This is a genomic window from Pseudomonas sp. B21-047 (assembly GCF_024748775.1).
Classification (GTDB): Bacteria; Pseudomonadota; Gammaproteobacteria; order Pseudomonadales; family Pseudomonadaceae; genus Aquipseudomonas; species Aquipseudomonas capeferrum.
Window position 1 is genome coordinate 2,444,880 of record NZ_CP087169.1, and the last position, 230,686, is coordinate 2,675,565.

The 230,686-nt window shown below is 63.3% G+C and carries 189 protein-coding genes and 9 pseudogenes (2 of these 198 only partly in view); 121 read left to right on the forward strand and 77 right to left on the reverse strand.

Translation table 11 applies throughout. From position 1 onward, the window contains the following. Positions 1-551, reverse strand: partial view of a DUF1345 domain-containing protein gene (locus tag LOY26_RS11215; RefSeq protein ID WP_186659556.1) — the 5' portion only. Its footprint begins 97 nt before the window's first position; 551 of the gene's 648 nt are visible here — the first part of the coding sequence; it begins with the start codon at positions 549-551; its stop codon lies off the left edge, out of view. Positions 552-664: 113 nt separating this feature from the next. Between LOY26_RS11215 and pgm the strand changes: the two genes are divergently transcribed. Beyond that, positions 665-2,302, forward strand: a complete 1,638-nt coding sequence (pgm, locus tag LOY26_RS11220) for a phosphoglucomutase (alpha-D-glucose-1,6-bisphosphate-dependent) (protein ID WP_186659558.1) — start codon at positions 665-667, stop codon at positions 2,300-2,302. A gap of 39 nt (positions 2,303-2,341) precedes the next feature. Here the strand turns inward: pgm and LOY26_RS11225 are convergent, their stop codons facing one another. Next, on the reverse strand, positions 2,342-3,295 hold the full coding sequence (locus LOY26_RS11225; RefSeq protein WP_186659560.1) for a LysR family transcriptional regulator: 954 nt from the start codon (positions 3,293-3,295) through the stop codon (positions 2,342-2,344). Positions 3,296-3,442: 147 nt separating this feature from the next. Between LOY26_RS11225 and LOY26_RS11230 the strand changes: the two genes are divergently transcribed. From LOY26_RS11230 to LOY26_RS11245, 4 genes are read left to right on the forward strand one after another with little or no spacing between them, the layout of a single operon-like run. After that, the gene (locus LOY26_RS11230) at positions 3,443-4,270 is read left to right on the forward strand and encodes an amidohydrolase (RefSeq protein WP_186659563.1); all 828 of its coding nucleotides are present in this window, start codon (positions 3,443-3,445) and stop codon (positions 4,268-4,270) included. 42 nt (positions 4,271-4,312) lie between these two features. Continuing rightward, the gene (locus LOY26_RS11235) at positions 4,313-5,662 is read left to right on the forward strand and encodes an MFS transporter (protein WP_050506041.1); all 1,350 of its coding nucleotides are present in this window, start codon (positions 4,313-4,315) and stop codon (positions 5,660-5,662) included. Then, positions 5,659-6,399, forward strand: a complete 741-nt coding sequence (locus tag LOY26_RS11240; protein WP_033697414.1) for an SDR family NAD(P)-dependent oxidoreductase — start codon at positions 5,659-5,661, stop codon at positions 6,397-6,399. The genes LOY26_RS11235 and LOY26_RS11240 overlap by 4 nt, the downstream gene beginning before the upstream one ends. Beyond that, on the forward strand, positions 6,396-7,202 hold the full coding sequence (locus tag LOY26_RS11245; RefSeq protein ID WP_258714748.1) for a sugar phosphate isomerase/epimerase: 807 nt from the start codon (positions 6,396-6,398) through the stop codon (positions 7,200-7,202). The genes LOY26_RS11240 and LOY26_RS11245 overlap by 4 nt, the downstream gene beginning before the upstream one ends. On the opposite strand, the gene LOY26_RS11250 is transcribed toward LOY26_RS11245, so the two are convergent. The 3 genes from LOY26_RS11250 to LOY26_RS11260 form a co-directional block, all read right to left on the reverse strand. After that, positions 7,193-7,609, reverse strand: a complete 417-nt coding sequence (locus LOY26_RS11250; RefSeq protein WP_033697417.1) for a RidA family protein — start codon at positions 7,607-7,609, stop codon at positions 7,193-7,195. The genes LOY26_RS11245 and LOY26_RS11250 overlap by 10 nt on opposite strands. Further along, the gene (locus tag LOY26_RS11255; protein ID WP_258714749.1) at positions 7,609-8,928 is read right to left on the reverse strand and encodes an NAD(P)/FAD-dependent oxidoreductase; all 1,320 of its coding nucleotides are present in this window, start codon (positions 8,926-8,928) and stop codon (positions 7,609-7,611) included. Before LOY26_RS11255 ends, LOY26_RS11250 begins: the two co-directional genes overlap by 1 nt. A 99-nt stretch (positions 8,929-9,027) precedes the next feature. Then, the gene (locus tag LOY26_RS11260) at positions 9,028-9,222 is read right to left on the reverse strand and encodes a hypothetical protein (RefSeq protein WP_186663570.1); all 195 of its coding nucleotides are present in this window, start codon (positions 9,220-9,222) and stop codon (positions 9,028-9,030) included. Between LOY26_RS11260 and LOY26_RS11265 the strand changes: the two genes are divergently transcribed. Both LOY26_RS11265 and argE read left to right on the forward strand, forming a co-directional pair. Then, on the forward strand, positions 9,221-9,895 hold the full coding sequence (locus tag LOY26_RS11265) for a DUF1028 domain-containing protein (RefSeq protein WP_258714750.1): 675 nt from the start codon (positions 9,221-9,223) through the stop codon (positions 9,893-9,895). The genes LOY26_RS11260 and LOY26_RS11265 overlap by 2 nt on opposite strands. Next, on the forward strand, positions 9,888-11,048 hold the full coding sequence (gene argE, locus LOY26_RS11270; protein ID WP_186659578.1) for an acetylornithine deacetylase: 1,161 nt from the start codon (positions 9,888-9,890) through the stop codon (positions 11,046-11,048). Before LOY26_RS11265 ends, argE begins: the two co-directional genes overlap by 8 nt. Before the next feature lie 47 nt (positions 11,049-11,095). On the opposite strand, the gene LOY26_RS11275 is transcribed toward argE, so the two are convergent. From LOY26_RS11275 to LOY26_RS11285, 3 genes are all read right to left on the reverse strand, one after another. After that, entirely contained in the window at positions 11,096-12,364 is a 1,269-nt protein-coding gene (locus LOY26_RS11275; RefSeq protein WP_258714751.1) for a carbohydrate porin, read from the reverse strand. A gap of 109 nt (positions 12,365-12,473) precedes the next feature. Beyond that, positions 12,474-14,891, reverse strand: coding sequence for a glucose/quinate/shikimate family membrane-bound PQQ-dependent dehydrogenase (locus LOY26_RS11280; protein WP_258714752.1), 2,418 nt, complete (start codon positions 14,889-14,891; stop codon positions 12,474-12,476). A 256-nt stretch (positions 14,892-15,147) separates the two neighbouring features. Next, on the reverse strand, positions 15,148-15,498 hold the full coding sequence (locus LOY26_RS11285; protein WP_186659585.1) for a cupin domain-containing protein: 351 nt from the start codon (positions 15,496-15,498) through the stop codon (positions 15,148-15,150). Between the two features lie 117 nt (positions 15,499-15,615). Here LOY26_RS11285 and LOY26_RS11290 point away from each other — a divergent pair, with 117 nt between their 5' ends. From LOY26_RS11290 to LOY26_RS11315, 6 genes and pseudogenes are all read left to right on the forward strand, one after another. After that, complete coding sequence (locus LOY26_RS11290; RefSeq protein ID WP_258714753.1) at positions 15,616-16,515, forward strand: LysR family transcriptional regulator; 900 nt, start codon at positions 15,616-15,618, stop codon at positions 16,513-16,515. Positions 16,516-16,628: 113 nt separating this feature from the next. Beyond that, entirely contained in the window at positions 16,629-17,831 is a 1,203-nt protein-coding gene (locus LOY26_RS11295; protein WP_186663575.1) for an MFS transporter, read from the forward strand. 106 nt (positions 17,832-17,937) lie between these two features. Further along, a pseudogene (locus tag LOY26_RS11300) lies at positions 17,938-18,154 on the forward strand (MFS transporter); the annotation flags it as partial. Positions 18,155-18,277: 123 nt separating this feature from the next. Continuing rightward, positions 18,278-19,336, forward strand: coding sequence for an IS110 family transposase (locus LOY26_RS11305; RefSeq protein ID WP_258714898.1), 1,059 nt, complete (start codon positions 18,278-18,280; stop codon positions 19,334-19,336). A gap of 362 nt (positions 19,337-19,698) precedes the next feature. Continuing rightward, positions 19,699-19,885, forward strand: a pseudogene (locus tag LOY26_RS11310) (MFS transporter); the annotation flags it as partial. A gap of 106 nt (positions 19,886-19,991) precedes the next feature. Continuing rightward, positions 19,992-20,178: pseudogene (locus tag LOY26_RS11315) on the forward strand (MFS transporter); the annotation flags it as partial. A 120-nt stretch (positions 20,179-20,298) separates the two neighbouring features. On the opposite strand, the gene LOY26_RS11320 reads toward LOY26_RS11315, so the two are convergent. After that, positions 20,299-20,910 carry a LysE family translocator gene (locus tag LOY26_RS11320; RefSeq protein ID WP_258714754.1) on the reverse strand — a complete coding sequence of 204 codons (612 nt, stop codon included), beginning with the start codon at positions 20,908-20,910 and terminating at the stop codon, positions 20,299-20,301. A 101-nt stretch (positions 20,911-21,011) separates the two neighbouring features. Between LOY26_RS11320 and LOY26_RS11325 the strand changes: the two genes are divergently transcribed. Further along, positions 21,012-21,986, forward strand: a complete 975-nt coding sequence (locus LOY26_RS11325; RefSeq protein WP_258714755.1) for a GlxA family transcriptional regulator — start codon at positions 21,012-21,014, stop codon at positions 21,984-21,986. Between the two features lie 23 nt (positions 21,987-22,009). Here LOY26_RS11325 and LOY26_RS11330 read toward each other — a convergent pair whose 3' ends face one another. Further along, entirely contained in the window at positions 22,010-22,861 is an 852-nt protein-coding gene (locus tag LOY26_RS11330; RefSeq protein ID WP_186660437.1) for a CAP domain-containing protein, read from the reverse strand. Between the two features lie 270 nt (positions 22,862-23,131). Between LOY26_RS11330 and LOY26_RS11335 the strand changes: the two genes are divergently transcribed. After that, complete coding sequence (locus LOY26_RS11335) at positions 23,132-25,297, forward strand: TonB-dependent siderophore receptor (protein WP_258714756.1); 2,166 nt, start codon at positions 23,132-23,134, stop codon at positions 25,295-25,297. A 9-nt stretch (positions 25,298-25,306) separates the two neighbouring features. On the opposite strand, the gene LOY26_RS11340 is transcribed toward LOY26_RS11335, so the two are convergent. The 5 genes from LOY26_RS11340 to LOY26_RS11360 all read right to left on the reverse strand — a co-directional run bounded on the left by LOY26_RS11340 (position 25,307) and on the right by LOY26_RS11360 (position 29,787). Next, positions 25,307-25,918, reverse strand: a complete 612-nt coding sequence (locus tag LOY26_RS11340; protein ID WP_186660432.1) for a cell wall hydrolase — start codon at positions 25,916-25,918, stop codon at positions 25,307-25,309. Positions 25,919-25,952: 34 nt separating this feature from the next. Beyond that, entirely contained in the window at positions 25,953-26,870 is a 918-nt protein-coding gene (locus LOY26_RS11345; RefSeq protein WP_186660430.1) for an AEC family transporter, read from the reverse strand. A gap of 110 nt (positions 26,871-26,980) precedes the next feature. Then, a complete protein-coding gene (locus tag LOY26_RS11350; protein WP_186660427.1) occupies positions 26,981-27,844 on the reverse strand; it encodes a LysR family transcriptional regulator in 864 nt (287 codons plus the stop codon). Between the two features lie 81 nt (positions 27,845-27,925). After that, positions 27,926-28,774: a proline/glycine betaine ABC transporter permease gene (locus tag LOY26_RS11355; protein ID WP_258714757.1), complete on the reverse strand. Its 849-nt coding sequence runs from the start codon at positions 28,772-28,774 to the stop codon at positions 27,926-27,928. Continuing rightward, entirely contained in the window at positions 28,771-29,787 is a 1,017-nt protein-coding gene (locus LOY26_RS11360; protein WP_258714758.1) for an ABC transporter substrate-binding protein, read from the reverse strand. The genes LOY26_RS11355 and LOY26_RS11360 overlap by 4 nt, the downstream gene beginning before the upstream one ends. Positions 29,788-29,973: 186 nt before the next feature. Here LOY26_RS11360 and LOY26_RS11365 point away from each other — a divergent pair, with 186 nt between their 5' ends. Continuing rightward, positions 29,974-31,902: a S8 family serine peptidase gene (locus tag LOY26_RS11365; RefSeq protein WP_258714759.1), complete on the forward strand. Its 1,929-nt coding sequence runs from the start codon at positions 29,974-29,976 to the stop codon at positions 31,900-31,902. Here LOY26_RS11365 and LOY26_RS27040 read toward each other — a convergent pair. Beyond that, positions 31,899-32,654 (reverse strand): methyl-accepting chemotaxis protein, encoded by a 756-nt coding sequence (locus LOY26_RS27040; protein WP_371097434.1) that lies wholly within the window; start codon positions 32,652-32,654, stop codon positions 31,899-31,901. The genes LOY26_RS11365 and LOY26_RS27040 overlap by 4 nt on opposite strands. A gap of 102 nt (positions 32,655-32,756) precedes the next feature. Further along, positions 32,757-34,043, reverse strand: a pseudogene (locus tag LOY26_RS27045) (HAMP domain-containing protein); the annotation flags it as partial. Positions 34,044-34,230: 187 nt separating this feature from the next. Here LOY26_RS27045 and LOY26_RS11375 point away from each other — a divergent pair. After that, positions 34,231-35,550, forward strand: a complete 1,320-nt coding sequence (locus LOY26_RS11375) for a Na+/H+ antiporter family protein (protein ID WP_186660418.1) — start codon at positions 34,231-34,233, stop codon at positions 35,548-35,550. Positions 35,551-35,554: 4 nt separating this feature from the next. Here LOY26_RS11375 and LOY26_RS11380 read toward each other — a convergent pair whose 3' ends face one another. From LOY26_RS11380 to LOY26_RS11390, 3 genes are all read right to left on the reverse strand, one after another. Continuing rightward, positions 35,555-36,562 (reverse strand): FecR family protein, encoded by a 1,008-nt coding sequence (locus LOY26_RS11380; RefSeq protein WP_186660415.1) that lies wholly within the window; start codon positions 36,560-36,562, stop codon positions 35,555-35,557. A 170-nt stretch (positions 36,563-36,732) separates the two neighbouring features. Beyond that, positions 36,733-38,502: an acyl-CoA dehydrogenase C-terminal domain-containing protein gene (locus tag LOY26_RS11385; RefSeq protein ID WP_258714760.1), complete on the reverse strand. Its 1,770-nt coding sequence runs from the start codon at positions 38,500-38,502 to the stop codon at positions 36,733-36,735. A gap of 80 nt (positions 38,503-38,582) precedes the next feature. After that, entirely contained in the window at positions 38,583-40,205 is a 1,623-nt protein-coding gene (locus tag LOY26_RS11390; RefSeq protein WP_033697445.1) for an acyl-CoA synthetase, read from the reverse strand. 196 nt (positions 40,206-40,401) lie between these two features. On the opposite strand from LOY26_RS11390, the gene LOY26_RS11395 reads away from it, so the two are divergent. From LOY26_RS11395 to LOY26_RS11420, 6 genes and pseudogenes are all read left to right on the forward strand, one after another. Continuing rightward, positions 40,402-41,808: a sensor histidine kinase gene (locus LOY26_RS11395; protein ID WP_258714761.1), complete on the forward strand. Its 1,407-nt coding sequence runs from the start codon at positions 40,402-40,404 to the stop codon at positions 41,806-41,808. A 12-nt stretch (positions 41,809-41,820) separates the two neighbouring features. Continuing rightward, on the forward strand, positions 41,821-42,438 hold the full coding sequence (locus tag LOY26_RS11400) for a response regulator transcription factor (RefSeq protein ID WP_033697449.1): 618 nt from the start codon (positions 41,821-41,823) through the stop codon (positions 42,436-42,438). 125 nt (positions 42,439-42,563) lie between these two features. Continuing rightward, positions 42,564-43,037: a MarR family winged helix-turn-helix transcriptional regulator gene (locus tag LOY26_RS11405; protein ID WP_033697451.1), complete on the forward strand. Its 474-nt coding sequence runs from the start codon at positions 42,564-42,566 to the stop codon at positions 43,035-43,037. Between the two features lie 30 nt (positions 43,038-43,067). Further along, complete coding sequence (locus LOY26_RS11410) at positions 43,068-44,261, forward strand: HlyD family efflux transporter periplasmic adaptor subunit (RefSeq protein ID WP_033697453.1); 1,194 nt, start codon at positions 43,068-43,070, stop codon at positions 44,259-44,261. After that, a pseudogene (locus LOY26_RS11415) lies at positions 44,258-45,792 on the forward strand (DHA2 family efflux MFS transporter permease subunit). Before LOY26_RS11410 ends, LOY26_RS11415 begins: the two are co-directional and overlap by 4 nt. A gap of 482 nt (positions 45,793-46,274) precedes the next feature. Then, positions 46,275-47,021 (forward strand): SDR family oxidoreductase, encoded by a 747-nt coding sequence (locus tag LOY26_RS11420; protein WP_186660404.1) that lies wholly within the window; start codon positions 46,275-46,277, stop codon positions 47,019-47,021. Between the two features lie 6 nt (positions 47,022-47,027). Here the strand turns inward: LOY26_RS11420 and LOY26_RS11425 are convergent, their stop codons facing one another. The 6 genes and pseudogenes from LOY26_RS11425 to LOY26_RS11450 all read right to left on the reverse strand — a co-directional run bounded on the left by LOY26_RS11425 (position 47,028) and on the right by LOY26_RS11450 (position 54,147). Next, positions 47,028-48,752, reverse strand: coding sequence for an ATP-binding protein (locus LOY26_RS11425; RefSeq protein ID WP_258714762.1), 1,725 nt, complete (start codon positions 48,750-48,752; stop codon positions 47,028-47,030). Between the two features lie 165 nt (positions 48,753-48,917). Beyond that, a pseudogene (locus LOY26_RS11430) lies at positions 48,918-49,177 on the reverse strand (PAS domain-containing protein); the annotation flags it as partial. Between the two features lie 27 nt (positions 49,178-49,204). Then, positions 49,205-50,860: a PAS domain-containing sensor histidine kinase gene (locus LOY26_RS11435; RefSeq protein ID WP_258714763.1), complete on the reverse strand. Its 1,656-nt coding sequence runs from the start codon at positions 50,858-50,860 to the stop codon at positions 49,205-49,207. A 60-nt stretch (positions 50,861-50,920) separates the two neighbouring features. Continuing rightward, on the reverse strand, positions 50,921-52,330 hold the full coding sequence (gene mapR / locus LOY26_RS11440) for a GntR family transcriptional regulator MpaR (protein WP_033697460.1): 1,410 nt from the start codon (positions 52,328-52,330) through the stop codon (positions 50,921-50,923). A gap of 52 nt (positions 52,331-52,382) precedes the next feature. Continuing rightward, positions 52,383-53,786 (reverse strand): cytochrome c oxidase accessory protein CcoG, encoded by a 1,404-nt coding sequence (gene ccoG, locus LOY26_RS11445; RefSeq protein ID WP_258714764.1) that lies wholly within the window; start codon positions 53,784-53,786, stop codon positions 52,383-52,385. Between the two features lie 121 nt (positions 53,787-53,907). Further along, positions 53,908-54,147 carry a DUF3203 family protein gene (locus tag LOY26_RS11450; RefSeq protein WP_186660391.1) on the reverse strand — a complete coding sequence of 80 codons (240 nt, stop codon included), beginning with the start codon at positions 54,145-54,147 and terminating at the stop codon, positions 53,908-53,910. A gap of 154 nt (positions 54,148-54,301) precedes the next feature. On the opposite strand from LOY26_RS11450, the gene LOY26_RS11455 reads away from it, so the two are divergent. Continuing rightward, positions 54,302-54,835: an MgtC/SapB family protein gene (locus tag LOY26_RS11455; protein ID WP_033697463.1), complete on the forward strand. Its 534-nt coding sequence runs from the start codon at positions 54,302-54,304 to the stop codon at positions 54,833-54,835. Positions 54,836-55,367: 532 nt separating this feature from the next. Here LOY26_RS11455 and LOY26_RS11460 read toward each other — a convergent pair. The 3 genes from LOY26_RS11460 to LOY26_RS11470 form a co-directional block, all read right to left on the reverse strand. Continuing rightward, positions 55,368-56,267, reverse strand: coding sequence for a hydroxymethylglutaryl-CoA lyase (locus tag LOY26_RS11460; protein ID WP_095065135.1), 900 nt, complete (start codon positions 56,265-56,267; stop codon positions 55,368-55,370). 20 nt (positions 56,268-56,287) lie between these two features. Beyond that, positions 56,288-56,686 (reverse strand): MerR family DNA-binding transcriptional regulator, encoded by a 399-nt coding sequence (locus LOY26_RS11465; protein WP_027593543.1) that lies wholly within the window; start codon positions 56,684-56,686, stop codon positions 56,288-56,290. 85 nt (positions 56,687-56,771) lie between these two features. Next, positions 56,772-57,650, reverse strand: coding sequence for a helix-turn-helix domain-containing protein (locus LOY26_RS11470; protein WP_186663588.1), 879 nt, complete (start codon positions 57,648-57,650; stop codon positions 56,772-56,774). Positions 57,651-57,821: 171 nt separating this feature from the next. Here LOY26_RS11470 and pobA point away from each other — a divergent pair, with 171 nt between their 5' ends. After that, a complete protein-coding gene (pobA, locus tag LOY26_RS11475; protein WP_258714765.1) occupies positions 57,822-59,009 on the forward strand; it encodes a 4-hydroxybenzoate 3-monooxygenase in 1,188 nt (395 codons plus the stop codon). 37 nt (positions 59,010-59,046) lie between these two features. Here the strand turns inward: pobA and LOY26_RS11480 are convergent. Next, positions 59,047-59,696: pseudogene (locus LOY26_RS11480) on the reverse strand (ankyrin repeat domain-containing protein). A gap of 116 nt (positions 59,697-59,812) precedes the next feature. Between LOY26_RS11480 and ggt the strand changes: the two are divergent. From ggt to sodC, 3 genes are all read left to right on the forward strand, one after another. Next, positions 59,813-61,603 (forward strand): gamma-glutamyltransferase, encoded by a 1,791-nt coding sequence (gene ggt / locus LOY26_RS11485; RefSeq protein WP_258714766.1) that lies wholly within the window; start codon positions 59,813-59,815, stop codon positions 61,601-61,603. A 70-nt stretch (positions 61,604-61,673) separates the two neighbouring features. Continuing rightward, positions 61,674-62,555 carry a LysR substrate-binding domain-containing protein gene (locus LOY26_RS11490; RefSeq protein ID WP_033697476.1) on the forward strand — a complete coding sequence of 294 codons (882 nt, stop codon included), beginning with the start codon at positions 61,674-61,676 and terminating at the stop codon, positions 62,553-62,555. Between the two features lie 127 nt (positions 62,556-62,682). After that, positions 62,683-63,198 carry a superoxide dismutase [Cu-Zn] SodC gene (gene sodC / locus LOY26_RS11495; RefSeq protein ID WP_258714767.1) on the forward strand — a complete coding sequence of 172 codons (516 nt, stop codon included), beginning with the start codon at positions 62,683-62,685 and terminating at the stop codon, positions 63,196-63,198. A 125-nt stretch (positions 63,199-63,323) separates the two neighbouring features. On the opposite strand, the gene ctlX is transcribed toward sodC, so the two are convergent. Next, on the reverse strand, positions 63,324-64,304 hold the full coding sequence (gene ctlX / locus LOY26_RS11500) for a citrulline utilization hydrolase CtlX (protein ID WP_186660376.1): 981 nt from the start codon (positions 64,302-64,304) through the stop codon (positions 63,324-63,326). A gap of 23 nt (positions 64,305-64,327) precedes the next feature. After that, complete coding sequence (locus tag LOY26_RS11505) at positions 64,328-65,380, reverse strand: ornithine cyclodeaminase (protein ID WP_186660373.1); 1,053 nt, start codon at positions 65,378-65,380, stop codon at positions 64,328-64,330. Between the two features lie 190 nt (positions 65,381-65,570). On the opposite strand from LOY26_RS11505, the gene LOY26_RS11510 reads away from it, so the two are divergent. Further along, on the forward strand, positions 65,571-65,993 hold the full coding sequence (locus tag LOY26_RS11510) for an Lrp/AsnC family transcriptional regulator (protein ID WP_033697484.1): 423 nt from the start codon (positions 65,571-65,573) through the stop codon (positions 65,991-65,993). A gap of 382 nt (positions 65,994-66,375) precedes the next feature. Then, entirely contained in the window at positions 66,376-67,794 is a 1,419-nt protein-coding gene (locus LOY26_RS11515; protein WP_186663593.1) for an amino acid permease, read from the forward strand. 25 nt (positions 67,795-67,819) lie between these two features. Here LOY26_RS11515 and LOY26_RS11520 read toward each other — a convergent pair whose 3' ends face one another. The 4 genes from LOY26_RS11520 to LOY26_RS11535 form a co-directional block, all read right to left on the reverse strand. Further along, positions 67,820-68,425: an START domain-containing protein gene (locus tag LOY26_RS11520; protein ID WP_033697488.1), complete on the reverse strand. Its 606-nt coding sequence runs from the start codon at positions 68,423-68,425 to the stop codon at positions 67,820-67,822. 88 nt (positions 68,426-68,513) lie between these two features. Beyond that, complete coding sequence (locus LOY26_RS11525) at positions 68,514-69,350, reverse strand: bifunctional allantoicase/(S)-ureidoglycine aminohydrolase (RefSeq protein WP_047583757.1); 837 nt, start codon at positions 69,348-69,350, stop codon at positions 68,514-68,516. Positions 69,351-69,456: 106 nt separating this feature from the next. Continuing rightward, positions 69,457-70,848 (reverse strand): LLM class flavin-dependent oxidoreductase, encoded by a 1,392-nt coding sequence (locus tag LOY26_RS11530; RefSeq protein WP_033697492.1) that lies wholly within the window; start codon positions 70,846-70,848, stop codon positions 69,457-69,459. Positions 70,849-70,864: 16 nt separating this feature from the next. Continuing rightward, positions 70,865-71,845, reverse strand: a complete 981-nt coding sequence (locus LOY26_RS11535; protein ID WP_258714768.1) for an aliphatic sulfonate ABC transporter substrate-binding protein — start codon at positions 71,843-71,845, stop codon at positions 70,865-70,867. 223 nt (positions 71,846-72,068) lie between these two features. Between LOY26_RS11535 and LOY26_RS11540 the strand changes: the two genes are divergently transcribed. Then, a complete protein-coding gene (locus tag LOY26_RS11540; protein ID WP_186660363.1) occupies positions 72,069-72,953 on the forward strand; it encodes a hypothetical protein in 885 nt (294 codons plus the stop codon). Between the two features lie 4 nt (positions 72,954-72,957). Here the strand turns inward: LOY26_RS11540 and LOY26_RS11545 are convergent, their stop codons facing one another. Then, positions 72,958-73,842 carry a DMT family transporter gene (locus tag LOY26_RS11545; RefSeq protein WP_186660361.1) on the reverse strand — a complete coding sequence of 295 codons (885 nt, stop codon included), beginning with the start codon at positions 73,840-73,842 and terminating at the stop codon, positions 72,958-72,960. 180 nt (positions 73,843-74,022) lie between these two features. Between LOY26_RS11545 and LOY26_RS11550 the strand changes: the two genes are divergently transcribed. Continuing rightward, a complete protein-coding gene (locus LOY26_RS11550; protein ID WP_258714769.1) occupies positions 74,023-74,694 on the forward strand; it encodes a TetR/AcrR family transcriptional regulator in 672 nt (223 codons plus the stop codon). Between the two features lie 6 nt (positions 74,695-74,700). On the opposite strand, the gene LOY26_RS11555 is transcribed toward LOY26_RS11550, so the two are convergent. Further along, positions 74,701-75,708 (reverse strand): GlxA family transcriptional regulator, encoded by a 1,008-nt coding sequence (locus LOY26_RS11555; RefSeq protein WP_047583754.1) that lies wholly within the window; start codon positions 75,706-75,708, stop codon positions 74,701-74,703. A 274-nt stretch (positions 75,709-75,982) separates the two neighbouring features. Here LOY26_RS11555 and LOY26_RS11560 point away from each other — a divergent pair, with 274 nt between their 5' ends. After that, a complete protein-coding gene (locus LOY26_RS11560) occupies positions 75,983-76,195 on the forward strand; it encodes a PLDc N-terminal domain-containing protein (RefSeq protein ID WP_033697499.1) in 213 nt (70 codons plus the stop codon). Between the two features lie 50 nt (positions 76,196-76,245). On the opposite strand, the gene LOY26_RS11565 is transcribed toward LOY26_RS11560, so the two are convergent. Continuing rightward, positions 76,246-76,563, reverse strand: coding sequence for a hypothetical protein (locus tag LOY26_RS11565; protein WP_033697500.1), 318 nt, complete (start codon positions 76,561-76,563; stop codon positions 76,246-76,248). 287 nt (positions 76,564-76,850) lie between these two features. Beyond that, the gene (locus tag LOY26_RS11570) at positions 76,851-77,570 is read right to left on the reverse strand and encodes a TorF family putative porin (RefSeq protein WP_258714770.1); all 720 of its coding nucleotides are present in this window, start codon (positions 77,568-77,570) and stop codon (positions 76,851-76,853) included. Between the two features lie 179 nt (positions 77,571-77,749). Between LOY26_RS11570 and LOY26_RS11575 the strand changes: the two genes are divergently transcribed. Continuing rightward, the gene (locus LOY26_RS11575; RefSeq protein ID WP_258714771.1) at positions 77,750-78,094 is read left to right on the forward strand and encodes a hypothetical protein; all 345 of its coding nucleotides are present in this window, start codon (positions 77,750-77,752) and stop codon (positions 78,092-78,094) included. Positions 78,095-78,106: 12 nt separating this feature from the next. On the opposite strand, the gene LOY26_RS11580 is transcribed toward LOY26_RS11575, so the two are convergent. After that, the gene (locus tag LOY26_RS11580) at positions 78,107-78,358 is read right to left on the reverse strand and encodes a hypothetical protein (protein ID WP_186660356.1); all 252 of its coding nucleotides are present in this window, start codon (positions 78,356-78,358) and stop codon (positions 78,107-78,109) included. Positions 78,359-78,539: 181 nt separating this feature from the next. Between LOY26_RS11580 and LOY26_RS11585 the strand changes: the two genes are divergently transcribed. Together LOY26_RS11585 and LOY26_RS11590 are read left to right on the forward strand one after the other, a co-directional pair. Next, complete coding sequence (locus LOY26_RS11585) at positions 78,540-79,895, forward strand: DUF3300 domain-containing protein (RefSeq protein ID WP_186663596.1); 1,356 nt, start codon at positions 78,540-78,542, stop codon at positions 79,893-79,895. Continuing rightward, positions 79,892-80,800 carry a DUF2950 domain-containing protein gene (locus LOY26_RS11590; protein WP_258714772.1) on the forward strand — a complete coding sequence of 303 codons (909 nt, stop codon included), beginning with the start codon at positions 79,892-79,894 and terminating at the stop codon, positions 80,798-80,800. Before LOY26_RS11585 ends, LOY26_RS11590 begins: the two co-directional genes overlap by 4 nt. A gap of 27 nt (positions 80,801-80,827) precedes the next feature. On the opposite strand, the gene LOY26_RS11595 is transcribed toward LOY26_RS11590, so the two are convergent. The 4 genes from LOY26_RS11595 to LOY26_RS11610 all read right to left on the reverse strand — a co-directional run bounded on the left by LOY26_RS11595 (position 80,828) and on the right by LOY26_RS11610 (position 86,800). Continuing rightward, a complete protein-coding gene (locus LOY26_RS11595) occupies positions 80,828-81,784 on the reverse strand; it encodes a helix-turn-helix domain-containing protein (RefSeq protein ID WP_186660350.1) in 957 nt (318 codons plus the stop codon). 149 nt (positions 81,785-81,933) lie between these two features. After that, positions 81,934-84,018: a hydantoinase/oxoprolinase family protein gene (locus LOY26_RS11600; protein WP_258714773.1), complete on the reverse strand. Its 2,085-nt coding sequence runs from the start codon at positions 84,016-84,018 to the stop codon at positions 81,934-81,936. A 13-nt stretch (positions 84,019-84,031) separates the two neighbouring features. Next, entirely contained in the window at positions 84,032-85,777 is a 1,746-nt protein-coding gene (locus LOY26_RS11605; RefSeq protein WP_258714774.1) for a hydantoinase B/oxoprolinase family protein, read from the reverse strand. A gap of 168 nt (positions 85,778-85,945) precedes the next feature. Continuing rightward, positions 85,946-86,800, reverse strand: a complete 855-nt coding sequence (locus LOY26_RS11610) for a LysR family transcriptional regulator (protein WP_186663599.1) — start codon at positions 86,798-86,800, stop codon at positions 85,946-85,948. Between the two features lie 93 nt (positions 86,801-86,893). Between LOY26_RS11610 and LOY26_RS11615 the strand changes: the two genes are divergently transcribed. Further along, the gene (locus LOY26_RS11615; protein WP_258714775.1) at positions 86,894-87,325 is read left to right on the forward strand and encodes a multidrug/biocide efflux PACE transporter; all 432 of its coding nucleotides are present in this window, start codon (positions 86,894-86,896) and stop codon (positions 87,323-87,325) included. A 9-nt stretch (positions 87,326-87,334) separates the two neighbouring features. On the opposite strand, the gene csiR is transcribed toward LOY26_RS11615, so the two are convergent. Then, positions 87,335-88,030, reverse strand: coding sequence for a DNA-binding transcriptional regulator CsiR (gene csiR / locus LOY26_RS11620; RefSeq protein ID WP_047583363.1), 696 nt, complete (start codon positions 88,028-88,030; stop codon positions 87,335-87,337). A 195-nt stretch (positions 88,031-88,225) separates the two neighbouring features. On the opposite strand from csiR, the gene glaH reads away from it, so the two are divergent. The 4 genes from glaH (at position 88,226) to LOY26_RS11640 (ending at position 93,018) form a co-directional block, all read left to right on the forward strand. Further along, the gene (glaH, locus tag LOY26_RS11625; protein ID WP_033697526.1) at positions 88,226-89,203 is read left to right on the forward strand and encodes a glutarate dioxygenase GlaH; all 978 of its coding nucleotides are present in this window, start codon (positions 88,226-88,228) and stop codon (positions 89,201-89,203) included. 22 nt (positions 89,204-89,225) lie between these two features. Then, complete coding sequence (gene lhgO / locus LOY26_RS11630) at positions 89,226-90,476, forward strand: L-2-hydroxyglutarate oxidase (RefSeq protein ID WP_258714776.1); 1,251 nt, start codon at positions 89,226-89,228, stop codon at positions 90,474-90,476. 145 nt (positions 90,477-90,621) lie between these two features. Next, a complete protein-coding gene (gene gabP, locus LOY26_RS11635) occupies positions 90,622-92,013 on the forward strand; it encodes a GABA permease (protein WP_033697528.1) in 1,392 nt (463 codons plus the stop codon). Positions 92,014-92,124: 111 nt separating this feature from the next. Next, entirely contained in the window at positions 92,125-93,018 is an 894-nt protein-coding gene (locus tag LOY26_RS11640; protein ID WP_186660336.1) for a PA4780 family RIO1-like protein kinase, read from the forward strand. A gap of 46 nt (positions 93,019-93,064) precedes the next feature. Here the strand turns inward: LOY26_RS11640 and LOY26_RS11645 are convergent, their stop codons facing one another. Beyond that, complete coding sequence (locus tag LOY26_RS11645; RefSeq protein WP_047583361.1) at positions 93,065-93,706, reverse strand: TetR/AcrR family transcriptional regulator; 642 nt, start codon at positions 93,704-93,706, stop codon at positions 93,065-93,067. A gap of 126 nt (positions 93,707-93,832) precedes the next feature. On the opposite strand from LOY26_RS11645, the gene LOY26_RS11650 reads away from it, so the two are divergent. The 9 genes from LOY26_RS11650 (at position 93,833) to LOY26_RS11690 (ending at position 104,079) form a co-directional block, all read left to right on the forward strand. Then, a complete protein-coding gene (locus LOY26_RS11650; protein WP_186660334.1) occupies positions 93,833-95,869 on the forward strand; it encodes an NADH:flavin oxidoreductase in 2,037 nt (678 codons plus the stop codon). A gap of 96 nt (positions 95,870-95,965) precedes the next feature. Further along, entirely contained in the window at positions 95,966-97,276 is a 1,311-nt protein-coding gene (locus LOY26_RS11655) for a Xaa-Pro peptidase family protein (RefSeq protein ID WP_156310358.1), read from the forward strand. Positions 97,277-97,300: 24 nt separating this feature from the next. Continuing rightward, positions 97,301-98,092 carry an amino acid ABC transporter ATP-binding protein gene (locus tag LOY26_RS11660; protein ID WP_258714899.1) on the forward strand — a complete coding sequence of 264 codons (792 nt, stop codon included), beginning with the start codon at positions 97,301-97,303 and terminating at the stop codon, positions 98,090-98,092. Next, positions 98,092-98,733: an amino acid ABC transporter permease gene (locus tag LOY26_RS11665; protein WP_186663603.1), complete on the forward strand. Its 642-nt coding sequence runs from the start codon at positions 98,092-98,094 to the stop codon at positions 98,731-98,733. Before LOY26_RS11660 ends, LOY26_RS11665 begins: the two co-directional genes overlap by 1 nt. Continuing rightward, positions 98,730-99,398, forward strand: coding sequence for an amino acid ABC transporter permease (locus tag LOY26_RS11670; RefSeq protein WP_258714777.1), 669 nt, complete (start codon positions 98,730-98,732; stop codon positions 99,396-99,398). The genes LOY26_RS11665 and LOY26_RS11670 overlap by 4 nt, the downstream gene beginning before the upstream one ends. A 34-nt stretch (positions 99,399-99,432) precedes the next feature. Next, entirely contained in the window at positions 99,433-100,266 is an 834-nt protein-coding gene (locus LOY26_RS11675; RefSeq protein WP_033697541.1) for an ABC transporter substrate-binding protein, read from the forward strand. A 155-nt stretch (positions 100,267-100,421) separates the two neighbouring features. Beyond that, positions 100,422-101,396 (forward strand): porphobilinogen synthase, encoded by a 975-nt coding sequence (gene hemB / locus LOY26_RS11680; RefSeq protein WP_258714778.1) that lies wholly within the window; start codon positions 100,422-100,424, stop codon positions 101,394-101,396. Positions 101,397-101,643: 247 nt separating this feature from the next. Then, the gene (gene proP, locus LOY26_RS11685; RefSeq protein ID WP_186660324.1) at positions 101,644-103,146 is read left to right on the forward strand and encodes a glycine betaine/L-proline transporter ProP; all 1,503 of its coding nucleotides are present in this window, start codon (positions 101,644-101,646) and stop codon (positions 103,144-103,146) included. A 33-nt stretch (positions 103,147-103,179) separates the two neighbouring features. Continuing rightward, on the forward strand, positions 103,180-104,079 hold the full coding sequence (locus LOY26_RS11690) for a LysR substrate-binding domain-containing protein (RefSeq protein ID WP_186660322.1): 900 nt from the start codon (positions 103,180-103,182) through the stop codon (positions 104,077-104,079). A 55-nt stretch (positions 104,080-104,134) separates the two neighbouring features. Here LOY26_RS11690 and LOY26_RS11695 read toward each other — a convergent pair whose 3' ends face one another. The 4 genes from LOY26_RS11695 to LOY26_RS11710 form a co-directional block, all read right to left on the reverse strand. Beyond that, positions 104,135-104,836 carry a YoaK family protein gene (locus LOY26_RS11695; RefSeq protein ID WP_033697545.1) on the reverse strand — a complete coding sequence of 234 codons (702 nt, stop codon included), beginning with the start codon at positions 104,834-104,836 and terminating at the stop codon, positions 104,135-104,137. A gap of 2 nt (positions 104,837-104,838) precedes the next feature. After that, complete coding sequence (locus LOY26_RS11700; RefSeq protein WP_186663606.1) at positions 104,839-105,468, reverse strand: riboflavin synthase subunit alpha; 630 nt, start codon at positions 105,466-105,468, stop codon at positions 104,839-104,841. Positions 105,469-105,551: 83 nt separating this feature from the next. After that, positions 105,552-107,618: a maltose alpha-D-glucosyltransferase gene (gene treS / locus LOY26_RS11705; protein WP_258714779.1), complete on the reverse strand. Its 2,067-nt coding sequence runs from the start codon at positions 107,616-107,618 to the stop codon at positions 105,552-105,554. Positions 107,619-107,718: 100 nt separating this feature from the next. After that, the gene (locus LOY26_RS11710; protein ID WP_033697548.1) at positions 107,719-108,636 is read right to left on the reverse strand and encodes a LysR family transcriptional regulator; all 918 of its coding nucleotides are present in this window, start codon (positions 108,634-108,636) and stop codon (positions 107,719-107,721) included. Between the two features lie 120 nt (positions 108,637-108,756). On the opposite strand from LOY26_RS11710, the gene LOY26_RS11715 reads away from it, so the two are divergent. The 3 genes from LOY26_RS11715 (at position 108,757) to LOY26_RS11725 (ending at position 111,464) form a co-directional block, all read left to right on the forward strand. After that, positions 108,757-109,515, forward strand: a complete 759-nt coding sequence (locus LOY26_RS11715; RefSeq protein ID WP_258714780.1) for a 5-oxoprolinase subunit PxpA — start codon at positions 108,757-108,759, stop codon at positions 109,513-109,515. A 93-nt stretch (positions 109,516-109,608) separates the two neighbouring features. Further along, entirely contained in the window at positions 109,609-110,496 is an 888-nt protein-coding gene (locus tag LOY26_RS11720; RefSeq protein ID WP_186663609.1) for an allophanate hydrolase subunit 1, read from the forward strand. Then, entirely contained in the window at positions 110,493-111,464 is a 972-nt protein-coding gene (locus tag LOY26_RS11725; protein WP_186663610.1) for a biotin-dependent carboxyltransferase family protein, read from the forward strand. Before LOY26_RS11720 ends, LOY26_RS11725 begins: the two co-directional genes overlap by 4 nt. A gap of 175 nt (positions 111,465-111,639) precedes the next feature. Here the strand turns inward: LOY26_RS11725 and LOY26_RS11730 are convergent, their stop codons facing one another. From LOY26_RS11730 to LOY26_RS11740, 3 genes are all read right to left on the reverse strand, one after another. Continuing rightward, positions 111,640-113,451, reverse strand: coding sequence for an autotransporter domain-containing protein (locus LOY26_RS11730; RefSeq protein WP_258714781.1), 1,812 nt, complete (start codon positions 113,449-113,451; stop codon positions 111,640-111,642). Between the two features lie 215 nt (positions 113,452-113,666). Further along, a complete protein-coding gene (locus LOY26_RS11735; RefSeq protein WP_033697553.1) occupies positions 113,667-114,506 on the reverse strand; it encodes a TIGR03915 family putative DNA repair protein in 840 nt (279 codons plus the stop codon). Then, complete coding sequence (locus tag LOY26_RS11740) at positions 114,497-115,717, reverse strand: putative DNA modification/repair radical SAM protein (RefSeq protein WP_186663612.1); 1,221 nt, start codon at positions 115,715-115,717, stop codon at positions 114,497-114,499. The genes LOY26_RS11735 and LOY26_RS11740 overlap by 10 nt, the downstream gene beginning before the upstream one ends. A 146-nt stretch (positions 115,718-115,863) precedes the next feature. Here LOY26_RS11740 and mqo point away from each other — a divergent pair, with 146 nt between their 5' ends. From mqo to LOY26_RS11755, 3 genes and pseudogenes are all read left to right on the forward strand, one after another. Beyond that, positions 115,864-117,453, forward strand: a complete 1,590-nt coding sequence (gene mqo / locus LOY26_RS11745; RefSeq protein WP_186659232.1) for a malate dehydrogenase (quinone) — start codon at positions 115,864-115,866, stop codon at positions 117,451-117,453. A gap of 172 nt (positions 117,454-117,625) precedes the next feature. Then, positions 117,626-117,739 (forward strand): annotated as a pseudogene (locus tag LOY26_RS11750) (SAM-dependent methyltransferase); the annotation flags it as partial. Between the two features lie 101 nt (positions 117,740-117,840). Further along, positions 117,841-118,536 carry a tRNA (adenine(22)-N(1))-methyltransferase TrmK gene (locus LOY26_RS11755; RefSeq protein WP_258714782.1) on the forward strand — a complete coding sequence of 232 codons (696 nt, stop codon included), beginning with the start codon at positions 117,841-117,843 and terminating at the stop codon, positions 118,534-118,536. 1 nt (position 118,537) lies between these two features. On the opposite strand, the gene LOY26_RS11760 is transcribed toward LOY26_RS11755, so the two are convergent. Next, on the reverse strand, positions 118,538-118,804 hold the full coding sequence (locus LOY26_RS11760) for a DUF2790 domain-containing protein (RefSeq protein ID WP_186663614.1): 267 nt from the start codon (positions 118,802-118,804) through the stop codon (positions 118,538-118,540). A 125-nt stretch (positions 118,805-118,929) separates the two neighbouring features. Between LOY26_RS11760 and LOY26_RS11765 the strand changes: the two genes are divergently transcribed. After that, positions 118,930-119,862 (forward strand): LysR family transcriptional regulator, encoded by a 933-nt coding sequence (locus LOY26_RS11765; RefSeq protein WP_186659223.1) that lies wholly within the window; start codon positions 118,930-118,932, stop codon positions 119,860-119,862. A 45-nt stretch (positions 119,863-119,907) separates the two neighbouring features. On the opposite strand, the gene LOY26_RS11770 is transcribed toward LOY26_RS11765, so the two are convergent. Next, positions 119,908-121,059 carry an acyl-CoA dehydrogenase family protein gene (locus LOY26_RS11770; RefSeq protein WP_186663615.1) on the reverse strand — a complete coding sequence of 384 codons (1,152 nt, stop codon included), beginning with the start codon at positions 121,057-121,059 and terminating at the stop codon, positions 119,908-119,910. A 16-nt stretch (positions 121,060-121,075) separates the two neighbouring features. Further along, positions 121,076-122,146 (reverse strand): enoyl-CoA hydratase/isomerase family protein, encoded by a 1,071-nt coding sequence (locus LOY26_RS11775; RefSeq protein ID WP_258714783.1) that lies wholly within the window; start codon positions 122,144-122,146, stop codon positions 121,076-121,078. 275 nt (positions 122,147-122,421) lie between these two features. On the opposite strand from LOY26_RS11775, the gene mdcA reads away from it, so the two are divergent. The 34 genes from mdcA (at position 122,422) to LOY26_RS11945 (ending at position 164,887) form a co-directional block, all read left to right on the forward strand. Next, positions 122,422-124,083: a malonate decarboxylase subunit alpha gene (gene mdcA, locus LOY26_RS11780; RefSeq protein ID WP_258714784.1), complete on the forward strand. Its 1,662-nt coding sequence runs from the start codon at positions 122,422-122,424 to the stop codon at positions 124,081-124,083. Beyond that, entirely contained in the window at positions 124,083-124,925 is an 843-nt protein-coding gene (locus tag LOY26_RS11785) for a triphosphoribosyl-dephospho-CoA synthase (protein ID WP_186663617.1), read from the forward strand. Before mdcA ends, LOY26_RS11785 begins: the two co-directional genes overlap by 1 nt. A 1-nt stretch (position 124,926) precedes the next feature. Next, the gene (locus LOY26_RS11790; RefSeq protein ID WP_033697564.1) at positions 124,927-125,223 is read left to right on the forward strand and encodes a malonate decarboxylase subunit delta; all 297 of its coding nucleotides are present in this window, start codon (positions 124,927-124,929) and stop codon (positions 125,221-125,223) included. After that, positions 125,220-126,068, forward strand: coding sequence for a biotin-independent malonate decarboxylase subunit beta (locus LOY26_RS11795; RefSeq protein WP_258714785.1), 849 nt, complete (start codon positions 125,220-125,222; stop codon positions 126,066-126,068). Before LOY26_RS11790 ends, LOY26_RS11795 begins: the two co-directional genes overlap by 4 nt. Then, positions 126,065-126,856: a biotin-independent malonate decarboxylase subunit gamma gene (mdcE, locus tag LOY26_RS11800; RefSeq protein WP_258714786.1), complete on the forward strand. Its 792-nt coding sequence runs from the start codon at positions 126,065-126,067 to the stop codon at positions 126,854-126,856. The genes LOY26_RS11795 and mdcE overlap by 4 nt, the downstream gene beginning before the upstream one ends. 1 nt (position 126,857) lies before the next feature. Beyond that, on the forward strand, positions 126,858-127,472 hold the full coding sequence (locus LOY26_RS11805; protein WP_258714787.1) for a malonate decarboxylase holo-ACP synthase: 615 nt from the start codon (positions 126,858-126,860) through the stop codon (positions 127,470-127,472). Then, positions 127,469-128,389, forward strand: coding sequence for a malonate decarboxylase subunit epsilon (mdcH, locus tag LOY26_RS11810; RefSeq protein ID WP_258714788.1), 921 nt, complete (start codon positions 127,469-127,471; stop codon positions 128,387-128,389). Before LOY26_RS11805 ends, mdcH begins: the two co-directional genes overlap by 4 nt. Before the next feature lie 163 nt (positions 128,390-128,552). Next, positions 128,553-128,975, forward strand: coding sequence for a malonate transporter subunit MadL (gene madL, locus LOY26_RS11815; protein WP_186659192.1), 423 nt, complete (start codon positions 128,553-128,555; stop codon positions 128,973-128,975). 2 nt (positions 128,976-128,977) lie between these two features. Then, positions 128,978-129,742, forward strand: a complete 765-nt coding sequence (gene madM / locus LOY26_RS11820) for a malonate transporter subunit MadM (protein ID WP_033697574.1) — start codon at positions 128,978-128,980, stop codon at positions 129,740-129,742. 170 nt (positions 129,743-129,912) lie between these two features. Next, on the forward strand, positions 129,913-135,774 hold the full coding sequence (gene mnxG / locus LOY26_RS11825) for a manganese-oxidizing multicopper oxidase MnxG (protein ID WP_258714789.1): 5,862 nt from the start codon (positions 129,913-129,915) through the stop codon (positions 135,772-135,774). An 18-nt stretch (positions 135,775-135,792) separates the two neighbouring features. Continuing rightward, entirely contained in the window at positions 135,793-137,784 is a 1,992-nt protein-coding gene (locus tag LOY26_RS11830; RefSeq protein ID WP_258714790.1) for a cytochrome D1 domain-containing protein, read from the forward strand. Continuing rightward, the gene (locus LOY26_RS11835) at positions 137,781-138,473 is read left to right on the forward strand and encodes an SCO family protein (protein ID WP_033697582.1); all 693 of its coding nucleotides are present in this window, start codon (positions 137,781-137,783) and stop codon (positions 138,471-138,473) included. Before LOY26_RS11830 ends, LOY26_RS11835 begins: the two co-directional genes overlap by 4 nt. Beyond that, a complete protein-coding gene (locus LOY26_RS11840; protein WP_258714791.1) occupies positions 138,470-139,135 on the forward strand; it encodes an SCO family protein in 666 nt (221 codons plus the stop codon). Before LOY26_RS11835 ends, LOY26_RS11840 begins: the two co-directional genes overlap by 4 nt. A 5-nt stretch (positions 139,136-139,140) precedes the next feature. After that, positions 139,141-140,685, forward strand: a complete 1,545-nt coding sequence (locus LOY26_RS11845) for an ABC transporter substrate-binding protein (RefSeq protein ID WP_258714900.1) — start codon at positions 139,141-139,143, stop codon at positions 140,683-140,685. Positions 140,686-140,697: 12 nt separating this feature from the next. Next, a complete protein-coding gene (locus LOY26_RS11850; RefSeq protein ID WP_258714792.1) occupies positions 140,698-141,339 on the forward strand; it encodes a SurA N-terminal domain-containing protein in 642 nt (213 codons plus the stop codon). Between the two features lie 248 nt (positions 141,340-141,587). Further along, entirely contained in the window at positions 141,588-142,121 is a 534-nt protein-coding gene (locus tag LOY26_RS11855) for a response regulator (RefSeq protein ID WP_186659177.1), read from the forward strand. Positions 142,122-142,182: 61 nt separating this feature from the next. Then, complete coding sequence (locus tag LOY26_RS11860; protein WP_258714793.1) at positions 142,183-143,886, forward strand: GspE/PulE family protein; 1,704 nt, start codon at positions 142,183-142,185, stop codon at positions 143,884-143,886. Further along, complete coding sequence (locus tag LOY26_RS11865; protein WP_258714794.1) at positions 143,867-144,661, forward strand: hypothetical protein; 795 nt, start codon at positions 143,867-143,869, stop codon at positions 144,659-144,661. The genes LOY26_RS11860 and LOY26_RS11865 overlap by 20 nt, the downstream gene beginning before the upstream one ends. Position 144,662: 1 nt before the next feature. Further along, positions 144,663-145,205 (forward strand): pilus assembly protein, encoded by a 543-nt coding sequence (locus tag LOY26_RS11870; RefSeq protein ID WP_156310325.1) that lies wholly within the window; start codon positions 144,663-144,665, stop codon positions 145,203-145,205. After that, positions 145,192-145,755, forward strand: coding sequence for a type 4a pilus biogenesis protein PilO (pilO, locus tag LOY26_RS11875; RefSeq protein WP_033697594.1), 564 nt, complete (start codon positions 145,192-145,194; stop codon positions 145,753-145,755). Before LOY26_RS11870 ends, pilO begins: the two co-directional genes overlap by 14 nt. Further along, positions 145,755-146,279: a hypothetical protein gene (locus tag LOY26_RS11880; protein ID WP_186659168.1), complete on the forward strand. Its 525-nt coding sequence runs from the start codon at positions 145,755-145,757 to the stop codon at positions 146,277-146,279. The genes pilO and LOY26_RS11880 overlap by 1 nt, the downstream gene beginning before the upstream one ends. Beyond that, positions 146,276-148,141, forward strand: a complete 1,866-nt coding sequence (locus LOY26_RS11885; RefSeq protein WP_033697598.1) for a secretin N-terminal domain-containing protein — start codon at positions 146,276-146,278, stop codon at positions 148,139-148,141. The genes LOY26_RS11880 and LOY26_RS11885 overlap by 4 nt, the downstream gene beginning before the upstream one ends. Next, the gene (locus tag LOY26_RS11890; protein WP_258714795.1) at positions 148,138-148,611 is read left to right on the forward strand and encodes a type II secretion system protein; all 474 of its coding nucleotides are present in this window, start codon (positions 148,138-148,140) and stop codon (positions 148,609-148,611) included. Before LOY26_RS11885 ends, LOY26_RS11890 begins: the two co-directional genes overlap by 4 nt. Positions 148,612-148,616: 5 nt before the next feature. Then, positions 148,617-148,991, forward strand: a complete 375-nt coding sequence (locus LOY26_RS11895; RefSeq protein ID WP_186659163.1) for a type II secretion system protein — start codon at positions 148,617-148,619, stop codon at positions 148,989-148,991. Further along, a complete protein-coding gene (locus LOY26_RS11900; protein WP_186663627.1) occupies positions 148,966-149,493 on the forward strand; it encodes a type II secretion system protein in 528 nt (175 codons plus the stop codon). The genes LOY26_RS11895 and LOY26_RS11900 overlap by 26 nt, the downstream gene beginning before the upstream one ends. Then, positions 149,490-149,891 carry a curli production assembly/transport protein CsgE gene (csgE, locus tag LOY26_RS11905; RefSeq protein WP_033697604.1) on the forward strand — a complete coding sequence of 134 codons (402 nt, stop codon included), beginning with the start codon at positions 149,490-149,492 and terminating at the stop codon, positions 149,889-149,891. The genes LOY26_RS11900 and csgE overlap by 4 nt, the downstream gene beginning before the upstream one ends. Continuing rightward, the gene (locus LOY26_RS11910) at positions 149,888-150,301 is read left to right on the forward strand and encodes a curli assembly protein CsgF (RefSeq protein ID WP_033697605.1); all 414 of its coding nucleotides are present in this window, start codon (positions 149,888-149,890) and stop codon (positions 150,299-150,301) included. Before csgE ends, LOY26_RS11910 begins: the two co-directional genes overlap by 4 nt. A 33-nt stretch (positions 150,302-150,334) precedes the next feature. Next, a complete protein-coding gene (locus LOY26_RS11915) occupies positions 150,335-151,186 on the forward strand; it encodes a CsgG/HfaB family protein (RefSeq protein ID WP_186659155.1) in 852 nt (283 codons plus the stop codon). 164 nt (positions 151,187-151,350) lie between these two features. After that, the gene (locus tag LOY26_RS11920) at positions 151,351-152,667 is read left to right on the forward strand and encodes a hypothetical protein (RefSeq protein WP_258714796.1); all 1,317 of its coding nucleotides are present in this window, start codon (positions 151,351-151,353) and stop codon (positions 152,665-152,667) included. A 685-nt stretch (positions 152,668-153,352) separates the two neighbouring features. After that, positions 153,353-158,986 carry an RHS repeat-associated core domain-containing protein gene (locus LOY26_RS11925; RefSeq protein ID WP_258714797.1) on the forward strand — a complete coding sequence of 1,878 codons (5,634 nt, stop codon included), beginning with the start codon at positions 153,353-153,355 and terminating at the stop codon, positions 158,984-158,986. A 298-nt stretch (positions 158,987-159,284) separates the two neighbouring features. After that, positions 159,285-161,198: a sigma-54-dependent Fis family transcriptional regulator gene (locus LOY26_RS11930; protein WP_258714798.1), complete on the forward strand. Its 1,914-nt coding sequence runs from the start codon at positions 159,285-159,287 to the stop codon at positions 161,196-161,198. A gap of 3 nt (positions 161,199-161,201) precedes the next feature. After that, positions 161,202-162,935 carry an ABC transporter ATP-binding protein gene (locus LOY26_RS11935; RefSeq protein ID WP_186659141.1) on the forward strand — a complete coding sequence of 578 codons (1,734 nt, stop codon included), beginning with the start codon at positions 161,202-161,204 and terminating at the stop codon, positions 162,933-162,935. Continuing rightward, positions 162,925-163,602, forward strand: coding sequence for a peptidase S8 and S53 subtilisin kexin sedolisin (locus LOY26_RS11940; protein WP_186663632.1), 678 nt, complete (start codon positions 162,925-162,927; stop codon positions 163,600-163,602). Before LOY26_RS11935 ends, LOY26_RS11940 begins: the two co-directional genes overlap by 11 nt. Next, a complete protein-coding gene (locus LOY26_RS11945; protein ID WP_186663633.1) occupies positions 163,595-164,887 on the forward strand; it encodes an NAD(P)/FAD-dependent oxidoreductase in 1,293 nt (430 codons plus the stop codon). Before LOY26_RS11940 ends, LOY26_RS11945 begins: the two co-directional genes overlap by 8 nt. Before the next feature lie 81 nt (positions 164,888-164,968). On the opposite strand, the gene LOY26_RS11950 is transcribed toward LOY26_RS11945, so the two are convergent. Both LOY26_RS11950 and LOY26_RS11955 read right to left on the reverse strand, forming a co-directional pair. After that, the gene (locus tag LOY26_RS11950) at positions 164,969-166,282 is read right to left on the reverse strand and encodes a hypothetical protein (protein ID WP_186663634.1); all 1,314 of its coding nucleotides are present in this window, start codon (positions 166,280-166,282) and stop codon (positions 164,969-164,971) included. A 137-nt stretch (positions 166,283-166,419) separates the two neighbouring features. Then, on the reverse strand, positions 166,420-167,913 hold the full coding sequence (locus tag LOY26_RS11955; protein WP_186659123.1) for an aldehyde dehydrogenase: 1,494 nt from the start codon (positions 167,911-167,913) through the stop codon (positions 166,420-166,422). 411 nt (positions 167,914-168,324) lie between these two features. Here LOY26_RS11955 and peaA point away from each other — a divergent pair, with 411 nt between their 5' ends. The 5 genes from peaA to LOY26_RS11980 all read left to right on the forward strand — a co-directional run bounded on the left by peaA (position 168,325) and on the right by LOY26_RS11980 (position 174,621). Next, the gene (gene peaA, locus LOY26_RS11960; protein ID WP_258714799.1) at positions 168,325-169,890 is read left to right on the forward strand and encodes a quinohemoprotein amine dehydrogenase subunit alpha; all 1,566 of its coding nucleotides are present in this window, start codon (positions 168,325-168,327) and stop codon (positions 169,888-169,890) included. A 47-nt stretch (positions 169,891-169,937) separates the two neighbouring features. Next, positions 169,938-171,368: a quinohemoprotein amine dehydrogenase maturation protein gene (peaB, locus tag LOY26_RS11965; protein ID WP_258714800.1), complete on the forward strand. Its 1,431-nt coding sequence runs from the start codon at positions 169,938-169,940 to the stop codon at positions 171,366-171,368. 1 nt (position 171,369) lies between these two features. Then, on the forward strand, positions 171,370-171,693 hold the full coding sequence (gene qhpC, locus LOY26_RS11970; RefSeq protein WP_008091708.1) for a quinohemoprotein amine dehydrogenase subunit gamma: 324 nt from the start codon (positions 171,370-171,372) through the stop codon (positions 171,691-171,693). Between the two features lie 32 nt (positions 171,694-171,725). Next, positions 171,726-172,847, forward strand: coding sequence for a quinohemoprotein amine dehydrogenase subunit beta (peaD, locus tag LOY26_RS11975; protein ID WP_258714801.1), 1,122 nt, complete (start codon positions 171,726-171,728; stop codon positions 172,845-172,847). A 100-nt stretch (positions 172,848-172,947) separates the two neighbouring features. Then, positions 172,948-174,621, forward strand: coding sequence for a fatty acid CoA ligase family protein (locus LOY26_RS11980; protein ID WP_186663638.1), 1,674 nt, complete (start codon positions 172,948-172,950; stop codon positions 174,619-174,621). Positions 174,622-174,642: 21 nt separating this feature from the next. Here LOY26_RS11980 and mobA read toward each other — a convergent pair whose 3' ends face one another. Next, a complete protein-coding gene (mobA, locus tag LOY26_RS11985; RefSeq protein WP_186663639.1) occupies positions 174,643-175,221 on the reverse strand; it encodes a molybdenum cofactor guanylyltransferase MobA in 579 nt (192 codons plus the stop codon). A gap of 182 nt (positions 175,222-175,403) precedes the next feature. Between mobA and LOY26_RS11990 the strand changes: the two genes are divergently transcribed. Next, positions 175,404-175,682 (forward strand): HU family DNA-binding protein, encoded by a 279-nt coding sequence (locus LOY26_RS11990; protein ID WP_258714802.1) that lies wholly within the window; start codon positions 175,404-175,406, stop codon positions 175,680-175,682. Positions 175,683-175,750: 68 nt separating this feature from the next. Here the strand turns inward: LOY26_RS11990 and LOY26_RS11995 are convergent, their stop codons facing one another. Together LOY26_RS11995 and LOY26_RS12000 are read right to left on the reverse strand one after the other, a co-directional pair. Next, the gene (locus LOY26_RS11995; RefSeq protein ID WP_186663640.1) at positions 175,751-178,879 is read right to left on the reverse strand and encodes an efflux RND transporter permease subunit; all 3,129 of its coding nucleotides are present in this window, start codon (positions 178,877-178,879) and stop codon (positions 175,751-175,753) included. Between the two features lie 11 nt (positions 178,880-178,890). Continuing rightward, positions 178,891-180,078, reverse strand: a complete 1,188-nt coding sequence (locus LOY26_RS12000) for an efflux RND transporter periplasmic adaptor subunit (protein WP_186663641.1) — start codon at positions 180,076-180,078, stop codon at positions 178,891-178,893. 212 nt (positions 180,079-180,290) lie between these two features. Here LOY26_RS12000 and LOY26_RS12005 point away from each other — a divergent pair, with 212 nt between their 5' ends. Continuing rightward, positions 180,291-180,992, forward strand: coding sequence for a response regulator transcription factor (locus tag LOY26_RS12005; RefSeq protein ID WP_033697621.1), 702 nt, complete (start codon positions 180,291-180,293; stop codon positions 180,990-180,992). A 6-nt stretch (positions 180,993-180,998) separates the two neighbouring features. Beyond that, complete coding sequence (locus LOY26_RS12010) at positions 180,999-182,300, forward strand: ATP-binding protein (protein WP_186659089.1); 1,302 nt, start codon at positions 180,999-181,001, stop codon at positions 182,298-182,300. Between the two features lie 164 nt (positions 182,301-182,464). Here the strand turns inward: LOY26_RS12010 and LOY26_RS12015 are convergent, their stop codons facing one another. From LOY26_RS12015 to nrfB, 3 genes are read right to left on the reverse strand one after another with little or no spacing between them, the layout of a single operon-like run. After that, the gene (locus LOY26_RS12015) at positions 182,465-183,304 is read right to left on the reverse strand and encodes a DUF4434 family protein (RefSeq protein WP_186659084.1); all 840 of its coding nucleotides are present in this window, start codon (positions 183,302-183,304) and stop codon (positions 182,465-182,467) included. Next, the gene (locus LOY26_RS12020) at positions 183,304-186,306 is read right to left on the reverse strand and encodes a phage receptor (RefSeq protein WP_258714803.1); all 3,003 of its coding nucleotides are present in this window, start codon (positions 186,304-186,306) and stop codon (positions 183,304-183,306) included. Before LOY26_RS12020 ends, LOY26_RS12015 begins: the two co-directional genes overlap by 1 nt. Further along, on the reverse strand, positions 186,303-188,477 hold the full coding sequence (nrfB, locus tag LOY26_RS12025; protein ID WP_258714804.1) for a cyclic di-3',5'-guanylate-activated glycosyltransferase NrfB: 2,175 nt from the start codon (positions 188,475-188,477) through the stop codon (positions 186,303-186,305). The genes LOY26_RS12020 and nrfB overlap by 4 nt, the downstream gene beginning before the upstream one ends. Positions 188,478-188,705: 228 nt before the next feature. On the opposite strand from nrfB, the gene LOY26_RS12030 reads away from it, so the two are divergent. Further along, positions 188,706-189,137 carry a PACE efflux transporter gene (locus LOY26_RS12030; RefSeq protein WP_033697625.1) on the forward strand — a complete coding sequence of 144 codons (432 nt, stop codon included), beginning with the start codon at positions 188,706-188,708 and terminating at the stop codon, positions 189,135-189,137. A gap of 181 nt (positions 189,138-189,318) precedes the next feature. Further along, complete coding sequence (gene ilvA, locus LOY26_RS12035) at positions 189,319-190,881, forward strand: threonine ammonia-lyase, biosynthetic (protein WP_258714805.1); 1,563 nt, start codon at positions 189,319-189,321, stop codon at positions 190,879-190,881. 48 nt (positions 190,882-190,929) lie between these two features. On the opposite strand, the gene LOY26_RS12040 is transcribed toward ilvA, so the two are convergent. The 4 genes from LOY26_RS12040 to LOY26_RS12055 form a co-directional block, all read right to left on the reverse strand. After that, positions 190,930-192,111 (reverse strand): hypothetical protein, encoded by a 1,182-nt coding sequence (locus tag LOY26_RS12040; RefSeq protein WP_186659074.1) that lies wholly within the window; start codon positions 192,109-192,111, stop codon positions 190,930-190,932. A gap of 80 nt (positions 192,112-192,191) precedes the next feature. Beyond that, on the reverse strand, positions 192,192-192,659 hold the full coding sequence (locus tag LOY26_RS12045) for a VOC family protein (protein WP_033697631.1): 468 nt from the start codon (positions 192,657-192,659) through the stop codon (positions 192,192-192,194). A 130-nt stretch (positions 192,660-192,789) separates the two neighbouring features. Next, a complete protein-coding gene (locus tag LOY26_RS12050) occupies positions 192,790-194,409 on the reverse strand; it encodes an NADP-dependent glyceraldehyde-3-phosphate dehydrogenase (RefSeq protein ID WP_186663646.1) in 1,620 nt (539 codons plus the stop codon). 247 nt (positions 194,410-194,656) lie between these two features. Further along, positions 194,657-198,496, reverse strand: coding sequence for a leucine-rich repeat domain-containing protein (locus LOY26_RS12055; RefSeq protein ID WP_258714806.1), 3,840 nt, complete (start codon positions 198,494-198,496; stop codon positions 194,657-194,659). Between the two features lie 332 nt (positions 198,497-198,828). Here LOY26_RS12055 and LOY26_RS12060 point away from each other — a divergent pair, with 332 nt between their 5' ends. The 7 genes from LOY26_RS12060 to LOY26_RS12090 all read left to right on the forward strand — a co-directional run bounded on the left by LOY26_RS12060 (position 198,829) and on the right by LOY26_RS12090 (position 206,168). Next, a complete protein-coding gene (locus LOY26_RS12060) occupies positions 198,829-199,983 on the forward strand; it encodes a hypothetical protein (protein WP_258714807.1) in 1,155 nt (384 codons plus the stop codon). Positions 199,984-200,024: 41 nt separating this feature from the next. Beyond that, on the forward strand, positions 200,025-201,143 hold the full coding sequence (locus tag LOY26_RS12065; RefSeq protein WP_186659061.1) for a glycosyltransferase 61 family protein: 1,119 nt from the start codon (positions 200,025-200,027) through the stop codon (positions 201,141-201,143). Positions 201,144-201,543: 400 nt separating this feature from the next. After that, the gene (eppA, locus tag LOY26_RS12070; protein ID WP_186659058.1) at positions 201,544-201,720 is read left to right on the forward strand and encodes an EPS-associated small membrane protein EppA; all 177 of its coding nucleotides are present in this window, start codon (positions 201,544-201,546) and stop codon (positions 201,718-201,720) included. Positions 201,721-202,067: 347 nt separating this feature from the next. Continuing rightward, complete coding sequence (locus LOY26_RS12075) at positions 202,068-202,625, forward strand: polysaccharide biosynthesis/export family protein (protein WP_258714808.1); 558 nt, start codon at positions 202,068-202,070, stop codon at positions 202,623-202,625. A gap of 23 nt (positions 202,626-202,648) precedes the next feature. Continuing rightward, positions 202,649-203,764: a surface lipoprotein assembly modifier gene (locus LOY26_RS12080; protein WP_186659056.1), complete on the forward strand. Its 1,116-nt coding sequence runs from the start codon at positions 202,649-202,651 to the stop codon at positions 203,762-203,764. Positions 203,765-203,784: 20 nt separating this feature from the next. Beyond that, on the forward strand, positions 203,785-205,350 hold the full coding sequence (locus tag LOY26_RS12085; RefSeq protein ID WP_186659053.1) for a Wzz/FepE/Etk N-terminal domain-containing protein: 1,566 nt from the start codon (positions 203,785-203,787) through the stop codon (positions 205,348-205,350). Positions 205,351-205,361: 11 nt separating this feature from the next. Further along, positions 205,362-206,168: a CpsD/CapB family tyrosine-protein kinase gene (locus tag LOY26_RS12090; protein WP_047583329.1), complete on the forward strand. Its 807-nt coding sequence runs from the start codon at positions 205,362-205,364 to the stop codon at positions 206,166-206,168. Between the two features lie 77 nt (positions 206,169-206,245). On the opposite strand, the gene galE is transcribed toward LOY26_RS12090, so the two are convergent. The 3 genes from galE to LOY26_RS12105 all read right to left on the reverse strand — a co-directional run bounded on the left by galE (position 206,246) and on the right by LOY26_RS12105 (position 211,449). After that, positions 206,246-207,208 (reverse strand): UDP-glucose 4-epimerase GalE, encoded by a 963-nt coding sequence (gene galE / locus LOY26_RS12095; protein ID WP_186659050.1) that lies wholly within the window; start codon positions 207,206-207,208, stop codon positions 206,246-206,248. A 108-nt stretch (positions 207,209-207,316) separates the two neighbouring features. Further along, positions 207,317-209,917 carry a cellulase family glycosylhydrolase gene (locus tag LOY26_RS12100; protein WP_258714809.1) on the reverse strand — a complete coding sequence of 867 codons (2,601 nt, stop codon included), beginning with the start codon at positions 209,915-209,917 and terminating at the stop codon, positions 207,317-207,319. A gap of 5 nt (positions 209,918-209,922) precedes the next feature. Then, the gene (locus LOY26_RS12105) at positions 209,923-211,449 is read right to left on the reverse strand and encodes an O-antigen ligase (protein WP_258714810.1); all 1,527 of its coding nucleotides are present in this window, start codon (positions 211,447-211,449) and stop codon (positions 209,923-209,925) included. A 94-nt stretch (positions 211,450-211,543) separates the two neighbouring features. Here LOY26_RS12105 and LOY26_RS12110 point away from each other — a divergent pair, with 94 nt between their 5' ends. The 11 genes from LOY26_RS12110 (at position 211,544) to LOY26_RS12160 (ending at position 223,694) form a co-directional block, all read left to right on the forward strand. Further along, complete coding sequence (locus tag LOY26_RS12110) at positions 211,544-212,920, forward strand: oligosaccharide flippase family protein (RefSeq protein WP_186659042.1); 1,377 nt, start codon at positions 211,544-211,546, stop codon at positions 212,918-212,920. A gap of 275 nt (positions 212,921-213,195) precedes the next feature. Further along, the gene (locus tag LOY26_RS12115) at positions 213,196-214,662 is read left to right on the forward strand and encodes an FAD-dependent oxidoreductase (RefSeq protein WP_258714811.1); all 1,467 of its coding nucleotides are present in this window, start codon (positions 213,196-213,198) and stop codon (positions 214,660-214,662) included. Positions 214,663-214,768: 106 nt separating this feature from the next. After that, the gene (locus LOY26_RS12120; RefSeq protein WP_186659036.1) at positions 214,769-215,386 is read left to right on the forward strand and encodes an acyltransferase; all 618 of its coding nucleotides are present in this window, start codon (positions 214,769-214,771) and stop codon (positions 215,384-215,386) included. Further along, entirely contained in the window at positions 215,379-216,335 is a 957-nt protein-coding gene (locus LOY26_RS12125) for a glycosyltransferase family 2 protein (RefSeq protein WP_033697658.1), read from the forward strand. Before LOY26_RS12120 ends, LOY26_RS12125 begins: the two co-directional genes overlap by 8 nt. An 8-nt stretch (positions 216,336-216,343) precedes the next feature. Then, positions 216,344-216,874: a serine O-acetyltransferase gene (locus LOY26_RS12130; protein WP_186663652.1), complete on the forward strand. Its 531-nt coding sequence runs from the start codon at positions 216,344-216,346 to the stop codon at positions 216,872-216,874. 5 nt (positions 216,875-216,879) lie between these two features. Continuing rightward, complete coding sequence (locus LOY26_RS12135) at positions 216,880-217,857, forward strand: glycosyltransferase family 2 protein (protein WP_033697660.1); 978 nt, start codon at positions 216,880-216,882, stop codon at positions 217,855-217,857. Positions 217,858-217,864: 7 nt separating this feature from the next. Next, positions 217,865-218,866 carry a VirK/YbjX family protein gene (locus LOY26_RS12140; RefSeq protein ID WP_186663653.1) on the forward strand — a complete coding sequence of 334 codons (1,002 nt, stop codon included), beginning with the start codon at positions 217,865-217,867 and terminating at the stop codon, positions 218,864-218,866. 49 nt (positions 218,867-218,915) lie between these two features. Continuing rightward, the gene (locus LOY26_RS12145) at positions 218,916-220,118 is read left to right on the forward strand and encodes a glycosyltransferase family 4 protein (RefSeq protein ID WP_186663654.1); all 1,203 of its coding nucleotides are present in this window, start codon (positions 218,916-218,918) and stop codon (positions 220,116-220,118) included. After that, entirely contained in the window at positions 220,115-221,302 is a 1,188-nt protein-coding gene (locus LOY26_RS12150) for a glycosyltransferase family 2 protein (RefSeq protein ID WP_186659024.1), read from the forward strand. Before LOY26_RS12145 ends, LOY26_RS12150 begins: the two co-directional genes overlap by 4 nt. Then, positions 221,302-222,066, forward strand: a complete 765-nt coding sequence (locus tag LOY26_RS12155; protein WP_186659020.1) for a WecB/TagA/CpsF family glycosyltransferase — start codon at positions 221,302-221,304, stop codon at positions 222,064-222,066. The genes LOY26_RS12150 and LOY26_RS12155 overlap by 1 nt, the downstream gene beginning before the upstream one ends. Before the next feature lie 212 nt (positions 222,067-222,278). Next, positions 222,279-223,694: an undecaprenyl-phosphate glucose phosphotransferase gene (locus LOY26_RS12160; RefSeq protein ID WP_033697665.1), complete on the forward strand. Its 1,416-nt coding sequence runs from the start codon at positions 222,279-222,281 to the stop codon at positions 223,692-223,694. 17 nt (positions 223,695-223,711) lie between these two features. Here the strand turns inward: LOY26_RS12160 and LOY26_RS12165 are convergent, their stop codons facing one another. Beyond that, entirely contained in the window at positions 223,712-224,647 is a 936-nt protein-coding gene (locus tag LOY26_RS12165; RefSeq protein WP_186663656.1) for a LysR substrate-binding domain-containing protein, read from the reverse strand. Positions 224,648-224,793: 146 nt separating this feature from the next. Here LOY26_RS12165 and LOY26_RS12170 point away from each other — a divergent pair, with 146 nt between their 5' ends. After that, the gene (locus LOY26_RS12170; RefSeq protein WP_186663657.1) at positions 224,794-226,170 is read left to right on the forward strand and encodes an L-serine ammonia-lyase; all 1,377 of its coding nucleotides are present in this window, start codon (positions 224,794-224,796) and stop codon (positions 226,168-226,170) included. A 39-nt stretch (positions 226,171-226,209) separates the two neighbouring features. Here LOY26_RS12170 and LOY26_RS12175 read toward each other — a convergent pair whose 3' ends face one another. Continuing rightward, on the reverse strand, positions 226,210-226,887 hold the full coding sequence (locus LOY26_RS12175; RefSeq protein ID WP_186659005.1) for a DUF3313 domain-containing protein: 678 nt from the start codon (positions 226,885-226,887) through the stop codon (positions 226,210-226,212). Between the two features lie 184 nt (positions 226,888-227,071). Here LOY26_RS12175 and LOY26_RS12180 point away from each other — a divergent pair. Beyond that, positions 227,072-227,245, forward strand: a pseudogene (locus LOY26_RS12180) (helix-turn-helix domain-containing protein); the annotation flags it as partial. 127 nt (positions 227,246-227,372) lie between these two features. Here the strand turns inward: LOY26_RS12180 and LOY26_RS12185 are convergent. The 3 genes from LOY26_RS12185 to LOY26_RS12195 form a co-directional block, all read right to left on the reverse strand. After that, positions 227,373-228,668, reverse strand: coding sequence for an FAD-binding oxidoreductase (locus tag LOY26_RS12185; RefSeq protein ID WP_186663659.1), 1,296 nt, complete (start codon positions 228,666-228,668; stop codon positions 227,373-227,375). A gap of 13 nt (positions 228,669-228,681) precedes the next feature. Continuing rightward, positions 228,682-229,770: a polyamine ABC transporter substrate-binding protein gene (locus LOY26_RS12190; protein ID WP_258714812.1), complete on the reverse strand. Its 1,089-nt coding sequence runs from the start codon at positions 229,768-229,770 to the stop codon at positions 228,682-228,684. Positions 229,771-229,835: 65 nt separating this feature from the next. Further along, on the reverse strand, positions 229,836-230,686 hold the 3' portion of the coding sequence (locus tag LOY26_RS12195; protein WP_033697674.1) for a glutamine synthetase family protein. The gene runs 508 nt beyond the window's last position; only the last 851 of its 1,359 coding nucleotides appear in the window; the start codon falls outside the window, past its right edge; its stop codon occupies positions 229,836-229,838.

Genomic DNA, 230,686 nt, shown 5'->3' on the forward strand with positions numbered 1-230,686 from the left:
AGCCCACGCCCGGCGACGCCGACATCGGACGTTTGCACCGCCACGCTGATGGTGAACGAGAAGTAATGGAAGTCCCAGTAATCGGGGTTGCGTTCGCCATCGGCGAAGCGCAGTGGGGGTTCGTGGTTTTGCCCGTTATAGAACAGCCGGGCGTAGTGCAGGCTGAAAATGCAGCCGATCAGCAGCCAGGAGCCGGCCACGGTCAAGCCGGTGTAGAGGTAGTGCAGGGTCAGCGCATTGCCTTGCAGGCCGCGGCTGGAGACCAGTTGCAGGGTGATCGCGGCCAGGCTGGCGATGGCGGCGATGCACACGGTAAACAGAACCAGCCCGGCGTTTTCGTCCTCGATCTGGGCGACCTTGCGGACTTTATCCGGGTTGGCGTTCCAGGTCAGCCACAGCACCAGCAGCAGGTAAAGCCAGACACCGAGGTTCCAGCCGACGAGGATGTGCTGGACGGTGTCACCTGCCGGGACCAGCCAGGCGCCGATGATGCCGACCAGGGCGGCGAGCGTGAGGCGGGGGTGAGTGCGGGTCAGGCGGTGGACAGCCATGGGGCCTCGTTGCCGGGGAGTGATGGCAAATACTCTAGACCATCGCGCGGCATTGCAACTCTCAGTACACTGCAGGCTCCAACACCAACATCCGTTGAACTCGAGGTTTCTGCATGACGCTCAGTCCTTTGGCAGGCAAGCTGGCTCCGGCCAGCGTGCTGGTCGATATTCCCCGACTGCTCACCGCTTACTACACCGGCCGCCCCGACGCGGCGGTGGCGGCCCAGCGGGTGGCCTTCGGCACCTCGGGGCACCGAGGTACTTCCTTCGAGTTGAGTTTCAACGAGTACCACGTGCTGGCCATCACCCAGGCCATCTGCCTGTACCGCCAGGAGAAGGGCATCGACGGCCCGCTGTTCATCGGCGCCGACACCCACGCGCTGTCGGCACCGGCCTCGGCCAGTGCGCTGGAAGTGCTGGCGGCCAACGGCGTGCAGGTGATGTTGTCCAAAGACGACGAGTACACGCCGACCCCGGCGGTGTCCCACGCCATCCTTTGCTACAACCGTGGCCGCGAACAAGGCCTTGCCGACGGCATCGTCATCACGCCGTCGCACAACCCGCCGCAAAGCGGGGGCTTCAAGTACAACCCGCCCAATGGAGGCCCGGCCGACAGCGACGTGACCAAGTGGGTCGAGGCCAAGGCCAACGAACTGCTGGCGGCGAACCTGGCGGGCGTCAAGCGCATGGACCATGCCCAGGCCTTGCAAGCGGCCACCACCCATCGCCACGACTACGTGAGCCACTACGTGGCAGACCTGGGCAATGTCATCGACTTCGATGTGATTCGCAGCGCCAACCTGCGCCTGGGTGTTGACCCGTTGGGTGGGGCCGGGGTGCATTACTGGGCGGCGATCGCCGAGCATTACAAGCTCAACCTGGAAGTGGTCAACACCGAGGTCGACCCGACCTTCCGCTTCATGACCGTCGACTGGGACGGCCAGATCCGCATGGACCCATCCTCGCCCCACGCCATGCAGGGCCTGATTGGCCTGCGCGAGCGCTTCGACGTGGCGTTTGCCTGCGACCCGGACCACGACCGCCATGGCATCGTCACCCCGGATGGCCTGTTGCAGCCGAACAACTACCTGGCTGTGGCCATCGACTACCTGTTCCGTCACCGCCCGCAGTGGCGCAGCGACGCGGCAGTGGGCAAGACCGTTGTGTCCAGCGGCCTGATCGACCGCGTCACCGAGCGCCTGGGCCGCGAACTGTATGAGGTGCCGGTGGGCTTCAAGTTCTTTGCCCAGGGCCTGTTCGATGGTTCGTTGGGTTTTGGTGGCGAGGAAAGCGCGGGGGCGTCGTTCCTGCGCCGCGATGGCTCGGTCTGGGCCACTGACAAGGACGGGTTGATTCCGGCCTTGCTGGCCGCAGAGATGACCGCACGAACCGGGCGCAATCCGAGCCAGGCCTATGCGGACCTGACGGCGGCACTGGGCAAGCCGTTTGCTACGCGTGTCGAGGCCAAGGCCGATGTACGGCAGAAGGCGTTGCTGAGCAAGCTGGCACCCGAACAGGTCAAGTCGACCGAACTGGCCGGTGAGCCGATCGTGCAGATCCTCAGCCATGCGCCAGGCAACGGCCAGGCGATTGGCGGGTTGAAGGTGATGACCGCCAACGGCTGGTTTGCCGCGCGGCCGTCGGGCACCGAGGACATCTACAAGATCTACGCCGAGAGCTTCATCGACGAGGCGCACCTGCAGCGCCTGGTGCAGGAAGCGCAGGTGTTGGTGGACGCCGCCATCGCCTGATTCCCTGCAGAGGCGGCCTTGCTGGGCCGCTTCTCTGCCTCAGGCGGTAGGCAGCTCGAACCCGGCAACCCCACGCCCAAGCTTCAACGCCTGCGCATGCAGCACCTGCATCAGGTGCAGCGCCGAGTGCGAGGGCGGTTCGAAGCGCGAATAGACAAAGCTGATGTCGAAGTGGATTTCTTCGGCCAGTGGCACCACCGCCAAGCCGCTGTCCTGCGCCACGAACTCGTCGATCAGGGTAAGCCCCATGCCTTGCTTGACCAGGGCCACGGCTTCGTTGGCATTGGTGAACGACAACAATGATTGCAGCTGCAGGCCGCGCTGGTGGATGTGTTCGGCCAGCAGTTTGCCAAACGGCATGTCGGGCCTGAACAACAGCAAGTCATGGCCTTGCAGTTGCTCCAGGGTCAGGGATGCCTGCCGCGCCAGGGCGTGCTCCGGCGGCATCACCACCACCATGCGGCCACGCATGAACGCCCGTGAATGCAGGTGATCGTGGATCACCGGCAAGGCGGCAATCGACAGGTCGACCTTCTTCGACAGGATCTGGTTCGGCATTTCACCCATCAGCGAGGTTTGCCACTCGATGTTCAGCGAGGGCGACTCGCGCTTGAGCTGGGCCAGCGCAATCGGGATGACCACGGTCGACAGTGATGCGCTGCACGAGATGCGCAGGTTGCGATGGCCGCCACTGGCCAGTGACAACGCACATTCATTGACCTCCAGCGCCGCCTGATACACCCGCTCGACTTCGCGAAAGAGAATCTGCGCCTCGTGGGTAGGCACCAGGCGGTTGTTGATGCGCTCGAACAACCGGTACGCCAGGCGCCCCTCGATGTACTGGATCAACTTGCTCACCGCCGGCTGCGACACATAAAGCATTTTCGCCGCCGCGCTGATCGACCCGGTCAGCATCACCGCACGAAACACTTCCATGTGCCGCAGTTTGAACACCAGCGCGCGGGTTTCCGGGCCTTCGTTGTCGAGGGGCATGAGCATTACCTTTGGTTATGGTATTCGCCATCTGGGTATGAGCGCTTCCGCTGGGCTCGCAGTATCTTGAACCGAGTCGAGCCGCCTTTGCGGCGCACCATAACAAGATCTGCAGGCAAGCGCAGCGGCGCTTGAGGGGAGTGCTGCGTGAACATCTTTGACGAACCCAAGATCGATTGCCATAACCATCTGTTTGACCCCGCCCGCTTTGCCTATCACCCCGACGCGCCCTATGCACCTTCCGGGCAGGAGGTCGCCACCCTCGAGCAGTTCAACCGGGTGATGGAAGCCTACGGTGTGCAGCATGCCTTGCTGGTAGGCCCCAACAGCGGCTACCACACCGACAACCGTTGCCTGTTGCACGCCCTGGCCGTGGGGCAGGGGCGTTTCAAGGGCGTGGCGGTGGTCGACCCTGGCATCACCCTCGATGCGCTGGCCGCGCTGCGGGCCCAAGGGGTGGTCGGGGTGGCTTTCAACCCGGCGCTGTACGGTGTGGCGAGCCTCGACGCGGTCGACGGGCTGTTCGGCAAGCTCGCCGAACTCGACCTGTTTGCCCAGGTGCAGGTCTGCGAAGACCAGTTGCTGGCGTTGCGCGGGCTGCTGCAGCGTACCTCGGCACGCCTGTTGATCGACCACTGCGGCCGACCAGACGTATGCGCCGGCGTCCAGCAGCCGGGCTTCCAGGCCTTGCTGCAGTTGGCTGGCAGCGGCCGGGCCAGCGTCAAGCTGTCCGGTATGCAGAAGTTTGCCGCGGCCGATGCACTGCTGGCGCAGAGCAGTGCCTACGTCCATGCCCTGATCGAGGCCTTTGGCCCGGATGCTTGTGTGTGGGGCTCCGACTGGCCGTTCATTCGCCAGCGCGCGCGGGTGGACTACGGGCCCTTGCTGAAACTGGCCGAGCGCCTGATGCCGGACGCGCAACTGCGCCGCAAGGTCATGTGGGGCACGCCGCGACGTCTGTTCGGGTTCGCCTGACGCAGCGCCCTTTGCCATTCCAATAACAAGAGAGCAACCGTCATGAACACTGAGCAGAACATCGGCTTGGGGGTGTTCGACACCCCAGCACGCCTGCAACAACGCACCCGCACGCGCTTCATGATCCTGGCGCTGATATCTGGCGGCACCATGATCAACTACCTCGACCGCAGCGTGATGGGCATAGCGGCGCCCAGTATCAGTGCCGACCTGGGCCTGAATGCGGCGATGATGGGGGTGATTTTTTCGGCGTTTTCCTGGACCTACGCGGCGGCGCAGATCCCGGGCGGGATCCTCATCGACCGGCTGGGTACCAAGTTTACCTACTGGCTGGCCTTGACGCTGTGGTCGCTGTTCACCGGCTTGCAGGGGTTGGCCCAGGGCTTTCTGTCGCTGTTGGGCATGCGTTTTCTGGTGGGGGTGACCGAAGCACCGTGCTTCCCCACCAACAGTCGCGTAGTGGCGACCTGGTTCCCGCAGAGTGAACGGGCCAGGGCGACCGGTATCTACACCTTCGCCGAGTACACCGGGCTGGCCTTTTTAACGCCGCTGCTGTTCTGGGTGCTGCATGCCTACGGCTGGCGTTTTCTGCTGATGGCGGTCGGGCTGATGGGCATCCTGTATGGCCTGGTCTGGTGGCGCAAATACCATGAACCGCACCAGTCCACCACGGCTAACCAGGCCGAACTCGACTACATCGCCGCCGGCGGCGGCGTGGTCGACGGTGGCCAGAAAGCCACGGTGTTCCGCTGGTCGCAGATCCCGGCGTTGCTCAAGCACCGCAACATGCTGGGTATCTGCCTGGGGCAGTTTGCCTGCAACTCGACCAACGTGTTCTTCCTGACCTGGTTTCCGACGTACCTGGTGACCGAGCGGCACATGCCGTGGCTGAAGGTCGGCTGGGTCGCAGTCCTGCCTTTCATCGCCGCGTCGCTGGGGACCCTGGTCGGCGGCTGGTTGTCCGACGCCTTGCTGCGCCGTGGCTACTCGCTGAACGTGGCGCGCAAGCTGCCGGTGATTGCCGGCCTGCTCACGGCCTCGGTCATTGTGTTGGCCAACTATGTCGAATCCGACGCGCTGGTGATCGCCATTCTCTGCATCGCCTACTTTGCCCAGGGCATGTCGGCGCTGGCCTGGATGATCGTCTCCGATATCGCGCCTAAAGGCCTGCTGGGTTTGAGTGGCGGCCTGTTCAACCTGTTCGCCAACGCGGCGGGCATCGTCACCCCATTGACCATCGGCATCATCGTGTCAATGACCGGCTCGTTTGTCTGGGCCCTGGTCTTCGTGTCGTCGATCACCGTCCTGGGTGCGCTGTGTTACCTGTTCATGGTGAGCGACCTGCGTCGCCTGCCAGACGTTCCCTCTCTCGATAATGGAGCAAAGCAATGAGCCAATACCTGCAAGGGCAGACTGCAATCGTCACCGGCGGCATGCGTGGCATCGGCCTGGGCATTGCGCAGCGGTTGCACGCTGCCGGCGCCCAGGTGGTGATCTGGGACCTCGCGGTCGATGGCTGGGACGCGGCCGAGCAGGGTTTCGAGCCTGTGCTGCGTCAGTCGGTCGATGTGTCGTCTCTGGCTTCGGTAGAGGCGGCCTTCGCCCATGTGCTGGCGCAGGTCGGGCAGGTCGAGATCCTGGTCAACAACGCCGGTATCAATGGCCCGGTGGTGCCCGCCTGGGAATACCCGCCAGCGGCCTGGGACAAGGTCATCGCCATTGACCTGAACGGCGTGTTCTATTGCTGCCGCACCGCCATCCCGCACATGCGTGAGCGCGGCTACGGGCGCATCGTCAATGTCGCCTCGATGGCCGGCAAGGATGGCGTGCAATACATCTCGGCGTACTCGGCAGCCAAGGCAGGGGTGATCGCCTTCACCAAGGCCGCGGCCAAGGAGCTGGCGCAGGATGGCGTGTTGCTCAACTGCGTGGCGCCGGCCATGGTCGAAACACCGCTGATGGCCGAGATGACCCCGGAGCACATTGCCGCGAGCAAGGCCAAGATCCCCATGGGGCGGTTCCTGAAGGTAGAGGAAATCGCCAACATGGTGAGCTGGATCGCCGGGCCCGAGTGCAGTTTCACCACCGGCTTCGTGTTCGACCTCAGCGGCGGGAGGGCGACCTATTGAGTGGCCTCGGCGTCGCTCACCTGACGGCGCTGGACCTGGCGCCTGCGGTGCTGGTGCGCGAGGCGCGCCGTGCCGGCTTCAGTTCGGTGGGGCTGCGCTTGCACCCGGTGCTGCCGGGTGCACTGGCTTACCCGGAAGCGGCGGGTAGCCAGGCGCTGCGTGAGCTCAAGGCGGTGATGGCGGGCGAGGGCGTGCGGGTCGCTGACATCGAGTTCGTGTCATTGACGCCCGAGGTGGTGGTCGCCGATTACGAGCCGTTGCTGGCGGCAGGTGCAGAGCTGGGGGCGGTGAGCTTGACGGTGTCGGGGGATGACGCCGATTTCGCGCGTCTGACCGGGCACTTCGCGGCCTTGTGCGTGCTGGCGCGGGGTTATGGCCTGCGCGTGGACCTTGAGTTCATGCGCTGGCGGCCGGTGGCGACCGTGCAGCAGGCCTACAGCGTGGTGGCAGGGGCGGGGCAAGGCAACAGCGGTGTGCTGGTCGATGCCCTGCACTTGTTTCGCGCGGGGGGGCAGGTGGCGGACCTTGCCCACATTGACCCGCATTACTTGCAGGCCGTGCAGTTATGCGATGCGCCCCTGCAGGCGCCACCCGAGAGCGGCATCATCCAGGAAGCGCGCCAGGGCCGGCAGTTGCCGGGCGAAGGGCAACTGCCGTTGGTGCAGTTGCTCGCAGCCTTGCCCAAAGGCGTCAGCCTCAGCGTGGAAGTGCCGTCAGCCCAGTTGCACGGGGCACAGCGGCTAACGGCGGCTGCGCGGGTAACGCAGGCCTGGCTGAGTGCGCAGGCGGTGGCTCAAGCCTGATCCGGCACCACGGCGATCACGTCGATCTCCATCAGCCACTCGGCCTGGGCAAGGCCTGCCACCACCAGCCCGGTGGAAATTGGGAACACGCCCTTGAGCCACTTGCCGACTTCCTTGTACACCGGCTCGCGGAAGCGCGGGTCGGTGATGTAGGTGGTGGTCTTGACGATGTGCGACAGGTCCGAGCCTGCCTCTTCAAGCAGCTGCTTGACGTTTTTCATCGCCTGTTCGGCTTGTGCCCGTGGGTCACCCAGGCCCACCAGTCGCCCTTCGAAGTCGGTGCCCACCTGGCCGCGTACGTAGACGGTGTTGCCGGCGCGCACTGCCTGGCACAGGTCGTTGTCCAGGGTCTGGTTGGGGTAGGTGACCTTGGTGTTGAACATGCGGATACGGGTATGGGTAGGCATCAGTGGGCTCCGAGGGTGCTGACGTTGCTGATCGTGGGTTGTTGCTGGTCATCCGCTGCGCGTTGATCGCTGTCGCGGTAGGCCAGGTAGGTCCGTTGCGTGGCGATGTGGCCGGCGACGTGCTTGGCGTCGTGCCACACGCCCCAGATGAACGACGAGCCGCGGCGTGACAGCCAGGGCAGGCCAAGGAAGTACACGCCCGGTTCGCGGGCAACGCCGCGCTGGTGTTGAGGCTTGCCGTTGGCGTCGAAGGTGTCGACCTGCAACCAGCTGAAGTCCACGCCATAGCCGGTGGCCCAGATGATGCTGCTGACGCCGGCCTTTATCAGGTCGAGTTCGAGCAGCGGGTTGCTGACGCACTCTGGGTCGGGCAGCCGCTCGCGAGCTGCGGGCTCTTCTGGCAAGTCCAGGCCGTTGCGTTCGATGTAGGCATCGGCGGCATCGAGCAGGGCCAGGTAGTTCTCGTCGCCACGGCGAATGTTGTCCGCCAGGTTGTCCTGGAAGCGGGCAACGCCTTCGCTGAACGACTGAGTGAGGCCGACCAGGGTCATGCCTTGGTGGGCGAGGGCGCGGAAGTCCACCGTGTGGCCGCCGCGTGCGCCGCTGACGGCAATGGTCACGTGCTCACGGCCGGGCTTGGCGATTTCTGCGTCCCACTCGCCCAGCACGCCCAGCCACCAGCAGAAGTCGCGGTTGCGGTAGGCCCGTGGCGGGCGGTCATGGGCGCCGACCGAGAGGTACACCTGGCGCCCGGCGCGCATCAGTTCTTCGGCGATCTGCACGCCCGAAGAACCCGCACCCACTACCAGCACGGCGCCTGCGGGCAACTGCTCGGGGTTGAAATAGGCGGCGGAGTGGATCTGGTGCAGACGTGGGTCTTGCGGCGCAATGGCCGGAATCACCGGGCGCTGGAACGGGCCGGTGGCGGCGACCACGCGGTTGGCGCGGATCACGCCCTCGTTGGTTTCGATGGTGAAGCCGGGGCGGTCGCTGTTGCGCACCACTTTCTTCACTTCGATGCCGGTACGTACCGGCAGGTTGTACTTGCGCACGTACTGTTCGAAGTAGTCAGCGACCTGGTCCTTGCCGGCGAATGCATCGGCATCGAGGTTGAATTCGAGCCCCGGGAAGCGGTCATGCCAGACCGGGCCGTTGGCGACCAGCGAGTCCCAGCGGCCGGTGCGCCAGGCTTCGGCGATGCGGTTGCGCTCCAGTACCAGGTGCGGCACGCCGAGCTTGTTCAGGTGTTCACTCATGGCCACGCCGGCTTGGCCGGCGCCGACGACGAGGGTGTCGATTTCGATGTTGTTCAGAGTCATGTCCGAGCCCTTTTCTGGCGATTTTTGTAAGGTCGGTTTGGAGGACCGCCGTTGCCTGGGGCCAGACTAGGGATGCAGCACAAATGGCGAAAATAGTATTTAGCTGGTGCTTGCCGATAAAACGGCGAAGGCCTTGATTCGTGCGGCTTGCAACGGTGTTTTGGCGGTTTTCCGCAGGGCGGGCGAGGGGCTTAGTTTTTTCCTGTTCAAGCCCTCGGAAAAAGGTCGTTTCGCGTGCTGGATGCTTCCACCCAGAATGGCGTGCATTGGACAGAACAACAGGAGCCATGACATGACTTTCTCCATCATCGGTCGCTGCCAGGAAACCGGCCAGGTCGGTATTGCCATCAGTTCGTCGAGCATTGCGGTAGGGGCACGCTGCCCCTGGGTACGTGCAGGTGTGGGTGCGGTCGCGACCCAGAACATCACCTTGCCGGCCCTCGGGCCGCAGCTGCTCGATGCCTTGGAGCAGGGGCAGCTGCCGCCTACTGCGCTGGACCGGGTGCTCAATGCCAACGGCTGGAGCGAATACCGCCAGGTCACGGTGATCGACAGCCATGGCCAAGTTGCGCTGTTCACCGGCAAGCAGGCCCTGGGTGTACATGATGCCGTGGCGGGCGAGCAGTGCGCTGCGGCCGGTAACTTGCTGTCTTCCCGGCAGGTGATCGAGGCCATGGTGCACGCCTTCGAACAGGCCGAGGGGCATCTGGCCGACCGCCTGCTGGCGGCCATGCACGCGGCCATGGCGGCGGGGGGCGAGGCCGGCCCTGTGCACTCTGCGGCATTGAAGATTGCCGGGGAGCTGACCTGGCCCTTGGTGGACCTGCGTGTCGACTGGGCCGATGAGGACCCGATCGGGCAACTGGAGGGTCTGTGGCAGGCCTATCGCCCCCAGATGCAGGACTACGTGACCCGCGCCCTCGACCCCACGGCAGCGCCAAGCTACGGGGTACCGGGGAATGAGTGAGTTCGCCAGCCGCGCGCTGCTTGCCCGGCTGATCGGCTTTGCCACGGTCAGCCGCGATTCCAACCTGGCGCTGATTGGCTTTATCCGTGACTACTTGGCGGGTCTTGGCGTGGACTGCGAGTTGTTCCATAACGCCGAAGGCACCAAGGCCAACCTGTTTGCCACCATCGGTCCGCAGGACGTGGGCGGTGTGGTGCTGTCGGGGCACACCGACGTGGTACCGGTGGACGGCCAGGCCTGGACGGTCGAGCCGTTTGCCCTGAGCGAACGTGATGGGCGCTTGTACGGGCGCGGCGCTGCGGACATGAAGGGCTTCATTGCCTCGGTGCTGGCGGCGGTCCCGGCGTTTCTCGCGCGGCCTTTGCGTATGCCGCTGCACCTGGCGTTCTCCTATGACGAAGAAGTCGGTTGCCTGGGGGTACGTTCGATGCTCGCGGCCCTTGAACAGCGGCCCCATAAACCGCGGCTGTGCCTGATTGGCGAGCCGACCGAGCTCAAGCCGGTGCTAGGCCACAAGGGCAAGCTGGCCATGCGTTGTCAGGTCCATGGCGCGGCCTGCCATTCGGCCTATGCGCCTTATGGGGTGAATGCCATCGAGTACGCGGCGCGCCTGATCGGCAAGCTGGGCGAGATGGGTGAGGGGCTGGCGCAGCCCGAGCAGCATGACGTGCGTTTCGATCCGCCGTTCTCCACGGTGCAGACCGGCGTGATCAAGGGGGGCAGGGCGCTGAACATCGTGCCCGAGGAGTGCGAGTTCGACTTCGAGGTGCGTGCCTTGCCGGGCTTCGACGCGCAAGGGGTGGCTGACCAGTTGCAGAGTTACGCCGAGGCCGAGTTGCTGCCCCGCATGCGCGCCGTCAACGAGGGCGCCGATATCCGCCTGCAAGCACTCAGTGCCTACCCGGGGCTGGCCACGCCGGCTGACAGCGAGGCGGCGCAGCTGGTGGCGTTGCTCAGTGGTTCGCAAGCGTTCGGCACGGTAGCGTTCGGTACCGAAGGCGGCCTGTTCGATCAGGCGGGAATCCCGACGGTGGTCTGCGGGCCTGGCAGTATGGAGCAGGGTCACAAGCCGGACGAGTTTGTCAGTGTCGAGCAGTTGCAGGGGTGTGATGCCATGTTGCTGCGGCTGGTGGATTACCTGCGGCAGGGCTGAAAAACGGGGGCCGCGTTGCGGCCCCAGGATGTCACTGCCAATTAAGGTCAGAACGTCGCTTTGACCTGCAAACCGACGACCAACGCATTGTCGATGACTTTGCCCGAAAACGCCCCAGGCTCGATGATGTACTGCACATCCGGCCGCAGGTTCAGCCAAGGGGTGGCCTGGTAGCCGTAGCTCAGTTCGATCAACTGTTCAGCGCTGTCGATGTCCGGGAACTGCTGGCCTGCGTCGAACGCGGCATCTTCCAGCACATCGCGGCTGCGCGGGTTAGGCACGGCGCGGCCATAGCCCAGGGCCACGGTATCGCGCGGGCGGCCTTCGAACGGCTTGTACAGCACCACGCCGGCGCCATACCACTTGGTGAACGGCGAAGCGGCCTTGCTCGATGCCGAGTACTGGCCAAAGGCATGCAGGCTGCGGCCCGGCGAGCCCTGGTCGTTCCACACGGCCTGGTCGATCAACAGGTAATGGCCGCTACGGCCGGACACGTCCTTGTCGCTGCCGATACGTTTCACATCGGAGCTGTCGTAGTAGTAGCCCAGCTTGTACTCGCCTGGCAGCTCGCCTTGCAGTTTGTACACCAGCTCCACCGGCACCACGGTGCCGGTGGTGTGCTTGGGCCCCAGGTGCCAGGCACGGCTGGAGTTGCCGTTGCTTTCGGGGTCGACGTTGAACGCCGCCACCCGCAGCTGCCAGGACGGCGACAGGTCGTATTTGACCCGCACGCCCAGGTGCGCGTTGGGGTAGTTGGTCCAGCCGCTGCCGCCGGACATGTTCAGCGGGTGGCCGCAGAAACCGGCGTTCATGAAGTTGCACAGAATGCCGCTGTCCAGGCCGCCGAGGTCGTTGCCCATGGCCATGTAGCCGAGCTTGACGTTGAGGGCCGGGGTGAACAGGGTGCGCTCGTAGCTCAGTTCGGTCAGGCGGGTGTACAGGCCACCGAAGTTCTCCTGGATCGGCAGGCGGTTGCCCACCAGGTCTTCCGAGGCGCTGTTGCCGCGGCGGTCGTTGATGGTCAGCTGAACCTTGCCGCCGTTCTCCAGGCCATACAGTTTCGACAGGTCGAACTGCACGCCAAGCTTGAGGTTCTGCGAGTAACGGGCCGAACGGTGCAGGCCGCCGTGGGCGTTGTAGGCGGTTTCACCGCTGTAGTCGCCGGTGAACTTGACGCCGTCTTCTTCGAGCTGATGGCGCAGGCCACCCCAGTCACCGGTCATCGTGCTGCGGTTCATGAGGTCGCCGTCGGCGAGGGCACTGCTGCTGGCCAGGGCAAGCAGCAGGGAAGACGTGATGCGAATTGCGGATGGCATTGCGGGGTCTCGATTGATCTTTCAGGGCCTCATCGCTGGCAAGCCGGCCCCCACAGGTTCCGTGTAGGGCCTGTGGAAGCCGGCTTGCCAGCGAGGGGGGTGACGCGGTTTATGGCAGTGCGTAAGAAATCACGTAGTCGCCACGGTCAGTTGACTGACGCGCGCCACCGGCGGTGATCACCACATACTGCTTGCCGGTTTTCGGCGAAACGTAGGTCATTGGGCCACCCTGGCTACCCACCGGCAGGCGGGCCTTCCACACTTCATTACCGTTGCTGCTGTCGTAGGCGCGCAGGTAGAAGTCCTGGGTGCCGGCGATGAACACCAGGCCGCCTTGGGTCGACAGCGTACCGCCCAGGGTAGGCAGGCCGATCTTGATCGGCAGGTGCATGCGGATACCCAGCGGGCCGGTGTCCTCGACGGTGCCGACCGGTACCTGCCAGGCGATCTGGCGGGTTTTCATGTCGACGGCGGTGAGGGTGCCAAATGGTGGTGCCTGGCAGGGGATGCCGGCAACCGACAGGAAGCGGTTCTTGTTCACCGCATAAGGCGTGCCCTTGAGGGGGACGGCGCCCATGCCGGTGTTCAGCGCTTCGCCACCCGAAGCGGCATCGCCTTTGTTCTGCGACGGGATCATCTGGATCCACAGGCCCAGGCGCATGTCGTTGACGAAGATGAAACCATGCACCGGGTCGGTGGAAATGCTGCCCCAGTTCATGCCACCCAGCGAGCCCGGGAAGCTCAGCGACAGGTCGGTGCCCGGCGCGGTGTACAGGCCGTCGTAGCGCATTTTCTTGAAGTCGATGCGGCACAGCAACTGGTCATACGGCGTAGCGCCCCACATGTCCGATTCGGTCAGGGTCTGCGCGCCGATCTGAGGCATGCCTACCGATTTCGGCTGGGTCGGGGAGTACGGCTCATTGGGGATGTTGCTCGGTTTGACCGGTACTTCGTCGACCTGGGTCAGCGGTTTGCCGGTGGCACGGTCAAGCACGTAGATCTGCCCGGCCTTGGTACCGATCACCACCGCAGGCACGGTCTTGCCGTCGTCCTTGGTGAAGTCGATCAGGCTTGGCTGCATCGGCAGGTCGAAGTCCCAGAGGTCGTTGTGTACGGTCTGGTAGACCCATTTCTGATTGCCGGTGGTGGCATCCAGCGCCAGTACCGACGCACCGTAGGTGTGATCCAGCGTGTTGCGTTCAACGCCATAGATGTCGGTGGACGACGAACCCATCGGCAGGAACACGGTGTTCATGGCCGGGTCGTAGGACATCGGTGCCCAGCTGTTCGGGGTGCTGCGCACGTAGCTGCTGCCGTCGGCCGGGGCGTTGCGGTCTTCCGGGTTGCCTGGGTCGAACGCCCAGCGCATGGCCCCGGTGATGACGTCGAAGCCACGGATCACGCCGCCTGGCATGTCGGTCTGGACGTTATCGGCAACGCGACCGCCAACCACCACGGTGGTACCGGCCATCAGCGGCGCGGACGACAGTTGGTAGAAGGAGTCCGGCACGTCACCCAGGCCGGCCATGAGGTTGACCTGGCCGTTGTTGCCGAAGCCCTGGCAGAACTCACCGGTGTCGGCATCGACTGCGATCAGTCGGCCGTCGATGGTGTTGGTGAGCAAGCGGCGCTGGCAGTTGGCACCGGCCGCCACAGTGGCCGCGGCAATCGGCGAGCTGTTCGGCTGGGTCGGTTGGGCCAGCGGCGCGGTGGCGTCGAAGTAGGCCATGCCGCGGCAACGCTGCCAGACCTTGGACTGGGCGTTGATTGCGTTCTTCCACAGCTCTTTGCCGGTGTCGGCGTCGAGTGCGATCAGGTTGTTGTGCGGGGTGCAGATGAACACCTTGTTGCCAACCTGCAGCGGGGTCAGTTGGTCCTCGGCGCCGTTGCCGTCGCTGATGGCGACGTCACCGGTGTGGTAGGTCCAGGCCACCTTCAGCTTGTTGACGTTGTCACGGTTGATCTGGTCGAGCGCAGCGAAGCGGCTGCCACCTTCGGTGTTGCCGTAGTGGGCCCAGTCCTTCTGCTCCTTGCCCGCTTCGACCGGGGTCATGCCAGGGCCTTTGCCGGTAGGGGCGACGCTTGGGTGGGCGACGAACATGTTGCCTGCAGCAACCACCAGCGCCACCGCCAGCACACCGGCGATACCGTAGGCGCCACGCCCGGTGGTGCCGCCGTTGGCGCGGACCAGCAGCGGGTAGACCAGCGCCACCACCATACCGATCGCGGCGAACATGAACACGCGGGAGAACAGCGGCCAGAACACCAGGCCCGCGTCGATCAGTGCCCAGATCGCGGTGCCGATCAGGAACACGGCATACAGCCAGGCCCCAGCGACCTTGCGACGGGCGATGAGGATACCGGCGATGGCCATGGCCAGCCCGCCGACCAGGAAATACCAGGAGCCGCCGAGGCCGGCCAGTTTGATGCCGCCAGCGGCCAGGAGCAGGCCGAGCAGGGCGACGATAACGCCCAGGCCGACCAGAATGAGGGTTGTGGCGCCAGAGGCGCGCGGTGTTTCTTTCATGCCAGGGATCTCAGCAGGTGGAATGTGCGCAGTTTAAGCCCTTAGCAAGCTAATTAACAAGTTAGTACAAAGTTTTGTGAGGCTGATTGTCGCAGGGCTGAACTGGCCAAGGTGTCGGCAAAAGTCTAGATCACGCGCTGAAAATTGCAGTAAACCATGCGTTCATGCGGGCTATGCAATCGGTACTCATACTTTGGTCGAGTCGCTGCCCACGAAAGCCTGCAGCACCTGCAGGCCCCGATTGCACCGCACAGCCTCAGTCGGGCCACGGGGTGGTGCTGCTGTAGAACACCGCGAGCCAAACAGTCGGGGTACCGGGTGCGGTCCATTCCACGCGGTGGCGGTAATGCGCCGGGATGTCCAGGCAATCGCCAGGCTCCAGCAGCCGGGTATGGTTTTCATGCTCGAAGCGCAGGCCGGCTGCGCCGCTCAGCAGCACGATCCATTCACCTTCGGCCTGGTCGTACCAGTACCCCGTTGGGCTGCATTGGCCGCTCGAGACAATGCGCTCTATCCGCACACCGGGGCGGCTGAGCAGCTCGTCGACCCGCTCGGCAGAGGTCGGGTCGCAGGGCGGGAGGGGGCTGAGCACGTTGAGGGGCACCATGTGTCATCTCGTTCAAAGGGAGGTGCTTCCACTATGGACGTGATTGCCGGGCCGCGCGCTTCTTGACCCGCCCACTAGATTGTAGGACCGTTCCGAGTTTTCAACGATGGGCGAAAAATGGACAAACTCCTGGCCATGAAGATGTTCGCGGCGACCGTCGATGCTCAGGGGTTTTCTGCAGCAGCGCGCAAGCTCGGGCTGGCGACATCGTCGGTGACACGCTTGGTCGATGCCTTGGAGGCGGAGCTTGGGGCGACCTTGTTGAACCGCTCGACCCGCCAGGTCAGCCTGACCGAGGCGGGCGCCCGCTACTACGCGCGTACCCGGGGCATCTTCGAAGCGTTGGACGAAGCCGATGCCAGTGTCGCCGACCGGGGCGAGGAGCCGGTCGGCGTGCTGCGCCTGTGCCTGCCAGTGGAATTCGGGCGCCGGGTGATCGCGCCGCACCTGGGGGCGTTTCTGGCCAGGCACCCGGCCCTGGAGCTGGACATCGACCTGAGCGATCGCCTGGATGACTTGCTCGATGGTCGTTACGACCTGTCGATCCGCCTGGGCGACCCTGCGCCGAATGATGAGCTGGTGTGCCGCCCTCTGGGTCGGTTCGAGCGTTGGCTGGTGGCCAGCCCCGCCTACCTGAGCGGTCGCGAAACGCTGGCCCACCCGCAACAGTTGATGGAGCACGCCTGCCTGCGTTTTCGCTATGGGCAAAAAGCTCGCCCCTGGCGCCTGTCTCGCGGGCAGCAGGTGCTGGAGCTGGACGTGAGCGGGCCGCTGCGCAGCGCCAATGCCGACCTGTTGCGTGAAGCCGCGCTGGCGGGTAGCGGGATTGCCCTGCTGGCCGACTGGCTGGTGCGTGAGGATGTGGCTGGCGGCGCGCTGCAGCGCGTGTTCGCTGATTGGCAGGTCAGCCCCGGCACCGCCAATGACAGGATCAATGCGTTGTACTTGCCCAACCACCGCGGCTCGCGTCGGGTGCAGGCGTTCATCGGCTTCTGTGAAGGCTTGCTGGCCCCCTGAAACACCAGCGTTGCGCAGGGTGCAAAGCCCTGTTGCGTGCTGGCCGGATTCTAGCCTGCGGCACGCCTGGGTAAGGTGTGCGGCATATTTCGTCCCTTGTCGAGGCACATCCTATGAACCCCTCCCTAGCTGCAGAGCAGCCCTCGGCCATCGGCCTGAGCCGGGCCCTGGTGACACTGCTGGCGTTTTGTTGCGGCGCCATCGTCGCGAATATCTACTATGCCCAGCCCATCGTCGGGCTGATCGCGCCAGACCTGGGGCTTTCCAACGAGCACGCCAGCCTGATCGTTTCCCTGACCCAGCTGGGTTACGCGCTGGGCCTGCTGTTGCTGGTACCGCTGGCCGACCTGCTGGAAAACCGCCGACTGATGATCGCCACTGCGGTGCTGGCCTGCATCAGCCTGCTGTTGGCAGGCACCAGCGGCAGTGGCCAGGGCCAGCTGTTTCTGGGCTATGCGCTGTTGATCGGGTTCAGTTCGGTGGCGGTGCAGATGCTGATCCCGCTGGCGGCGCACCTGGCACCTGAGCAGCAGCGTGGGCGTGTGGTCGGCAATATCATGGGCGGGCTGCTGTTGGGCATTCTGCTGGCGCGGCCGTTGTCGAGCCTAGTGGCCGACCACTTCGGCTGGCGAACCGTGTTCATCGGCGCGGCAGGGGTGATGCTGGCGATCATCGTGCTGCTGGCCCTGACCCTGCCGCGGCGAGTGCCCGAGCACAAGGCCAGCTATGCCGCGCTGATGATGTCGCTGATCGCGCTGCTGCGCCGTTATCCGGTGCTGCGTCAGCGTTCGCTGTATCAGGCATTGATGTTCGCGGCCTTCAGCCTGTACTGGACCGCGGTGCCACTGGCGTTGGCAGGGGAGTACGGCCTGTCGCAGAGCCAGATCGCGCTGTTTGCCCTGGTCGGTGCGGTGGGCGCTGTGGCCGCGCCCTTGGCCGGGCGCATGGCCGATGCCGGGCATGCCCGTGCCGGTTCGCTGGCGGCCTTGCTGCTGGCGCCGGTGGCGCTGCTGATCGGGCTGACTTCGCCTGGCTTCAGCGTGATCGGCCTGGCGCTGACAGGCGTGCTGTTGGACTTCGCGGTGCAGATGAACATGGTCATAGGCCAGCGTGAAGTGTATGCCCTGGACCCGGCAAGCCGTGGGCGGCTGAACGCGGTGTACATGACCAGCATCTTTCTGGGCGGGGCGTTGGGCTCGGCGGTGGCCAGTGCGCTGTTTGCCCAGTTCGGCTGGCACGGGGTAGCGCTGGTGGGCGCCGGGTTGCCCGGGGTGGCGCTGATCGTGTTCCTCATCCAGGCCCGGCGGGGTTTGTAGGAGCGGCCTTGTGTCGCGAAAGGGCTGCGTAGCGGCCCCGACAATCTATGCGGCGAAGCTGAAATCTGGGGCCGCTACGCGCCCCTTTCGCGACGCAAGGCCGCTCCTACAATCGCCTGGCTTCAGCGTGATCGGCCTGGCGCTGACAGGCGTGCTGTTGGACTTCGCGGTGCAGATGAACATTTCTGGGCGGGGCGTTGGGCTCGGCGGTGGCCAGTGCGCTGTTGGCCCAGTTCGGCTGGCACGGGGTAGCGCTGGTGGGCGCCGGGTTGCCCGGGGTGGCGTTGATCGTGTTCCTCATCCAGGTCCGGCGGGGTTTGTAATCGATGGACTCGCCCCCGCCGAGGCATCACAGTGCCACGGTGGCGTTCATAGAAGCCAACGGCAGCGAGGGCGAGACCATGAAAAAGCATAGTTCGAAGCACGATCCTCTGTCTTCCACTGATGTGGAGCTTTGCACAACCATCTGCGTAGACCTGGCCAAACAGGTCTTCCAGTTAGCAGGCGAGGATGCTACCGGTCGGGTGATCTACGAAGATCGCATCAAGTCCCGTCAGGCCTTCCATGATTTCCTGCTCAAACTGCCAGCGACAGTGACCGTCTTGATGGAGTGCGGTCCAGGTGCACAAGCCTGGGCCAGGCTGCTGCAGACCCAAGGTAATCCAGTTCGTATCCTGCCTGCGCAACGGGTGGCCGAACACCGCAGCGGCGCGAAGAACGACCGAAACGACGCCCATGCCATTTTGCGTGCCGGTCGCGATACCAGCATTGCCTCAATACCGATCAAGAGCACCACAGCACTGGCTATTCAAGCACTGCACCGTGTCCGGCGCGGCAACATCAAGCGGCATACGGCACTGGGCAATCAGATGCGTGGCTTGCTGCTTGAGCATGGCGTGTCGATGCTCCAAGGCGATGCCGCGATGAGTACGCACATACCGCGAGCCCTTGAGGATGCCACCTTGCCCCTGCCTGATTTGTTGCGCGAGTTGCTCGATGAGCTGTTGGCTGACTGGCTCTATCTAGGTGAGCGCATTGCGGTGCTGAGTAAACGGCTCGAAGCGACAGCCCAAGAAGACGAGGTCGCACAGCGGCTGATCACCATTCGTGGCGTCGGTCCAATCATCGCCACGGCAATCGTGGCGAAACAGACCGAGCCCAGTCGATTCGCCAGTGGCCGAATGTATTCTGCCTTCTTCGGTATCGTGCCCGACCAGCACAGCAGCGGAAACAAAATCAGGCTGGGCAGGATGAGCAAGCGAGGTGACGGCTACATACGCAGCCTGATGATCCAAGGCGCGCATGCGGTCTTGAGTCAGCTAAGGCCTGATTCCGATCAGCCAGACGATCGCCGCCTCTTGCGCTGGCTGTCCCGCCTTGGGCGCAAGGAGGCGGCTATCAGGCTGGCTAATCGAAATCTGCGCATTATCTGGGCTCTGTTACAGAGCAATCAGGTTTACCAACGCAAACCGAACAACAACTCGGAGGCTGCTATGAGCCTCTGACCAACCGAGCAATGCCACCGGGGCGCCGAGCGCTCCAACCCCTGCTAGTGAACATTGACCCTTGGTAAGACCGTCGCAGACAGATGCCTCCGCTCCTACAGGCCTAATGTAATGGCCTTAATGTAAACGGCACGCTGCGAGCTCACCACGATGTTGGCCAGAAGCGAAAAGCTTCCTCGAATAGGCCTGATACATAGATGCAACCGGGTTCCAATGCTCAAAAGCAGCTAGACAATGTGGGCGAGTCCATACATAGGAGCGGCCTAGCGTCGCGAAAGGGGCGCGTAGCGGCCCCGACAATCTATGCGGCGAAGCTGAAATCTGGGGCCGCTACGCAGCCCTTTCGCGACGCAAGGCCGCTCCTACAATCGCCTGGCTTCAGCGTGATCGGCCTGGCGCTGACAGGCGTGCTGTTGGACTTCGCGGTGCAGATGAACATTTCTGGGCGGGGCGTTGGGCTCGGCGGTGGCCAGTGCGCTGTTGGCCCAGTTCGGCTGGCACGGGGTAGCGCTGATCGTGTTCCTCATCCAGGCCCGGCGGGGTTTGTAGGAGCGGCCTTGCGTCGCGAAAGGGCTGCGTAGCGGCCCCGACAATCTATGCGGCGAAGCTGAAATCTGGGGCCGCTGCGCGCCCCTTTCGCGACGCAAGGCCGCTCCTACAATCGCCTGGCTTCAGCGTGATCGGCCTGGCGCTGACAGGCGTGCTGTTGGACTTCGCGGTGCAGATGAACATTTCTGGGCGGGGCGTTGGGCTCGGCGGTGGCCAGTGCGCTGTTGGCCCAGTTCGGCTGGCACGGGGTAGCGCTGATCGTGTTCCTCATCCAGGCCCGGCGGGGTTTGTAGGAGCGGCCTTGCGTCGCGAAAGGGGCGCGTAGCGGCCCCGACAATCTATGCGGCGAAGCTGAAATCTGGGGCCGCTGCGCAGCCCTTTCGCGACGCAAGGCCGCTCCTACAAACGGCCGCTCAGCGGCCCAGGGGCAACGCCACGCCAATCACGACGAACAATGTCCCGCAGCAGCGATTGAACCCTTTGCCGCCTTTGGCCAGCCAGGGCCGAATGCGAAACGCCAGCCGTGCCAGCAGGTACTCGACCACAAACTCCACGCTGGCAAAGGTCGCCGCCATCACCACGAACTGCAGCAACAGCCCCCGTTGGGGGGCGAGGAACTGCGGCAGGAACGCGCCATAGAACAACAGCACCTTGGGGTTGGCCATGGCCGACAGCAGCCCCTGACGGAACAGGCTCGCATTGCTCAAGCGTGGGGTTCGCTGGGTCACCTCCAGGTGCAGCGCCGGGCTGCGCCACAGCTGCACACCCAGCCAGACCAAGTAGGCGCCACCCACCCACTTGAGGATGCCAAGCACCGATGCAGAGGTTTGCAGCAGTGCACTGAGGCCGAACATCGCCAGGGCGATCAGGGCGCTGAAGCCGAATACCCCGCCAACGATGGTGAACAGGGTGCGGCGCGCGCCATACAGTGCACCGTGGGTCAAGGCCAGCAAACTGTTAGGGCCTGGGGTCAGCGACAGGCCAATGCTGGCCAGCAGGTAGATAAGCCAAGTGTCGAGTGCCATGGGCAATGCCTTGTAGGGTCACAGGGCGCCAGTCTAGGCCACGACGACGTTTTTAGAGGGTATTATCTGGACATTCTATGGTTCAATCCGGACGCCCTGCGATGCCCCCTGATATCCGCCTGCTGATCGTGCCGCTGCCGGAGTTCGCCTTGCTGCCGTTCGGGGCGTTTCTCGACAAGCTCCGCTTCAGCGCCGATGACGAAGACTACAGCCGTCAGCGCTACTGCAGCTGGACCCTGGCAGGACTGACCCGCGAGCCGGTGGCCGCCAGCAGTGGCGTGGTGGTGCAGGTAGAGGCCATCGCCGAACAGCTCGACCTGCAGCAGTACGATTACCTGGTGCTGTTTGGCGGCCGCAACGCCATGGCCACCGCCGAGCTGGCACCGTCTTACAAGGGCTTGCTGAAACGGGCCGCCAAGGCTGGCGTCAAGCTGGTGGGTGTCGATAACGCCGCGTTTCTACTGGCCGCGTGCGGCCTGCTGGAGGGGCACGACGTGGTGGTCCACTGGCGGCATGAGGCCGAGTTCCGTACCGCGTTCCCTCACCTGAAGGTCCTGCGCGATCAGCTTTATTGCATTCAAGGCGGGCGCATCACCTGTGCTGGGGGGACGGCGGCCGTCGACCTGGCCGTAGAACTGTTGTCGCGCGCCTGTGGGCGAGCCCGAGCGCTGAAGGGCCTGGCCGACATGCTGGTAGACGAAACGCGCGATAGCCGCCACGCCTTGCGCTCGCTGGAGCTGGGGGTGGCGCAGGGGCGGCAGGTTCAGCGCGCATTGGCGTTGATGCGCCATCACCTGGCTTCACCGTTGTCGGTCGAGCACCTGGCGGCAGAGCTGTGCATCAGCCGTCGGCAGCTCGATCGACAGTTCCTGGCCAGCCAGGGCATGAGCGCCAAGGCCTGGTGGCGGGAAATGCGCTTGCAGCAGGCGCGCTGGCGGTTGCTCAATTCCAGCCACAGCCTGGCGCAGATTGCCGATGAAGTCGGGTTGGGCGATGCCAGCCACCTGGGCAAGTGCGTGCGACGGCGGTTTGGCTGTACGGCGTTGCAGCTGCGCAGCGGGGCGGCTGCTGGCTGAGGCCGCCCAGGCTGTTCAGGTGCTTATTGCGGGGTACCGAACAAGGCCGTCCAGTAGATCCCGGCATCACTCTTCGGGTCCACCGCATAGGCGGCCCCCAACTCGCGGAAATCAGGGTTCATCAACGTAGCGCAATGCCCAGGGCTGGCCAGCCAGCCGTCGACTACCTTGTGCGCGCTGTCGCGGCCGGCAGCGATGTTCTCGCCGACCTGCTGATACAGGTAACCGGCCAACTCCGCTCGATCGCCGGGGGTACGGCCGTCCTTGTCGATGTGGTCGAAGAAGTTCTGGTTGGCCATGGCCCGGGTGTGGTCGGCGGCCACGCCGGCCAAGGTGGTATTCCAGGTCAGCGCCGGGGCGCCAGCAAAGGGCTGGCCGCCGCACTGGCGCGGCAACTTGCGCGCAGCGTTGATTTCCTGCAGCACCTTCTGCCCCTCGGCTTGCCAGTCACCGAGGCGCCCGCTGAGCAACGGGCGGGCGAGGACGATGCGCCAGTCGCGGCCTTCCTGGCTGACGCCGATATCGACGAACTGCGGGTCGAGCACCACTTGGCAGAAACTCTCTTCGATAGCATGCATGGCCGCTTGTGCATCACGCGGGCCCGAGAGGCTGATCGCCTGCACGTTGACCATCGGGTAGGCAGCGCGGGTCATGGCCTGCTGCAAGTCGCGGGTGCCCTCGGGGGACAATGCCAGGCGGGTGTCGCTGTTGAGGGGGGGAAGCTCCAGCGACGCTTCGCCACCGCAAGGCTGGGCCTTGCTGCGGTAGGCATTGATCGAATCGATCAGTTGCCCCTCTTCGCCAGTCACAGCGAAGGCCCCGGTCGAGATGACCAGGCCCAGCGACAAGGCGGCAACAGATGACAGGACGCGCATGTGAATCTCCCTATGACTGGCAGCGTCGTGGTAAGCGCTGCTCATCCTACACAAGCCCAGGGTTTTTGGCCCGGTATCGTGTAAAGCAATGAAAACGCCGGCAATCGTTGCAGGCGGCAAAAGAGGGAGTAGACCACTGGTCGGGCAAAAAGTGCGATCACTTGGTAATCATTCTTAGTTTCGGCTAGAAACAATACTCAATCGCTTATACCCTATGCCCGCAGTTTCACCGTGCCAGGAAGGCCCCATCCCGTTATCGAGGCGCCTTGCATGGCACGATCCCGTCAGTATCAATCGACCCTTCTCGCCGTCTGCTGTTCCGTGGCCGTTACCGCCCAGGCGGCTGACGGTGTGATCCAGCTGGACGCCACCGCCATCAATGCCGAGTCCGCCAAGCGCAAGGGCGAAGCCCCGGAAGCCTTTGCCGGCGGCCAGGTTGCCCGTGGTGGCCAGATGGGCGTGCTGGGCAATCAGGACATGATGGACGTGCCGTTCACCATGACCAGCTACACCTCGCAGTTGATCGAAGACCAGCAAGCCGAGGACATCGGCGATGTACTGCTCAATGACCCGTCGGTGCGCCAGTCGTTCGGTTTCGGCAACCAGTCGCAGGTCTTCGTCATTCGGGGGTTGCCGCTCAACGGCGATGATGTGGCGTTCAATGGTCTGTATGGCGTGCTGCCCAGGCAGATGATCAGCACCGATGCCGTGGAGCGGGTCGAGCTGCTGAAAGGGCCGAACGCCTTTCTCAACGGCGCCAGCCCCACGGGTACTGGCCTGGGCGGTAACGTCAACCTGCAGCCCAAGCGTGCCGGCGATACGCCGACCCGCCGCTACACCCAGGACATCAGCAGCGATGGCCGCCTGGGTGAGCACCTGGACCTCGGCCAGCGCTTTGGTGAGGACAATCGCTTTGGCGTGCGCCTGAACCTGTCGCAACGTGAAGGTGAAACCGCAGTCGACGACCAGGACCAACGCAGCAAGCTGTTCATCGTCGGCCTCGACTACCGTGGCGACAAGCTGCGCCTGTCTACCGACATCGGCTACCAGAAGCAGCGGGTCAACCATATGCGCAACTCGGTACGCCTGGGGGCTGGCCTGAGCGATATCCCCCGGGCGCCGGATGCCGACCATAATTATGGCCAGGACTGGGCCTGGACCGAGACCGAAGACACCTTCGGCATGGTCCGCGGCGATTACGACTTCAACGACAACTGGAGCGGTTACCTGGCGGGTGGCGTCAAGCACACCCACGAAAACGGTTTTTATGGCACGCCGGTTCTCACTGACGCCGCCAGCGGTGCTGCCACCATCGGCGGCTCGAAAATCCCCCATAACGAAGACAACACCACCTTCATGGGCGGCATCAACGGCCGCTTGCAGACCGGCCCGGTCAGCCACCAACTGAACCTCGGCGCTGCCAGCATCTGGACCCAGCAAGAAAACGCGTTCGTCTTCTACAATTCGCAGGCCACCAACCTCTACCACACCGACCTGTTGCCCAAACCCACCACCCCCACCTTCACCGGTGGCAAGCTGGACGATCCCGGGGTTACCGGCAAGACGCGCAACCGCAGCCTTGCCGTGTCTGACACGCTGGGCCTGTTCGACGATACCTTGCTGGTCACCGTCGGCGTGCGGCGCCAGCAGTTGCGCGTCGAAGGCTATGCCTATGACGGCGAGGGGCCGGACCTTGGCCGCAACGCCTTCTACGATGAGTCGGTCACCACGCCTGTCTACGGCATCGTCTACAAGGTCAACCCGTCGATCTCGCTGTACGCCAACCGCATCGAAGGGCTGGCCCAAGGTGCGACTGCATCGGGCCAGGTGATCAATGCCGGGGAGGTGTTCCCGCCGGCCAAGACCAAGCAGGTCGAGGCCGGGGTCAAGCTCGACTACCAGACCTTCGGTGCCAACCTGGCGCTGTTCCGTATCGAGCGGCCCACCGACGGTTTTGTTCAGGGCGATGTTTTCGTCCAAGATGGCGAGCAGGTCAACAAGGGCGTCGAGCTGAGTGTGTTCGGCGAGCCGGTGCAGGGGCTGCGCTTGATGGCCGGCGGAACGCGCATGGACACCGAGCTGAAAAACACCCAGGGTGGCGCCGATGACGGCAACCATGCGGTCGGGGTGCCGACCTTCCAGTTGAACGCCAGCGTCGATTGGGACGTGCCTGGCTTGCAGGGCGTGGCGCTCAACGCCCGTATGCTGCGTACCGGGGGGCAGTACGCCAACCCGGCCAACACCCTCAGCCTGCCGACCTGGAACCGCTTCGATGTGGGCGCACGCTACCGCTTCAAGGTGCAGCAAAAAGAGGTCACCCTGCGCATGAACGTGGAAAACCTCACCGACAAGCACTATTGGGCTTCCGCCAACGGCGGCTACCTGACCCAGGGCGACCCGCGCCTGGTCAAGTTCTCCGGCTCGATTGACTTCTGACCGCGCCGATCAGCGGGCGAGCGCCTGGTGAGGCTTGTAGAACAGAAAGTGCGTGGTCTCGGCCGTCCTGCGGTAGGCCTTGGCCCACTGCGGGTGCACATTGCGGTCGTGAAAGTACAGCGCCCCGCCGGTGGGGTCCTTGAGCTGCTGGTTCAGCGCCTTGCGCGCGATCTCTTTGGCAATGTCGTAGCGTTGCGCCTCTTCAACCTGATCGGAGCGCCCGTCGCACCACCAGGAAAACTGGCAGGCCTTGGTCTCCACGCCCTGCTTGACGACGCCGCAGATGGTGTCTGGGAAGCCATCGTGGCCCAGGCGGTTGAGCACCACGCTGGCCACTGCGGTCATGTCCTTGGCATCGGCACCCTTGGCTTCCCAGTAGATGGTACGGGCCAGACAGGTGATGCTGTCGTCCAGCGGCGACTTGCCGGCCGGGTCGACGGCCTTCACCTCGCCCGGGGTGATGGTCTCGGCCTTTTTCGGTGGCGGGGCATCCTCCACCACCTTTTCCTCAAGCACTTCGGCCTTGTCTTCGGCGACGGCGGCCTTGGCCGTGTCAACTGCGTGCACTGGGCCTGCAAGCAGGGCGCTAGTCAAACCGATCAGCATCCACGAAAAGCGCATGGCCGAGCTTCCGAACTGTGGGTTGAATCACAGTCTAGCCAAGCGTAAGCATTAGCACCAAAGGAAGGGTTGCGGCAGCGGCCACGGTCTGCAGGGCGATGATGGTGGCCATCAGCGGTGCATTGCCGCCCATCTGCCTGGCCATCACATAGGAAGAGGATGCGGTAGGCAGCGCCTGGAACAGCACAGCCACCACCGCCGCCTGGCCACTCAGGCCGAACACGCGGCACAGGCCCCAGGTGGTCAGCGGCATCACCAGGAACTTGAATGCCGACGCCGCCATCAACGGGCGCACCTGTTGGCCGACGCGGGCGCCCCCCAGGGCCGCGCCCACGCACAGCAGGCCCAGGGGCAGGGCGGCCTGGCCGAGGGCCTTGACGGTAGGCTCAAGCCCTGCGGGCAAGCCAAGCCCGGTGACCCGCAGCAGCAGGCCGCCGGCACAGCCAACGATCAGTGGGTTGGCGAAAATCGCACGCAACACCGTGGCCGGTGAGCTGTGGCGGGCGCTGAAACGGGCGAACACCAGGACGCACAGCAGGTTGACCAAGGGCACGATGGCGGCATTGGCCACCGCCGCCAGGGCGATGCCGGCACTGCCATAGATACCGGCGGCCAGGGTGGCGCCGATGTAGTTGTTGAAGCGTACGCCACCTTGGAATACCGAGGTGAAATCGGCGCCGTCATGGTTGACCGCACCTTGGTAGAGCACCAACAGCAGGGCGCCGAGCAGGGTCGAGAGCATCAGCACACCGACCATGCCCAGCACCGGCACCCCGTCGAGGTTGGCAGTGGCCAGGCCGTGGAGGAACAGCGACGGCAGCAGCACGTAATAGCTCAGGCGTTCAGCACCGGGCCAGAAGGTTTCGGCAAGAAAACCGCGAACACGCAGAAAGGTGCCCAATGCGATCAGCAGGATGATCGGTAACAGCGTGGTCAGCAGCAGGTGGAGCATGGTCGGCCTTCCGTAGTCGGGTACTGCTACAGCCTACGGGGGCGCTTTGGTTTGGAAAAACGTTGTTTTCTTCAGCGACCGTTGAGAATAAATGCACGGTTGCTTTGGGCTCAGGCCTCAAGTGCTGTCTTCAGTACCGCGCTCAAGTGGCGCCGCTGACTTTTTTCATGTTCCAGCAGCACCACCCGCCGCGTCAGTTGCGGCTCGCCAAAGGGCAGGCAGGTGGCCGCCGGCAAGCGTTGCAGGTCTTCGTCGGCCATGGGGATAATCGCCACCCCCAGGCCCATCACCGCCATGCGTGCCAGGGCTTCTTGGCTGTCCAGCTCCATCTGTTCGCTCACTTGCAGGTGCTGGCGGCGCAGCTCCTGTTCGATCTGCCGCCCGGCCCAGGCGCGCTTGTCGAAGCGCAAAAACGGTTGGCTGGCCAACAGCGCTGGCAGGCTCTGGCCCGCCAGCTCGGGGCTGGCGATGGCCCAGAAGCGGTCAGCGAACAAGGGTGTGAAGACCAGGCTCTGGGGGTAGGGGCTGATTGGCTCGGTGGTGATCGCCGCATCGAGTTCGCCGTCTTCGACGCGCCGCGCCAGTTCCGCCGACATGCCTGAAGCGACGCTGATATGCAACTGCGGGTGATGGGTCTTGATCCACAGCAGCGCCTTGGGCAGACGCCGGGCCAGCACGGTATGGATCGCCCCCAGGCGCAAGCGGCCGCGCAAGCTCGGGCCACTGGTCAAGGCGTCGGCCAATTCGTCATAGGCGCCGAGGATGCCCTCGGCGCGCGCTACTGCCAGCTGGCCGGCTTCGGTCAGCACCACCTGGCGCCGGCTGCGATCGAACAGGCTGACCTGCAGCTCGTCTTCGAGGCTCTTGATGTGCAGGCTCACGGCTGAAGGGGTGAGGCTGAGCAGGTCTGCCGCTCGGGCAAAGGTGCCGTGGCGGGCGATGGTCACCAAGGTGCGCAGGGCTTTGAGGGACACGCTGAAAGCCTCCAGGGCTGAGCGGACGGTAGCGCATTGTCAGCGCCGGCCCGGTCGCCGGCAAGCCGGCAGATGCCGAGATCAGCGTTTGACCTGCCCATACGCCTGGCTGATGCGGTCAATCACCATGGCCAGGGCCACGATCGCCAGCCCTGCTTCAACGCCCTGGCCGACGTTGAGGGTCTGAATACCGGCCAGTACATCCTCACCCAGGCCGCGCGCGCCGATCATCGAAGCCACCACCACCATCGACAACGCCATCATGACTGACTGGTTGAGGCCGGCCATGATGCTCGGCAGGGCCAACGGCAGGGCAATGCGCTGCAGCCGCTGCCAGCGGTTGGCGCCCAAACCGTGTGCGGCTTGCAGCAACGAGGGGTCGATCTGCCGCAAGCCCAGGTCGGTCAGCCGCACCAGTGGCGGCAAGGCGTAGATCAGGGTGGCGAACACTGCCGGTACCTTGCCCAGGCCAAACAGCATGAGCACCGGGATCAGGTAGACGAAGGCGGGGAGTGTCTGCATCACATCCAGCACCGGCATCAACAACCGCCGAGCCAGCGGGCGTGACGCCAGCAGGATGCCCAGCGGCACCCCGACCAGCACGCACAGGCCGGTGCTGACCAGCACCAGGGCCAAGGTCTGCAGCAGCTTGTCCCACAGCCCGAGCACGCCGATCAAGGCCAGCAGAGCAACCATCGCCACGCTGCGCAGCACGCTGCGGCTGGCATGCCAGGCGAGCAGCCCGACCAGCAGCAAGAGTGCCCACCAGGGCAGCAGGCGCAGCACGTTCTCCAGGCTTACCAACAGTTGCAGCAGCTGGTCCGAGACGCTGCGCAGGTGATCGCCGTAGTTCAGCACCAGCCAGTCGACCAGTTGGTTGACGCGTTCAGCGAAGGAAAATTGCAGCGCTTCGGGAAAGCCGCCACTCATAGGCTGCCCTCGACCTTGGCGGCGACCTCTGCCGGCAACCAGGCTTTCCAGACGTCTGGGTTGTCACGCAGGAAGGTGAGGGCAGCCTTGTCCGGCGGGGTGCGTTTTTCGCTCATCTCGGCCAGGGCGCGGTTGAGCCGATCGATCGGCAGGTCGACCTTTTCGAACACGGCCACCAAATCCGGGTAACCCTCGTGGAACGCCTTGGACACGCCAATCGACAATTTGGCCGGCAGTGACTGGCTGCCTTGCGGGTTGGGGTTGCTGGCATCTGTCAGGGTGGCCCAGGCCTGGGCATTGAAGGGCGGTTCTTGCAGGCGTATCAGTTTGTAGCGCCCCATCAATGGGGTCGGGTTCCAGTAGTAGAACAACACCGGTTGACCGCGCCGGATCGCGGAGCCGATTTCGGCATCCAGCGCCGCGCCGGAGCCACTGCGAAAGTTGCTATAGCTGTCGCTGAGCCCGTAGGCCTTGAGCTTCTGGCTGTTGACCGTTTCGGAGGTCCAGCCGCTGGGGCTGTTGAGGAAGCGCCCTTTGGCCGGCGACTCGGGGTCGCGGAACACCTGTGGGTAGCGCTTGAGGTCATCGACACTGCGCAGGTCCGGCGCCAAGGCCTTGAGATTGCGCGAAGGGTCGCCTTCGATCACGTAAGCCGGCACCCACCAGCCTTCCTCGGCGTGCTTGACGGTATCGCCCAGAGCGAACACTTGCCCGGCCTGTTCGGCCTTGACCCAGGCGGGGCTGCGCCCGGCCCACTCCTCGGCGATCACCTGCAGGTCGTTGCGGGCCAACGCCACTTCCATGCTCACGGTGCTGCCAGGCAGAGTGTCGGTGGGGTAGCCATACCCACGCTCGACGATCAGCCGCAGTATTTCGGTGGTCAGGGCGCCGCTTTCCCAGCCAATGGCGCCAAAGTGAATGGGCGTGGTGCGCTCCGCTGAGGCGGCGCTGTCGGTGCTGGCCAGGCCGGCGGCGAGCAGCAGGCTGGCCAGCAACGTTGGAATTTTTTTCATCGGGGCCTCGTGGGTTGTCATTCCAGTTGCCGCGAAAGTGTAGTCGAAGGTACTTGTAGCCGAAGTTGCTGCGGCCCCTGCTGCACCAGCAGGAACCGCTTCTGTCTAGGCGCGTTGGATACAGGTTGCAAGGCTAAGCACCTGTGCCCGCGGCCGCTGGGCATGTAGCGCTGACAGGAGTACGCAATGGGTTTCAATCTGGATTTCGTGTATTACCGCAACTTCAGGTTCGATGGGAAGTTTCATGTGCGTTGCACAGGGGACGACCTGCACAAGGTCAAGTCCATCCAGTATCTACTTGAGCGCGAGGTCCCCGAAGGTGTGGTTCAGCTCGATGGCGTTAACGTGCTTTCACAGGTTCACAGTGGCACGGTCGCCAATCATGGATGCCCGGCCACCCTCAGTTGCGAGGTGCTGGCAGGTACCTACAGGATCACCCCGCTGGTCACGCTGATCGACAGCGAAGTCATCAAGCAGGACCTGGACGCTGATGCAGACGCTACCTTGCGTGAGGGGCCATTGCTGATCGAGGTCCGTGAAGGTGAACTGACCCGGCGCATTCTTGATACGGTGCCGCTGTCGTCGTCCAACACCCGGCGAAGGCGGGCCACGCAGGAGGGCGCAACGCTCCCGCCTCTGCCTGAAGGGCAGCGTTACCCCGCGCTGATTCTGGTGTTCAGTGAAGGGGGGCATGCGCGTTTCATGGCTGACGTGCAAGCTGATGCCAGCTCGTCATTGGCCCATGATTGGCCCGGCCTTCAGCAAATCATTGACCTGCAACCGTTTCTGGAACCTCACGAGCGTGAGCATGAGCACTTGCAGGTACTCGCCAACCACTACTGGGTCGAGCAGCCGCAGGGCATGCCCAACGCAACCTTCAGCGCCCTGGTCCAAAGCCTGAATGGGCTTGAGTACGTTGAAGACACCGCACTGCTCCCACCGCAACTCGAACCGGGCAATCTGCTGGCCTTCGCTGCTGCCGCTGTCATCGCGACGCTGCTGACTGGCGGCGCCTACGCCGCTGGCACCAATGCCAATGAGCAAGCGCAGCCCACACCCGACTTTGAAGCGCTGCAGCGCTACCTGAGCGAGCCAGACAGCAGCGCCAAAGGCTTGAACATCCGCAACGCATGGCAGGCGGGTGTGCAGGGCAGAGGGGTACGCGTGCATTTCTCCGACGGTGGGTTCTATGCCAATCACGAAGACTTGCGTGGTAACCCCAGGCTCAAAGTCATCCCGCCAACAGTCGATTCGGAGCCTGACCACGGCACGGCTTCGGTGGGGGTGTTGCTGGCACATGACAATGGGTTGGGCATGACCGGTATTTGCCATGCCGCGGAGTTGTTCCTGTATGACAACCGTGCCTACGATGCACGTGGGTATTCTCAGACACTGAAAAAGCTGCTGGCTTATGCAAGGGCTGGCGATATCGTTGGCGTCAACCGCCAGACAGCCAATGTGAATGTCCTGGGGACCTTCCTGCCCTCTTTGCATGACAGGACCTGGTGGGATGTCACCCGGTCGCTGACCGAGCGAGGCGTCGTGGTGCTCAATGCGGCGTGCAATGGTACCAGCGTGTCCGATCACAACGCCCGTACCACTCAAGGTTACGGCGTCGACCTGGAGCAGTGGCGTTACTTCGACGACCATGGTGAGGCCGATGCAATTCTGGTGGGCGCCTGCCATTCCTGGGATGGCAAACCGCATCAGTACTCCAATTACAACTATCGCTACCGCATGCTCAATGGCTGGGGGGATAGCGTCGCAACGCTAGGGTATGGGGCATTGCAGGACAAGAACGGGCACGATCGCGACTACACCAGCACCTATGGGGGGACCTCCAGTGCCACGCCGATGGTGACCGGTGCCCTGGCCTTGATCCAGTCGTATGCCATCGAGCAGCACCACCTGTACCTGAACGCCGACCAGATGCACCTGCTGGTGATGCAATCGGGGTATAGGGACGCTACGTTGCCCGACGCCAGCAGGCTACCCATGGGCGCCCGGCCGAATGTGCTGGGCGCCTTGGTGTTGCTCGATCAAATCCTCCAGGCCGGTCGGTTTCACTTGCCGGACGATGGTTTCTGCGGCGACGAGTGCGCGCCTCAGGCCTAGACCCGGAACTGATCCATCAATGCCTGCTGCTGGTTGGCCAGGCTATTGAGCGACTGGCTGACCCGCGCCGATTCGTTGGCCTGCCCTGACAGCGACTCGGTCACATCACGAATGGTCGCGACGTTGCTGTTGATCTCCTCGGCCACTGCGCTTTGCTCTTCGGCGGCCGAGGCGATCTGCAGGTTCATGTCGGTGATCACCGTCACTGCTTGGCCGATGCGCTGCAGCGCGGTGACGGCCTGGCCGACTTGTTCCACGCCACCCTGGGCCTGGCGGTGGCTGTTGTCCATGGCGCCGACCACTTCGCGGGTACCGGCTTGCAGGGCTTCGATCACCTGGCGGGTTTCTTCCACCGATTCCTGGGTGCGTCGGGCCAGGTTGCGCACTTCATCGGCGACTACGGCAAAACCACGGCCTGCCTCGCCGGCGCGGGCAGCTTCGATCGCGGCGTTGAGCGCCAGCAGGTTGGTCTGTTCGGCAATCGAACGGATCACTTCCAGCACCGAACCGATCTTCTCGCTGTTCTGTGCCAGGCCTTCGACTTCGGCCATGGCATTGTTCATGTCGGCAGCCAGGGCGTCGATGCTGTGGGTGGTGCGGTCGATCACGGCCAGGCCTTCACGGGTGGCCTGGTCGGCTTCACGGGCCGCCTGCGCGGCCTGGGCGGCGCTGCGGGCAACGTCCTGGGCGGTGGCGCTCATCTCGTGCGAGGCAGTCGCCACCTGGTCGACCTGGCGGTACTGCTGCTCCATGCCGGCGCTGGTTTCGCTGGCGATGGCCGAGGACTGGTCGGCGGTGCCTCGGGCGGCCTGTACCGATTGCTTGACCTCGGCAATGGTCGGCTGCAGCTTGTCGAGGAAGCGGTTGAACCAACCCGCCAGCTCGCCCAGTTCGTCGTGCTTCTGGTAGGTCAGGCGACGGGTCAGGTCACCTTCGCCGCTGGCGATGTCCTTGAGCATCGCTGCCACACCGAGTATCGGCCGGGTAACACCGCGGGCCATCAACCACACCAGCAGCAGGCCGGCGATCGCAGCGGCCAGGCCCAGGCCCAGCTCCAGCAGGGTGCCGCTGGTGTTCAGTGCGTCCAGTTCCTGCTTCAGCGTTTCGGCAGGCCCGGTCAGCGCGTTTTCCGGTACATCCAGCAGCACGCCCCAGGGCTGGGCGCCGGGGATCGGCTCGAAGGCAGCAAGCACCTTGAGGCGCTGCTGGTCATGCAGGATGCTCAACTTGCCTTCGGCCAGCTTGCGCACCAGTTCGGCACCCTTGGCCGTGTCGACCTGGTCGAAGCGCTGGGCCAGCTTGCCGGCATCGGCGCTGTAACCGGCCAACAGGCCCACCGGGCTGAGGATGCCGACGGTGGTGCGGCCTTCGTACAGACTGCGGCTGGCATTCTGGGTCAAGGCCTGCAGGCTGTTGAGGTTGATGTCGATGGACAGGGTGGCGATCACCTTGCCGTTGACTGCCAGGGGGAAGACGATGCTGGTCATCAGCACCCGCTGGCCATCGATGTCATAGAAGTAGGGCTCCACCACGCAGACCTTGCCAGTGTTGCGCGGGCACACCCACCAGGTGTTGGCGGGCTGGCCGCTGGGGCCGATCTCGGTGTTGGCCATGTCCTGTTCGGGCAGGGCCATGGCCGTCAGCTGGCCGGCACGCGGTTGCGACCAGTACAGGGCGAAACGCCCGGTTTCGTTGCTGCCCAGCTCGGGCTTGGCGGTGAACAGGTTGTCCTTGTTGTCCAGCGCGTTGGGCTCGAACACCAGCGACAAACCGAGCAGGTCAGGGTTGGCCTGCAGCGCGGCACGTACCTGGCGCGTCATGTCCTCGCGCAGGTCGTAGGCATCGAGAAAGCGCTTTTCGGCCTGCTCGCGCAGGAACAGTACCTGGCGGGCGAAGCCGGCGCCGTACTGGTAGGCGTCCATGAACTGACGGCGAATGTTCAAGGCCTGCACTTCACCTTGCGACTCGATGCGCCCCTGGGCCGCCTCGGTGAGCATCTGCATGCTGCTTGCCTTGACCAGGTCTGAACTGTGGTCCATGCGGTACAGCGAGAGGCCGACGAGCAGGGTGACGATACCGGCCAGGCAGAGACCGGCAAGCAGGGTGATCTTCCACTGGATGGAAAGTTGTCGCAAAGGCATGGGCGAATCCCTTGTAATAGTGCTGGCTGACGACTGTGTCGGCCGTGGCGCTTTTTTCTTTATTCAAACGTTCAATTTAAACTCGAAGGGGCTGGGTAATGCGCCGACACGTGGCGCTTTTGACATCTGCCGCCCACTGCTTCAGAGTGCCCGCTTTTTTGTCCGCAGCTACGAGGAAAGCCAAACCATGAATGCAGTGATCGCCGCAGTCGGCATCATGCTGATACTCAGCCTGTCGCGCGTGCACGTGGTCATCGCCCTGATCATCGGCGCGCTGGTCGGTGGCCTGGTCGGCGGGCTGGGCATCGAGGGGACGCTCAAGGCCTTCAATGGCGGCCTGGGCGGGGGCGCCACAGTGGCGTTGTCGTATGCGCTACTGGGAGCCTTTGCGGTAGCCATCGCCAAGTCCGGGCTGGCGCACGCCCTGGCTGACCGTGCCCTGGCCATGATCGATCGCCAGGGCCACGCCAATGGCGACAAAGTCAAGTGGCTGCTGATCGGTCTGATGCTGGTGGTGGCGGTGTCGTCGCAGAACATCCTGCCCATCCACATCGCCTTCATCCCGTTGCTGGTGCCGCCGCTGCTGTATGTGGTGACGCGTTTGCGCATCGACCGCCGGCTGATCGCCTGCGTCATCACCTTTGGCCTTATCACGCCGTACATGTTCCTGCCGGTGGGCTTTGGCAACATCTTCCTAAACGAAATTCTGCTGGCCAACGTCGCCCGGGCCGGGGTCGATGTGAGTGGCGTCAACGTCACCCATGCCATGGCTATTCCGGCTGCGGGCATGCTCGCCGGCCTATTGCTGGCGGTGTTGTGGAGTTACCGCAAGAAGCGCGATTACGACCTGGCGCGTATCGAGCAGGTCGAGCAGGTGAGCGTGCAATACAACCCGTTGACCCTGATGGTCGCGGGCCTGGCGATCGCCGCAGCGTTCATTGTTCAGCTGTGGCTGAACTCGATGATCATCGGCGCCATGGTCGGGTTCCTGATCTTCTCGCTGTCTGGCATCGTGCGCTGGAAAGACACCGACGACCTGTTCACCGAAGGCATGAAGATGATGGCCATGATCGGCTTCATCATGATTGCCGCCTCGGGCTTTGCCGATGTGATGAAGGCCACCGGCGAGGTCAACAGCCTGGTCCAGGCGTCAGCGCAGTGGATCGACCACAGCAAGGGCGTCGGCGCTTTGCTGATGCTGCTGGTGGGCCTGCTGGTGACCATGGGCATCGGCTCGTCGTTCTCCACCGTGCCCATCCTGGCGGCGATCTTCGTGCCACTGTGCGTGCAGCTGGGCTTCGACCCACTGGCCACGGTGTGTATTGTCGGCACCGCGGGGGCGTTGGGGGATGCTGGTTCGCCAGCGTCGGACTCGACCCTGGGGCCGACCTCGGGCCTGAATGTGGATGGCCAGCACCACCATATCTGGGACACCGTGGTGCCGACCTTCCTACATTACAACCTGCCGCTGTTGGCCTTCGGCTGGTTGGCGGCGATGACGCTGTAAGGCGTCAGCCCTTGCCGGGCGGCGGCGAAATGCGGTTGAGGACGGTGCTGCCGTCCTTGCTGCGGGTGAGGTACACCGGCAGTACCTTGGGCAGGTTGTTGACCAGGCGCCCGACTTCACGGGTGTTGTAGATGCCGCTGATGCGGATCCGGCCGGTGCTGGCATCAGCCAGCAGCAGCGGGGCGTCGAGGTAGCGGTTGATCACCGGCAACGCCTGCTCCAGGCTCAGGTTGTCGAGCACCAGCTTGCCACTGCGCCAGGCCAGGGTATTGCCGTAATCGTCGCTCTGCTCCAGTTGTGGCTCGAAATCACCTTTGTGATAGCTGGCCTGCATCCCAGGGCCGAGGCGGTAACCGCCCGCGCTGCCGTCACTGGTGACCAGCACCGAGCCTTCCACCAGCGTGACCTTGACCTGGTCCTGGTACTTCCACACGTTGAACTGGGTGCCGGTGACGCGGGTCTGGCCGCGGCCTGCGCGGACGATGAACGGGTGTGCACTGTCGTGCTGCACCTTGAAAAACGCCTCGCCGCGCTTGAGGGTGACCTGACGTTGGTCTTTGTAGTTGAGGTAGGTCAGCTCGGTGTTGAGGTTGAGTTCCACCGTGCTGCCGTCGCTCAGTTCCACCGTCTGCATGCGGTTGCTGGCTTCGAAGTGCTGGTAGTGGTTCGGCAGCCAGCCTTGTTCCCAGCCTAGCCAGCCGGCCAAGGGCAGCACCGCCAGGGCAATGGCCGCGGCCGAGGCCAGCGGGCGCCAGTTGCGTACCCGCGGTGCTTGGCGTGCAGGCGGGTTGAAATCGACCACGGTGGCGTTGCGTGGCAGCAGGTCGGCGGTTTGCCAGATCTCCAGCATCGCGTGGTATTCCTCGGCGTGCCGTAGGTCGGCCGCCAGCCAGCGGGCGAACGCCTCACGCTCGGCCGCAGTGCAATCTTCGGCGTGCAGGCGCATGCACCAATGCGCGGCGGCGTCGGTGATGGCATCGTCTGAGCTGGGATTGAGGCGGTCGTGGTTCATTGCGGCTCCGGGTTTTGCGCATTCTACCCTTGCTAAGGGGTCCCGAGAACCGAGGTAATGGCGAATGACTATCAGTTGTGACGGTTTTTCGTCGGATTTGCAATGGAATTTCAGCGTTTGAGAACCCTTCGCGGGCAATGCCAGGGGGCGCTGCACACCCCCTGGGCCGATCAGAACTGCGCTTCTGTCATGCCATAAAGGCTGGCGCTACCCGCCCGGATGCTTGCCTCCAGCCCAAGGCTGCGCGGCAGGATGCGCTGAAAGAAGAACGCCGCACAGGCCAGCTTCGCCCCATGGAAAGCGGGGTCTTGTTCATGCTTGGCCTGCGCCACGGCTGCCATGCGCGCCCACATGTAGGCATAGGCGGTTAGGCCGAACAGGTGCAGGTACTCCACGGCCACGCTGCTGACCAGGTTGGCGTCTTCACTGGCCTGGGCCCGCAACCACGCACTGGTCGCTTCCAGGCGCGCAACGCTGGCCTGTAGAGCTTCGCGATGCAGCGGCGCGGCAACGCTGAACGCGCGCACTTCGGCGGTGAAGCTGGCCAGGGCCTGGCCACCATCGGCCAGTACCTTGCGCCCGAGCAGGTCGAGGGCCTGGATGCCGTTGGTGCCTTCGTAGATCTGCGCGATGCGCACGTCGCGCACCCGCTGTTCCTGGCCCCATTCGCGGATGTAGCCATGGCCCCCGTACACCTGCTGGCCGAGCACACAGCTTTCCAGGCCATTGTCGGTGAAAAAGGCCTTGGCCACCGGCGTGAGCAGCGCCACCAGGCGTTGGGCATGTTCACGCTCGCCTGTATCTTCGGCATAACGGGCCAGGTCCAGTTGTTGCCCCACGTAGGCCGCGAATGCCCGGCCGCCCTCGGTGAGGGTGCGCATGGTCAGCAGCATGCGCCGCACATCGCCATGCTGGATGATCGGGTCGGCCACCTTGCCCCGTGCCTGCGGGCCACTGGCGGCGCGGCTTTGCAGGCGTTCGCCGGCGTAGCGCGCAGCGCTCTGGTACGACGCTTCGGCGCAGCCGATACCCTGGATGCCGATGGACAACCGCTCGTAATTCATCATGGTGAACATGGCCGCCAGGCCCTTGTTCGCTTCGCCCACCAGGTAGCCCGTGGCGCCATCGAAGTTCATCACGCAGGTGGCCGAGGCCTTGATGCCCATTTTGTGCTCGACCGAGCCGCAATGCACGGCGTTGCGCCCACCCAGGCTGCCATCGGCATTGACCTGGTACTTGGGCACCAGGAACAACGAGATACCTTTGGCGCCAGTGGGGGCATCCGGCAGCTTGGCCAGCACCAGGTGGACGATATTCTCGGTCAGGTCCTGCTCGCCACCGGTGATGAAGATCTTGCTGCCAGTGATGCGATAACTGCCATCGGCCTGTGGCTCGGCGCGGGTGCGGATCAACCCCAGGTCGGTGCCGGCCTGGGGCTCGGTCAGGCACATGGTGCCGGCCCAGCGGCCTTCGTAGAGCGGTGGCAGGTAGGTGGCCTTGAGCGTCTTGCTGGCGTGGGCATCGATCGCCAGGCAACTGCCGGCGCTCAAGGCGGAATACAGGCTGAAGCTGCAATCGGCAGCGTAGAGCATCTCTTCGAACAGCACGCCAAGCATCTTCGGCATGCCCATGCCGCCATGCTCGGGGTTGCCCCCCAGGCCGACCCAGCCGCCTTCCCGGTAGGTGCGCCAGGCTTCGCGGAAACCGTCCGGGGTGCTCACCCGGCCGGCCTCGAAGTGCACGCCTTGTTCGTCACCGTTGCGGCTGAGCGGGGCGATCAGTTGGCCGGTGACCTTGGCCGCTTCTTCGAGGATGGCATCGGCGGTGTCGGCGTCGATGCGCTCGGCCAGGGCGGGCAGGCGTGCCCACAGGGCAGGGGCGTTGAAAACGTCACGCAGGATAAAGCGCATGTCGCGCAGGGGGGCGATGTAGTCGGTCATCAGCGGCTCGGTAGGTGTAGAAGCAACGGGTGTGGTGCTGGCCTCGGCGGCGGATTGCCGACGACGAGGCCAATGAACGGTCAGAGGGCTTTGGCCCGGTCGCGCAGGAGGTACTTCTGGATCTTGCCGGTGGAGGTCTTCGGCAGTTCGCCGAAGATCACCGTCTTGGGCACCTTGAAGCCGGCCAGGTGCTCCCGGCACCAACTGCTGATGTCGGCTTCGCGGGTGTCTTCCCGGCCAGGCTTGAGGGCAACGAAGGCGCACGGTGTCTCGCCCCATTTCTCGTCGGGGCGTGCCACCACGGCGGCTTCAAGTACCGCCGGGTGCTTGTACAGGGCGTCCTCGACTTCGATGGTAGAGATGTTCTCGCCACCGGAGATGATGATGTCCTTGAGCCGATCCTTGATCTCGACATAGCCATCGGCGTGCCACACGGCCAGGTCCCCAGTATGGAACCAGCCACCGCGGAAGGCTTCGGCCGTGGCTTCGGGGTTTTTAAGGTAGCCCTTCATCACTGTGTTGCCACGCATGAAGATCTCGCCCAGGGTGTTACCGTCACGCGGTACCGGCGCGAGGGTTTGCGGGTCGGCGACCATCAGGCCGTCGAGGGTCGGGTAGCGCACGCCCTGGCGCGACTTGATGCGCGCACGTTCCTCGAGCGGCAACCCGTCCCACGCTTCATGCCAGGCGCATACCGTCACTGGCCCGTATACCTCGGTCAGGCCGTAGGTGTGGGTCACCTGAATGCCCATTTCTTCCACTGCACCAATCACCTTGGCCGGTGGCGCGGCACCTGCGACCATCGCCTGCACCGGGTGCTCGATGGCAGCCTTGGCGGCCTCAGGCATGTTGACCAGGGCGTTGAGCACGATGGGTGCGCCGCACAGGTGCGTGACCCGATGTTCGCGGATCAGGGTGAGGATCTTCTGCGGGTCCACCCGGCGCAGGAATACGTGGGTGCCTGCCAGGGCGGTGATGGTCCAGGGGTAGCACCAGCCGTTGCAGTGGAACATCGGCAGGGTCCACAGGTACACCGGGCGGTGGCCCATGGCCCAGGTCATCTGGTTGCCCAGGGCATTGAGGTAAGCGCCGCGATGGTGATAGACCACGCCCTTGGGGTTGCCGGTGGTGCCGGAGGTGTAGTTGAGCGAAATGGCCTGCCATTCGTCATCGGGCCATTCCCAGGCGAAGTCCGGGTCACCCTCGGCCAGCAGGGCCTCGTAATCCAGCTCGCTGACCGCGCGGCCTTCGCCGTACTCCGGGTCATCGACATCGACCACCAGGGGCGGGTGTTCGAGCAAGGCGAGGGCAGCTTCGATGACCGAGTGGAATTCGCGGTCGGTGATCAGCACCTTGGCCTCGCCGTGTTGCAGCATGAAGGCGATGGCTTCAGCGTCCAGGCGAACGTTGAGGGTGTTGAGCACTGCACCGGTCATGGGGATGCCGAAGTGCGCTTCGAGCATGGCCGGGGTGTTTGGCAGCATGACCGCTACCGTGTCGCCACGCCCGACGCCACGGCCGGCCAGTGCGCTGGCCAGGCGCCGGCAGCGTTGGTAGGTTTCCTGCCAGGTGCGGCGGATGGCGCCATGGATGACAGCCGGGTAGTTGCCATACACGGCTGCGGTGCGTTCGATGAAGCTCAGTGGGGTGAGGGCGACGTGGTTGACGGCAGCGGGCATCAGGCCCTGGGCATAGATCGACATGCGGTAATCCTGTAGGGGAGGCAGGCGCAGCCTGTGCGCTTGGCCCCCGGTGGCTGATTGTTAGCTCTGTTCAGGGTGTGGGAAGGCGTACGGTTGGCCGCAATTCCCCTGTCGCAGTTTTACGCGAGTCGCTATGGTAGATGGAATATCGACTATAGCAATATAGTAAAACTACTATAACAACGAGCCTCACATCGTGGACAAGACCCGCTCTCCCTTGCTCGCCAAAGACCCCCAGCCCAGCCTGCTGCTGGCCGCCGATGCCAGGCCGCTGGCCAGCAACCCGGCCTTGCAGGCCTGGGTTGATGAAGGCCCTGCGCTGGCCTGCTGGCTGCCGGCCAACTGCGCCGCACTGGTGCGCGCCTGCCTGCGACAGCACCGGGCAATTGCCGATGTGCAAGTAGAAGTGGGCGAGCGCATCGTGCTGTGGACGTTCATCCCCGACGACCAAGGCCAGCAGGTACTCGGCCGCTGCCGTGACGCCAGTGCCGAGCGCCAGGGAGCGCGCGAAGCCAGCCGCGCCCGGCGCCTGTACCGCTTGATCATCGAGAACACCACCGACCTGATTTCCCGGCACAGCCCCGATGGCCGTTTTCTTGATGCCTCACCGGCGGCGTTCCGCCTGTTGGGCCTGTGGCCCGAGCAACTGCGAGGCATGGCCGTACGGACCTTGCTGCACCCGCGCGAGCGCCGCCAGGTGCTGGCTCAGGCGGCCGCCGCCCTGAACCAGGACGGTTATCACACCATGACCTGCCGGGTGCGCCAGGCCGCTGGCGGCTACCGCTGGTTCGAGATCGCCAGCCGCGCCATCCGCGAAACCTATACCGGGGCCGTGGTGGAGGTCGTCAGTGTCTCGCGTGACATCACCTTGCGCATCGAGGCCCAGGAGAACCTGGCGCACAGTGCCCGGCTCGCCACCCTCGGCGAGTTGGCCTCGGGCATCGCCCACGAGATCAATCAACCGTTGGCGGCGGTGGTCAACTATGCCAATGCCAGTCAGCGTTACCTGCAAGGCCTGGAGCGCGACCCGCAGGCACGCGTGCGGGTCGGGCAGGGGCTGCAACGCATCACTGAGCAGGCGACCCACGCCGCGCAAGTGATCCGCAGGCTACGGGCGTTTCTGCGTAAAGGGCCGCGGCGGCTACAGGCACTGGACATGCTGGATGTCGTCAACGAGGCCATGCGCCTGTGTGCCTGGGAGGCGGCGCGTGACCAGGTCAGCATCGAGCTGCGCGTGAGCGCGCAATTGCCGGCGGTGTATGCCGATCGGGTATTGCTTGAGCAGGTGCTGCTGAACCTGCTGCGCAACGCCATTGATGCCAACCGCGAGCAGCATGGCGAACGCCCGTCACGTATCCGCCTGGCCGCCGTGCGCGAGGGTGATGGGGTGTTGGTGGAGGTGGCCGACCAAGGGCCAGGGGTTGCGGCCGAACGCCTGGAAGACATTTTTACCCCGTTCACCACCAGCAAGGCCGATGGCCTGGGGCTGGGCTTGAGCATGAGTCGCAGCCTTGTCGAAGGGTTTGGCGGCAGTGTGTGGGCACGTGCGGGCGAGCAGGGCGGTTTGGTAGTGTGCTGCCGCCTGGCGGTGAGCAGGGGATAAGAGGAGGTCAGGGTGCAAGCGAAAGTGTATGTGGTCGACGACGACCAGGGCATGCGTGATTCCACGGTCTGGCTGTTGCAGTCGGTGGGGCTTGAGGCCCTGTCGTTTGCCAGTGGCCAGGCGTTTCTGGACGCGTGCCGGGATGATGGGCCCGCCTGTGTGCTGCTGGATGTGCGGATGCCGGGGCTGGGTGGGCTGGCGGTGCAGCAGCTGATGAGGGAGCGGGGCCTGGACTTACCGGTGATCTTCGTCAGCGGCCATGCCGATGTGCCGATCGTGGTGCGGGCATTCAAGGCCGGTGCCTGCGACTTCATCGAGAAGCCGTACAGTGACCAGTTGCTGCTCGACAGTGTGCAGGAAGCGCTTGAGCGCGCCGGCCGCGCGCGTCAGGGCAACCAGGCGCTGGCCCAGGTGCAGGCGCGCATCGATGGCCTGACACCGCGCGAGCGCGATGTGTTCGTGCCGCTGGCCCAAGGCCTGAGCAACCGCGAGATCGCCGTGCAGTTGGGGGTTAGCGTGAAGACCGTGGACTTGTACCGGGGGCGGGTGATGAAACGGCTGCAGGCCGGCAGCCTGGCCGAGCTGGTGGGCATGGCGATTGCCTGTGGCGCGGTGCCGGCGTTGGCGTAGCAGCGCAACCACATCAGCAAGTCATGAGCGTCAAATCATGAAGTTTTGCATAGCAGCCTAATCAAAGCTTTGACATTCACTGCCTAGGCAGTAACATTTCCACACAATTACCCACGGCAGATCCTATGGCGCATTTTTCTCCCGAGAATTTCCAGACCTGTGCCATTGGCATGCTGTTGGGCCGCGCGGCGATCCTCAAGGACCGCATTCTTGACTGGCACCTTGAATCCGAGGGCGTCACCGCCGCGCAGTTCAAAGTGTTGATCATCGTCACCCAGTACCAGGTCGACACCCCGGCCGAGCTGTGCCGCTACCTGGGCCTGGACAGTGGTTCGATGACCCGCATGCTCGATCGCCTCGAACAGAAGGGCCTGATCGTACGCAACCGCTGCGCTGACGATCGCCGCCAGGTGCGCCTGGCCCTGACCGACGATGGCCAGCGCCTGGCTGATCGGCTGCCAGAGATCGGTGCGGCGGCGATGAACGAGTTGTGCGGCGTGCTGCAACCTGAAGAACTCAAGACCCTCGAGGGCTTGCTGGCCAAGGTGCTGCTCAGCGCTGGCGACCCTCTGACGATCCGCCGCTTCGGCGATCGTTGATCCCTGTTACGCATTTTCCAAGGTATTGTCATGGCTACTCCCACAGACACCACACCCCCCGCCGACGCGCCCGAGCCGTCGCGCAAACGCAAGGCCTGGCTGCTCGGCCTGCTGCTGCTGTTGATTGTTGGCGGCATCGGCGCCTGGGCCTGGTACTCCCTGGTCGGGCGTTGGCACGAGAGCACCGATGACGCCTACGTCAACGGCAACGTGGTAGAGATCACCCCGCTGGTGACCGGTACCGTCACCAGCATTGGTGCCGATGACGGCGACCTGGTCCATGCCGGCCAGGTGTTGCTGCAGTTCGACCCGGCCGACAGCGAGGTGGCGCTGCAGTCCGCCGAAGCCAAGCTGGCGCGCACGGTGCGTCAGGTGCGCGGCCTGTACAGCAACGTGGATGCGCTCAAGGCCCAGTTGCAGACACGCCAGGCCGAGTTGCAGAAGGCCCAGGACAACTACAACCGGCGCAAGGTGCTGGCCGACAGCGGGGCGATTGCAGCGGAAGAAATCTCCCACGCTCGCGACGACCTGAGCGTCGCTCAGAGCGCCCTCACCAGCGCCCGCCAGCAGCTCAATACCAGCACCGCGCTGGTCGATGACACTGTGGTGTCCTCGCACCCCGAAGTCATGGCAGCTGCGGCCGACCTGCGCCAGGCCTACCTGGACAATGCCCGCACCACCTTGGTGGCGCCGGTGACCGGTTATGTCGCCAAGCGCACCGTGCAACTGGGGCAGCGCCTGCAACCTGGCACCGCGACCATGGCGGTGATCCCCCTGGACCAGGTGTGGATCGATGCCAACTTCAAGGAAACCCAGCTGCGCGACATGCGCATCGGTCAGCCGGTGGAAATCAGCGCTGACCTGTACGGCAGCGAGGTCAAGTACAGCGGCACGGTGGACAGCCTCGGTGCAGGTACGGGCAGCGCCTTCGCGCTGCTGCCGGCGCAAAATGCCACCGGCAACTGGATCAAGATCGTGCAACGGGTACCGGTGCGTATTCACTTGAGCCCTGATCAGCTCAAGGACCATCCGCTGCGGATCGGCCTGTCCACGGTGGTCGAGGTCGACCTGCACGACCAGAGCGGCCCGACCCTGGCCCAGCAACCCCCGCAACAGGCCAGCTACACCACCCAGGTGTATGACCGCCAACTGGTCGAAGCCGACCACCTGATTGCCCGGCTGATTCACGACAACAGCGCATCCGGCAAGACGGCGCAGCGATGAGCAACCAGGCCGCCGCCCAGTTCACCCCGCCGAGCCTGTTGCTGACCACCATCGGCCTGTCGTTGGCGACGTTCATGCAGGTGCTCGACACCACCATCGCCAACGTGGCCTTGCCGACCATCTCCGGCAACCTGGGGGTGAGCTACGAGCAGGGCACATGGGTGATCACCTCGTTCGCGGTGAGCAACGCGATCGCCTTGCCGCTGACGGGCTGGCTGAGCCGGCGCTTTGGTGAGGTGAAGCTGTTCATCTGGGCCACGTTGCTGTTCGTGCTGGCATCGTTCCTGTGCGGGATCGCCCAGTCGATGCCGGAGCTGGTGGGCTTTCGTGTGCTGCAAGGGGTGGTGGCGGGGCCGTTGTACCCGATGACCCAGACCTTGCTGATTGCCGTGTACCCCCCGGCCAAGCGGGGCATGGCCCTGGCACTGCTGGCGATGGTCACGGTGGTGGCGCCGATTGCCGGGCCGATACTGGGGGGCTGGATCACCGACAGTTACAGCTGGCCATGGATCTTCTTCATCAACGTCCCCATCGGCCTGTTCGCCGCCGCCGTGGTACGCCAACAGATGCGCACGCGGCCGGTGGTGACCAGCCGTCAGCCGATGGACTACATCGGCCTGCTGACGCTGATCGTCGGTGTCGGCGCGTTGCAGGTGGTGCTCGACAAAGGCAATGACCTGGACTGGTTCGAGTCGTCGTTCATCATCATCGGCAGCCTGATCTCGGTGGTGTTCCTGGCGGTGTTCGTGATCTGGGAACTGACCGACCGGCACCCGGTGGTGAACCTGCGGTTGTTCGTGCACCGCAACTTCCGGGTCGGCACCATCGTCTTGGTCGGGGGGTATGCGGGGTTCTTCGGTATCAACTTGATCCTGCCGCAGTGGCTGCAGACGCAGATGGGCTATACGGCTACCTGGGCGGGGCTGGCGGTGGCGCCCATCGGGCTGTTGCCAGTGATCATGTCGCCCTTTGTCGGCAAGTACGCGCACCGGTTCGACTTGCGCCTGTTGGCAGGGTTGGCGTTTCTGGCCATTGGCACCAGTTGCTTCATGCGTGCCGGGTTTACCAGTGAGGTGGACTTCCAGCATGTGGCGTTGGTGCAGCTGTTCATGGGGATTGGCGTTGCGCTGTTCTTCATGCCGACGTTGAGCATTCTGCTTTCGGACCTGCCGCCGCATCAGATTGCCGATGGCTCGGGGCTGGCGACGTTCCTGCGTACGCTGGGGGGGAGCTTTGCGGCGTCGTTGACGACCTGGATCTGGATTCGCCGGGCTGATCAGCATCATGCCTACTTGAGCGAGAACATCAGCCAGTTTGACCCGGCGACTCGGCATACGCTTGAGCAGCTTGGGGGGCTAGCCCGCAGCATTATGCGCAGTTGGAGCAGATTCTGAATGCGCAGGCTTACATGATGTCGACGGTGGACTACTTCATGATGATGACGTGGGTGTTTGCTGGGTTGATCTTGTTGGTGTGGTTTGCGCGGCCGCCGTTTACGGCCAAGGCTGGGCCGGCTTCGGCTGGGCATTGATTGGTTGGTCGGTGATATTGGTCGGTGATACTAGTCGGTGATATTGATCGGTTGGTATTGATATCTGGCGGAGTCCATTTGCGAGGGTGACGCTTAGTCACCGTTCCGCTCTTACAGCGGGTCACTTTTTGGCAAACGCCCCAAAAAGTAACCAAAAAGGGCTGCGCTCCATCATACGGCCCCTACGCTGCGCTTCGGGGTTCCCTCGCTCCGGCGCCTTCCGGGCCCGCGCGGCCTACGGTTTGCTGCGCAAACCTACATCTCGCGCCTTCGGCTACGCCGAAGGGTGCTGCGCACCTGGCCCTCCAGACGCCTGCGCTCGGCCTCCTGAGTCGCTGAAGATCAAGATCAAGATCAAGAGCTGGATCAAGAGCCAGATCAAGAGCGGGGGGGATAGCACGCTTTGCAGGGTTGATGTCATTCCCTTGAGTTGGTATTTCCCCTATTGTCCAAGCTCCACTTTCAAACACATTGGCAGACCCATGGAGAATGTCATCGTCATCACTGGCGCCAGTCGAGGTATCGGCGCCGCCACCGCGCTGCTGGCAGCACAGCAGGGTTATCGCATCTGCATCAACTATCACGCCGACGACCAGGCCGCCGAGCATATCCTCAGCCAGGTGCGGGCATTGGGCGCCGAGGTGATCGCCGTGCGCGCCGACGCCAGCGTCGAGGATGAGGTCATCCAGCTGTTTCAGCGCGTCGACCAGGAACTTGGTCCCGTCACTGCACTGGTCAACAATGCTGGCACCATTGGCCAGCAAAGCCGCGTCGAGGAGATGTCCGAGTTTCGCCTGCTCAAGGTGATGAAGACCAACGTCGTCGGCCCCATGCTCTGCGCCAAACATGCCCTGCTGCGCATGGCACGCCGGCATGGCGGGCAGGGCGGGGCTATCGTCAACGTCTCTTCGGTGGCCGCTCGCCTGGGCTCGCCCAACGAGTATGTCGACTACGCCGCCTCCAAGGGCGCACTGGACACCTTCACCCTTGGCTTGGCCAAGGAAGTGGCGGGGGACGGTGTGCGAGTCAATGGCGTGCGCCCAGGCTACATACACACCGGCTTCCATGCGCTTTCCGGCGACCCCGACCGCGTCGCCAAACTCGAACCCGGTTTGCCCATGGGCCGTGGTGGCCGGCCTGAAGAAGTCGCCGAGGCGATCATCTGGTTGCTCTCGGACAAAGCGTCCTATTCCACCGGCAGCTTCGTCGACCTGGGCGGCGGGCGCTGAGGGCTATCAGCCGTCCAGCAACTGGCCGACCTGCTCGGCCAGCGCCTCAAGGGTGAAGGGCTTGGTCAGCACACGCATGTCCGTGTCGAGGTCGCCTTGGCCAAGCGCCGTGCTCTCGTCGTAACCTGTGACGAACAGCACCTTGAGCCCGGTGTAGCGTAGGCGCAGCCGGTCGGCCAACTGGCGCCCGTTGATGCCACCCGGCAAGCCCACGTCACTGACCAGCAGGTCAGGTGGCGGCTGGTTTTCCAGCCCGGCAATCGCCATGGGGCCATCCTCGTACATTTCCACCTCATGGCCCAGGTCATGCAGCACTTCTGCAATGACCAGGCGCATCGCGCTTACATCCTCGACCACGACGATCCGCTTTGCGGCGCCGCTGCTCGGGCGCGCTGCCGGCGCCAGGGGCTTGAGCGCGGCAGGGGCAAATTGCGCGTGGTACCTCGGCAGGTACAGCAGCACCTGTGTGCCGTGCCCAAGCGTCGATGTGATTTTCAACTGCCCGCCGGATTGCCGCACAAAGCCGTAGGTCATCGACAAGCCCAGGCCTGTGCCGCGGCCCAGTGGTTTTGTGGTGAAGAAAGGGTCCACGGCGCGGCTGAGCGTGTCATCCGTCATGCCGCCACCCGTGTCCTCGACCCTCAGGCACAGATAGTCGCCAGGTACCAGTTCCAGCTCGCTGGCGTGGTCAAGCGTGAGCGAGGTATTGCACAGCGCGATACGGACCCGGCCCCCATTGGGCATGGCATCGCGGGCATTGATGCACAGGTTGAGCAGGGCACTCTCAAGCTGAGGAGGGTCGATACGTACCGCCCAGAGGGCGTCTTTGCACTGGTAGTCGATTGCGATGTGAGGGCCGGTGCTGCGGCTGATCAGGTCCAGCATGCCGCTGACCAACTCGGCGACATCCGTCGGGCGAGGTTGCAAGGTTTGCTGCCTGGAGAACGCCAGTAGCCGATGCACAAGCGCAGCTGCCCGTTGCGCAGCACCGTGGGCGCTGTCGAGCAGCGGGCTGATCGTTGCTTTGCGCGGGTCGGCTGCAAGCCTGTCTCTGGCCAGTTCCAGAGCGCCGAGGATGCCGCCGAGCAGGTTGTTGAAGTCGTGCGCGATGCCCCCCGTCAATTGCCCCACGGCTTCGACCTTTTGCGCCTGGCGCAACGCTTCCTCGGCCTTCTGGCTCTGCGCCACGGCCAGTTCCACGCGCTGTTCGAGTTCTGCGTTGAGGTGTTGCAGGGCGCTTTCAGCGCGCTTGCGTGCCGTCACGTCACGAAAGATGACCGCAACCTGATGATGGTGAGCAGGCTCAATACGGATTGCCGAAAGGCCCAGGCAGCGTTCGGTGGCCAGCAGCTCGTGCTCGAAATACAGGGGGTTGCCGGTGCGCTCCACCGTACCGAAATAGTCGAGCCAGACCTCGGCCTCGTCGGGGATCACTTCACGCAGGGTGCGGCCCACCACATCGGGCAGCCCGGCATGGCGGCAGTAAGCGGGGTTGGCCATCAAGTGCACGTAGTCGCTCAATGGCCCCAGAGGGCCGTCGATGAACTGGATGATGCAGAAGCCTTCTTCCATGTTCTCGAACAGGAATCGGTAACCTTCCGCCTCCTGAGTGCGCTCGTGCAACCGCGACAATTCGCTGCTCAACTCGGTGTTGCGCCGTTCGAGTTGATCAACCCGTTGGCGTAGAAAATTCAACTCATCGGTAGTGCTCAAGCGAGAGTCACTGGGCATCCTTTGCGCTCCATCGCTATCCGGTGGCCGTTAGTTAATCAGCCAGGTCGAAAGGTTTGGTCAGCACGCTGGAAGCCTCCAGTGGCTGACCGTTGCTGAGTACGGCGCTTTCATCGTACCCGTAATGAACAGTACTTTGCTGTGCGGGTGACGTACGCGGTATTGGGCAATGCCGCCACTCAAGTGGCCAACGGCCTCCATCTTCTGGGCATGACGCAATGCCTCCTCAGCCTTGAGCAGACGTTGTTGGGCCGTGACCCGTTCGCTGATGTCGTAGGCGAACAGGTAGGGCCTTGAACAACGCCATCAGGGGCACGCAAGCAATTGAAGCACAGCTCGTAATGCCGCTGTGCAGCCCCATTGCCTAAATGCTGGGTCAAGGTGAACTGTTCGCCCGACAGCGCACGTTGCCACAAAGGCTTAACGCGTTTACGGCGAGGGCGAAAAGCCGCTCAACGCAAATGCGCGTCAACGCCCAGCAGGCGATCGATGCGCTGCGCAAGTGCCTTGAGCTCGAACGGCTTGCAGAGCACTTCGGTAGGGCCGGCAGGCAGACTGCTGGCCACGCTGCTGGTGATGTCATAACCGGTGATCAGTATCACCGGCGCCTCACTGGCAAGGCTTCGGTAGGCCCCGGCGAGTTGCTGCCCATCGATGCCGCCGGGCAGGCCGACATCGGTGATCAGCAAATCCGGCAACGGCCCCTCCCGCAATGCATTGAAGGCGCTAAGGCCGTCCTCGCAAACCTGGACCTCGTGCCCCAGTTCTTGCAGCACTTCGCTGAGCACCAGGCGCATGGTCGCCTGATCTTCAACCAGCATGATCCGATAAGGCCTATGTTGCGGCTTTTCGAGGATCTCTTCGGGTGCCACACAGGGCGCTGGCGGGGTGATGCTTTCGTCTCGAGGCAGATACAGGTGAACGGTGGTGCCTTGGCCCGGCGTGCTGTCGATGCGTAACTGGCCGCCCGACTGGCGCACAAAGCCGTAGACCATCGACAACCCAAGGCCAGTACCCTGGCCCATGGGCTTGGTGGTGAAGAAGGGATCAAGCGCACGCTGCATAATGTCCTTGCTCATGCCTATGCCGGTGTCGTCCACGCGGATATGCAAGAACTGCCCCGACGGCAGGTCCATGCGGCTCGCCTGGTCTTTGTCGAGTTCGGTGTTTTCGCAACCAATGCGCAATGTGCCGCCCAGCGGCATGGCGTCGCGGGCGTTGATGCACAGGTTGAGCAGGGCATTTTCCAGCTGCTGAGGGTCGATGCAGATCGACCACAGTCCTGCCTGGGTCAGGTCCTGGAAGTCGATGTGCGAATCAATCGAGCTACGGATCAGGTCGTTCATGTCAGCCACCAGCAACTGCACGTCGACCGGTTGCGCCAACAGTGTCTGCTGGCGCGAAAATGCCAGCAGGCGTTGCACCAGCGACGCCGCGCGCAATGCGTTGTGCTTGCCGACGTCGAGCATCCTGGCAGTGTCGAAGTAGCGCTGTTGGCCCAGGCGTTGCTCGGCCAACTCCAGTGCGCCAAGCATGCTCCCCAGCAGGTTGTTGAAGTCATGGGCAATGCCGCCGGTCAACTGGCCGACCGCTTCCATTTTCTGCGATTGGCGCAGGGCTTCTTCGGTTTGGCGCAGGCGCCCCTGCTCGGCAACCCGTTCGGTGATGTCATAGGCGAACATGTAGCCACCCTGAATGCGCTGCTGCTCATCGCGCAGCGGGTTGTAGCGGATTTCGTAGTGGCGCAGGTCGTCAGGTGGCCCGAGGGAGATGGTATCGATGAACGCTTCGCCGGCCAGCAGGCGCGGCCATACCGGGGCCAACCGGCCCATGATGTCCGGTTGGTTGGCAAGGAACTGCGGAATGTAATCGCCGACCTGTGGCACAAAACCGCGCAAACGCTGGAAGGTTTCGCGGGCAGTGCGGTTGATTGCCACCAGGCGCATCTTTCGGTCGGCCGCAAACACGTTGGCCAGGCTGCTGTCGACCAGTTGACCGAGCAGTTTGTTGTTGGCCTGCGCGATGTCCTCGCGCTCGCTCAGCAGAGCTTCCAACTCTGCGACACGTGCCTGCAGCTGCTGGTAGGAGGGTTGAGTGACTGGCGGCATGCTGTTCGATCCGTTGAACAATTCGCTTAAACTATAGTCGTGTCTCAATGCCCCCAGCCATCAAAATGAACGAATGATGCGCCCCAGGGTCTCCATTGCCCGTTCGGCACCGTCATGCCAAGGGCTGCCGTAGTTCAGGCGGATGCAATTGCCGAAGCGTCGGGTCGGCGAAAAGATCGGCCCCGGCGCAACGCTGATGCCTTGGGCCAAGGCCATGTGGAACAGCTTCAGTGCGTCCATCTGCTCTGGCAGTTCGAGCCACAGGAAGTAGCCGCCGGAGGGCTGGCTGACCCGCGTCTGTGCCGGAAAGTACCGGGAAATGGCTGCGAGCATGTTGGCTTGCTGGCCCTCCAGGGCGTAACGCAGCTTGCGCAGGTGGCGGTCATAGCCACCGTGCTGCAGGTAGTCGGCGATGGCTGCCTGGGCGGGCATCGAGGCGCACAGCGAGGTCATCAGCTTGAGCCGTTCGATCTTCTGGGCGAAGCGCCCGGCGGCCACCCAACCGATCCGGTAGCCGGGCGCCAGGCTCTTGGCGAACGAACCGCAGTGCATCACCAGGCCCTGCGTATCGAAGGCCTTGGCTGGCTTGGGCGCCTGTTGCGCGTAATACAGTTCGGCATAGACGTCGTCTTCAATCAGCGGCACCTGGTGGCGTGCCAGCAGCTCGACCAGCGCCTGCTTCTTGGCCTCCGGCATGCTCGCGCCCACCGGGTTCTGGAAGTTGGTCATGCACCATACGGCCTTGACCGGGTGCTTCTCCAGGGTCTGCGCCAGCACGCTCAGGTCCATGCCCTCGCGCGGGTGAACGGGGATTTCCACCGCTTTGAGTTTCAGCCGTTCCAGCACCTGCAGGCAGGCATAGAAGGCCGGTGCTTCGATCGCCACCAGGTCGCCGGGTTCGGTCACGGCCTGCAGGCACAGGTTGAGGGCTTCGAGTGCGCCGTTGGTGATCAACAGCTCTTCCATCGGCAGCATGAGCCCGCCGACCATGTAGCGCAGGGCAATCTGCCGGCGCAGCTGGGGGTTGCCAGGGGACAGGTCGGTGACCACCATGCGCGGGTCCATTGCGCGGCTGGCGCTGGCCAGCGAGCGCGACAAGCGCTGCAGCGGGAACAGTTCGGGGCTTGGGAACGCCGAGCCGAACGGCACGGTGTTGGGGTCCTTGATCGAGTCGAGGATGGAGAAGACCAACGCGCTGACGTCGACATCGGTGGACTCGCTGACCGGCTGCAACGCCTGCGGCTCACTGAACTGGCGCGGTGCATGGGCGTTGACGAAATACCCCGAGCGCGGCCGTGCGCGGATCAGCCCGCGCCGCTCAAGCAGGTAATAGGCCTGGAACACCGTGGACGGACTGACCCCGTGAGTCTGGCTGGCATAGCGTACCGAGGGTACGCGCTGGCCGGGGCCCAGCACACCCGAGCGGATCAGTTCGGCAATGTCGTCGGCGAATCGTTCGTAGCGTTTCATTCTGGCCTTCTGTCGAAGCCTGGCAGGCAAGGTAGACAAACAGTTTAAGGGATCAGCGGTTGATCGGCGCGACGAAGCGGCTTTGGGCAACACTGCGTACAGCAGGTTCGTCGCTGTCCTGCACCTCGAAACTCAAGGTCTGCGAGCTGCTGGTGGGGCGCTCGGCGAGCATCGCCACCGAGACAGGCAGTTCGCTCATTTCGCCGGCCGGTATGATGAACTCGGTCTTGCCCTGCAGGGTGAAGCCGTCGGCGTCCAGCAACCGCAGGTGATAGCGCTGGGTGCTTTCGGTCTTGTTGATGACTTTGAGCAGGTAGATGTTCTCGATCTGGCCCAGGGCGTTTTCGCGGAACAGGCCACGGTCCTTGATCACGTCCAGCGACACCATCGGGCGCCACTGCAAGGCAAGCACCAGTGCGCCGACCATCACCACCAGCGCGGCGGCATAGCCCAGCAGGCGCGGCCGCAGCCAGTGGGTGGTGCCGCCCTGCAGGCTGTGTTCGGACTTGTAACCGATCAGGCCGCGGGCGTAACCCATCTTGTCCATGACCCCGTCGCAGGCATCGATGCAGGCCGCGCAACCGATACAGGCCATTTGCAGGCCGTCGCGGATATCGATGCCGGTGGGGCAGACTTGCACGCACATCGTGCAGTCGATGCAGTCGCCCAGGCCTTGGGCTTGGGCGTCGCTGCTTTTCTTGCGCGGGCCACGGGTTTCGCCCCGACGCGGGTCGTAGGCTACCGCCAGGGTGTCTTTGTCGAACATCACGCTCTGAAAACGGGCATACGGGCACATGTGCAGGCAGACCGCTTCGCGCAACAGACCGGCATTGATGTAGGTGGCGGCGGTGAAGAACAGCACCCAGAACAGCGCGACGCCACCCAGTTGCAGGGTGAACAGCTCCGCCGCCAGGGGCTTGATCGGGGTGAAGTAGCCAACGAATGTCAGGCCGGTGAGCAGGCCGATGGCCAGCCACAACCCGTGCTTCAGTGAGCGGCGGGCCAGCTTCTCCAGGCCCCACGGGGCTGCGGCGAGCTTGATGCGTTGGTTGCGGTCGCCTTCGCTGATCTTTTCACACCACATGAACAGCCAGGTCCAGGTGCTTTGCGGGCAACTGTAACCGCACCACACACGGCCGGCGTAGACAGTGATGGCGAACAGGCCGAAGGCGCAGATGATCAACAGCGCCGACAGCAGGATGAAGTCCTGCGGCCAGAAGGTGGCGCCAAAGATATGGAACTTGCTGTTGCTCAAGTCCCACAGCACGGCCTGGCGGCCGTTCCAGTCGAGCCAGACGGTGCCGAAAAACAGGAGAAACAACAGCCCGGCGAAGCCGATGCGCAGGTTGCGGTACAGCCCGGTGAAACTGCGGGTGTGAATGCCGCTGTCGACATGGCGTTTGGCGGCGGTGACTACGGGCGCGGCAATCTCGGTAAATTGAATTCTATCGTTCATGGCTCGGTGCTCATCAGGCCTCGATCAGGCATGAGCACTATGGCCCCCGAGCTGTTATCAGCACAGGCTCAGGTTTTGCGATAAAAACCGTATCAGATGCGCAGCTGAAGGCCGCCAGGCCTCATATTACCGAGCCTGGCACGCTTGTCTTCAGATGCCTGCGGCTATCCACCGCACCCGCCACGGTCAGGGCATCGGCCTCTGCCTCGGTGATTGGTACGCGTTGCCCGGCGAGCAGCGCCACCGACATGCGCAGCTGTTCGTCGGTGATGATTTCGATGGCTGGGCCATCGCCTTCCAGATGCACATCCTCGCCGATGAGGGTGCAGCGGCGGGTGCTTTCGTCGATTTCAACCGGCATGGGAACATCCTCTTGGTGGCGGTTACAGGTTGTGACCGCAGCACATGGCAGGTTGCTGCATCGTTCCGCCGGGCGGGCGGCATCGCACTTGTCAGCGCGCAGCGGGTCAACCCTCAGAAGGGCCGCACGCCAAGCCCGGTCGAGGAGCATCACTATGAACCCCTGGTGGCACCCCATCTGGCAGGCCATACAAGCCGAGTTCGCCGACATCACCGACGAGCGCGAAGTGACCCAGGTCCTCGTGCGCCTGCTGATGGCCGCGCTGCTCGGTGCGGTACTGGGTTTCGAGCGCGAGCACAAAGGCAAGTCTGCCGGCGTGCGCACGCACATGCTGGTCTCGCTTGGCGCTGCACTGTTTGTGTTGTCACCGAGCATGGCCGGCGCTGACGAGCAGGCGCTGAGCCGGGTGATCCAGGGCATTGTCGCCGGTATCGGCTTTCTGGGCGCGGGGACCATTCTCAAGGGTAACGGCCAGGACACCAGCCATGTGAAAGGGCTGACTACCGCTGCCGGGTTGTGGATGACCGCCGCCATCGGCACGGCTGCCGGCATGGGGCGTGAGGCCACGGCATTGATCAGCACGGTGCTGGCCTTGCTGGTGCTGGGCACGATGCCTTTGCTGGTGGAGAAGGTCGAGAATGTGGATGAGGCGAAGCAGGAGGAAGAGGAGGAGGGCAGGAAGCACTGAGGGGAGCCTAAGCTCCCCTCAAAGTGATGTTGCCTGCTCTTTTTTATTATTGAAGACTGGCCTTTTGTTGTTTTTGTAAGCCTGTCTTTGTGTTGCGAGCGACCCCCATGCGGGGTCAAGAGCAAACGTATTTTTTTGAGCGCTGACCTGCTTTCACCATGTCTGGTCCGGTGCTGACTGCTGCTACCTTGAGGTAGTTTTATTGTTCTGTGTCAGACCGCGGGGCGTACCCCTGAAAAGCGTGCCTACTCCAAAAAAATCTGCTTGCTACGCCTCTGCCGTGTTGTTCTTGTTATGTCAGAGCCGTTACCTGTTGTTTTTATTGGGTGCGTCGTTTTTCTTGTTCTTGTACCAAAGATATAGCAGGGCCCGTGCCAACTTTTGCAAACCCTTTAAAATCAATCACTTAAGCGCTTAGGGCAAAAACACCGGACCTGAAATTTTGTCGATTTGTTTCCCTGTTACCCGATTTTTTGCTGTGAAACGTGGGGGAGGTAACACTCCACCCACATTCGTGTGACACCCGTATGACTTACTGCGCGCTGCGTGCCCGCGCCACCCGCGAGCCGTTGGCCCGGCCAAGCACCTGGCTGATGCGTTGCCCCGCAGCAATCAGGCGGTCCAGGTCGATGCCGGTCTCGATGCCCAGCCCCTGGAGCAGGTACAGCACGTCTTCGGTGGCGATATTGCCGGTGGCGCCTTTGGCATAGGGGCACCCCCCCAAACCCGCTACCGAGCTGTCGAACACGCTGATGCCTTCAAGCAGGCTGGCATACACATTGGCCAAGGCCTGGCCGTAGGTGTCGTGGAAGTGCCCGGCCAGCTGCTGGCGGGGCACCTGGGCCGAGACGATGTCGAACAGCCGACGGGTATCACCGGCGGTACCGGTACCGATGGTGTCACCCAGCGACACTTCATAGCAGCCCATTTCATGCAGGGCTCGGGCGACCGGAGCAACCTGTTCGGCGCTGACCGTGCCTTCATAGGGGCAGCCCAGCACGCAGGAGACATAGCCCCGCACGCGCACGCCGTGGCTGCGCGCGGCCTCCATGATCGGCTCGAAGCGTTTGAGGCTGTCGCTGATCGAACAGTTGATGTTGCGCTGCGAGAACGCCTCGGACGCTGCGGCGAACACCGCCACCTCCTTTACCCCTGCCGCCAAGGCATCTTCGAAACCCCGCAGGTTGGGGGCCAGGGCTGCGTAGGTGACACCGGGCTTTTGCTGGATTGCGGCGAAGACTTCGGCGGAGCCGGCCATCTGCGGTACCCACTTGGGCGAGACAAAACTGCCGACTTCGATGTAGGCCAGGCCCGCCTCGGTGAGGTCGTCCACCAGGCGTACCTTGTCGGCGACGCTGATGGGCTGGGCTTCGTTTTGCAGGCCGTCGCGGGGGCCGACTTCGACCAGACGGACTTCTTTGGGCAAGGGCATGGCGGGTTTCCTGTGGCGGGTCAACGGTTGTCTTTATTGTTCAAGGTCGCGGCGAGGGCTTGTTCACAGCGCTCCTGGGCGGTGTCGAGTTCGAGCTGCATCTGGTGGATGTCCAGCATCTGCTGTTCCAGCTGGGCGCGTCGTTCGGCAATTTTCACCAGCATACTGTTGAGCTGCTTGAGATTGCCGCTGGTGGGGTCGTACAGCTCGATCAGCTCGCGGCATTCGGCGAGGGAGAAGCCGATGCGCTTGCCGCGCAGGATGAGTTTCAGGCTGACCTTGTCACGTGCCGAATAGATGCGTTCCAGGCCGCGCCGCTCGGGGCTCAGCAAGCCCTGTTCCTCGTAGAAGCGGATGGCGCGGGTGGTGATGTCCAGCTCGCGGGACAGGTCGGAGATGCTGTAGGTCTGAAGGCTCATGCTGGGGCTCGGCGTGGAGTATGCAGGTATCCTGAATGCAGGTTGACGTATACGTCAAGCAGGGCTTGAAGGCGTGTGAGGGTTTCTAATCTGGCACGCCTGTGCGCCGATACGCATTGGGTGTCTGCCCACTTAGTCGCTTGAAAAACCGCGCAAAGTAAGTCGGATCGGTAAACCCCAGGGTATCCGACAACTGCCCGATGCTCATGCGGGTATAGAGGAGGTTGCGGCGCGCCTCCAGCAGCAGGCGCTGATGCACCACCTGCAAGGCGGTCTGCCCGCTCAAAGCGCGGCACAGCTGGTTCAGCTGCAGGCTCGAGACGTTCAGCCGCGCAGCAAAATCCTCCACGGACAGGTGCTCGCGGTAATGCGCCTCGACCAGGCGCAGGTATTGCCCGAGCAATTGCCGGTCTCGTTCGTCACGGTTGCGTGGCGTCTGCCCCAGTTGCTGCTGGCGGCTGATCCACACCATCAATGCTGTGACCAGCGCCTGTAGCATCGTCGCCCGCGCTGGGGCATTGCCCTGGTACTCCTGCTGCAAGGTGTCGACCAGGCTGCGCAAGCGCTGACGGTCCTTGCCCAGCGCATAGCACGCTGGCGCGGCAAGCATGCCCAGCGGCGCGCCCAGTTGCTGCTCAAGGCCCGCCACCAGCGCGGTGCCGAAGGTCAGCACATGCCCTTGGATGTCGGCACTGAAGCGAAAGCCGTGCACGGTCAGTGGCGGTACTACCTGGATCGAGGCTTGGCTGATCGCGCGGCGAACACCTTCGATCTCCACCTCGGCTTGGCCACGTTGCACATACAACACCTGGAACAGTTCGGCGTGCTGGTGCGGTTTGATTTCCCAGTGGTGCAGGCGGCTGCGTGCCGGGATCGACTCGCAGTGCAGCAGGTCGGTGCCGGGCCACGCCTGGTTTTCGCCATACAGCTGGAACAACGGAATGCCGGGGAGGGTGGATTTCATGCGGGGATGCCTGTCCGTTAATCGAACGTTTTTTGTAAAAGTGCAGGTTTTTCATGGAATAGCACACTTAAACGGCTGCCGTTGCCCGTAAAAATGCAGGTGCAAACCCTAACAGCAGATGCCCGGCCACTGCCAGTCCAGGCCGGCATCGCCCGACTAGAGACAACAACAATGAAAACTCAGGTTGCAATTATCGGTGCAGGTCCGTCTGGCCTGCTGCTCGGCCAATTGCTGCACAATGCCGGTATCGAGACCGTCATCGTCGAGCGCCAGACCCCTGAATACGTGCTTGGGCGCATCCGTGCCGGGGTGCTTGAGCAAGGCACCGTCGACCTGTTGCGTGAGGCCGGTGTATCGGCGCGCATGGACCGTGAAGGCCTGGTGCATGAAGGTGTCGAACTGCTGGTCGGCGGGCGTCGCCAGCGGTTGGACCTCAAGGCCCTGACCGGCGGCAAGACAGTGATGGTCTACGGCCAGACCGAGGTCACCCGTGACCTGATGCAGGCGCGTGAAGCCAGTGGGGCGCCAATCATCTACGCGGCGAACAATGTGCAGCCGCATGAGCTCAAAGGCGAGCGGCCTTACCTGACGTACGAGAAGGACGGCCAGGCCCACCGCCTGGAGTGTGACTACATCGCCGGTTGCGATGGTTTCCACGGGGTTTCCCGGCAGAGCATTCCCGAGGGCGTGCTCAAGCAGTACGAGCGGGTCTATCCATTTGGCTGGCTTGGCTTGCTGTCCGATACGCCCCCGGTCAATCACGAATTGATCTATGCCCACCACGAGCGGGGTTTCGCGCTGTGCAGCCAACGTTCGCAGACGCGCAGCCGCTATTACCTGCAAGTGCCGCTGGACGATAAGGTCGAAGCCTGGTCAGACGAGCGTTTCTGGGACGAACTCAAGGCCCGTTTGCCCGCCGAGGTTGCGGCTGACCTGGTCACTGGCCCAGCCCTGGAAAAAAGCATCGCGCCGCTGCGTAGCCTGGTGGTCGAACCGATGCAGTACGGCCACCTGTTCCTGGTCGGTGACGCTGCGCACATCGTCCCACCCACCGGTGCCAAAGGTTTGAACCTGGCAGCTTCGGACGTCAACTACCTCTACCGCATCCTGGTCAAGGTGTACGGCGAAGGGCGTACCGACCTGCTTCAGCAATATTCGCCGCTGGCCCTGCGTCGGGTATGGAAGGGCGAGCGTTTCAGCTGGTTCATGACCCAGCTGCTGCATGACTTCGGCAGCCACAAGGATGCCTGGGACCAGAAGATGCAGGAGGCAGACCGCGAGTACTTCCTGAACTCCCCAGCGGGGCTGCTGAACATTGCCGAGAACTATGTGGGGCTGCCGTACGAAGCAGTAGTCTGACCTGCCATTGCGCAAACGAATTGTGCCTGCCTCGAAATTAGCGAGTCAGTAGCGCCTCCATCTCCCGGTAACCCCGCTGGCGCGCATGCTCCAGCGCGGTAACCCCGTCCTTGTCGGCAATCTGCCGATCCGCCCCCGCAGCCAGCAGCCGGCGCACAATCTCCACATGCCGCGGCCCGCCATCCCCCAGGATCACTGCCTCCATAAGCGCGGTCCAGTGCAGCCGGTTCAGGTGGTTCACGTCCACCCCGGCGTCTATCAGCATCTGCACGGTCTCGACGTGCCCACGCTCCGCCGCAGGGATCAACGCAGTTCCCCCGTATCGGTTGGTGCTCCGGAGGTCGGCACCGTGGCTCAGGGTCAGCCGCAGGATGCCGTTCAGGCCCCGGGCGCCGGCATACAGATAAGGGCTGTCATCAATATTGTCCTTGGCGTTCACGTCGGCACCGGCCTCGATCAGCGCTTGGGCCGCCGCAACCTGGTTGCCGTGAGTGGCCACCAGCAGGGCAGTGCGCCCTTGCTCATCACGGCTTTCCAGTCGGGCACCTTGTGTCAGCAACTGTTGCAAGGTGCGCACGTCATCGTGACTGGCAGCGTTGTGCAGGCGGTTGTCCAGGGGGTGTTCTCGGCGTGGGCGGCAAGGCTGGTGAACAGGGCGAACAGCATGGTTGCGAGTGGTATACGCATGGGATGGGCTCCTTGGTGACCTGTCTGCATCCTAGAAAAATCACACCAGCCCTTGAAGTTAAGTTTGCGCATGACCGACAGTGGTCTGCTGAATAGACAAGGCAGGAAGCAAAACGATGAAGTTCTCTACACCGCTGATGAGCGCGCTGTGCCTGGCGGTCGCGAGTGGGTGGGCCTGTGCCGACCAGGTGATGCCCGCACCACCCGAGCTGGCTTCCGGCTATCGCACTGGCCTGCAGCCGGTGCACGCCAACCGGCATATGGCCGCTGCCGCCAACCCGCTGGCCACCGAAGCGGGGCGGGCGATGCTGCGTGCCGGCGGCAGCGCCATCGACGCGGCCATCGCCATGCAAATGGTGCTTACCCTGGTCGAGCCGCAATCCAGCGGCATCGGTGGTGGGGCTTTTATCCTGTACTGGGACGGCAAGCGCGTGCAGGCTTTCGACGGCCGCGAGACTGCCCCGGCGCAGGTAACGGAAAAACTGTTTTTGCAAGCCGATGGCTCACCGATGCCGTTCAGGTCGGCGCAGATCGGCGGGCGCTCAGTGGGGGTGCCCGGGGTACTGCGCGCGCTGAAACTGGCTCACGAGCAGCACGGCAAGCTGCCTTGGCAGCAACTCTTTGCCCCGGCCATTGCGCTGGCACGTAACGGTTTCCCGGTTTCCGAACGCCTTCACACCCTGGTGGCGGGCGACCCGTATATTGCCCGCTCACCCTCCATGGCCCGCTACTTCCTGGATGAAAAGGGCAAGCCGTTGCCGGTGGGCACGACGTTGCGCAACCCCGAGCTTGCGCAAACCTTCGAGCAGATTGCCGCGCACGGTCCCCGAGCGTTCTATACCGGTGAAATCGCCGGGGCCATCGTGGCCAAGGTGCGCAGCCATGCCAATGCCGGTTACCTGTCGTTGCAGGACCTTGAGCAGTACCGCGCCAAAGAGCGCGAGCCGGTGTGCGGCCCCTACAAGGCCTGGCGTATCTGCGGCATGCCGCCGCCATCGTCGGGTGGGGTGACGGTGTTGCAGACGCTGGGCGTGCTTGAAGCCGTGCAGCGCGCCACGCCACAACGCGATCTGGCAGCATTGCGGCCGCTGGCGAACGCGTCCCCGGCAGGCCTGGAGGCATCGCCGCTGGCCGTGCACCTGATTGCCGAGGCCGAGCGCCTGGCCTATGCCGACCGCGCTCAGTACCTGGCCGACAGCGATTACGTGCCGGTCCCGGTCAAGGGCCTGATCGACGCTACCTATCTGGCCAGCCGAGCAGCGCTGATCGGCGAGTACAGCATGAAGCGCGCCCGCCCAGGCACCCCGCAGGGCGCGGACCTGGCCATGGCCCCTGACCGTTCACCGCTGCGCATTTCCACCTCGCATCTTTCTGCAGTGGACGACAGTGGGCAGGCCTTGGCGATGACCACATCGGTGGAGGCCGCGTTCGGCGCGCACCTGATGGTCAAGGGCTTCCTGTTGAACAACCACCTGACCGACTTTTCCTTCCTGCCGCAGGCGCATGGCAAGCCGGTGGCGAACAGGGTCGAACCGGGCAAGCGGCCCTTGTCGGCCATGGCGCCGACCCTGGTGTTTTCACGTACCTCGGGGGAGCTGGTGGCCAGCCTCGGTTCGCCCGGTGGGTCGCAGATCATCGGTTACGTGAACAAGGCCCTGGTCGGCTTGCTGGACTGGCAGCTCGACCCACAGCAGGCCAGCAGCCTGCCCAACTTCGGCAGCCGCAACGCCGCTACCGAGGTGGAAGCACAGTTGACCAGCCCGGCGCTGATCCGCCAGCTGGCGGCCTGGGGGCACGAGGTCACGCCCATGACCATGACCAGTGGCATGCAGATCATCCAGCGCGATACCAACGGCTGGTCAGGCGGCGCCGACCCGCGGCGCGAAGGCGTGGCGCTTGGCGATTGAGGGCGCGCGTTGCGGGGCATCAGGTAGCGTGGTAGAAATCACCCTTGTCATTTAGAAGTTGAATATCAAGATGTCTATCAGCGTGAAATCGAATAGAGCCCTGTTCGACCTCGACCTGCTGCGCGCTATTGTCGTGGTGGCCGATTGCGGCAGTTTCACCACCGCCGCCGCGCGGCTGCATTCGACCCAGTCCACCATCAGCCAGAAGGTGCGGCGCCTCGAAGAAATGGTCGGCCACCGTCTGCTGGTGCGCGGCAACCGTGATGTGCTGCCGACCGACGCCGGGCAGACCTTGCTCGGCTATGCCCGCCATATGCTGGCCTTGAACGACCAGATGCTCGAAGCGCTGGCCGGGGCGATGGTAGGTGTCACGGTGCGCCTGGGTGTGCCCGAGGACTTCGTCGGTGGGCGCACCACCAATGCCTTGTCGGCGTTCAGCCGCCTGCACCCCCAGGTCAAACTGGAGGTGACCAGCGGGCTGTGCCGCGACCTCAGCCAGGCCTATGACAATGGCGAGCTAGACCTGGTGCTGCTCAAACAACGGCGCAACAGCCGCGAAGGGGTGGCGTGCTGGCCAGAGCGCCTGCAGTGGATAGACAGTGCACGCATGCCGTCTTTCGAGCTCGACCCGATTCCGTTGGTGACCTTTCCGCCGCGCGGTTTGTACCGCGACGACATGATCACCGCCATCGAAGGCATGGGCCGGCGCTGGCGTATCAGCTTCACCAGTTCCAGCCTCAGCGGCATCCAGGCTGCGGTAGCCGATGGCATGGGTATCAGCCTGCTGCCACCTCGGGCGGCAACGCGTGAACACCAGGTACTGGGGGGCGAGCAAGGGCTGCCCGAGGTCGACAGTTACGAGATCGTCATCGTGCACCGGCCCACGGCGGACGTGATGGTCAAGGCATTGGCCGAGGTCATGACACAGTTGCTGGCTGGCGGCGGGATCTAGAGCCCGGTGCAGGCTCATGGAGGTAAAGTGTTTCAGGCTATGGCCGGATGGAATGCCTGAGGGGCTGTGCAGTCCCACTTGTTATCCGGGTACGACACCCATCCTCCCCATGCCATGGAGAAACAACATGAAAGTAACGCTTTTCATCGCATTGCTGGCCAGCGCCGGCCTCGCCCAGGCCGCCGAGAAGGTGGAGCTCAAGCTGGCAGGCCCCGACGGCCCAGGCAAGTCGATAGGCACCATCAGTATCGAACAGAACAAGTACGGCGCGCTGTTGACCCCTGATCTCAAGGACCTGCCGCCTGGCGTGCACGGCTTCCACTTGCATCAGAAGGCGTCGTGCGCGCCTACCGAGGAAAACAGCAAACCTGTGCCTGCAGGTGGCGCGGGCGGCCACTGGGACCCGGATTCGACCCAGGCGCACAAGGGCCCGTTCGATGACAGCGGCCACCGTGGCGACCTGCCGGCGTTGTACGTCGGTGCCGACGGCAAGGCCACCTACCCCGTGCTTGCGCCCCGCCTCAAGGCCGAGGACTTCAAAGGCCATGCGCTGATGGTGCATGCCGGTGGCGACAACCATAGCGACCACCCCGAAAAACTGGGTGGTGGCGGTGCACGCGTGGCGTGTGGGGTTGTGCAGTAATAGGTGTTCGCCACAACATTTTCAGCGCCTGTGAGATCGAGCGCCGCGCGGGCGGCGCTCGATATCCGCCCCCCTAAAGAAACCAAGACAGGCACCGCTAGCCCCAATCACCTCACAGACGATCCTCAAAACTCAGCAATACACCCCAGATCAGTCAACCGCCCCCGCGCGCCCCTCGGTGACAGGTGAATCCCGGCGATCATGCAGCGCACCGAGCCGCCGGCCATTTCAATGGTCGGTACATCCAGCGGCACCAGCCGCGCCGAACGCTCGATGCGTTGACGCTGCTCACCGGTAAGGCTGTCGAACGCTTTGCGCGAGAGCGCCAGAATCCGACCATCGCTGCCCGACAGCTCGATGGCGTTACCTGCAAACTGGCTGATCTGCTGGTTGCTCAGGTTGATGACATCCCGGCCCGACTCGATCAGCCGCATGCGCACCTCCTGTGCGCGGGCGGGGTTGGTGAACGTGCCAAAGCCGACCAGGGCAAACTCGGTGGCTACGCACATCAGCACGTTGGTGTGATAGATCGGCGTGCCGTGCTCGTCTGCCGTGTCGAACACCATGGGCTCGAAGTTGAAGTGGGTGCTGAAACGCTCGAGGGCGATCGGGTCGGCGCGGTTGGAGCGTGCGGTATAGGCAACCCTGGACAGATGGTCGAACACCATCGCCCCGGTACCCTCCAGAAACAGCTCGTCCTGCTCCAGGCCGGAATAGTCGATCACATCCTGCACGCGGTACTCATGCTTGAGCATTTCGATGACGTCCGCGCGGCGCTCGCGCCGACGGTTGCGCGAGTACATCGAGTAGATCGCGACATGGCCGCCCGGGTGGGTAGAGAACCAGTTGTTGGGGAACACCGAGTCCGGCGTGTTCTGCTCGCCGAAGTCATCGAACAGGTGCACCCGCACACCCTCTGCTTCGAGCCTGCCTGCTGCCTGGGTAACCTCGTCGCGCGCCACATTGGCCAAGGCCTGGGCGGTGATGTCGGGGTGGGTGCTTTGGAACGAATTGTCTGCTGCTGTTTCCGGGTTGGGGGTGAAGGCGTGCGGCCTGACCATGACCACGGCCGCAGGTGCTTGAATGGAACGCGTTGGAAATGCCATCTGGGATACCGAGAGTAGGAGAGTTATGCAACGCGTCGGATACGGCTTTTTGCAGCGCGGCCGCGGGTGTGGCTGAACAGGTCTTTAGGGTCTTCGTCCACCCACGGTACCAGGTCTATCTTCGAACCCATGCCGCGCTTCTCGGCTTGCTGTAGTACGTATCGTAGTACGGTGTAATCTTCCAGCGCGAAGCCCACCGAGTCGAACACTGTCACCTGGCTTTCACTTTGCCGGCCTTCGGTTTCACCGCGCAGTACACGCCACAAGTCAACCACCGGGAAGTCAGCGGGCAACTGCTGGATGTCACCTTCGATGCGGGTTTGCGGTTCGTACTCGACGAACACGCGCGCATTGCGCAGTACGTCGGCATGCAGTTCGGTCTTGCCTGGGCAGTCGCCGCCTACCGCATTCAAGTGCATGCCAGGTTCGAGCATGTCGGGGGTGATGATGGTTGCGTAGGCCTTGTCGGCGGTCACGGTGGTGATGATGTCGGCACCTTTGACCGCTTCTGCCACCGAGCCGGCTTTGCGAATGCTCAGGCCCGTGTATTCCTTGAGGTTGGCAATCAGTTTGGCGGTGGCCAGCGGGTCGGTGTCGTAGGCGACGATTTCTTCGATCCCCAGGTGCTTGTGGAAGGCCAGCGCCTGGAATTCGCTTTGCGCGCCATTGCCGATCAGCGCCATTTTCTTCGAGTTTGGCCGGGCCAGTGCCTGTGCGGCCATCAGCGAGGTTGCGGCGGTGCGCAGGGCAGTGGCGATGGTCAGTTCCGACAGTAGCACCGGGTACCCCGTGGCCACATCGGCCAGCACGCCAAATGCCATGACCGTATGCAGGTCTTTGGCAGTGTTGGCCGGGTGCCCGTTGACGTATTTGAAGGCATATCGATGTGTGTCCGCGACTGGCATCAATTCGATAACGCCGACGTCCGAATGGCTGGCAACGCGTGCGGACTTATCAAAGTCCTGCCAGCGTTTAAAGTCTTCGCGCAGGGCGGCGGCCAGTTCACCCATGAACGGCGCTACGCCAATGTCATGCACCAAGTCGGACATGGTTGGAACATCAATGAAATACGTCATGCTCTTGCACCTTATTGTGTGCGTTCTCACCCGTTGCCGCAGGGTGAACGCTTACGATTGTTGAGGGGTTGCCAGCACGACAATTTTGATGAAAGGTTGCGTCAAATTGAAGAGCGCAGGTTGCCAGTTTCGTCAACTTTCTAGACAATCTGTTACCCCAGAATAACAATCTGATTACTTGGCAGGCACCATGGACACTGTAGATCGGGAACTGATCGCGCTATTGCGTGATAATGCGCGCACGCCCATCCTGACCCTGGCGAAGAAGCTCAAGGTCGCCCGGGCAACGGTGCAAAACCGCATCACCAAGCTTGAAGAACAAGGGGTGATCATCGGTTACACGATACGCCTGAGGTCTGATGCCCTGGACCAGGGCGTGCGGGCGATTACCAGCATCGGCATCAGTGGCCATCACGCGGCGGAGGTCAAGCACGCGCTACGCGGGCATCCCAATGTCGTGGCCATCCACACCACCAATGGCCGCTGGGACCTGATGGCCGAGCTGCGGGCCGATACCCTCGAAGCCTTCGACCGGGCGCTGAACACCATCCGCTCGATACCGCACATCGAAAACACCGAGACCAGCATTTTGCTCTCCACCTACAAGATGTGATCAGGTCGATAACCCAATTGGGTAGCGGCGTAGAGCAAACTGTCACCCGGGCTTTTCACTGTGCAACATATCCCATTTCGTGTGCGCACTCTGTAGCGTTCCGATTGACCTTATCGGCTGGCAAAATGAAACGGCTTCAGCGCCATGTATTTCACGTTCAACACTGTCTTGCCAGGCATCTCCCCGAATAATGGGCGTGCACTTGTGGTGGGCTTTCAATCACTCTCAGGCCTGATGAAAAGTTCATCTGGGCGTGCTTATCCATCTGCATTAATACCCCTACCTCCTGACGCTTGTTATCAAGGCGTTTGCACTTTCGTGCCAACTAACGGCCGCAGTGGCGAGGGCGGGGGATTTACAGAAAAAGAATAAGAGGTCAACTATGCATCCAACGTGCAACTCGCAAGACGCGACTCCGGAGGCTGGCCGCACACTGAAGCGACGGCTGGAAAACAGGCATATTCAGCTCATTTCGATCAGTGGCGCGATCGGTACCGGGCTGTTCATGGGGTCGGGCAAGATTATCGCGCTATCAGGCACCTCGATCATTCTGGTGTACGCCATCATCGGCTTTTTCGTGTTCTGCATCATGCGTGCGATGGGGGAGATGCTGCTCGCCAACCTGCACATGGAGTCGTTCGCAGACCTGGTGCATAACTACCTGGGGCCGCGTGCCGGTTACATCCTCAGTTGGTCATACTGGCTCAGCTGGGTGGTGGCGGCGGTGGGCGATGTGGTGGTGGTGGCAGGTTTCGTCCAGTACTGGTACCCCGGCGTGCCCACCTGGCTACCGGCTTTTACCACGATGTTCCTGCTGCTGGGCCTGAACATGCTTGCCGTGAAGGCCTTCGGCGAAGTCGAGTTCTGGTTCGGGCTGATCAAGATCGTCGCGATCGTGTTGCTGGTGGTGACGGGGCTGGTGATGGTCGCCACGTCGTACACCTCCCCAGGCGGCGTCACAGCCTCCTTCAGCCACCTGGTGGCGCCCGGTGTGGTCATGCCCCACGGCATTCTCGGTTTCCTTGCCGGGTTCCAGATCGCGATCTTCTCGTTTGTCGGCACCGAACTGATCGGTACGGCGGCAGCCGAGGCCAAGGACCCCGAAAGGACCCTGCCCAAGGCGATCAACACCATTCCGGTGCGTATCCTGCTGTTCTACATCTGTTCGCTGGTGTGCATCATCAGTGTGGTCTCGTGGGCCAACGTGCCTGCCAATCGCAGCCCATTCGTCGAGCTGTTCCTGCTCGGCGGCCTGCCGGCTGCTGCCGGGATCATCAACTTTGTCGTGTTGACCTCTGCGGCCTCGTCCGCCAACAGCGGTGTGTACTCGGGGTCGCGGATGCTCTATGGCCTGGCGCATCAACAGCAGGCACCCACGGCATTCGGGCGCCTGTCCGGGTCGGGTACGCCGGTCAGGGCGTTGATGTTCTCGGGGGTGTGCATGGCGATTGCGCTGACGCTGCTGTTCGTGATCCCCGAGGTCATGACCGTATTTACCCTGGTGTCGACCATTTCTGCGGTGATGATCATCGTCACCTGGTCGTTGATTCTGATGTCCTACTTCGCCTACCGCCGTCAGAACCCCAAGGCACATGAGCAGTCTAGGTTCAAGCTGCCGGGTGGCAAGACGACGGCGGCCATGGCGCAGCTGTTTCTGATCTTCGTGTTGTGCCTGCTGGCCCTGGAGCCTGATACGCGTACGGCGCTGTATGTCATGCCGCTGTGGTACATCGGTTTGCTGCTGGCCTACCGGCGCCGGGTCAAGGTGTGTGCCCGGCAGATGGCTGCCACGGTGTCCTGAAACCCCTGGTATCGGCGAGCGGGCCTCAGCGTTGGCGCTCGGCCACCGCCCGCAGGGTGCGCAGGGTGACCACCGGCGCATCCACCACGAAGCGGTTGGCCAGCCAGCCGGGCACATCCCCGGCAGGGTCTGCCTTGAGCTGGTAGGTAACCTCGGTTTGCCGTTCACCCAGCGGTTTCATCACCCATTCGCCCGTGAGGCGCTGCACGCGTATCAGCCCGGCCACCTCGGGGACCTTGCCGGGGTCGGCGCGCAGGTGGCGCAACAGGGTGCCATCGTCGCGCAGTTCGGTGGTGACCTTGAGCACGATATCCCGCGGCATCGTCGGCCACGGCAGGTCGGTGGTCAGGTACACCCAGGTACTGTCGCCGTCGACCTCCAGTAGGCGCATTTCGGCACAGGCGTACAGCCATTTGCACGCCACCCGCAGGTTTTCCTGCAGGTCGGTGAGCGTGCGCACGCTGGCCTTCATGGTGCTGACACCGCGAAATTGCTGGTAAGGGGAGCCGGCAGCGGCACTGAGGTAGACGCGGATGCCTTCTCTGTCGTAGGCCAGGTTCCAGTCATCGGCTGCCTGAGCAGCGCCGGACAGCGCCAGCAACAGGGCGGCAAGCAGGCGATAGCGGTTCATGATGAGCACCGCGCAGGGCAGGGGTGATCAGTATGAGCGGCAAACAGAAAGCCCGCCAGGCGGCGGGCTTCGGACCATCAGCCTGGGCTCAACGCTGTGGGTTGAGAGTCAGGTGCACGTGGCGGTTGACGTCCTTGTACAGCAGGTAGCTGAAGTTGCCTGGGCCACCGGCGTAGCAGGCTTGCGGGCAGAAGGCGCGCAGCCACATGAAGTCGCCGGCTTCGACTTCGACCCAGTCCTGGTTCAGGCGGTACACCGCCTTGCCTTCCAGCACATACAGGCCGTGCTCCATGACGTGGGTCTCAGCGAACGGAATGACGCCGCCTGGCTGGAAGGTCACGATGTTGACGTGCATGTCGTGGCGCATATCGGCCATGTCGACGAAGCGGGTGGTGATCCAGCGGCCTTCGGTACCCGGCATTTCAATGACAGTGGCATTGTCGCGGTGGGTGACGAAGGACTCTGGCAGGTCCAGGCCTTCAACCTTCTGGTAGTGCTTGCGCAGCCAGTGGAAGGTGACGTTGGCCTTGCTGTGGTTGCGCAGGCTCCACTCGGCGCCTGGGGCGATGAAGGCGTAGCCGCCCTGGGTCAGGGTGTGGTGCTTGCCTTCCAGGGTGATGTCGAGCTCACCCTCGACCACGAACACCACGGCTTCGGCGTTGGGGTCCAGTTCCGGGCGCTCGCTGCCGCCTTCCGGGGCAACTTCGACGATGTACTGCGAGAAGGTCTCGGCAAAGCCGGTCAGCGGGCGGGCGATGACCCACATGCGCATCTTGTCCCAGAACGGCAGGTGGCTGGTGACGATGTCACGCATCACGCCCTTGGGGATGACGGCATAGGCTTCGGTGAACATGGCACGGTCAGTCAGCAGCTCGGTTTGAGCCGGGTGCCCACCGTGGGGGGCGAAGTAGGAATGATTCGACATGGACGATCTCGACTTGTTGTTCTCTCCCCGTGCCGTGAACCGCACCGGCCGGTGCGGCGCAGGGGATGTGCCGACAGAATAGGGTCGAGCGCGTGCCATCTACAAATTAAATGTTGGAATACCCGGTATTTGCCGGCTGAATGCTAACCTGGCGCCCTGCATGTTGCTCTGGCAGGCGGTTGCCCTGGCCGAACAGCTTGTGGCGCAAGGTGCCGTCCTGGTAGTGCAGGGGGTAGCGGCCGCGACGTTGCAGCTCGGGTATCAGCAGCTCGACCACATTGGCCAGGTCATCAGGTTGCACGGCGTAGGTGAGGTTGAACCCGTCGATGCCGGTCTCGTCCAGCCAGCTTTCCAACTGATCGGCAATATCACTGGCTGCGCCCACCAGCACCGGGCCGCGGCCCCCCAGGCCAACGAACTCGGCGGCCTCGCGCACGGTCCAGCGGCGGTTGGGGTCGGCTGCGGTGAAGGCGGCCAGGGCCGCGCGGCCGGCATCGTTCTCGACATATTCGATGGGGGCATCCGGGTCGAGGCCGGCGAAGTCGATGCCGGTCCAGCCCGACAGCAGGGCCAGGGCGGCGTCCAGGTCAACGTAGCCACGGTACTCGGCGAAGCGCGCTTCGGCTTCTTCACGGGTGGGGGCGACGATCAGCAGGGCCTGGGCGTAGATCAGTACCTCGTCGCGGCCACGCCCGGCAGCCTCGCTGGCCTGGCGGATGCCGTCGGCATAGCGGCGCAGCACCGTGGCCGTAGGCCCGCTGATGAACACGCACTCGGCATGTTGCGCGGCGAACTGCTGGCCGCGTGCCGAGGCCCCCGCCTGGAACAGCACCGGCGTGCGCTGCGGCGAGGGCTGGCACAAGTGCATGCCAGGCACCTGGAAGTGCTCGCCGGCATGGCTGATCGGGTGTACCCGGGCAGGATCGATGTAGCGGCCGCTGTCACGCTCAAGCACCACCGCATCGTCGTCCCAGCTTTTTTCCCACAGTTTGTACAGCACCTGCAGGTACTCCTCGGCCAGGTCGTAACGCTGGTCGTGGCCAAGCTGGCGAGCCAGGCCCAGGTTGCGCGCGGCGCTGTCCAGGTAGCCGGTAACAATGTTCCAGCCGACTCGGCCATTGCTCAGGTGGTCAAGCGTGGACATGCGCCGGGCAAAGGGGTAGGGGTGCTCGTAGGTCAGTGAGAAGGTCACGCCAAAGCCCAGGTGCTCGGTGACCCCGGCCATGGCCGGAACCAGCAGCAGCGGGTCGTTGACCGGCACCTGTACGCCGCCGCGCAAGGCCGCTTCGGGGCCACCCTGATAGACGTCGTAGATGCCCAGCACATCGGCGATGAACAGCGCATCGAACAGGCCGCGCTCCAGCAGGCGGGCCAGGTCGGTCCAGTAGTCCAGGCGGTTGAAAGCCACGCTGGTGTTACGCGGGTGGCGCCACAGGCCAGGGGACTGGTGGCTGGCAGCGTTCATGCTGAAGGCGTTGAAGCGGATCGGGCGGGGCATGGCGGTCAGTCTCCCGTCACGGCAGCACGGAAGCCGGGTAGACCGCATCGGCTACCTGCAACTTGCGCGGAATCAGGCCCAGGCCTTGGAAGGTGTCGGCCAGCTTCTGCTGTTCGGCGACGATCTGCGGGGTAATGGCGACGGCGTTGTAGTTACGGCGTTCGCTGGCCACTTGCAGCACGTCGGCCTTGATCCCCAACTGCGGCGCCAGCAGCGCGGCGACTTGCGCAGGCTCGGCGTTGGCCCATTGGCTGACCTTGCCCAGTTCGGCGAAGAAGGCCTTGAGCAGCGGGCGGTGCTGGTCGGCGAACGCAGCAGTGGAAAGGTAGAAGGTGCGGTTGTTGGTCAGGCCGCTGCCGTCGCGCAGGTTCTTGAGCCCTGGCTGGCTTTCTGCTGCCGCGAGGAACGGGTCCCACAGGGTCACGGCCTGGACGCTGCCCGATTGCAGGGCCGCCACTGCGTCGGCGGCATTATTGACGTAGGCGGGGGTGATGTCCTGGTAGCTCAGGCCGGCTTGTTCCAGCGCGACGGCTAGCAGGTACTGGGCGTTCCAGCCGCGGCCGGTGGCTACCCGCTTGCCTTTGAGGTCCTGCACGCTGGTGAGGTGGTCTTGCTCGCGTACCACCAGGCCGATACCGCGTGGGTAGGGTTGTTCGGCGGCCAGGTAGACCACCGGTTTACCGGCGGCCTGGGCAAATACTGACGGGGCGTCAGCGGCGTGGCCGAGGTCGATGGCGCCGGTGCTCAGGGCTTCGAGCAATTGCGGGCCTGCGGCGAACTCGTGCCAGCTGACGGTCACGCCTTGCGGGGCGAGGGCTTTCTCCAGGGCGCCGCTGCCTTTGAGAATATTGATGCTGTTGAACTTCTGGTAACCAATACGCAGGGTCTTGGCGTCTTCGGCCAGGGCATTGGACCAGGGCAACAGGGCGCTGGCGACACTGGCCAGCAGGCCGCCGATTAGCAGGCGACGCAGGGGCGAGAAGGTACGGACGGGCATGAGGCGTATTCCTTGAATGGGGTGGCAATCGATGCGCCCAGACTAAGGAGGTGGCGTTTGGCTTTCAATTTTTTTATTCCATTTAGTTAGAATGTTTAGTTATTTTTATATCCTTTTTGTAATTCATGATTCAGCACCCGTTACACGGCAAATAGCAGTGTGCGATGACCTTTTTTTCACATCTTCTTGCTAGGATCCCCGCACTCTCGAGGAGCCCTTTTTCATGCCGCACATCCTGCGCAAACGCAGCACCCGCATCGCCCTGACCGCCACCGCCAGCCTGCTCGCTGCCACGCTGGGCTTCTTCGCCTGGCAGAGTTTTTACCCCGTCCAGGCTGCCAGCGGTTGGGATGTCGAGGTGTTGCACCGCGATGTGACCAAGGCCGCGTCGTTGTTGCCGCAGGCCGACGGCAGCCTGCTGGTCAGCCGCGAGCTGGACGACGGCCGTGGCAGCATCCTCAAGATTACTGCCCAAGGTGACCGTGTGGTGGTGATTGACAACCTGTCCAAGCCCGACGGCATGGTCGCGGCCGAGGGCGGCTGGGTCTTCAGCCAGGAGGGTGGCCTTGCGCCGGTCAGCCTGTCTCGCGACGGCCAGGTCACCCACCTGTTCGAAGGCGAGAGCGTGCAAGGGTTGTGGAACGATGGCGATCACCTCTATGCGATCGAAGACCGCAAGGGCAATGGGCGGTTGATGCGCTATGACTGGCGCAGCGGCCAGCTGGATGTGCTGCGCACAGGGCTCAGCGAAACCGAAGGCCTGACCCGCTGCAACGATGGCCGCCTGCTGTATACCGAGAAAGCCAACGGCAAGGTTCGCGCATTGTCCGAGGACGGCCAGGACCCGGTGGTGGTCGATGGCCTGCGCAACCCGACCTTCCTGTTTTGCGACCAGCGCGGCTTGTGGATCAGCGAAGACAACACGCACCGCGCCCGCCTGCTGCGCATCGACGCCGATGGCACGCGCCAGACGGTGCTGTCGTTCCTCAAGGCGCCCCAGGCAATCGTTGCCGATGGCAAAGGTGGTTACCTGCTTGCCGAAGGCGGGCGTAACCGCGTACTGCACCTGTCCCCTCCGGTAGAGCGCAATACCGCGCAGCGCGACTGAGGGCTCAGTTTGGCAGGCGCGGTTTGCGCCCTGGCAGCAGGCCCAGCACCAGCAGGCAGCCGACCAGCACCACCGCGCCGCCCGCCAGTTGCAGCAGGCTCAAGGCTTCGTCGAGGAACATCGCGCCCACCAGTACCGCGACCAACGTCACCACGAACTCGACACTGAGGGCACGGGTGGCGCCGATGCGCGCCACCAGGCCGAAATACAGCACGTACGTGGTGGCGCTCATGACCGCGCCGCTGATCATCAAGTACAGCCAGTCGCTGGCTTGCGGCACGCTGGGCACCGGCACCACCCACAGCAGGGGCAGGGTCAGCAGGCCGCCGGCCAGGAAGGCGCCGCCGGTGACGGTCCACGGGTCCTGGCCGCGCAGGTGCAGGCTGGCGTAATTACTGCCGAACGCGGCGCTCAAGGCACCGAACAGCGAAGCGATGCAGCCGTGGATGAACACGTCGCTGACCGGCTGGGCCGGAAACCCCACCAGCATGGCGATACCGACGAAGCCCAGAAGCAGGCCCGCCAGGCCCTGCAAGGTGATTTTCTCCAGCCCCCAGACACGGCCGATGATCATCGAGAACAGTGGGATGGTGGCCACGAAGATCGCCGCCATGGCCGTACCGATCCGCGGGGTGGCATAGGACATGCCGATCAACTGCCCGGCCACGGTGGTAGCGCCGATCACCAGCAGCGGTTTCAACAGCGGGCGCAGGCGCAGGGTGCGGCCGAGCAAGGCTGCCAGAATCGCCAGGGTGCTGCCGGCAATCAGCGCCCGCAGGCTGACCGCGCCGACCCAGCCGAAGGCGTGCACCACCTTGAGCAGGACCAGAAAGGAAAACCCCCAGGCAATGGCCAGAAACAGGTAGGCGGCAAAGTCACGCGGTTGCATGGGGCAGGGTCCGTCCAGGGCAGAGGGACGCAGGCTAGCGGGTTGCGGGGCGCGACTTCAAGCGCCGTCGGCGGTTTGCCTGTAATGCCGTTTCGTGGCTACCCGACCAACAGCGTGCTTCCCTGCATGGCCGCGCTCACGGATAATCACCGTATTCCAATAAACAGCCTGTGAGTGGGTATGAGTGATTCCGTAGTCAGCCTCGGCCAGCCTGAGATCGAAGGGGTGCGCAAGTCGCGCAAGAACAACCCCGAGAAAACGCGCGAGGATATCCTTCAGGCCGCCATCAACGAGTTCGTTCAGCAGGGCCTGGCCGGCGCGCGCGTCGATGCCATCGCCGAGCGCACCGCCACCTCCAAACGCATGATCTACTACTACTTCGGCAGCAAGGAGCAGTTGTACGTCGAGTGCCTGGTCAAACTCTACGGTGATATCCGCAAGACCGAGCAAAGCCTGGACCTGGAGTCGCTGCCGGCCGAGCAGGCGATCCGCCGTCTGGTGGAGTTCACCTTCGATCACCACGACCGCAATGTCGATTTCGTGCGCATCATCTGCACCGAGAACATTCACTACGGCGAGTACGTCAAACAGTCGCCGGTCATTCGCGAAATGAGCAGCCTGGTGCTCGAAGCCCTTGGCAGTACCCTGCGCCGGGGCGAGCAGGAAGGCGTGTTCCGTGCCGGTATAGAGGTCATCGACCTGCATATGCTGATGAGCTCGTTCAGTTTCTACCGGGTGTCGAACCGCCACACCTTCGGCGAGATCTTCCAGATAGACCTCGCCGACGAAGCCATCAAGCAGCGCCACAAGACCATGATCGGTGACGCGGTCATTCGCTACATCCGCGCCTGAGCGGTGTCATTCGCCCAGCCGTTGCTCGCGTGACGGCGGGTAGCCGAAGTATGCGGCGTAGCACTTGCTGAAGTGCGACACCGAAACGAACCCGCAGGCCACTGCCACGTCCATCACCGACAGGTCGGAGTACTGCAGCAGGCGGCGGCTCTTGGTGATGCGCAATTCCATGTAGTAGCGCCGCGGCGAGGTGCCCAGTTGGGCCTGGAACAAGCGGTCGATCTGGCGCCGCGAGCGCCCGCTGTAGGCGGCCAGCTGATCGAGGCTGAGGGTTTCTTCGAGGTTGTTCTCCATCAGCTCGACGATGGTGCGCATGTGCAGGCTCATGGACTTTTTCGCCCCCGGGCCGACCTGGCGATAGCGCGCGCCCGAGAACGACAGGATTTCTTCGACGCCTTCGGCCAGGCCGTCGCCGTAGAGCCTGCGAACCAGGCCGAGCATCAGCTCCATGGCGCCATTGGGGCTGGCGGCGCTGAGGCGGTCACGGTCGAGGGTGAAACTGGCCGGGGTGATGCGGGTTTGCGGGCTGCGCTCCGAGAGGCTGGCGCGTTGCTCGGGGTGGATGCTGCAGCCATAGTCATCCAGCACGCCCGCGCGGCCGAGGAACCAGGCGCCGTTCCACAGGCCGCCCAGGGCCATGCCATGGGCCGCGCAGTCGTGCAACAGTCGATCGAGTTCAGGGTATTTGAGCGGCGTACGCAGGCCGCCGCAGATGATCAGCAGGTCCAGCTCGCGCAGTGCTTCGGCCGACAGGTCGCTGGCCACCAACTCCAGCCCCAGGTCGCTCAACACCCGGTCACCGTCCAGCGACAGCGGGGTGAACTGGAAGCTGTCGGTGCGCAGCAGATTGGCGGTGACCAGCACATCCATGGCCACGGTGAAGCTGGCCATGGAGAAGTGTTCCAGCAATACGAAGTCGACCCGATAGGGCGCTTGGGCATTTGCGGTGGTGGACTTGAGCCGCAGCATGTTGCTGGTGCTGGTCTTTTTGCTGAACTGACGTGGGGTGGGCACTCTGGACTCCGCTTCCTGGCTGGCCTGGGGAGTGTGCTCGGTGGCAGGGGGAAAGACAATCTCCGGGGTGGGGGTGTCGTATTTGAGGTCGTGTTCAGGCAATTGGGCGGGGGGAGTGCATGGCTTGAATTTTCCAGCGCCTATGAGATCGAGCGCCGCGCGGGCGGCGCTCGATCTCATAGGCGCCGAAACCCTGACGGCGTACCTTCTAACCAAATTGAACCCTCAGCGCCTGCCGCAGCCCAACGCATTACACGCCAATGGGAGAGCGCTCATGGAAATCGGAACGATCTGGATCATCCTCGCAGCCGTCGTGATTCTTCTGGAAATCTGGGCCATCTGGCACATCATCGGCAGTGACCGGCGCGCCGAGCGCAAGATGCTTTGGGTCGTATTCGTGGTCTATGCGCCGTTGCCAGGCTTGCTGTTCTGGGCTTGGCGCGGGCCGCGCGCAGTGAAGGGCAGGGCGGTATTGCAGGAAAAGTAATAGCCAGAGCATCAGGCGCGGGGGCGCCTGATGCGGCCACCGTCAACGCCTCAGGGCAGGATGCTGAAACGGATGGCCTGGCCCAGGCCATCCACCATCAAGCAGCCGTGAAACCTGACGCGCGACAGCACACGCAAGCTCTTGAGCTCTTCGTGGATGCGGTCGCGTATCTGCTTCTCGGCCTCGTCGATCCGGTCCGCCGTCGTCGCATGGTAGAGGTGAACCACACCCAACAGCGTGGTTTCAATGTGCTCAACGGTATCCCAACCGATCTTGCGCAAATGCAGGCGTGCGCTCGCGGCTTCGTCCTCATCGCCTTCATGCCGTGGGTTGATGGTGTAGGCGAGTTGAAAATGATGCTTGGTCATTGTCGCTTTCCTTGTTGCAGGCTGGCCTCCGTGCCGGGGCTTGCAATCTAGCGGCTGACAGACCTCGCTGAAAACACACACGTGGTTCAATGCTCCGACTTCGCTATCAGAGAAGTCTTACGGCGTTCTTGACCCCAAGCTAACGCGAGGTCTGATACTCGGGCCTTTCTTCCCCCGTGCGAGTTGCTGTATATCGCCGGCCAAGATACCGCTACCGCGCTTGGCGCTGGACGGGATGTTCATGGAAATCGAGGCTGTGGCGGCAACGGACTGATCAGCGCCTCAGGCTAGAAGAAACTGCGCTGCGCCTTGAACGTGACCACACTCTCGCAATACGCATTGATACCGGCATAGGCATCGCAACCGGTACCGCTGAGGTTGGAGTTGCTGTAGATCAAATTGAGGTCGATGCCCAGCCAAGGCCGCGACAGCTCCAGCGACCAGTCGGAAAACGCGCTGACCTGGCTGCCATCGCCAATCGTGAACGGCGTGCCCAAGCGATGATGGGCCAGCTTGACGGTAAAGTCGGCGTCGAGCAGGGGCAGTTGACCGAGGTCGGCGAACAGGGTGCTGGTGCGGTTGTCGGGGTTGTCACGCAACGCGCCACCAAAACGGCTGCCGTATACCGAGATGCCCCCGTAGACGGCGTAGCTGTCAGGGCCTGAGAGGTTGGGTTGGCTGTAGTGGATCAACCCCACTTCATAGCCCAGGGTGCTGTCGAAGTGGTGCTGGTAGCCCATGTAGCTGTCCAGGCGCAGGGTGGAGTCGGGCGACAGGCCCATGCTCGGGGCGTATTGCCCCAAGTACCAGCCGTTGAGGTGGCTGAGGTCGAGGCCGCCATGAAACGCCCCCACGGCGCTCGGCGAAATAAGCCCCTGGGCCATGCTACGCGTCGGTGTAGTGCCAAGTTTGAAGTCGAAATCGCCCAATTGGCGCTGTATCTGCTGGGCCTGCAGCGCGGCGCTGAACAGCAGCGTCGCGCTCAGCAACAGAAGGGGCCTGGTCATGGTCACCGTCCTGGAAGGCTTGCTGTAGAGCGCCCAAGGATACCCGTGTCGGCCAAGGGTGCAAACCGTTCGGCGCGCCACCCAGTCGGCAGGGCTAGCGCTGATCGTGCGTTTACGCCCGAGCGTCGCACATTCTCTTCTAGAATTGCCTGAACACTCTCCACTCCAAGGCCCAGGCCATGCGCAGACTGTGGCGAAAATACCTCGACCTGCTGGATGCGGACCTGAGCACCAAGGTTTTTGACAATTTCAAGAACCTGTTGGTCTGCGGCCTGCTGTTTGCCGCCGGTACGGATGCCCTGCACAACAGCGACCCCGTGTTCCTCGGGCTGTGGGTACCGAGCGTGACCGGCTGGGGGTTGATCATCGTGTCGGCATTGCTGCTGCTGTTGAATGTCAGCGATACGCTGCACCGCTTGGCCAAGCTGCCGTATCACACGGCGCTGCAGGTTGTGCTGTGTTTGCTGTACCTGGTTCTGGCGTCGCGGGTGGTGGAAATCATCTGGAATTTTCGCGCGCACTGAACGTGGCCAGGCCTAGCCTTGGCTGGAGGGGGAGCGTTCGGCAACCTCTGTCACCACTTGATCGCTGCCAGCGCGCTGGATCACCAACCGCCGTTGTTCGTATTCGTCCAGGGAAAGGCCCTGGCGTTGCAACGCTTCGAGTTGCAACTGCCGGGTTTCCTCCGCGGTGTAGGCGCGCAGTTCAGGGTGGCTGGCGCAGCCGCTCAACACGGTCATGGCGGTGGCAATCAGGGCAGTGAGCAACAGGCGGGCCGAGGTGTTCATCGAGCAGCTCCAGAGTTTGGGGGGGCGCAGAGATCGAAGTGATGGAGCAAGGTTATTGGGCATCCTCGATCAGTAGAAATTGCCTTGCTCGATAGTGACTATCGACAGCACCTTCTGGCGGGCAATACGGCTGAGCTTTGCTACCGTTAACCCACGCGGTTCGACCACATAGGGATAAGTCATGCGCATGCCATTGTTCGGGGTCTTGTCGGCGGTGCTGTGCCTGCAAGGCGTACCGGGGCTGGTCAAGGCCGAGGATGCTGCGGCGCCGCAAACCGCCGCAGTCGCCGCCAAGGAGGCGGTGTTCACCCAGGAGCAACTGGACCAGATGCTGGCGCCCCTTGCTCTTTACCCGGATGCGCTGCTGGCGCAGGTACTGATGGCGGCGACCTACCCCGGGCAAGTGGCCGAGGCGGTGTCTTGGTCCAAGGCCAACCCTAAGGCCACTGGCGACGCTGCGGTCAAGCAAGTGGCCAACCAGGCCTGGGACCCGAGTGTGCAGGCGCTGGTCGCCTTCCCGCAGGTGCTGGCAACCCTCGGCCAGGACCCGGTCTGGGTCCAGCGTCTGGGCGATGCCTTCCTCGCGCAACCCGACGATGTCATGAATGGCGTGCAGCGCCTGCGTCACCAGGCCCAGGCTGCCGGTAACCTGCAGAGCAACCAGTACCAGCAGGTGACTGTGCAGGCGGCACCGGCGCCCAAGGCCAGTGCTCCGGCCAGCAGCGCGCCGACCACCATCATCATCGAGCCTGCCGAACCGCAGGTGGTGTACGTGCCCAGCTACAACCCGACCACCGCCTACGGCACCTGGGCCTACCCGGCCTCACCGCCGGTGTATTACCCGCCGCCGCCGATGTATTACGCAGGCTCCGCACTGGTGGCGGGGCTGGCGTTCGGTACCGGCGTAGCGATTGTCAGTTCGCTGTGGGGCAATTGCGACTGGGGCCACAACGACATCGATATCGACGTCAATCGCTACAACAACATCAACGTCAACAACCGCATCAGCAACAACCAGAACAAGTGGCAGCACAATGCGGTAAATCGCGAAGGCGTGCCATACCGCGATGCACGCAGCCGTCAGCAATATGGCCGGCAACTGGACGGCGCCGCGCAGCGCACCGCCTTCCGGGGTGACGACGCCCAGCGTGCCCAGGCACGGGACAAGGCGCGCGCCTCGATGGACAGGGCAGGCATCGAACGGCCTGCCACCAGCAACCGCGAGGCGCGCGACCGGGTGCGCGAGGCGCAGGCGAACACCCCACGGCCTGCCGAGCGGCGAGCGCAGGCGGGCAGTAACCGTGACAACCTGCAGGCCAGGCAGCAGGTGGCGCAAGCGCGGCCGGCCAACAGCGCTGGCCGTGCCCGCAATAACGCCTTCGATGGCGTGCGCTCGCCATCGAGCACCCGTGCGCAGGCCGACCGAGGTCGCATCAGCCAGTCGTTTGCCCAGCGGCCGCACACTGCGCGAGCCGCCGGGCATCAGATTTCCAGGCCCAGTGCGCCCATGCGCCGTGGTGGAGGTGGCCGTCGATGAACCGTCGATCAGGGTGGGTTGCCTGCGCCCGTTGCTGGTTGTTGGTCGCAGGGATGGCGAGCTCGTGCCTGGTGACGGCGCAGGAGGCCTTCCCGACGCCCGAAAAGGCCGCCGAAGCCTTCGTTGCAGCGCTGGGCAAAGAGCACGCCGACGAGACACGCCTGGCACAGTTGCTGGGGGATGACTGGCGAACCTATATCCCCAGCGGCGGCGTACAGCGCAGCGACGTGGATGCGTTCTTGCAGCAGTACCGCGAAGCGCACCGCGTTGAAAGGCCCCATGAGCACCAGGCCATCCTGGCGGTGGGGCACGAACGGTGGACGCTGCCCATTCCCATCATCCAAGGCAGCCGCGGTTGGCGTTTCGACCTCAAGGCCGGCAGCGCCGAAATCCGCGCCAGGCGCATCGGCCGCAACGAGCTGGCGGCGTTGCAGTCGGTGCTGGCTTACCACGACGCGCAGCTCGATTACGCCGCGCAGGACCGCAATGGCAACGGTGCGCTCGAGTATGCACAGAAGATCCTCAGTACGCCCGGCAAGCACGACGGCCTGTACTGGGAAGATGCCGGCGATGGCCAGGTCAGCCCATTGGGGCCACTGTTCGGCCGGGATGTGGTCGGTGATGACTGGTATGGCTACCGTTTCCGCATCCTCGCTGCACAAGGCCCGTCAGCGCCCGGGGGCGCCTACAGCTACCTGATCGGCAACCAGATGAGCCGTGGTTTCGCCCTGGTTGCCTGGCCTGCCAAATATGACGACAGCGGGGTGATGAGTTTCATGATCAGCCACGACGGGCAGGTCTTCGAAAAGGACCTGGGGCCAGAAGGAGAGAAGCTCGCCAAGGCCATGAAGCGCTTCGACCCCGACGACAGCTGGAAGCTGGTCGATACCCCTGTTGGCGGCTGAAGCCGGCGCATCCTTGCGCTGCCGCATTCAGTGCGTGCGCACCGCGCGCACCTCGCGTGCGGTACAGCCATAGCGTTGGCGAAAGGCGCGGGTGAACTGGGCCTGGTCGGTGAAGCCCCAGCGAAACGCCAGCTCGCCGATCGCCAGGTGGCAGTGCGGGTCGCGCAGTTGCTGGTGCACCGCCTCCAGGCGCTGTTGGCGCACCCATTCGCCGAGGGTGTAGGGCGTGATCGAAAACAGTTTATGCAGGTAGCGCAGTGACAGGCCGCAGGCATTGGCGATGGCTTGCGGTGAAAGCTCGGGGTCGCCGAGGTTTTGCAGTACATAGCGCTCCACCCGGGTCAGGTGCAGCGTGCTGAGGTTGGAACCTTCGCTGCCCAGCACGCGCTCATCCTGTTGCAGGGCCAGCAGCAGAGTCGCACTTGCTTGCTCCAGCAGCAGGTGGCGTGCCGCTGCGGGGCTGGCGTCGAAGTGGCGCGCGCAGAGGTCCAGCTGCTCGACGAAGATGCGCCCCAAACCTTGGCTGGCGTCGAAGCAGTGACGGGTGTAGCGCCTGTGCCCGAGCAGGTTCGCCTTCAGCGCACGCTCCGGCAGCTTCAGTACCCACAGGTCATTGTCCGCGCGGTAGTGGAAGCGGTAAGGGGCGTCGCCGCGCTCGACGATAAAACCGCCAGGGCGGCAGCTCAGTTGGTGGCCATCCTGCTCAAAATGCACCTCGCTGCGGCTAGGGACGGTAACCAGGTAGAACGCGTCAGAGTCCTGGCCGATGTGCGCCTTGTTGCGTGAATAGCCGAGCTGGCTGGAGCGCAGGCGTGACAGGCTGAGCGGGGTGGTGGGCGTGCTCCAGCGCTGCAAGTGGCCGTCGAATGGCTGTTCGGCGGCAAATTCCAGGCTCAACGGGAAGTACGTATCACTGATCGCTTCGGCCCAGCGTGCCTGGCGTTCGGGCTGCGCCCAGCCGTGGGTCGAGAGTTCTGTGGGCATGGTGGGTCCTTTTTCAAAGAGGGCAGCATTGAAAAAAGGAACTGCAGGCAAGCTACTCAAGCAGCTCTTGTTATTGTGCAAAAAAGCCCGGCTGCGCAAAGCGGCCGGGCAGGTATCACGCCCATGATCGGCGCGTGCCGACCTTCAGATCAAGCGCCGCGTGTCACCCGGTAGGTGGCAGACGGCTCCAGGCAGGCTTGCCAGCCTGGCGGCACGACGATGTTGGTGGTGTCCTCCTCGATCACACAGGGTCCCTGCACGGTCTGCCCAGGCAGCAGGCGGTTACCGTTGAACACCGGCGTGCGTTGCCACTCACTGTCGGCACTGAACAGCATCGGGCGCTCGCTGTCCGGGGCTGCCGCCGGTGGCTGGGCCGGCCCTTGCAGCGTTGGCTGTGGCGGGCGGGGCAGGTGACCGATGACCGAGCACTCCAAGTTGACCAGCTCTACCGGGCTCTCTGGTTCGCTGTACGAATAGAGCGTCTGGTGGCGCACGTGGAAAGCCTCGATCAGTGCTGCCAGGCCGTTGCTGTCCAGGGCGTGGCGTTCCAGCTGCACGCTGCATTCGTGGATCTGCCCTCGGTAGCGCATTTCCAGGGTGTAGTGGCAACTGCTGGCCTGGTCGCCGAAGCCGTCTTCGCGCAGGTTCGCCAGGCCTTGCTGGCGCAGCTCGGCGAGGGCATGGTTGAGCTGCGCCAGGTCAGCGTGCTGCGCGTCCAGGCGCATCGACAGGCTGGTCAGCTGGTCATAACGCACATCCGAGAGGATCTGGCCGAAGGCGCACAGCCCTGAGGCCACCTTGGGGATCAGCACGGTGTGCATGCCGATTTCTTCGGCCAGGCGCACCACGTGCGTGCCCGCCGCGCCGCCCGCACCGATCAGAGCGAAGTCGCGAGGGTCGTGGCCGCGTTCGATGGACACCCGGCGGATACCGTTGACCATGTTCAGGTTGACCAGGGTGGTAATGCCAAACGCGGCGCGTTCCACGCTGATGCCCAGCGGCTCGGCGACCTTGATGCGGATGGCGTCCAGCGCCGCCTGGCGGTTCAAGCGAATGCTGCCACCGAGCAATGCGCCATCGGGCAGGTAACCCAGGGCCAGGTTGGCATCGGTGACGGTGGGTTCAGTGCCGCCTTTGCCATAGCACACCGGGCCGGGCGTGGCGCCAGCGCTGCGTGGGCCGACCTGGAGCATGCCGAATTCGTCGAGGTGGGCGATGGAGCCACCGCCGGCGCCCAGGGTTTCCACCTGAATCATCGGCACGCCGATACGCTGACGCAGAAAGTCCACGTCCTTGTTGAAGTTGGTGCGCCCGGCGTTGGTCAGGGTAATGTCGAACGAGGTGCCCCCCATGTCCACCGTGATGACGTTGTCGATGCCGAACGGGCGCGCTACCGCGAGCCCGGCCTGGGGCGCCGAGGCAGGCCCCGAGTTGATCGCGTTGACCGCACGCTCACGCATCAGGTGGCCGGGTGCCAGGCCGCCGTTGGACTGGAAGTAGCGTACCGGTTGCTGCGCGCCCAGTTCCTCGAACAGGCTGTCGATGCGTGCCACGTAACGCGCCATCACCGGGCTCAGGTAGGCGTTGACCACGGTGGTGGAGGTACGGGTGTATTCGCGGATTTGCGGGAACACTTCAACGCCTGTGCAGACGAACACCCCGGGCAGCGCCGCCCGTACCAGCTCGGCGGCGCGCTGCTCATGGCTGGGGTTGCGCACCGACCAGAGGAAGGAGATGGCCACCGCCTGCACGCCTTCGGCACGCAAGTAATCGATGGCCTCGTGTACCGCGCGTTCGTCCAGCGGGGTGTGTTCGCGGCCATCACCGAGGATCCGGCCGCCGATGGGGCGGCGCAGGTGTCGCGGGGCAAGCATGTGCGCCGGCGGGTAGTGGGCGTCATAGCGGTGGCCCTCTTCTTTGTGGCCGAGGCGGATCTCCAGGCTGTCTTCGTGGCCTTCGGTGCACAGCAGGCCGACCTTGACCCCGGTGCGCTCGATCAGGGCGTTGAGGGCGACCGTGGTGCCGTTGATGCACAGGTCGCAGTTTGCGATGATCTCGGCCGGCGTGCGGCCGGTGGCGTCGGCGATCTGCGCCAGGCCGGCGCGAATGGCCAGGGTGCCATCCTGCGGCGTGGATGGGGCTTTGAACAGCTGCACGCCACCGTCGCGGTCAGCCAGGATGAAGTCGGTGAAGGTGCCGCCGGCGTCGATGCCCAGGCGATATTGATTGCGCATGATGGGTCTCCGGTCAGTGCAGGTCGCGGGCATGGCGGGTGGCGGTTTCGTCGAGCTGGCCGTCGGCATCGACGATTACTGCGTAGTCCAGGGCTGCGCCCTGGGGCGACACCAGGCCGTTGCGCAGGTCTTGCAGCACGGCAGCTACCGGGCGGCGCAACGGGTCGCCGTAGCCACCACCGCCAGGGTTGATGTTGATGATCCGCTCGCCGGGCTGCAGGGTGAGCATGGGGTTCTGGGTGTAGTGGTCTTGTGTGCCATCAGCGTGCTGGTGGATCAACCGGCCGAGCTTGGGTGCGAGCAGGCCATTGCGTGCTCCGGCTGCGCCGGCCGTGGGCAGTTGGCGGCCTTCGCCGAAGCCGACCACGGTCATCGCGTGTTGCAGCGGTTCGATCTCCAGGCGGGTGCCGGAACCGCCGCGAAACTCACCGGCACCGCCACTGTCGGCCATCAGGCTGTAGCGGTGGATAAGCACCGGGTAGGCGTGCTCGAGCAACTCGATGTCGCCGCTCATCAGCGCGCCAAAGCAGCACAACGGCCCGCATGCGTGCCAGCCATCCATGACCTTGTTGGCGCCGGCACCGGCAATGATCGAGGCCAGTACCATGGTGACGTACTCGCTGTTGTCGTTGCGCGGGTCGTGGCCGGCGATGTTGATGCCGCTGGTATGGCCCCACGAGGCGGTGACCCGCTGCGGCGAGGCTTGCTCCAGCGCCGTGCGTACGGCATCGGCCAGGGTTTCCATCGGGGTGGTGGTACAGTTGACGTGCGGTGCCGGCTCCTGGGCGTTGCACAGGGTGCCCTTGGCGCCGACATCGACCGTGACGCAGCGATACAGGCCTTCGTTGTAGGGCGGTGCGACCTGGGCGAACATCATCAGCCCAAGGTACACGCCGGAAACCGAGTTGCCCTCGTAGGAGTTGATGAAGTAGGGCACCTGCGGTGGGCTTTCGATACGCACGTGGGCTTGGTCGCCACGGATCTCGACATGGGCGGTGATGGCCAGCTCGCCCAGGCCGTGGCCGGAGTCTTCGAGCACGGCGGTGCCGCTGTACTGGCCGTCCGGCACGTCGCGCAGCAGGGCGCGCATGTGGCGGTCGGCCATGTTCTTCAGCTCGGCAATGCACGCGCGGACTTGCTCGACGCCGTACTTGTCGAGCAAGTCGAGCAAGTGCCGTTCACCGACTTTGCAGGCCCCGTACTGGGCATTGAGGTCGCCTTCCTGGTAAGGGCGGGCGCGCATGTTGGTGAGCATGAAGTTGATCACGTCTTCCCGGCGCTTGCCCTTTTCCCACAGCTTGACGGGCGGGATACGCAGGCCCTCGGCGTAGATCTCTTTGGCGTCCGGGTTGTAGCCAGCGGGTACCGGCCCACCGATGTCGGTCAGGTGGCCCTTGCACACGGTCCAGAACACCAGCTCGCCCTGGTAGTACACCGGCTTGTACATGCAGCAGTCGAGGATGTGGCTGCCCTTGTACGCCGGGTCGTTGTGGTAGATCACGTCACCTTCGGCGATGTCGTCACCGAAGCATTCGGCCACGCACTTCATCGCGGGGATCAGCGAACCCAGATGGATGGGGATGTCCTGGCCTTGCAGGATCATTTCGGGGAGGTGGTCGAACAGCGAGTTCGAGTAGTCGTGGGCCAGGTTGAACACACTGGAGCGGCCAGTCTTTTCCAGGGTCAAGGTCATTTCCCGCTGCGCTGTCTCCAGCGCACCCCGGACAACCGCAAGGGTGATCGGATCTACTGTTTTCATGGGTCACCAACGTTTCTTGTTGTGCTTTGGGTGTGTGCCGCAGAGCTCGGCGCGTGGTGACAGGCTACGGGGGGAGGGGGGCGGCTGACTTGTCGGTGGGTGTACTGCTTGTTGCGCGTGGGTGCACGGGGTCGGGCAATTATTCCGCTGGGGTTCTGTGGCGGCGGCCTATCGGCCCAGCAACTGCTGTACCAGCCACTGCCCGGCCGGGCCGAGGGCGCGGCGGCGTGACCAGGCGATATCCATGTCGACCCGCCGCGGGTAACCGGCCACCTGCAATTGCACCAGGCCGCTGCCAAAGCGTGTGACCAGCGCTTTGGGCAGTTCTGCCCAGCCAAAACCACGGTCGGCGAACTCCAGCAAGGTCAGGTAATCCGGTGCTGACCAGGCTTGGCCGCGGTCGTGATGCAAGCTGGGGGCGTACGTCTTGATGTACAGCTGGCGCACGCTCTCCAGCTGCTGGCGCTGCACCGTGCGCAGTGCCGCCAGCGGGTGGTCGGCGCTGACATACACGCAAAACTCCGCCTGTTCAGGCAGGCGCGCCACGGCGACGTCGGCAGGGTAGTGGGGCTGTGCGGCCAGTATGCCGATCTGGGCCATGTCCAGTTGCACCAGCTCGATCACATCAGCGTCTTCAGACGGGCCGCAGCGCAGTTCGGTGTGCGGGTAGCGGTCGGCGAAGCCGGCCATGACCGCACTTTGGAACGTGACGCTGTAGCTGTCCGACATCACCACCGAGACCAGCGCTTCAACATGCTCGCCCAACCTCAGCGCCAGGGCGTCGAGCCCGGCGCTGGCATCGAGGATCGCTTCGACGTGCGGCAACACCTGGCGGCCTGCGGCATTGAGCGTGGGGTGGCGCCCACCTCGGTCGAACAGGGGGCAGCCGATATCGGCCTCGAAATTGGCAATGGCGATGCTGACGGTGGACTGGCTTTTCTTGAGTTTGCGCGCCGCCGCAGAAAACGAGCCGAGTGAGGCGGCTTCGACAAAGGCAAGCAGGGCTTCCGGTGAGTAGCGCATAGGTATTGATAAAATCGATGGGTGCTATGTCGCGAGTATCTGTTCTATCAAAGAAAATAGAAAGCACGTCTTAAGCAAACGATGGAATTTGCAATGAAAAAGGTCTCTTTCACCGAGCGTATGGTCCATGCGGTGGGTTATGAAGTGTTCGCCGTGCTGCTGTGCGCACCGCTGTTGTCCTGGGTGCTGGGTAAGTCTTTGGCCACCGCGGGCACACTGGCGGTCACCCTGTCGGTAATCGCCATGGTGTGGAACATGGTCTACAACGCATTGGTCGACCGCTTCGTGCAGACCGAGCGGGTTGACTGGAAAGCCCGGGCGCGCGTGGTGCATGGCCTGGGCTTCGAGGCTGGGTTGGTGGTGTGGTGCCTGCCTGTGGCGGCCTGGATGCTGGATATTTCGCTGCTGCAGGCGTTCATGGTCGAGCTGGGCTTCTTTGTGATCATCCTGCCCTACACCGTGGTGTACAACTGGGTGTTCGACAAGCTCCGGCACCATGTGGCCCAGCGCCAGGCAGCGGCCTGAAGGCCGCCGCTACGACCGCCCGATGCCCTCGGTGTGCATGATCTGCGCAATGATCGGCACCGGGGTCATCAGGTGCGAGTGCATCATGGCGCTGGCGCGCTTGGCATCGCGGGCCAGGATCGCCTCGACCAGCGCCGAATGCTCCTGGCGCTTGAGCTCAAGCGCCTGCTCGGAAAACACCGTCTGCGTCAGCCACAAATGGCGGTAACGCTCAGCCTGGTCGAACAGGTAGGTGCGGGCCTGCAGCAGGTGCTTGGAGCCGCACCCCGAGGCGATGGCGGTGTGAAACGCCTTGTGCCGTTCATCCCACACATCCAGCCGTTGCTCGCGGGTTTTCACCTCCACCACTTTGGCCAGGGTATGCGAACAGGCCAGCACCGACGCTTCCCAAGCGTCATCGCCGCGTTCGATGGCCAGGCTGATGATCATGGCTTCCAGGTTGGCGCGGGCATCGTAGATGTCGTTCATCTCCGCCAGTGACATGGGCGCGACACGGTAGCCTTTCTGGCTGATGACAATCACCAGGTGCTCGGCCACCAACTGCGAAAGCGCCTCGCGCAGCGGCCCCACTCCCAGTTCGTAGCGGTCCTTGAGGGTGCTCATCAAGAGCTTCTCCCCAGGCTTGAACACGCCGCGGATGATGTCCTTCTTGAGCCTCTCATACCCGCTGAATGCTGAGTTTTGTCGGGGAGCGAGCGCTTCCAAAGTCCTGTTCCTCAAAACGTTTTGCCGATCATACCGAAACCGCTGGCGGACGAAAAACAATGGACATACTGTCTAAGTGTCTTCGTTTTATAAAAATGTAGACATTTTCATTGGGTGGCGATATTTTTGCTTCGCCCGCACTGATCCAGATCACGACTGGACCGTGCTATCTCCTTTTTCTGCCAGGACCTCGCCATGAACGCTTTTACGCAGATCAACCAACCTGTGCTGCCGCTGCCGCTCGAACCGCGTGGTTACACCATCGCCCCGTCGAAGCAGTCGCCTCGTCTGCTTGAACTGACCTTTGCCCGCGAGACCGTGCAGGCGTTCGTCGAGGCTGTGGCCCAGTGGCCGGTGCAGGCGCTGGAATACAAGTCGTTTCTGCGTTTTCGGGTGGGCGAGATCCTCGACGAGCTGTGCCAGGGCACGCTGCGCCCGGTACTGCTCAACACCATCCTCGACCGCGCCAGCGGCGGCATGCTGATCACCCCGCTGGGGCTGGATGACGTGAGCCAGGCCGAGGACATGGTCAAGTTCACCACCGCCTGTGCGCACCTGATCGGCCGCTCCAACTACGACGCCATGAGCGGCCAGTACTACGCCCGCTTCGTGGTGGTGAACAGCGACAACTCCGACAGCTACCTGCGCCAGCCGCACCGCGTCATGGAGCTGCACAACGACGGCACCTTCGTGAACCAGATCACCGACTACGTGCTGATGCTGAAAATCGACGAAAGGAACATGGAAGGCGGCAACTCGCTGCTGCTGCACCTGGACGACTGGGAGCAGTGCGAGGCGTTCTTCCGCCACCCGCTGGCGCGCCGCGAGATGCGCTGGACCGCGCCGCCCAGCAAGAACGTGGCCGAGGACGTGTTCCATTCGGTATTCGACAACGACGCTGAAGGCCGGCCGACCATGCGCTACATCGACCAGTTCGTGCAGCCGGAAAACTTCGAGGAAGGCGTCTGGTTGAACGCCTTGTCCGAATCGCTGGAGGGCAGCGACAAGAAACTGTCCGTGCCGGTGGCGGTGGGCAGCTTCGTCTTGATCAATAATCTGTTCTGGCTCCACGGCCGCGACCGCTTCACACCGCACGACGGCCTGCGCCGCGAGCTGATGCGCCAACGCGGCTATGTCGCCTTCCCCAAGCCGCTGTACCAACGCGGCCAGTAAACACGGCGCGGGAGGTAACACTGTGTACGATTTCATCATCATCGGCGGTGGCATTGTGGGCATGTCCACCGCCATGCACCTGATCAAGGTGTACCCGGACGCCAAGATTCTCCTGCTGGAGAAGGAGTCCGGCCCGGCGCGCCACCAGACCGGGCACAACAGCGGGGTGATCCATGCCGGGGTGTACTACACCCCCGGCAGCCTCAAGGCACGCTTCTGCCTGGAAGGCAACAAGGCAACCAAGGCCTTCTGCACCCAGCACGGCATCGCCTTCGATGAATGCGGCAAGCTGCTGGTGGCCACCAACGACCTGGAAATGCAACGCATGAAGGCGTTGTGGGAACGCACCGCGGCCAATGGCCTGGAGCGCCAGTGGTTGTCGGCCGACGAGCTGCATGAGCGCGAGCCCAATATCGTCGGCCTGGGCGGGATCTTCGTGCCCTCCAGCGGCATCGTCAATTATGCCGAGGTGACGGCGGCCATGGGCCGTGAGTTCCAGCGTGCCGGTGGCGAGATCCGCTACAGCGACGAAGTGGTCGGCCTCGAGGAGCGCGCCAGCGAAGTGGTCGTGCGTACCCGCAGCGACGAGGTGCACAGCCGCTTCCTGGTCACCTGTTCGGGGCTGATGGCCGACCGCGTGGTGAGCATGCTTGGCATCCGCACCCACTTTGTGATCTGCCCGTTCCGTGGCGAGTACTACTTGCTGCCCAAGCAGCACAACCAGATTGTCAACCACCTGATCTACCCGATTCCGGACCCGTCCATGCCGTTTCTGGGCGTGCACCTGACGCGCATGATCGACGGTACCGTGACCGTGGGCCCCAACGCGGTGCTGGCGATGAAGCGCGAAGGCTACCGCAAGGCCGACGTCAGCGTGGCGGACATGTTCCAGACCCTGACCACTCCCGGCATCCTCAAGGTGCTGGCCAAGAACCTGCGCCCGGGCCTGATCGAGATGAAGAATTCACTGTTCAAGGGCGGCTACCTCAAGCAGGTGCAGAAGTACTGCCCGAGCATCACCAAGGATGACCTCACACCTTACCCGGCGGGTGTCCGGGCACAGGCGGTGTCACGCGATGGCAAGCTCATCGACGACTTCCTCTTCGTCAATTCGGCGCGCAGCGTGAACGTCTGCAATGCGCCATCGCCTGCCGCCACCTCGGCCATCCCGATCGGCGCCTACATCGTCGAGAAGGTCTGCGCACAAGTCGCCCTGCAGGGGGGCGGCTTGCCCAAGCCAGACCTGGCCGGCAAGCAGCGCGCTGCCGGCTGAGCAGGCCGGCAACCCCAGCGGATCTGCGTTTCGTTTTACTCAACCCGCCTGGCCCTACTCACCATTTAGGGCCGGGTGGGCTTTTTCGCGCCCGTGTTCGCTAGACGGCGCAGCGCGGGCATGACAAGAACAAGAAGGTAAGGCCATGCAAACAGACAAGAACAATTTGAGTCATGGGTTGAAATCGCGGCACGTCACCATGTTGTCCATCGCCGGGGTGATCGGCGCCGGCCTGTTCGTCGGCTCCGGTCGGGCCATCGCCGAGGCCGGGCCCGCCACCATCCTCGCGTATATCCTGGCCGGTGGGCTGGTGGTGCTGGTCATGCGCATGCTGGCCGAAATGGCGGTCGCCTCACCGGATACCGGCTCGTTTTCCACCTATGCCGACCTCGCCATCGGCAAGTGGGCCGGCTATACCATCGGTTGGCTGTACTGGTGGTTCTGGGTGCTGATCATCCCCATCGAGGCCAACATTGCCGCCACCATCATCAACACCTATGTGCCGCAGATGGAAATCTGGGTGCTGTCGTTGGTGATCACGCTGCTGCTGACGGCCACCAACCTGTTCAGCGTGAAGAACTACGGCGAGTTCGAGTTCTGGCTGGCGCTGGTCAAGGTCATTGCCATCGTCGCCTTCATTATTCTGGGCGCCTGCGCCATTTTCGGCCTGCTGCCCAGCGCCGGCGTCAGCGGTGTTTCGCGCCTGTGGGACACCGGCGGCTTCATGCCCAATGGCTTCGGCGCGGTACTCAGTGCCATGCTGATCACCATGTTCTCGTTCCTTGGGGCCGAGGTGGTGACCATTGCCGCCGCCGAGTCGGACGAGGCGGGCAAGCATATCTCCAAGGCCACCAACTCGGTGATCTGGCGGATCACGCTGTTCTACATCCTGTCGATCTTCATCGTCATCGCACTGGTGCCCTGGACCGACCCGCGGTTGGCCACCGAGGGCTCCTACGTCACGGTGCTGGATACGCTTGGTGTGCCGCATGCCAAGGCCATCATCGACTTCGTCGTGCTGACCTCGGTCACCAGCTGCCTGAACTCGTCGCTGTACACCGCGTCGCGCATGGTCTATTCGCTGAGCCGTCGTGGTGATGCCCCGGCCTGTGCCCAAGTGACCAGCCGCAGCGGTACGCCGATTGTCGCGGTGCTGCTGTCCACCGGTGCGGCGTTTCTGGCGGTGATCGCCAATTACCTGGTGCCGGCCAAGGTGTTTGGCTTCCTGATGGCAAGCTCCGGCGCCATCGCCTTGCTGGTGTACCTGGTGATTGCCATTTCCCAGCTGCGCCTGCGCAAGCGCCTGACTGCGCAAGGCAAGACACTGAACTACCGCATGTGGCTGTTCCCATGGCTGACCTGGGCGGTGATCCTGTTCATCAGCAGCGTGCTGGTGGTGATGCTGTTGCGCCCGGACCATCGCCTTGAGGTGGTTTCCACCTTGGTGCTGGCGGTTTTCGTGGTGTGCTCGGGGTTGCTGATCACGCGCCGACGGGCGCGGGTGGCGCCAGGCAGCACCGTGGGGCAGGGCGCCTAGGCGGCCGGTAACAGACGAACGTTGCATCTCAGACGAGCAAGATCCATCAGGCTGTGAGAGGATGGCCGCCACCTCCACGGCTCGGCCACAGGACCCCAGAACTCAAGCCTGATGAAGACTCCAAAAAGAATCGAACCCCTGATCGAAGACGGCCTGGTCGACGAAGTACTGCGACCTCTGATGAGCGGCAAGGAAGCTGCGGTCTACGTGGTGCGCTGCGGTACCCAGGTGCGCTGCGCCAAGGTCTACAAAGAGGCCAACAAGCGTAGTTTCCGCCAGGCTGCCGAGTACCAGGAAGGCCGCAAGGTACGTAACAGCCGCCAGGCCCGCGCCATGGCCAAGGGCTCCAAGTACGGCCGTAAAGAGGCCGAAGATGCTTGGCAGAACGCTGAAGTGGCGGCCCTGTTCCGCCTGGCCAGCGCCGGTGTGCGGGTGCCCAAGCCTTACGATTTCCAGGATGGCGTACTGTTGATGGAGCTGGTGACGGACGCCGACGGCGACGCCGCCCCGCGCCTCAACGATGTGCACCTGGAAGCCGAAGAAGCCCGCGAATTCCACACATTCGTCATCCGCCAGATCGTCCTGATGCTCTGCGCAGGGCTGGTGCACGGCGACCTCTCCGAGTTCAACGTGCTGCTCGGCCCTGACGGCCCGGTGATCATCGACTTGCCACAAGCGGTGGATGCAGCCGGCAACAACCATGCCTTCAGCATGTTGCAGCGTGATGTGTCGAACATGGCCCATTACTTCGGCCGCTTCGCCCCGGAGCTCAAGGACACCCGCTATGCCCAGGAAATGTGGGCGTTGTTCGAAGCGGGCGAACTGAAAGCGGACAGCCCGTTGACCGGCGTGTTCGCTGACGACGACGAGCAAGCCGACGTGGACGGCGTGCTGCGTGAAATCGAAGCCGCGCGGTTCGATGACGCCCGCCGCCGCGCCGCCTTGGCGGACGCCGAGCGTGGCCCGGTCAAGGGTGAAGAACCCCCTCCGCCCTGGATGCAGTAGTCCATTGGGGCCGCCTGGCGGCCCAACCCTGTGGCGCTGGCGAGGTTCAGTTCGCTGGCGGCACAAACCCGTTGCGCTGGTAGAACCGCTCCAGCTCATGGGCCTCAGGCTCTACACCGGTGAAAATCCGCAGGTACTCTGGAATGAAGCGCATCCGCAGCGCCAGCGGTTCGTAGGTCTTCATGCTGATGTAGCCGATCTGCGCCAGGTAGATCGAGCGGGCGCGCGTGGCGGCGGCGTCCTCGCTGAAGCCAAAGCGGTCGAACATCTGTTTCAAGGCCTCCATGCGCAGGGCGTCGGCCTCGACGATCTCGGCGGCCACCTGTTCCGACTGCAGGGCCCAACTGCGCATGGCGAATTCGAACTGCGAATCGAACAGTTCGCTGTTCAGCCAGCAATCGAACACATTGAGTATCGCCTCGCTGATCGACGCCGCATACGCCTGTGAATGGCTCACCAGGTTGCTGGTGTTTTTGCGCTTCCACTGCTCGATCAGCGCTGCCAGCAACGCCTCGCGGTCCTCGAAGTACCAATAGAAACTGGTGCGGGCAAGGTTGAGTTTTTTCGCCAGCGGCAATACCCGCACAGCATCCACCCCCGATTCCTTGAGGGTTTCGTAAGCGGCGTTCAGCCAGCTTTCGAGCGAACCGCGGGCGGCGAGTTCTGGGGTCTTCGAAGTCATGTTCATGGGCGCATTCTTCCGTATCCATGGCAGGCTGGCAAGCGCAATGTACACCTGTGTCTAATTAATTGACACCTGTGTACATGGGGGCTAATGTCGTTTTTGCCTGATGCCCTGAACGCGAGAACAATCATGTCAAATGACCCGTTGCTTCAGCCGTACCAACTCAAGCACCTCACCTTGCGCAACCGCATCATCACCACCTCCCACGAACCGGCCTACCCCGAAGACGGCATGCCCAAGCAGCTGTACCGTGCCTACCATGTCGAGCGCGCCAAGGCCGGCGTGGCAATGACCATGACCGCCGGCTCCGCCGCCATTTCCCGAGACAGCCCGCCAGTGTTCAACAACGTGCTGGCCTACAAGGACGAGGTGGTCGGCTGGATGAAAGACCTCACCGACGAGTGCCACGAGCATGGCGCGGCGGTGATGATCCAGCTCACCCACCTGGGCCGGCGTACCCGCTGGGACAAAGGCGACTGGTTGCCAGTGGTGTCACCGTCGCACAACCAGGAGCCGGCGCACCGGGCCTTCCCCAAGCGCCTGGAGATCTGGGACATCGAGCGCATCATCAAGGACTACGCCGACGCTGCCGAACGCATGCAGGCCGCCGGGCTCGACGGCATCGAGCTGCAGGCCTACGGCCACCTGATGGACCAGTTCTGGTCACCGCTGACCAACGAGTTGCAGAACGTCTACGGCGGCTCCCTGGAAAACCGCCTGCGCTTCACCTTCGAAGTGCTCGCCGCGATTCGCCAGCGGGTGGGCGACGCGTTCATCGTCGGTATCCGCTACACCGGCGACGAAGTGCTGGCCGGCGGCTTGACCCGGCAGGAAGGCCTGCAGATTTCGCAGTTGCTCAAAAACAGCGGGATGATCGACTTTCTCAACGTGATACGCGGCAATATCGCCACCGACGCAGGCCTTACCGACATCATCCCGATCCAGGGCATGCGCAACGCCCCGCACCTGGACTTCGCTGGCGAGATCCGTTCGCTGACCGGCTTCCCGACCTTCCATGCGGCGAAAATCCCGGACGTGGCCACGGCCCGCCATGCCATCGCCGCAGGCCTGGTGGACATGGTCGGCATGACCCGCGCGCACATGACCGACCCGCACATCGTGCGCAAGATCATCGAAGGCCGCGAAGACCAGATCCGCCCCTGTGTCGGCGCCAACTATTGCCTGGACCGCATCTACCACGGTGGTGCCGCCTACTGTATTCACAACGCCGCCACCGGGCGCGAAACCAGCATGCCCCACGACATCGCCAAGGCGCCGGTGCGGCGCAAGGTGGTCATCGTCGGTGCCGGCCCGGCAGGGCTGGAGGCGGCGCGGGTGGCGGGCGAGCGTGGCCATGAAGTGGTGGTGTACGAGGTGGCCGACAAGGCCGGCGGGCAAATCCGCCTGACCGCGCAGTCCGAGCGGCGCAAGGAAATGATCAGCATCGTCGACTGGCGCCTGGCCCAGTGCGAGCGCCTGGGCGTGACCTTCCACTACAACGTGTGGGCCGACAGCCAGATCATCCTCGACGAGGCCGCCGATGTGGTCATCGTCGCCACCGGTGGGCTTCCCCATACCGAAGTGCTGGAGCACGGCAACGACCTGGTGGTGTCGAGCTGGGACATCATCTCCGGCGACGTGAAGCCTGGGCGCAACGTGCTGGTGTATGACGATGCCGGGGACCATGCCGCCCTGCAGGCCGCCGAGTTCATTGCGCAAAGCGGCGCACGCACCGAGATCATGACCCCCGACCGAACCTTCTCGCCAGAAGTCATGGGCATGAACCTAGTGCCCTACATGCGCACCCTGCAGCAACTGGACACGACCTTCACCGTCACCTGGCGGCTGAAGGCGGTACACAAGGGCGAAGGCGGCCTGCTGGCCAGCATCGGCACCGACTACAGCGAGCTGCGCCAGACCCGGCAAGTCGACCAGGTGGTGGTCAACCATGGCACCCGCCCGCTGGACGAGCTGTATTTCCAGCTGTGCCCGTTGTCCAGCAATGAAGGGGCGGTGGAGTACATGGACCTCATTGCCGGCCGCCCGCAAACCGTGGCCCGGCGCAACGACGGGCGCTTCCAGCTGTTTCGCATCGGCGACGCGGTGGCCTCGCGCAATACCCACGCGGCCATCTATGACGCGCTGCGCCTGGTGAAAGACCTCTGATCGGTACGCTGCACCTTAAAACAATAAACCCAGCACCACCCGCTGTTACTGCCCTGGCTCCAACAACGACAACGATATCCAGTGGAGAGTGTAACCATGCACATCGGTACCCAATCGACCGAGCAGCCCTGCCTGCTCGCCCCGTCATCCCTGCAGTTTCGCACCGACGCCAGCGTCACCGGCCATGCCCTGGCACCGGTAGACAGCGGCCTGCTCGCGGCCCAGGCCGCCATCGACCGCAAGGCCCTGCGCGAATACCGCCTGCAGCGTATTCGCCAGCAACTGCGTGCGCACGACTATGGCGGCATTCTGCTCGCCGACCCGATCAACATCCGCTATGCCACCGACACCAACAACCTTGGCCTGTGGGTGATGCACTCGCCCAGCCGTTATGTGTTCGTGCCCACGGAAGGGCCGGTGGTGCTGTTCGAGTTCACCAGCAGCCGGCACAACAGCGAGCACGTCGAGACCATCGACGAGATCCGCCCGGCGCTGCCCTGGTTGTACTTTCTGGCCGGCCCCAGGGTCGATGAGAAGGCGGCCTTGTGGGCGGCGGAAGTGGCCGAGCTGATGCTGCGCCACAGTGGCGGCAATCGCCGCCTGGCGGTTGACCGTTGCGACCCTTGGGGGGCCGAGAAGCTCAAGGCCAAAGGCATCGCGCTGTTCGACGCCCAGCCGTTGATGGAGCAGGCGCGGCTGATCAAGTCCGCCGAGGAAATCGCCAGCCATCGGGTGTCCATGGCCGTGTGCGACCTGGCCATCGCCCGCATGCGGGCCAGCCTGGTGCCGGGTATTACCGAAAACCAGCTGTGGAGCATCCTCCACGGCACCAACGTGGCCCAGGGCGGCGAGTGGGCCGAGAGCCGCCTGCTCAGCTCCGGTCCGCGCACCAACCCGTGGTTCCAGGACGCCACCGACAAAGTCATCGAGGCGGGCGAGATGGTCTGCTTCGACACCGACATGGTCGGCCCCGGCGGCTACCTGTCGGACATCTCGCGCAGCTTCGTCTGCCCTGGCAAACCAGTGACCGGGGCCCAGCGTGCGCTGCTCGACATTGCCTCGCAGCAGGTCAGCCATAACCTCCAGCTGCTGCGCCCGGGGCTTTCATTCCGCGAGTTCGCCGCGCACTGCTGGCCGGTGCCGCAGCGGTTCGAGCACAACCGCTACATGATGATGCTGCACGGGGTGGGCCTGGTCGACGAGTACCCCAGCGTGGCCTACGCCGTGGACTTTGCCGAATGGGGCTACGACGGCGTGTTCGAGGAGAACATGGTGGTCTCGGTCGAGAGCTACATCGGCGAGCAAGGCGGGCGCGAGGGCGTCAAGCTTGAAGAGCAGGTGCTGATCACCGCCCAGGGTGCGGTCAAGCTGTCGAGCACGCCGCTGGTCGACGACGACCGCTATTGAGGGGAGGGCCTGCACATGAACCCGATGAGTATCCCCCTGCGTCAGGTGCCGCCAGTGCCTGCAGTGAAGCCTGCGTTTCTGCGCCTGGAAGCGCTTTACAAACAGTTTGGCAAATACGAGGTGCTGCACGACGTCAACTTCGAGATGAGCAAGGGCGAGGTCGTGGCCATCATTGGCCCCAGCGGCTCGGGCAAGAGCACCTTGTTGCGCTGCATCAATCAGCTTGAGCCGCCGACGCGTGGGCGTATCCGCCTTGATGAGCTGGACATCGACGCCGCCACGCCGATGGCGCGGGCGGACCTTTTGAAACTGCGCCGGCGTATCGGCATGGTGTTCCAGTCGTTCAACCTGTTCCCGCACCTGACGGTGCTACGCAATGTCAGCCTGGCGCAGGTCCGTACCCTGGGGCGCAGTGAGCGCGAGGCCGATGCGCGCTCGATGCAGTTGCTGGAGCGCGTGGGCCTGGCGGACAAAGCCGGGCATTATCCGGCGCGCTGTTCGGGCGGGCAGCAGCAACGCATCGCCATCGCCCGCGCCTTGGCGCTGGAGCCGCAGTTGATGCTGTTCGATGAACCGACATCGGCACTGGACCCGGAGCTCGGCCTGGAGGTGCTGGTGGTGATGAAGGAGCTGGCCGGGGAGGGCATGTCGATGATCGTCGTGACCCACGAAATGCACTTTGCCGAGACCGTCTCCGACCGTGTGGTGGTCATGGCCGAGGGCCGCATCATCGAACAGGGCCCGAGTGCCCAGGTGATGCGCCAGCCACGCCATGAACGGGTGAGCAAGTTCCTCCAGGCCGTGAGGAACCGCTGATGAACGATATCCTCATGATGCTGCTGACGGGCGTGCCGTGGACCGTGGGTGTGACCGTCTGCGCCTTTGCCGTCGGTGTGGTGCTGGGGTTCCCGCTGTGCGCGCTGCGCATGTCACAGGTGCCGTCGTTGCGGGTATTGGGCGCGGCACTGGTGCTGACCTTGCGTTCGATCCCGCCGATCGTCTGGCTGTTCTTCATCTTTTTCGGCATTGGCGGCGGCTATGTCACGTTGTCGCCGTTTGTCGCAGCGGTGGTCGGCCTTGGCCTGATTACCGCCGCGCAGATGGCCGAGGTCTATCGGGGCGCCTTTGCGGCGATCCCCGATGGCCAGTATGAAGCGGCCCATGTGCTCAACCTGTCAGCGCCGCAGCGTTTCTTCGATGTGGTGTTGCCGCAGCTGGTGCGCATTTCCATCCCGACAGCGGCCACCTACGCCATCGGCCTGCTCAAGGACTCTGCAGTGGCGTCGACGCTGGGTGTCGCGGATATCAGCTTCCAGGCGTACCAGGTTTCGCAGCAGACCTTCCAGGGGCTGGGCGTGTACAGCGCGGCTGCGCTGGTGTACCTGGTGCTCAGCGTGCCGGTGGCGCTGGCTTCGCGCTGGTTGTCGAGCACCTTGCAACGGAGGATCAGCCTATGAACGCGCTGCTGACACTGTGGGCGCAGTGGTTTCCGGAGTTATGGAAGGGCTTTGTCCTGTCGTTGCAGGTGACCGCCGTCAGCCTGCTGCTGGGCATTGCGCTGGGGCTGCTGCTGGCCCTGGGCGTAGTCGCCAGGGGCAAGGCCATACGCCACCCGACGTTGATCATCGTCGAACTGGGGCGGGGTGCGCCGGCATTGATCCTGTTGCAGTACTTCTACTTCGGCCTGCCGTCGGTGAACCTGACCTTGACCTCGTTCTGGGCGGCCGTGCTGGCGTTGGCGTACTGCACGGCGGCGTACACCAGCGAGATCATCCGCGGCGGCATCGAGGCGGTTGCCCGTGGCCAGCACGAGGCGGCTGATGTGATTGGCCTGAACCGGGTCGATGCCCTGCGCTATGTGATCCTGCCCCAGGCCTTGCGGGTGGCGCTGCCGTCGTTGCTCGGCTTCTCGATCATGATGTTCCAGGCTTCTTCGCTGTGTTTCACCATCGCCTTGCCTGAGATCGTCAGCCGCGCCTCGGCCATCGGCTCCTCGACGTTCCAGTACATGCCGGTGCTGGTGCTGGCCGGGCTGATGTACGCGGCAGTCTGCGCGCCGGCCAGCCTGGGCGTGGCTGCCCTGGAGCGACGCCTGGCGCCCGGCGTGCAACCTGCTTGCTGATGCTGCTTTTACATTCACTTCCTGAAAGGTACCCATGATGAAACCATTCAAGCGCGTTACCCGTTGCCTGAGCCTGTGCCTGGCCCTGGTCGGCAGCGCCCAGGCCATGGCCGAGTGCAAACCCACCCATACGTTCGAAACCCTGACCCCTGGTGTGCTCACCGTCGCGGCCTGGGTCTTCCCGCCGTACTCGATCCCTGGCACCGGCCAGGCACTGGGCGGCGTTGATGGCGAGATCATCAAGCAGATCGCGGCCCGGGAGTGCCTGACCATCAAGGCCAGCGTGCTCGACCCCTCGGCGGCAATCCAGTCGGTGGTGGCCCGCCGTGCCGACGTGGTCATTGGCGACTGGTACCGCACGGCGGAGCGCGGCAAGGTGCTGGGGCTGTCGGCGCCGTTGTACCTGGACGTGATGGGCATCATCTCGCCCCAGGGCTATGCCAAGGTCAGCGAGCTGGAGGGCAAGCGCGTGGGGACGGTGCAGGGCTACCTGTGGGTCAGTGACCTGAAGACGGTGCTGGGCGACGACCTGGTGCTGTACCCCAACCCGGTGGCCATGGCCCAGGACCTGGCCTCGGGGCGCATCGAGGCCGGCATCGACAGCCATGCGGTGGCCGTCGCCTCGCAGCAGAAGGGGGCGTACAAGGGCGCCAGCATCAAAGTGTCCGAGCCGGATCCACGGGTCAAGGCGACCGAGCAACCGGGGCAGACCAGCATCCCTTACATGCTGAGCAACGTCGAACTGGGCAAGGCGCTCGATGCCAACATCCAGGCGTTGCATGGCAGTGGCGAGATTGCCCGCATACTTGAGGCGCATGGGCTGGATCGGCAGGCGGCAGATGTGGGGGCGCCGCGGTTGGTGGAGTGAAGTGCCTATACCGGCCTCTTCCCGGGTTTACCCGCGAAGAGGCACGACTAATCCAGGCTATTACCCTTGATGCAAGACACAATCTCTTCATTCAGCCTTTTCACTGGGGCTCAACAGGCATATGGTGTACGCCGTCCATATTCCCTGGAGCTGTCATGTCCAACCGTTTCCCCTCCGTTCGTCCTCGTCGCTTGCGCCAGAACGAATCCCTGCGTTCGATCTTCCAGGAAACCGAGTTCCGCCTTGAAGACCTGATCCTGCCGATCTTCGTCGAAGAAGGCATCGATGATTTCGTGCCGATCACCAGCATGCCGGGTGTCAATCGCATCCCTGAAAAACTGCTGGCGCGAGAAATCGAGCGCTACGCCCGTGCCGGCATCAAGTCGGTGATGACCTTTGGCGTCTCGCACCACCTGGACGAGGTCGGCAGTGACACCTGGAACGAAAACGGCCTGGTGGCGCGCATGGCGCGGATCTGCAAGGACACCGTGCCGGAAATGGTGGTGATGTCCGACACCTGCTTCTGCGAATACACCAGCCACGGCCATTGCGGTGTGGTGCACGACCACGGTGTGGACAACGACGCCACCCTGGTCAACCTGGGCAAGCAGGCCGTGATCGCGGCCGCCGCCGGCGCCGACTTCATCGCGCCATCGGCGGCGATGGACGGCCAGGTCCAGGCGATTCGGGGTGCGCTGGATGCCGCAGGCTTCCATGACACGGCAATCATGGCCTATTCGACCAAATTCGCCTCGTCGCTCTATGGCCCGTTCCGCGAGGCTGGCGGTACCGCCCTCAAAGGTGACCGCAAGAGCTACCAGATGAACCCGATGAACCGCCGCGAAGCCGTGCGCGAATCGTTGCTCGACGAGCAGGAAGGGGCCGATGTGCTGATGGTCAAACCGGCCGGCGCCTACCTTGACGTGATCGCCGACATCCGCGCTGCTTCGCGCCTGCCACTGGCGGCCTACCAGGTCAGTGGTGAATACGCGATGATCAAGTTCGGCGGCCTGGCCGGTGCCATCGATGAAGGGCGCGTGATGCGTGAAAGCATCGGTGCCATCAAGCGGGCGGGTGCCGACCTGATCCTGACCTACTTCGCCATGGACCTGGCGCGCGAAGGTATCTGATAGGGCCGGCTGCCTTGTGGGGGCGGCCTGTAGGAGCGGCCTTGCGTCGCGAAAGGGGCGCGTAGCGGCCCCAGGTTCTGTGGCGCAGCAAAAATCGCCGGGGCCGCTACGCAGCCCTTTCGCGACGCAAGGCCGCTCCTACAAGCCCCCAGCCCGCCCTGAAACTACAAAAATTCATTAAGCGCTGAATTATTTAGTGTCCCTTAGTCTCTGATGCCATAGAGCATTCAGCGACAGGGATATAAGCATGAAATCTCGCAAGAAAAGCGTCAAACCGATCGGCCTGAAAGACATCACCATCGTCGACGACGCCAAGATGCGCAAAGCGATCACCGCCGCCGCCTTGGGTAACGCGATGGAATGGTTCGACTTCGGCGTCTATGGCTTCGTCGCCTACGCACTCGGCAAGGTGTTCTTCCCCAACGCCGACCCCAGCGTGCAGATGATCGCCGCCTTGGCCACGTTCTCGGTACCCTTCCTGATCCGCCCGCTGGGCGGGTTGTTCTTCGGGGCACTGGGCGACAAGTTCGGCCGGCAGAAGATTCTCGCCGCCACCATCGTGATCATGTCGTTGAGTACCTTTGCCATCGGCCTGATACCGTCCTATGCCTCGATCGGCATCTGGGCGCCGATCCTGTTGCTGCTGGCCAAGATGGCCCAGGGCTTCTCGGTAGGCGGTGAATACACCGGGGCTTCGATTTTCGTCGCCGAGTACGCGCCCGACCGCAAGCGCGGCTTCCTCGGCAGCTGGCTGGATTTTGGCTCCATCGCAGGGTTTGTTCTCGGTGCGGGCGTGGTGGTGTTGATTTCCACCGTGCTGGGCGAGGAGCAGTTCCTTGAGTGGGGCTGGCGCCTGCCGTTCTTCCTGGCCTTGCCGCTGGGCATCATCGGCCTCTACCTGCGCCACGCGCTGGAGGAGACACCGGCATTCCAGCAGCACGTCGAAAAGCTCGAACAAGGCGACCGCGAAGGCCTGGCCTCCGGCCCCAAGGTGTCGTTCAAAGAGGTGGCCACCCAGCACTGGCGCAGCCTGGTGACCTGCGTTGGCGTGGTGATCGCCACCAACGTCACGTACTACATGCTGCTCACCTACATGCCCAGCTACCTGTCGCACAACCTGCACTACAGCGAAGACCACGGGGTGCTGATCATCATCGCGATCATGGTCGGCATGCTGTTCGTGCAGCCGATCATCGGGCTGCTCAGTGACAAGTTCGGGCGCCGGCCTTTCATCATGGTCGGCAGTGTCGGCCTGTTCGCGCTGGCTATCCCAGCCTTCATGCTGATCAACAGCGGCGTGCTTGGGCTGATTTTCGCCGGGCTGCTGATCATTGCCGTGCTGCTGAACTTCTTCATCGGCGTAATGGCCTCGACATTGCCAGCGATGTTCCCAACGCACATTCGTTATAGCGCCCTGGCCAGCGCGTTCAACATCTCGGTACTGATCGCCGGCCTTACCCCGACCCTGGCCGCCTGGCTGGTAGAAAGCACGGGCAACCTGTACATGCCGGCCTACTACCTGATGGTGATTGCGGCCGTCGGCCTGGTCACCGCCCTGACCATGAAGGAAACCGCCAACAAACCCCTGCGCGGTGCGGCGCCTGCCGCGTCTGACATCGAGGAAGCACGCGAGCTGCTGCAGGAGCACCACGACAACATCGAGCAGAAAATCGAAGACATCGACACGCAGATTGCAGAGCTTGAGGCCAAACGCAAATTGCTGGTGCAGCAACATCCGCGTATCGAGTAAGGTACAAGGCCCTTTACTCAGTAGATAATTTATATGGCCGAGGGCTTTTCGGCGCTACCGCCACTCAATGGCTTGCGGGTGTTCGAGGTGGTATCACGCCACCTCAACTTCCGCCTGGCAGCGGACGAGCTGGGGGTAACCCAGGCGGCGGTGGCGCAGCAGGTTCGCGGGCTGGAGGCGAACCTTGGGGTCAAACTGTTCGAACGGTTGCCCAGGGGCCTGAGCCTTACCGGCGCCGGCCAGCGCTACAGCGCCGATATCCGCAGTGCGTTCGCTTTGATCGCCTCGGCTACCCAGGCGCTGCGCCCCGATGGGTCCCACCTGACGGTCAGCGTTACGCCCACCTTTGCAGCGAAGTGGCTGATCCCTCGGCTGGCGTCACTTGCACACGACCACCCCGATATCGACCTGCAGGTACTGGCCACTGATCGCCTCTCGCAGTTCCGCCCTGAGGGCGTGGATATCGCGGTGCGCTACGGCCGCCCACCGTTCGGCCCGGCCTTGCATGTCGAACCTTTCCTCAAGCAACGCATCGTCGCCGTGGCAAGCCCTGGGCTGCTAGCGCAACTGGGCAAGCCGGCCTCCCTTGACGACTTGCACCGCTTCGCGCTGCTGCACGATGCGCACAATTTCTGGCCAACCTTTATCGGCGAGGTCTTTGCGCAGCCGCTGTTGGCTGGGGCCAAGAATGTGCGCTTCAACCAGACATCGTTGGCGATCGATGCTGCAGTGGCCGGGCAGGGGCTCGCCTTGGCCAGCGACTTCTTCGTACGCAACGACATTGAAGCAGGGCGGTTGGCCTTGGTGTTCGAGCAGCAATTGGTGCTGGAGCAGGCGTTTTACCTGGTCTGGCCGCGCAATGCCTATCAAGCGCCAGCACTGGAGAGGGTGCGCAGCTGGTTGTTGCAACAGGCGCAGGCATCTGGTCAGTAGTTTTTCTATCGTCTATTGCATCAAGGTCGATGGCCGTATCACGCGCAGCATCTGATCAGCGTGGCATGTAGCCCAGTTGCCATGAGCGCGGAATGAACCGCGTCACCAGGGCCAGCAGGCACGCCAGCGCGCAACTGCCCGCCAGCGCCTGCAAGCCCAAGCGGTGCTCCAGCCAGGCGCCAAGGGCGGCGCCCAGCAGCATGCCGGCCCAAGGCACCAGCTGCACCCGCCAGCCATTGCGCCGCTCGCCCAGCACCCAGCGGCCCAGGCCGCGGCCGAAGCGGGACAGGGCACCGGTGACATAGGTCAGGCCGATGGGCAGGCCATTCACCTGCTCGACCACTGCATTGATCATGCCCATGGCCAGCGTCGCCGCAAGCAACGCCGGAAAGGTCGCGGCCAGCGGCCAGGCCGCAGCGCCACCCAGCAGCCCCGCGACCACCAGCAGTACCGGCCAGGCCCGGCGCCGGAAGCTGCGGGCCAGCAACACGCCCAGTGCATTACCGGCGACGAAGCCGAGTACCGCCCCGCTCAGGCGCAGCACCATGGCCGCATCCGCCTCACTGATCGCGACGGCCAGGCGGGTGGTGTTGCCGCTCATGAACGAAACAAAGTCGCCCAGGGCCAATAGGCCGATGGCATCGGTCATGCCGGCCAGCACCGACAGCCCGGCCACCAGCCCCAGGCCCACCCGGCCTCGCAGGCTGCGCAGCTTCAGCCGCCGCGCACTGTGCGATGTCAACGCGTTGGGCAGCATGTTCAGGGCAACAGCTTTTCGCGGGCCAGGGTACCCTTGAGGGTGCGTTCGACCACATCGACCAACACCATGGTCTGGTGGTCCACTTCGATGTTCAGCAGCTCACCGGCCTGGTAGTTGGCGAAGGTGGTCTGGCGCAAGGTTTCGGGGATCAGGTTGATGGTGATGACGGTGTCTTCGACATCAGCGACGGTCAGGCTGCAGCCGTTCACACCAAGGAACCCGCGGGGGAACACGTACTTGGCCCACTCGGGCGGCATGCGGAACTTGATGAACGCACCGGTAGGTTCGATCGACAGCTCGACGATCTCGGCGGTGGTGGCGATGTGGCCCGCCATCAAGTGGCCGCCGATCTCGGCGTTCATCTTGGCCGAGCGTTCGATGTTCACGCCCTGGCCAGCCTTCAAGCAGCGCAGGTTGGTGCGCTCCAGGGTGGCGTTCATGGCGTCGAATTTCACCTCGGTGCCGTCGATCTCGGTAACCGACAAGCAGGTCCCCTCGACACTGACGCTGGCGCCGATCTTGAGTTCGTCGAGCAGCTCCGGGGTGAGGTCGAGGGTGAACTGCTTGTGGCCTGGGTAGGTGTTCACCGCAAGCAGAGGGCGGACGGCCTGGACGATGCCGGTGTACATGGAAGTTGCTCCTGGGCACGGGAAAATGAAGTCACCCGGAAACTAAGCCTGTGAAGCGGTAAAAGCAAGGTGGCCGCGACCGTTCAGACATGCCCGCTGCTGTTCACGATGCGCAGGCACAGTGCCTCGTAAGGGTCCAGGTTCACCACCAGCCGCCCATCTTCGGTCAAGTCGCCCTCGACCGTTTCATTGATCATGTCCACCACCGGCCCCGGCGTGAAGCCGGTCAAGTGCAGCGTTTCGCTGATCACCGTCTGGCCAAAGTTCAGCGCGCTGATCTGCACCCCGCGCCCGGCCGGCAGCTCGTGCACCATCACCAGCAAACCAGGGCTACTGACCTCGGGTACCAGCACCTGGCGGCTGGTGGCGATACCGTAGGCCTGGCGCACGGCAAGCAGCTTCTTCACCTTGCTGGCGAATGAATCGGGGTGTTCCAGCTGGCTGTCGAGGCTGCCGTAAAGCGCGCGGGCACGGGGCATGCCGCGCACCGAGGCCTCGGCGTGCGGGGCAAGGCCGGCCAGGTCGTAGCCGCCGCGGTGGATCCAGCGGGTGTCGCCATCGAGCATGCGTTCTGCCACCGCCTCGGCGGGCAAGGGCAGGGCTCCGACCAGGTCCCAGCCGGACAGCGCCACCACGCCAGGCTGCATGGCGTTGTACATCACCAGCAGCAGGTGAATCTTCTGGATACGCTCGATATCCGCTGCGTTGATCTGATCGAGGTCGCGGATGCCGAGGGCGGCCGTGATCAGGCTGGCGGTGGTGCAGGCGATGCCGTTGGTGACGAAGCGCAGGTTGTAAGGGGCATGTTCGCCCGACAGACGTTCGTAGATTTCTTCGCGAATGTGCTCGCGCAGGATGTTGCCGGGCAGGGTCTGGCCCTTGTACAGGTACATGTCGTGGGCGTGCAGGGTCCAGAAGTGCACCAGTTCGACGGTCAGCTCGTCATGGTTCTGCAAGGCATGGATCAACGAAGCCGGGTCGATGCCGAAGCTGTGCATTTCCTTGAGCATCAGGCGCAGGAATTCGGTGTCGCCGGTCAGCAGCGCGTGCTGGTAGGCCGGGCGGGTGATGAAGTCGTAGGACAGGTCGGCGCCGCCCTTGGACATCAGGGCAATGTCGTCGATCGTCAGGTTCAGCTCCTGGAAGCTGAAACCGCCCGCCTTGCGAATCATGCCGCCAATCAGCTGGTTGCCGACGATCGACAGGGGGTGGCTCTCGGACCAGGCAGTGCCCTCAAGGCGGGTTTCCACCCCGAGAAAACCATTGGCGTCCAGGCGCAGGCCACGCGCGCCAAGGCAGTCCAGCGCATGCAGGGCATCGCCGATGATCATCTGCTGGGCGGCAAATGTCGGGTCGAGCCAGTTGAGCGACGGCTGGCCTTCCTTGAAGTAGTGCAGGTACACCCAGCGCCGGGTCTTGCCGTCGACGCCGGTGACCGGCGGGGTGACGCTCCAGTCGGTCTCCTTGACCCCAGGTTCGAAGAAGATCACCCGCTGCAACTGGCCGACGATGTAATGGCGTGCCTTGAGCGCATCGCACACGGCCGGCAGCAGGTTGACCGAATCGCGCCCTGCGGGTACGTCGGGCAGCAGCGGCCAGTCTTCCTCGCGCACCTCGACCATGTGGTAAAGCCCGGGGTAGGGGCCGTGGGCCAGTTCTGCCAGGCGGAAGTCGGCGCCTTTGCCAGTGTGCGAGGGGATCAGGTCATCGATGGTCACGGCGTTGTGCGCCGCAGCCATGCGGCTCATCTGGATCAGCTCCTGCTCGCTGCCGTAGAGCGGGTCGATGTCGAAGCTGATGCGGTCGAAGTTGCCGTCCACGCTGGGGGTGAACTCGTGGCCGCGCACGCCGCCTGACTGCTTGATCGGGCCGGTGTGCACGCCTTGTATGCCGATCTCCGACAAGCGCTTCCACAAGGCTTCGTGGGCCAGGGCCGAGAGCACCGAGCAGTCATCGGGGGCGATGATAGCGTCAGGGTAGACAGTGAGCCACACCGAGGCGATCTCGGTTGCGCGGCGGGGCTGGGCCTCGGCATAGGGGTTTTGCCACAGGCGCGATTGCCCCGAATACAAAAGGGCCCGCTGCTGGGAGGCCTTGAGCATGGAACGGTCTTCGAGCCACTGGATGTATGACGGGTCGGGTTGAGTCATCTCGCGTCCTCTCTGCGTGTCGGCACCGGCCACAGTTATGACGGCTTCGCACGCGGAACGTTCGCAATGCCTGCGCGGCGTGTTCCCAGGGGGAAAAGGGTCAGCGCCGCGCCGACAGCTGCTGCGGTGCCAGAAACGCACTGTGGAAGTAGTTGCGCAACGCCTGCATGGCCGGGCTGAACGCCCGCTCGCGGTGCCAGGCCAAGCCCACGCTCATCGGCGTCACCGGGTCGCTGATGGTCACCGTCTCGATCCGCTTGCCTTCCAGCGACCAGGGCCTGTGCACCAGGTCGGAGAGGATCGCCACGCCGCTGCCATTGGCCACCATGCTGCGCACGGCCTCCACCGAGCTGGTCCGCACGCGCACGCTGGGCCGCTGCCCGGCCTGCTCCCAGTAGCGCATGGCGCTTTGTTCGGCCTCGTCCACCGTCAGCAGAATGAACGGTTCGCCGGCCACATCCGCCAGGCTCACCGCAGAGCGCTCGCACAGCGGGTGGTGGCCGGGCAGCCACAGTCGGCGTTCGGAGTTGAAGAGGGTTTCCGAGACGATGTCCGGGTGGGTGAGGTTGGCGGTGAGCACCACAGCCATGTCGAAACGGCCCTCAAGCAGGCCCTGTTCGATGGCGCTGCGCTCCTGTTCATGCACGTGCAGGGTCACGTCCGGGTGCCAGTGTTCCAGCCGTTGCAGGTGGTGCGGCAGGAAGTAGCCCATCACGGTATAGCTGGCGGCCAGGCGCAGCAGGCCGCTGGCGCGCACGTCAGGCAGCGGGCTGTTCAGCGCGTCGTCCACGCTGCGCAGAATCACATAGGCCCGGTTGAGAAAATGCCGGCCAGCCTCGGTCAGGCTCATACCTTGGGCCGAGCGCTGGAACAGCAGCACACCGAGCATCGCCTCCAGTTCCTTGATCGCCGTGGTCACGGCCGATTGAGAGATGTTCAGGTGGATCGCCGCCTGAGAAATCTGGCCGATCTCGGCAGTGGCGACGAAGTAGCGGACCTGGCGCAGGGTCAGTGACACGGTTGGCTCCCGGTGTATCTGATTTTCAGAAGACACCCTATCTGTTTATAGATCTTCCCAAGGGGGTGAGGAGAATCTAACGTGGCATTCAGGCAGTCACAAGCACCAGGAGATACGTTCATGCAGGTGGTGGATTTCAATTCGGACATGGGCGAGGGCTTCGGCCCGTGGACCATTGGTGACGGCGTCGACAACGAGTTGATGGGTTTCATCAGCTCGGCCAACATCGCCACCGGCTTCCATGCCGGCGACCCGGGCACCATGCGCCGCACTGTCGAGCGGGCCAAGGCGATAGGGGTGGCGGTCGGGGCACACCCGGGCTTTCGTGACTTGGTCGGTTTCGGCCGGCGACACATCAATGCCTCGGCCCAGGAGCTGGTCGACGACATGCTCTACCAACTGGGCGCGCTGCGTGAAATCGCCCGTGCCCAGGGGGTGACGCTGCAACACATCAAGCCCCACGGCGCGCTGTACATGCATCTGGCGCGCGACGAGGAGGCTGCACAACTGCTGGTGCAGAACCTGCGCGTGATCGAACCGCAGTTGCTGCTGTACTGCATGCCGGGCTCGGTGATCTGCCGTGTCGCCCAGGCACTCGGGCAGCCGGTGATCCGCGAGTTCTATGCCGACCGCGAGTACGCCATGAGCGGCTCCATCGTGTTCACCCGCAACGTGCGCGGCCATCACCCCCAGGCCGTCGCCGAGCGTGTGCTGCGGGCCTGCCAGCAAGGCCTGGTGCGCACGGTAGAGGGGCAGGACCTGGCCATCGAATTCGATTCCATTTGCCTGCACAGCGATACCCCCGGCGCGCTCGACCTGGTCGAGGCTACGCGCCAGGCGCTCGATCAGGCGGGTATCGCGGTGCGTGCGCCACGCTGAGTAGCTGCGGCGCCCGGCGCTTGGAGGCCGGGGCCCTTGCATTGATTTGATTTCGCCTGCCTTTCTATAAAGATTCCAAAAAAAGGAACAGTCATGGCCGAGCCGGTTGCTTCTACCCCAATCCGCTACAGCTTCGGTGCCGACGAGCACCTGTTTGCCGAAGTCAGTGACAGCATGTCGCTGCAAGCCTTCTTCAAGGGCATGGCCGTCACCCGCGCGGTGGAGCGACTTGGCCTGGAGGGCGTACTCGACGTATGCCTGGCCAACGCCTCGTTCCAGATCCGCTTCGACCCTGACCGCATTGCCCCCCAGGCCTTGCTCGAAGCGGTACGCGGCGCCGAGGCAGAGGCGGTGGCCGAGCGCTCGCTGCAGACCCGCATCATCGAAATCCCGGTGCTGTACAACGACCCGTGGACCCACGAAACCCTGATGCGTTTTCGTGACCGTCACCAGGACCCAAGCAGCACGGACCTTGAGTATGCGGCGCGGGTCAACGGCCTGGCCGATGTCCAGGCGTTCATCGCCGCGCACAGTGGCGCGCCCTGGTTCGTGTCGATGGTCGGCTTTGTCGCCGGCCTGCCGTTCATGTTCCAGATGGTTGAGCGCGAGCGGCAGTTGCAGGTGCCCAAGTACCTGCGTCCGCGTACCGACACACCCAAGCTGACCCTCGGCCATGGCGGCTGTTTCGGGTGCATCTACTCGGTACGCGGGGCGGGCGGCTACCAGATGTTCGGCGTCACCCCGGCGCCGATCTACGACCCGCAGCAGACCTTGGCCTACCTCAAGGCGCACATGGTGTTCTTCCGCCCTGGGGACATCGTGCAGTTCAAGCCCATCGACCGCCGAGCCTATGACCAAGCCGTGGCGGAGGTGGAGGAGGGCCACTTCAACCTGCGCATTCGCCCGGTGACGTTTTCCCTGGATGCCTTCCTCGCCGACCCGGTCGGCTACCCCAAGACGCTGCAGGAGGTGCTGGCATGATCAAGGTACTCAAACCCGGCCTGGCCACATCGGTACAGGACCTTGGTCGCGAAGGCTATTACCACTTGGGCATTCCGCCGTCCGGGGCGCTCGACCAATATGCCCTGAGCGCCGCCAACCATCTGGTCGGCAACCCGGCAGGTGCAGCAGGGCTGGAATGCGCGCTGGTGGGACCAGAGCTTGAGTTCCAGCACGATGCGCTGGTGGCGGTATGCGGAGCGCAGATGCCCGCCTTGCTCGACGGCCGTGAGCAGCGCCCCGACACCGCGTTTGCGGTCAGGGCAGGGCAGGTGTTGCGTTTCGGCTTCCCCACCGCAGGTGCCCGGGCGTACCTGGCCGTGGCCGGCGGTATCGATGTACCCGAAGTGCTCGGCAGCCGTTCGACCTACGCCCTGGGTGCGTTGGGCGGGCTGCACGGGCGCAAGTTGATGGCGGGTGATGTATTGCCGGTCGGTGTGCCCAGCGGCAAGACCCGGGCTGGCGCGAGCCTGCCGATGGCCCTGCGCCAGGCGCTGGGTGGCGAGGTGGTAGTGCGGGTGGTGCCGGGGTTGTATTTCCATCGCCTGACCGACGCGGCGGCGCAGAGCTTCTTCACTCAGGCGTGGACCGTCGGCTCCGAGGCGGACCGTATCGGCTACCGCTACAAGGGCGCTAGCGCATTGAGCTTCCAGCTACGTGAGCAGCCGTTTGGCGCAGGCTCGGACCCCTCGAATATCGTCGACAGCTGCTACCCGATCGGTTCGATCCAGGTGCCAGCGGGGCTGGAGCCGATCATTCTGCACCGCGATGCGGTGTCGGGCGGCGGGTATGCCATGATCGGCACGGTGATCAGCGCCGACCTGGACCTGATCGGGCAGATGCAGCCCAATCAGCAGGCGCGGTTCTTGGCGGTGAGCCTGGAGCAGGCGTTGGAGGCACGGCGGTCGTACAAGAAGAAGCTGGGGTGCCTGGCCCGGTTGTTTGCTTGATTGCTGGGTGGGTTGAGTGACAGGCCATCGCTATTGCCGAGGGTCTAGTCGCTCGCCTGTATCAGGAAGCATCCTGCTCATGCCCTCGATCAGGTACCTCATTGGTATGACATAGTTCCACCAACCGCTCTTGTGTGCGTTACACCTGGCTAGATGCAGACTGTCCACACATCGCTCAAAAGCTGCCACTGAAACTCGCAAACAAGCTGGCGTCCTGGGCCTCCCTCTGCAGGGTGGTCGTTGTAACTCCGATACTGGCGCTCACATCGCCTAACACTACCCGCACCCCCAGCACCGCAGTCACGTAGTAACGGTCGAACTCCAGCCCCGGCACCCGATACGGGCCAGCTCCAGGTACGGTTTGCAGCCATGCGTTGGCCTGCTTGCTGCCTTCAAACGCCTGATCGTAGGTGATCTGTGCATAAGGCTCAAAACGACTTGCTCGTACACGGGCCTGCCAACCAATTCGACCCACGGTCGAGTCAACCTTTTGATCGTAATAGCCCATGGCGGTGAAGCTTTTATTGCTCTCGACATAGTCATCTAACTCCACCCGCTGCCAGATGATTGCGGCCAGCGGCCCATGTCGCAAATCGCCCACATTGTCGAACTCATAACCTGTGTTAAGGGCCATCGTGAGGTTGTGCCCTTCTGGAGTACCGTTGTGGGTGTGAGTAGCAGGTCCGATCTGAACCTTACGGGTGACGTCATAATCCAGCCAGCTATAGCTGACCTGGCCATTCACCCACATTCGCTCACCGTACCAGCCACTAAACAGGCCGAGGGTTGAGTCGGACTGCGTGTAGCCCCCTTGATGCGCACCGAAGTTAGCCTCCATGCGACCAACACCGGCGAAGCCTCCCATTACAAAGCCGTTGCGGGACCAATCGACGCCAAACAAGCCAGCAGGGGCCGAGCCGTCGTACAGGCGGCCATGATCATAACGCTGAGTGTCGTGACGAAGGCTACCCCACCAGCGCCAACCGTCTGCGGGCCGACTGCTTACGTGTTGGCTGACCTGATCAGCGCGGCTTCGACCCACCGTGTGCGCCGAGTGGGTGAGGACTTGCTGGTATCGCGGCGCTTCGAGCACCGAAATGGCGTACTGCCCGAGCATTTGATTAGCGGCTGTGCTCAAGTGCACATCGTCTGCAAACAAGTAGGTCATATCCGCGTTGGGGACGACGTAGTCCGCCGGGCCGCAGATCAACGCCAATTTTCGTCCGCAGGCGGCATCAGTGACATTGGTGAAACCATAGCTGTCGGGGTTGCCTGCCAGCGCTTGCATGAAGCTGAACGCATCCAGGGGAATGAACGCCAAGCCAGCCTGCCTCAACCCACCGTAAAGTGCATCATTGTAAGCTTGGTAGCGAGGCGTTATCCGCGCCATGGCCTCTGCCCCCCTGTCGCGAATGCGCGGGATAAGCCCCATATCCGGCAGGTTGGGCACCAATACGTAGCGTGCACCGGCTCGCTCTAGGTCAGCAACGATGCCAATCTGGTCAGTCACTGTCGCACTGACCACGACTGGCACTTGGCTAGGGTCGACAATAGACGCCATGTCATTGATGCCGCCCCAGACCGTGTACAGCGCCCGGAGATCAGCGACACCACCAGTGGTCGAAAAGTACTGAGCCAGCTGGTCTGTCAGCGAGGGGATCGGCCCAAGCTCACCGGCCGCCGGCATGCTCACTCGCGCACCACCCGCAGCGTAATTGTCGCCCGTCTGGCCATTGCCGTTGGCGCTTGCATCCACACCATAGTGGTCAGCCAAATGCTCTGACCAGACCTTGCCCGGATTGGTGGTCAACTTACCTAGCCCAGCTTGAACCCCAGGAGGTAGCAACGGCCGGTAATAGCCACTGTCGGTGTAACTGTCGCCCAGAAAAAGGGTGCGCGAGAAGGGCGCTTCTGTGGCAATTGAAGGCGTTGCGACGAAGAACAGCGCCGTAGCTGCGCCAGCAAGTATGCACGTTCTGATCGACATGGAATCTACCTGATGATGTCCAGACGGGGCCTTGATAGGGGCTCACGAGACAGTCCTTATCGAGCCGAACCATGGCGAACTTTGCGGCGATCATAGGCGTGCCTTACTAAGTGCTGCTACTGACAAAACTAACAGTTCCACGCTGCGTTCAGACGTGCCTGCAAAGACCCCATGTTCGGTCATGCCGTTGAAAACGGGGGCGGTAAGCACGTGCGTTACTCACCTCTACAAATCCGTTTGCCGCGCTGCGAGGCCACTTCCAGCGCCTGCCCATCCCGCTGTTTGCCCTGCCGTGCCAGGCCTTCAAGCTGGGGTATCAGCATGCCTTCCGGCAAATGCCGCCAGAACCGCCCGGGCATATGCAGGCGCAGCGCGTCCGGGTTGAGGCGGGCAGGGTTGAAGGTGTGGCGATAATAGGTGCGCCACAGTTCGGCGCCGGGGTCGTCGGCATGGCGCGCCCACTGCCGCCAGTCATCGGGGCAGTGGCGGCGGTAATCGAAGGCCTGGCCATCGAAGCGGATGCCATCGGTGGGCGTGGCGATCAACCAGCGTTGTCGGCCCAGGCGGTCGGCAAAGTGCGCACTGGCATCGTGCAGGATGTCGTGGGCGGGCTCGTGATAGGCGACCAGGTCCAGCTGCAGTCGCTCGGCCAACGCCTCGGGCAGGGGGACGAAGCGCACGAAAGCATGCAGGTGGTGCGCCTCACGGCTGACTTGTTTGATCCGCCGGTGCAGCTCACTGCCCAGGCGGTCGCCCGCGAGCATGGCGGTGCGATCGCCATGGGCGACGCGCCAGAGCACTTCGTACAGCAGGTTCCAGCGTTGCGCGCCGCGATAGCAGGCGGCCTGTGCCAACTGGCTCAGTAACGCCGCCGGCACTTTGCCGCGAAACGGGCCAGGGCCTTCAGGCAACGGTGCCGGCACGGCCAGCAGATCATCGATAGGGCCTTGCGACCAGGTCACCTCGGCCGGGTCGATGCCATGGCCGAGCAGCGTTCGGGCTTGGTCACGCCAGGTGGCGAAGTGGTTATCACAGTCGAGCGCGATCACCCCCACAACCCCATCTGCACAGGCGCTTGTGGCTCGCGCAGGCGTTCGCGCAGCAGGCCGCTGCGCAGCTCGGCCTGGGTCGGGCGGTAGTCGCTGGTGACAATGAACGGCCGGGCCTTGTCCAGTACGCAGCGCAGTTGGATCAGGTCGTCATAGCGGATGCGCCGTTCACGGCGCAGCGCCACCAGGCGCTGCACGCTGCGCAGGCCGATGCCCGGGATACGTGCCAGCAAGGCCGGTTCGGCGCGGTTAACATCCAGCGGGAAAACTTCGCGATTGGCCAGCGCCCAGGCCAGCTTGGGGTCGATGTCCAGTGCCAGGTTGCCGCTATGGCCCAGCAGTTCGCCGGCCTTGTAGCCATAGCCACGCAGCAGGAAGTCGGCCTGGTACAGGCGGTGCTCACGCAACAGCGGCGGCGCCGCCAGGGGCACGCTGCCCGGGCTGTCGGGGATCGGGCTGAAGGCCGAGTAGTACACACGCTTGAGACCGTAACCCTGGTACAGCGACTCGGCATTGCGCAGCAGCGTGCTGTCATCGGTGGCGTCGGCGCCGACGATGACCTGGGTACTTTGCCCGGCGGGCGTGAAGCGCGGCGCCTTCGGCTCGTTGGCTACGGCTTGCTGGCCTTGGTGGATGACCGCCATGGCCTGGCGGATGGTGTGCGCGTGTTTCTCCGGTGCCAGGCGTTTGAGGCTGGCATCGGTCGGCAGCTCGATGTTGACGCTCAGGCGGTCGGCCAGGCGCCCGGCTTCCTCGATCAGCAGCGGGTCGGCGTCGGGTATGGTCTTGAGGTGGATGTAGCCGCGGAAGTTGTGCTCGTCGCGCAGCAACCGTGCCACGCGGATCAGTTGTTCCATGGTGTAGTCGGCCGAGCGGATGATGCCCGAGCTGAGGAACAGGCCGCTGATGCAGTTGCGCCGGTAGAAGTCCAGGGTCAGGCGCACCACTTCTTCCGGGGTGAAGCGCGCCCGCGGTACGTTGCTGGAGCGGCGGTTGACGCAGTACTGGCAGTCGTACAGGCAGAAGTTGGTCAGCAGCACCTTGAGCAGCGACACGCAGCGGCCGTCCGGCGTATAGCTGTGGCAGATGCCCATGCCATTGGTGGCGCCCAGGCCGTCGCCGCCGCGCGAGCTGCGCTTGGGCGCACCGCTGCTGGCGCAGGAAGCATCGTACTTGGCGGCGTCGGCGAGAATGCCGAGTTTGGCGATGAGCTGCATGGTGGCTGACTCGAAACACTGAATATTCATACAGTATTTTGAGCGCGGCCTGATTGCAAGCCCCAGTGATCGAGGTGCCCCAGTAAAACCCTCAGCTAAGCTTGTGCTGGACTTTACGGACAGCTACGAGGCGTGCGGGAGAGGACATGAAAATCACGATCGAGGCGAAGTGGGCGCTGGCCGGCCTGGCGCTGGCGATGGGCATGCTCAATGCCCAGGCGGCTGAAACCAAGAAGGTCGATGTGCTGCTGGTGGGCGGCGGTATCATGAGTTCGACCCTGGCTGTCTGGCTCAATGAGCTGGAGCCAGGCTGGTCGATGGAGATGGTCGAGCGCCTGGACAAGGTGGCCGAAGAAAGCTCCAACGGCTGGAACAACGCCGGTACCGGCCACTCGGCCCTGGCGGAGCTGAACTACACGCCAGAGAAGGATGGCAAGATCGACATCAGCAAGGCGGTGGAGATCAACGAGTCGTTCCAGGTGACCCGACAGTTTCTAGCCTGGCAGGTCAAGCAGGGTGTGTTGAAGAACCCCCACTCATTCATCAATACCACCCCGCACATGAGCTTTGTCTGGGGTGACGACAACATCCGCTTCCTGAAAAAGCGCTACGAGGCGTTGCAAGCCAGCCCGTTGTTCAAGCCGATGCAGTATTCCGAAGACCACGAACAGATCCGCAAGTGGGTGCCTCTGATGATGGAGGGGCGCGACCCCAACCAGAAACTGGCCGTGACCTGGGCGCCGATCGGCACCGACGTCAACTTTGGTGAGATCACCCGGCAGTACGTGGGCTACCTGCAGACCCGGCCGAACTTCGACCTTAAGCTGTCGACCGAGGTCCAGGACATTACCCGTAACGAAGATGGCTCCTGGCATGTGGAGTACAAGAACCTGAAGGACGGCAGCCAGGCCGCCACCGATGCCAAGTTCCTGTTCATCGGTGCAGGGGGCGCGGCGCTGCCGCTGTTGCAGAAGTCCGGTATCGATGAGGCCAAGGACTATGCCGGTTTCCCGGTGGGAGGGTCGTTCCTGGTAACCGACAACCCGGCCATTGCCCAGCGCCATATGGCCAAGGCCTACGGCATTGCGGCGAGCGGCGCCCCGCCCATGTCGGTGCCGCACCTGGATACCCGTGTGCTCGATGGCAAACGCATGATCCTGTTCGGCCCGTTCGCTACCTTCTCGACCAAGTTCCTCAAGCAGGGTTCGTTGCTTGACCTGTTCGCCAGCGCCAGTGTTCACAACGCCTGGCCGATGGTCAGGGTAGGGGTGCGCGAGTTCGACCTGGTGCAGTACCTGGTCGGTCAGGTCTTGCAGTCCGACGATGACCGCTTCGAAGCGCTGCGCACCTACTTCCCCGAAGCCAGGAAGGAAGACTGGCGCCTGTGGCAAGCCGGCCAGCGTGTACAGATCATCAAGAAAGACGAGGCCCAGGGTGGTGTGCTCAAGCTGGGTACCGAAGTGGTCACGTCCAAGGACGGCAGCATCGCCGGCCTGCTGGGGGCATCGCCTGGCGCCTCGACTGCGCCACCGATCATGCTGGATGTGTTGAACAAGGTGTTCAAGGACAAGGTGGCTTCAGCAGCCTGGCAGGCGAAGATCAAACAGATCGTGCCGTCCTATGGCATCCGGCTGAACGAGCATCCGGACAAGGTGCAGGAGGAGTGGACATATACCAATGAGGTGCTGCAGTTGAATCCGCCGTCGGGTGGTGAAAGCCCAGGTGTCGCGCCATAACGCTATTCGCGAGCAAGTCGGGGCGCCGAACCGTCGCTACTCCATCCGTTTCGGGCCAGTTATTCCTGAGGCATTGCGCGCGGCCCCTTGGCGTCCGCCTCAATATTGTGCCGGACAAACAAGGCGGTCGCGCGCTGGCACAGGCGTGACTGACCTGAAACGGATGTAGGAGGGTGCCCAGGCTGGGGAGGCGCGGTTACGCGCGGTGTTCGAGGAGGCGGGTTTCACACGGTTCCAGTGCGCCACACAAACACCGTTCAACCTGATACTGGAGGCGCGCAAATAGCCGCCGCCCTTGCCGTCACCTGCGCCATTCGGCTTTTGCGCATTGTAATGCCGCGCCGTGGTCGTCAGAATCGCGCCCGGTTTTCGAGCAAGGGGCTTACGTTGAACGAACAGACACTCTCCATGCGCCTGGAGCGCGTGGCGGCGCATGTGCCGCAAGGCGCGCGCCTGGCCGATATCGGCTCGGACCATGGTTATCTGCCGGTAGCGTTGATGCTGCGTGGCGCCATCGAAGCAGGCGTGGCCGGTGAAGTGGCGCACACGCCCTTTGCCTCGGCCCAGCGCAACGTGCGCCGCAACGGCCTGGAGGCGCATATCACCATTCGCCTGGCCGATGGGCTGGACGCGATCGAAATGGCCGACCGGATCTCGGCCGTCAGCCTCTGCGGCATGGGTGGCAAAACCATGTGCGAGATTCTAGAGCGCGGCAAGCATCGCTTGAGTGGCAGCGAGCGCCTGATCCTGCAACCCAACGGCGATGAGTGCGAACTGCGCAGCTGGCTGATGCAAAACAGCTATCGGATCGTCAGTGAAGAATTGTTGCGCGAAAACCGCTTCGACTACGAAATTATCGTCGCCGAACCTTGTGAGGCAGTGGCTTATACCGCCGAAGAGCTGTACTTCGGCCCGCTGCTGATGCGCGAAAAAGCCCCGGCGTTCGTGACCAAATGGCAGCGCATGCTGCGCCAGAAGCAGCAGACGTTGGCCAACTTCGAACGCGCTCGGGATACGATACCCGAGGAAAAGCGCCGCGATTTCGCTCGGCAGATCAGCTGGATCACCCAGGTACTGGCCTGACTCACTGCTGCGAGCAGTTGCCCATTTCCCGGTAGTTGACCTCGCGGGTACGGCCCTGGTGGTCGACATACACCATATGCGCGGTGCCGACCTGGCAGTCGGCAGCGTTGCTGGCCGGGGTGATGGAGATGACTTTGGCGACATCCAGCGGCATGCCGTATTCGTAGTTGCCCGTGCTCGCGGCCGGCTGCTGTGTGCTGGCGTCGGCAAAGGCGCCGAACGAGGCGAGGGTAGCGGCAAAGGCAAGGACGGCGATCGAACGTTTCATGGCAGGCTCCTTCTTCAATGTTTTACCAATGATGTATTCATTGGTGATCCACAATAAATGGGCTAAGCCGTGATAGATTCCTGCCTGGAACGTAAGAATAAGACCGATCAAGGAGCCCACCCCCCATGGACATGCTGCATGCCATGCGTACTTTCACCCGTGTGGTCGAATGCGGCAGCTTCGCCGCAGCCGCCAATGCCCTGGACATTTCTGCGGCGCAGGTTTCGCGCATCGTTGCCGAGCTAGAGAACCAGCTACAGACCCGCCTGCTGCACCGCACCACGCGCCGTTTGCGCATGAGCGAGGCGGGCGAACGGTTTCTGGAGCGCGCGCGGCAAATCATGCTGCTGACCGAAGAAGCCGTCGGCGAGGCGCGAGGCGCGCACCTTACCCCCCGTGGGCGTTTGCGCCTGCACTGCCCGCATGGCCTGGGCCTGCTGCTGATGCCGCTGGTGGCGGGCTACAACGCGCTGTGCCCGGAGGTGGTGGTCGAGTTGACCTTGTCTCAGCGCAACCCGGACCCCTTGGCCGAAGGGCATGACGTGGTGATCACCGTGGACGAGGCTTTGCCGGACTCGCAGCTGATCGCCGTGCCGCTGGGCAACATCTTCAGCATCCCCTGCGCGGCACCCAGTTACCTGGAGACCTTTGGCGTGCCCGAGCGGCCGGAAGACCTGCATGGGCATCGCTGCCTGCGCATGGCGTACCCGATGTACGAAGGCGACTGGGTGTTCCCCCAAGGTGTCGATCACTGTGTGATCGCACCGCGCGACAGCTTCCTCACCAACGTGGCCGATGCGATGCTGTTGGCCAGCGAGCTGGGCATGGGCATCGGGCTGCTGCCGTTCTACACCGCCAGCCAGGCGATCGAGCAGGGGCGTTTGCGCCGGTTGTTGGCGCCGTATCGCCTGCGTGAGAGTGCGCTGTATGCGATCTATCCGTCGCGCCACTACCTGGATGCCAAGGTGCGTACCTGGATCGATTACCTCAAAGAGCAACTGCCCGCGCTGTTCGAAGGGCATGCGCGGGTAGTGGATGACGCGCGCTACTGGCGCTGAGCCAGGTTGCGCGACCGCCCCAACAGCGGCCGCGCTAGCCGGCTGTTACAGTGAATAATGCTTGAGCTCCCGCGCAATCAGCATCCGCTGGATCTCGCTCGAACCCTCGTAGATCTGCGTGATACGCGCATCCCGATAATGGCGCTCTACCGGGTAGTCCTCCAGGTAACCATAACCGCCATGCACCTGGATGGCCATGGAGCACACCCGCTCGGCCATTTCCGAGGCGAACAGCTTGGCCTGCGAAGCCTCCGACAGGCACGGTTTGCCGGCACTGCGCAAGCGGGCCGCATGCAAGATCAGCAGGCGCGCGGCATTGACCTGCACCTGCATGTCGGCCAGCAGGTTGGCGATGCTCTGGTGCTCGTTGATCGGCTTGCCAAACTGCACCCGATCACGCGAGTAGGCCAGCGCCGCTTCGAACGCGGCGCGGGCGATGCCCAACGCTTGCGCGGCAATGCCGATACGCCCGCCTTCGAGGTTGGACAGGGCGATGGCCAGCCCCTTGCCACGCTCGCCGAGGATATTGGCGGCAGGGATGCGGCAGTCGTCCAGGGTCACCGCGCAGGTGTCGGAGGCGCGGATGCCCATCTTGTGCTCGCTGCGCTCGACCTTGAAACCAGGGTTGTCCGTGGGCACCAGAAAGGCCGAGAGGCCCTTCTTGCCCAGCGCCGGGTCGGTCACGGCGAAGACAATCGCCAAGCCCGCGCGACGGGCATTGCTGACAAACTGCTTGGCGCCGTTGATCACCCATTCGCCATTCACCAGCTCGGCACGCGTGCGCAGGTTGTGGGCCTCGGACCCCGCCTGCGGCTCGGTCAGGCAGAAGCAGCCAATCACCTCGCCAGTGGCCAGGCGCGGTAACCAGGCCTGCTGTTGCTCGGCAGTGCCATAGGCCAGCAGCGGGCCGCAACCCACCGAGTTGTGAATGCTCATCATCGCCCCGGTGGCGCCACAACCGGCGGCGATCTCTTCCACGGCCAGGGCGTAGGCGACGTAGTCGGTGTAGCTGCCGCCAAAGGTGTCCGGGACGACCATGCCGAGCAGCCCCAGCTCGCCCATCTTGCGCACCACGCCATCATCGATCCAGCCGGCCTTTTCCCAGGCCTGGGCATGGGGCGCGATTTCGCCACGGGAAAAATCCCGGGCCATGTCGCGGATCATGATCTGTTCTTCGCTCAGTTCCAGGTCTTGCATCTGTGTACTCCCGGGCTCACAGGCCTTCGAAGAATTGGTCGACCCGCCGGCGCTCGAGCCCGGCTAGGGTTGGCGGGTTCCAGTGCGGCTGTTTGTCCTTGTCGATGATCAGGGCGCGCACGCCCTCAACGATATCGCCGTACTGGAACCACTGGCGGTCCAGGTGCAGTTCCATGGCAAAGCACGCTTCAAGCGCCAGGTGGCGGCCGCGGCGCAGCATCTCCAGGGTAACTGCCATGGCCAGTGGCGAGCGGCTTTCCAGCTGGTCGGCGGTGGCCAGGGCCCACTGGTGGCTGTCGCCGATGCTCACGGCGCGCAGTTGCTCGATGATCGCCGGCAGGTCGGGGAGGGCGAAGAAGTGGTCGATGATCGGGCGCAGCTTCTGCAGTGGTGCGTCGTCCAGTACCTGGGTGCCGAGTTTGGCCAGCAGGCTTTGCAGGTCCTTGAGCGGGTGGTCACCGAAGGCCAGCTTGTCCAGGCCCTGGTCGAGGGCGCTGAGGGCGTCACTGCTCACGTACCAGTCGGCCAGCCCGCAATAGAGGGCATCGGCTGCCTGGATCTGGCTGCCGGTAACACCGAGGTAAATGCCCAGTTCACCCGGGATGCGCGGGAGGAAATAGCTGCCGCCAACGTCCGGGAAATAGCCGATGCCGACCTCTGGCATGCCCAGCCGGCTGCGTTCGGTGACCACACGCAGGTCACACCCCTGAGCCAGGCCCATGCCGCCCCCGAGGGTGAAGCCGTCCATCAGTACCAGCACCGGTTTGCGGTAGTGGTGGATGCACAGGTCGAGCGCGTATTCCTCGACGAAAAAGTCTTCGTGCAGGTTATCGCCGTTTTTGTAACTGTCGTGCAGCGAGCGGATATCGCCCCCGGCGCAGAACCCTTTAGGCCCTTCGCCACGCAGCACCACGGCGCGCACCTGCGGGTCTTCTGCCCACTGGTCCAAGTGCTGGCGCAGGCTGCGGACCATGTCCAGGGTGAGGGCATTGAGGCCGGCGGGGCGGTTCAGGGTCAGGTGGCCAATCTGGTTACGGACCTCGGCCAAGACATGATCCGTTGCCGAAGTGTGAGCATGCGCGGTCATCGCGTTCTCCCTGCTTTGTTATTGATTTTCCAAGTGAAGTCTGGAGTTCGCTGGAGGATAGCTGGATCCTGTCATGCGAATTTGCCGTGCACAATCGGTAAATCTGCAGGGGTGTCCTGCATTTTTGTCACTCTAGCAGTGTGTACAGGTCTCGGTGGGTGCGGATAAGTCCTCAACTATTAACCTTAGCGTAATGATCGCGCACCCAGCTTGATTGATGCCCAGGCCCGCACCGCCCTAAGGTGACCCCACGACAGCGAACCTGTGGAGTCACCATGACAACAACGAAGAATCCACCGCCGCAATGGTCGCGGCGGCGCGCCGAGAAACAGCGCCGCCTTGACCGGGCCCGCCACCTCGCCGACGGCGTGGTGCTGCCTACCGAGCGTATCGTCGAGGCCCTGGAGCTGTTGCTCGCCCCCGGAGACCGGGTGGTACTGGAAGGCAACAACCAGAAGCAGGCCGATTTCCTCTCGCGCTCACTGGCCAAGGTGGACCCAGCGCGCCTGCACGACCTGCACATGATCATGCCCAGCGTCAGCCGTGCCGAGCACCTGGACCTGTTCGAGCGTGGCATCGCCCGCAAGCTCGACTTCTCGTTTGCCGGGCCACAAAGCCTGCGCATCGGGCAGTTGCTGGAAGACGGCCTGCTCGAAGTCGGCGCCATCCACACCTATATCGAGCTTTACTCGCGGCTGCTGGTCGACCTTATCCCCAACGTGACACTGGTCGCAGGCTTCATGGCCGACCGCGATGGCAACCTCTATACCGGCCCCAGCACCGAAGACACCCCGGCCCTGGTGGAGCCTTGCGCGTTCAGCGATGGCATCGTCATCGCCCAGGTCAACCAGCTGGTGGATCGGGTCGACGACCTGCCGCGCGTCGATATCCCTGCGTCCTGGGTCGACTTCGTGGTGGTCGCCGACCAGCCGTTCTACATCGAGCCGCTGTTTACCCGCGACCCGCGCCACATCAAGCCGGTGCATGTGCTGATGGCGATGATGGCGATCCGTGGCATCTATGAAAAACACCAGGTGCAGTCGCTGAACCACGGGATCGGCTTCAACACCGCAGCCATCGAACTGATCTTGCCGACCTACGGCCAATCCCTGGGCCTGAAAGGCAAGATCTGCCGCAACTGGACGCTCAACCCTCACCCCACCCTGATACCCGCCATCGAGACCGGCTGGGTCGAAAGCGTGCATTGCTTCGGCACCGAGCTGGGCATGGAGGACTACATCGCCCAGCGCCCGGATGTGTTCTTCACCGGCCGCGATGGTTCGCTGCGCTCCAACCGCATGATGTGCCAGCTGGCCGGGCAATACGCCGTCGACCTGTTCATCGGTGCCACCTTGCAGGTGGATGGCGATGGCCATTCCTCGACCGTGACCCGCGGCCGCCTGGCCGGCTTTGGCGGTGCGCCGAACATGGGCCATGACCCCCGCGGCCGCCGCCACGCAACCCCGGCCTGGCTCGACATGACCGTGCCCGAGACAATGCTCGAACGCGGCCGCAAGCTGGTGGTGCAGATGGTCGAAACCTATCAGGAGGGCGGCAAGCCCACCTTCGTCGAAACCCTCGATGCAGTCGAAGTGGCGAAAAAAGCCGGCATGCCCCTGGCCCCTGTGATGATCTACGGCGATGACGTCACCCACCTGCTCACCGAAGAAGGCATCGCCTACCTGTACAAGGCGCGCTCCCTCGAAGAGCGCCGGCAGATGATCGCTGCCGTAGCCGGCGTCACCGCCATTGGCCTGCGGCACGACCCCAAGGACACCCAACGCCTGCGCCAGCAAGGCCTGGTGGCATTGCCCGAAGACCTCGGCATCCGCCGCACCGACGCCAGCCGCGAGCTGCTGGCCGCGCGCAGTATTGCCGACCTGGTTGACTGGTCTGGCGGCCTGTACAACCCGCCCGCACGGTTCAGGAGCTGGTGATGAAAGCACTCAACCTGCACACCTTGCCCCTGGCCGACCGCCTGGCCGACCTGGCAGTCGATGCGCTGATCGACGAAGCCGACCTGTCGCCCAAACCGGGCCTGGTAGACCGTCGCAGCAACGGTGCCCACACGGACATGACGCTGGCGTTGATGCATGCCTCGGCGTTGGCCCTGTGGCCCTGCCTGCGGCAGATGGCCGAAGCGGCCGAGGCCATTGGCGAGATCGGCGTGCCCTTGCGCGCAGCCCTGGGCCGTATTGGCCGTGAGGGCGAAGCGGCGATGCTGGCGACCACGGGCGGGGTGAACACCCACCGCGGCGCGATCTGGGCCTTGGGCCTGCTGGTGGCCGCCAGTGCGCTGGGTGCCCAGGCTGGCCCCGCTGCATTGGCCGCCCGCGCCGGGCGCATTGCACTGATCGACGACCCAGGCGCAACCCCTGAAGACAGCCATGGTGTGCAGATACAGCGCCGCTATGGCAGCGGCGGTGCCCGTGAGCAGGCGCAGTTGGGGTTCCCTGCTGTGATCACTCACGGGCTGCCGCAACTGCACCGCAGCCGCGCTGCCGGCGCCCGTGAAAACCAAGCACGGCTCGATGCCTTGCTCGCGATCATGGCGGCCCTGGCCGACACCTGTGTGCTTTGGCGTGCCGGGCCGCAAGGGCTGGCCACGGTCCAGCAGGGCGCCCGTGCCGTGCTGGAGGCGGGTGGCAGTGCCACCCTGGCCGGGCGCCGGCAGCTGCGCCGGCTGGACCAGCAGTTGCTGCACCTGAATGCCTCACCGGGCGGCGCCGCCGATCTGCTGGCCGCCTGCCTGTTCCTCGACAACGCCGGGAGCCTGTGACATGGAAACCCTGACCTTTCAATTCGCCGCCGCCGAACCTGGCCGTGGCCGCACCGTGGTGGGCTGCGTCAGCTCCGGCGACCTGGAGGTGCTGATCGAGCCCGGCACCGCCGGCAGCCTGCAGATTCAGGTCGTAACCTCGGTCAACGGCAGCGGCGCCCGCTGGGCGCAACTGTTCCAGCGCCTGTTCGAAGGCCGCCAGTGGCCCGCTGTGAACATCGACATCCATGACTTCGGCGCCACCCCTGGCGTGGTGCGCCTGCGGCTGGAGCAAGGCTTCGAGGAGATCGCCCCATGACGGACATCGAACGCTTGCTGCAAAGCCGCAGCTTTGTCGAACTGGGCGCGCGCCAGCGGGCCCGCGCCGTACTCGACCCGAATAGCTTCCGCGAACTGTTGGGCCCGTTCGACCGGCTCATGTCGCCCTGGCTGCCACGCCAGGGCATCGTGCCCCAGGCCGATGATGGCGTGGTCATCGCCAAGGGCCGCCTGAACGGCCGCCATACCGTGGTCGCCGCTATCGAAGGGGGCTTCCAGGGTGGCAGCATGGGCGAGGTGGGCGGGGCCAAGATCGCCGGTGCGCTGGAGCTGGCCATCGAAGACAACCGCAACGGTACCCCGACCAGCGCCGTGTTGCTGCTGGAAACCGGTGGTGTGCGCTTGCAGGAAGCCAACCTTGGGCTGGCGGCGATTGCCGAGATCCAGGCCGCGATCGTCGCGTTGCGCAGCTACCAGCCGGTGATCGGCCTGATCGCAGGTACGGTCGGCTGCTTCGGCGGCATGTCCATCGCTGCCGGGCTGTGCAGCCACTTGCTGGTCACCCGCGAGGCGCGCCTGGGCCTCAACGGCCCGCAGGTGATCGAGCAGGAAGCGGGCATCGACGAATACGACGCCAAGGACCGGCCGTTCATCTGGAGCCTCACCGGCGGCGAGCAGCGCCATGCCAGCGGGCTGGTGGATGGCTACGTCGCCGACGATGTGGATGCCATCCGTCAGCAGCTTCTGCAACTGCTCGACACCCCAGCCACAGACCGGGCCAGCCGCCATGCCTGGTTCCTCGAGCGGCTGTCGCGCCTGGGCGATGAGTGCCCGCAACTGGATGCCGCCGCCGTGCGCACCCTCTATCAAGGAGAAGCCAAATGAACCGTGCCTCGAACTGGCTGCCGGGCCTGGCCGGCGGCCAAGCGTTGCTGGGCTACCCTGCGTCGCTGCAGGTGATCGACGGCGAACTGGACAACCGCCTGGCCCGCTTCATTGCTGTGGTGCCAGATGCGCACAATCCGTTCCCCCGGGCCCGCGCGGGTGAAGTAGGCCTGTTGGAAGGCTGGGGGTTGGCCAAGGCGGTGAGCGAGGCGGTCGAGGCCGACCGCCACGGCGAGAAGCGCGCGATTGTCGCGGTCATCGATGTGCCGAGCCAGGCCTATGGCCGCCGCGAAGAAGCGTTGGGCATTCACCAGGCCCTGGCCGGTGCGGTGCAGGCGTATGCCCAGGCACGCCTGGCCGGGCACCCGGTGATTGGCTTGCTGGTCGGCAAGGCGATGTCGGGTGCTTTTCTGGCGCATGGCTATCAAGCCCAGCGCCTGATCGCGTTGGATGACGCTGGTGTGATGGTACATGCCATGGGCAAGGCCGCCGCCGCGCGCATTACCCTGCGCAGCGTCGAAGCGCTGGAAGCCCTGGCCGCAGAGGTGCCGCCGATGGCTTACGACCTCGACAGCTACGCCTCGCTGGGTTTGCTGTGGCGACGCCTTGGCGTGGACAACGCCGAGACGCCAAGCGCCGACGATTTGGCCCGAGTGCGTAGTTGCCTGGCCGACGCTGTGCGCGATATCGGCACCTCGACCGACCTGTCATCGCGGCTGACGGGCGAGAACCGGCGGGCGTCGCGCGAGGTGCGCGAGCACCTGCGTCGTCAGTGGCAGGGGGCCTGAGATGAACACGCCACGCCCACACGACCTGCTCTGGGGCTTGCCCCTGTCTGCGCTGCCTGACGATACCCCGCAGTGGGCGCTGCAGGTGGTGGCAAGCGGCCAACCTGTGGTGGTGCGCCGTGCAGCCTGCGCTGACGGCTGGGTGGCGGTGGGCGTGCGCGGGCAAAGCCGGGATCAGCGGCTGGGCACGCAGATGCGCCTGGGCGATATCCTGCGTCTGCAAAGCCCTGAGGCATTGCGCGGGTGCGCGCCGAGCCCTTGGCCTGCGCTACAGGCCTTGGCCTCGGTGGCCCCGGTGCTCGACACCTGCGGGCTGGCCTGGGGCCCGACGGGTGGGGTGGGCTATCAGTTGGCCACGGGTATCAACGTGCTGCACCTGGCCAGCGATCTGGACCTGGTGCTGCGTGCACCGCACCCTTTGACGCGCGCAAAGGCCCTGGAACTGCTGGACATCCTCGACTGCGCACCGTGCCGCATTGATGTGCAGCTGGAAACACCGGCAGGCGCCGTCGCCCTGCGCGAGTGGGCAGCTTGTGCCCGGCGCGTATTGCTCAAATCGCCGCTCGGCGCGCGCCTGGTCAGCGACCCCTGGGCTGCCCTGGAGTGCGCGGCATGAGCAGCTTGTTCGCGTTCCCCGGCCAAGGGGCTCAGCAGGTGGGCATGTTGCATCGTCTGCCTGACGGCGCCGGTCAATTACTGGAAGAGGCCAGTGATACCTTGGGCCAGAGCGCCCTGGGCCTGGACAGCCAGGAGGCCCTGCAGGGCACCCGTGCGGTGCAGCTTTGCCTGTTGCTGAGCGGGGTTGCCTGGGCCCGTTGGCTGATGCAGCGCAGCCCTGCGCCGGACTACGTGGCCGGCCTGTCGATTGGCGCCTATCCCGCTGCGGTTGCGGCGGGTGCCCTGGGGTTCACCGATGCTGTGCGGCTGGTGGCCCTGCGTGGCGAGCTGATGCAGTGCGCCTATCCGCACGGTTACGGTATGACCGCACTCAGCGGCCTCGACCTGGCTAGCGTCGAGCGTTTGCTGAGGGCGGTGGGCGGTGAGGTCTACGTCGCCAACCTCAACAGTGAAAACCAGATCGTCATTGCCGGCAGCGAGGCGGCCATGGCCGCGGTGGCACGCCGCGCGCGCAGCCTGGGCCAAGGCGTCGCACGGCACCTGGCGGTGAGCGTGCCATCCCATTGCCCGCTGCTCGCCGGCCCGGCTGCAGAGCTTGCCAAGGCCTTTGCCACGGTCGAGCTGCGCCGGCCTGCGATCACCTACCTGAGTGGCAGCAGTGCACGGCCAATCTTCGATACACAGCGCTTGCGCGACGACCTGGCCGGCAACATGGCACAGGTGGTGGATTGGCGTGCCACGTTGCGCAACGCCTATGAACGCGGTGTACGCCTGCACCTGGAAATACCGCCGGGCAGTGTGCTTAGCGGCCTGGCCCGGCCGGTGTTTGAACAGGGCAGGGTGGTGAGCGTGGAAGGCACCCGACCGGATACCCTCGACGCGCTGCTGCGCCAGGAGGTGGCCCAGAACCGATGATGGCAGGCTGGAGCGATGCCTGTAGGAGCGGCCTTGTGTCGCGAAAGGCCGCAAAGCGGCCCCGACAATCTGGCAACTCCCACATTGACCGCGTGAGCCGCGCAAGTGTGTGTTTACGAAGAACAACAACAAGCAACTTCGACACTACCTGAGGACAACAACAATGATTATCTATGGTGTGGCTCTGCTGGCGGTATGCACGCTTGCCGGCGTCATCGTCGGCGACTTCCTGGGCGTGCTGCTGGGTGTCAAATCCAACGTGGGCGGGGTCGGCATCGCCATGATCCTGCTGATTTGTGCGCGGCTGTACAGGCAGCGCCATGGCGGCATGAGCGAGGCGTGCGAGTTCGGCGTCGGCTTCTGGGGCGCCATGTATATCCCGGTGGTGGTGGCCATGGCCGCCCAGCAGAATGTGGTCACCGCCCTGCAAGGCGGGCCGGTGGCGTTGCTGGCGGCGATCGGCGCGGTACTGGTGTGCGGTGCGACCATCGCGCTGATCAGCCGCAGCCACCGCGGCGAACCCTTGCCCGCGCTTGAGCCCGCCCCCGAAACCCCGGTGCAGGTTGCCCCTGCAGGAGGTCGTTGATCATGTGGCCGATCATGGACAATGCCCTGGAGCACAACGGCCTGATCACGGCCTTCGCGGTGGTCGGTGCGATCATGTGGTTGTCGGTACTGATGTCGAAATACCTGACCTTCGGCCGGGTGCACGGCTCGGCGATCGCCATCGTCATCGGCTTGGTGCTGGCGTGGGTGGGCGGCACTGTTACCGGCGGGCAAAAAGGCCTGGCGGACATGGCGCTGTTCTCAGGCATCGGCCTGATGGGCGGGGCGATGCTGCGAGACTTCGCCATCGTCGCCACGGCCTTCGAAGTGCAGGCCACCGAGGCCCGCAAGGCCGGGATGATTGGCGCCGTGGCGTTGCTGCTGGGCACGGTACTGCCGTTTATCGTCGGTGCGGCGGTCGCCTATGCGTTCGGTTACCGCGATGCCGTGAGCATGACCACCATCGGTGCGGGCGCCGTCACCTATATCGTCGGGCCAGTGACGGGGGCGGCCCTGGGTGCCAGCTCCGATGTGATGGCGTTGTCGATTGCCACGGGGTTGATCAAGGCGATTCTGGTCATGGTGTTCACGCCGGTATCGGCGCGCCTGCTGGCCCTGGACAACCCGCGTTCGGCCATGGTGTTCGGCGGTTTGGCCGGGACGGTGTCGGGGGTGACGGCAGGGTTGGCGGCAACGGACCGGCGGCTGGTGCCCTACGGCGCGTTGACGGCGACGTTCCATACCGGGCTGGGCTGCCTGATGGGGCCTTCGATCTTGTATTTCTGTGTGCGTGGGTTGATGGGTTAAGGCGATGGGCTGCGCAGCAGCCCCATCCCCCGAATCGGGGAAAGCCGTTGGGGAATCCTCCCCAATCTGTTTCGGTTGATCGCGTAACACACTGAAATTAATAGCAATTCACATGTGGCATATACCTTGCTGAACCTCCTCGCAGAGTTCCTGTGTTCCGGAGGTGCAGCATGTCGACCCCGCTCAAAGGCCCCGTCCTGTCATCATTCTTCCTGGCCCTGCTTGGCTGGGAAGCGACCAGCGAGGCAGCTGTGCAGTGCCAGCGCACCTTGGTTGCCAATGTGGTGGCACTGGACCAGCCGCTGATGTTCAACCGCCTCGGCGCGCAAAACGCCAATGGCATGATGTTCGCCTTGCGCGAGGATGTGGTGGACGAGCACCAGGTCCCGCTCGGCAAAGGTGGCGCCGCCGTGCCTGGCAAAGTCACTTTGCGCCCGGACAAGCGTCCACGGCCAATCGTGTTGCGCGTGGCGGCAGGCGATTGCCTCACCGTCAACCTGACCAACCTGCTGGCTTACCAGGCCAACCCCAACAAGCATGGCATCGACCACGAAGAGAACGAGGCCGAAGGTGAGGAGGAGGAAGGGCCGGAAACCGAATTCGAAAACGAAGGCGGTGAGCACTTCGTTGCCGATGAGCAGGTCAGCGACCGCCACGTAGGCTTCCAGGTCAACGGCATGCAAGCGGTCAACAGCATTGGCGATATTGCTGCCAACACCGGCCGCAACGGCAACTTCCTGGTGTCACCGGGCAATACCCGCAGCTACACCCTGTATGCCGAACGCGAAGGGGCGTTCGCCGCCACCAGCCAAGGCGCGACCTTCGGCGGCCAGGGCGGTGCCGGCAACGTTGCCAATGGCTTGTTCGGCCAGGTGGTGGTGGTGCCCAAAGGCGGGCGCACCTTCCGCAACACCCTCACAGAAGAAGAGATGCGCCTTGCCAGCACCGGCCGCACCGCCACTGGCCAACCGGTTATCGATTACCAGGCACGCTACCCCCAGGCCGAGCCTTGGATCACCGAAGGCAAGGCCGGTAAACCGATCATCGCCATGGTCGATGGCAACGAGATCCTCAACAGCGAGACCGATGCCATTGTCATGGGCCCCAACCCCGATGGCAGCTTCCCGCGTTCGACCTATCCGCTGGAAAGCGTCAACAAACGTAACCCGGCGCTGCCCAACCGGCTGGACGCGTTCCGTGATTTCGCCTCGCAGTTCGCTGACGAAGTGGCAGCAACCCAGGCCTTCCCCGGTTACTGGGCCGACCCGGTCATGGGCCATGTACTGGAGCCGACCCGTGATTCGTTCATGATCAACTACGGTTCTGGGGGCATGGGCGCCGAAGTGGTGGCCAACCGCCTGGGCGTGGGCCCGATGCACGACTGCTTGTCCTGCGCCTACGAAGAGTTCTTCCTCAGCGCCCACACCGTGGGCGATATCGGCACGCTGGTGGATGTGCCGGCCAACGTTGGCCTGGAGAACATCCGCCCAGGCGAGACGCCGCCGGCCAGCGCCATCGGCGTCAAGGCCAGCATGGCCCTGTACCCGTCAGAACCGGCCAACGTCCACCACAGCTACATGGGTGACTTCACCAAGTTCCGCAACACGCACAACGGTCACGAACAGCACATCTTCCATTTGCACGGGCACCAGTGGCTGTTCAACCCCAACGACGATAACTCCGACTACGTCGACGCCCAGGGTATCGGCCCGGGCATCGGCTACACCTACGAGATCGCCAACGGTGGCTCTGGCAACCGTAACCGGGTGGCCGGCGATGCCATCTATCACTGCCACTTCTACCCGCACTTCGCCCAGGGCATGTGGGCCATGTGGCGGGTGCACGATGTGTTCGAGGAAGGCACCCGGCTGGAGGTCAGTGGCCAGGCCGCGAACGGCTACCACAGCACCCCGTTTGCCCTGCGCAGCGGCAAACCGGCGGTTGGCGCGCGGGCCTTGCCCGACGGTGAGATCATTGCGGGCACACCCATCCCCGCCATCGTCCCACTGCCTGGCAAAGCCATGGCGCCCATGCCGGGCAAGGTGGTCGTGGTACCCAAGCTTGCCGAGCAACGGGTGGCAGCCAATGACGAGGAGGATGACCACGGCGAGGAGGGCGACGATGACCATGGCCATGGCGTAGCTGAACCCAAGGCCGTCGGCTCGCTGGCACTGGTCGACCGCAGCGAGAGCAACCGTAACGCCGACGGCACCTTGAAAAACCCCGGTTATCCGTTCTGGATCGGTGGCATGGAAAGCAGCGTCGGCCAACGGCCTCCCACCCCGCCGCTGGACATGCTCGACCCTGCACTGGCCCAGCAACTCAAGAACAGCGGCAACGCCCTGTGGGCCAACCTGGACGCCAACCAGGTCGATGGATGGGATGGTGGCCTCGGCCGGCATGCACTGGATGGTGTTTCGGCAGGGGGTGAAGCACAGACCACCACCACCAAGCTGGATTTCTCCAAGGTGGTGCACAAAGCCAAGCCGATCTACCTGCCCGAAGAGGGCACGGAAGTCGAGCAGGCAGCCATGAAATTCCACGCCAAGGCCGAGCACCCCAGCTATGCGCTGATACCCGGCAGCCAACCGGTGGCGCGTAACTTCCGCACCAACGGCGCCCTGCCGACCGCCGGTGCGCCGTTCTTCGAGCCGTGCATGGACGACCGTGGCAAGCGCCTCACCCAGTCGTCGGGGGTGGGCGAGTACGCCAGCGGCGAGAGCCTGACCGGCATGAACTTCCGCGGCGCTTCTACCTTCACCGCCGACCGCCCGCGCATCTACAAGGGCGCCAATATCCAGTTCGATGCGGTCTACAACAAGGTCGGCTACCACTTCCCGCAGGCACGCATCATCGCCCTCTGGGAAGACGCCTGGCCGGTGATCACCAAGCAGCGCCCGCCAGAGCCGTTGGTGATGCGCATGAACACTTTCGACTGCACCATGTACCAGCACACCAACCTGATCCCCTCCATTTATGAGATGGACGACTACCAGGTACGCACCCCGACCGACGTGATCGGCCAGCATATTCACCTGCCCAAGTGGGACCTCACCGCAGCCGACGGTGCGGCCAACGGCTGGAACTACGAGGACGGTATCCTCTCGCCCGGCAGCGTGGTCGAGCGCGTGCATGCCATTCGCGCCTACAACGGTTGTACCGAAGGCGACAGCCGGGACGGTACCGCCGCCTGCCCGAAAGCCAAGCAACACCCTTACTTCGGGCGTTTCGGCCGGGCCGACTGGCTGGGCGCGCGCACGGCGATGCAGCGTTGGTTCGCCGACCCGGTGGTCAACGTGCATAACGTCGACCGTGGCCTGGGCACCATCTTCACCCACGACCACCTTGGCCCATCGACCCACCAGCAGTTGGGCCTTTACGCCACGGTACTGGCCGAGCCTGCCGGCTCTACCTGGTACCACGCCGAAACCGGCGAGCAGCTGTACAACCCGTCTCGCCAGGACGGCGGGCCGACCTCGTGGCAGGCGGTGATCAAGACCGGTGACCATGACGGCGATGGCCGTAACGACAGCTACCGCGAGTTCTTCCTCGAGTACAGCGACTTCCAGCATGCCTATGAAGCGGGCGTGTACGTTGGCGCGGGGCCCGACGGTATTCCCAATGGCCAGGCGTACCCGGCCACTGCCGACAGCTTCCGCTACGCCATCAACCCACCGGTACGGCAGAAGGCCTCGTCGCTGCTCGAATCGGTGGTCGAGTCGCGTGGCGGGCTGAGCCCAGGGTGCCCGACCCGGCCGTGCCCACAGGCCATTTCGGTGGATGACCCTGGCATGTTCGTCGTCAACTACCGTAACGAGCCGTTGGCCCTGCGGGTGTTCGACCCCAACAAGGTGGCCCCGGACGGCAAGCGTGGCATGCAGGCCGACGGCTTGGGCGGCGACCTCAGCTATGCCTTGCAAAGCCGCATTGACCGCGCGATCCCGGCGATGAACATGGCGCCTTCGGCGATCACCTCGGCGGTGGGCCCCACCGGTGGCACCACGGTATTCCCGCCGCACATCAACACCGCCGGCAGCGAACCCGGCGACCCGTTCACGCCAATGTTGCGCACCTACTCGGGCGACAACGTGCGGCTGCGCATGCATGCCGGTGGCCATGAAGAGGAGCACAACGTCACCTTGCACGGGGTCAAGTGGCTGCAGAACGGCTCGGGCTTTGGCAGCAGCTCCAACTCGGGGTGGAAAGCGTCGCAGATGCTCGGCATCTCCGAGCAACTGGGCTTCATGGCGCCGGTGTCGATGATCTCCAGCTCCGCCGCCACCAACGGCGACTACTTGTACTCGCTGGACGCGGCACTGGAAGGCTACTGGAATGGCATCTGGGGCATCATGCGCAACTACACCACCTTGCGCCCGGACCTGTTCCCGCTGTCGAACAACCCGCAGCCGGTGGCCATGCGCAACACCGTGAACTTTGACGGCATCTGCCCGAAAACCACGGCCAACGTCAATGGCATCGGCACCCGGGCGACGATCAAGCGCAACTACGAGATCGTCGCCGCACTGGCCAACGACATCCTCGAGAACCGCCAGGGCGTCAGCATCGCCGACCCGGCGGGGGTTGGCCAGCATGTCGGTGGCCCGCTCAAGGCCGCCGGCGGCACCCTGGTGTTCAACAGCCGCACCACCAGCATCCCGCAGGTCACGGTGGTCGACGAGGAGGACGGCACCACCTTCACCGTCGGTGGCCACAGCGCGCCGCTGCACGACCCGACCGCTGTGCTGTATGTGCGCAAGGCAGACCTGGATGCCAGCACCGGCAAGCTCAAGCCCGGCGTGCCGGTAGAGCCGCTGGTGCTGCGCGCCAGCGCCGGTGATTGCATCAGCATCACCCTGGAAAACCGCCTGCCGCTGGTGATGCCCGACCTGCCGAGCACCGCAGTGATGCAGAACGTGGTCAAACGTGACCGCAACGGCCGCGAAGGCTCCACCGCCTTCAACAACAACCTGATGCGGCCTTCCAGCCATGTGGGCCTGCATGCCCAGTTGCTGGCCTACGACATCACCAAGTCCGACGGTGCCAACGTTGGCCTCAACCCGGTGCAGACCGTGCCGCCGCGTGCCGGCAACAGCGGCGCCTACCCGTCCAAGGTGTACCAGTACTACGCCGGCCACCTGGAGCGCGAAGGCAAACCGGTGCTGCAACTGGGCCGTACGGTAGACAACATCAACACCACGGCGATCGAGTTCGGCGGCCTCAACCTGACCCCGTCGGACTTCATCAAGCAACCGCAAAAAGGCCTGGTGGGTGCCATGAGCATCCTGCCGCAGGCTGCCACTTTCACCGAGGACACCGCCAGCCGTGCCCAGGCGACGGTGAAAGTCAGCGGCCAGCCCGACTACCGCGACTTTGTCACGGTGTGGCAGCGCTCGATGAACATGCGCTGGGCTGATGGCCGGCCTGTGGAAGGTATCGCTACTGAGGGCAATGGCGTGCCGGGCGACCCTAAAGACAACGGCAACATGGCCATGAACTACAAGACCGAACCGTTGTGGCTGCGCTTCGGCATGGCGCCGGACGCACCCTTCGGCCACGCCGACGGCAATGGCTTTGCCGATGTGCCAAATGCCCACATGGCCTACAGCAACGCCCTGGTCGGTGGCGACCCGCAAACGCCGGTGCTGTGGGCCAAGCCTGGCCAGCCGGCGCGCAGCCATGTGCTGATGCCAAGCGGTGGCAGCCGCGGCATCACCTACCAGCTGGACGGGCACCTGTGGCCGCTGCACGCCTACCAGGCCGAGAAGAATGACGTCAATGGCTACCCGATGAGCCTGCCCGGCATCGGCTCGGTGCGCTTCGGTTACAACCCGATGTCCATCTACATCGGTGCCCAGGAAAGCGTACTGCCGGCAGCGCACTTCAGCTTCATGCTGCCCAGCGCAGGCGGGGCCAACGCGGTGCCGGGGGACTACCTGTTCCGCGACTACGCCGCCTACGGCAACCTCTCGGGGTTGTGGGGGATCTTGCGGGTAACCAACGAAGCGCCGCCGGCAACGGCTGCAGCACAATAACGACATGGGAGCGCGAGCATGAACAAAAAGACTCGCCCTGCTTACTTGGGGGTACTGTTGGGGGTAGCGCTGATCGGCCTGGGCGTTGCCTATGAAAAACTCTGGTGCGACCCGCGCGAGCTGTTGCAGGAGCCTGCCGACCCGCAGGCCCTGCATCGGCTCAGCCGGGACGGCGTGACCGTGGAGTTCGAGGCCCGCCCGCTGGCCGGGGGCGAGCTGCGCGAAGGCGCCTTTGCCAGCATCCGCTTCAAGGTCAGCGACCAGACCAGTGGCCAGCCGCTGTCGGGCATGGCGCCGGGGGCCTGGATCGACCCAGCCCAGTCGGCACCGGTCGGCGATCGTGACCAAAGCTGCAAGGCCCGTGTCGCACTGTTCTTGAAAAGCAGCATTGGCGCCCGGCCGTTGCTCGACCTCAACGGCTACTTCCTGTTGATGCTGAACAAGGACGCCAGCCTGACGGTGATCGACCCGACGGTGTCGGTGGGCGGTGTCACCAGCACCATGGCCCGCATCGAATTGCCAGGCAGCCCCATGGACTGGACGGCCACCGGCGACGACAAACAGGTGTTCGTGTCGATCCCCGAGCGCGGCAAGGTGTCGGTGATCGACACCGAAACCTTCACCCGCGTGGCGGACCTGGACGCCGGCGAGCAACCGACGCGGGTGGTGCTGCAACCTGACCAGCACCGTCTTTGGGTGGGCAATAACAGCAGTGACCCGGCCAAGGGTGGGGTAACGGTGATCGATGTGCCCGGGCGCAGTACGCTCAAGTCCTTCGCCACCGGCTCCGGGCACCACGAGATCGCCTTCAGCAGCGACTCGCGCTACGCCTACGTCAGCAACCGCGACAGCGGCACCCTGAGCATCATCGATATCCCCGAAATGCGCCTGACCAAGACCCTGGAGGTGGGCCCGCACCCGCTGTCGGTGAGCTACTCGGCGTTGTCCCAGGCGGTCTACGTGGTCGACGGCAGAGAAGGCACGGTGCGGGTATTCGATGGCCGTAGCCATCAATTGCGCCACACCCTCACGGCCGAACAGGGCCTGGGCCCGATGCGCTTCAGCAGTGACGGGCGCTACGGCATCGTGCTCAACACCCTGGAAAACCAGGCCCTGGTGATCGACGCCAGTACCGACACGCTGATCCACCGCATCCCGGTGGCGGCCGAACCGTATCAGCTGACCTTCACCAAGGGCTATGCCTACGTGCGTGGCCTGGCCTCGCCCAGGGTCAGCATGATCAACCTGGGCAGCCTTGGGCAGGGGCGTTCGCCGATCGTCCAAGGCTTCGACGCAGGCCCCGCCGCGCCGCGCCAGGCCGGCGACCTGCCGCTGGCCCAGGGGCTGTCGGTATCGCGTGACGACAACTCGGTGTTCGTGGTCAACCCGGTGGACAACACCACCTACTTCTACGCCGAGGGCATGAACGCGCCGATGTCCGGCTACAACAACCGCGGCCATCAGGCCCGCGCCGCCATCGTCGTCGACCGCAGCCTGCGCGAGGTGGCCCCGGGGGTGTACGGCTCGACGGTGAAAATGCCGGCAGCCGGCAAGTTCGATGTGGCCTTCCTGCTCAACCAGCCGCAGATCATTCATTGCTTCAGCACCGATGTCGCCGCAGCGCCGAATGCCCGCAAGCACAAGGGCGCGCATGCCGAGTTTCTCGGCCTTGAACAGCCGCTGCCGCAGCACAGCGCCTTCACCGCGCGGGTGCGCATCGTAGGCGATGACGGCGAGCCGCGGCTGGGCCTGAGCGACCTGAGCCTGCGCTATTTCCTGGCGCCGTCGTCGATGCCGCGCAACCTGCGCCTCGAAGAAGTGGGCGAGGGCATCTACCAGGCTGCATTGACCCTGCCTGAAGCCGGCGCCTGGTACCTGCATGTGCAGTCGCCGTCGCTTGGCCGCAAGTTTGCCGAAGAAAACTACACCAGCCTGCGCGTCCTGCCGGTTTCGGTCTCCACGGCTGCCCAAGGGGACGCTACCCAGATGCAAATAAGGAGTGTGCGATGAACGCCAAGCATGCTTTTACACGGCTGGGCCTGAGCCTGGCGCTGCCACTGATGTTGTCCAGCAACCTGGCCCTGGCCCACGCCGGGCATGACCATGGCGGCCCTGCCGAGCAACCGCCCGCCGCGCGGCAGGAGAAGGCCAGCTTGCGCTTCGCCGATGTCTCGCTGCTCGACCAGGACGGCATGCCGGTGCGCCTGGAGAAGGACCTGGTCGGGGATCACCTGGTGGTGATGGGGTTCATCTACACCAGCTGCACCACGGTGTGCCCGGTGGTGTCGTCGATCATGGGCAAGGTCCAGCAGCAGTTGGGCGGCCGTGTCGGCGATGAGATCCACCTGGTGTCGATCAGCGTCGACCCGCAGCGCGATGACGCCAAGCGCCTGCAGCACTACGCCAAGGCCTTTCAGAAAGGGCCAGGCTGGAGCTGGCTGACCGGTACGCCGTACGCCATCACCGAAACCCTCAAAGGCCTGGGCAGCTTCAGTGCCGACCTGAGCCAGCACCCGCCGCTGATCCTGGTGGGTGATGGCCGCAGCGGGCACTGGACCCGCTACTACGGCTTCACCGACCCAACGGTATTGGTCGCGGAGATCAACCGCCTGAGCGCCCGCCGGGTGCATGCCAAAAGCACGGCCATTGCCGAGCACAGCGCCGAACCCATCGCCGACCATAACGAGGTGCAACCATGAGCCATTCGACCTCTCGCCGCGTCGGTATGCGCAGTTTCGACTGGCTGGTATTGGGCGGCTGCCTGTGGATTCTCGCCTCGATGGCCTTCGCCCATGACGGCCATGCGCCCCAGGCCCCCGAACCACAGCCCGCGCCCCAGGCGATGAGCAGTGGCGGTGGTACCCGCGATGCGCAGACCTGGTTCACCGATACCGTGCTCAAGGACCAGAACGGCCGCGAGCTGCGCTTTTACAGTGATGTGCTGAAGGACAAGGTGGTGATGCTCAACGTGATCTTCACCCACTGCACCGACGCCTGCCCGCTGATCACCCGCAAACTGCGGGAGGTGCGTGAGGCCATGGGGCCGGTGTTGGCAGGGCAGGTGACGTTCGTCTCGATCAGCAGCGACCCGCTCAACGACACCCCGGCGGCGCTCAAGGCCTTTGCCCAGAAGCAGGGTGTGGATGGCCCCAACTGGTTGTTCCTGACGGGCGACAAGGCCAGTGTCGACCTGGTACTGGGCCGTATCGGCCAGTTCCTGCCCAGCCCCGAGCAGCATTCCACGCAACTGATTGCCGGTGACGTGGCAGGCAAGCGCTGGAGCAAGATCCGCCCGGATGCACCACCTGTGGCGATCGCCCAGCGCATGCAGCTGCTGACCCAACCGCTGGCGGGTCGGTGAACATCATGAGTGCAGGCGGGTTTGGCCGCGCATACAACGCCCTGCTGTTGACGCTAGGTTTAAGCGTTGCCAGCTCAGCCTTCGCCCTTGACCTCAGCGAGCACGAACAGGCTGGCAAACGCCTGTACCGCGAAGGCCTGTCAAGCAGTGACGCGCAATTGCTGGCGCGGGTGGGCGCCAGCGACATGAGCGTGCCGGCCAGCGTGCTGCCCTGCGCCAGCTGCCACGGCAGCGACGGGCGCGGCCGCGCCGAGGGCGGTGTTCGCCCACCTAGCCTCGACTGGCAGCGCCTGGCACTGGGGCAGGGCGAGCGCCAGGCCAACGGGCGCAGTTACCCGGGTTACACTGACGCCAGCCTTGCCAGGGCGATCCAGCGGGGTGTGGACCCTGCCGGCAACCACCTCGACACCGCCATGCCGCGTTTCGAGCTGACCCTGGCCGACCAGCGCAACCTCACGGCCTACCTCAAACGCCTGGCCGAGGACCGCGACCCGGGCGTGGAGGAGGGCGTACTGCGGCTGGGGACGTTGCTCCCCGCTTCTGGGCCGCTGGCCGAAGCGGGGCATGTGGTGCGCGCGGTGCTTGAAGACGGCTTGGCGCAACTCAATCAGCAAGGCGGTGTGCATGGGCGGCGCCTGGAGCTGGTGGTGCTCGACCCCGGCAGCGACCCAAACAGCGCCGAACAGGCCCTGCGCCAGCTGTTGGAACACGAGCAGGTGTTCAGCCTGATCACCCCCCTGGCACCGATGCTTGACCAGCGTCTGGCGCCCGTGCTGGCGCAACAGAATGTGCCGCTGATCGGCAGCACCCCGCGCAGTGGCGGCAGTGCGCAGATCTTCGACCCTCTGCCGGGCTTGCCCGTGCAACTGCTGAGCCTGGCCGGCCATGCTCGCGAAGCCTTGGGCCTCGGCCCGGATGGCCTGCGCGTGGTCTACGCCGGTAACGAGCAAGCGCCGCTGGCCGAGCAGGTGCGCGAGCAGCTTGTGCAGCAAGGCTGGGCACCTGGCGCCATCCAGGCCTTCGATGGCCAGGCCGTGGACGGCCAGGGCATCGTCTTTCTCGGCCGCGCCCAGGCCTTTGCCGACCTGGCCACAGCGCTGCAGGCGGCAGGTCGCAAACCGTACTTGTTCGCGGCCTCCAGCCAGGTGGTCGGGGGGCTGGCAAGCCTGTCTGAGCAGTGGTCGCAACGGGTCTTCCTGGCTTATCCGTTCGTACCCGAAGACTGGACCGAACAGGGCCTGGCAAGCCTGGCCGGCCTGCAGCAACGCCAGGGCCTTGACCCACGCCAGGCGTCCTTGCAGGTCAATACCCTGTGCGCCCTGCGCCTGCTCACCGAAGCCCTCAAGCAGATTGGCCGGGATGCCAGCCGCGAGCAGTTGATCACGGCCCTGGAAGGCCTGCACGATGTCACGACCGGCCTGACCCCGGCCCTGGGCTTTGGCCCCGGCCGCCGGCAGGGCATGGCCGGTGCCCATGTGGTGGCAGTGGCCTTGCCGGGGCCGCGATTCACCTCGGTTACCCCGTACCGGCCTGTGCCGGACGCCCTTTGAGCGGAGGTTGCCATGCGTACCCTGTTGTTGTGCCTGTTGTTGCTGACCACCACGGCGAGCTGGGCCGATGTGCCGGCAGCGCGGGTGAACGGTGTGCAGATTGATACCCTGCGCCTGGAGCGTTACTTCACGGAATACCTCGAAGCCCAGGGGCGGGCGGTAGCCAGCATCCGCAACCCGACGCTGTACAAACGCCTGCGTGACCAGGCCCTGGATGAGCTGATCGACAAGGAGCTGTTGTGGCAGGAAGCCCAGCGCCAGGGCATCGCCATCAGTGACGCACAGGTAGCTGCCCATGTCGGCGAAGTGGAGGCTGCATTCGGCAGCCCGACCGTGTTCGAGCGGCGGCTGGCGGAGGCGGGTTTCAATAGGGCAGAGTACGCTCAGTACACCCGTCACGAGATGGCAGCCCAGCAGCTGTATGCCCAACTGAGTGCGGTCGACGCGCCCAGCCAGGCACAAGTAGAGGCCTTCTACGAGGCCAATCGGCAAACCCTGCAAGGAGCGCAGAACCAAAGTGATAATCCTTCTGTCATACGAGAACAGGGCCTGCGCTTGGCCAGGTCCACGCTCATCGGGCAATTGCAGGCGCAGGCTCGGCAAACCGTGCGCCAACGTTTGCGCGAATCCGCTAAAGTGGAAATCGCCGACTGAGGCCCGCAATGGTGTTCCCCCAAAGCTGGGGGATAACGACTTGGCAAAGTGCCATCAGGTCCCCCGGATGTGGGGAACTGGGCGAGCCTGGCTGCGCGCAGCAGGCTGGGCGCCTTCGGGCAGCCTTGCCAGATCAACGACTTACAGTGGTGCAGCATGATTATTCACGCCTGGCACGAAGCCTGCTCAAGCCTTATCGAGGCCGCACTTCGCAGACCGGGTAACCGGGCAGTATTGGGGAGTCGACCTTGGTGAACAGAGTATTGGTAGTCGATGACGAACAGACCCTCGCGCAGAACCTGCAAGCGTATTTGCAGGCGCAAGGCCTGGATGTTCATGTTGCCCACGACGGTGCCAGTGGTATCGAGCAGGCTGAAAGCCTGGCACCGCAAGTGATCGTGCTGGATTACCGCTTGCCCGACATGGAGGGGTTTCAGGTTCTGGAGACCGTGCGCAAGAACAGGCAGTGCCATTTCGTGCTGATCACCGCCCACCCGACTGCCGAGGTCCGTGAGCGCGCCGCCGAACTGGGTGTGACCCATGTCCTGTTCAAGCCGTTCCCGTTGGCGGAACTGGCCCGCGCGATCTTCGACCTGATGGGCATCGAGCGCCGGCGCAGGGCCACGGACAACCCGGCAGAAGGGTTCGTCGAACGACGCCAGACCAGGAACGAATCGTTCCCCCTGCAGTTGTACGATGGTAGCTGGGTACTGGCCGAACGCCGCCGCAATGGCGCAAAGCCCCCAGGTGCTGACGACGAACAACTGCTCACAGGGGAATAGCGGCGCCCGCTACCCTGGCTGAGCCAGCCTGCGACGCGCCCCCTGAGTGGAGTCGCAGGCCATGTCCGAAGCAGTCGATACAGCCGCCACACCCCTGCAGCCAGCACAGCCACTGTGTGCCTACCCGCGTGACCTGCTGGCCCAGGCCCGTCTGCAAGCCGGTGAAGAACGCCTGCTCAACTGTCTGGAACGCCTGGCCAACGACACCCCAGGCACCTTCACCCACCGCCTGGGCATCACCCTGCATTACCCGGTGCTGCACAGCCAAGCCCTGCTGGCCAGCAGCCCACGCTTCGACAAGGTCAGCCTGGCCCAGTGCCTGAAACGCGAATTCGTGCTGATCGAGCGCGAAGGCGAACTGCTGGGCGTGTTCGCCGACCCCTTCGACTCTTCGCGCCTGGCCTGGATCGACGATGTGCTGCAAGGCGCGCCACTGTACCTGGCTCACGCCGCCGAGCTGGCGACGTTTCTGGCCCGCCACGAAGAAAGCTTCCATGCCGTCGATGCCCTTGACCACGACAGCGAAGCCAGCAGCGAAAGCGACCCGCTGCAACGCCTGTCGCTGACCAGCATTAGCGAAGACCAGAGCCGGGTGGTGAAACTGGTCAACTCGACCCTCTACGACGCCCTCAAGCTGCACGCCAGCGACATCCACTTGGGCATGACCGGCCAGGGCCTGACCATCAAGTACCGTATCGACGGCGTGCTCAACGGTGCCGGCAAGGCCAGCGGCAGCGCTTTCGCCGACCAGGTGATCTCGCGCATCAAGGTCATGGCCGAGCTCGACATCGGTGAGAAGCGCGTGCCCCAGGACGGCCGGTTCAAGGTGGCCGTGGGCGAACGGCAGATCGACTTCCGCGTCTCGATCATGCCCAGCATTTTTGGTGAAGACGCCGTGCTGCGGGTGCTCGACAAACAGGACCTGTCCGACAAGGTCAGCGGTGTGCAGCTGCAGGCCCTGGGGTTTGCCGACGACACCCTGCGCGCCCTGCGCCGGCTGGCCGCCGAGCCCTACGGCATGATCCTGGTCACCGGCCCCACCGGCAGCGGCAAGACCACCACCCTGTACGCCATGATCAGTGAGATCAACCATGGCGTGGACAAGATCATCACCATCGAAGACCCGGTCGAATATCAACTGCCCGGTGTGTTGCAGATACCGGTCAACGAAAAGAAGGGCCTGACCTTTGCCCGCGGCCTGCGTTCGATCCTGCGCCACGACCCGGACAAGATCCTGGTTGGCGAGATCCGCGACCCCGACACCGCACAGATCGCCGTGCAGTCGGCCCTGACCGGGCACCTGGTATTCACCACCATTCACGCCAACAACGTCTTCGATGTGATCGGCCGCTTCAGCCAGATGCAGGTCGACCCCTACAGCTTCGTCTCGGCGCTCAACGCCATCCTGGCCCAGCGCCTGATTCGCCTGGCCTGCCCGCACTGCGCCACAGCCTGCGAGGCGGACGATGAAACCCTGCTGGCCTCAGGCCTGACCCGTGACGCCGTGGCCGGCTGGACGTTTGTCCGCGTCCAGGGTTGCGGGCAGTGCCGCGGCAGTGGCTTTCGCGGCCGCAGTGCCATCGCCGAGCTGCTGCATCTGGACGACGACCTGCGGCAGATGATCGTCGAACGCCGCCCCCTCTCGCAGATCAAGACACTCGCCTGCCAGCGCGGCCTGCGCTTGCTGCGCGCCTCGGCCCTGGACCTGGTCCGTGAAGGCCGCACCACCCTTGAGGAGATCAACCGTGTCACATTTATCGCGTGATCGTGGTGCTCATAGATACTGTGCCGTGCTCGGCGCCGAGGGTGTAGGCCTGGGCCGCTGGCACGCCAACCAACAGCAGTGGCTAGGCAGCCGCGAATTCAGCTGCGAGGCCGCCCAACCGGCCTGGGACGCCGCCCTCGAGGCGCTGGCCGCGCTGCTTGCCGAGCACGCCGTACGCGGTGCCCAGTTGCGGGTATTGCTGTCGGCCCGCTACAGCCGCTTCTGCCTGGTGCCCTGGAGCGATGCCATCGGCCACCCGCGCGAACTCGATGCCTATGCGCGGGCATGCTTTGAAAACCTCTACGGGCAGTCGCTGGGCGACTGGCGCATCGTCCTCTCGCCGGAGCCGGCAGGCGCCGCGCGCATTGCCACCGCGCTGCCAGAGGCCTTGCTGCAACGGCTGCAGGCACTGGGGCGGGAAAGCCGGTTGCAGCTGCGTTCGGTGCAGCCATACCTGATGGCCGCCTACAACCGTTGCTCGGCGCAGCTGGGGCAGGGCGACTTCCTGTTTGTCCTCGCCGAGCCACGCCGCAGCGTGCTGCTGCTGGCCGCCGGGGGTGCCTGGCAGCAGGTGTTGTCGCAAGGCTGTGCCGACAACGACCAGGCCCTGCAGGCGCTGATCGAACGCACCTGCGAGTTGTATGGGGAGCATCTGCCACGGGTGTACTTGCATGCACCCGGCCGCGGCGACGTGCCGCAATTGGCGGCGGTGCAGCTGTGCCAACCGGCCAGCGAAGCCGACCCGTTGTGCGCCATGTGGCGGGCGGTGGCCTGACATGCGCCGCCTCGACCTGGAATTCCAGCCCCGGCGCAGCGGCGCCTTGGCCTGGTCGCTACTGGCCCTGGGTTGCGCCGTGGTGGCCGCCCTGGTGGTGCTGCAACAACGCCTGCAGGTCGAGCAGGTCGACCTGGAAGGCCGCCTGCACAGCCTGGAACTGCAACTGGGCCGGCGCCCGGCCACTGCGGCCCCGCAAAGCAGTGCTGCCAGCCGCGAACAGGCCGAGCGCCTGGCGCAGATGCGCAGTGTCTCGCAGCAGCTGCAACGGCCTTGGCAGCAGCTGTTCGCCATGCTCGAAGCGCAGCCGCAGGACGATGTCGCGCTGCTTGGCCTGACCCCGGATGCACGCAAGGGCCAGGTACGCATCGCCGCCGAGGCGCGCAACCTGGAGGCGATGCTGCAGTACCACCAGCGCCTGGAGGCCAGCGCCGAGCTCAGCGATGTTTCCTTGCTCAACCACGAGGTGATGGTGGGCCAGCCGGAGCACCCGGTGCGTTTCACCCTTACCGCTACCTGGGAGACCGGCCATGCGCGTCCCTGACCCGCTGAGCAGCCTGATCATGCAGGAGCGTCTGCGCCGCATCGGCCCGGTGGGCCTAGCCGCTGTCGCCGTTGGCCTGCTGGCCGTCGGCGTGGCATTGGCCGCTGTGTTGCCGCACTGGCAAACCGTGCGCGAACTGCGCGCCAGCGAGGCGGATGCCAGCGTGCAAGTGGGGCGGGTGCAGCGGGGCGAGCTGAAGATCGCGGTCAAACCCGAGCAGCAGGCCCTCGACACGCTGCGCCAGCAACTGCCTGGGCAGCCGCAGGCCAGCGAGCTGATCGAGCGCCTGTATCACCTGGCCAGTGCCGAGCACATCAGCCTGGCACGCGGCGAATATGCCTTGGGCATCGACCCGAAAACCCAGTTGGCGCGCTACCAGATCGTGCTGCCGGTGCGCGGCAGCTATCCGCAGATCCGCGGCTTCCTCAAGGGCCTGCTGGGCCAGCTGCCAACCTTGGTGCTGGAAGACCTCGAGCTGCAACGCAAACGCATCGGCGACAGCGAGCTCAACGCCCGCCTGCGCATGACCCTCTACTTGTCGAGGTCGTGATGAAGACTCAACGTGCGGTGATCTGGGCCGGGTTTCTAGGGCTTTCTGCCGCGTTGGCGTGGGCGCCGGAGCATTGGTTCGGCCAAGAGGACAGTGTGGGGCTGTTCGCGGGCAAGCCTGCTGCTACAGGTTCTGTGAGTACCCCTGACCGTGTGGAAGCGGACACATCGGGGCGCGGAGCTGACGCGAAGGGGTCGCAACGGGTCTCTACCGATCTGTTCCCGAGCCAGCGCTGGAGCAAACCGCAAACCCTGGCCACCGTCACCGAACAACCGGTCATCGCCGCGCCTGTGGTGGTTGCCGCGCCCACCGCCCCGGCGCTGCCCTTCCAGTTCGTTGGCCGCCTGGGCGATCGCGACGACCTGCAGGTGTTTCTGCAGAGCGGCGAAAAACTGTACGTCGTGCGCCAGGGCGACGTCATCGAAGACACCTACCGCCTCGATCGGGTCTCGGCCAATGAGCTGGACCTGGTCTACCTGCCTTTGCACCAGTCGCAGACCTTGTCTGTCGGGAGCGCACCATGAAGTCGTCAAAGCTGTGCAAGCCTGCTCCGTTCCTGCTTCTGGCGCTGTGCGTGGCCATCGCAGGCTGCGGCTCCAGTGCGGTACGTGAAGACAGCGCAGAACTGATGAAGGAGGGACAGTACGAAGCCGGGATCGCGCGTCTGGAAGAGGCCCTGCGTGAAGACCCGCGCGACACCGAGCTGAACATCGCCCTGGCCCATGGCCGCCAGGCGGCGGTCGAGGCGCTGCTGAGCCAGGCCGACAGCGACCGCATCCGCCACGATTTCGCCGGTGCGCGCATGGGCTATGGCCGGGTGCTGAGCATCGAACCGAACAACCGCCGCGCCCAGGAAGGCATCCGCCAGCTGGAGCTGATCCGCACCCTCGACGAACGTGTCGCCCTTGGCCAGGCGGCCCTGCGCCAGGGCGACCTGTTCGGCGCCGAGCGCTACATGCGCGAAGTGCTGCGCCTGGACCCGCAGAACCAGAAGGGCATGACCCTGCGCAGTGACATCGAGAACGTCCAGGCGCGCACCGCGCAGCCGTTCCCGCAGCTGCGCAGCAAGCTGGAACGCCCGGTGACCCTGGAGTTTCGCGACGCCAACCTGAAGACCATCTTCGAAGTGCTGTCCCAGGTCGCCGGCATCAACTTCATCTTCGACAAGGACCTGCGCCCGGACATGAAGGCCACCATCTTCGTTCGCGACGTGCGCATCGAGGACGCCGTGGCTCTGCTGCTGGAGCAGAACCAGCTACGCCAGAAGATCGTCAACGACAACACCCTGATGATCTACCCCGACTCGCCGCAAAAGACCAAGGACTATCAGGAACTGGTCATGCGCACGTTCTACCTGACCAGCATCGACGCCAATACGGCGCTGAACATGGTCAAGACCATGCTCAAGACCCGTGATGTGTTCGTCGACGAGCGCCTCAACACCCTGACCATGCGCGACAGCCCCGATGCCGTGCGCATGGCCGAGAAGCTGCTGCAGTCCCAGGACCAGTCCAACCCCGAGGTGGTGCTGGAAGTGGAGGTGATGGAGGTGGCCACTTCGCGCATCCTCGACCTCGGCCTGCAATGGCCCAACACCTTCGGCGTGCTGACCTCCGACGGCAAGTCGGTCAGCGTGCTCGACCAACTGCGCGGCATCGACTCCAGCCGCATCAGCATCTCGCCGGCGCCGCAGGCCAAGATCAATGCCCAGGACAAAGACATCAACACCCTGGCAAGCCCGGTGATTCGCGTCAGCAACCGCGAGCAGGCGCGTATCCACATTGGCCAGCGGGTGCCGATCATCAGCGCCACCTCCGTGCCTTCGACCCAGGGCCCGGTGATTACCGAGAGTGTCACCTACCTGGATGTGGGCTTGAAGCTCGAAGTGCAGCCGACCGTGCACCTGAACAACGAAGTGGCGATCAAGATCGCACTCGAAGTGAGCAACGCCACCCCGCTGGAAGCCACGCGCCAGGGCACCATCCCGGTCCAGGTCGATACCCGCAACGCCCAGACCAGCCTGCGCCTGCACGACGGCGAAACCCAGGTGCTGGCTGGGCTGGTGCGCAACGACCACAACGCCAGCGGCAACAAGATCCCGGGCCTTGGCGACATTCCCGGCCTGGGCCGTTTGTTCGGCAGCAACAAGGACGACATGAGCAAGTCTGAACTGGTGCTGGCGATCACCCCGCGCATCGTGCGCAACCTGCCGTACCAGAGCCCGTCTGACATGGAGTTCGCCACCGGCACCGAGTCGAGCCTGCAGGTGCGGCAAATGGCGCCACTGCCACCGATGGAGGTGCCGGGCACTGCGCCGTCCAGTGACAAGCCGGTGGTCGAAAGCCAGATGGCCGTAGTGCCCGCCAACGGGAGCCCACGGCCATGAAACGCCGCGTGCAAGGCTTCAGCCTGATCGAGGTGGTGCTGACCCTGGCACTGCTTGGGCTGCTCGCCAGCATGGCCGCGCCGCTGACCGAAACCGTGGTGCGCCGCGGCAAGGAGCAACAGCTGCGCGAGGCGCTGTACCAGATCCGCGATGCCATCGACGCCTACAAGCGTGCCTTCGACGCCGGTTACATCGAAAAGCGCCTGGATGCCAGCGGTTACCCGCCAAACCTGCAGGTGCTGGTCGAAGGCGTGCGCGATGTGCGCAGTGCCAAAGGGGCCAAGTTCTACTTCCTGCGGCGCATCCCCCACGACCCGCTGCTGGCGGCCAAGGATAACGACGAGGGGGCCTGGGGCCTGCGTGCCTACGACAGCAGCCCCGACAGCCCGCGTGAAGGCGAAGACGTCTTCGACGTGTACTCCAAGGCCCGTGGCAAAGGCCTCAACAACATCCCCTACGGGCAATGGTGACGGCCATGAAACGCAGCCAAGGCTTCACCCTGATCGAACTGCTGGTGGTGATGGCGATCATCGCCACGCTGATGACCATCGCCATGCCGCGTTACTTCAACAGCCTGGAGAGCTCCCGCGAGGCCACGCTGCGCCAGAGCCTGGCGGTGCTGCGCGAGTCGCTGGACCACTTCTACGGCGACACCGGGCACTACCCCGATTCGCTGGAGCAACTGGTGGAGCTGCGCTACCTGCGCAGCACCCCGGTCGACCCGATCACCGAACGCAGCGATGCCTGGCAACTGCTGCCGCCGCCAGAGGGCGTGGCCGGCGGCGTGGCCGATATCAAAAGCGGTGCTACAGGGAGGGCGCGTGATGGCAGCCTCTATGCCGAATGGTAAGGCCTGTGCCGGCTTCACCTACCTGGGTGTGCTGCTGTTGATTGCGGTCAGCAGCGTGGCCTTGGCCGCCACCGGGACAGTCTGGTCGAGCGTTGCCCGGCGCGATCACGAGCGCCAGTTGCTGTGGGTGGGCAGCCAGTATGCCCAGGCCCTGCGCAGCTACTACCGCGCCTCGCCGGGTTTGGCCCAGTACCCGCAGGAGCTGGCCGACCTGCTGCAGGACAACCGTTTTCCCGAGGCCAAGCGGCACATCCGCAGGCTCTACCCGGACCCGATCACCAACAGCGATGACTGGGGCCTGCTGCGCTCGATCGATGGCCGCATCACCGGCGTACACAGCCGCTCGGATGCCACGCCGTTCAAGCACAGTGGTTTTACCGCCGAGTGGTCGGGCTTCGAAGGGCTGGAACACTACAGCGACTGGCAGTTCGTCGCCGAGCAGGCGTTCGCCGACAGCCCCACCGGTGCCCAGCCCCAGGCCGGCGCGGGAGACTCGCCATGAAACGCCTGGCTGCGCTGTGCCTGAGCCTGCTGCTGGCGGCATCGCCCTGCAGCCTGCTGAAGGCGGCTGAGGAGGACGAGATGATGGGCTTCATCGTCGACAACACCATCTCGCACATCGGCCACGACTTTTACTACTACTTCGCCGACCGCCTGCGTGCCACCAGCCGCCTGGATTTCAACCTGGTGGTGCGCGAACGCCCGGATGCCCGCTGGGGCAGCCTGGTTACCGTGGAGTTCGAGCGCGAAGTGCTGTACCGGCGCTTCCTGCCACCCAACACCACGGAACTCAAAGACGAGGCTGTCGCGGCCGCCGACCTGGTCAAGCAGCAGATCATTCAACGCAAGCTGCAACGCTTGCTGCAGGACACCACCGATCTGGAGAGGGACGAGCTATGAAAACCCGCATTCCCCATTGCATCGCCGCCTGCCTGTTGGCCAGCGCCTGTGCCGCCCAGGCCACGGAGCTGGTGTACACCCCGGTCAACCCGGCCTTCGGTGGCAACCCGCTCAACGGCACCTGGCTGCTGAACAACGCCCAGGCACAGAACGACTACGACGACCCCGACCTCAAGGACCGTGCTTCCGCCTTTTCGGGCACCACGGCCCTGGAGCGCTTCAGCAACCAGTTGGAGTCGCGAATGCTCTCGCAGTTGCTGGACAACATCAGTAATGGCAGCACGGGCAGCATGGCAACCGATGCCTTCCTGATCGATGTGATCGACGACTCGGGTGCCTTGAGCATCAAAGTCACCGACCGCGTCACCGGAGAAATCTCGATCATTGAGGTCAGCGGCCTGAACCCCTGAGAGGGAAGGGCTTTGAGTTGGGGAGAGAACACCATGAAACGTCTGTTGAGCACATTGCTGATCCTCGCCGCCCTGCACGGCCTGCAAGGCTGCAGCCTGCGCGACCCTATGTCGGCCGAACAGGACTCGGAAACCCCGACCCTGACCCCTCGGGCCTCGACCTACTACGACCTGATCAACATGCCACGCCCCAAAGGCCGGCTGATGGCGGTGGTGTATGGCTTCCGTGACCAGACTGGGCAGTACAAGCCGACCCCGGCCAGTTCGTTCTCGACCAGCGTCACCCAGGGCGCGGCCAGCATGTTGATGGATGCCCTGAGTGCCAGTGGCTGGTTCGTGGTGCTGGAGCGTGAAGGCCTGCAGAACCTGCTGACCGAGCGCAAGATCATCCGCGCCTCGCAGAAGAAGCCGGATGTGGCGGAGAACATCATGGGCGAGCTGCCACCGCTGCAGGCGGCCAACCTGATGCTTGAAGGCGGCATCATCGCCTACGACACCAACGTGCGCAGTGGCGGGGAAGGGGCGCGTTACCTGGGCATCGACATCTCCCGCGAATACCGGGTCGACCAGGTGACCGTGAACCTGCGCGCGGTGGACGTACGCACCGGGCAGGTGCTGGCCAACGTGATGACCAGCAAGACCATCTATTCGGTGGGGCGCAGTGCGGGGGTGTTCAAGTTCATCGAGTTCAAGAAGTTGTTGGAGGCCGAGGTGGGCTACACCACCAACGAACCGGCGCAGCTGTGCGTGCTGTCGGCGATCGAGTCAGCGGTAGGGCACTTGCTGGCGCAAGGGATTGAACGGCGGCTGTGGCAGGTGGCGGGAGATGCGGGGGAGGGCAAGGCTACGGTGGACAAGTACCTGAGCCAGAATCAGCAGCCGTGATCCACCTTGAGGGCCCCTTCGTGGGTAAACCCGCTCCCAGATGTGGTTTTACCCGCAAAGGCTGGTCCAGTTTGAAGCACGCCCTGTCATTTCTGCCAGTAGCGGCAAACTGTTACAAGTGAATTAATCGGCGAACATTCCACGGATGACAGAGGAAGTCCGTAATGAGGAACTTGTCTCGCCCGATCGCTGCCCTCCTGCTTGGCATTTCGACGCCACCGCTACTGGCCGCTGATGCGACGCGTGTGCTCAACGCACGCGGCGAGACGGCGCTGCATCAACTGAACACGTGGTACAACAGCACCACCGACGACTGCGGTGGGCCGGACAAGCCCGGCTATTTGTGTAGCGGCATCGCGCTGCGTACAACCAGCAGCAGTATCGGATTTTTGCCCTGGGAACCTAGCGACAGCCAGCTGGAAAAGGGAAGCGTGGCGTTTTCCTGGGTGCGCCGCGACAGCAACTTCGGCAAGCCCTTCGGTAACCAGAATGGCTTGATCCTTTACCCTCCGCAATACGCCCCGCCGGGTAGCCTTGCCCATCTGAATGTACTCTGCACGTTTCCCATCAATGCCAACACCAACCAGAGGTCGACCCTGCAGGGCTGTGGCCCGATCAGAGGGTTTGAAGAAACCACCGACACCTGCCAGGCCCTGGCGGTTAATACCGCGCAGCAATGGCTGGCCAGGTATCCGCAGGCTGAAAACTACCGGGTGTGCGGCTGGAATTTGCGCCAAACAGAGGCGGCGTCGGCCGGTGCGTTCAATACTGCTCTACAGGCCCGTCAGGGCCTGAATGATGCGCAATGGGCTGTGAACAATGAAGTGTTGCTGCCGGTGTGGAAGCAAGGCGAAGGGGGCGCGTTGCCGGTGCATTCCTTCTTCTATGTGGAAGGGGAGCGCGAAGCGCTTGCCAAGGCGCAGTATGACCAGCTTCGCTATCAGCAGCTCTACGAGCAACTGGTCCCGGTGATCAATGTGCGATTCCCGACAGACCGGTCTGGAATCATGAGCTTCGGCTATGCCGAAGGGGATCAGGCAGTAGGTCGACCAACGCCCACACCACACATAGATTTCGAAGACGTACAGCCCGGGTCCTGCGCGCGGCTGGTTACCCACGGCGTCGAGTTCCAGCTCGACCGACGAACGAGGGGCGTGAGTGACGGGCCGCATGAGGGCAGCAAAGGCCTGATCAAGGGCCATCACCTGGAAGCAGACTCTACGATCAAGCTGGTACTCGAAGGCGCAGGGCGTCGGCTGGTCACCTTCGCCTGGGGGTGCAACAGCTACTGTGGGGTTCAAACCGCGATAGGCGGTGATTATGAGGATCTGTCGGATGAGGGGCCAGGCGCCATGCGGTACGGCACCAAGGAGATGATCATCGACGGGCCGGAGGTGCTGACCGTGGTGGTCGATACCGAAGAAGATGGTGCGATGCTGGTGTTCGACCAACTGACCGTGCGACAGCTCCCTCACAAATAAGGCAGTCGGCCTTCCATAGGGTCAGGTTGATGCCCGTCGCTTGAAACACTCCGCCGACGCAGGCCTCTGTAGGAGCGGCCTTGCGTCGCGAACGGGCCGCGAAGCGGCCCCGGGATATCAGCGATGATGCACAAGTCGCAGGGGCCGCTTTGCAGCCCTTCACGACCGGTCTGGCCCCGCCAAGGCCGCTCGAAGGCTGCATCCGGCCATCGTCCCAAAGGCCTCAACCCCACCCTCCCGGCAGCAGCTGCGACTTGGCTCCTTTCATAGTGCATATGCTTCAGGTGCCCCAGACGCCGGGTATTCGGCTTGTTCCATTTCATAGCGCCTGTTTTCAGATTCTCGCTTACTTCACAACTCGAGGGGCTGAGAGGCGTTCGGCGCAGCACGAGGCAAAGTTCAGCCTAACGCGCATGTGGCTGTCCTCGCGGCGAGCATAGAGACATTAGTGTGGTATTTCTGAAACACCACACTAGCGCTCAGCTGCAATTATCAAAAACAGCAGTTGTCATCTTGGCAAAGGGGCGCAAGGGCGCCTCTGCGGGTTGTCAGCAAAGGTGGGAGCACGAAAAATGTCGGGAGACTACTGTCATTTTTATCAGTTGTCAGGGCGTTGTGTGTCGCGAATGCTGTCATCGCAGCAGGCGGAAAATTCAAGCACTGAATGTCTCAAGAGGTGGATGAAATGACCAACGCGAATAATGCCGTGACAATTGCCAAGGATGTTGAAGGTCTTTATTGTAATTTTCAAAAAATTGATTGCATTAAAGTAAATCCGATGACCGGGAAAGGGGGGTTGAAACTTCCGCTTGCGATGTTAGGTAGTGAAGAGGGTGGGGCGTTATTCGAGCTGGCCATAAGCTCTCCTATTGACAGCCCTGATGTCAGCCTGCTGCCAGTGGGTTCCTGGACGCAAGAATTAAAACTGGTGACGTGGGACGAAGAATGTCGCAGCGGCGAATATGAGTACACGTTGGAATTCGAAGGACTTCTGCATCCGGATGGTCGACGGGTCAGTACGTCTTTGAATAACCATGGGCGCCAAGAGGGCGCTGGTTTTTTGCTGGACGCCAGTGTGTTTGCCCAGAAAAGGGTGGAGTACGCAAACTCCCAAGAACGCCGTGAGCGGCTTGTCGGTGAGGCACAGCTTGACAGCATGTCGGAACATGAGCTTGCCGAGCATCAGCAGGAATACTCTTATTACCATGAGTTGGACGAATGTCAGGTGGCGCTTATCTCAAAAAATGGTGCTATCTACATATTCGATTGTTGCGGTGAAGGGCACCCCTCGGAAGTGTCCAACGTATTGTTGACGCGTTTCGTACCTGCCGTAGGCAGGTCGCTGACTTTTACCTGGGGCGAAAGGCATTCACGCAAGCCACGACTGCTCTCAATCGCCGACGACCTTGAGGATTTAGTGCAGCTTAAGTGGAAATCGGATACGCAGTTTTCAGTAGATGTCTACCCCACCGCTCAGCACACCATCACATACGATATAAAAGTCGAAGAAAACACCTGGGTGGTAAAGGTGCTCGGGGGCGATGCGCTGGCAGAAGAGCAAACCTATCGGATCGATACAAGTAGCGGCAGAATCAATGGCGTGAGCCTTGAGACCCAATACGGTACGGTCAACAAAAAAGCAATGAAAAGGATCGATGCGGAGACATTGAAGTACAAGGGTGAAAAAGTTCAATGTCATACCGTTTCCCTCGCCGATGGCCTCGATGTGCTGAGTCGTGAATATACCTATGAGGTTGATAAGACGACTATTGCGTTCAAGCGAAGCGATACAAAGGTCACGACTCAGGTCCTGGAGTACAAGGACGGCGTGCAGACGTCAGAAACGTTGACATCCGCAAGTGGAGCGACTACTTCCCGGCGTCATGAGGTCGAACTGGATGAAGCGTCTGGCACAGCCACTCTGACAACGACGTGTAAAACCGGCGAGCATGCCGAGCAAAAAAGTGTAATGAAAATCGATGCGCTGGGTAACTTGGTGCGCCTGGAGGAAGGCGGGCAAATTACTGAATGGACCTATTATAAAAATTATAAGCATTATGAGGTGGAGGAATGGAGGGCCGTGCACGCCGAGGCCGGTTTCGGTGCGTGGATGTATCGGGCCTTATTCGGCATGCAATACACCGACTTGTTACCCCTGGAACTGGGTGGCGATCGGGGGTTAACCAGTAGTGTCTGGACGCTCTCGTCGGTTCGTGCATCGCTTGCACATAGCGATTACGGTAAAGCTACATTCAACCTGCCAATAAAGATTGAGTACCCTGGAGACGGCAACGGGCTTGTTGCTCATGTTGAGTCGCAGAAGGTCAGTCACGTGGTCGATGGCAAGCCACAGGTCCAACACGTCACCTATTATGGCTATGAGACCTTGACCCGAGCGTCAATCGACGGCATAGCCACAACGACGCTTGTCGTGCCGACACACCGACTCATGGTGCTAGGGCCCAATTTGGAAAGTGTAGACCTCAGCACCAGACATTTTGAATTGGCAGCAAGCGCTGCGGGGGACTGGCTTACGACATTGGATGAACAGATCAAGAAAGCCTCTTCGGATGACGAGAAGTCAGAATACAGTGCGCAGAAGAAAAATCTTGAAGCGAGCCTGAGAGCACAAAGCGTACTCAATGCTAATGGTTTCAAACTTAAGAATTGGAACGCAACACGGATTCAAGTCGAACGGCTCGAATACAGTGCGGATGCAAGCAAGCCGGATTTCGGTCAGGTCACTTCGCAGACGGTTTACCTGCTTGATAAAACAGGCAAAGAGATAGCCGGTTCACGTAAAAAAACTTCGATTGTCCGTGCTGTGGATGCTCAGAATAAACGACAACGCACCCTTAGCACCACCCTCGAAGTCGGAGGCACTCAGTACGCATCGAGCCAGACAATTACTGGTTATAATGACCAGGTGGTGCAGACAAAAGACAGCAACGCCCTGCAAACCGATTGGAGTTTTACCGACGGGGGGTTGCTTAAAGGTGAGCAGTACAGCCAAGGCGACGAAGCTTCAAGCAAAATGAAGTACTCCACCGCACTGCTGAGCAATGGGCATATTCGCTATCAGACAATCGACAGCGAAACCAACGCAGGTCAACGTGTGACAGTGGATGCTTTGGGGCGTGAGCAAGAGGTGCGACGTTGTGTGGACGGAACGAATTGGCTGTTGTGGGCAAGCATAACCCGCGATGATAAAGGGCGGGTGAGCAGCCTCGTCGAGTACGATTACGATGGGGCAGGCACGCGACTATCTAGCCAGACTACCCAGTGGGCAGCTGATAAGGACAAGAAACGCTGCACGGTGACACATATACTGCGAGATGCTGAAAATAAAGAGGTTAACCGGAAATCGAAAGTTGTGGCGGCGACCAATGAGGGCACCCGTGTTACCCATGGCTCATTCGAATACAGCAGTCAGTACGACGCTGCGACCCAAAGCCTTACCTTTACCCAAGCTAGCAGCAGTGACAAGACACGCCAATTGAAACGCACCTTGGCGTTTACCTCCGACGGTGCACTCCAATCCTTCACGTCGCGTTCATGCAGTGGCAATAAGGAAACAATCATCAATCAGGTGGCCTATGGCTATAATTCAGCAGGATTGCTCAACAGCAAAACGTCGAATTCGCAGCCGTCATCAACCTACGAATACGATGCATTTGGGCGGGTAACCAAACAGGTTAGTAATGGCATCGAGCTGCGCAGTGAATACTCACAAACCCATCTTAGCCCTGATGCGACCCTGACCACTGTTCACGGAAGCGACGCCGCCGCCATTACCCTGGGCAGTCAGACCCTCGACAGCCTTGGGCGAGTCTCTACCCGCACGGTTAATGGTGTTTCACAGGAATTCAGCTATCCCGGATCCTCCAGATCGAATAATGCTCCTGCCCTCACGGGGCCCGCAGCAATGGCAGGCTACGTGTCGCGATGGAACATGGATACCATTACCTATACTGAAACGTGCCCCGTACACGATAGTTCGTCTGGCGCTAAGGCCGCAACGTTATCAACGTCGTCCCGTTACAGTCTACGCGGTCGGTTGTTGGACGTGACGGATATCGGCGGCACGGTCACCCACTACGCGTATGATGCGTATGGGCGACTGAGCGGTTTGAGCAGCGAGGCATGCAAGACTTCCTTTACCTATGCGGATGACGGCCATCTCAAGGAGGAAACGGTTAAGGATGAGGCGGGCGGTCGCACCGTAACAGTGGCGTATGCTTATGATGAAATGGGTAACGAAACGTCTCGTACCTTCAGCAGCGAAGGGATGCCCACTCATGTCATGGAACGCAAGCTGACATCAGCGGGTAAGTTAAAAGAAAATACGTTGAAGGTAGCCAGCAAAGAGCACTTCAAAGAAACATTTGGGTACGACGTGCAGGGTCGCCTGATCACCTGGAGCACCACGGGCCAAGGGTATGTTCACAATACAAACACTGTCCATGAGCAGGCATTCAGCTACGATGTACTGAGTAATGTTATTTCTAGTAATCTCCAGGCAAGACCTGCTTCGCCCGGCTCCGCCAGTTGGCGTGCACACATCGATCGTGAATTTACTGAAAAAAAACCAGGCTTGCTGAGCAAGCACGGCTCAACCGTCATTAAGAGTGACGATAAGGGTCGATGGAATGGGTTTGGCACCAGTTATTATGAGAATGGGCAAGTCAAAACGTCAGAGTGGCGTGGCAATGTCTATGCTCCCGGCAAAGTGAGCGTGACTTTCGGCTACGATGACCTCGGTCGAGTTCGGGGCCTTTATACGGCTGGTAATAATGACTCCACCCGAGGTTTCCAACTTCATTATCGGGGTGGCAAAGTGTACGCTCGCTCACAGGTAACATCGAACACTACTATGTGGCGCGGTGTCACGCAGCGACAGCTGATTCTGCTTAACGAGAGCCCGGGGTGTTACCTGCAACAGCGGCGTGATAAAAAGGGTGGAAGTCAGCCGTCGGTATCATGCACGTTCGAACTTCGTGACGCGGCCGGCACTGTGTTCGCTACGGTCGACCAGAAGGGGGCAGTCAGTTACCATACTTACTCACCCTATGGCTACGCTGATGCAGGCGACGAGTGGGAGAATTGGCTTGGCTTCAAGGGCGAGGTGTTGTTACCGGACGACACCTACTATTTGGGCAACTATCGAGTATACGATCCTAAGTTGATGTCATTTCGCACGCCGGATAGTTGGAGTCCATTTGGAGCCGGTGGACCCGCGGCGTATGCATACTGCGCGGGTGATCCGGTCAACTACCATGACCCGAGCGGTCATCAGGTCGTTGCCCAGTACAGCCGGCAAGAAGCGATACCGGCAATGTATACCAAGGAATTCCGTATCGCGATGTCTGTGCTCAATGTTGTGGTGGCTCCCTTTACGGGAGGCGCTAGCCTAGCTGTGGCAGCCGCGACGACGGGGTTGGCACTGGTATCGGCCAGTTTTGAAATCGCTTCAGTCATGTTGGAAGACAGCGATAAAGACTTATCAGCTGGGTTGGCTGTTGTAGGGTTCGGTTTTGGTCTGGCCAGCATGGCTGCTGGCATGTCGGGCGGCGCAGCGGCCGCAGCGTCGCGGCCGTCCTCCACGAGATTTGTCCTTAACCGGACAATGGGCGGAGGATCGAACTTTAGAAACTTGAGTCGAGACATCAGGCTCTTTGAAGATGTCCATAAGGGCAGGCCTCGGCTTGTAATTGAAGGGCATGGTGGGCCCGGTTATATCGATGTGAATGGGAGTTCAATGAATGCATACGACTTTCTTGATTATATGGATCACCATAATGTTAATTACCACGGTTATGAGTTAAAGTTGCATGTTTGCGACTCGGCGACTATCAGTAAGTATTCGGGGAGCAGCTTTGCCAGGGACTTAGCCATGAAGCTTGGGGTTGAGGTAAAAGGTTACAGAGGGCCAATGGAAGTCGCTGGGCTGGTTGGGGAAGCTAGGGCGTCAGGCGAGGCCCTGACCAAATTCGATGTCGTGCATACATATCAGGAAATTGTAGATATCGTTGGAGTCGATATTGCGAGGGCCAACTTGCAGCCTAGGAAGGTGGAGTGGGTGTATAAGGATCACGCTTATGTATTGGGTGCGGATGGCAAGCCCATGCTGGAGCGACATGAAAACTTCAAACCTGTTACTTATCATGTTAACCCTAGAAATAGGTGGATGCCGGTCGAACGTATACACACTTTCACTTCGGAACAGCTAATGAAGCGTTACCTGAAGAACCCCACCATTTACGAAGACCCACTCGGGCGCTCATCTCCGGTGAGGATAGATGACTATGACCTGACGTGAGGGAAGGTGATGGATGCGCAACGGGCGTAGCGCTCGTTGTCTTTCCTTGCTGATGATGCACAAGGCCGTCACCCTGACGGCCTTGTCGTGAATGATCAACTGCGGTCAATCTTGCTTTTTTCACCTGATCGCTGTTGCTCTATAGCGGACCTTTAGACTGTATTTCCCCTGTCTTTACGTGTATGTAAACTTGTGCGACCCTCGTGTTCTTTGATTATGCCCAAGCCTCTTTAATGCAGACTGCGGCGGCACAGTGGCCCATTACACTGCCCGTGCCAGAGCATGCGCTGGAGTACAAATGGCACGACATATCCCCATAATAAATGCCCAAGACCCGTTGCATGAATCCCGCCAGGCCCGCCTGAAGCTGGCCAGCGAAGGCGAGCTGCCGCTGGGGATGCTGCGCGACGAGATCGACGCGTCCTGGCGCCGCAGCCTGGGCCATGGCCTGGATTGCCTGCAGGGCGAGCAGGTCGGCCTGGGGCTGGAGCAGGGCCACGACCTGCGCATGCTGCTGGAGCGCAACCGCCTGCTGGTCGACGCCGTCACCCCGGAACTGGACTACCTGGTGGCACGCCAGGGCAAGGCGGGCATCGTCATCCTCGGCGACGCCCAGGCCAACGTGCTGGCCATCGAAGGCCAGACCCACGTACTCAGCCGCGAGGGCCTGCGCGACCTGCACCCGGGCAGTTGCTGGAGCGAGTCGCTGCGCGGCACCAATGCCATCGGCACGGCCGTGGTGGAAGGCCGACCGACGCTGATCAACTGCGGTGAACATTACCTGGACCGGCTCAGCCCATTCTCCTGCACCTCGGTGCCCCTGCGCGACCCGCGTGGCGAGGTGATCGGCGTGCTCGACATCACCCGCGAAGGGGTGATGGCGCAACCGCAGGACAGCCTGTCGACGCTGATGCTGGCGGCTGGCAACATCGAGAGCCGTATGTTCGGCCTGTGCCACCCGGACCAACTGGTGCTGGCCTTCCACAGCCGCCCGCAGTACCTCAACAGTTGCTGGCATGGCCTGCTGGCACTGAGCCTGGACGGCGAAGTACTGGCCGCCAACGACAGTGCCTGCCAGTTGTTGCAAGTGCCGCGCCTTGAGCTGATTGGCCGGCGCAGCACGGACCTGCTCGGCGAGCGTTCACCTGCATTCATCGCACGCCTGTGGCAGGGCGGGGTGAGTAGTGTGCAGACGGCCAAGGGGGCGTTCTACTTCCGTGCCCTGCAGCTGCCGCGCCATGGCCGGGTCAATGGCAGTACGCCGGCCAGCAAGCCGACGCTGAGCAAGCAGTCGCCAGCACTCGACGCCCTGGCCGGTGGCGACCCAAGGCTGGCGCGCAACCTGCGCATGGCCCGCCAGGGGCTGGGCAATGGCCTGCCGGTGCTGCTGCTGGGCGAGACCGGTACCGGCAAGGAGGTGGTCGCCCGGGCCTTGCACCAGGCCAGCCCGCGGGCCGACAAACCGTTTGTGGCCGTCAACTGCGCAGCCATCCCCGAAGGTTTGATCGAATCCGAGCTGTTCGGCTACCGCGAGGGCGCCTTCACAGGTTCCCGCCGCGGCGGCATGGTCGGGCGACTGATGCAGGCCCATGGTGGCACGCTGTTCCTCGACGAAATCGGCGACATGCCGCTAGCCTTGCAGGCGCGCCTGCTGCGGGTATTGCAGGAGCGCCGGGTAGCGCCGTTGGGGGCGGGTGACGAGCAGGACATCGATGTGGCGCTGATCTGCGCCACCCACCGCGACCTCAAACGCCTGGTGCTGGAACAGCATTTCCGCGAAGACCTGTACTATCGGGTCAACGGTGTGTCGCTGCGTTTGCCGGCGCTGCGCGAGCGTGATGACCTGGCGCAGATCATCCAAAGCCTGCTGGACAAGTCCGATGCCCGTGGCGTAACCCTGGACCCGGCTCTGACCACATTGCTCGAAGGCTTCGACTGGCCGGGCAACATTCGCCAACTGGAAATGGTAGTGCGCACGGCGCTGGCCATGCGCGAGGACGGTGAACAGGTGCTGACCCTTGACCACCTCACCGATTGCCTGCTGGACGAACTGGCGAGTGGCACGGCGCCCTCCGGTAGCCTCAAGGACAACGAATTGGAGCTGATTCGCGGCGCCCTGGCGCGCCATCAGGGCAATGTTTCGGCCGCGGCTGAGGCACTGGGGATCAGCCGGGCGACGCTGTACCGCAAACTCAAACAGTTGCGCGGCTGAACCATGGGCCCATTGTTCGCAAGGCTGGTGGACTCCAGCGACCCTGTACTCATGCGCCAGGCGTTGGCCTGGCTGTATGGTTTCGTGCGCCCCCATCGGCGCGCCATCGGGCTGTTGCTCGGTTTGTCGCTGGGTGCCTCGCTGCTGGCGCTGGCACAGCCCTGGCTGGTCAAAACGCTGATCGACGAGGGGCTGTTGGCCAAGGATTACCAGACCCTCTGGCACATGGCGGCGATCATGATCGGCGCGGGCCTGCTGGGCACGGTGCTGGCCGGGGTCAACCGCTACCTGCATACGCGCCTGTCGGGGCGCATCCTGTTTGCCCTGCGTGATGACCTTTATCGGCACCTGCAGCAGTTGTCGCCGACGTTCTATGGGCGGCGGCGCATGGGCGACATTCTTTCGCGGCTGGATGGCGACGTGGCAGAGATCCAGCGCTTTGCCGTGGATTCGCTGTTTTCCGCGGTTTCGGCGGTGATTGGCCTGGTGGGCGCGGTGGCGTTGATGCTGATGCTGTCGTGGCAGCTGTCGCTGTTGCTGGCGCTGCTGGTGCCGATCGAGGTGCTGTGGCTGCGCTGGATGCGGCGCAAGGTGGAGCGCGAAGTGCGCAACCTGCGCGAGCGCTCGGCGGATGTTTCGTCGTTCCTGGTCGAGACCTTGCCGGCGATGAAGTTCATTCAGGCGGCCGGCCAGCAAGGCCGCGAGGCAGGGCGGCTGGATCAGCTTGGCCAGGGTTACATGCGCCAGTTGCTGAAGGTGCAGGTGACCGAATTCTTCACCCAGGCCATCCCCGGCACGCTCACTTCCTGGTGCCGCGCTTGCGCGTTTCTGGTGGGCGGCTGGTGGGTGATCCAGGGGACGTGGCAGTTGGGTGCGCTGATCGCTTTTTCCACCTACATGGGCATGGCGGTAGGCCCGGTGCAGAGCCTGCTGGGCCTGTACGTGGCGGTGCAGCGCATGGCAGTGAGCCTGGGGCGGGTGATGGAGCTGAAGCGCGAGGCCGTGGCCGTGCGCCCGGCAGCCAACCCGCAACCCATTCCGGACGGGCCGGGCGAATTGCGCCTGGAGACGTTGAGCTTTGCCCATGAAGGGCGGCAAGGTACCGTGCTGGACAACGTGCAGCTATGCGTGCCGGGTGGCCTGAAGGTGGCCATCAGCGGTGCCTCGGGGGTGGGCAAGTCGACCCTCATCGACTTGCTGCAGCGCTTCTACGACCCGGACGCCGGACGCATTCTGCTGGATGGTACTGATCTGCGCGAACTGGACCTGGCCGCGCTGCGCCGTCGTATAGCCGTTGTCAGCCAGGACATCGTGCTGTTCCGCGGCACGCTTGCGCAAAACCTGGCCTACGGCGTGCCGGAAGCCAGCCGTGCAGAGCTGGAGCGTGTGGTGAGCCTGGCGCGACTGGACAGCCTGGTCGAAAGCCTGCCGTTGGGCCTGGACGGCTTGCTGGGCGAGCGGGGCCAGCAGTTGTCCGGCGGCCAGAAGCAACGCATCGCCATCGCCCGTGCGGTACTGCAGGCCCCGGCGATTCTGGTGCTGGACGAGGCCACCTCGGCAGTGGACGAAGCCACCGAGCGCGAAGTGATCGCGGCCATCGACCAACTGTTCGCCGGCCGCACGCGCATCCTGATCAGCCACCGCGCGTCGATACTCGCCGATGCCGACCTGCACTTGCAGCTGCATGACGGCCAGTTGCGGGTGCTGCCGCAGGAGGTGATCAAGCATGGGCACTGACTTGCGTATGGGCATCATCGACAGTGGCTGTTCGCCGCAGCAGGCCAGCGGTTTGCTGGGCGCCCGGCGTTTCTGGCTGGAGGACGGTCAGCTGCGTGAAGGAGAAATGCTGCCCGACCAGCTAGGGCATGGCAGCGCGGTACTTGCCAGCTTGCAGCGTGAGGCCGGGCCGATGCCGGTACTGGTGGCCCAGGTGTTCAGCGACCAGGCCAGTACCAGTGCCCTGCAGGTGGCTGCGGCGCTGCTGTGGCTGGTGGAGGCGGGGGCTACGCTGGTCAACCTCAGCCTGGGGTTACAGCACGACCGGCCCGTGCTGCATCAGGCCTGTGCCGAAGCGCTGGCTTGCGGTGTGTTGTTGTGTGCATCCAGCCCGGCACAGGGTGGACCGGTGTACCCGGCCAGCTACCCTGGGGTGATCCGGGTTACCGGTGATGCGCGTTGCGCGCCCGGCCAGTGGTCCTGGCTTGGCACCCGGCAGGCAGCTTTCGGCGGTTATGTAGGTGCGGGCGGCAGAGCGGGCGCGAGCTTGGGCTGTGCAGCTTTGAGCGGCAGGATTGCGGCGTTGCTGCGTGACGAACCGGGTATGGATCGCCAGCAGGTCCATGACTGGTTGCGCGATCACGCGACGTTCATCGGCCCTGAACGACGAGGTGCCAGCCGTGGCTGATGCGCGCATTGTGGTGCTGGGCGCCGGCCCTGCAGGTGCTGCCACGGCCATCGGCTTGCGGCGGCTGGGCTACACCGTGACGGTGGTGTCGCAGTGGCGCCGTTTCGCGGCAGTTGAAGGGGTTTCGCAACGGGTGCTGGAGGGCTTGCGGCATGCGGGCCTTGGTGGGGCCTTGAGCCAGGCGGCCATGCCGGCTACCCGGCAGGTGCACTGGAATGGCCAGCACCTGCACATGAACCAGGAATTTCTGCTGGATCGACAGCGGTTTGACCGGGCGCTGCGCGAGGACCTTCAGCGTGCGGGCGTGAGTGTGGTCGAGGGGCGGGTGCGCGAGCTCGTGCACGAGGGCGGTCATCGTGTTCGTCTGGACGATGGGCAGGTACTGATCGCTGATTTTCTCGTTGAGGCCCGAGGCCGTCAGGCACCGCTGGCCGCGGACCGCCTGCGCGGGCCGGAAACTGTCAGCCTGCTCAATGCCTGGCAGGGTAGCCCAGGGGCGCCTGCCTCGGCAGTGGAAAGCCTGGAGGATGGCTGGGCGTGGATGGCGCGGCTGGAGGATGGCCGCTGTTACTGGCAAGTCACGCTGGACGCCGCTGGGCTGCCGGGCAAGTCCGAGCTGGCCGCCTACTGCGCTGAGCGCCGAGGTCAGAGTTCTCTTGTAGCCGAACTGTTCGGGGCGCGAGCTCTGGAGCCGGCGCAGGTGCATGCACGCAGCAGCACGGCAATTTTGGCGGGCGATTGCGTCGGGGAAGACTGGCTGCGGGTAGGTGATGCCGCCATGGCGGTTGACCCCTTGTCGGGGAATGGCATTTTCCAGTCACTGTCTTCCGCGCTGCAGGCGCCTGTGGTGATCAACACCTTGCTGCGCAAACCCGAACGCGCAGGGCTGGCGCGCCAGTTTCATCAGCAGCGGATCGAGCAGTTGTTCCTGCGCTTTGCTCGCATTGGCCGGGATTTCTATGCCCAGGAGCAACGCCGGGCGGGGCAACCGTTCTGGGCCCGGCGTCAGGGCTGGCCGGATGCCCAGCCGCTGCACCTGAGCGCGGACTGGCGCGCGGTGCGAGTGGCGCGGCAGCCGGTGCTGCGTGACGGGCTGGTGGATGAGGCCGAGGTCGTGGTGACGACGGACCAGCCGCTGGGGGTTTGGCATTTGCAAGGTGTGGAGCTGGCGCCGATAGTTCGCGTGCTGCAGGCCGGCCAGGCGCTCAGTGTCGTGCTTGAGGGGCAGCAGGTCGAGCATCAGAAAATGCTGCGACGTTGGCTCACAGAGCAGGGCTATGCCTGAGAACCCAGGGCTGCATGGCGGCCCCAGGGTCCCGAATCGGAGCCTCTGAACTGCTATTCGCTTGCCCCCCGGGGTTGCAGGTCAGAAAAAGGTCCCGACCACCAACTGCATATAGGTGCCGGTGTCACGGCTGCCCATCTGCGTGCCGCCATTGGCCACACTGCGCTCAGGCTTGTAGAACCCCACCAGCGGGCTGATCAGCAGGTGGTCGTTGACCATCCACTCCACATACAGGTCCAGCTCCCGCCCGCCGAGGTTGCCCTGGTCGGTGTCCAGCGTATCGAAGTCGAAGTACAGCGCGCCGACGGTCAGGTTGTCCCGTGGCTTGCCTTTGAGCGCCACGTGGTGCACCTGGCTGTTCTTGTTGAACGGCCCGGCATAGTTGGCCGCCACTTCACCCTGGAACCAGGTACCGTAGCCTCGGCTCAGGCCATAGAACAGCGGGTCGAAGCCTTCGGAGAAGCGGCTGTAGCGGTAGGTGGCAGTGGGTGACCAGGGCAGCTCGGAGAAGGTCCAGTTGCCCTCCAGGTACCAGGCATTCTCGCGCCCGCCGGTTTTGTCCTGGGTCACGTACTCGGCAGCCAGCTCGAGGTCTTTCACGCCCAGGTTGCCACGCCCGCGCAGGCTGGCGGTGTCCATGCCGTCGCGGTGCTCCAGGCCCATGATCTGCGCGTAGCGCTGGTCTACGTCCAGGCCGCGGATCCAGCTGAGGCCAACGGTGCCGGCCTCGGCGACGTGTTCCAGGTTGGCCACCGCCAGGGAGGTGTCGGCCTGGTAGTGGTTGTCGGACTTGAGCCACATCAGGTCGCCGCGCCAGCCCTGCTTGCCGCCCAGGCGCAGCACGGCGGTGCGGTCGAAGGCTTTGCGCGCGGCCAGGTAATAGGCGCCGCCGCGGTCAAAGTTGGCGCCCAGGTCGACCTTGCCCAAGTTGACCGGGTCGCCCTGGATCAGGAAGCCATCGCCCAGGCTGACCACCTGACGGCCGCCAGAGAGGTCGATGCCATCCTCGCCCAGTGCTGGGAACAGGTTGGCCGAACGCCAGCCCAGGTACAGGTCTTCGATGGCCGTGCGGCGTTCATCGCCCAGGGTCAGGCCAGCGGCGTCGCCATCGCCCCAGGTGGCGGAACTGAGCAGGTTGAAGGCGCCATACAGTGCGCCGTTGTCGGCCAGGGCCTGGCTGGCACTGAGGCCGTACTTGACGTAGCCCTCGCGCCAGTTGCTGCTGCCGGGTTGGCGGTTACCGGCCTGGTTGTAGCTTTCGTCGCTGTGGAATGCACCGAACAAGGCTTCGAGGTCGGCGTCGAGGGTGGTGCCGTTTTGGTTGTACAGCGCGTGGGCCTGGGCGGCAGGTGCAGCCAACAGCAGGGCCAATGTGCAGGCGAGTGTGTGCCTCATGGTGTGCTCCATGGTTCTTTATTGTTGTTTTTGCGCTGCCTGTGCCGGCCGATTCGCCGGTGAACCCGCTGCCACAGGTACCTCACAGCTTTCGCGTTCAGTGGTGTACCTGTGCAAGGGCCGGTAGCGGCTGAAGGTCAGAGCTTGATCAGCACCGACTTGAGTTCTGTGTAGTGCTCGATGGCCGCCGCACCCATTTCGCGGCCGACGCCGGACATCTTGTAGCCACCGAATGGCAGGGCAGGGTCGAGCGCGCTGTGGCAGTTGACCCACACCGACCCGGACTTGATCCGCGGAATCATCCGATGCACCGCCCCCAGGTCGTTCGACCAGATGCTCGCCCCCAGCCCATAGGGGTTGTCGTTGGCCATGCCGATCACCTCGTCGATGTCATCGAACGGCATCGCCACCAGCACCGGCCCGAAGATTTCTTCCTGCACCAGGCGGTGGCGCTGATCGACATCGACGATGACGGTCGGCTTGACGAAGTACCCCGGCCCGAAGCTTTCGCCACCGCAGGCAATGGTTGCGCCCAGCTCGCGGCCGAGCTCGATGTAGCCGGTGACGCGGTCCTGCTGCTTGGCCGAGATCAGCGGGCCCATTTGCACCGCTGGGTCCAACCCGCTGCCGAGCTTCATGCCGTTGGCAATGCCGGCGATGTCGGCCACCACGTTGTCGAAGTGCTTGCGGTGCACGTACAGCCGCGAGCCTGCGCAGCACACTTGGCCCTGGTTGAAGAAGATTGCCGTGGCGGCGCCGGCGGCGGCTTCTTGCAGGTTGGCGTCGGGCATGACGATGGTCGGCGACTTGCCGCCGAGTTCCAGGGTGACGCGGGTCATGTTGTCCATGGCCGCCTTGCCGATCAGCTTGCCGACTTCGGTCGAGCCGGTGAAGGTCAGCTTGTCGACGCCCGGGTGACGGCTGAGCGCCGCACCGGCATTCAGGCCGGTGCCGGTAATCACGTTGAGCACGCCGGCCGGGTAGCCGGCTTCGTCCACCAGTTCGGCCAGTTTGAGCGCGGTCAGTGGGGTTTCGTCGGCGGGCTTGAGCACCACCGTGCAGCCGGTGGCCAAGGCCGGGCCCAGCTTCCAGCAGGCCAGCAGCAGCGGGAAGTTCCAGGCGACGATGGCGCCCACCACGCCAACCGCCTCGCGGCGGACAAAGCCGTGGAACTGGTCGTTGGGCATCAACGGCATCGAAGCTTCGACGGTGCTACCCTCGATCTTGGTGGCCCAGCCGGCCATGTAGCGCAAGAAATCGATGGCCAACTGCACGTCCATGACCTTGGCCACGGCGGCGCTCTTACCGTTGTTCAGGCACTCAAGCTCAGCCAGTTGTTGCGCATCGCGCTCCATGAGGTCGGCCAGACGCCACAGCATGTTCTGGCGCTCTCGCGGGCGCAGGCGGCTCCACGGCGAATCGTCGAAGGCCTGGCGCGCGGCACGTACGGCGCGGTCGACATCTTCGGCGTCGGCGGCGGGCACCTCACCGAGCACCTCGCCAGTGGCCGGGTTGCGAAACGACAGGGTGCGCCCGCTGGCGGCGTCCTGCCAGTTGGCGCCGATGCGCATCTTCAGCTTGCGTTCGAGGAAGGCGCGGGTGGCGGGCAGGATGGGCAGTTCGGAAAGCATGGGGCAGTGCCTCTTGTCATTGGAATGTGAGAGGCGGTTGCGCAATGGCCGTGCCAAGGTCGCCGATTGGCTGCAAGGGCTTGAGGCGCTTGGGGTTTGCCGCCGTGCAAGGTTGCGATTGCAGGGTTGCGCTGTTGCACATTGAGACGCTGTGAGACGGTGGTGAAACACTGCCTGCACTGGCCTCTTCGCGGGGCAGGGCCCTGTCTCAACATGAAACACACTGTCGCGAAATGGCACGCTCCGACAAGGCTCAGGTTCGCCTTCACGACCGTTATAAACCTACTAAGAGGTTGAAATTCAACACATTTGAAGCAGGTGGCACAGTTCCTGTATCGCCAGAGTCACATGCACATCTGCTGTACCAAAGCGTGCAAAAACGATAAGAACAACAACCGTGGAGGTCTGACCTTGAAGACGACTCGACTCCGGCGGCATGCGGGCAAACTGGCGCTGGTCGCCGCCGCGCTGCTGAGCACCCAGGCCATGGCGGCCGAGCAGGGCCCGAGCCTGTTGCAAACCAAGTGCATGGGTTGCCATATCCCCGAGGGCAACGACAACTACAGCCGCATCAGCCATCAGCGCAAGACGCCCGAAGGCTGGCTGATGAGCATCGCCCGCATGCAGGTCATGCACGGCCTGCAGATCAGCGACGATGATCGGCGCACCCTGGTCAAGTACCTGGCCGACAAGCAGGGCCTGGCGCCCAGTGAAACCGACGGCGTGCGCTACGCCATGGAGCGCCGGCTGAACACGGTCGAGCACTTCGACCAACAGCTCAGTGAAACCTGTGGCCGTTGCCACTCCGGTGCCCGGGTCGCCTTGCAACGCCGCCCGGCCCAGGAATGGGAACACCTGGTCAACTTCCACCTCGGCCAATGGCCGTCCCTCGAATACCAGGCCCAGGCCCGCGATCGCGACTGGCTGGAAATCGCCCTCAAGCAAATGGTGCCGGACCTGGCCAAGCGCTTCCCGCTCGACAGCCCGGCTTGGGCCCAATGGCAGCAGGCCCGGCCCAAGGCCGATGCGTTGCCAGGGCAGTGGGCGTTCAGCGGCCACATGTTGGCCAAAGGCGATGTCCGCGGGGTGATGACTGTCAGTGCGGGGGAGGGCGACACCTTCAAGGTCGAGGTCAACGGCAGCTACGCCGACGGTACGCCGTTCACGGGCAGCGGCTCGGCGATTCTCTACAACGGCTATGAATGGCGCGGCAACGTGAAAGTCGGCGACAGCAACCTGCGCCAGGTATTCGCGGCGCTGGATGGCGAGATGAAAGGCCGCATGTTCGAGGCCGATCACGATGAGCGCGGCCTGGATTTCAGCGCCGTGAAAGCGGACAAGGCACGCCTGCTGGCAGTGCAGCCGGCGTACATCAAGGTGGGTGCCGAAAGCGAGATCACCCTGGTCGGCAGCGGCCTGTCGGGCAAGCCGGAACTGGGCGCAGGTGTTGAAGTGACCGAAGTACTTGAGGCCACGCCGACCCTGATGCGGGTCAAGGCGCGCGCGGCGGCAGACGCCAAGCCAGGCCAGCGAGAAGTGGCGGTGGGCGCGCTCAAGGGCGTCAACCTGGCGGTGTACGACAAGGTCGATGAGGTCAAGGTGGTGCCGGCGTTCTCCATCGCCCGCATCGGCGAGAACGGCGCTTCGGTACCGAAGGTGCAAGGGCGTTTCGAAGCCGAAGCCTGGGGCAAGGACGCCAGCGGCCAGCCGCTGCGCATCGGTTACCTGCCGGCCAAATGGAAGGTCGAGCCGTTCAACGAGCGTGCAGTCGAGGACGAGGACGTCAAGTTCGCCGGCCAGATGCAGGCCGACGGGGTCTTCGTGCCCGGCGGCGCAGGGCCTAACCCGGCACGCAAGATGATGACCAACAACGCGGGCAACCTGAAGGTCATTGCCACCCTGGCTGACGGCGGCCAGACCGGCGAGGGCCACATGATCGTCACCGTCCAACGCTGGAACAACCCGCCCTTGCCATAAGGCAGGTGTGAACGCGTTTTCCAACGGATCGATTATCGGAGGTCGCCATGGGCGCACAATTGAACCTGGTCGAACGCAACCTGCACGAAGTGCAGGTCGATGCCGACCGCATGCTGTTTCATATTCCCAGCAGCTCGCTGTTTGCCACTGACGCGGTAACCGGCGGCATCATCGACACCCTGCGCCAGCAAGGCTGCTCTGCCGAAGAGCTGATGCAGCGCCTCGGCCAGCAGTTTGCCGGCGTCGATATCGAAGAGACCCTGCGCGAGCTGATCGCCCTGGAAGTGGTCAGCGACGGCTCGCCACTGACGCCGGAAATCGCCCTCAAGCAGGTCGAGCGCACGGCGTTGAACACGGTGGTGCTCAACGTCAACACCGGCTGCAACCTCAGTTGCACCTACTGCTACAAGGAGGACCTGGACAAACCTTCGGCCGGCAAGAAGATGAGTACCGCCACCGCCGAGGCATCGGTGGAGATGCTGCTCAAGGAATCGCCCGACGAGCAACGCTACAGCGTGGTGTTCTTCGGCGGTGAGCCGTTGTCCAACCGGCCTTTGATCGAGCACATGGTGGCCTACTGCGAGCGGCGTTTTGCCGAGGCTGGCAAGCAGGTGGAGTTCATCATGACCACCAACGCCACCTTGCTGACCGAAGAGATCATCGACTGGCTCAACGCCCATCGCTTCGGCTTGTCGATCAGTATCGACGGGCCCAAGACCGTGCATGACCGCAACCGCATCACCGTGGGCGGGCAGGGCACCTACGACGTGGTGCGGCGCAAGGTCGAGATGCTGCTGTCGCGCTACAACAGCCGCCCAGTGGGGGCGCGGGTGACCCTGACCCGTGGTATCACCGATGTCGAGACCATCTGGCATCACCTGTTCAACGAGTTGGGCTTTGCAGAGGTCGGTTTCGCTCCGGTGACCTCTGGCGACCTGTCGGCGTTCAACCTCACCGGCGACGAGCTGGTGCAGGTGTTCGCCAATATGAAAACCCTGGGCCGACGCTACCTGGAAGCAGCGCTGGAGCACCGCAACATCGGCTTCTCCAACTTGCACCAGCTGATCACCGACATCCACGAAGGCCACAAGAAAGCCCTGCCATGCGGCGCCGGGTTGAAGATGCTGGCGGTAGACCACGAAGGCGAGCTGAACCTGTGCCACCGCTTCACCGGCTCCAGCCTGCCGACCTTCGGCAATGTGCACCAAGGCGTCAAACAAGCGCAGCTCAATGACTTCCTGTCGCAACGCCTGGACCGCAGCAATACTGGGTGCGAAAGCTGCCGTATCCGCAACCTGTGCTCCGGCGGCTGCTACCACGAAAGCTACGCACGCTACGGCGACCCGCAGCACCCCACCTACCACTACTGCGAACTGATGCGCGACTGGGTCGACTTCGGCATCGAAGTCTACAGCCGCATCATGGCCGCCAACCCGGCCTTCATCGACCGCTATATCACCCCGCGGAAGGCGCACTGACATGAAGCACTTGAAGCCCCTGAACAACAAGGCGCGCATCCTCGAACAGGCCGCTGCCGAAGACCGTGTTGAAGAGGTCATGGCGATGAGCGCGGTGGCCGGCTGTACCGCCACCACCGACCCGGGTTGGGAGGTGGACGCCTTTGGCGGCGTGAGCTCACTGTGCCAACCCATGGAGGCCGACCTCTATGGCTGTTCTGACCCCTGCTGGTGGCCGGCTCAGGTGCCGGACATGATGAGCACCTACCAGGACTGGAATGCCCAGGCGACCAACTCACAGGACGACTGGCGCAACCTTGGCACCGTGTTCCCGAAAGACAAGTGACCGGCCCAACAAGAATGACAAGGGGAAACCGCATGAAACCTGGACTCTGCGCGCAGCTCGCGCTCACCGTCGCCACCACGGCCAGCGCCTGGGCGGTACAGGCTGACGACACCGGGCCGGCCTTGAAGGCTGGCCATGAATACTTGATCGTGACCAACTACCCGAACAACCTGCACGTGGTCGATGTGGCCACGGATGCGGTGTACAAGAGCTGCCGCATGCCTGACGCGTTCGGCCCCGGCACCGCGATGATGGCGCCCGACAACCGCACCGCCTATGTGCTCAACAACCATTACGGCGACCTCTACGGCATCGACCTGGACACCTGCAAGACCACCTTCCACGCCAGTTTGTCCAGTGTGCCCGGGGAGGTCGGCAAATCGATGTATTCCTTTGCCATCAGCCCGGACGGTAAAGAGGTGTATGCCACGGTCAACCCGACCCAGCGGCTGAACGATCACTATGTGGTCAAGCCGCCGCGCCTGGAGGTGTTCCGCACCGCCGATGGCCTCGATGCCAAACCTGCACGTACCTTCCCGATGCCGCGCCAGGTGTACCTGATGCGCGCCGCCGACGATGGCAGCCTGTTCGTGGCCGGCCCGGACATCTACAAGATGGACGTGCAAACCGGCAAGTACGAGGTGGCATTGCCGTTGCGCAACTGGAACCGGCCCGGCTACAGCGCCCCGGACGTGCTGTATTTCTGGCCGCACCAGAGCGCCCGGCACGAGTTTTCGATGCTCTATACCATCGCCAAGTTCAAGGACGACAAGCAGGACCCGGCCACCGCCGAGCTGCTCTATGGTTACCTGAGTGTGGACCTGAAGACCGGCAAGACCCACACCCAGGAGTTTGCCGACCTGACCGAGCTGTACTTCACCGGGTTGCGTTCGCCGAAGGATCCGAACCAGATCTACGGTGTGCTCAACCGCCTGGCGCGGTATGACATCAAGGAACGCAAACTGATCAAGGCAGCTAACCTTGAACACACCTATTACTGCGTGGCCTTCGACAAGAAGGGCGACAAGCTGTACCTGGGCGGCACCTTCAACGACCTGGCGGTGTTCGACCCGCAGACGCTGGAGAAAGTGAAGAACATCAAGCTGCCGGGTGGGGACATGTCGACCACTACGCCGCAGGTGTTTGTCAGGTAGGGCGGATAAACCCGCTCCCGCAGGGCGTGCAGTACCTGTGGGGGCGGTGTTGCCTGCGCAAGGGCCGGCCAATCAACACAAGAACAACAAGAGCGCACCCATGACCCAGCCAAGCTACTCCCAGGGCGACCAGGGCAAGGCCTTGCTTACCCAATGCATCGGCGACGCCTTCGACACCACCGTGGCCCGCTTCCCCGACCGCGAAGCCCTGGTCGTTCACCACCAATCATTGCGCTACACCTGGCGGCAACTGGCCGCAGCCGTCGACCGGCACGCCCGCGCGCTCATGGCCCTGGGCGTGCAACCGGGCGACCGCCTGGGCATCTGGGCCCCCAACTGTGCCCAGTGGTGCATTACCCAATTCGCCAGCGCCAAGGTCGGGGCAATCCTGGTCAACATCAACCCGGCCTACCGCACAAGCGAACTGGACTACGCCCTGGTCCAGTCGGGTTGCCGTTGGGTGATCTGCGCCGACGCCTTCAAGACTTCCGATTACCACGCCATGCTGCTCGGCCTGGTCCCGGGCCTTGCCCATGGCACGCCGGGCGCACTGGCCTGCGAGCGCTTCCCCGAACTGCGCGGGGTGGTGAGCCTGGCTGCGGCACCGCCGCCGGGCTTTATGGCCTGGGACGCCTTGCAGGCTCGCGCCGATGCGGTCAGCGCCGAGGCCCTTGCGGCGCGCCAGGCGCAACTGCACTGTGACGACCCGATCAACATCCAGTACACCTCCGGCACTACCGGCTTCCCCAAGGGCGCCACGCTGAGCCACAGCAACATCCTCAACAATGGCTACATGGTCGGCGAAAGCCTCGGCCTGACCGAGCATGATCGCTTGGTGGTGCCGGTACCGCTGTACCACTGCTTTGGCATGGTCATGGCCAACCTGGGCTGCATGACCCATGGCAGTACGCTGATCTACCCCAACGATGCGTTCGACCCGTTGGCCACGTTACGCGCGGTCGCCGAAGAGAAGGCCACGGCACTGTACGGCGTACCGACCATGTTCATCGCCGAACTGGATCACCCGCAACGTCACGCGTTCGACCTCTCGAGCCTGCGCACCGGCATCATGGCCGGCGCCACCTGCCCGATCGAAGTCATGCGCCGGGTCATCGACGAGATGCACATGGCCGAGGTGCAGATTGCCTACGGCATGACCGAAACCAGCCCGGTGTCATTGCAGACCGGCGCCAATGATGACCTGGAACGGCGGGTGAGCAGTGTCGGGCGGACCCAGCCGCGGCTGGAGAACAAGGTCGTCGATGGCGATGGCCACAGCGTGCCGCGCGGTGAGATCGGCGAGCTCTGTACCCGTGGTTACAGCGTGATGCTGGGCTACTGGAACAACCCCAAGGCCACGGCCGAAAGCATCGATGCCGAAGGCTGGATGCATACCGGTGACCTGGCGGTGATGGACGAGCAGGGCTATGTGCGCATCGTCGGGCGCAGCAAGGACATGATCATTCGGGGCGGCGAGAACATCTACCCGCGTGAGCTGGAGGAGTTTTTCTTCACTCACCCGGCGGTCGCCGACGTGCAGGTGATTGGCGTGCCGTGCAGCAAGTATGGCGAGGAGATCGTTGCCTGGGTGCGGTTGCATCCGGGGCATACGGCCACTGAAGACGAGCTGCGCGAATGGGCAAGGGCGCGGATTGCCCATTTCAAGGTGCCGCGCTACTTCCGTTTTGTCGATGAGTTCCCGATGACGGTGACCGGCAAGGTGCAGAAGTTCAGAATGCGCGAGATCAGCGTCGGGGAGCTGTCGGCTGGTTAATGCGTGAAGGAAATCGACCTTTCAGCCCTGCAGCAGGTCAGGGCTATTGAAATTGCTCAACCTGCGGTCATCCTCGGCACACTCCAGCCCCTGCACCGGCTCAAGCAGCAGGGCCTTCTGCAAACTCCGCTCACCGGCCGCCCAGGCCTGCTGCAGCATCGGTAACAGCCTGCGCGGCAATACACTGAACATCGGTTGCCAGTAACCGCCCTGGCGCACCATCGCCGCACTGTTGCCAGTCACGGCCAACTGCAGCAATTCCTCGATCAACACTAGGTCGATCAGCGGCGCATCGCAGCCCAGCACCACCACCCATTCGTGCCGCGCCGCGGCAAGGCCGGCGATCACCCCGGCCAACGGCCCGGGGAAGTCCGGGTCGGCGTCCCCGACCAACTGGTCGGCATAGGCCCGATAGGCCGCCTGGTTGCGGTTGCAGGATATCACCAGGTCATCGCTCAACGGCCGCACCACGCGCTGTACATGCGCCACCAGCGGCTCGCCCTTCCAGGCCAGCAACCCCTTGTCGCGGCCGCCCATGCGCTGGCCACGGCCGCCGGCGAGGATGAGAACAGAACAGCAGGGCAAGGGGGGGCAGGTCATCGGGCAGTTTCCAAGGTTCAAGGCTTGGCAACCTCCCATGCCTGGAAGTGAATGTCCAGATTGGCAGAACAACAGGGTGCGCGACCTGACATTTTTACCAGTTGTGGGCTTACCCCAATGGGCCCCTAAATACGCCGACGGCGCTGTCCTGGGGACAAGCCTGCAAACCAAGGAGCGAGTCTATGAACAAAGGCGAACTGACCAAGTCCATCGCGGAAAAGGCAGAAGTCTCAAAGTTGAAGGCTGCAAAAGCCCTCGATGCTTTCATTGAAGAAGTTACCCAAGCGTTGAAGACGGGAGACCAGGTTGCCCTGGTTGGCTTCGGTACGTTCAAGTTGAAGCACGGGCCTGCTCGGGTTGGCCGAAATCCTCGGACCAAGGCGCCGCTGAATATCCCTGCAGCAAACAAGGCTGCTTTCACAGCGGGCACGAAGCTAAAGGCGGCGGTTAACAAAAAGTAGCGGGTTAACCAGAACAGGAGCGTTGAGCGCAATGCCAACGCTCCTGTTCATCGGCTTACCCCGACCTGTCAGCCTTCAGTGGCGTGGCTGGCTCGCGCCTCAGGCTTGGCCTTACCCCGCCCGGCCAGGCGCATCACCACCACGAAGAACACGGGCACGAACACCACCGCCAGGGTTGCGCTGAGCATGCCGCCGATCACCCCGATACCAATCGCCTGCTGGCTCGCCGAGCTGGCGCCGGTGGCGACGGCCAGGGGGACCACGCCGAGGATGAAGGCCAGCGAGGTCATGACGATCGGCCGCAGGCGCAGGCGGGCTGCCTGTACCGCAGCGTCCACGGCATCGACGCCCTGGTCCATCAGGCTCTTGGCGAACTCGATGATGAGGATCGCGTTCTTTGCCGAAAGGCCGATCAGGGTGATCACGCCGACCTTGAAGAACACGTCATTGGGCATGCCGCACAGGGTTACGGCCAGCACCGCACCGAGCACACCGAGCGGAACTACCAACAGCACGGCGGTCGGGATCGACCAGCTTTCGTACAGCGCTGCCAGGCACAGGAACACCACCAGCAGCGACAGCGCCATCAGCATCGGTGCTTGGCTGCCGGACAGCCGCTCTTGCAGGGACAAGCCGGTCCACTCCAGGCCCGCACCGGCGGGCAGTTGCGCGACCAGGCGCTCGACTTCGGCCATGGCTTCGCCCGAGCTGTAGCCCGCGGCCGGTTCACCGGAGATCGAAACCGCCGGGTAACCGTTGTAGCGCGTCAGTTGTACCGGGCCGCTGACCCATTTCGCCTGAACGAAGGCCCCCAGCGGTACCATCTTGCCGCTGCTGTTGCGCACGTGGATTTTCAGCAGGTCTTCGACCTGGCTGCGCTGGTCGCCCTCGGCCTGCACCACCACCCGCTGCATACGGCCCTGGTTGGGGAAGTCGTTGACGTAGCTGGAGCCTACGGCGGTATCCAGCACCGCGCCGATGTCGGCGAACGACACACCCAGGGCATTGGCTTGGCGACGGTCGATTTCCAGTTGCACCTGTGGGCTTTCGGCCAGCGAAGCCTCGCGCACGTTGGTCAGCACCTTGCTCTTGCCGGCATTGGCCAGCAATGCATCGCGCGCGGCCATCAGTTCAGTGTGGCCCATGCCACCCCGGTCCTGCAGGCGGAACTCGAAACCGGTCGACTCACCCAGGCCATCGATAGGGGGCGGTAGTACAGCGTAGGCCACGGCATCCTTGAGCTGGGTGAAAGCCATAGTGGCGCGGTCGGCGATCGACTGGGCGCTGTCGTCGGCACCGCGCTCGGACCAGTCCTTGAGCGTGGTGAAGGCCAGCGCCGCGTTCTGCCCGCTGCCGGAGAAGCTGAAGCCGAGGATCAGCGTGGTGTTGCCTACGCCCGGTTCTTCGGCGTTGTGCGCCTCGATCTGGGCGGCCACCTGCTCGGTGCGCATACGGCTGGCACCGGGCGGCAGCTGGATGTCGGTGATGGTGTAGCCCTGGTCTTCGGTCGGCAGGAACGCTGTGGGCAGTTGGCTGAAGCCATAGCCCAGCACGGCCAGCAGCACGCCATACACCAGCAAGTAACGGCCGCTGCGTTTGAGCGCGTGCACGACCCAGCGCTGGTAGCCGTTGCTCATGCTATCGAAGCGTCGGTTGAACCAGCCGAAGAAGCCCTTGCGTTCGTGGTGCTCACCTTTGGCCAGCGGCTTGAGCAGGGTGGCGCACAGGGCAGGGGTCAGGCTCAGGGCAAGAAACGCCGAGAACAGAATCGACACCGCCATGGACACCGAGAACTGCTGGTAGATCACCCCCACCGAACCTTTCATGAAGGCCATTGGCAGGAACACCGCCACTAGCACCAGGGTGATGCCGACGATCGCCCCGCTGATCTGGCCCATGGCCTTGCGCGTGGCTTGCTTGGGCGGCAGGCCTTCTTCGGCCATGATCCGCTCGACGTTTTCCACCACCACGATGGCATCGTCGACCAGGATGCCGATGGCCAGCACCATGCCGAACAGGGTCAGCACGTTGACCGAGAAGCCCATGGCCATCATCACGGCGAAGGTGCCCATCAGTGCCACCGGCACCACCAGCGTCGGGATCAGCGTGTAGCGAAGGTTCTGCAGGAACAGGAACATCACCGCGAACACCAGCAACATGGCCTCGAACAGGGTGTTGATCACCTGCTGGATGGACACCTTGACGAAGGGCGAGGTGTCATAAGGGATGTCGTATTTCACCCCCTCCGGGAAGTAGCGCGACAACTCCTGCATTTTCGCCCGCACCAGGTCGGCGGTTTCCATGGCGTTTGCGCCGGGGGCCAACTGCACGCTGAAGGCGGTGGCTGGCTTGCCGTTCAGGCGCGTGCCGTACTGGTATTCCTGGGCGCCGATCTCGACCCGGGCGACATCGCCGATGGTCACGCTGGAGCCGTCCGCGTTGGCGCGCAACACGATGGCCGCGAATTCCTCGGGGGTGCTCAACTGGCCCTTGACCAGCACGTTGGCGGTGATTTCCTGGGTGCCACGGGCGGGCAGGTCACCAATGCTGCCGGGGGCGACCTGGGCGTTCTGTGCGCTGATGGCGTCGGCTACGTCGTTAGGCGTGAGGTTGAAGCCGATCAGCTTGCTCGGGTCGATCCAGATCCGCATGGCGCGCTCGGAGCCATACAGCTGGGCCTTGCCGACGCCTTTGAGGCGACGGATTTCGTTCATCACGTTGCGTGCGAGGATATCCGACAGGGCGGTTTCGTCGAGCTTGCCGTCTTCCGAGGTCAGGGTGGCCAGCAGCAGGAAGCCGGTGGATACCTTTTCCACTTGCAGGCCCTGCTGGGTCACGGGGCGGGGCAGGCGCGACTCGACCACCTTCAGGCGGTTCTGCACATCGACCTGGGCCAGGTCAGGGTGGGTGCCAGGCTCGAAGGTGGCGGTGATGGTGGCGCTGCCCAGGCTGCTTTGCGACTCGAAATACAACAGGTTGTCGGCACCGTTGAGCTCCTGCTCGATCAGGCTGACCACGCTTTCGTCCATGGTCGCCGCCGAGGCGCCAGGGTACACGGCATAGATTTCCACCTGTGGCGGGGCCACGTTGGGGTACTGGGCCACCGGCAACTGCGGGATGGCCAAGGCACCGGCCAGCAGGATGAACAATGCGACAACCCAGGCGAATACCGGGCGGTCAATGAAGAATTGCGGCATGGGTCAGCCCCTCACTGGCTGTTGTGCTGTGCGATGGGCGGCGCGCCGGGCGTTGTGCCCTGGCTCGCTTCGACCTGCACCTGGTCGCCGGCCTTGACGTGCTGCAGGCCTTCGATAACCACTTGTTCACCGGGCGCCAAGCCTTCGCTGACGACCCAGCGGTCGCCCTGGGCATTGCCCAGCACCACCTGACGGTCGCTGATGCGGGCCTGCGGGTCGACCACCAGCACTTTCGGCACGCCGGCGCTGTCGCGCAGGATGGCGCGCTGCGGCACGCTGAGGCCTTTGGGCTGCACCGCCTGCTCCAGGCGCACGCGCACGTAGCTGCCTGGCAGCAGGTCGAGGTCCGGGTTGGGGAACTCGCTGCGCAGGGTGATCTGGTTGGTGCTCGGGTCGACGCTGATGTCGGAGAACAGCAACTTGCCGGGCAACGGGTAGGCGCTGCCATCGTCCTGGATCAGTGTGGCGCGGGCCTGGCCGTCGCCGACCTGCTGCAGCTCGCCGGCACGCAGGGCACGGCGCAGGGCGTTGAGCTCGCGGGTCGACTGGGTGACGTCGGCGTGAATCGGGTCCAGTTGCTGGATGGTGGCCAGCGGCGTGCTCTCGTTTTGCCCAACCAGTGCGCCTTCGGTCACCAGCGCACGGCCGATGCGCCCGGAGATCGGCGCGGTGACCGTGGCATAACCCAGGTTCAGGCGGGCGCGTTCCAGGGCGGCCTTGGCTTCGGACACTTCGGCGTCGGCCTGCAGGAAGCTGGCCCGGGCATTGTCGTATTCCTGGCGGCTCACGGCCTTTTCGTCGACCAGCTCGCCGTAGCGTTGCTCTTGCAGGCGCGCTTGATACAGGTTGGCCTGGGCCTTGGCCAGGGTGGCGCGGGCGCTGTCGTGGTCGGCCTTGAACGGCGCCGGGTCGATCAGAAACAGTACGTCGCCTTGCTTGACGTCGCTGCCTTCACGGTACACCCGCTTGAGCACCACGCCGGCCACCCGTGCGCGCACTTCGGCAGTGCGCGGGGCGAGGATCCGGCCGCTGAGTTCGCTGCTGATGGCCAGTGGCTGCAATTGCAGGGTTTCCACGCGGACGTGGGGGGCGGGGGTTTTTTCTTCCTGCTCGTTGCTGTCGCCACAGCCGGCCAGGGAGATGCTCAGAAACGCCAGTAGCGCCACGGGGCGCAGGCGAGGAATACGGGTAATAAGCATACGGATCTTCCGATGATGACCGTGCGTATGCTAAGGCAGACGGCGTTCCGGTGCCTGTTAATACCTGTAGGGGGTGTGTGAAAAAGTGTGAAGAAAAATCCTGTCGCTATAGGGGATTCTATATTCTGCCTGTAACCCTGTGTGCTGGACCCTTCGCCGGCAAGCCCGCGAAGAGGCCGACGACGTCTTCACTGAATTCTACCCAAACGCCTATGCCGAATATTCTCCTGGTCGAGGACGACAGCGCCCTGTCCGAACTGATCGCCAGCTACCTGCAACGCAACGACTTTCATGTCCGGGTGATCGCCCGCGGCGATCATGTGCTGGAGGCCTTGCGCCAGGACAAACCCGACTTGGTCATCCTCGATCTGATGCTGCCAGGTATCGATGGCCTGCAGGTGTGCCGCCTGCTGCGCCAGGAATCGCAGAGCCTGCCGATCCTGATGCTGACGGCCCGCGACGACAGCCACGACCAGGTGCTGGGCCTGGAGATGGGCGCCGACGACTACGTGACCAAACCGTGCGAGCCCCGTGTGCTGCTGGCGCGTGTACGGACCTTGCTGCGCCGCAGCGGCGTTCACGAGCCGCGCCTGGACAGCGAGCAGATCCTGGTCGGCTGCTTGCGCATCGACCTGGCCGAGCGCCTGGTCAGCTGGCGCGGTGAAGAAGTGGAGCTTTCCAGCGGCGAATACAACCTGTTGGTGGTGCTGGCGCGCAATGCCGGTGAAGTGCTCAGCCGCGACCGCATCCTCCAGCAATTGCGTGGCATCGAGTTCAACGGCACCGACCGCTCGGTGGATGTCGCCATTTCCAAGCTGCGCCGCAAGTTCGACGACAGCGCTGGCGAGGCCCGCAAGATCAAGACCGTGTGGGGCAAAGGTTACCTGTTCAGCCGCGTCGAGTGGGAGTGCTGACCGAGTATGCTGAAGATCCTGGTGCGCCTCTACCTGGTGATCATCGTCGCCTACGCCGGTGCGCTGCTGTTCATTCCCGACACCATCGTCGGGCTGTTCCATGATCGCTTCATGGCCTACAACCTGGACCAGGCCAAAGGCGTGCAGTCGCTGATCGTGCGCCAGTTCCAGCAAGCCCCGCGCGAGCGCTGGCCTGCGGTGGAGCAAGACCTGGCAGACGCCTTCGCACCGCTCGAAATCAAGCTGCTGCGCAGGGACCAGGCCGAGCTGAGCGAGGATGAACAGGCGCGCCTGGAGCACGGGTCGTACGCCGTGCGCATCGCCGACTGGGGCTATTACGAGACGGTGCTGGCACCGCTCGACAAGGACTGGCTGGTGCGCCTGCATGCGCCCCCGGACCCACTGGACATCAACGTGCTGTCGTGGGGCGTCACGGTGTTGATCGGCGCGGCCATGCTCGGTTGCCTGCTGCTGTGGGTATGGCCGCACTGGCGCGACCTGGAGCGGCTCAAAGAAACCGCCCGGCGCCTGGGCCAGGGGCAGATGGCGGAACGCACGCACATCTCGTCGCACTCGAACATCGGCGAACTGGCCGGGGTGTTCGACACCATGGCCAGCGACCTGGAGCGCCACGTCAACCAGCAGCGCGAGCTGCTCAATGCGGTATCCCATGAGCTGCGCACACCGCTGACTCGCCTGGACTTCGGCCTTGTGCTGCTGTTCGACGAGGTGCCGCCCACCAGCCGCAAGCGCCTGCTGGAGCTGGTTGGGCACGTGCGTGAGCTGGACGAATTGGTGCTCGAGCTACTGTCCTACAGCCGCCTGTACAACGCCGACCAGGCCCGTGAGCGGGTCGAGGTGTCGTTGCTGGAGCTGGTCGACAGTGTGCTTGGCGGCTTTGCCGAAGAGCTCGACAGCCGCGGCATCCAGTGGGAAGTGCGTGCCGAGCGTGAGCTGCCGCGGTTCGTGCTCGACCCACGGCTGACAGCCCGGGCGGTGCAGAACCTGGTGCGCAATGCGATGCGTTATTGTGACGAAAACCTGTTGTTGAGGTTGCGGCTTGAAGAGGACGGCGCTTGCCTGCTGACGGTCGAGGACGACGGGATCGGCATTCCGGTTGAAGAACGTGAGCGGATCTTCCAGCCGTTCTATCGCCTGGACCGTAGCCGTGACCGCAATACTGGTGGTTTCGGCCTGGGGCTGGCGATCAGCCGGCGGGCCATCGAAGGGCAGGGCGGCACGTTGACGGTGGCGCAGTCTGCGCTGGGCGGGGCGCAGTTCAGGATTCGCCTGCCTGCGGGTGGGTAGGTTCGCTCTGCTGGGCAGTCCACAGCACGAAGCGATCTTTACCGTTGTGCCTGGCCTCATATAACGCCTGATCCGCCTTGACCAGCACCCTGGTCAAGGTATCTGCAGGGTCCACTGGGGCCAGCCCAGCTCCGTTGAGGCATGCACGTTCTGCACAGACAGATTCAATTCTGCGGCAAGACTCCCCTGGCCCAAGGCCGGTAGCGCAAGTCGAACACGGCTTCGGCATGGCAACCCGTGCCCAGTTTCGGCTCTGCAGGCTGCGCCTTGAACACCTGCCCCGGTGCACTCACCTGGCGAAACGCTTCACGCACCACGCCCACCCGGCACGGCAGGGCCTGTTCATAACCGTCACGTACCAGCGCTGGCAGCCTTCCAGTACCGGCCCCGTCCTGCCACCAGACAGTCAAGCCCAAGCTTGCCAGTTGACCCAGCCATGCGCCGTTGACCCGCGGTGCCAGCTTGCCCACGCTGAAAGCACTGATATGCAAGGGCTTGTCCAGTTGCCGGTTGAATGCCTGCAATTGGCTGTACAGCGCGTCGCGCCTGCTCGACTCGCGAAAGTGCAGGTCGTCCAACTCCATGGGCAAGTACCAGCCGTCCACTGCCAGCTGCCAGCCATCCCGCAATTGCGTGTACTGGCCCAGCGAACGCCCCAGTTGGGCTTTCCAGTAACTGCTCAGGCCCTCGCCATCCAGTTGCTCCAGGCGCTGGTAATAGGACGGGTCCATGTACAGCCCAAGTACCAGCTCAAGCCCCTGGGCGCGAGCTTCGCGCAGGCTGTTGGCCAGCCAACCCTTTGCCCCGCCAAAATCGCTGTCGCCGTAGGCACTCCACTGCACGATCAAGGTCTTGCCACCCTGCGCCGCAGTGGCACGCCACAGTTGTTGCCACTGGGCCGGGGTAACGCTCGCATCGCGGTTGAGTGGCTGGTAGAACAGGCGTTGGTCTGCCGCAGCCGGCAGGCACAGGGTTAGCAGGCAGATCGCCAGGAGCGTGCGCATCAGAAGGTCATCTCCGCACCAAGCAGCACGCCATTGGCGCGCTCGTAGAGGTTGCCGCCCAGCGATTGCTGGTACTCGGCACGCACTTTCAGCGAGCCGCGATAAGCGTTGTAGCGGTCGTCATCGAACCACCACTGCCAGCGCAGGCCAACCCCGGCACGGGCATCCTGGCGCCAGTCGTTGCTCGGGTCCTGGCTGGATAATTCGACAAAGCCATAGGGCATGAGGGTTTGCGGCGAATTACCCGGCAGCTTCCAGGTATGGCCCTGCTGGTAGCGCGATAACCAGGCGTGATCGCCGGCGTGGGTCCACCAGGCGGCGTCCAGGTACAGGAAACGCTCGTTCCAGTGGTCTTGGTCGATGCGCCAGTCATTGCGCCAGCCACCCTGGTCGAGGAACGAAGCCGTGGCGCGCAACAACAGGTCGTTGCTCGACTCGGCGTGGTGGCGCAGGTCGCCCCAGTTGCCGCCTACCTTGGCCGGGCTGAGCAACTCGCCAAGGTTCAGGCCGCTGTAATGCTCGGTGTCGATCTGCCGTTGGTGGTAAAGCTCAGCGTACAGGTTGAGGTTGGCCTGGCCCAAGGGCTTGTAGCGCAGGCCAACACCTGTGCCCATGCTTTGCGCATAGTCGGTGCGGCTCTGGCCGCCGAACAGTACGCGACCGTAGACCGAGAGGGTACTGCCGTTGCGGCTAGGTTCCTCGCCCAGGGCGTGGTCCCACATCGCCAGCTGAACGTTCTGCGACTGTGCGCGCCGTGAGCTGCCGCTGCGCAGGCCGTTGTCGAGGAACTTGTCGTTGGTCGAGGTACCGGCTGGCGACCAGGTACTGGCCAGGGTGATGGTGTCGCGCCGCGACAGGCTCTCGTGGGCGCGGCGCTGGCGGTACTTGCGGGCTTCCAGGCTGCCGTACTCGTCGTCGCCGTCGACCAGTTGCTGCTCCACGTCGATGACCCGGTGCAGCTCACGGCGCGCGGCGGCGCTGTTTTCCACTTCGTCGTAGCGCAAGGCCAGGGTTTCGCCCAGGCGAAAGTCCTCCGGGAAGTCGCGCGCGGCACGCTCCAGGTAGGGTATCGATTGGCGGCGCTGGGCGTTGTCCTGCGAGCCGGCCAGGCGCATGCCGTAATCGGCGCGGTAACGAGGTTGGTCCGGGGCCAGGCGTACGGCTTCGGCAAGCCACGCTGTGCTCTGGGCGCTGTCACCGGCCAGTTGCGCGGTACTGGAGGCTGCGTAGTAGTGATCGGCGCGTGGCGAATGGGCCACGGCCTGGCGCTGAAAACCCAGGGCTGCCTGAGTATCGCCTTGGCGCTGGGCGATGGCGGCGCCCAGCGCCCAGTCATCGGCGCGGGTGTGTGCGGCGGCGTCCCAGTAGGCACGTGCGGCTTTCGCATCGCCTGCATTCAACGCGCCACGGGCGGCCGTCAGGCGTGCGTTGTCGGTCCAGGCAGGGTCCGGCAGGCTGCGCCAGATCGGTAGCGCGGCTTCGGAGTCGCCAGCAGCCTCCAGCGCATAGGCCAGGGGCAAGCGATTGCCCCTGTCGCCCAACTGTTCGGCAGCTTGGTAATAGACCACGGCCTCGCCGGGCTGGTCGGGCATGGCGCAGCGGCCAAGGGCACGGTATTGGCCGGCCTCGCGTGGCTCGCCAGGGATCGCTAGGCGCACCGCGTCGCACTGGCCGGCTTCGGCTAGGCGGCCGAGCAGCTGGGCGCGGGTGTTGGCGTCGACCCTGGGGATCAGGTCGCGCATGCGGCGGCTGTCCAGTGGCCCGTCGTTGCGTGCGTAGAGGTTGCCCAGGCGTTGCAGCAGGGAAGGGCTGAGGCGGCCCTGACGGCGGTCGAAGGCTTGCTCCAGCAACTGCCGGGCGCGCCCGCTCTGGCCTTGCTGCAATAGCAGGAACGTGGCTTGCTCAAGCGCGGCCAGCTCGCCGCTTTGCCGGTAGCGGCGTTCCCACTCGGCCGCGGTACGGGGTTGCGGCGGCTGTGGCGGGTCGCCGTACAGACGCTGCTGGAGCACGGCATAGGCTCGCGGGTCGGTGCTGGCCGTGCAGCCCTTGAGCTGTTCGCGGGCCAGGTCGGGGTCGTGCCGCGACAGCCAGTCGACCGTCTCCAGGCACGGGCGCTGAAGTTCGTTGCTCAGGCGGCGCAGCAGGTGCGCGTCATCACCTTCGCGGGCCAGCGCCCACAGCTGCTGGCGCTGCTCGGGTTGTTGCAACTGCTCGGTCGGCAGTGACTGCAACCAGCGCTGGGCCTGCTGGTTGTGGCCGACGGCGATGGCGCGGTTGGCCATGGCCAGGCGAGCTTGGTTGGCCACGGCCACCGTCGGCGCGCTGAGCAACAGTTTTTTCAGGCCTTGTTCGTCGACCTGCTGGATATAGGCGTTGGCCAGGCGCTGCCAGTCCTGGGCGGGCAACTGGCCCGTTTCGGCCAACGGTTGCAGTTGTTCGATGGTTTCTTTCCAGTTGCGCAACTGTTCGGCGAAGTTAGCCCTGGCCAGGCGCAGGACCTGGCCGTCCTCGCGCGGCGGCAAGTGGTTGAGCCAGTCCAGGGCCTTGGCTGCGCCACCGAACTTGGCCAGGCTCAGGCTGTAGGCCTGCCACAGGCGTACTCGCTGGTTGCCATCGCTGGCGGCGAGCCAGCTCTCCACCTGGCTGGCGGGGGGCGGGTCCTGTTCGATCCAGGTCAGGCGCAACGCCAGGACAGCATTGGCATACTCCGGGCGGTCGGCAAGCTGATCGGCCAGTGCTTCGGCCTCTTTGTAGCGTCGCTGGTGGGCCAAGGCCTCGACCAGCAGTGCGCGGGCTTCGTCGTTGTTCGGCACCCGCCCCAGCACATGGCGGGTCAGGCGCTCGACCTCGGCCCAGTTGTCGCGCTTGGCCTCGCGGTAACTGCGCTCCATGAACGGGTAGCTGGTGAAGCGCTGGAAGTCGCTCATGGGGGCGGCTGCGCCGGGCAGGGTGGTGGCACACAGCAACAGGCCGGTGAGGGTGAGGGTAAAACGCGGCTTCATGCCACCTCCCGGGTCAGGTCGTAGGCGGCCTGCTGTTCGCTGGCTTGTTCGGCGAGGGCCTGCTGCAGGACGTGCTCAGTGATGATGCCGCGGGCAATCAGGTGCTCACCGAGGGTCTGTTGCTCGGGGTCGAAATCGATCAGGGCCTGGTTGAACAGGGTAACCGGGACCCTGCCACGCACCTGCAGCAGGGCGCCGAGCATCACCTGGTGATGGCTGACTTGCTCCAGCAACTGCGCGTTGTCCTGGTGGCGTTCGAGGACGGCGAGCATGTCGCGGGTTTCGGGCTTCTGCCAGGGGCTCGGGTAGTGGTAGCGCAAGCCGAGGGTGACCCGCCCTTGGGGTGCCAGGCGGCAACTGACCAGGCGTTTCAACTGCCGGCTGATCACCCCCAGCGACACTTGGCTGACCGGGCTTTCGCTGGCCAGGATCAACGTGTCACCGTCCTCCGCCACTGGTAGTACGCCGTAATGGGTGGCCAGCTTGCGCGGCAGTTTTGCGATCAGTTGCGGGTCGAGCTTGAACGGGTTCAGTGGTGCCCAGGGCAGGTCCAGCTGTTCGGCCAGCGTGGCCACCAGTTGTTCGCTGGTCAGCCAGCCGCGCAGCAGCAGTTCACGGCCCAGGCGCCGGCGCACCGGGCTGGTGATTGCCTGTTGCAGTTGCTCGTCGCTGATCAGCCCCTTGGCGACCAGGCGCTGGCCCAGCGGTGTACGTGCAGGTGTGGTAATGGCCGGGAACTCGTGGGTGGTCTTGTCCCAGGCAACGCGGCGTGAGTCGCCCATCTCCATGACCTGGCGCAGGGCACGAAGGTTGGCGAAGAAGTTGACGAAGTTGCTCCACATCATCCTGGGCGCCGACAACAGGCCCTCGCCGATTCCGTAGAAACGGGTGACGAACCAGCCGCGCTGGAACAGGCGATTGAACAGCATCAGGCCGTTGAGCCAGAGCAGTGTCGACAACAGCCAGCTGTCACTCAGTATCGACATGAAACGCCAGGACTCCGGCGCGATCACCGTCACCAGCCACATGGCCAACAGCACCAGCAGCAACAGGTTGACCAGGAAGCTCAGCAAGTAGGCGAACAGTCCGCGGCGGTCGCGCCAGAGAAAGTAGTTGAGCGCGCCCGTGCGGCTCCAGCCCAGGTTGCTGGTGCCCTGGAACACAATACCGACGATCCACCGCGACTTCTGCCGGATGGCATGCTGCCAGTCGCGGGGGAAATGCTCACGCACGCAGATCACCTGGGAAAACTCGCGGCTCATGCCGGGGCGCCACGCTTGCTTGAGGGTCAGCGCCGGGTCACTGATCGAGTAGCGGGCGAAGATGCACTTCATGCCTTTTTGCTTCAGGCGAAAACCGATGTCGTAGTCTTCAGTGAGGCTCTGCACGTCGAAGGCGATACCATCGCCGTCTTCGAGCAGCGCGGCGATGGCCCGGCGGCTGAAGCAGGTGCCGACCCCGGCGCTGGGCACCTGGCCGGTCAAGGCTTCGCGCACGATGACATCCTTGCCGTGGTTCTCGGCGAACTCGTCGACGTAGTGGCCTGCGGTGAAACCCTTCCAGTCCAGTGCGTAGGGGTAGACCGGGATCTGGATCATGTCCTTGTTCGGCAGCAGGTAGTTGAACAGGCGCAGTTCCATGGGCGAGATCACATCTTCGGCATCGTGCAGGATGAAGCCGGCGAACTCGATGCGCGCTTCATTCTGGAAGCGCAGCAGCGCGTCGATGATGTTGTTCAGGCAGTCGGCTTTGCTGGTGGGCCCGGGGCGGGCGCAGACCACCTTGTGCACGTTGGGGTAGTGCAGGCATACCGCGTCGACATCCGCCTGGGTCTGTGGGTCGTTGGGGTAGGTGCCAACGAAGATCTGGTAGTTTTCATAGTCGATGGTCGACGCCGCCAGGCGCGCCATTTCACCGACCACACCCACCTCGTTCCAGGCCGGGACCATGATCGCCAGGGGCTTCTCAGGCACTTCGTACAGGCGTTTTTCGTCGGCCTTTTCGTACTTGTCGTAAATGCGGAAGCGGCGGATCAGCTTGCGACCCCAGTAGCACAGGTCGATGAACAGGTCATCCAGCCCGAGCAGGAACATCAGCGAGGCGAGTATGATCGCCAGGATCTTCAGGCCGAACAGCACATAGGTAAGAAAATCGATGAATGCCAGGCTCATGCGTTGTCCTCGTACGGCTCCCTGGACGAAGGTGCATGACGTGTCGCCGCGTGCACGGCATTTATACAAGCAGCCCAATACAGGGTTGTCCAATACGTGCTGGGCAGGCCACAGCGGCGCACAGTGCGGTCGAGCCTTTTATTGAATGGTTAGTCAGATATGAATTTCAGCCTTTTTCTTGTGGGCCACATCTTGTAGCTTGGTAGGTCGTTTTTCAGGGAGCTGAACATGCAAGGCAAGGCACGCAAAATCGTCCAGGCCATCCTCTACGAAGCCATCGCCGTGGCCTGCGTGGCACCAGCGCTGGAACTGGCGTTTGCTGCCGGTATGGCCCAATCGGCCGCGCTGTCGGTGCTCATGTCGGGCATTGCCATGAGCTGGAACATGGCCTTCAACTGGGCGTTCGAGCGCTGGGAGGCCCGCCAGCAGCAGCGTAAGCGCACCTTCATGCGCCGGGTCTTGCATGCCTTGGGTTTTGAAGGCGGGCTGGTGGTGATTCTGCTGCCGCTGGTGGCGTGGTGGCTGGATGTGAGCCTGTGGGCGGCGTTTCTGACCAACCTGGCACTGTTCGTGTTCTTCTTCGTCTATGCCTTCGTGTTCCAGTGGGGCTTCGACAAGGTCTTCGATGTGCCGCTTTCGGCGCAGCAGGCAAAGTGTTGACTTGCTGCCATGCGGCGGGATAAGTTCTTACCCCATGAACACATTCCCGCACGTGAACGCCATTATTATTACCGCCATTATCAGTTTGGCGGGCTAGCGCGTACGTGCACCTAACCCGCCCTGGAGGCGGGTTTTTACTCTCTGACTCCTGGGCACCGTGAAAACAGCCAAGGAGTCATCGATGACCAGCTTCAGCGCCAACCTGCGTACCCCGCCCACGCCCCAGCAGCTACTCTCGGAGCAGGTGCGGCGCATTCTCTCAGCGCCCGTCTACGACCTGGCCATCGAAACACCGCTGCAGCCAGCGCCAGCGCTGTCTGCCAGCCTTGGCAACCAGGTGTTGCTCAAGCGTGAAGACCTGCAACCCACGTTCTCGTTCAAGATCCGCGGTGCCTACACGCGGCTGTCGCGTCTGACAGCGGCCCAGCGTGAACGCGGGGTGATCACCGCGTCGGCGGGCAACCACGCCCAGGGCGTCGCCCTGGCAGCTTCGCACCTGGGCCTGAAAGCCACCATCGTCATGCCAACCACCACACCTTCGCTGAAGGTCGAGGGTGTGCGTTCGCGGGGTGGCCACGTGGTGCAGTACGGTGAGAGCTTCCCCCACGCACTGGCCCATGCCCTGCAGCTGGCCGAGCAAGAGGGCGCTACCTTCGTGCCACCCTTCGATGACCCGGATGTGATCGCCGGGCAAGGTACGGTGGCCATGGAGATCCTGCGCCAGCACCCGGGTGATCTGCATGCGATCTTCGTCCCGGTGGGCGGTGGCGGGTTGGTGGCGGGCATTGCCGCCTACGTGAAATACCTGCGGCCCGAGGTCAAGGTGATCGGCGTCGAGCCGGAAGACTCCAACTGCCTGCAGGCTGCGCTGGCCGCAGGCGAACGGGTGATCCTGCCCCAGGTCGGCACGTTTGCCGATGGTGTGGCGGTGGCGCAGATCGGTGCCCATTGCTTCGAGCTGTGCCGGCACTTCGTCGATGAGGTGGTGACCGTCAACAGCGATGAGCTGTGCGCGGCGATCAAGGACATCTACGACGACACCCGCTCGATCACCGAGCCTTCCGGTGCCCTGGCCGTGGCCGGTATCAAGAAGTATGTGGCCCGCGAGGGGGGGCAGGGGCAGACCCTGGTCGCCATCGACTCCGGCGCCAACGTCAATTTCGACCGCCTGCGGCATGTGGCCGAGCGGGCAGAACTGGGCGAGCAGCGCGAGGCGATCATCGCCGTGACCATCCCTGAGCAACCGGGCAGCTTCCGCGCCTTCTGCCAGGCACTGGGCAAACGCCAGATCACCGAGTTCAACTACCGCTACTACCCGGGCAAGGAAGCGCGTCTGTTTGTCGGGGTGCAGACCCACCCGCTGCACGACCCACGTGAAAAGCTGCTGGCCAGCCTCGCCGAGCAGGGTTACAGCGTACTCGACCTGACCGACAACGAACTGGCCAAGCTGCATGTGCGCCACACCGTGGGCGGGCATGCCGCGCCTGGGGCGGATGAGCGTGTGCTGCGCTTCGAGTTCCCGGAGCGGCCAGGTGCGCTGCTGGGCTTCCTGGAGCGGTTGGGCAAACGTTGGAACATCAGCCTGTTCCATTACCGCAACCATGGCGCCGCAGAAGCGCGGGTATTTGCTGCACTTGAAGTGCCGGCCGATGAGCAGGCGAGGTTGCCCCAGGCACTGGACGAGATGGGGTATCGCTATTGGGACGAGACCGAGAACCCGGCTTACCAGCTGTTTCTTGGTTGATCTGAGTACAACCTCAGGTGTTGGACGCACATCCAACACCTGAGGGTTTCAGCGCTCCCGCATGAAGAAACCCGCCACAAACTTGCGGAAGGTCTCCAGGCTCTTGAAGTCGGCGTAGCGCTTGAAGTTCTCGGCATCCGGCTCGGGGCCGATCGGTTGCTCCAGCAGCGACACGGACAACACCCGGTCCTGATCCGACGTCAGGACCAGTTCATCCATCACCTGGCCGCCGATCACCGGTCGGCGCATCTGCACTTTCACACCCTTGCTGGCCATCCAGTCGATCAGCGACACCAGCGCCTTGAGCGGCTCGCGCTCTTCATCGCGGTACACCGGGAACAGGTGGGCACGCGACAGCACCGGTACGCTGGCCACATGGATCAGTTCGTAGAAATGGCTACCGGCGCTGGTGGGCGAGTACAGCGCCAATGCCAACAGGGGGCCGGCCGTGCGGTTGCCGCCCCAATAGAGGTGATGGCCCTGGAAATCGAACCCCTCGTCGCTGCGGTTGTTGAACAGCTTGCGCCCTTTGATCTGGTCGACACAGTCGAGCATCAGGCCATGCCGGCGGTGGTTGCCGAACACCGTGGCCTCGCGCAGCCGGGCCTTGAGCATCATCATGTGCTTCATGTCCAGGCGAGTTTCCAGGTAGTTGCTGGCCGGCACCCGCTCCAGCAGCGGGTAGCGGCTGGCAACGCTGCGCAATTCGGCAAACTGCCCGGTGAGGTCTTTTTTCAGGTGGGTGGCGGAGAGGTTCAGGCCGCTGATCTCGACCCAGGTCAGCAACAGCGACAGCAACCGTTGCTGTTCGCGCCGGTCGTTGCCATCACCGCCGCCGTTGTCCTGGGCCGGGCGAAAGTCACCGATCAGGCGCAACGGTGTATCGGGTGGCAACCACGCGGCGGGTGGGGCAGGGTCGTCTTCGCGCTCTGCGGCTTCACGCTCGTCCTTGGTGAACGGGCAGCCCGGTGCATGCTCGGCGGTACCGGGGTTGTTTTTCAAAAACAGCGTGCCGGTGCTGCCATTGAGGGTCACGTTGAGCACCGGCAGGGCGTCCTTGCGGCAGTCGCAGGCCAGCCACTGGTTGGCGTTACGCACCTTCATCAGCAGCTGGTTGGCCTGCAGCAGCTGTGGGCCGACGAGCGTCCCTGTGCTGAAACCGACCAGCAGTTCTTCTTCGGCAAGTGTGAGGCTGCGCACCTGCGCGGCGGTTTTATCGATGATACGCATTGACGGGCAGCTCCAAGCTACGAGCCCCAAGCTTCAAGCAAAGCGCTTTCACTTTCAACTTGAGGCGCGCAGCCGGCGGCTTAGTTGCCACTGAACAGTTTGGCCGCGCGGGCGCGGATTTCTTCCGGGGTGAGGTCCTCTTTGTGCGTGGAGATGAACCACAGGTTGCCGAACGGGTCTTTCAGGGTGCCGCTGCGGTCACCGTAGAACTGATCCTGCAGCGGCCGCAGCGCAGTGGCACCCGCTGCAATGGCCTGGGCGTAGACCTGGTCGCAGTCTTCGACGTACAGGTGCAGGCCGATGGCCGCGCCATCGACATGCTGGCTGGCGGTAAGCCCGCCCTCCATGTCGCACGGGTCGGCGAGCATCAGTGACGAGTCGCCAATCTTCAGCTCGGCGTGACCGACGCGGCCGTCAGGGCCGTCGAGGCGGAACATTTCGATGGCGCCGAAGGCCTGCTTGTAGAAGTCGATGGCCTTGGCGGCGTCCTTGATGCCTAGGTAAGGGGTGATGCTGTGCTGGCCTTCGGGGATGGGTTTGGCTGACATGGTATGGCCTCCTTTTGCATTGGTAGTGCTGGCCGCTTGCGAGGGCAAGGCCGACACTGATCGCGAAGCTGTATGTTTATACAGCCTGGCGACCAATGCAAATGCCATTTCTCCATTAAGCGCTGGCGGGTTAGAAGATGTAGTCGGTGGTCAGGAAGCTCGATTGGCGATTGCGGATGATCTCACTGATCAGCGCTTTGTTGGCTTCCTGGAACTTGGTCGCCACCAGCGTGCGGATCGAGAACACGCGCAAAGCGTCATGCACCGACAGCGTACCTTCGGCGCTGTTCTTGCGGCCGTTGAACGGGTAGGTGTCTGGCCCGCGCTGGCACTGGGCGTTGATGTTGATGCGGCCGACCTGGTTGGCAAAGGTATCGACCAGGCTACCGATGGTCGCCGGGTCGTTGCCGAACAAGCTCAGCTGCTGCCCGTAATCGGAATCGAGCACGTAGTCGATGACGGTCTGCAGGTCGCGGTAGGGCACCACCGGCACCAGCGGCCCGAACTGCTCTTCGTGGTACACGCGCATTTCAGGGTTCACCGGGTAGAGCAGGGCGGGGTAGAAGAACGAGCCGCGGCTCTGCCCGCCGCCTTCGTTGATGACGCGGGCGCCCTTGGCCGTGGCATCGGCCACCAGGCCGTCGAGGTAGTCGACTTTGCCCGGCTCCGGCAAAGGCGTCAGCGCGACGCCTGGCTCCCACGGCATGCCCGGCTTGAGCGCGGCCAGCTTGCGCTGGAATTTATCCAGGAAGACCTCGACCACATCCTCGTGGACGAACAGTATCTTCAGCGCAGTGCAGCGTTGGCCGTTGAATGACAGGGCGCCGGTGACGGCCTCTTCGACGGCGTTGTCCAGGTCGACCTGGGGCAGCACGATGCCGGGGTTCTTGGCGTCCAGGCCGAGCGCCGCGCGCAGGCGGTGTGGGCGTGGGTGCAGTTTCTTCAGGTCGCTGGCGGCCTTGTGGGTGCCGATGAAGGCGAACACGTCGACCAGGCCGCTGGCCATGAGCGCGCTGACGGTCTCGCGGCCGCGGCCATAGATGACGTTGATCACCCCAGGCGGGAAGCTGTCGCGGAAGGCTTCGAGCAACGGGCGAATCAGCAGCACGCCAAACTTGGCCGGCTTGAACACCACGGTATTGCCCATGATCAGCGCGGGGATCAACGTGGTGAAGGTTTCATTGAGGGGATAGTTGTATGGCCCCATGCACAGTGCCACGCCCAGTGGCGCCCGACGGATCTGGCCAAGGGTGCCTTGTTCGAGCTCGAAACGGCTTGAGCGGCGGTCGAGGTCCTTGAGTGCATTGATGGTGTCGACGATGTAGTCGCAGGTGCGGTCGAACTCTTTTTCCGAGTCCTTGAGGTTCTTGCCGATTTCCCACATCAGCAGTTTGACCACCGCCTGGCGCTGTTCGCGCATGCGTGCAAGGAAGCTCTCGACGTGCTGTATGCGTTCGGCCACGCGCATCGTTGGCCAGGCGCCGCGGCCTTTGTCGTAGGCCTGCACGGCGGCATCCAGCGCGGTAAGGGCGGTGTCGGCGTCAAGCAGCGGGGCGCTGCCGAGCACCACCTGCTGCTCGCCGTCGGCCTGCTTCAGCCAGACCGGGCTGCGCACCGTGGCCAGTGGGCCGTCCCAGCGTATGAGCTGGCCGTTCACCAAGTAGTCGCGTTGTTCCAGGGGGGCTTCCAGGCGCCAGGTGTCGGGGATGTTGTCGGCGGTGGGGAAGAGTGAATCGAGCAGACGGTTCATGGGTACTGCACCTCACATATCTGAGCGGATTGCGTGCCGGGTGAAACGGTTCAGCTCGAGCATGCACCGGCCGCAGGAAAAACACCAGTCTGGCTCAACATTGCCTACGCTGCGCCGATACAGCACTCAGGGGGAAGGTTACCTGATGGGGCGGCCGATGCCCGCTGCCGAATTGCATGGCTGGATGGCGCGCAACCCGTGCAGGCAGCGCCTGTCACCTGGGTGACAGACGCGTTTGCCGATCAATTCACAGTGGCAGGTTGAACAGGTTGTAGGGCGGGTGCGTCAACCATTCCTCGCGCAGTACCTGGTCAGCGTCGATGGCTGCCAGGCGGCGCCAGAATTCCGCTCGCGCTTGCTGGGGCTGGCTTCGAAAAAAATCGTCGCCGAGCAGTGGCCTGAGGTCGCGACGATACTGCAGCGGAAAGCGTTGCCAAAGTGCGGCTTCCTCAGGCCCGGTTTGCTCGAAGAACTCGTCATAGTCACTTTCACTTACCAGCAGATCGACCTGATGGGCCGTGTTGTAAGCATCAATTTGTGCAAGCACGCTTTCGCCGAGCCATTCACTTTCCAGGCATAGGGCCTGGGCGGACGGTTGCGGGAGGCTGAAGCCGTCGGGCAATTGCAGGAACTGGTTGCTCGACATGTCCAGGACCATAGGTTCGGCGATCCGCTCCAGGCCTGCGGGTAACTCGGTCAGCCCGCAATCATTCAGGAACAGGGTTTTCAGGTGATCAAGCCCATTCAAGTCAGGGGCCTCCAGCAGTGGGTTGCCCGAAAGGTCGAGGACTACGAGCCCGGAGCATTGATTCAAGGATGCTTGTGCGCGGTAGTCCCAAGTGATGCGGTTGTTGTCCAGGTCGAGCCATGTCAATCGACCAGGGTTGGCCAAACGGGGTAGTGAATTGAAGCGGCATTTGGACAGCAACAAACGTCTCAGCCCGGGAAGGCGCTCATGGAGCACTGCGGGTAACTGGCTGAGCGAGGGGTTATTGCTCAGCGACAAGTGCTCCACATGGGTGAAGTCGTCCGGCAAGACCAGGCTGGCCAAATCCTGGTCTTCAAGCTCCAGGCCGGAAAGGTCGAGGCTGTAGATGCGCCCCCCGCCCCCGAGCGAAACCGTCGAGAGGCGCCGCCAGGCGTTGACGATCGGGCGGATCGCTCGCTGCCGCTGGTGTGGGCGCTGCGGGTCGGGGCGGGCCCACTCGTGCAGGTCGCGGCGCAGGGTATCCAGGCGTTGCTGCAGGTCGCGCAGTCTTTGTGTGGGGGAGCGAAGGGCATTGTCCTCAGTCTCATCATCTTCTTGCCCGCTTTCAAGCGCATCCTCGATCTCTGAATCGGTGGCATTGGGGTACAGGCGGCGGTAGGCCCCGGCCAGTGAACTCGTTTGGCGCGGGTGCGGTGGTTCGGGGTCAAGCGGGCGCCCCCCACGTAGCTGGCCGGGGAGCGCGCGTCGCATGGCGCCATGCCCCCACAGTCTTTGCGCAAGGGCGTCCCTGTTTTCGTTGGTCCAGCTCTGGATGCGCTGGCGAATCGAACCCCCATCTGCCTCGGTGATCGCCAGTGCGCCACGATCGGCCTGCGGCAGCGCCTGTTCGATTGCGCGGCACAGGTCCTGGTCCCGCGTGGCGGGGGCAGGGCGCTGCCCCAGGTCAGCTTCATAGCCTTCTGTAGACCTGATGACCCGGCAGATGCGCCTGGCCTGGTCACTGCCCACACTGTCGAGCAGCAGGCCTTCGGGGCTACCGGCACGCAGCTCCAGGCGTACATCGCGCGGCCAGTCAGGCCAGTCAGCGAGGGCGCTGAACAGCAGGCGTTCGCTTTCGGCACTGGCCCGAGCCGGCACCAGCACGCCTTCCAAGGCACGTACAAGAGGCAGTTCGCTGTGTGTATGTTCAATTTGTTGGCGCAGCCAGGCAGGTAACGTTGCGTCGTGTTCCCAGGCCAGTGCTTCTACAGCGTCCAGTGGCGCCAGCAAGCGCCTGGCCAGTGCGGCCGACAGGCGAGGGTAGGCCTGCAGTAACCGATCTGTTGCGGGCTCGATGGGCCCCTCGCCGTTATACAGGCGCGCGAACAAGGCCTCTGGCGCGTCGCCACCCAGTGCTTGCGCCTCGGCTTGCGCGGCCATGCGCTGCAAGGTGTCGAGCAGCAACACAGGTGCCGGCTGCCCCTCGAGGTGTACGCGGCGCAAGCTGGCTGCATCGCTACCACTGATGCGGCCTGCCAGGGTAAGTTGGTCTGCCGTCAGTGCAGGGTAGTCTTGCCCCAAACGACGTATAAGTACCGCGAACGACCACTGTGATGGCTGTTCATGACAGCCGCGCCAAGCGCCCTGTTCGTTGTGTTCCAGCGGGGGTTGCCAAGCGTCTTGCACGTGGGGGTGGACGATACGCCATTGCTGTGATTCATTGTCCAGGCGTTGCTCGTAGAGATGGCCATCCATGCGAATGAAATACCGGCCGTCGAGCAGGTACTGGCCCTGTGCGTTGGCTTGTACGTGCTCCGGTAACGGCTGGTCGCTGCGGTAAGGTGTGAGATCAGGTTGCCAGAGCTTGTAGCCGCCATCGCTGCTGCGCACCTCCTGCAGCTGCTCCAGCAGCGGGCTTTTGAACAGCTTCGGTACCACGTGGCCTGCAGTCGCCAAGCCAGCGGCAAGTGCCAGATTCAGCCCGGCCGCCTCCAGATGGCCCAGTGCCAAATGGCGATCACCCTGATGCCAGGCTTCATAACCCTCGTACACTTCGCCAAGCAGTTGGCACGCTGTCACCGCCAGCATCAGCGTGCCCACGGCAGGAATGAAGAAACCGGCCAGGTTGAGCGCATCCAGGCCACGGTCTTCCCACGCTTGCAGACGGCTCGCCCGCGCCTTGGCATCGGCTTCAGCCGTCGGCACCGCCAGTTGGCGTGCTTCGCGCTTGAGGCGGTCTACGTGCAGCGCCTGATAGAAACCGAACGGCTCCTCGGTGATGGCTAGCCGCGTCGGGCGCAGGTCTGCATGACTGGCCCGCGACCATGCCTGGTCGTCGGCAGACGTGCCCGAGGCATCAAGGTTTTGGTGCAGCAAGTCGAGAAAGTGTTGATGCTGGCTCTGCTCAATGTAAGCCATGAACATCTGCCGGGTGGCGGGCTCCAGCAACAGGGCCGCCAATGCGTCGTGAACTGCATCAAGATCGGTAACTAGCCGCAGCGCCTCGTGGCCGGGCAGATAGAGCAGCAGCCCGGCGCGCCCTGCTTCGATCAGCATGACCTCGTGCAGCGTGATACCGAATAACGCCAGTTGCCAGCACGGCAGATTATCGCCCTGCAACAAAAGGTCGACGTGGTCACGCGTGGCACCGCTCAGTTCATGGCGCAGGTAGGCCAGGTCGGCCGCCAGGCGCAACCGGTCCTTGTACACGGCTATTGCCTGCTCACGTACCGGGGGCTTGGCGAAATGCTGATCCAGATGAGTCTGGTATTGCCCCCCTAAGTCCAGTGTGCGACACAGCGCGGCGAACGAAGCGGGTGCCAGTGGCAATGGATCCACCAGGTAGTGCTCCGTGGGCATCGCAAAGTGCGATGCCGGCGTTTGCGCGCCGGTGAACGCGATGCCCTGCACCTCGGCGGCTGTTACATGAATATTGGCGCTCAGGGCGATGGCACTTTGGGGGGTGAAGGACTCGTCGTCGGCGAAGTTCTGCAGTGCGGCTTGCAGCAGATTGTCGCGTCGATGACTGTAAAGCGTGCGCAGCCCTATCCAATGCCAGGTGCTTTCTACCCGAAGCAGCTCAGTGCCACGCAAGGGTGCTGTGCAGCCCCGCTCGGCGAGGCAAGCTTTGAGTCGCGATTCAGCGAATTCGGCAACTTGTTCAAGCCCCCGCAGCGAGCGAGCGAGCGTGGCTTGCGAGCGTAACAGGCGCGACTGGCTACGCTGTACAGCCTCGCGAAGAGCGGGGGCGGCATTGGCGAACCAGTCCTGGGTGGAATAGGCCGGTGCATGGCTTTGTTTCAAACGCTGCCATTGAGAGGCCGCTATTCGATGGGCCCAGGCAGGAAGCTGTTGCTTGAGCAGGTCTTGATGGGGGGCGAGCGTAGAGAGGGCGGGCATGTTGATGCTCCTTTATGAGGAGCCAGCATCAAACGGCAATTGCTAATAACCAGGTGGTAGCCGAGTAGTGCGCTTAACTGAACATACGTCATGGGTTAGCGTCATCAAGTCATCAAATGCAAACAAGAAATTTGACGTCATAAAATAGGTGTTCATGCTGTCAAAGTGCCGCTTGCCAAAGCGTGGCCTTGCATCTTAAATTGTTACTGAATGTGAGAGTGATGTTTCGTAAGCAATCTTTTATATATCAGCGCGTTGGGTGTGTTTATTGCAGTCAACTGTGATCTTTTGCTGATCTGCCCTTAGACAACATCAAAGGATGTCGAACCAGCATGAAAGAGAACTTGGCGGCTGTTGCACGGAAACTCATCTCTCCCTCCACGCGCTACGAGATCAGGTTGCTCTCCAGCAAAATACGAGAAGTGCTTGGGCGAGCCTGTTTTTGGCGGTGGGAAGTCGCGAGGTTCCGGCTGCAGCAGGAAAGCCCCTACGAGATCCTCTACATCGGCCGTAAGCATCAGCGCGAGATGGCCAAGTTGCTGATTGGTGGCAAGGTACCGGGCACCGGCGCGGTGGCCGCCGGCAGTGCAGAGCCTGAAGCGTCGACCCATGTGGTGCTGGTGAGTGAATTGCCCACCACCGGGGCCTTGTCGGTGCCGCACTACCTGAGCGCCGTGGTACCGCTGGGGCGCCCGCTGGAGGACATTACCGCACGCTACGACAGCGAATTGCGCCGCAGCATTCGCAAGAACCGACCGCTCTACCAGATGAGGCAGACACTGTCGGATGAAGAAATCGCAATGGCCGACAGCCAGCTACTGCGCCCCTATGCCACCGCAAGGCAAGGTATTCATGCCGCGCAGTTCCCCACAGACGATGTGTTTCGCATCGCCAAGCATGTAGGGCGTCTGGACCTGATCACCTTGGACGACGAAGTCATTGGTTGTCACCTGGGGTGTGAAGTGACGCGCGGCGGCAAACGTTATTGGAGCACGCTGCGTTTTGGTTATAGCGAGGCGGTGTTTTCAGATGCAAAAAAACTGCGGGAAGTGAACTCTATCACCACGTTCATGGCGTTGGAGTGGGCGTTGCAACACGGCTTTGATTATTACGATATCGGCCTGTGCCTGGCGCGGCCGGATGACGGCTTGCTGAAATGGAAGAGAAGGCGCGGCGGCGATATCGATTCGTTGGGCAACCATGCCTACCTGTTCGTCAGGCTACCCAAGACCGGCACGGCGAAGTTTCTTTGGGAAACCCCGATGTTCGCTGTCGAAGGCGACAAACTGACCCTGCACCTGGGCTTGCCAGATGGGCCGAGTGAGGAAGAGGTCGCCAGCCGATACCACGAAATGGTGTTTGGCGGGCTGCACAAGATCTACCTCTACGGCACTGCCGGTTCGGGGGAATCCTTTATTGAAACCTTGCGCACGCGTTATGCCAACTTACAGTCGCCGCCGACGATGGAAAGGGTCACATCCAACTGATTCAGAGCGCCAGTGGCCACGCCACCCGGGGGAGCAGCTTCATGGGAAGCGATATGTCGAAATTCAGCGCACCGTCCGCCGGCAAACGGCATAAGTGGACCCTCGCTGCCTACAAGTACATGGCACGTAAGCGACTCGCCCGCAATTCGGCGGTCGACCTGAAAAGCATCGCGTCAAAAAGCTGGGAGATTGCGCCGGGTGAAACAACGCTCTCCCCGCCAGCATTCTTTTTGCCCAATCAGCTCGAGCGGGTGACGGGGTGGGAGGCCAAGCGGTTTTACCCCTATGTGCATCCTGCGCGCACCATGGAAGGCGGCCTCAGCGTTGTGCAGTGCCCTACACGCGGCTACTTGATCAAGGACGTCTGGCTCATAGACGGGGCGCTCTACAAGGGCAAGGCCAGCCATTGGTTATCGTTGAAACCCAGTACCTTTCCGCGGGTTGTCGTCGAGAACGAAATCGAACGAGCGGCCATCTATTGCACGCAAAATGGCAATTCGTGGTTTGGCACCTGGTTGATGGAAGACTGTGTCACTTACGCACTGGCCCGTAACGAGGGCTTGCCGGTGACCACGGCGCCATCAGCCCGCTACCCGTTGTTTTCCCAGGCGCCTGCCTATGAAGACTGGTTAGACATGAAGCCCCTACGTCTGCGCAGTGCGTTTTTCCGTGAACTGGTGCTGTTTGACGATCAGAGCAATAACCGCAGCCGGCATTTACGCTACCGGGCCATGGGTGAAAAACTGCTTTCGCACGTCAACCATGAGCCGCACCCCGGCGTGTTCATATTGCGTGGGGGCGACGGCGACTTGCGTTTCCTGCGCAATGAAAAGGCGATTGCAGAGCACCTGCGCCAGACCCGGGGCTTTCGCGTTGTCGACCCGCTGAAGACCGACGTGCCGAGCATTATTGCAGCCTGTGCCGGCGCCAGAGTGGTGGTCGGGGTTGAAGGCAGCCAGTTGGTTCACGGCGTCAACGTGCTGCAAACCGGTGGCTGCGTGTTGACGTTGCAGCCTCCGAACCGTTTTGTCAGCTATTACAAGTACCTGACGGATCGCGACCAGCAGCACTTCGGCTTTGTGGTGGGCATGCCGGAGGGCGATGGCTTCAGGATCGACATCGAGGAAGTGGAACGCACCCTCGACCTGATGCCCTTATAGCCCGTGTCAGTGCCTGGTTCAAAAGCGCCAGATTTCGGTTCGCAAGCTCAACGATTGGCATTTGCCTTCTCACCGATGAAACGCAATCACTTCCACGCTTATTGCCTTCCCTTGCCGATATCGCACATCGCTGGGGTCTTCCGAAAGGAAGAGGTTATAGAAAAATCAGGCATTTCAGTCCCTTACAGCGAAGCGGTAAGTGACAGGCAACTGCCTTGGGCGCTTGCATTTTTTGTGTGACGGCATTTTGACGAAGTTACCCCTCGTTCATTGAGATTTATTATGGTGTCGGATCATTGACGTAGTGTCATTGTGCCCATAAGCTCAAATCAACAGCGAGGAAGTCTCCCGCTAAACCCAAATATAAATAATTTTATTATCCTCTATATAGGAGGGGGTTATGCGCTCGACACTGTTTATAAAATCAATATTCTTGTTGGTGCTTTTAAGTGGCGCAGCACGCGCTGCTGATTCTTATGTCAATCAAAACAGTATCATTCCTGTCGCAACGGCAGGTTGGTTCTTCGCCTTCGCGGTGATTGGTTTTGTGGCGGTTGCCAATAGAAGAAAGATTTAAACACGCCACGCGTCGGCCGGGTGAAGTAGGTCGTTAACGGTTGTTCAATAGCACACGCATTCAGTGCCGTCGGTAATTTGACGACTGTGCTTTGATGCACGACTTTTCGCTGCCGAGGGCGGCTTGTCAATTTTCCAACTGTTGCTATATTCCAGTAGCCAGTAATTGCCAATAGCCGTAGGGTAGCGCAGCGTGCTGGTGGGTCAGGGCTTCGCAGCGTCAGTTACAGGGCCTCCAGGATGGTTGAGGCCGTCGCAGCAGGTGGTACGGTTGCGAAGTGGAGCGAGAGTTTGTGTGCCGTTCTCATTCAGTGCTCTTTGTCGGGCCAATAGGCCGGAGGGACCCTCATGGTACGTTCATTGTGTTCCGCTTTTTGCGTGCTGATGCTGTGGTCCGGTACCGGCAACGCCCTCGAAAATAACGCAAGTTACCTGCTCAGCCCTGGCGATGTGGTCATGGTGTCTGTCTGGCAAGAGGAGAGCCTGCGTCAGGAGGCCACCGTACTTCCCGATGGCAGTATCACCTTCCCCTTGGCCGGGCGAATCGATGTCGCCGGCCTGGATGTCACGGCAGTCGAAAAACAGGTCGCTGCCAAACTCGAAAAATTTCTCCCCGACCCGAACGTCAGCGTTGTCGTCAAGAGCATCGCCGGCAACCTGGTCTATGTGCAGGGCAAGGTGATCAAGCCGGGGCCCGTGCAAATGGCGGGCCCCACGGCCGTATTGCAGGCCCTGAGCATGTCGGGTGGTTTGGACAAATTCGCTGACGAAAGCGCCATCAAGGTGGTCCGTGTCAACAAGGGCAGACAACAGATTCTGCCCGTGCGATATAAGGACCTGGTTTCCGGGCGTGACATGTCCACCAACATCCAACTTCAGGCTGGCGATACGCTGGTCGTTCCTTGATCTTGCCTTAATAAGAACACTTAATGCCTCTTCTAAGAACAACTAGCATTGCAACGGCAATCTTGGTCTTGCCGTTTACGGACGCGGTCCAGGCAGCAAATTGGCAGTCCTCGGTGGTGGTGCCGTCCTCGGTCGAATACGACAGCAACCCCTTGTTGCTGTCGTCTGAAGAAAAGGGTGTGACGCGCACGATCATCGCGCCCGACTACACCCTGGTCGGTACCTTCGACCGCGACGAGTTGCGTTTGGGTCTTGGCATGCAGGTGTTGCGCTCCTCCGACACCGACATCGTCGACGACCGCGAAGACCCCAACGTGAGCCTTGGCTGGCAGCGAGACACCGAGAAAGGGCGTTTTGGCCTGGTAGCCCTCTACAACGAAAGCTCCACGTTATCCGGCACCGTCCAGGACACCGGTGTGGTGACGACCGATGGCACGCAAAAGCTGTATTCGCTGGCAGGCAACTGGAGCAGCGCCATCACCGAGCGCAGCACGTTGTCCAACGAAACCAAGTACACCCGTGCCCGTTATGACATCGACACCCTGACCGGCTACAACGAACTGGGCAACGTATTCACTTGGACCTACGCCTGGAGTGAACGGGCCGACCTCTATACGCGCTTTGGCGCAAGGCGTTATGAGCCCGAGGAAGACCTTACTGCCACGGCCTCCAACAGCTACACGCCTGCGGTCGGGGTCAAGTATCAGTTTTCCGAACGCCTGAGTGCGGATGCGCACCTGGGGGTCAACAAGGTGTCCGGGTCCGAGGGCGGCCGGCGCGGTGAGGGCGGTGCTTCGCTGCTGTATACCGGGGTGCGCTCCGATGCCAGTTTCAGCGCCGAACGCAGCACGGTCGCCAGTGCCGAGGGCGGTTTTGCCCAGCTCGACATGGTGCGCGGTATCTACAGTTATGCGGTCAACGAACTGACCCGTGTCGGGGCCGATGCGTCATGGCAAGACAGCAAGGGGCAAACGCCCAACACCCTGCAAACCTACAGCGTTTGGGCCAGCCGGGAATTTTCGCCTTTTTGGGATCTGCGCCTATCGTTGATGTACAAGGAACGGCGCCAGGATGATGCACCCGATGCGACCGCTACGATTGTTGGTTTGACGTTGACGTATAGGTACCCCGACCTCTGAACTTCAGCCTGGTGGCCTTTATGAAGTCTGACTACGAGCTCTCCCTCAAAGATTACATCGCCATAATCAAGGATCGGGCCCTGTTATTGGGGATCAGTATCGTAGTCATTCTTGCCGCCACCGTGGTGGTGGCGCTGAGTGTGCCGCCTATCTATCAGTCCACCGGCACCATTCTGGTGGAGTCGCAGCAGATTTCGCCGGAGCTGGTCTCGGCGAATAACAACAGCTTTGCCGATGAGCGCATCGAGGTCATCCGCCAGCGGGTCATGACCCGCGAGAACCTGCTGCGGATCATCGACAAGTACAACCTGTTCGCCGACAAGGGCAAGCAGCTCAGCGAGAGCGACAAGATCGAACAGATGCGCAATGCCATCGTGGTCGCCTCGCTCAGTACCTTCGTCAGAGGGCGCGGTGAGGCCACGGTCGCCTTCACCGTGTCGTTCGAACACAAGCAGCCGGAAGTCGCCAAGGAAGTGGCCAGCGAACTGGTCACGCTGTTTCTCAATGAAAACCTGAAGCAGCGCACCGAGCGGGCGAACGAGACCACTGAGTTCCTGACCCAGGAAGCGAACAAACTTGGTGCCGAACTCGCCAGCCTGGAGAACCAGTTGGCAGACTTCAAGCAAGCCCATGCCAATGCCTTGCCCGAGCACCAATCGCTGCGCATGAGCATGTTGTCGCGCTCGGAGCTTGAGTTCAGGGAGGTCGACCGCGACTACAAGACGGCGCAGGAAGAGCTGCGTTACCTCGAGCTTGAGTTGTCCGCAGCCAATGCCGGGCTGACCACCAAGGCCGACGGTACGCGGCCGGCCAGTGCAGACCTGCCGCAGGACCTGCCCAGCCTCAAGGCCGAATACACCCGGCTGCTGAGCCGGTATAAAGAAGCGCACCCGGATGTGGTGGCGGTAAAACGCAAGATCCAGGCGCTCGAAGCCAGTGGCGGCAACAGCAAGGCTGCGTCTTCGGTGAGCCTTGACGTGGCCCGCGTTCGTGCAAGGATCGGCGCCGCCCAGGAGCGCATCACTTCGTTGGCCGAGCAAAAGCGTGAGCTGGTGAAGAAGATGGAAGGCTACGAGGCAGAGATTCTCGAAGCCCCGCAAGTCGAGCGTGGCCTGGTCACCTTGATGCGTGACCACGACAACGCCCGCAAGAAGTACGAGGAAATCCGCGCCAAGGAGATGGGCGCGAAAATTACCGAAAGCTTGGAGCAGGAAAACAAGGCAGAGCGCTTCGTGCTGCTCGAACCACCTCTGCTGCCCGAGAAGCCAATCAAGCCCAACCGCAAGAAGATCGCTGCCTTGGGCCTGGTGTTGGCACCGGCAGGTGGCGGTGCGCTGGTGATGCTGCTGGAAATCCTCAATCAACGGGTGCGTGGCGTCGGTGCGCTGGAAAGCGTGCTGGGCAAGCGCGTGCTGGTCACGGTGCCGTTCATCACTACCCAGGCGGAACTGGCCAAGCGCCGGCGCTGGCGCAACCTGCTGATCATCGCGGGGCTTGTGCTGATTGCTATGCTGGTAGTGCTGGTGCACGTGTTCTACATGCCGTTGGATGTGTTGCTGTTCAAGGCTATGGCGCGGTTTGAATAGGGAAAGCAGTGATGGACAGGATCAAGCCGGTAGTTGGCAATAATATTCATCAAGTTTCTCCAGGTGCCACCCAGGCTCCGCAAACCGCCCACGGGGCGGAGCAACCCGAGGTGCCTGGGCAGTTCGATTATGTGCAGACCAAGGTGGTGCCGTTGCGTGCGGAGCACCTTGAGCGTCATCGCATCGTCGCTTACAACAAGAACTCGAACATGAGTGGGCCCATTGACCTGTTGCGCACGCAGGTGTTGAAGGCCATGGAGGAAAACGGCTGGCGTACCTTGGCCATCACCTCGCCAACGCCTGAAGCAGGCAAGACAGTCCTGGCCATCAACCTGGCCATGAGCATTGCCCACCACACGACCAAGACGGCGCTGCTGGTGGACTTCGATTTGCGTCGGCCCAAGGTCGGCAGCAGCCTGGGCTTGCCGATGGACAAGGCGCTCAACGAATTGTTGGCTGACGAAGCCGGGCTGGAAGAAGTGTTGGTCAACCCGACGTTGCCCCGCTTTGTGGTACTGCCGACACGGGTGCCTATTCCGCTGTCCACCGAAGTGCTGTCCTCACCCCGGGTGAGCAACCTGATCGGTGATTTGCGCAACCGCTATGAGTCGCGGATCTGCATCTTCGACCTGCCGCCGCTGTTGAGCTCTGACGATGCGATCACGGTGATGCCCAAGTTCGACTGCGTGCTGCTGGTGGTGGCCAACGGCATGAACAGCAAGCAGGAGATCGAGGAATGTCTGCACCATCTGGCGGGGGTCAATCTGATTGGCACCGTGTTGAACAAGGCGGATGAAAAACCCCGCACGTACTACTGAGACCCTGCGGTCTGTAGGAGCGGCCTTGCGTCGCGAACGGGCCGCGAAGCGGTCCCAGGGAATTGAGCAGGCAGCTCTCAATGCCAGGGGTACTGCAACTCCCACTGCCAGGCATGCGCCACAATCTGTTCAAGCGACGCATACGCAGGCTGCCATCCCAGCACCTGCATTGCCTTGCTGGCATCCGCCACCAACCTGGGCGGGTCGCCGGCGCGGCGTGGCGCATCGAGCGTAGGGATCTGCCGGCCTGTGACTGCACGGGCGGTATCGATCACCTGTTGCACTGAAAAGCCCAACCCATTACCTAGGTTGAATGCCGTGCTGGCGCCGCCTGCCACCAGGTAGTCCACCGCCAGCGCGTGCGCCGATGCCAGGTCGGCGACATGGACATAGTCACGGATGCAGGTGCCATCTGCAGTGTCGTAGTCACGACCAAACACCGTCACCGCATCACGTCGGCCGGAGGCTGCCTGGAGAATCAGCGGTAGCAGGTGGGTTTCCGGCTCATGGCGTTCGCCCAACTGGCCGTCAGGGTCAGCCCCCGCAGCGTTGAAGTAACGCAGGCAAACCGACTTCAGCCCATAGGCGCGGTCGAAATCCTCAAGGATCTGCTCGACCATCCATTTGCTGAGCCCGTAAGGGTTGATCGGTGCCTTGCCATGCGCTTCGTCGATGGGCACGTAGTGGGGGTTGCCGTACACGGCAGCGCTGGAGGAGAACACCAAGCGCTTGATACCCGCATTCACCATGGCCTGCAGCAATGTCAGGGTAGCCGCTACGTTGTTCTGATAGTACTTGCCAGGGGCGCTGACAGACTCACCCACCTGAATGAACGAAGCGAAGTGGAACACCGCATCGAACGGGCACTCGGCGAACAGGGCATCCAGCGCGGGCTCATTGGCAATGTCCAGTTCGGCCCATTGCACCCCAGGGCCAGGCGACACCAGGTCCGCCACCACCACTTCATGGCCTGCGGCCAGCAAGTGCTTGACCATGTGCGAGCCGATATACCCCGCGCCACCGACAACCAGTAACTTCATCCGTGCCTCCTGGACGCTGCTGTTGTACCGACGCAGTGAGTCGTCCCTGAATCGAACCGGCGGGAGTATCAGCTACAGGTCTTCAGAGACTGTAGATGGCCAAATGCCCTATTTCAAGAACAGCCAGTTGGACATGTACTGGCCATCGAAGGTGATGCTGTATCGCCCGTCCTGGTAGGCCGCTGGCAGTTCCTTCAGCTGTGCCTGGGCGTCGCGCGCGAAGAGTTTCAAGCCAGCTGCAGCCTTGATCGACAACGTGCCTTCGAAGGGCTCGACATTGAACGGTGTCTTGTCATCGGACTTGGGCACGGCCCGGGTGCCCAGCGAGATCAGCAGGCTGCGCGACTGACCGAGCGGTTTCGCATCCAGGCTTTGCACGACGACACTGGCATACGGTGTTTTTGCCTGTACCGCGATTTGCCCAAGGTTGACCGTTCGCCCGCCAAGCCAGCCCGTCGCGGCCTGGGTGAGGGGCGTGTCGATGGTGTAGAGGCCTTGTTGCCAGTTGCGTTTGAGCTCCCCGGTATCGGTCACCGCCTCACTGGCATCGGCGTCCAGCAGCGACTGCCCAGGGTCGTGCAGCACCTGTGCGTCGGCAGGGATGACGCTGGGTTTCAGCCACGGCAACTCCGGCGTCTGGGGCATGGCAATCTGCAGCCTGCCTTTTTCCATGGCGGTACGCAGGGCCAGCGCGTTGCGCGGGGTGATGTCCTGATCGAACAAGGTGGCGGGTGTTGGCGCGAAAACGTAGCGGGTAATGGCTTGCCGTACATCGGCGCGGCGATAGAGCAGGGCAGCGGCGGGCAGGGTGGCCAGCATCGCTGGGTCGTTGTAGGCGTGCCAATTGTCTGCCGTGCGCCAGCCGCTGTTGAAGGCCTGTTGGCTGTAGGCGTATTGCATCATGGCGTCCCAGCCCTGGTGGCTGGCGGTGCCTGCCACATACAGGGGCAGTGAATGGCGGTCGGGCAGAGGGAAGGGTTCGGCGTTCCACTCGGTGACCGTCAGGGGCAAACCGACCACCTGGGCTGCGGCTATCCAGTTGATCATCCCGTCGCTGGTCAGCGGGTTCTTTTCGAGCTGGCCGATGGCGCCGTAGCTGTGTGCGTCGATCACATCGCCAGCGGTAAGCGCCGGCAGCGCGCTCAGGCCGTTGCCACCCCAGGTGCTGGTGGTGGCAATGGGTACCTTGACCCCCAGGCTGTGCAGGTGCGCGATCATGTCGACATCGAAGCGCCGTTCCAGGTCGTTCAGGAACAGTTTCGACGGGCCATGCTCCCAGGCACGCCAGGTGCGGTCTGCAGACAGGTCATGGCGCTTGGCGAAGGCTTTGGCTTGCTCCATGTAGAGCTGGCTGTGCTTGGGCACGCGCTTGTCCGGCATCAGGGCGTTGCCGTAGTGCTGGGTGATGTCGTTCTCGTTGGTGATCAATACCGCGGCAATTGCCGGGTCGTCCTTGTAGGCAAGCCCGGTGTAAGGGTTCACATGGGTCATGTACTGCTCGGCAAAACGCTTCATCGCCTGTTGAATGCTCAGGTTCACATAGGCATAGCCCTTGAGGTCGACCCGGCTCTCGCCCTTGGCCAGTTCGTCGAAGGCATAGATATTGTCATTGGCAGTGAGGGCGCGCTGTACGTGCATGTCGAGCCATACGTAGATGCCTTCGTCCTTGAGGCTTTTGACCCACAGGTCGATCTTGCGCAGTGATTCGGCGTTGAGCTGCTGGGTATCGCGAATCAGGGTGCCGTCGCCAAACACGTTCGGGCTGACCCACGGCGAGTCATGGTGGTGCAGCCGCACGAGGTTGAAGCCCAGTGCCGACAGGCGCTTGGCCTGTTTGGTGATTTCCTCGTCCGGCGTCTTGAACAGCGAGTATGCGGACAGGTTGGTGCCCCAGAAGCGTACGGGCGTGTTGTCCTCGAACACCAGTTGCTCGCCAGAGGCTTTCACAAAACCGCGCTTGCCTGCCGGTTTCTCTGGCGCATTGAGAAAGGACAGGTCGACCGGCGAGGTTTGCCAGTCGAGCTGGTCGTCGGGCCATTGTGTGGGGTCGGCCAGGCCAAAGCGTTCGGTTGGGGTGGGACCAAGCTCGATATCGCCGGTCACGTTCAACGTGGCCTTGATCTGCTGCTGGCCAGCGCTGATGGGGTCTTTGTAGAAAAACGCGCGAATTTCGGAGGTGTTGCCCTGTTCGAAGTACACCTTCGCCAGCGCCGGCTCAAAGCGCATCTCGATGCGCCTGCCTTGCGCATCCTTGCCCCATGACCAGCCGCGGTTGCCGGGTAGCAGCACCGGCTCGCCCATTTCCCCGGCGACCACGGCAGGGTCGAACTGGAACACGATGCCGCCGCCCATCACGTCGCTCTGCCTGCTGTGTGCGGTCAGGTCGAACGCCCAGGTCAGGGTTTGCGCCTGCTCCTTGCGGATATCCGCTGCCAGGTCGAAGTCCAGCTCCTTGTTCTTGCCTTGCAGGGTGTAGAGGTAGGGCGCATTGACCTTGAAAGCGGTATAAAAGCCGGTCCAACTCCAGTCAGCCGCCCAGAAATCGAACTTTGCTTTCATCACGGGGCCGCCACCGCGGGTCACGGTGGGCAGGCCGTTCTGTTCTTCGACGCTGACGAGCCAGCCTGATGCCCAGCCAGCCTGCGACACCACGGCCAGGCCAGCGAGCAGCGAAGCCCGCATGAAGCGGTGCATGGAAAAAGCGGTCATTGGCATCACCTGGGTTGAAGTCGTGCATCGGCAAGGGCGCTGGCCTGGCTGGCACGGAGCCTGCGCACCCTTTGTATGTAGGCCACCCCAAGCCCGGCGATCGACCAGTACACCGTGGGGATGATGGTGATGCTGCTGACGGTGAAAATGATCACCAGAATGCCCACCAGGGTCGCCAGCAAGGCCCGGCCCAGTTGCCGTTGCTCGTCATCCTTGTCGGGGAATGCGCGCATGGCCTTGCGGATGCCCAGCAGCACGGTGACGAAGAACGCCACGAACAGCGCGAGCCCGACCAGCCCGACCCGCAGCGCCAGGCTGACGTAGGTGTTGACGATGTCGATGATGCCTTCACCCTGAATCATCGATTGCATTTCCGGGGTGTTACGGAAGTCGAACGAGCCGAACAGCGGGTTGCGCTGGATGACGATCCAGGCGTTGTCGATCAACCGTTCCCGGTAGGTAATGTTCTCTTTCTCGATATTGCCGATGAAGGGCAACAGGTCCAGCACCTTGTCGCCCCCGGGCAGCACCGTCAGCAGCGGCAGCGCCAGTACGCCGGCGAGGGCGAGCACGGTCAGGCGCTTGACCGCGCCTTTGCCCAGGGCAATGAACACCACCACGATGATCACGGCGCCGATCCAGGGGCCGCGGGACAAGGGTGCGAAAAGCCCGGCGGCCAGCAGCAGTGCGCCGAGTACCCGCTGCAGCTGGCTGCGGACGTAACCCTGGACGAACAGGTACAGGCCGATGGCCACGCTCATTACGTAACCCAGCGCAATCGCCTGGCCGGTGGTGGCGCTGGCGCGCAGCGAGCCACCGCGGCTCAGGTAACCGGACATGCTCCACTGCACGCCCATGGCATCGATCAGGGCGTTGTACAGCAGCCAGTGGCGGACGAACTCGGCGACGCCGATCAATGCCAGGACGAAGGAGGCCAGTACGAACGCCAGCATGGCATCCTTGAAGTCACTGATTTCCTTGAGCCCACGGCTGGCGACGTAGTACGGCAGGAACACATCGATGTACAGGTACAGTGCCTGGCGCAAGGTGTCGGTGAGGGTGGTTTCACGCAGGTACAGCACACTCATCAACACCAGGCTTGCCGCCAGCAGCTTGTCCGGCCAGGTGCGGCCGAAGCGCAGGGTGTCGCTTTGCCTGCTCAAGGCCAGCGCCGCAGGCAGCAACACGCACAGTGTCAGCAGGCGAACATGGTTGAGGTCGACCAGGTAGTTGACCACGCCGAACCCGGGTATCTGCACCGACGCAGGTGGAATCAGGAACAGCAACATGAAAAACAGCGCCATGGCATTGCGTTCGCGCCGCCCGGCGATATACAGGATGATCGCGGCCGCAGCCATGTACACCCAGAAATTATGGGAGGCAAAGGCCACCAGCGTCAGGACGAACCATAGGTTGCGTCGGCGCTTGAAGTCGCTGTAGGGGATGAGATCTGTCGCCGGGCGGCGCGCCATGACGAAAACGACGCCTGCCAGAAACAGAATGACGACAAGTGCACGAAAATGTTCAGGCATTGGCTAAGGCACCTATCCCTCGGTAAGCAACGGCTAGCATCATGGCTAATTGAAACTATAGTGACTTTTAGCGAATCAGTCAGAGATTGAAGTCATGCCGTCGATTGATGTGTCAGCCTCAGCGAGCCTGCGCAACCGCGCACTGAAGGCCGGGTCATGGAACCTGGTATCGCTGGTGGCGTCACAGGTCCTGCGCTTGGGCGGCAACCTGATCATGGCCCGTTTGCTATTGCCGGAAATGTTCGGTGTGATGGTCATTGCCACCACGGTTTCGGTGCTTTTGCACTTGCTCTCCGATGTCGGCTTGCGCCAGAACATCATCCAGAGCCACCGGGGTGACGACCCAGAATTTCTCAATACCGCCTGGACCGTACAGATCATCCGCGGTTTCGTGCTGTTTGCCCTGACCTTGCTGCTGGCGGCCGCGTCCTGGTTCGCGCAGCTTGCCAACCTGTGGCCGGCGGACTCCACCTATGCGGCGCCGGAGCTGCCGATGGTATTGGCGGTGACTGGCCTTTCGGCAATCATCTGGGGCTTCCAATCCACCAAGATAGATGTCGCTGTACGAACTTTCCAACAAAAGCGCGTGGTGCTGGTAGACCTTGCCTCGCAAGTGGTCGGTTTGATCGCCATGCTGGTGATCGGCTACTTCACGCGGTCGATCTGGTCACTGGTGGTCGCGGGCCTGGTCAGTGCCCTGGCGGGTACTGTACTGGGCCACACGGCCCTGCAAGGGCCGAACAACCATTTGCGCTGGGACCGCAGTGCACTGACCGAGCTGATCGTGTTTGGCCGCTGGATCCTGCTGTCGTCGATGGTGGGGGTGTTGGCCATGTACGGCGACCGCATCTGGTTTGGCGCCAGCATGACGGCGGGGCAATTGGGTGTGTATTCCATTGCCGTGCTGATCCTCGGGTCTGTGCAGACCGGGTTGCTGAAACTGGTGGGGTCGGTCGCGCTGCCGGCCTTCAGCGAAGCCGCCCGGGAAGGTGACAAAGAGCGCCTGAAGGCCCTGTACTACCGTTTCAGGTTGCTGGTCGACCTGGCCATGCTGTTTGCCTGCGGGGTGTTCCTGACCGCCAGCCCGTTGCTGATCGGCTGGATGTACGACGCGCGTTACACCGAGGCAGGTACGATCCTAGCCATTCTGTCGCTGTCCTTCTTCACATTGCGCTATACCTTGGCACACCAGATATGGATTGCCCTGGGCCTGACCAAGTACCAGGCCATGGACAACATCATCCGGCTAGTCTCGTTATGGGCGTTGTTGCCACTGCTGCTAGCCATTGGTGGGGTGAACTATGCAATCTGGGGGGTTGCCCTGCATACCTTCCCGACGCTGCTGCTGATTGTCTACGTCAACTGCAAGCTTGATATCTTCAGCATCAAGCGCGAGCTGGTGGTCTTGCCGATGCTGGCGGTGGGCGCGCTCTGCGGCCTGCTGGCGACCCGTTTGTTCAACTGGCTGTAACGCCGCCGTCTGGCGAGCGATGTTTCAACGTCGGGGCGGTCGAGTGACTGACTTTTGAACACTTCATCGAGATAGGTCGGGATCATGGGGAAGCTTACGTTGTGTACTGCGCTTTTGGGTCGTAGGGGCTTTCTTCAGAGCTGTGTCTTGCTGGGCGTTGGCGGCGCCATGTTTGGCGGGGGCGCAGACGTTGCACGCAACCCCGTCGAAAAAACCGGCTACGTGGTAATCAATGGCTGGGTGTTGCCGTCGCAGTACTTCCGGAACGAGCAAGCATGATCAAGGACTATCAGCAGCAGAAAACGCTGCGTGACGGCTACGATTTTTGCATCATCGGGGCTGGCCCCGCAGGCATTACCCTGGCGCTGCGGTTGGCGGCTGCCGGGTGGAACGTGATGCTGGCCGAAGGGGGCGGGCACGAGTATTCGCCGCATTCGCAAGGGCTGTACCAGTGCACGTCGACTGGCCTTGAGTTGTACGCCGAGGAAACACGCCTGCGTTATCTGGGCGGCACGTCCAATCACTGGGCGGGGCGCTGTCGGCCTTTTACCCCTTCGGATTTCGCCGTTGCACCGCCTGGTGACTTGCCCGGCTGGCCCATCCCGTACTCGGAAATCGAGGGTTATCTGGCGGCGGCCATGGAGATCGTCGACCTGCCGTCAGGCGCGGCATTTCATGCGATGAACACCGGCCTTAGTGGCGGCGAGTTCGAGCCTGACCGCTTCCTGCTCAGCCCGCCGACGCGCTTTGCACAGAAGTACGCAACAGCGCTGAATGAGACTGCGGGGCTGGATGTGTTCATCAATTGCAACTGCGTCGATCTTGAGTTCGACAAAGCCTCGGGCCAGGTGATGGCCGCCGTGGTGTCTGACTACGACCGCCATCGGCAGCGCGTGCAGGCCAGGCACTTCATCCTGGCGGCCGGCGCCATCGAAAATGCCCGGCAATTGCTCAACAGTGAAACCCTGCTGGCCGCCGGTATCGTCGACAAGCAAGGGCTGACTGGGTGTTGCTTCATGGAACACCTGAATATCGACATGGGGACCTTCATCCTGAAGTCGGACCAGGACAAGGAGATGCGCCAGTACTACACCACCGATGCCTTTGTCGCGGAGTACCAGGCAGGTAAAGGCAATGTGACTGCCGCATTGCTCTCGGATGTACAGACCTATGGCCGCACGGCCGAGGTCAAACACTTTCTGGAGAACCTCGCCTGTGACATGGGCGTTGCCAGCAAAATCGAATTTTTCGCCAAGTTCAGCTGCCCCGGCGACGGCGTGATCGGCACGATGATCGAGCAGTTCCCCAACCGGCAAAGCCGCATATCGCTGCTGGATGAAAAGGATGAACTGGGGGTGGCCAAGGTCAACGTCAATTGGGCGTTGAGCGACACCGACCGGCACACCATCAAGTGCATTGGCACTGAACTGGCCAAGCAGTTCGCCGACATGGACCTTGGCTACGTCAAGCTCAACGACTTCGTGTATGACACGTCGGTGCCGCTGAAGATGGCGCCGCATGCCCACCATATGGGCACCACGCGCATGGCCGCGTCACCCGAGTTCGGTGTGGTCGATGCCGACTGCAAAGTCTTCGGCACCCAGAACCTCTACGTTGCGGGAAGCAGTATCTTCGCCAAGGGCGGTGCTTCGAACCCGACCATGCCGTTGTTGCAATTTGCCGTGCGGCTGGCGGACCACCTCAATGAGAAATTGAAATCGGCTACGGGTGCCACGGTGTAACGCACGTTGTAAATGGGTTGAGTGCGATGCGGTCAGCACCAAGAAGAACGAGACCGAATTCGCCTCAGGGACAGTCCAGATTCGCTTTGATTGCGAGGCTTGCAGAATGAATGGATGGCTACGGAGTGCACTGACGTATTATGTCAATTCCACAGGGCGTGGAGGCTCGACATACAAAAAGTTCTGTAACCCTACAGGACGGGAGTGGGGCAACTACCTGGCCCGCTGGGGCAAGTTTCATTCGGTAGGCAACAACTTTCACATCAACCCTGGGTGCAACGTCACTGACCCTGCGCTGGTGCGCATTGGCAATAACGTCGGGCTCTCGGATTGCACCCTGATCGGGCACGATGGCGTGGTCGCGCTGATCGAACTCTGCTACGGCAAACACCTCGATTCCGTCGGCTACATCGATATCAAGGACAACTGCTTCATCGGCCATGGCGCAATCGTCATGCCCCGCGTGACCATCGGGCCCGACTCGATCGTGGCTGCCGGTGCGGTGGTCACCAAGGACGTGCTGCCCGGCACCGTGGTCGGCGGCAACCCGGCCAAGTTCATCTGCACCACCGAGGCCCTGATCAAAAGGGTCGAGGATCGCTGCGAAAGCTACCCCTGGATCGAAATGGTCAAACAGCGCAAAGGTGCCTTCGACCCGGCGGTCGAGCCGGTCCTGGCTGCGCAACGGCGGCAGTACTTCTTCGGGGACGGTAGCAATGGATAGAAAACCCGTCGATGTCATGGTGGTCAATTTCAATACCGCGTCCTTGCTACAGCCCATGTTCGATGCGCTGCGCCAGGCCGATAGCGAAAAACTCGCCAGTTACCTGGTTGTCGACAATGCCTCGGTCGATGACTCTGTAGAGCGCATGGCCAAGGTGTGCCCCGAGGCGCTGTTGCTGAGCAACAAGAAGAACGTCGGTTTTGGCCGTGCCAACAACCAGTTGCTCGCGCACCTGCAGGGCAAGTACGCGCTGCTGCTCAACACCGATGCTTTCGTGGCGGCCGACTCCCTGGCCAAAACCATCGAGTACATGGACAACCACCCTGAGTGCGGTGTGCTGGGTGTGCGCCTGGAAGGTCGCGAGGGTGACCTGCAACCCAGTTGCCGCTACTTCCCGACCCCCCTGAACGTGTTTGTCGGTCGCACCGGGCTGGGTCGGTTTTTCCCTGGCTTGAAAATGGTCGACGAGATGAGCTGGGACCATGGCTCGGTACGGGAGTGCGACTGGCTGCCTGGTTGCTTCTACCTGGTCCGTCGAGAAGTGCTGGACCAGGTCGGCCTGTTCGACCCGCGCTACTTTCTGTACTACGAGGAAGTTGACCACTGCAAGCGGGTCAAGGAGGCGGGCTGGAAGGTGGTGTTCTATCCCCATACCACGGTGGTGCACATCGGCGGCGAAAGCTCCAAGTCAGTCAGCGAACTGGAGGCGGCCAGCCGGCAGATCTCCAGTTACCAGATCGAGAGCGAGCTGCTGTACTTTCGCAAACACCACGGTGTTGCCGGGCTGGCACTGCACATGCTGCTGGTGTGCATAGGGGACCTGGTGCTGGCGCTCAAGGCGCTGTTGAAGGGAAGGGGCCGCGCTGCGATACGGGCCTGCTGGCGGCATTGCCAGACCACCTGGTCGCTGTTGTTCAAGACCCGGTTCGCAACCCAACCCACACGGTAGGTGAAGCCATGTTCGAGAATATCCGCGCGGACTTGCGTGCACACGGTGGTGATTGGGGCGCCCAGGGGTTCTGGGTGCTGCTGGTGTATCGCTTTGGGCGCTGGCGCTATGGTGTGCGCCCGGCCCTGCTGCGCAAACTGTTCTCCATCCTCTACAAGATCCTGTTCAAGTTCGTGCAGATCATCACCGGGGTGGAATTGCCCTGCGAGGTGGTGATCGGCCGCAACTTCGTCATCGACCATTTTGGCGGCATCGTCATCAGTGGCTACGCCCGGTTCGGCGATGACTGCCGTATTCGCAACGGTGTGGTGGTGGGCCTGAAGAACGTCAACGAGCCGATTGCGCCGGTGTTTGGCAACAACGTCGATATCGGCGCAGGGGCCAAGGTGCTGGGCAATATCCGCATCGGCAACAACGTGACCATTGGCTCCAATGCCGTGGTGCTGATCGATGTGCCCGACGACTCACTGGCGGTCGGTGTACCCGCGACCGTCAAGCGTCGAAAACCAACTGAAGCTGAGGCGTGCCCGGTCGAGTGAGGCTCATGGAGACAGGTATCGGCGTGGTGGTGATCGGCCGCAATGAGGGGCTGCGCCTGGAGCGCTGCCTGCGCTCGTTGGCGCACGGTGCGGACCAGGTGGTGTACGTCGACTCAGGTTCTAGCGACGGCTCCGTGGCCATGGCGCAGGCTTTGGGCGTGCACGTGCTGGCGCTCGACATGGCCCGCCCGTTCACCGCAGCCCGGGCGCGTAACGAGGGCTTCGCTTGCCTGCAACGGCTGTTGCCATCGATGCGCTACGTGCAGTTTGTCGACGGTGATTGCGAGGTGGACCCAGGCTGGTTGGCCAGCGCCCAGGCATTTCTGCAGGCGCACCCTGAGGTGGCGGTGGTGTGCGGGCGTCGCCGCGAACGGTTCCCCCAGCGCTCGATTTACAACTGGCTGTGCGACCTGGAGTGGGACACGCCCATCGGTGAAGCCAAGGCCTGTGGTGGCGATGCATTGATGCGTGTCGACGCGTTCACCCAAGTGGGCGGGTTCCGCCCGGACCTGATTGCCGGCGAAGAGCCAGAGTTGTGCGTGCGCTTGCGCGCCAAGGGTTGGAAGATCTGGCGGCTGGCCGCTGAAATGACCTTGCACGATGCGGCCATGACCCATTTCAGGCAGTGGTGGCGACGCAGTTTGCGGGCCGGCCATGCCTATGCCGAAGGTGCTTTTTTGCATGGGGGCGCGCCAGAGCATCATTGGTTGCGCGAGTCTCGCCGCGCCTGGCTGTGGGGCTTGGGTATCCCGCTGGCGACAGTGCTTGCCAGTGGCCTGCTGGGTGGCTGGGCGCTGCTGCTGTTGCTGATCTACCCGCTGCAGGCCGCGCGCCTGGCGCGTCGCGGTGGCAAGTCGAGGCGCGAGAACTGGTTGCAGGCGGTGTTCCTGGTGCTTGGCAAATTCCCTGAAATGCTTGGGCAGGTAAAGTTCCTGTTGAACCGGTTCGCTGCCGGCAAGGCCGCGTTGATCGAGTACAAATGAGAGCCCTATGATTGCCAGATCGATAGTGAAAAGTGTGCTCACCCTGCAACCCGGCTACTCGCTGCGGGCCTTGAACAACAAAGCCAAGCTGACGGTAGAGATCGCCAGGCAGTGGCCCGCACTGAAGGCGTTCATGCAGCGCATGTCGGCTGCGCTGGGTGATGACCGCTTCGCAAGGCTTGGGGTGGATTGCATCGGCGTCGTGCAGTGGCCCTACATCAGCAAGAATTGGCAGGCGCAGGAGCGCCTGGGGGTGGTGGCGTCGCACTTCGAAGAGGTGGCCAGGCAGTTTCCGAAATTGTTGCTGCTGGGCCGGGACGACAGCCTGACCTTGTGTGACCTGTCAGCCTATTCGAAGGGGTGCGCGCTGCTGCTGGACCGGCCCATCTGGTTCAAGCGTGAAGGTGAACTGGTGCTCAACCTGTTCCAGGGCGATCTGCGCGTGGCGTCACTGGCGTTCACCCTGTGCCGTCAGCACGGTGAGTTGTGCCTGTTCATTGGCGCCGTCCAGGGCATTCACAAAGGCATCGACAGCGAAACGTCGTTGAACATCTACAGGGACCTGACCAAGGACTTCGAAGGCCTGCGCCCCAGAAGTTTTCTGCTGGAAGCCTTCAAGTGCATGGCCAGGGCACTGGGGGTAGTGCGCATCTACGCCGTCGGCGATGCGTACCGCCACCATCGTCATCCCTATTTTGGCGCCGACAAGGCGCAAGACCTGGCCGCCCATTACGACGTCATCTGGCAGGAAAACGGCGCCACAGCGTCGGAGCGCGAGGACTTTTTCAGTCTGCCTTTGGCCGCGGCCAAGCGGGCTGCAGACGACATCGCGCCCAAGAAGCGGGCGATGTACCGTCGGCGTCATGCCTTGCTGGATGACGTTTTCGCCCGCGTTGAAGCTGCATTGTCAGGCAGCGAGCGCAACCATGGGCTACAAGGGATGAAGGGGGATGTGCTTGAACGTGCATCGGCAGGGGGGCCGCCGCCGGCGATCGACAGCCTGAAGTAACGGGTTGCCGTTGGCAGGGTTCATTACGCAGGCATTGAATTGGATTCCTATGCGCATTGCTTACTTCATCAACCAGTACCCGAAGGTCAGCCATAGCTTCATTCGACGCGAAATGCTGGCGCTGGAGCGCCAGGGCATGGAGATCCAGCGCATTGCCCTGCGGGGCTGGGACGCCGAACTGCAGGACGCCGAGGATATTGCCGAGCGGGACAAGACCCGCTACGTGCTGCAGGACGGTGTCGGTGGGTTGTTGGCACCGACGCTGCAGGTACTGCGCGCCGAGCCCCGGCGCTTCTTCGCCACCCTGTGGCTGGCCTTGCGCATGGGCCAGCGCGCAGACCGGACCTGGCCTTATCACCTGGTGTACCTGGCAGAGGCGTGCAAGGTCTTGCTCTGGTTGCAGGCCTTTGGCGCCAAGCACGTGCACGCGCACTTTGGCACCAACTCCACCGAGGTGGTGATGCTGGCCCATGCACTCGGCGGGCCTGGCTACAGCTTTACCGTGCACGGCCCGGAAGAATTCGATAAACCGCAGTTTCTGCACGTGGGCGAAAAGGTGCGCCGCGCAGCGTTTGTCGCGGCGGTCAGCTCTTACGGGCGCAGCCAGTTGTTCCGCTGGGTGGCCCATGAGCACTGGGGGAAAGTGAAGGTGGTGCATTGTGGCCTGGAGCGCGAGTTTCATGCCGTCGCCGCTGTTGCAGCACCTTCGGCGCCACGCCTGGTGTGCGTGGGGCGCCTGTGCGAACAGAAGGGCCAACTGTTGCTGATCGAGGCGGCCCGCCTGTTGGCCGCCCAAGGCGTTGCATTCGAGCTGGTATTGGCAGGGGATGGCGAGATGCGCGGGCAGATCGAAGCCCTGGTCGCCCGCCATGGCTTGCAGGCACAGGTGCGGATAACCGGCTGGATCAGCGGCGCCCAGGTGCGGGACGAAATTCTGGCGGCCCGTGCCTTGGTGTTGCCCAGCTTCGCCGAGGGCTTGCCGGTGGTCATCATGGAGGCCATGGCGTTGCGCCGGCCGGTGCTGACGACTTATGTGGCGGGCATCCCCGAGCTGGTTCGCCAGGGCGAGAATGGCTGGTTGTTCCCGGCGGGCACGGTGGAGGAGCTGGCTGCGGCAATGGCCGATTGCCTGGCGCAACCCGCCGATGTGTTGCAGCGCATGGGCGAGGCGGCGTATGAGCGGGTGCTGCAACGCCACGATATCGATACCGAGGCCGCCAAGTTGGCCAGCTACTTCAAGGCCTGCGCATGATCAGCCTATTGGCGTGGCTATTGGGCCTGGTGACGGTTGCCATCCTGCTGCCATCGTTGGTGTTGTTCGCGCAGGTGCTGCTGGCTTGCCTGCCTGTACGATCCCAGCCCGCAGCCGGTGCCAGGCGCCCGCGCGTGGCGGTGCTGGTGCCTGCGCATAACGAGGCGTCGATCATCGCGTCGACGCTGGCGAGCGTCGGCCCGCAAATGCTGGCCCATGACCGTTTGCTGGTGGTGGCGGACAATTGCAGTGACGACACCGCGCAGTTGGCGCGCAGGGCGGGCGCTGAAGTGGTGGAGCGGCACAACGATCAACTGCGTGGCAAGGGCTATGCACTGGACTTCGGTGTGCGGCATCTGGCGCAGGACCCGCCAGAGGTGGTGATCATCGTCGACGCCGACTGCCTGGTGGGTGAGGGCGCCATTGACCTGCTGGCACGCCGCTGCCTTGAAGCTGCGCGGCCTGTGCAGGCGCTCTACCTGATGCATGCGCCCGCCGGCGCGGGCCTGAAAGTGCAGATTGCCGAATTTGCCTGGCGGGTGAAGAACCTGGTGCGCCCGCGAGGGTGGGCACGCCTGGGCTGGCCTTGTCAGCTGATGGGGGCGGGCATGGCATTCTCCTGGCGGGACCTGGCAGCGGTCGATTTGGCCAATGGGCACCTCGTCGAAGACTTGAAGCTGGGCCTGGATTTGTGCAGGGCCGGCAAGCCACCGCTGTTTTGCCCTCTCGCGCAGGTCACCAGCCAGTTCCCACTCAGCCAGGAAGGCTTGAGCAGCCAGCGCACCCGCTGGGAGCATGGCCACCTGGGGGTGATCGTGGCCCAAGTGCCTAGCTTGCTGGTGGGCGCGCTCGCGCGGCGCAATTGGCCGCTGCTGGCCATGGCCCTGGACCTGATGGTCCCGCCGTTGGCGTTGCTGGTACTGGCCTTGATAGTGGTGGTAGGCGTGTGCTGGCTGGCCGCGCTGCTGTTCGGTATCACCGCACCGGCGTGGATCGCCACGGCGGCCTTGGCAATGCTGGGTGTGGCGGTGCTGCTGGCGTGGTGGCGTTTCTCTCGGGAACTGATCCCGTTTTCGGTGTTGCTTTACGCCCCTTTCTACGCCGCGAGAAAGATCCCTTTGTATCTGGGTTTCTTGATCAAACGCCAGGTTGAATGGGTGCGCTCGAAACGGGATGACAGCTGATGAGCGAATGGCAAAGCCGCTGGAAAACGATTATCGGCAAACTGCAGGTAGTCAGAGACCCTGCGCAAGCGCAACACCTGCTTGAGGCACTGTGCCGGCCCGAGGCGCCGACGGTACTGGGTTTCGTCAATGCCCATGGCATGAACCTGGTGGCGGGTAATGCGGATTACTGCAAGGCGCTGTGTTCTGCCGATGTGCTGCTGCGTGATGGGGCCGGCATGGCCATCCTTTATCGCCGCCTGGGGCTGGACCCTGGGCTGAACATGAATGGTACAGACCTCATCCCCAAGCTGATGGCGGCGTTCAAGGGGCGGCGAGTTGCGTTCTGGGGTACCCGAGAGCCGTTTCTGGGCCAAGCGGTGCAGTGCAGCGAGGCCCGCTTCGGCCTGGTGCCGGTGTCGGTCCACGATGGTTTTGCCGATGTGGCCACTTACCTTGAACTTGCCCGGGCAACGCAGCCGGAACTGATCGTGCTGGGCATGGGGATGCCCAAGCAGGAAGCGCTTGCCCAAAGGCTGGTAGCCAGTGGCGGGCCGTGCCTGATCGTCTGCGGTGGGGCGATTCTGGACTTTCTTGGCGGCAAGGTCAGCCGGGCCCCGGCCTGGCTTCGCCGGTTGGGCGGGGAGTGGATCTTCCGTTTGGTGAAGGAGCCTAAACGCCTGTTCATGCGTTACGTGGTGGGTAACCCGGCGTTCCTTATACGAACCCTGTTCTGCACCAAGGCGAAGACGCTCGATGCCCGTAATACGCCCAGGCGTATCTGACGATTCGGCCAGGCGAGCCGTCTGAAATGGCCAAAATCCATGGCAGGGCGGATTCCGCCCGCCGGGTGGGCGAGCGACTGCTACAGTGATAACAAGCGGCCTTGGGGGGCGGCGAAGACTATTCAGAATACAAGATTCTACTTCAAAGGCTGTTATGGATTGATTGAGTAAGCTGCACGGCACTTGCTACGCTCAAATTAATGAGGTCTGAAATGGTTCTCGAACCCAGAAGCAGTCGTTCCTTACTTCAGCGAAGAAGCAGCGTAAGTAACGCCATTCAGGCAGGTCTAGATGGAATTGCAGTAACCGGTGTTGCCTGGTACTTGATCTATGATCAATTCGGTCACATTACCTCTGATTATGTGATCATGCTGCTGTTGTTAATTGGTGCGCTGGCTGTTATTTACGACCATTATGCAATTTATCGAACCAACGTCGGCTTGTCGATCAAGGCGTTCAGGTTGTTCAAGGCGTGGTCGGCAACCTTTTGTTTTCTGGTGGTCATGGCATTTCTTACCAAACAAAGCGAGACGTACTCGCGGTTGTTGGTGGTGCAGTTGTTTGTCTTTGGTTATTTTGCCCAGCTGTTTCTACATGTGGTGGTGCGTGAATTGCAAAAACGCTTTACCGCACACGCCCGCCTGGACAACGCGCTTATTATAGGTGCGGGTGACCTTGCCAACTTCCTACACCAGAAGATCAGCAACAACCCCTGGTTCGGTGAGCGGGTGCTGGGTTGCGTGCTGATCAATGATTCGGCTGAGCAGGGCAGTGCCGACGCAAAGCAGCGCCTGCCGGTGCTCGGGCATGTCACCGACCTTGACGAGATTGTCGCCAAGCACGCCATTCGCACGGTGTACCTGGTCACCCCGCTGGGTGGCTCCGAAGTGATTAACGATGTGTATTTGAAGTTGCTCGACAAGTGCATTGCGGTCAACTGGGTGCCGGATATCTTCTCGTTGCGCTTGATTAACCACAGTGTGCGGGAAATTGCCGGTATTCCGGTATTGACCTTGTCGGAAACACCCTTGACCGGCATGAGTCTGTTTCTGAAAAACCTCGAAGACCGGGTGCTGGCCGCATTGATTTTACTGTGTGCCTCACCGGTGCTGCTGGCGGTGGCTATCGCGATCAAGATCGACAGTCGCGGCCCGGTCTTCTTCAGGCAAGAACGGATGGGCTGGACGGGGGAATCCTTCCGCATCTGGAAGTTCCGTAGCATGCATGTTCATCAACCGGAAAATGGCGTTGTCAAACAGGCTCAGAAGAATGACCCAAGGCTCACCCGGGTGGGTGCCTTTATTCGCAAGACCAGCCTGGACGAGTTGCCGCAGTTGTTCAATGTATTGACCGGCGAAATGTCGTTGGTGGGGCCGCGCCCCCATGCACTTCAGCACGATACGCTGTATTCGCAAGACATTGTCGACTACTTTGCGCGGCACAATATCAAACCCGGCATGACCGGCCTGGCGCAGGTCAGGGGCTTCCGGGGTGAAACCAAAGACATTGAGCAGATGATCCAGCGGGTCGACTCGGACATCGAGTACATCAACAATTGGTCGTTGTGGCTCGACTTTGTCATTTTGGTCCGCACGCTCAATGCCTTTACCGGCAAGCAGGCCTACTAGCCCGACGCTGTCGACCCTCACGCCAGCGGGTGCAGTTCCCTGAACCCGCGAGCCTCTTCCACCAGCCAATCATGCACCGCGCGGGCGCCGGGCTGGGTCAGCCCGCCGGGCGGGTAATGCACCACATAGCGTTTGTGGTTGGCGATCGCTACCCCGAATGGCACGATCAGCGCCCCCCGCTCCAGTTCATCGTTGAGCAGGGTTCGCCGGGCGATTGCCACGCCAACCCCGGCAATCGCCGCCTCGATGGTCAGGTGGTTGCGGTTGAAGGTATGCCCCCGCCGTACATCGAGGCCGCCCGCGCCGATACCTTCCAGGTAGAACTCCCATTCAGCGTACTCCGAGGCCCCTCGCCAGGCGGTGATGTCATGCAGCAAGGGGTAATGCGCAAGGTCAGCCGGCCCGTGCAGCGGTGGTCGGCCACGCAGCAGCGTGGGCGAGCAGACCGGGAAGATCTGCTCGTCCAGCAGCGGCGTCGACAGCATGCCCGGGTAACTGCCATCGTTCAGGTCGATGGCCAGGTCGAAGTCCCCCGGGTGCAGTGCCTGTGCGCTGTCTTCGGCCACCAGCCGCAACTCGATGTCCGGGTAGCGCTGCTGAAAGCGCGGCAAACGTGGCGTCAGCCATTTGGCCAGAAATGACGGAATAGAACGCAGGCGCAAGGTGCCGCGGATCTCACCGGCGTCCAGGCGCAGCAGCTCGGCCTCGATGCTGCCATAGGCCTCGGCCACTGTCTGGGCCAGGCGTTGCCCTTCGGCGCTCAGCTCGACCCCGCGGGCGCGCCGCAGGAACAGGCGATAGCCCAGCCGTTCCTCCAGCTGGCGCATCTGCTGGCTGACTGCGCCCGGTGTGATGTGCAGTTCTTCGGCGCAGCGGGTAAATGACAAATGCCGGGCCGCACAGGAGAACACATGCAGCCAGACGAACATCTGGCCATTGAGTTGTCGTCTCATCGTTTAGTACCACTAAAGCCTTGCTTAGGAGGTTTCGTTGGTCATCCTTGCCGCAGCAGGTCAGTATCGCTCAACTTCGCAGTAGCGTTCAATTTTCCCAGTGAGCCGTGCATGGGCGTTTCTGTCCAGCCCGGTCAGGCATTAGTATGGCTATCAGTGTTTTCGACCTCTTCAAAATCGGCATCGGCCCTTCGAGCTCCCATACCGTGGGCCCGATGCGGGCGGCGGCGACCTTTGCCCAGGCCCTGCGCGAGCGCGGTTTCCTGGCCCAGGTGACGCGCGTCGAGGTGCGGCTGTATGGCTCGCTGTCGGCCACCGGGGTTGGCCACGCCACCGACCGTGCATGCCTGCTCGGGCTGATGGGCCAGTGGCCGGACCGGATCGACCCCGCCACCATCGAGCCGCGGATCGACCAGCTGATGCAGGAGCACTGCCTGATGCTCGATGGTAGCCACCCGCTGGCGTTCAACTACACCCGCGACATGCGGCTGCTGGACGAAAGCCTGCCGTATCACCCGAACGCCATGACCCTTGAAGCGCTGGGCGGGCAGAGCAGCCTGTTCAGCCAGACGTACTATTCGGTGGGCGGTGGTTTCATCGTCGAGCAGGCTGAGGTCGATGCCCCGCAGAGTGAAGCGAATTCGGTCGACCAGCCGTATCCGTTTGCCAGCGCGGCTGAGTTACTGGCGCTGTGCAAGGCGCACCGGTTGAGTGTCGCGCAACTGATGATGGCCAACGAATGTGCCTGGCGCACGGAAGCCGAGGTGCGCGAAGGGCTGCTGCGCATTTGGGCGGCAATGGGTGAGTGCGTCGAAAATGGCCTGCGCAATGAGGGCATCCTGCCAGGTGGCCTGAAGGTCAAGCGCCGCGCCGCACGACTGCACCGCAGCCTTCAGGAGCTGGGCAAGCCGAACGTGATCGGTTCGACCCTCAGCGCCATGGAGTGGGTCAACCTGTTTGCCCTGGCGGTAAACGAAGAAAACGCCGCCGGCGGGCGCATGGTGACGGCGCCCACCAACGGTGCGGCAGGCATCATCCCGGCCGTGCTGCACTACTACATGAAGTTCAACCCGGATGCCTGCGATGACGATGTGGTGAGGTTCCTGCTTGCAGCGGCCGCAGTCGGCATCCTGTGCAAGACCAACGCTTCGATTTCCGGTGCCGAAGTCGGTTGCCAGGGCGAAGTGGGGTCGGCGTGCTCGATGGCGGCGGCTGGCCTTGCCGAAGTGCTCGGTGCCACGCCACCGCAACTGGAAAACGCCGCCGAGATTGCCCTGGAGCACAACTTGGGCCTGACCTGCGACCCGGTCGGCGGGCTGGTGCAGGTGCCGTGCATCGAGCGCAACGCGATTGCTGCGGTCAAGGCAATCAACGCGGTGCAGATGGCCCTGCGCGGCGATGGCGAGCACTTCATCTCGCTCGATCAGGTTATCCGCACCTTGCGCGACACCGGTGCGGACATGCATGCCAACTACAAGGAAACCTCGCGCGGCGGCCTGGCTGTCGCCTATGTCGAGTGCTGATTCACCCTGCCCGGGGCCGCTTTGCGGCCCCGGGTCTGGTTAGCGGCTTTTCTGTTTCAGCGCTACAAAGCTTGCGCGCATGTCCTTGGCCCAGCCGTCCAGCACGGGCTTGACGTCATCCAGGGTCAGCTTCTGGGTGTCGTTCTCTAGCTCCTTGCCTGCGCCCTTGCGCACCACCTGAGCGAGCACCTTCTGGCTGGCGCCGTCGAGGAAGGCTGCCTCGACACCGACATCTACGTCTTGGTCACGGCCGCCCATGGCGGTATTCACGCCTGCCGAGATCAGCGCAATCGGGATCACTTCGTAGGCCTTGAAACCCTCGTTGCTGGTGGAGACTGCGGTAATCGCCGGGCGTACGACGATGGTGCCCGGGCCGGGGGCCTTGGCCAGGGTCAGTACACTGCCCAGTTCACGGCGCATCGCTTCGTTGAAGTAACGGCTGATCTCCTGCAGCGTCTGCGCCGAGATGACGGCTGTCGGTTGCGGTTTGGGGTAGAACTGACTGGGCTCGATGAACACCTGGCTGTACTGATTGACGTTGACCTTGGGGTCCATCCAGCGCATCACCGGTGCGCCAGAAGGGCTTTCAGCGGGTTGCAGGCGGCTGTAGTCCTTCAGGAAGCCGGAGTAGTCGCTGGGGTCCACGCGGTTGCTGGAGCAGGCCGCGACGGCAAGCAAAGCTGCGCATAACAGGGTGATGCGAGGCAGTGATTTCATGATCGTGATGCATCCATGAGGGGTCGGCCAGAACAACGCTAGCAGGTGCGGGGGAGTTGGCCAGTGGTCAGGGGCAATCTCGAAAGGCGGTGGCGGTATGCTGTGCCAGGGCTTGGCCGCCGTTCAACTGGCATGAATCCCGGCAACTCGGCGCATAACACAGAAACTTCCTACGCTACGGTTGGACATCCGACATTTGCGTGAGGCACTCAACTTCAGCCAGCCGGTGTTCGCCATGCATCTGCACACGAGTGTTTCGACAGTTCGAAAATGGGAGCAGAGGGAGACGCGCCCTGCAGGGGCGGCGCTTAAATTGCTAAACATCATACAATGCAAAGGCTTACAAGCGATTCTTTAAGTGCTTTGTACTGAATGGTCTTTCCTTGCTTGCCTTATGAATCAGTAAGTTAGCGAATATTCTTCAGGTTCTACATTGGTGTGCCCTCATCACACAGGCTTGCATGATGAGGGCGCAGAGGCAGCGCTTACCCCAGCACCTCGCGCAACCGATACCACAACATCCCCAACGCCAGCAGCGGTGAACGCAGCGCCTTGCCGCCCGGGAAGGTCAGGTGCGGTACCGCACTGAACACATCCAGCCCTTGGCTGTGGCCCACGGCAATGCCTTCGGCGAGCAGTTTGGCCGTCCAGTGGGTCACGTTCAACCCATGCCCCGAATAGCCCTGGGCATAGTAGACGTTCGGGTGCTGGCTCAGCCGCCCGACCTGGGGGAAGCGGTTGGCCGTAATACCGATCATGCCGCCCCATTGGTAATCGATGCGTACCTCGGCCAGCTGCGGGAACACCTTGAGTACCTTCGGCCGCATGTAGGCGGCAATGTCCTTGGGGTCGCGCCCGGAATAATGGCAGGCACCCCCGAACAACAGACGGCGGTCAGCGGTGAGGCGGTAGTAGTCCAGGCCGACCTTCTGGTCGCACAGCGCCATGTTCTGCGGGATCAGGCTACTGGCGAGCGCCTCTGGCAACGGCTGGGTGGCCACCACATAGCTGCCGGCTGGCAGCACCTTGCCACTCAGGCGCGGCTCCAGTTCATCGAGATGCGCGTTGCAGCCCAGCACCAGGCTGTGTGCCCTGACCGTGCCGTGGGCGGTGTGCAGGGTCACGGTGGGGCCATGCTCGATGCGCAGTACCGGGCTCTGCTCGAAGATGCGCACGCCAAGGCCTGCAGCCGCGCGCGCCTCGCCCTGCACCAGGTCCAGTGGGTGCAGATGGCCCGAACCCATGTCCACCAGGCCACCGGCGTACTGGTCGCTGGCGACGACCTGGTGCATATGCTCGGGGCTGACCAGGCGTGTTTCGTGCCGATAACCCAGCGCGGCGAGGTCGTCCTGTTCGGCCTTGAAGGCGGCAAACTGGGCGGGAGTGTTGGCCAGTTCGCAGAAGCCCCAGCGCAGGTCACAGGCAATACCGTATTGCGCGATGCGCCCGGCCACCAAGGCCACCGAATCGATGCCAGCCTGTTGCAGGTAACGCACGCCATCCTGGCCGACATAACGGGCAAAACCACTGACGTCATGGCCGATGCCGCGGATCAGTTGGCCACCGTTACGCCCGCTGGCGCCCCAACCGATGCGCCGGGCTTCGAGCAAGATCACCGACAGCCCCCGTTCGGCAAGTTCGAGCGCGGTATTGACCCCAGTGAGGCCGCCGCCGACCACGCAGACATCGGCCGTCAGTTCGCCGTCCAGGCTGGGGTAGGGCGCCGTGTGGCGTGCCGTGGCGGCATAATACGAAGCGGTGTGCAGGGTGTCGAAAGGCATGGGTGTTCTCGGCTCAGCGGTTGGACTTGATCTTGCTCCAGGAGCGGGTCATCACGCGCATGATCTTGGGGCTGGGCGTGCTGGAGATGTACAGCTTGTCCAGCACGTGCTGGGGCGGATAGACCTCGGGGTTTTGCACCAGGGCTTTGTCCATGTAGGCCTGGGCGTCGGGGTTGGCATTGGCATAGCCGACCGTGGTGCTGACCTTGGCGATCACCTGCGGCTCGAGCAGGTAGTTGATGAACGCCAGGGCCTGGTCCGGGTTGGCGGCGTCCTTGGGGATGGCCAGCAGGTCGAACCACAAGTTGCTGCCTTCCTTGGGAATGCTGTAGGCAACCTTGACGCCGTTGTTCGCTTCCACCGCGCGGTTGGCGGCCTGGAACACGTCGCCGGAGTAACCGAAGGCCACGCAGACATCGCCGTTGGCCAGGTCCGAGACATATTTTGAGGAGTGGAAGTAGGTGATGTAAGGGCGCAATTGGAGCAGGCGGGCTTCTGCCTTGGCGTAGTCCGCAGGGTTTTCGCTACGTGGGTCCATGCCCAGGTAGTTGAGGATCGCCGGGAACAACTCATCGGGCGAGTCCATGAAGGCCACGCCACACTGCTTGAGTTTTTTCAGGTTCTCGGGCTCGAACAGCACCGCCCAGGAGTCGATGTGGTCGATGCCCAGTGCGGCCTTGACCTTGTCGACGTTGTAACCGATGCCGTTGGTGCCCCACAGGTAGGGCACTGCGTACTGGTTGCCGGGGTCGTTCTGCTCAAGCTGCTTGAGCAGCTTTGGGTCAAGGTGCTTCCAGTTGGGCAGCTTGCTGCGGTCCAGCGGTAAAAAGGCCCCGGCCTGGGCCTGGCGAGCGAGAAAGTGGTTGGAAGGCACGACCACGTCGTAGCCGGTGCGACCGGCCAACAGTTTGCCCTCCAGGGTTTCATTGGAGTCGAACACGTCATAGACCACCTTGACCCCACTGCTGGCCTGGAAGTCGGCCAGTGTGGTGTCACCGATGTAGTCGGTCCAGTTGTACACGCTGACGGTCGGTGCAGCTTGGGCGGCAGCGCCGAACAGCAAAGTGAATGCAGCAGGAACCAGGGATTGCAGATGACGCATGTCGACACCTCGTTGGTTTTGTTCTCGGTTTCGATGGAGGCGGGGCGCCGCGCGCCCCGGGCAAATCAAACGCTGAGCATCAGGAATTCACGCTCCCAGGAGCTGATCACCCGTTTGTAGTTCTCGTGCTCGGCACGCTTGACCGCGACATAGCCCTGGACGAATTGCTTGCCCAGGTATTGCTGCACGGTCTCGCAGTCTTCCATGTGCTGCAGGGCATCTTCGATGGTGATTGGCAGGCGCAGGTTGCGTCGCTCATAAGCCCGGCCCTGCACCGGCGCGCTCGGGTTGATCTTCTCGATCATGCCCAGGTAGCCGCACAGCAGGCTCGCGGCGATGGCCAGGTACGGGTTGGCATCGGCGCCCGGCAGGCGGTTCTCGACACGCATCGCCTCGGGGCTTGAGGTCGGCACCCGCAGCCCGGCCGTGCGGTTCTCTTCGCCCCACTCGACGTTGACCGGTGCCGAGGTGTCCGGCAGGAAGCGGCGGAACGAGTTGACGTTTGGCGCGAACATCGGCAGCAGCTTGGGGATGTACTTCTGCAAACCGCCGATATGGTGCAGGAACAGCTCGCTCATGCTGCCGTCTTCATTGGCGAACACCGGCTTGCCAGTGGCGATGTCGACCACACTCTGGTGCAGGTGCATGGCGCTGCCAGGTTCATCGGTAATCGGCTTGGCCATGAAGGTAGCTGCAACGTTGTGCTTGAGCGCCGCCTCGCGCATGGTGCGCTTGAACACGGTGATCTGGTCGGCCAGGTCCAGGGCATCGCCGTGGCGGAAGTTGATTTCCATCTGCGCCGGGCCGTCCTCGTGGATCAGCGTGTCCAGGTCCAGGCCCTGCAGTTCGCACCAGTCATAAACGTCTTCGAACAGCGGGTCGAATTCGTTGGCGGCGTCGATCGAGAACGACTGGC

Bases quoted from the DNA above. Each gene is read 5' to 3' on its own strand.
- gabP (WP_033697528.1), top strand. From the start codon at position 90,622: ATGCAAACAGACAAGAACAATTTGAGTCATGGGTTGAAATCGCGGCAC.
- LOY26_RS27040 (WP_371097434.1), bottom strand. From the start codon at position 32,654: ATGGAGCAGCAGTACCGCCAGGTCGACCAGGTGGCGACTGCCTCGCAC.
- LOY26_RS12090 (WP_047583329.1), top strand. From the start codon at position 205,362: ATGGACAGGATCAAGCCGGTAGTTGGCAATAATATTCATCAAGTTTCT.
- LOY26_RS11360 (WP_258714758.1), bottom strand. From the start codon at position 29,787: ATGAAAAAAATTCCAACGTTGCTGGCCAGCCTGCTGCTCGCCGCCGGC.
- LOY26_RS11510 (WP_033697484.1), top strand. From the start codon at position 65,571: ATGGACACTGTAGATCGGGAACTGATCGCGCTATTGCGTGATAATGCG.
- LOY26_RS11885 (WP_033697598.1), top strand. From the start codon at position 146,276: ATGAAGTCGTCAAAGCTGTGCAAGCCTGCTCCGTTCCTGCTTCTGGCG.
- treS (WP_258714779.1), bottom strand. From the start codon at position 107,618: ATGACTCAACCCGACCCGTCATACATCCAGTGGCTCGAAGACCGTTCC.
- LOY26_RS11790 (WP_033697564.1), top strand. From the start codon at position 124,927: ATGGAAACCCTGACCTTTCAATTCGCCGCCGCCGAACCTGGCCGTGGC.
- sodC (WP_258714767.1), top strand. From the start codon at position 62,683: ATGAAAGTAACGCTTTTCATCGCATTGCTGGCCAGCGCCGGCCTCGCC.
- LOY26_RS11600 (WP_258714773.1), bottom strand. From the start codon at position 84,018: ATGCGCAATCAATATCGCCTGGGCATCGACGCCGGCGGCACCTTCACC.
- LOY26_RS11645 (WP_047583361.1), bottom strand. From the start codon at position 93,706: ATGAACATGACTTCGAAGACCCCAGAACTCGCCGCCCGCGGTTCGCTC.
- LOY26_RS12155 (WP_186659020.1), top strand. From the start codon at position 221,302: ATGAGCGAATGGCAAAGCCGCTGGAAAACGATTATCGGCAAACTGCAG.
- mdcH (WP_258714788.1), top strand. From the start codon at position 127,469: ATGAGCAGCTTGTTCGCGTTCCCCGGCCAAGGGGCTCAGCAGGTGGGC.
- LOY26_RS12085 (WP_186659053.1), top strand. From the start codon at position 203,785: ATGAAGTCTGACTACGAGCTCTCCCTCAAAGATTACATCGCCATAATC.
- ggt (WP_258714766.1), top strand. From the start codon at position 59,813: ATGAAGTTCTCTACACCGCTGATGAGCGCGCTGTGCCTGGCGGTCGCG.
- LOY26_RS11900 (WP_186663627.1), top strand. From the start codon at position 148,966: ATGGCAGCCTCTATGCCGAATGGTAAGGCCTGTGCCGGCTTCACCTAC.
- hemB (WP_258714778.1), top strand. From the start codon at position 100,422: ATGTCCAACCGTTTCCCCTCCGTTCGTCCTCGTCGCTTGCGCCAGAAC.
- LOY26_RS12000 (WP_186663641.1), bottom strand. From the start codon at position 180,078: ATGCTTATTACCCGTATTCCTCGCCTGCGCCCCGTGGCGCTACTGGCG.
- LOY26_RS11435 (WP_258714763.1), bottom strand. From the start codon at position 50,860: ATGCCGCCAGTCACTCAACCCTCCTACCAGCAGCTGCAGGCACGTGTC.
- peaB (WP_258714800.1), top strand. From the start codon at position 169,938: ATGGGCGCACAATTGAACCTGGTCGAACGCAACCTGCACGAAGTGCAG.
- LOY26_RS11285 (WP_186659585.1), bottom strand. From the start codon at position 15,498: ATGGTGCCCCTCAACGTGCTCAGCCCCCTCCCGCCCTGCGACCCGACC.
- LOY26_RS12080 (WP_186659056.1), top strand. From the start codon at position 202,649: ATGCCTCTTCTAAGAACAACTAGCATTGCAACGGCAATCTTGGTCTTG.
- LOY26_RS11320 (WP_258714754.1), bottom strand. From the start codon at position 20,910: ATGGCACTCGACACTTGGCTTATCTACCTGCTGGCCAGCATTGGCCTG.
- LOY26_RS11580 (WP_186660356.1), bottom strand. From the start codon at position 78,358: ATGAACACCTCGGCCCGCCTGTTGCTCACTGCCCTGATTGCCACCGCC.
- LOY26_RS11460 (WP_095065135.1), bottom strand. From the start codon at position 56,267: ATGCCCTTGCCCAAAGAAGTCCGTCTGGTCGAAGTCGGCCCCCGCGAC.
- LOY26_RS11690 (WP_186660322.1), top strand. From the start codon at position 103,180: ATGGCCGAGGGCTTTTCGGCGCTACCGCCACTCAATGGCTTGCGGGTG.
- LOY26_RS11805 (WP_258714787.1), top strand. From the start codon at position 126,858: ATGAACACGCCACGCCCACACGACCTGCTCTGGGGCTTGCCCCTGTCT.
- LOY26_RS11915 (WP_186659155.1), top strand. From the start codon at position 150,335: ATGAAACGTCTGTTGAGCACATTGCTGATCCTCGCCGCCCTGCACGGC.
- LOY26_RS12140 (WP_186663653.1), top strand. From the start codon at position 217,865: ATGATTGCCAGATCGATAGTGAAAAGTGTGCTCACCCTGCAACCCGGC.
- LOY26_RS11740 (WP_186663612.1), bottom strand. From the start codon at position 115,717: ATGCAGCTCATCGCCAAACTCGGCATTCTCGCCGACGCCGCCAAGTAC.
- LOY26_RS11850 (WP_258714792.1), top strand. From the start codon at position 140,698: ATGCGTACCCTGTTGTTGTGCCTGTTGTTGCTGACCACCACGGCGAGC.
- LOY26_RS11330 (WP_186660437.1), bottom strand. From the start codon at position 22,861: ATGCGCGTCCTGTCATCTGTTGCCGCCTTGTCGCTGGGCCTGGTCATC.
- LOY26_RS11595 (WP_186660350.1), bottom strand. From the start codon at position 81,784: ATGCCCACAGAACTCTCGACCCACGGCTGGGCGCAGCCCGAACGCCAG.
- LOY26_RS11925 (WP_258714797.1), top strand. From the start codon at position 153,353: ATGACCAACGCGAATAATGCCGTGACAATTGCCAAGGATGTTGAAGGT.
- LOY26_RS11390 (WP_033697445.1), bottom strand. From the start codon at position 40,205: ATGTCGATCTATGCCCAGGGCCTGATGCCCGCTGCCGTCAACCACGTC.
- LOY26_RS11585 (WP_186663596.1), top strand. From the start codon at position 78,540: ATGCGCATGCCATTGTTCGGGGTCTTGTCGGCGGTGCTGTGCCTGCAA.
- LOY26_RS11420 (WP_186660404.1), top strand. From the start codon at position 46,275: ATGGAGAATGTCATCGTCATCACTGGCGCCAGTCGAGGTATCGGCGCC.
- LOY26_RS11770 (WP_186663615.1), bottom strand. From the start codon at position 121,059: ATGCAAGACCTGGAACTGAGCGAAGAACAGATCATGATCCGCGACATG.
- LOY26_RS11490 (WP_033697476.1), top strand. From the start codon at position 61,674: ATGTCTATCAGCGTGAAATCGAATAGAGCCCTGTTCGACCTCGACCTG.
- LOY26_RS11470 (WP_186663588.1), bottom strand. From the start codon at position 57,650: ATGAAATCCACCCTCCCCGGCATTCCGTTGTTCCAGCTGTATGGCGAA.
- LOY26_RS12010 (WP_186659089.1), top strand. From the start codon at position 180,999: ATGCTGAAGATCCTGGTGCGCCTCTACCTGGTGATCATCGTCGCCTAC.
- LOY26_RS11835 (WP_033697582.1), top strand. From the start codon at position 137,781: ATGAACGCCAAGCATGCTTTTACACGGCTGGGCCTGAGCCTGGCGCTG.
- LOY26_RS12105 (WP_258714810.1), bottom strand. From the start codon at position 211,449: ATGCCTGAACATTTTCGTGCACTTGTCGTCATTCTGTTTCTGGCAGGC.
- LOY26_RS11895 (WP_186659163.1), top strand. From the start codon at position 148,617: ATGAAACGCAGCCAAGGCTTCACCCTGATCGAACTGCTGGTGGTGATG.
- LOY26_RS11660 (WP_258714899.1), top strand. From the start codon at position 97,301: ATGAGTATCCCCCTGCGTCAGGTGCCGCCAGTGCCTGCAGTGAAGCCT.
- LOY26_RS11720 (WP_186663609.1), top strand. From the start codon at position 109,609: ATGGCCGAGCCGGTTGCTTCTACCCCAATCCGCTACAGCTTCGGTGCC.
- LOY26_RS11935 (WP_186659141.1), top strand. From the start codon at position 161,202: ATGGGCCCATTGTTCGCAAGGCTGGTGGACTCCAGCGACCCTGTACTC.
- LOY26_RS12170 (WP_186663657.1), top strand. From the start codon at position 224,794: ATGGCTATCAGTGTTTTCGACCTCTTCAAAATCGGCATCGGCCCTTCG.
- LOY26_RS11845 (WP_258714900.1), top strand. From the start codon at position 139,141: ATGAGTGCAGGCGGGTTTGGCCGCGCATACAACGCCCTGCTGTTGACG.
- LOY26_RS12115 (WP_258714811.1), top strand. From the start codon at position 213,196: ATGATCAAGGACTATCAGCAGCAGAAAACGCTGCGTGACGGCTACGAT.
- LOY26_RS11295 (WP_186663575.1), top strand. From the start codon at position 16,629: ATGAACCCCTCCCTAGCTGCAGAGCAGCCCTCGGCCATCGGCCTGAGC.
- LOY26_RS12110 (WP_186659042.1), top strand. From the start codon at position 211,544: ATGCCGTCGATTGATGTGTCAGCCTCAGCGAGCCTGCGCAACCGCGCA.
- LOY26_RS11505 (WP_186660373.1), bottom strand. From the start codon at position 65,380: ATGACGTATTTCATTGATGTTCCAACCATGTCCGACTTGGTGCATGAC.
- LOY26_RS11515 (WP_186663593.1), top strand. From the start codon at position 66,376: ATGCATCCAACGTGCAACTCGCAAGACGCGACTCCGGAGGCTGGCCGC.
- LOY26_RS11275 (WP_258714751.1), bottom strand. From the start codon at position 12,364: ATGCCATCCGCAATTCGCATCACGTCTTCCCTGCTGCTTGCCCTGGCC.
- LOY26_RS12135 (WP_033697660.1), top strand. From the start codon at position 216,880: ATGGAGACAGGTATCGGCGTGGTGGTGATCGGCCGCAATGAGGGGCTG.
- LOY26_RS11930 (WP_258714798.1), top strand. From the start codon at position 159,285: ATGGCACGACATATCCCCATAATAAATGCCCAAGACCCGTTGCATGAA.
- LOY26_RS11670 (WP_258714777.1), top strand. From the start codon at position 98,730: ATGAACGCGCTGCTGACACTGTGGGCGCAGTGGTTTCCGGAGTTATGG.
- LOY26_RS12185 (WP_186663659.1), bottom strand. From the start codon at position 228,668: ATGCCTTTCGACACCCTGCACACCGCTTCGTATTATGCCGCCACGGCA.
- LOY26_RS11455 (WP_033697463.1), top strand. From the start codon at position 54,302: ATGAACCCCTGGTGGCACCCCATCTGGCAGGCCATACAAGCCGAGTTC.
- mdcA (WP_258714784.1), top strand. From the start codon at position 122,422: ATGACAACAACGAAGAATCCACCGCCGCAATGGTCGCGGCGGCGCGCC.
- LOY26_RS11715 (WP_258714780.1), top strand. From the start codon at position 108,757: ATGCAGGTGGTGGATTTCAATTCGGACATGGGCGAGGGCTTCGGCCCG.
- LOY26_RS11535 (WP_258714768.1), bottom strand. From the start codon at position 71,845: ATGCCCGTCCGTACCTTCTCGCCCCTGCGTCGCCTGCTAATCGGCGGC.
- LOY26_RS12015 (WP_186659084.1), bottom strand. From the start codon at position 183,304: ATGCGCACGCTCCTGGCGATCTGCCTGCTAACCCTGTGCCTGCCGGCT.
- LOY26_RS11640 (WP_186660336.1), top strand. From the start codon at position 92,125: ATGAAGACTCCAAAAAGAATCGAACCCCTGATCGAAGACGGCCTGGTC.
- LOY26_RS11695 (WP_033697545.1), bottom strand. From the start codon at position 104,836: ATGCTGCCCAACGCGTTGACATCGCACAGTGCGCGGCGGCTGAAGCTG.
- LOY26_RS11530 (WP_033697492.1), bottom strand. From the start codon at position 70,848: ATGCCCCGCCCGATCCGCTTCAACGCCTTCAGCATGAACGCTGCCAGC.
- LOY26_RS11410 (WP_033697453.1), top strand. From the start codon at position 43,068: ATGGCTACTCCCACAGACACCACACCCCCCGCCGACGCGCCCGAGCCG.
- LOY26_RS11730 (WP_258714781.1), bottom strand. From the start codon at position 113,451: ATGTCGATCAGAACGTGCATACTTGCTGGCGCAGCTACGGCGCTGTTC.
- ccoG (WP_258714764.1), bottom strand. From the start codon at position 53,786: ATGAACGATAGAATTCAATTTACCGAGATTGCCGCGCCCGTAGTCACC.
- LOY26_RS12040 (WP_186659074.1), bottom strand. From the start codon at position 192,111: ATGCGTATCATCGATAAAACCGCCGCGCAGGTGCGCAGCCTCACACTT.
- LOY26_RS11830 (WP_258714790.1), top strand. From the start codon at position 135,793: ATGAACAAAAAGACTCGCCCTGCTTACTTGGGGGTACTGTTGGGGGTA.
- LOY26_RS11990 (WP_258714802.1), top strand. From the start codon at position 175,404: ATGAACAAAGGCGAACTGACCAAGTCCATCGCGGAAAAGGCAGAAGTC.
- LOY26_RS12160 (WP_033697665.1), top strand. From the start codon at position 222,279: ATGGTTCTCGAACCCAGAAGCAGTCGTTCCTTACTTCAGCGAAGAAGC.
- nrfB (WP_258714804.1), bottom strand. From the start codon at position 188,477: ATGAGCCTGGCATTCATCGATTTTCTTACCTATGTGCTGTTCGGCCTG.
- galE (WP_186659050.1), bottom strand. From the start codon at position 207,208: ATGAAGTTACTGGTTGTCGGTGGCGCGGGGTATATCGGCTCGCACATG.
- LOY26_RS11940 (WP_186663632.1), top strand. From the start codon at position 162,925: ATGGGCACTGACTTGCGTATGGGCATCATCGACAGTGGCTGTTCGCCG.
- LOY26_RS11665 (WP_186663603.1), top strand. From the start codon at position 98,092: ATGAACGATATCCTCATGATGCTGCTGACGGGCGTGCCGTGGACCGTG.
- LOY26_RS11325 (WP_258714755.1), top strand. From the start codon at position 21,012: ATGCCCCCTGATATCCGCCTGCTGATCGTGCCGCTGCCGGAGTTCGCC.
- LOY26_RS11525 (WP_047583757.1), bottom strand. From the start codon at position 69,350: ATGTCGAATCATTCCTACTTCGCCCCCCACGGTGGGCACCCGGCTCAA.
- LOY26_RS12130 (WP_186663652.1), top strand. From the start codon at position 216,344: ATGTTCGAGAATATCCGCGCGGACTTGCGTGCACACGGTGGTGATTGG.
- mqo (WP_186659232.1), top strand. From the start codon at position 115,864: ATGAAAATCACGATCGAGGCGAAGTGGGCGCTGGCCGGCCTGGCGCTG.
- madM (WP_033697574.1), top strand. From the start codon at position 128,978: ATGTGGCCGATCATGGACAATGCCCTGGAGCACAACGGCCTGATCACG.
- LOY26_RS11425 (WP_258714762.1), bottom strand. From the start codon at position 48,752: ATGCCCAGTGACTCTCGCTTGAGCACTACCGATGAGTTGAATTTTCTA.
- LOY26_RS11235 (WP_050506041.1), top strand. From the start codon at position 4,313: ATGAACACTGAGCAGAACATCGGCTTGGGGGTGTTCGACACCCCAGCA.
- LOY26_RS11910 (WP_033697605.1), top strand. From the start codon at position 149,888: ATGAAAACCCGCATTCCCCATTGCATCGCCGCCTGCCTGTTGGCCAGC.
- LOY26_RS11260 (WP_186663570.1), bottom strand. From the start codon at position 9,222: ATGTCATGGCTCCTGTTGTTCTGTCCAATGCACGCCATTCTGGGTGGA.
- LOY26_RS12190 (WP_258714812.1), bottom strand. From the start codon at position 229,770: ATGCGTCATCTGCAATCCCTGGTTCCTGCTGCATTCACTTTGCTGTTC.
- LOY26_RS11545 (WP_186660361.1), bottom strand. From the start codon at position 73,842: ATGCAACCGCGTGACTTTGCCGCCTACCTGTTTCTGGCCATTGCCTGG.
- LOY26_RS11550 (WP_258714769.1), top strand. From the start codon at position 74,023: ATGAGTGATTCCGTAGTCAGCCTCGGCCAGCCTGAGATCGAAGGGGTG.
- LOY26_RS11575 (WP_258714771.1), top strand. From the start codon at position 77,750: ATGCGCAGACTGTGGCGAAAATACCTCGACCTGCTGGATGCGGACCTG.
- LOY26_RS11955 (WP_186659123.1), bottom strand. From the start codon at position 167,913: ATGCTTTCCGAACTGCCCATCCTGCCCGCCACCCGCGCCTTCCTCGAA.
- LOY26_RS11345 (WP_186660430.1), bottom strand. From the start codon at position 26,870: ATGCTCCACCTGCTGCTGACCACGCTGTTACCGATCATCCTGCTGATC.
- LOY26_RS12150 (WP_186659024.1), top strand. From the start codon at position 220,115: ATGATCAGCCTATTGGCGTGGCTATTGGGCCTGGTGACGGTTGCCATC.
- LOY26_RS11775 (WP_258714783.1), bottom strand. From the start codon at position 122,146: ATGACCGCGCATGCTCACACTTCGGCAACGGATCATGTCTTGGCCGAG.
- peaD (WP_258714801.1), top strand. From the start codon at position 171,726: ATGAAACCTGGACTCTGCGCGCAGCTCGCGCTCACCGTCGCCACCACG.
- LOY26_RS11560 (WP_033697499.1), top strand. From the start codon at position 75,983: ATGGAAATCGGAACGATCTGGATCATCCTCGCAGCCGTCGTGATTCTT.
- LOY26_RS12045 (WP_033697631.1), bottom strand. From the start codon at position 192,659: ATGTCAGCCAAACCCATCCCCGAAGGCCAGCACAGCATCACCCCTTAC.
- LOY26_RS11995 (WP_186663640.1), bottom strand. From the start codon at position 178,879: ATGCCGCAATTCTTCATTGACCGCCCGGTATTCGCCTGGGTTGTCGCA.
- LOY26_RS11375 (WP_186660418.1), top strand. From the start codon at position 34,231: ATGAATGCAGTGATCGCCGCAGTCGGCATCATGCTGATACTCAGCCTG.
- mobA (WP_186663639.1), bottom strand. From the start codon at position 175,221: ATGACCTGCCCCCCCTTGCCCTGCTGTTCTGTTCTCATCCTCGCCGGC.
- LOY26_RS11860 (WP_258714793.1), top strand. From the start codon at position 142,183: ATGTCCGAAGCAGTCGATACAGCCGCCACACCCCTGCAGCCAGCACAG.
- LOY26_RS11405 (WP_033697451.1), top strand. From the start codon at position 42,564: ATGGCGCATTTTTCTCCCGAGAATTTCCAGACCTGTGCCATTGGCATG.
- LOY26_RS11980 (WP_186663638.1), top strand. From the start codon at position 172,948: ATGACCCAGCCAAGCTACTCCCAGGGCGACCAGGGCAAGGCCTTGCTT.
- mapR (WP_033697460.1), bottom strand. From the start codon at position 52,330: ATGAAACGCTACGAACGATTCGCCGACGACATTGCCGAACTGATCCGC.
- LOY26_RS12145 (WP_186663654.1), top strand. From the start codon at position 218,916: ATGCGCATTGCTTACTTCATCAACCAGTACCCGAAGGTCAGCCATAGC.
- LOY26_RS11570 (WP_258714770.1), bottom strand. From the start codon at position 77,570: ATGACCAGGCCCCTTCTGTTGCTGAGCGCGACGCTGCTGTTCAGCGCC.
- LOY26_RS11365 (WP_258714759.1), top strand. From the start codon at position 29,974: ATGGGTTTCAATCTGGATTTCGTGTATTACCGCAACTTCAGGTTCGAT.
- LOY26_RS11590 (WP_258714772.1), top strand. From the start codon at position 79,892: ATGAACCGTCGATCAGGGTGGGTTGCCTGCGCCCGTTGCTGGTTGTTG.
- LOY26_RS11380 (WP_186660415.1), bottom strand. From the start codon at position 36,562: ATGAACCACGACCGCCTCAATCCCAGCTCAGACGATGCCATCACCGAC.
- csgE (WP_033697604.1), top strand. From the start codon at position 149,490: ATGAAACGCCTGGCTGCGCTGTGCCTGAGCCTGCTGCTGGCGGCATCG.
- LOY26_RS12075 (WP_258714808.1), top strand. From the start codon at position 202,068: ATGGTACGTTCATTGTGTTCCGCTTTTTGCGTGCTGATGCTGTGGTCC.
- glaH (WP_033697526.1), top strand. From the start codon at position 88,226: ATGAACGCTTTTACGCAGATCAACCAACCTGTGCTGCCGCTGCCGCTC.
- LOY26_RS11520 (WP_033697488.1), bottom strand. From the start codon at position 68,425: ATGAACCGCTATCGCCTGCTTGCCGCCCTGTTGCTGGCGCTGTCCGGC.
- LOY26_RS11335 (WP_258714756.1), top strand. From the start codon at position 23,132: ATGGCACGATCCCGTCAGTATCAATCGACCCTTCTCGCCGTCTGCTGT.
- LOY26_RS12060 (WP_258714807.1), top strand. From the start codon at position 198,829: ATGAAAGAGAACTTGGCGGCTGTTGCACGGAAACTCATCTCTCCCTCC.
- LOY26_RS11795 (WP_258714785.1), top strand. From the start codon at position 125,220: ATGACGGACATCGAACGCTTGCTGCAAAGCCGCAGCTTTGTCGAACTG.
- LOY26_RS12100 (WP_258714809.1), bottom strand. From the start codon at position 209,917: ATGACCGCTTTTTCCATGCACCGCTTCATGCGGGCTTCGCTGCTCGCT.
- LOY26_RS12055 (WP_258714806.1), bottom strand. From the start codon at position 198,496: ATGCCCGCCCTCTCTACGCTCGCCCCCCATCAAGACCTGCTCAAGCAA.
- LOY26_RS11255 (WP_258714749.1), bottom strand. From the start codon at position 8,928: ATGACTCTGAACAACATCGAAATCGACACCCTCGTCGTCGGCGCCGGC.
- LOY26_RS11265 (WP_258714750.1), top strand. From the start codon at position 9,221: ATGACTTTCTCCATCATCGGTCGCTGCCAGGAAACCGGCCAGGTCGGT.
- LOY26_RS11240 (WP_033697414.1), top strand. From the start codon at position 5,659: ATGAGCCAATACCTGCAAGGGCAGACTGCAATCGTCACCGGCGGCATG.
- LOY26_RS11785 (WP_186663617.1), top strand. From the start codon at position 124,083: ATGAAAGCACTCAACCTGCACACCTTGCCCCTGGCCGACCGCCTGGCC.
- LOY26_RS11615 (WP_258714775.1), top strand. From the start codon at position 86,894: ATGAAAAAGGTCTCTTTCACCGAGCGTATGGTCCATGCGGTGGGTTAT.
- LOY26_RS11760 (WP_186663614.1), bottom strand. From the start codon at position 118,804: ATGAAACGTTCGATCGCCGTCCTTGCCTTTGCCGCTACCCTCGCCTCG.
- proP (WP_186660324.1), top strand. From the start codon at position 101,644: ATGAAATCTCGCAAGAAAAGCGTCAAACCGATCGGCCTGAAAGACATC.
- qhpC (WP_008091708.1), top strand. From the start codon at position 171,370: ATGAAGCACTTGAAGCCCCTGAACAACAAGGCGCGCATCCTCGAACAG.
- mnxG (WP_258714789.1), top strand. From the start codon at position 129,913: ATGTCGACCCCGCTCAAAGGCCCCGTCCTGTCATCATTCTTCCTGGCC.
- LOY26_RS11880 (WP_186659168.1), top strand. From the start codon at position 145,755: ATGAAGACTCAACGTGCGGTGATCTGGGCCGGGTTTCTAGGGCTTTCT.
- LOY26_RS11765 (WP_186659223.1), top strand. From the start codon at position 118,930: ATGGACATGCTGCATGCCATGCGTACTTTCACCCGTGTGGTCGAATGC.
- LOY26_RS12050 (WP_186663646.1), bottom strand. From the start codon at position 194,409: ATGAACCGTCTGCTCGATTCACTCTTCCCCACCGCCGACAACATCCCC.
- pilO (WP_033697594.1), top strand. From the start codon at position 145,192: ATGCGCGTCCCTGACCCGCTGAGCAGCCTGATCATGCAGGAGCGTCTG.
- pgm (WP_186659558.1), top strand. From the start codon at position 665: ATGACGCTCAGTCCTTTGGCAGGCAAGCTGGCTCCGGCCAGCGTGCTG.
- argE (WP_186659578.1), top strand. From the start codon at position 9,888: ATGAGTGAGTTCGCCAGCCGCGCGCTGCTTGCCCGGCTGATCGGCTTT.
- LOY26_RS12030 (WP_033697625.1), top strand. From the start codon at position 188,706: ATGCAAGGCAAGGCACGCAAAATCGTCCAGGCCATCCTCTACGAAGCC.
- LOY26_RS11605 (WP_258714774.1), bottom strand. From the start codon at position 85,777: ATGAAAACAGTAGATCCGATCACCCTTGCGGTTGTCCGGGGTGCGCTG.
- LOY26_RS11355 (WP_258714757.1), bottom strand. From the start codon at position 28,774: ATGAGTGGCGGCTTTCCCGAAGCGCTGCAATTTTCCTTCGCTGAACGC.
- LOY26_RS11340 (WP_186660432.1), bottom strand. From the start codon at position 25,918: ATGCGCTTTTCGTGGATGCTGATCGGTTTGACTAGCGCCCTGCTTGCA.
- LOY26_RS11225 (WP_186659560.1), bottom strand. From the start codon at position 3,295: ATGCCCCTCGACAACGAAGGCCCGGAAACCCGCGCGCTGGTGTTCAAA.
- LOY26_RS11450 (WP_186660391.1), bottom strand. From the start codon at position 54,147: ATGCCGGTTGAAATCGACGAAAGCACCCGCCGCTGCACCCTCATCGGC.
- LOY26_RS11840 (WP_258714791.1), top strand. From the start codon at position 138,470: ATGAGCCATTCGACCTCTCGCCGCGTCGGTATGCGCAGTTTCGACTGG.
- LOY26_RS11920 (WP_258714796.1), top strand. From the start codon at position 151,351: ATGAGGAACTTGTCTCGCCCGATCGCTGCCCTCCTGCTTGGCATTTCG.
- LOY26_RS12005 (WP_033697621.1), top strand. From the start codon at position 180,291: ATGCCGAATATTCTCCTGGTCGAGGACGACAGCGCCCTGTCCGAACTG.
- LOY26_RS11950 (WP_186663634.1), bottom strand. From the start codon at position 166,282: ATGAGGCACACACTCGCCTGCACATTGGCCCTGCTGTTGGCTGCACCT.
- LOY26_RS11610 (WP_186663599.1), bottom strand. From the start codon at position 86,800: ATGCGCTACTCACCGGAAGCCCTGCTTGCCTTTGTCGAAGCCGCCTCA.
- LOY26_RS11870 (WP_156310325.1), top strand. From the start codon at position 144,663: ATGCGCCGCCTCGACCTGGAATTCCAGCCCCGGCGCAGCGGCGCCTTG.
- LOY26_RS12065 (WP_186659061.1), top strand. From the start codon at position 200,025: ATGGGAAGCGATATGTCGAAATTCAGCGCACCGTCCGCCGGCAAACGG.
- LOY26_RS11290 (WP_258714753.1), top strand. From the start codon at position 15,616: ATGGACAAACTCCTGGCCATGAAGATGTTCGCGGCGACCGTCGATGCT.
- LOY26_RS12175 (WP_186659005.1), bottom strand. From the start codon at position 226,887: ATGAAATCACTGCCTCGCATCACCCTGTTATGCGCAGCTTTGCTTGCC.
- madL (WP_186659192.1), top strand. From the start codon at position 128,553: ATGATTATCTATGGTGTGGCTCTGCTGGCGGTATGCACGCTTGCCGGC.
- LOY26_RS12120 (WP_186659036.1), top strand. From the start codon at position 214,769: ATGAATGGATGGCTACGGAGTGCACTGACGTATTATGTCAATTCCACA.
- LOY26_RS11540 (WP_186660363.1), top strand. From the start codon at position 72,069: ATGCCGCACATCCTGCGCAAACGCAGCACCCGCATCGCCCTGACCGCC.
- LOY26_RS11700 (WP_186663606.1), bottom strand. From the start codon at position 105,468: ATGTACACCGGCATCGTCCAGGCCGTCCGCCCTCTGCTTGCGGTGAAC.
- LOY26_RS11565 (WP_033697500.1), bottom strand. From the start codon at position 76,563: ATGACCAAGCATCATTTTCAACTCGCCTACACCATCAACCCACGGCAT.
- LOY26_RS12165 (WP_186663656.1), bottom strand. From the start codon at position 224,647: ATGAGACGACAACTCAATGGCCAGATGTTCGTCTGGCTGCATGTGTTC.
- pobA (WP_258714765.1), top strand. From the start codon at position 57,822: ATGAAAACTCAGGTTGCAATTATCGGTGCAGGTCCGTCTGGCCTGCTG.
- LOY26_RS11675 (WP_033697541.1), top strand. From the start codon at position 99,433: ATGATGAAACCATTCAAGCGCGTTACCCGTTGCCTGAGCCTGTGCCTG.
- LOY26_RS11650 (WP_186660334.1), top strand. From the start codon at position 93,833: ATGTCAAATGACCCGTTGCTTCAGCCGTACCAACTCAAGCACCTCACC.
- ctlX (WP_186660376.1), bottom strand. From the start codon at position 64,304: ATGGCATTTCCAACGCGTTCCATTCAAGCACCTGCGGCCGTGGTCATG.
- LOY26_RS11465 (WP_027593543.1), bottom strand. From the start codon at position 56,686: ATGAGCCTTCAGACCTACAGCATCTCCGACCTGTCCCGCGAGCTGGAC.
- LOY26_RS12020 (WP_258714803.1), bottom strand. From the start codon at position 186,306: ATGAAGCCGCGTTTTACCCTCACCCTCACCGGCCTGTTGCTGTGTGCC.
- LOY26_RS11250 (WP_033697417.1), bottom strand. From the start codon at position 7,609: ATGCCTACCCATACCCGTATCCGCATGTTCAACACCAAGGTCACCTAC.
- eppA (WP_186659058.1), top strand. From the start codon at position 201,544: ATGCGCTCGACACTGTTTATAAAATCAATATTCTTGTTGGTGCTTTTA.
- LOY26_RS11655 (WP_156310358.1), top strand. From the start codon at position 95,966: ATGCACATCGGTACCCAATCGACCGAGCAGCCCTGCCTGCTCGCCCCG.
- LOY26_RS12125 (WP_033697658.1), top strand. From the start codon at position 215,379: ATGGATAGAAAACCCGTCGATGTCATGGTGGTCAATTTCAATACCGCG.
- LOY26_RS11385 (WP_258714760.1), bottom strand. From the start codon at position 38,502: ATGACCGACTACATCGCCCCCCTGCGCGACATGCGCTTTATCCTGCGT.
- LOY26_RS11725 (WP_186663610.1), top strand. From the start codon at position 110,493: ATGATCAAGGTACTCAAACCCGGCCTGGCCACATCGGTACAGGACCTT.
- LOY26_RS11890 (WP_258714795.1), top strand. From the start codon at position 148,138: ATGAAACGCCGCGTGCAAGGCTTCAGCCTGATCGAGGTGGTGCTGACC.
- LOY26_RS11280 (WP_258714752.1), bottom strand. From the start codon at position 14,891: ATGAAAGAAACACCGCGCGCCTCTGGCGCCACAACCCTCATTCTGGTC.
- mdcE (WP_258714786.1), top strand. From the start codon at position 126,065: ATGAACCGTGCCTCGAACTGGCTGCCGGGCCTGGCCGGCGGCCAAGCG.
- ilvA (WP_258714805.1), top strand. From the start codon at position 189,319: ATGACCAGCTTCAGCGCCAACCTGCGTACCCCGCCCACGCCCCAGCAG.